We start from the raw sequence: 230,686 nt of genomic DNA, 5'->3' as shown, positions 1-230,686 counted from the left end.
CTGCTCATGCCTTCCATCACCGCTTTCATTGCAAATCCCATCTTTTGAAGGGAACGGTAAAAGTCATTCCAAATGCCAATAGCTTCCTGATTACCAAACAACTCTGCCACATCGCAATACACGATATGGAAACCACGTTCGAGCAAAGCGATATCCGTTTGCGGTTCATGCCCAAAGAACCTGGCTCTCCATACCCAAGGCATGCCTTTTGCGACCAGCTTAGGACGAACAATCCGGGCATCACGTCCTTTAAATGAAAAATCCAGTTCCTCATAACCATAAAAAGAACTCCTTTTCAAAGGTGCTCTTATCTTGCCGGAAAAGTCCCTACCTGTCTTGTTTTTTTGCAAGACAAAAGCCTTTAATCTTTCCGCAATAAAGCTGTCCCCAATAGCGTTCGGGTGGACTTTATCCGCCAGTAAAGACTCTTTATCTCCAAATAAAGAATAAAGATCCAGCAACTCCAGTCGCTCTTCATAAGCAACCTTTTGTATCATAGGGATCAGGCTGTCCTTTAGATAGCTGCCAGAAATACCAAACTGCGTTTCAGAAAAAGCTTTCAAAGGCAATAGTAAAACGACCTTAGGCTTCGATGCCAATTCCTGAAAACTATGCACCATATGTTTATAATCCGCGACAAAAGATAAGATCTCTGCACGGTTGATTTGTTTACTGTCATTCGTTCCTAATTTGATAAAAACCAAGTCTGGCTTACTGATCAATACCTGCTGATATTCCTTCGTGTTCCAATATGGTTTATTCCCTTTCTTCAGCATCGTTGCGCCACTGACACCAAAGTTCAGCACTTCAAAATCAGGCCCCAATAGTACCTGTAACTGTGCAGGGTAGGATTCTCTCGCTCTATCTTTTAATCCAGAACCAAAGGTGATGCTATTACCCACGCAAACAATGCGTGTTTTCTCCTGCCCATACCCTTCATAACCAGTAAAAAAAACCAGCAATATCAAGAGCAGCTTAAATACTTTTTTCATTTTTCTATTTAGTTTTAGACAGATCAATACCCTTGACTCTCCAGAAAGTGTTTAACTTTGCCCAATCCGGTCCGATCTTATTGCTTTCCCAAAAGGGCTTAAATGGCGACTGCCCCGGTTTTAAAAACAAACCATTGTCCATCTTTTTAAGGACCACATTTTTCAATACAAAGCCTTTTTCAGGAGTTCCGGAATATGCTGTGCTCAGGATCAGGTTATCCTCAAAATCAACCAGCACCTTTTCATCGTACCATTTTAGTGGAGATTGATCCGCCACAATGGTATTCTCCACAAAAACCGTGTTTAAAGCGGGTAAATATCGACCCGGGGTATAGCCCGCAGCAATTGCAAAAGGCTCTTTACAATGGAGTATCAGGTTATCCTTGATCACTGCATTTTTCACTTGCCAATGGCTCGTTAGTATCGGATTTGGCAATCCTGCCATCACAGAAATCGCAGCACTGACACTGGTTCCTGTTAAATCCTGAAAGTAATTGTCGTGCACAAAATGATCTTCCCCAATAATGCGCACCCCACCGGTTCCAGGCTGCCCATTGCCAATAAAAAAATTCCCTGAAACTTCCGCATGATTCCCATGTCTTAAGGTCAGCGTCGCCTTGCACTCATAAAACAAATTGTTTCTGATGATATTCCTGCATGATTTATTAGAAACGGCTTCTAATTCCCCATTACAGCGTTCAAAAATATTTTCTTCCACTACCGTAAACGAATCATGAAAAGACCAGGTACTGGTCCCTATCCTAATCGTTTCGCCGCCATTTCTTCCCAATTCCGGACGAGGCCCGAAATAATTATGGTCAATCTGGTGGTAATTTGGTTTTTCTGAAAGCCATACGATCAGCGTCACTCCTTGATGACTTTTCCCTTTAAAAAAACAATGGTCAACCCGATTGTGCTCTCCTCTTAAAGAAACCCATCGGTAATCTACTTTTTCATCTGGATGATTGTAATCGACCACCGCGGTATTTGTTAACCTGCAAAAAGAGGCACTTTCAGAAAAATTAATCACATCACCTGCATTTAAAAAACCATTGCTAAAAGACAAGCCATCTACCAGCAGCCAGGTCCCCTCAATCTCCAGCGAGGAACTACCGGTCAAGACCGTTTTCCCTGGATTTGCAGCCAATAAAACAATGGGACGCGCATTGGTCCCATTGCCTTTAAATACAATTTTCTGATCTTTCCAATCACCAGCTTCCAGTAACACCCGATCACCAGGAGCTAAAACCAACGCTTCCAATTCCTTTGCAGAACGAATGCGATAATCTTTTGCCTGCCCAACAGCGACGATCCAGAACAGAACAACAGTAAACAGTATTGTTTTCATTTTATTAATCTAATGCTCCAGTTTTCATTTCTTTTTTAGGCTGAACCGTGACATGGTGTTCAACAGTACCTTCCAGCTCCAGGCGAATCACCGATGCTACCGCATCAGGAGCTTCCTGATATACGGTAATCAACAAATCATCTCCTTTTCTTTGCGTGCTCAGCTTGCCTTTACCGTTCGCTAAAAGCGATGCCGATAATACCTTATTTTTCAATCCAGGAACCACTAAAACACCATCTTTAGGCCAGTTGAACACAGACAAATAAAGGACAGTTCCTTTTTTAGTTTCTTTTCTTGTACAGCGTCCCCAATCCAATGGTGCCATAGGGCTGGCTTTTGTCCCATAAATCGCTTCACTATTTACCTTCATCCATTTTCCAAAGTCGCTCAGTCTTTGTATACTTTCCTCAGGAAAAGTACCATCAGGTTTAGGACCCACATTCAGCAGGTAGTTCCCCCCTTTAGAAGCGATATCTACTAAATTACGGATCAAGGTTTCACTTGATTTCCATTTGTGATCTGCAGTACGGAATCCCCAAGTTCCATTCATGGTCATACAGGTTTCCCAGTCCATGCCATCCAATTCCGCCTGGCTAGGGATCTTTTGCTCTGGTGTTTTAGTATCACCAGGAAAATTCGGTCTTTTTAACCGGTCGTTGGTAATAATTTGAGGCTGTGTTTTTAACGCGTTTTGAAGTTTTAAAGCGGCTTCATCTGTCATATTTGTTGGCGTATCCCACCAAAGCACAGCGATATCACCGTAATTGGTCATCAATTCTTTCACTTGTGGTACAGCTACTTCATCGATATATTGGTCGAAAGTTTTGGTCTGCTGAGCAGGATCCCAATGGCCTTTATTAGCCAGGGTATAAGCATCAATCTTTGTAGAATCTGGATTTGCCCAGCCATCTCTCATTTCTTTTCGTGCAGCAGATCCACCTGGATTATTCCAATCCTGTGCCTGAGAATAATAAAAACCTAATTTCAGCCCATATTTCTTGCAGGCTTCAGCTAAAGGTTTCAACAGATCTTTACCATAACGAGTGGCATCGGTGATGTCCCATTTACTGGCTTTAGAATTGAACAAAGCGAAACCATCATGGTGTTTTGCGGTGATGATCAGGTATTTCATTCCCGCATCTCTGGCCATTTTCACCCAGGCATCCGGATCATATTTCGTCGGATTGAAGCTTTTTGCCATTTCCTGATATTCTGCCACTGGAATCTTAGACCGGTTCATGATCCATTCCGCACCGCCGCGCAACTGTTCATGTCCCTTGTATACACCAGCAAACTGTGCATAGACACCCCAATGGATGAACATCCCGAATTTGGCTTCCCGCCACCAGGCCATCCGCTCGTCTTTAGTTAGCGCGCGCTGGCCATGCGCCAATTGAATAAAAAAAGATAAAGCTATGATTAGTGATAATGATATTTTACGCATAATGTTTATAATGGTTAGGTTTCCTAATGTACTGCAGATTTAGCAAGGGGCACACTCTGGAATTGGCTGATGTTTCAGCAATATTACCTTGAGTGCCCCCTTGTAGCAATAGGCCATTCTTCTAATGGATGTCCTTTTTCCAGCGATTATTGCGCAGCATCGGCATAAGTAGTCCCGATTCTGATCTTTTTCACGTAATGCGTCACCGCCGCTTCATCTCCACCATACATCCCCATTTAGGATCACAATCCTGCACATCAAGGGTCCTGCACATAAGTCGCTGTGTGTTATTCGACAAAGTTTGTTTTACTCCGTTATACCAGAATTCCACAAATCCGATGGCTGGATTACGAGAAACTTTCATACGAATCACAAAGCTCATCCAGGTACTTACCGGTAAATTAATCGACCAGGGCACTGTAGCTACATGGTTATCGTCAAAATGCTGCTGCTCTAATTTACCTGATTTTGTTCTCAGCATCAAAGGATGATTTTGCAGCGAGCCATCAGTTGGATAAGATTTCCATTGGAAGATCGCCTCCGTTTTTAGATTAGAAGGGATGAGCAGCTTACTCGTAAATCCGATGTAAATCTCATCTCCTTCGGCTGCCTGAAAATTCTTGGCACCACGTACCTCGGTACGGTGGCTTCCCAATGGTTTCAAAAATTTCCAGGTCAATACATCCGTTTCATCCGTCACCGTAGACAATGCCCCCGTTCCCTTAATATTGATGGCTTTCCAGAGATTATCAGGTCCATTACTGGCATCACCGTTGAACAGTACCGAAGCAATAACCGGATCATCAGTTGTCCTGGCCACTTCTTTAGTCTTCGGATCCGGACTAAGGGCAAGCTCTGCCGCCCCTTCTTTTTCACAACTGGACAATAACATACCCCCACTCACCAATGCAGCAATCATTAATTGGTTCTTTTTCATAAAGTTTATATATGGTTAGTATTAGGTTGATTCTTGTTATTGTCCGGTTATGGAATAAAAAACATCCGGTATTTCATGCGCAGGTCTTATTGCCAAAGCGAAAACCACTAAGACCAGCAAAAGCCTATTTCAACTGATCTGCCCTTAACAAAGCTTCCAGATAATAATAATCCGCATAAGAAAGCGGGACATCTACCTCAGAATTTGAAGGTTTAGAGCCGGTACTGCTGATCAGGATAAAACCTTTATTTGTACCCAATGGGGCGGTGTATTTATTGGCCATACTGTTCACCATCAAATTAGCTTTGTCCATATAAAGCGTCTTTTGAGTACTATAATCACTCAGTTCGTACAATGCGGAGGCGATTACCGCAGCGGCCGATACATCACGGGGCTCATTAGGAATATTCGGCGCATTAAAATCCCAGTAAGGAACCAGATCCTTTGGCATATTTGGATGATTCAAGATATAAGCGGCTATATTGTCCGCCTGTTTCAAATAAGCAGGATCTTTAGTGAATCGATAGCACATGGCATATCCGTATAATGCCCATCCCTGGCCTCTTGACCAGGCAGACTCATGGCTATAACCCTGATGGGTTTGTTTTTTCAAAACCGCACCAGTTTGAGGATCATAATCAATCACATGATAAGAACTGTAATCCGGGCGGAAATGGTTTTTCATAGTCACATTGGCATGGCTCACTGCAATTTCATAGAAAGAAGAATCACCAGTTAATCTGGTGGCTTCGAACAACAATTCCAGGTTCATCATATTGTCAATAATCACTGGATTTACCCATTTATCCCGACTATGATCCCAGGATAAAATCACCCCTGTTTTAGGGTTAAAGCGCGTCGCTAGTTTTTTTGCCGATTCCACAATCACCTCTTTGTAATGTGCATCTTTCGTAATGCGATGGCCTGTGCCAATACTGCAATACACTTTAAAACCCATATCATGTGTGGTACCATTCAGCTTTTCCTTTTCAATAAACGCAGAAAATTTTCTGGCTTCCTTCATCCAGGGCTGCTGATGGTTGTATTCATATAAAAACCAAAGCACACCAGGAAAAAAGCCACTGGTCCAGTCTTTCGAAGCCACCAATTTCAACTTTCCATCTTCTATAGTCCTCGGCGAAACTAATGCTGGATTTTTGGAATGCAGCTTTGCTTGTTCCATCTCCTTCAGCATAAATTCTGTCTGTTTAGCAGCCAGCTTAAACGCCTTTTTAACGTTCGGTTTCTGGGCAAAAGCGCTGCTATGCAGCAAAGAAAGGGCTAGTACAGTAAATAGGTATCTTTTCATTATTCTAAATATTATATGGGTAATTACTTATTTTAAAAAGGGTATTAACTGGACTTCCAGGAGTTTCATCAGCTCAATTCCACTCGTGTTTTCTACACTAAGTTTTAACTGATACTCGCCTTTAGTCAGGGAAACCTGTCCTATTTCCTGGGTTACGACACCTGATTTTTGCACGATAGCAGGCATTTCTTTATTTATGGAACCCAGCTGAACGCGATAGGTCCCTTTCGGATCTACTCCCCCCAGGTATTTTACCAACACCTTATATTTTGCCGGTGCCAGCGTTTTAAAGTCCCAGGAGAAATACGGCCCTTTCTCTTTTAAGCCATCTACGAAATAGCGGTTGGTTTTGCCATCGCCAAAACCAAAACCTTTTCCATGCAATGTCGCATCAAAAGCAAGCAGCCTGTTCGTGATATTTTTATCCGCCAGTAAACGCAAAGCATCAGCTGCTAAAGGAGTGCTTAATTCCAGTACCACTACTGCATCCACCGAATCCGGACTTGCTGCAGGCACAGAAATACTCAAATCTGCTGGGCTTAAACGCTTTACTGCTAATTTCTTTTTTGCCGGATCATTTAATAGATAAGCTTGTTTAACATCGTTTTTTAAACCTGCCAGCATTAGTTTCCCGTCCTTTGGCCATTCAAAGACATGCAGGTATACCTGTTTTTCTTTCTGTGTGGTTACTCCCCATGCTGGAATCGGCAAGTCCGAGCGCTGGGTTCCAAAAATTGAAACCGAGTTTTTATGCAGCCATGGGCCAATACTATCCAAAATACGCTGGTCTTTCTGATCGAAACTGCCATCGCCTTTAGGACCAATATTCATCAATAGATTGCCACCACGAGAACTTGCATTAGCCAAGAGGCGAATAAAAAAAGCGGCAGACTTATGACTGTTGTCATGTTTTGAATAACCATAAGATTCATTCGTAGTAGGAATCGCTTCCCAATCTCCAACTACGGTACGAAATTCTGCCGGACGGTCTCCTGTATTTTGATAATCACCAAAATTCCCAGTAGCACTTCTCGCCAAACGGCCATTCACTACAATATTCGGATCCGTTTCCCGGATCGCTTGCAGTATGCTCAAGTTTTCTGAAAATGGTAATTTATGGGGCGTATCAAACCATAAAATATCCGGATGATAGGTATTGATCAATTCCTTAATCTGAGGAATTGCCTTCTCATTTACATATTTCTGTGCTTTAGGCAACCATTCCGGATGTTGATCAAACCAATTTGCACCACCAATCAATTGATCACCTCCAGGGTTTTTATATTCCCAATCATTACCCGGTGCATTTGGATCTTCCCAATCGAAAGCATGAGAATAGTAAAAACCGAATTTCATACCATATTTCTTTGCTGCTGCTGCCAATTCCGCCATCGGATCCCGCTTAAAAGGCGTCTGATCTATCACGTCAAAATCGGAGACTTTAGAATCAAACATCGCAAAGCCATCATGATGTTTCGCAGTCACAATGAAATAATTCATACCCGCATTTTTTGCGTCTAAAATCCATTCCTCTGCGTTAAATTTCAAGGGATTGAATTGATGAGCAAGATCCAGATAGACAGCCCTACTGATCTTTTCTTTTCGCATCAAATGTTCTGCATATCCGTCCACTACTTTTCCTTTCCATGCTCCCTCAGGGATAGAATAGAGCCCCCAATGGATGAACATCCCAAACTTCGCATCCCTCCACCATTGAATCCGTTCCTCATGATTTTTCATGGAAGCCGTCCACCAGCCATTTTTAGCCGCCTCAATTGCCCGTTCATCGCGTGCTTTTGCCTGGTTAAACATATCTTTATCCTCATCACCCGCTACCTGGCTATAACTATAACCCGAACTAAGCGATAAAGAAAGTAGTAAAAAAGCCGACTTACAATTCATTCTCATTTAACCTCATTATCATTAAAAATACTTCTAAAACCCTGTCCTGTTCCTCTGCAACAAAACCTTGAACTGCTCCATTTCTGATGGTTATTGCAAAACACCTTACAGCCAAATCAGCGGATTTCTAACCGGCAGATTGCGAATCACCTCTTCCACTTTTGGTTGATGATCCAGCTGCTGCCAGGTCTTCAGCCATTCTTTCTGCTGAAAAGCAGCTGCCGCAAATATTAAAAAAGGCTGTGCTACCGGCCAGTAGTCCCAGTACATCACATCCGGCTTTAAAGGCCATTTACTTTTATCGTTTACAAAAGGATAGAAATACGCCACCCCTTTCTTGATGGATTTACCATCCGTCGTTTCGAAAGTCCAGAGGTTATCCTGAGGCGTAGAAAGAATCTGACAAAGTGTAGTCATCGCATCGAGGTTAAAAACCGAATAACCGTAAGGTTTTGTGCGCGACAATTCTCTAGGAAAGCTACCATCAGCAGCCATCTGATGAGGAAGCAGTACCGTTTTATAGCGCTCGCTGCAGAACTTCATCAACCGCTCATTTCCGGTTAGCTTCGCAAAAGAAGCCACCTGCATCGTAAAACAGGTCCCATGGTTGTTCTCCGCATTCATCTCATCTTTGCCATAAGGATGCGTCATCAGCCAGTTGAGGTATCCAGCAAACCAACCCTTCACACCTTCCAGCACGGCTTTATCCAGAACAGCCGACATGACCATCACCCCTTGCGCTACTTCCATCAACTGTATGGTGTCAATAATGCCAATCCCACGACCAGTAAAACGGCCTTTTATCGCCTGCGCGAACTTCAGGTGCGGGTTCATCAGCGTACCCTCATTTATAAACCAGGCTTTCAAATGTACCATCGCCTGTTTAGCGTATTTTTCTTCAGCTGTCAGGCGATAAGCCGAAGCCAATGCACCGATAATTTCACTAAAGCGGATCATCGCTAAGCGATGCGCCACAAAGTTTTCAGGATTAGTCATCCCATCTCTTTGTATATAAGGCCCATCCGGGTTTTTAGGATCTGACCACCAGTAATCTCCTTCGGAAAAGAAATCATGTGCACCGCCAGCACTTCTTGTGGAACTTGCTGCCGTTACCGTGACCGACTTTTGCTGCATCGCCCATTTTGCCTTAGCCAACACCTGCTTTTTTAAAGTCATTTCCGCCTGCTTCCTGATTTCGTCTGCAGATACTATGATTTCATCAGGGGGTAACAGACTGCTATCAGATTTCAGCTTCACTCCATCAGCCACTGGCATGGCTTCGTCCTCATTCAAGGGCTTTCCAATGGCTGGCCTTTGCAGGCCAACCAGTAGAAAAACTCCCATAAAAACCCTCAGGATTCCTTTATTCATATTCAGCATCTATTTTGTCATTGCTTTAAAACTGATCTTATTCAGTGTATTCGGTTTCCCCTTCACAGCTGTGCTGATTGAACTTTTCAATTTCCCATATTTTCCACCTTCCATTTTAATCTCCCTGAAGCTATAAGCACCTTTTTCATAATCAAAACTCTCGCCATCATCATCATACAGCTGATAGGTTCCAGGTTTCGAACCATAATACCTGATCTCCAGATCAAGCTTATCGGTAGGTTTCGGGGCATGCATTAAAGCTGGCCCCATTGGTATGATGCCACCATCTTTCACATACACAGGTATGCGATCTAAGCCTGGTGTAACGGTAATCAACTGACCATCACCTACAAAATCACCTGTATAAAAGTCGAACCATTTTCCTTTGGGAAGGATCACCGTACGTGTTGTTTTTCCGGCAAACATTGGCGCCACCAATAAGTACTCCCCGGCCATATATTGATCTTTTACTTCTTTAGTAACCGCATCTACGTAAGGATTCTCTTCCAAATTCGCATTTCTCACTTCTTTATCAATTCCGGAATTAAAACCAGGCTCCAAATTCATTGCACGGAAAGGAGGAATTCCTTGAAAATGATATTTTGCAAACTCACTATACCAATAAGGCATCATTTGCATCCGCAAAAGAGCCATGTCTTTCACTTGTTTTTCTACTTCCGGATAAGACCATGGTTTTGTACCGCTAGACCAGGCATTGATCATCGCCATTGGCGAGAACACGACCGATTGCATCCTGCGCAGCCATTCTTCTCCCGTTTTAGAGGCCCTAACTTCTGGGGTCCATAATACACCGGCAAAACTGCTATTGATTAAAGCGGTGATAAAGTCTTCATGGTTGTAATAATCATTATAGATCACATAAGGAAAAGATGTTCCGCCACCATTGGAGCCACGAACCAGGCCATAAGTACGCTGATTGCGCTCCCGAAAAAGGTCGGTACTGTAACGCTGGATCAGCAAACCATAAGTCTGACGCATTTGTTCCGCAGATTTTTCGGAGGGAAATGTGGTCACATCCGGCCATAAATAATGGTCGTAACCATCCACTTCATCAAATTTATAGCCGCTCACACCAATAGTAACCTGGCTCTTTTTCAATTGACCAAACAGCTGCTGCTGTGCCTCGGGCATCGTCAGATCAGGTATTGTACCTAACCAAACGGTATGGTCTGCGGTAAATGGCTTGATCGCTTTGTAAATTGGAGATTCCGGTGAAACGTAAGGATTGGTCCATAAATTCAGTCTGATTCCTTTTTTGAGCATATCGCTCACAAAGCCTGCAGGATTCGGAAATCTGCCCTTATCCCATTCAAAGGAACAAGGATAAGCTTTGCTTTGCCAGCCGGGTTCTAAACCAATAAAATCCAAGGGAAAGCCTTTTTCTGCAAAGGTATCGGCTTCTTTTTCTACCTCTTCCGCGCTAAAAAGAGTTTTTACACGCTGTGTAAAGCCCAATCCCCAGCGCGGAGGCAAAGGACCGCCGCCATTGAATAAATTGTAACGGCTCACCGCTTTTAATGGCGTGGGACCAGCAAATACATAAAACTCTACGCCTTCTGCTGGCACCAGAAATTCTACAGCATCCGAATATGGACGGGAAGCCCAGCTTTTATCAGTATTCCGGTCTTTGGCAGGCGCTGCATTTTCACTGTCTCTCCGAACCCCGGTTCCTGCATAAACTTTCAGGTAGCGGGCAGAATTTATAAAAACTCCATAACCATCCGAGGACACATAAAAAGGGCTTGGCGAATGCGTCCGGCCATTGTCTTTCCCACCAAAATGATCCACATGCAGTTCCAGAATCTTTCCACGCTGATGAACAGTTTGAAAATTTAAACCGAAACCAAACAGCTGCTCCTCCTTTTTCAGGGGGAAACTTAAATAGGTTTTTCCATCTTTTAACTGGGCAACGACCTGCTGCTGTACCATCGGGAATGCTGCCGAACCCATTTGCTTTAAACCGGCGGCATACGGTTTGACGCCCGAAGCCGTCAATAAATTATAACTTTCAGGACGGCCAACCGTCCCTTTCCAAACACCTGGAGCCACCAATTCCCAGGCGATAGTTTGTGCATTTAAAAAAAGACAACTCAGTAAAAATACAGTACAAATCAAAATGATTTTAAACATAATCTTTAACTGTTTTATAGGGTGTATACTTTGTAAGTCTTATTTTTTTCAGTCTTAAAATCAAAAACATAGCCCTCAGGTACTGTTAATTTTTTCAACACTGCCTTTGAAACATTCTTATAAGCAGGTACGTAAGGTTTTTGCGTTAATCGGTTGCTGTTTTCCCCTGCAGCGGAGCTTACATTTAAGGCATTAGCACCACCTAAAGGAGTACCAGCCGCATCTAGGGCTACAATTCTAACCGGCTGTAAGGTTCTCAATCTGCAATTCCCTCCGATTTCAGATTTGATCGTTGCCTCCCTTAATTTTCCATCCTTCCAATTCATTCCGATCACAAAATTTCCTCTGGCCTTAATCCCCTGAATACTGCCGGAAGACCAGGCATCCGGTAATGCCGGCAACAGACTGATCATCCCATCCTGACTCTGCAATAGCATCTCTGTAATTCCTGCCGTTGCTCCAAAGTTGCCATCAATCTGGAATGGAGGATGTGCATCAAAAAGGTTCGGATAAGTACCTCCTCCGCTCATCTGAGCTTTCGTCAAGGTCGGATCGATGTAAGTGAAAGCATCTTCCAGTATTTTATAAGCATGATTGCCATCCTGCAGCCTCGCCCACCAATTAATTTTCCAGGCCATAGACCATCCTGTGCTCACATCACCTCTAAAAACCAGGCTTTGTTTTGCCGCACTGGCTAACTCAGGTGTTTCAAAAACAGAAATCTGATTGCCAGGAAACAGGCTGAACAAATGAGAAATGTGACGGTGCTGATCTTTTGGATCGTCCCAATCCTGAAACCATTCCTGTACCTGACCATACTGTCCGATGTGGAAAGGATATAACTTTTCACGCGCTTGGATCAGTTCATTTCTGAAAGGCGCATCTATATTTAAGACCTCAGTGGTACGGATGATGTCCGTAAACAATTCTCTAAGGATCGACATATCCATCGTTGAAGCTTTGGAAAGCTGGTATTCTTTACCTTGAATTTTAACTGTATTTTCCGGAGAAGTGGATGGACTGGTCACCAGGTAACCACTCTGATCATCTTTGATCAGCCATTGCAGCATAAATTCCGCAGCCCCTTTCATCAAAGGGTAAGCGGTTTTGCTTAAAAACAATTTGTCGCCGGTAAACTGGTAATGCTCAAACAAATGTGTACTGAACCAAGCACCGCTCATCGGCCAGGCCGTCCATCTTGGTGCCCCTTTAGGATCCCAGTCATAGCCTCCGGGAGGAGATGTTTTTGCCCAAAGGTCAGAATTGTGGTGGGCTACCCAGCCCTTGTCTATATTGTAATTTACTTTAGCGGTCTTTGCCCCATTCACTGCCAGTTCTTTCATAAAATCAAACAATGGCTGATGGCATTCCGAAAGGTTGGCATTTTCTGCCAGCCAGTAATTCATTTCCGTATTGATATTGGTGGTGTAATTACTCCCCCATGGCGGTTGTACATGGTCGTTCCAAATCCCCTGAAGGTTCGATGGACGAGATCCCGGGCGGGAACAGGCAATCATCAAGTATCGGCCAAACTGATAATATAAAGCTTGCAAACCTTGATCATTTTTAGTACTTGCATATTGCTTTAAACGTTCCTCCGTAGTCAGCTTTTCGGCAAGCGCATTCCCTTTCAGCTCAAATTTCACCCGGTTAAAAAGCTGCTGATAATCTTTAATGTGCTGCGCTTTCAAAACGGCATAACTTTTTCCAAACACGGCATTCATAGCTGCCATGCTGGCTATGGAAGGATCTTTCCCAGCAAGCCCTGGAGATTGATCAAAGCCGTTAAAGCTGGTCGCTTCTGTTAAATAGATCGTCACTGCATTCGCCTTTTGAACGACCAGCTGATCCCCAGCTGCTTTTAGCGTTCCACCTTCATTTTTGACCCTCATCCGGATCTCAAAAGTCATCCCTTCTTTTTCATCATACTCTACCTGCTTCGGCTCGTAATCCCTGTTTGCGACAAACTTTGGCGCCTTTCCTTTCAAGATCAATTCCTTCCCAGAAACCGCAGCAGTCTTAAAACGCAGTTTACTAATTAACCCTGTATTAAAACTGATCGAACCCGGCTTACTTGCCGTAATGCGCATCATCAATACCTTTCCCGGAAAACTGGTAAAGACTTCTCTTTTATAGTCTACACCATCCAATGAATAATTCACTGTAGCGATGGCATTGTCCAGACTCAGCGCTCTGTTGTATTCAGTAGGAATACTATCTTTCTGATTAAACTGCAGGTACAAATCTCCTAAGGGAAGATACCTTGCCGAATAAGGGCCCTGCATTTTACGCCAAAGCTGTGTGGCTTCCTCATATTTGCCTTCTTCAATTGCTTTACGTACTTCTGGCAATACGCTCGGCCCTGCCGGATTATTTCCTGGATCTGGATAGCCAGACCATAGTGTATGGTCGTTTAAAGGGATTCTTTCCCGGTTTACACGACCATACACCATGGCACCCGTTTTACCATTGCCAAGCGGCAAGGCTTCTTCCCATACTTTCGCCGGGCGGTCATACCATAATTTTAAAGGCTGCTGTGCAGCAGCATTCATCGAAATGGACAAGACCCCTAAGCAGACATACAGTTTCTTCATGTTCTATTCGTTTATTTCCACAAATGCAGAAGGCAATCCATCAGCTTTTACACTCGCTACACTCTTTCCTTTATTCATTTTGATGCTGATCTCTGCACGGCCATTTCCAAGCTGTATTTTTCTAGAGCCGCGGGCAGTTCCCAAATCATCAATCAAAGTACCGTCGCCAGTAATACCAAAGCTGACATAGTTTTGCGCATCCAAACACAAGATATTGTTCTTGTCTAATACTTTAACCCGAATCGTGGCCATCCCATCCTTTGCAGACACCTTTTCCAGTATCATTTTTGCAGGTTTATCCCATTTCGCCGTTTGATATTCTTGTGTGATCTCATCTGTAAACACCTTTCCATCTTTCTTACCAACCGCCTTTATCGTATTCTGGCCTTCCATAAAAGTGACCTTCCACCTTAAACCCGCAGCAGGAAAGTCCTGGCTATTTCTTTTTCTCTTGCCTATGCTTTTACCGTTCAAGAAAAGTTCTACCTCATCCAGGTTCGCATAAACCTTGATCATTTTTTCTTCAGCAGCATCCCCCCATCTTACCGGCCAGGAATGGCCATAAATATGGATCATTGGCGCTGTTGTCCAGTAAGACTGGAACACATAAAACGCTTCTTTCTTCGTTAAATCACGCTCTACCACTCCTTTTTGGTTCATGTAAGGAACCGGATTATCCGGACGAACTGGCGTAGAAAAATCTTTAAATGGCCAGTAAGCAGCACCAGTCAGCCAAGGCATGGTTTCCTGCTCTTTCAAATGCCAGTCGATCAGATTTACGATATAACTTTCACTCCAATCGCCATCTTTAGACACACGTGCACTGCCGCCAAATAATGAAGCATCACCTGCACGCTCATCGGCCCCCTTACCTTTAGTTACCAGACTCAAAGCGTTATCCGGACTTTCCGAATGTCTGCCTGCATGGCTATCCCCTCCCCATTCGACATGAAGAAAGTGGTCTACTTTATCAAATTCTTGTTTGGATACTTCTTTGTATTCCGTGTAAATCCCACGGTACCAGCCTGCCCAGATCGAAGGTGAGTAAACATCTACAATGTCTTTACAGAAATCACATCTTCTGATCGCTGTTTTTCTGGAAGGATCCAGTACGTGTGAAAGGTCGTTCAGTTCTTTCATAAACTCCCTGATCTTATGCTGATCAAATTCCGAGAAATCTCCCGGCCAATCATTTTCATTCCCCATTCCCCAGATGATAATCGAAGGATGGTTGTAATGCTGCTCTACCATATTGCAAAGCATGGTACGCGCCTGGTTTTTATAGCTTTCGCCACCCAAACCACCACGACACCAGGGAATCTCTTCCCATACTAAAATCCCTAAACTGTCACATAAATCCAGTACAATTCTAGACTGCTGGTAATGACCGAGGCGGATAAAATTAACGCCCATACTTTTCATCAGCACCATTTCCTCGCGGATCTGATCTTCTGTCATCGCTGCCGCTACACCCGCATGGTCTTCATGACGGTGCGTACCACGTAATAAAAGCCTTTTGCCATTCAGCATAAAAGGCCCTTTTTTAACAAACTCAAAATTTCTGAATCCTATTTTCTCCGAATGAACCGAAGTTGCCCCATTGGCAGTAATGCTCATTTCTACAGTATACAGGTTTGGATGTTCTGTAGACCATAATTTCGGCTTCTTCAAAGTGGTTTCCCAGAGTTCTTTCTTTCCATAAAATGCCTTCCATTGCTTATTAAAAGAAGCTACCAATTTTCCCTGAGGATCTTTAACCTGGAATTTGACCATTACCGTGTCTACGCCATCCGGATTTAGCAATCTTGAACTGATCTTCAAAGCGCCTAAAGCGCCTTTCGCATCCACACTTGCTGTAGCAAAAATCTTTTCTGCGGATACCTGCGGTACATAAACAAGGTTCAGGTAACGGTATAAACCGCCATATACATTAAAATCTGATAGATCCGAAGGGATCATTTCAAGATCCCGGGAGTTATCCGAGCGGATTTCTACCGGGATCTTTCCTTTAAACTGTTTTTCAAATAAAGGGTTTTTACGGAAAGTCGTTACCGCATCGGTAACATCAGCTGTCCATTCATCGTAACCGCCAACATGCTCGGCTACTAAAACATCGTAGATATAAACTTTAGTTTTCTGCCCTGCCCCTTCAAAATGAAGGAGTGTTCTTCCGTTTTTATAAGGATTGCTAATGGTCAGCTGCGTCCGGTACCAACCCGGTCCCTGGTAATAGTTTACATCGGGAGTAACTGCATCCTTCGCATTGAAAGAATGCGGAAGAACGACTTGCTCCCATACCGGGACACTTTCAGGATTTCCAGGTTTCACAGGCCTGATGGCTTCATAAATGCCACCAAGATCACCTTTAAGAAATTCCCAATTTTGGGTTAAACGCTGGCTTTGTTGTGCGAATACATTATTAAACAGGATCGTGCAAAAAAAGACTAAAGCTATTCTTCTCATAAATTTTATTCTGGTCGGTAAGGATAAACTGTGGCGCCATAGACATGAACAATGGCATTTGTGGTCACATAACCACCGGATCTATTTTTCGTTAATTTATTAATCACCAATGGCGCAAGGTCATCGTTGTTTAAAATAGATAAACTCATTTTACCTTCCTGATCAAATCCGTTTCCCCCATTCAAATAGCCCAGCGTAGAAGTTTTACTGGCCAATGTTCCTGGAGGCAGCATGGTTTGCGCATCAACGGGCGTTAAACGGAGATTGTTGAAGTTATAAGTCCCCTGCAGCATCAGGTAAAGAAAATAATTCTTCACATCAGCCTTTGGATAATCTGACCATTTTGTGGCAGGCCTGCTTGTAATTACCCCTGTACCAGACACCTGGGTGATAATAGGGAAATCAAACCACATTCCTCCAGTCACCTTATTCGTCTTGGCATCCCAAACACGAATCGCATCATTGTGAAGAAACATGAAAGTCATGCCCTGCTTTTCATAGGCAGCAAGATCAATCTCTGCATATTCCAAACCTTTTCTCATCCATTTAAAAACCGTATCGCTCAGGTTAGTCGGGCCTTCATAAGAACGGTCTTCTAAGAACTTCCTGGCCGAGATGTGAATGTTCGGATCCAGTGTTTGAGGATTATAATCGTATTTCTTTTGCAGTTCCATATCGAACAACGTGCATCCCGTTAATGGGAACAGCAATAAGAAGGCGTACCTTTTCAGTAATCTATTGATCTTATTCATTGTCTTTTTATTAATCGGTGTAACCAGGGTTTTGGTTTAGTTTAGCATTAGAGTTCAGCACATTTCTATGTAATGGCCAGTAGACTTTATGCTCAGGATTCAAAAATCCTGGAGCACTGATATTTCCGGCAGCCGTTTGTCTTCGTTTAAGGATCGGGTCCATCACTGCTTTCACATGATTGGTACGAACCAGGTCGAACCATCTCTTTCCTTCTCCAAAAAGCTCCAGCTGTCTTTCGTTCAGGATCGCATTTTCCATCGCAATTTGATTGGATACCAAAGGATCTGTAGGCAGATACTCAGGAACCACCGCACGCTTTCGAACATAGTTTAGGTACTTTAGCGCATTCGGCAAATCACCAGTTGCATTCAATGCTTCTGCATACAGCAGGTAAATATCCCCCAGACGATACATTGTCAAATAAACCGGCAGCAATTGGTTGCTGGCTGGCCATGGGTCTGCAGCAATAGGATTGGCAGCCGTTGGATACCATTTCACAAAACGATCCCTGTTTGGTTTTGTCCCTCCAAAAAACACATCCGCCGTCTGTCTTGGTCTGATATCTGTAGTCCTGGTGGCTACCGCTACTTGTGGCTGAAACCAGGTCCCATAAATACCCTCATCTATAGAAATCTGTTTATTGTTAGAAGTCCAGGAAGTCTGCATACAGGCACAGCCATTTTTCTGGTAATCCCAGTGGATGCTCCAAATGGACTCCATACTACTTGCAGGCGCCGTAAACATGTTTTTCCAGGTCGCAGAAGGCTGCAGATTCAACTCACTAGCTCCAGTATACAGTGCTCCTGTAGGACCTTTGGCGGCAAATAAAAGCTTGATCCATTTAATGGCATTTGGATAATCTTTCTTCCACATATATACATCAGCCATAGTAGCACAGATTGCTGCTTCACCAATATTGAACACCACAGGCTTATCCCCTTTTTTCACCAGGTCATAAGCTTTCTGGAGATCAGGAATGATCACTTCATTGATCACCTTATCCTTAGCCACCCGAGGTTCATCAGCAACGGCATCCAGACTTTCATAAGGTTCCAGCCTCACCACTGCATCACCCCAAACCCTAACCAGGTAAAAATAACTCATGCCACGCAGGGCATAGGTCTGAGAAAGGTAGCTGTTCACCATCGCTGGCGTCAGCAGCGGATCAAGGGTTGCCGTCAGCGGAATATATTTAATATTATTATTCGCTCTGCCAATGACAGAATATAGCCCGGTCCAATCCGAAAACTGATTGGTAGGGGTTAAACTATTCAGTACCACCTCGTCCACAAAATCTTTAGTATAGATCAGAAACCTGTCGAAATTATCCGAACGGTATTCTCCCCAATACATATACTTTTCTGTGTACTGGTCTTTACCCACCATCTCCTGCTGGAAGCCAGAATACATCCCTGCAACTGCAGCTTCCACATCATATCTATTTTTATAAAAATCCGCTAAGGGTACCTGATTGAAAGGTCTTTCATCTAAAAACTTTTTACAGCCACCTAGTAACAACGCTGCGCCTAAAGCAGACATCGCGATTATCTTTTTCATCATCATCTTATTAGAAATTAACATTGATACCTAAACCAAACTCTCTTCTTCTTGGATATTTACCAACGTCATCACCCGGGGTTAAAGGGTTGTTGGTACTAAACTCAGGATCATAACCTCGGTAATTTGTCCAGGTTAATAAATTGCTGCCATATACATAAGTAGTAATCCTTCTCAGGCCAACAGTTTTCGACCATTTTTCATTGAGTTGGTACGATAAGCGTGCACTCGATAACCTAAAGAAAGAAGCATCTTCTACATATAAACTATTCTGATTGGTTTTCAGGTTTCCACGGTTATTCTTCTCGATGTAATAAGGGTATTTGGCAATATCACCAGGTTTTCTCCAGGAGTTGTAAACCATATCCGGAGATCCGGCACCGGTATTTGAGGGGTTATTCTGAGTTTGCAGCAGAGAGTTGTACACTTCACCACCGAATGAACCATTGAAAGTAAAGGACAAGGCTATATTTTTGTAACGGAAATTGTTCGTCACACCCAGATAAAAATCAGGAGTAGCATTACCTAGAATCTGACGATCTTCATCATCAATCACCCCGTCAGCTTTTACTTCTTCCCACTCTGCATCACCACCTTTTAGCTTACCATCTGGTGCGCTTTTGCTGAGTACATTTCCGGTGTATGGCTGTCCGTTTGAAGTATAAACGGCTTTGCCATTCTCAATTTTAGGCTGTCCATTCTCTAATACTAAGGTCAGCTTTTTCCAGTTTTCATCGTAAGCATTCGATTCATTCCACTGGTATACACCCAGGTTTTTCCAACCATAAAAGTTACCAATTTTACCACCCTCTTCTACATACCATTTATTACCTACAAACAGTGGAATACCGCCTGCCAGTTTTTTCACTTTTCCGCGCTCAAAGGTGATGTTACCCATGATGCTCCATTCAAAATTTTTGGTAGCGATTGGTGTTCCTGTGGCCACAAACTCAAAACCTTTCGACTGTATCGTTCCTACATTCACCAGTACCGTACTATATCCGGTTTCTTTAGCCAATTCTCTTGGGTACAAAAGGTTACTGGTTTCTTTCACTTAATAATCAGCGGTGATGCCTAACCTTCCTTTAAAGAAGCTCAGGTCCATTCCAATATTGTTCTGTGTAGTGGTTTCCCATTTGATGTAAGGATTACCAAAATTTGCAACGGGCACCGCAGCACCAATGCCATTATAGTTTCCTGCAAATCCGAACTTGGTATAAGATTCGTAATCTCCAATTTTATCGTTTCCTAACTGACCAAAACTGTAACGGAGTTTTGCATCTTCCAGGTAAGGTTTTGCAAAGCTCATGAATTTCTCATCAGAGAAACGCCAAGCTGCAGAAGCAGAAAAGAAATTACCCCAGCGATTTTCTGATCCGAATCTTGAAGATCCATCTCTACGATAGGTTCCCTGTAAGATATACCGTCCTTTATAGTTGTATCCCAGTCTGCTAAAAATAGAAGCCGTAGAATTTGCGGTTCCATCTGTATAACTTTTAGAGGCCGTCAAGTAATCTGGAAGCGTCACGAAAATTGCCTCGTTCACACTATTCTGATACTCTGTATGGACACGGTCGAACTTTCTTCTGTCTGCACTAAAACCCAGCAAACCAGAAAAAGCATGGTCGGTTAGCACTGTTCTGTTATAATTCACAAAAGCCTGGTATTCATACCTGAACGTTTTGTTCATTTCATTTTTCCCGGAGTTCTGATCTTTATTCGCTGAAATGATCCTTGGCGAAAAATACATACTCTGGGCATTATCTAATTTTGCATTAAACAAAGTCGTAAACTTCAGGTCTTTCGTAAAAGAGTAATCCAGCTGATTATTCAATTGTGCAGAATACACCTCCTCCTCATCCCGCTCATATAAAGCCTGAGCAATTGGATTTCTTTTTGAGGCAATATAACTGGTTAAAGTTCCGTCAGGATAGTAAAGTAAGGAATAAGCAGGTCGGTCTACGACCACCTTTATCGTATTTCCCACTGGAATTGCATTTCCTTTAGACCAGCCGAAGGACACATTATTCGAATATTTTAATTTTGGGGAGATCTGATAGCCGATGTTTATCCTCGACTGCAGACGTTTTGCCCAGCTGTTTTTAATGATAGATTGATCATCCAGGTAATTTAAACTGGTATAATAGTTCAATCCTTTTTGGGCACCACTAATTCCCAGTTTAACTTCTTTCTTTTGAGCAAGATTACCTAATAGGATATCCTGCAGGTCATTATCAGCATTGAAACTTGGATTCAGGGAATCTGTAGCATTTGTTCTGCCTTGGATTGCTCTAAATGCACGTACTTCCGCAGAGTTACTGATTGGAATACTATGGGCTAAACGTCCAAATACATGGTTGTAAGTCACATCGATGGAAGGTTTTCCTTCCTGTCCTCTCTTAGTCGTAATTAAAATTACACCATTTGCGGCACGTGAACCATAGATGGAAGCAGATGCCGCATCTTTTAATACTTCTATATTGGCCATATCGGCAGGATTGATATTCGCACCATTCTCGTCAATTACTCCATCTACTACATATAAAGGTCCATTTCCACCATTCAAAGTAGAAGTACCACGAATCTGAATAGAACCTGTAGCACCTGGGGCACCACCGCCATCATTCACAATTAAAACCCCTGCTGCCTGGCCTTGCAAAGCATCAAAAAGGTTAATTGGCTGACGTTCTTTAATCGCCTTTTCATTCACAGAAGAACTGGCACCGGTAAGGTCTTTCTTTCTAGCCACCCCACCATAACCTGTTACTACAATCTCCTCCAGATCAGAAAAATCTTCCTTCAGGCTGATATTTAGGGTAGTTCTAGCACCTACTGTCTCTTCCTGAGGCATATAGCCGATATAACTAAACACCAATACCGTTGCTGCGTTAGGTACTGTGATATTGTATAGACCATCACCATTGGTAGAAGTACCCGTTGAAGTCCCTTTAATTTTGATGCCCACCCCTGGAAGCGGCACCCCTTTATCATCCTTCACTACGCCTTTTACTTTAATTGTTTGTGCATACACAGAAGGGGAAAACAACATCCCGATGGCAAGTAAAATGATGACGCCAACCTTCCTGATCGTGCACAGTTTCCATTTGTTAGACAAATAGAGGTTCATAGTATAAATTTCCTTCATACTTCAGTTTTAAAAATGAGTAAATACTTTAATTGATCTTCAGCTAATTATTCCGGGAATCCGGCCATTGTGCTGGTCAGGAGGGCAAGGCCATATATCCCCTATGGCGCTTTGTAGTAGTGGTGGTCATTTTCATTATTATTCGTTTAAGTTTATTTTGGTTAATCTAAGGGACGGATTATTTTTTAGGAATCAGTCGGTCGGTTTGGCGTAGTTGTCAACAGAATTGGCCTGCTGTTTAGTTGATATATTCGGTTACAAATTCCCGCTGATAACAGAGCGGGCTTTTCCCGGTTACTTTTTTAAAACACTTATGGAAACTGGCAAAATTATTAAAGCCACTATTATAGCAGATTTGTTTAAGGTTGAGGTGCGCTTCAATTAAAAGCTTGCAGGCCTGCCCTACTTTGATCTCTGTCAGAAACTGAGAATAGGTTTTTCTGGTGCGCGATTTAAAATAACGGCAGAAAGAATTTGGGCTGATCCTGGCCACATCGGCAATTTCCTCCAGACAGATCTTATTCCTGAAATTTGCATACGTATATTCATAGATGTCGCTGATGCGGTCTTTCTCTACCTGCTCCAGGTCGTACTGAAACCCTACAGAAGCCAGGGTTTCCAGTTCACCACATTTCGCGATTTCCAGTAAGGCCTGCATCAACATGATGATCCTTTCCGCTCCTTCTGCTTCCAGCATTCGGGTAAGTAATGTCGCTACCATTTCTTTATTTTTCCCAGTCACCTTCACACCTCTTTTGGATTTCTCCATCACATCTTTTAAGGCTCTATTTTCCGGCAGGTTTAAAAAGAAATCTCCCCAAAGATCTTCACTGAAATGAGCGACCTTCACATCTGCAGTACCGCTCTTTTCGCCACCTTCAAAATAGGCATCCTCAAATCTCCAGTAATGCGGCAAATTCGCACCTACCAGAATGATGTCTCCAGAATTAAAAGACTGAATGTTATCACCGATAAACTGAGTGCCCTTACCTTCATTAAAGTAAATCAACTCTAACTCCTGGTGGTAATGCCATTTATTGTTGACAAATGGTTCGACATCCTGTCTGATACTAAATGATTGCGCAGGAGCCATAGATACTTTTAGTAGTTGTGCTTTCATAATCAATAGTTGTTTTTTTGAAATCCTAGAGGCGCTACCAGCACGTTTATTGGATACACCAGGGCTGCGATCAGCTCATGACCGGCACTAATGCCAGCACATAATAGTGATGAGGGATCCTGAAAAACATTTCCAGCGATAGGAAATACAGGACAGGAAATCATAGAATACTCGTTCATCAGATCTTTGGTCTTACAGATAAATTATACTTGGTTTTGCTAATGTAGCGTTCCTGTACATCTCTGAAGGGGTAAATTCTTAATTATAAAGGGAGAAATTCTTAAATAATCCCCAATTATTCTTCGACAGCATAATCAGAAGGGGTTCTGCCAAACTGTTTCACAAACTCTTTACTGAAATATTTGGGATCACTAAAGCCGACGAGATATGCCACCTCATAAACGGTGTACACCTTTTGTCGGAGGAGCTGAGCCGCTCTTTTCAGGCGCACAGATTTCAGGAAGTTATTCACGGTGAGGCCGGTCAGCGCTTTAATCTTTTTATAAAGGATGGGCGTACTCATACCAAGTTCCGAAGCCAGGGTGTTGACGCTAAACTCTGGTGTCGTAAAGTTATCCTCTATCAGGGCCATCACTTTGTTTAGGAATTCCTCGTCGGAAGACTCGATTAAAATATTGGCAGGCTGTAAGGTAATCTGCTGACTAAATTTCCGCCTCATATTGGCTTGCAGCATGAGCAGGTTGGAGATCGTCAGCTGCAGACTGCTCATGCTGAAAGGTTTGGTGAGGTAAGCCTCTGCCCCTGTTTTCAAGCCATTCACTTCATGAATATTTCCAGTTCTTGCGGTCAGCAGGATCACTGGAATATGACTGGTCCTGACATCCGTTTTTAAAGTACGGCATAGCTCCAATCCATCCATCACCGGCATCATCACATCACTCACAATCAGGTCTGGTATTTTTTCTATCGCAATCTCAACGCCTAAAGCCCCATTCTCTGCTTCCAGCACAATATAAAACGGCCGTAAAGACTGTACGATAAAATCTCTGACCTCATGGTTATCTTCCACAATCAAAATCGTGATCTGCTCATCCGCATCTCCGCTTTCTACTGGTATTTGAACCAGCTGTTCCTCCAGCCGCAGGTCAGCAGCCTGGTAATGCGCCGGATTTTCCGAGTTAAGAAAATCTTGCACTAGCTCTTCTTTTGAAAAATGTCCTTGCCCTAATTTCAGCTTCAAGCAGAAGCAGGTACGAATGCCGGCCTCAGGAATGTCTTTCTGCTCCGTTAAAAATAAGTTCCCATGGTGCAGCTCTGCAATCTTTTTAGAAAGTGCCAGCCCGATTCCCGTCCCGCTATTCCTGGAAAGCGGATCTTTGACCTGGTAGAAATTGGTAAACAGCTTATCCCGGCTTTCTTCTGGAATCCCTTTCCCATTGTCGCAGGTTCGGATTTCTACAAAACCATCAGCAGTTTTCAAAACTGATAATCGAATCATCCCCCCATCTGGGGTACATTTAAACGCATTTGACAAGAGGTTATATAAGACCTTCTCCAACTGCTCATTGTCGAAATAAACCTCCAGCTCTTCCTCATCAGATAAGAATTGATAATCGATATGCTGTTTAATCGCGAGATCTGTAAAAGAAAGATAGATCTCCTTGGCAAAGCCGACAATATTACCCGGCGAGATGTTGAGGCTCAGCTTTCCGGATTCTGCCTTTCTAAAATCCAGCAGCTCATTTACCAATCTGGTTAAACGGCCCGCATTTCTTCTCACCGTCAGCAATTTCCTATTCAGTACCGGTGATTCCTGAGTTTCATTGATCAGGGTTTCTAAAGGCCCCTCAATCAAGGTCAGTGGTGTTCTGATCTCATGGGAAACATTGGTAAAGAAATCGAGTTTCATTTGATATACATCCTGTTCTCTTTTCAGTAGCGCCCGGATCCAAAGGAACCTCGAGAACAAAAATAACAGGCCAAGGAAGGCCGATAAATAAATCAGGTAGGCCCACCAGGTTTTCCAGAAAGGCGGGTTCACATGGATCAGGAGTTTAGTAGGTACCGGATTCCAAACCCCATCATTATTAGAACCACGGATCAATAAAGTATAAGTGCCCGAAGGCAGATTGGTAAAGGTGGCAGAAGGGTTGCTCACATAATTCCAATCCTTTTCAAATCCTTCCAGTCTATAAGCGTACCTGTTCTTCTCCGACTTGATGTAATTGAGCACGGCAAAGTCTACCGTGAAAATATTCTGGTGATAAGAAAAGGTAAGTGCTTTCGTTAAGCTGATGTTTTCTTTCAGCAGCTGCGTTTCATCATTGATGGCAATTGGCTTGTTAAAAAGCTTGAGGCGTGTAAACACCACTTTCGGTACCCTGTTATTGTCTTTAATCTGATCTGGAAAGAAACTCACCAAGCCATTAAAGCCCCCAAAGAAAAACTCTCCTCTGCTGTCTTTAAAAAAGGAATTGTAATTGAATACATTGCCCGGAAGGCCATCCCTTACGGTATACGTTTTAAAAGTTTTGCGGTCAAATTTCGACAAGCCATTGTCGGTACTGATCCAAAGGTTGCCTTTATCATCTTCCAGCATGCCCAGCACAACATTACTCGGCAAGCCATCTTCCTTCTTAAAAGAACGGATGGTTTTATTTTGAGGCTGATAACGGATCAGTCCGGATTCATATCCGCCCAGCCAGATGTAACCACGGGAATCTTCCTGTATAAAATTGATGTCGTTGAACTGCATCCGGTTGTCATTGTTCTTAAACTTCCTCACCTTAGTGGCATTTGGCTCCAGAATATAGGTTCCAGAATTACAGCAAATCCAAACATTGTTTTTAGAATCCTGAAATAAGTAGCGCACTACTTTTAGATCATGCTTGTCGTTGACGCCGGAAAACGGAGAAAAGTCATCAGTTTTTTCATTGTAAAGGAAGAGCCCATTGGCACGGGTTCCAATCCAGAAGCGCTGCTGCCGGTCATGCAATAAAGCCACAATCCGATTAGAATTTAAGGCCTTGGGATCTGCTGGATTTGGCGCATAATGACGGAAGTTCTTTGTGGCCGGCTGGTATAGGTCCAGTCCACCTTCATAAGTACCAATCCATACTTTTCCTTTATGGTCTATAGAAACTGCTTTCACCAGGGTGGAGCTCAGCGAAGAAGGATTTTCAGGATCATGCCTGAAACTCGTAAACCTGCCCGAAGCACGATCATAATAATTAAGCCCCTCCGCTTCCGTTCCTATCCAGAGGTTATTTTTTGAATCCTCTACGATAGAACTGACCACATTACTGCTGAGTCCATTTTTTCCGATCTTGGATTTATATTCCCTGAAAGGCGTAGAATTGACATGGTACACATTGACGCCACCATAGTAAGTACCTACCCAGATAGAGCCTGCGGCATCCTGCATTAAGTCGTAGATAGAGTTCTGGTTTAAGCTGGAAGGGTCATCAGGCAGGTGGTTCAATACTTTTATGGCATATGTATCTACGTCAATGATGTTGATGCCATTTAGCGTGGACACCCATAATTTGCCATCCTTTGCCTGCATCATTTTACGGATTACATTACTGCTGATGCTATTGGGCTGGCCATTCTTAAACCGGAAATGCTTAAAAGTACCGGTAGCACGATCCATTAACTCCAGTCCGCCGCTATGTGTACCAATCCATAAATTATTCCGATGGTCTTCCAGAATGTAACTGATGTCGTTATCGCTTAAACTTTCCGGACGATTCCGGTCATGCACATACGAACGGTATACATATTTACCGTTTTTCAGGATCATGCTGGTTAGCCCCTGTAGGGTGCCCACCCACATCACATTGTTGTGATCCTGATAAACAGATTTGATCAAATGGTGTACTGGTCCTTTTTGCGGATCACTAGAGGTCATGTAGCGCTCAAACTTATCGGGAGCCACCAATTTGTTCAATCCACTGTCTGTGCCTACCCAAATAAAGCCTTGTCGGTCTTCATATATATTCCTGATGATGTTATTGCTGAGGCTATGCTTTTGCTTCGCGTGGTATTGAAAACGCTTAAAAGAATTGGTTTTTGGCAGATATAGGTTCAAGCCCTTCTGCGTACCTACCCAAACATTCCCTTTGCTATCGGTAAGCAGCGCATTGATATTCATGCTGCTCGTTAAAGAAGTCGTGTCGTTTTTATGGTATTTATAAATCTCGAAATTCTGAGTATTGAACTTATTGAGTCCGTCTTTAGTGCCAAACCACATAAAGCCCAGACTATCCTGAGTAATTGACAGCACACTGCTTTGCGACAGTCCATTCTCTACTGTCAGGTGATTAAAGCTGATGCTTTTTTGTTGCGCAGTAGCTCCGATGCAGGAAAACAGCAAGCCAAGAAGCAGGAGTTTAAAGTGGTTCATTTTATGGTCATCTCATAATATAATGCTGGTTATAGCAATATATTGTAGTATTTGGTCGGGGGTAAAAGTATATAAAAAATACCTTACCGACCTAAAATGTTCCGTTTTTATTGATTCAGCCAGTTTTTAAAGGCTTCTGCTCTTTCCTCACTCACCACCACTTCCAGTCCTTCTACCGGTGCAGGCTCCAGGACAATTCTTACTCTGTTTCTGGAAAGCTTGTACATCTCCCTTACGGCTTTGATGTTGATGATAAATTTGCGGTTGATGCGGAAAAAGTCGGAGTTGTCCAGTTGGGGTTCCAGACTGCTGATCGTTTCTTCGATGATGTAATTCTGCCTGTCGTTCGTGACCAGGAACAAATATTTACCTTCTGCCATAAAGTAAGCCACATCTTCAGACTGTACCGTCTTGATCAGCTTACCTAACTTCACCATGAAGCGGTTGCGGATTTTCGGTGCCGGACCTAAGGTCTGGTAACTGATCTGCGGCAAACCAATATCAGAAATCTTGCGAATCCCTTTCAGTTTTGCCAATCCTGCGGCCACGTCTTCTTCATCAAAAGGTTTGAGCAGGTAATCGATGCCTTGGTTTTTGAAAGCTTTCAGGGTGTACTGATCGTAGGCGGTGGTGAAGATCACCGGACAATGTACTTCTACCTGTTCAAAGATCTGGAAGCTTTCGCCATCACCCAGGTGGATGTCCATAAACAAGAGGTCTGGGGTATTATTGCCGAGCCACTCTACTGCAGCTTCAACGGTAGCTAAAGTCGCCATTACTTCAATCTCCGGATTTAACTGGACCAGTATTTTCCGTAACGTAACTGCTGCCAACTCCTCATCCTCAATAATTGCTACTTTCATCCTCTTCTTGCTTGGATGCAAAAGTAAAAAAAAACTCCGGTCTGTAAAACAGACCGGAGTTAATCACCCGCACATATCGTTCTTTATATTATTAATGCTATTGAAGGTTCGGATTTGCTTGCACTGCCGACTGAGGGAAGCGAATGGTATATCTTGGATCGTTTTTCAACAAGGTGAATACTTCACCGCTTACAGTATGTTTCAATTCCGGCTGACCATAACGTTTCAAATCGTACCAACGGTGACCTTCCAATGCAAGTTCCTTTTCTCTTTCTTTCAGGATATCCAACATTAGGTCTTCATTACTCAATGCCATCACACGCGTTTTTTCTGTAGCGAAATAAGCTGTGGTATAACGCTTTGCTTTTAAAGCTAGCAGGCTTTCCTGTGCTAAGGAACTATTGCCCATTTTCAAGGCTGCTTCTGCCTGAATCAGGTATAATTCTCCATTACGGAAGGAAATTTTGAATTCATTGCTGTTTCCTTTAGTAGAAACATAATCTCCTCCAGCTTTACCAAAGTACAAAGCAAATCTTTTGTCGTTTACCTGATCATAAATACCAATCAAATGTGGAGACATTAAAGCACTTCTACTCACATCTGCATTGAATGTATCTTCCATCGACATGATGTTTTCTTTAGACTGGTAGTTGTTTGGTGATACCGCTCCCACAATAGTCAAATCCTCCAGTTGACTGTTCATTGCCAAAGCTTCCTGACTCGCTTTAAGTGCGTTGGCCCACTCTCCTCTAAACTCATGAACTCTTGCCGTTAAAGCCAAAGCTGCACGTTTAGTGAAACGGTAGTTTAATCCTGCTGCGAAATTATCAGTATTCATCAAGGCTCTTCCCGATTCGATGTCGGCAAAAATCTGAGTGTATACCGCTTCCACTGAGGAAGGCTTATAATTTGTTTCAATATCAACGGCCAGCGAGATCGGAACGCCGCGATCTGATGCTGCTGTAGCCAGGTTAAAAGGTTTCGCATATAAGTTCAGTAACTCAAAATAGTTATAAGCGCGAAGCAAATAAGCTTCTCCCTTAATCTGATCTGTTGCTGCTGATTTTCCTGCTTTCTCTTCTATATCTGCAATCACAGAATTGGTATAGAAAATAGAAGTATAGAAACTTCCATAAGGCATTTCTCTTGAATTTGGATCCGGATTCTGATCGTTCCATTTATACTGGTCTCGGAAAATTGCTGAACTAGGTTCATCATTGTTCATCAATAACTCATCTGTACGAAAAGCCAGATTAGATTTATGCTTTGGAAATTGAGCATAACCTGAGTTTAGTAAAGCCCTGAAATCTTCCACTGTAGTAGGAATAACTTTTCCTACTGGTTGTACATCAAGGTATTTTTTACAGCTGCTTGCTGATACCATCAACAACAAAACTGCGCTTAATTTTATGATCTTATTCATCTTCTTATGAATTAAAAACTAGCATTTAGACCAATAGAAAGACTTCTAGTGATCGGTTGTGAATAAATGTTACCATAAGTTTCCGGATCGAAGTAACCTTTATAATCCGTACTGATCACGAAAGGATTTCTTGCTTCCACACTCACTCTTAAACTATTCGCTTTTACTTTTCCTGCGATTTTTGAAGGAACTGTATAACCTAGGCGGATGCTATTGATACGTACATAGCTCATGTTTCTTACGAAAATATCCATGTCTTTATAAGTATTTGCCGGGTCATTTCCATTTTGCCAGGTATAAGCCATCCAACGATCAGGATTAGTTGAAGCATCATAGATTGCTGGTAAAGTACTGCCTGTATTTGTTGGACTCCAGGCATTAAGAATTGCTCTTGGGTAGTTTCTACCACGGTCTACCTGTGCAGGATTATAAAGCGCCTGCTCTCTTACCAATTTATTGATATTGAATAATGCAGAGATCGATAGGTCAAAGTTTGAATAACGGAAACGGTTAGTGATACCACCGCTATATTCCGCGTCTCCATTTCCAGCATACGTGTATAAGTTCTGGAAATCTTTATCGCTTAAAGCACTATTGGTATAATAACCTGCTAACCATTCATTATCTGCATAAGGGTCATACAATTGGTAAAACTCTTCCAAAGAAACGATGTTTCCAGCTTTATTTTTGAACTGAGGAATACCGTCTTTATCTAATCCAGCAGTTTTAATTACAAATAGTCCATTCACCGGATACCCTTCTTTAGATGGGTTCAGCTGATTGGCACGTACTTTTTCTCTAACCACTTTGCTCTTGTTGTGTGCAATGTTGAAATCAGTATACCATTGGAAGTTATTGCTGCTGATATTTCTTGTAGAAATGGTTAGCTCCAATCCTTTATTTCTGATTTGTGAGAAATTTGAACTGGTATAGTTAAAGCCATTCTCTAGCTGTAATTCTTCTGTTCCAATTAGATCTTTACTGAAACGGTTGTAATAATCAAAAGTTACCTGAACTGCATTATTCAAAATCCCAAAGTCTACACCAGCATTGAAAGTAGAAGTTTTTTCCCATCTCAATTTGTTGTTTGGTGGACTAGAAACTGCAATCGTAGGTTGATTTACTCCTGGAAGAATACCAATCTGATCGTAAAGACCTACCACATAAGGTGTGGTATTTTTGTCTATATTACCTTGTAAACCATAAGAAGTACGCACCCTAAGGTTAGAGATCCATGAAATATCTTTAATGAATTTCTCTTCACTTGCATTCCATGCACCCGAAAGTGAATAGATCGGCAAGAATCTGTATTTAGGATCTACCCCAAATAAATCAGATCCATCGTAACGAATACTTCCATAAAGGGTATATTTTCTGTCGTAAGTATAAGATAAAGTACCATAGAAAGAGGCGTATTTATTCTCTAACTGTGTTTTTTGGTAAGGACGTAAATCTCTTCTTGTAGCATCATCAGAATTTCTAAACACAATCGCCTGATTCGTTAAAGTACGTTCGTTAAAACCAAAACCTCTGGTGATCACCCCTTCATCATAAGTTCTTCTCAACTCAGAACCAGCCAATGCTTCAATCTCATGCTTTTCAGCAAACACTTTTTTGTATTCTAAAATTGACTTCCAGTTGTATTGGAAAGCGGAATTATTCTGGTTGTAAATCATTCCACCCTCTGGCAGATAATACTCGTATTTCTTGGTAGTAGAGTTATAAAATCTGGTTGTTTCCTTGATCTTACGTAAGTTGTAAGACTGCTGACCAGCATATTTCTCAATCCCAGTATCTTCAAACTGCAGTCCTAATTCTGTACGGATGTTCAGGTTTTTATTGATCTGATAGCTCAGGTCCATAATGGTCTTCACACTTTTGTTATTTAAAGTGTAACGGGTATTCTCACGTTCTTCCACCATATTAAATGGAATGTATACGTCGCCACCAGAGTTTCCAAAAATATCAGGATCATAATTGAAGTTGCCATTAGCATCTCTGATCGTTTGATATGGGTTTACATTTCTGGTATAGGTACTTAAGTTAGTAAAAGCATCTGTATCTGTGAAGTAGTTGGAACGTTTTGATTTGGAACCAAAAAACGCTACGCCTGCTTTCAGTTTTTGTGAGATTTTATAATCGGTTTTCAAGGTCATGTTATAACGCTCTAATCCCGTTTGTTTCGTGGTACCCTGCTCATTGTAATAACCTCCGGAGAAGTAATACGTGGCTTGCTCAGAACCACCAGATAAACCTAAAGTATATTGCTGATTTAAGGCATTTTGGTATAATTCTTTAGCCCAATCTGTTCCTTGTACTCTCAAGCCATTAATCGCATCCTGAGTACTTGCAGATAAAGCAGAAAAACCACCAGATCTGAATTTGTTCAATTCACCACTTTTATTCAGAATTCTGGCTACACCACCTTGATTAGCTCTATAAGTTAAATCTGATCTGGAAGCCATGCCCAATTCGAAATCTACTTTCTCCGTGGCATTCATCAAATCCAGTCTGCCCAGATCCGGACGCTGTGAAACGAATGAATTCGCAGAGAAGTTGATCGCCATCGGACCTTGTTTACCTTTTTTAGTGGTAATCACGATTACTCCGTTTGCTGCTCTTGCACCATAAATAGCGGTAGCGGCAGCATCTTTAAGGATCGTAATGTCGGCGATATCATCAGGGTTTAATCCTGCAATTGGGAGGTTACGCAATTGATCGATATCATCTTTTCCAATGGTATTAGGCAAGTTGGTACCGTCTAAAGGAAGACCGTCCAATACCCATAGTGGATCTTGTGAACCGTTTAAAGAAACCGTACCACGGATTCTGATCTGCGGAGCAGCACCAGGTCCACCTGTAATGTTTCCAACAGAAACACCAGCAACCTGTCCTTCTAACATTTGGTCGATACCGGCAACACCAGTCTGACGCACTTTATCATAGTCCAGTTTTACTGTAGCCGTTGTATTTTTACGCTTTGCAATATCAGTATAACCATTCACCACTACCTCCCCCAAGGTATTGTCAGCGTTCTTTAAAGTCACATTGACGTGTGTTTTGTTAATGATATTGATTTGAGCAGACTCGTATCCAAGGTAAGTTACTCTTAAAGCCTTTGTTCCTTCTGGTACTTTCAAGGTGAATTTACCATCGCCATCAGTTACGGTGCCTACCACCGAATTCTGAATCACTCCAGGAACACCTGTTTGTTCGCCAATCATGGCCTTGTCTACAAATACCGAAGCTCCAGGTATTGGCAAACCATCTTTTTCGTCCAGTACCTGCCCGCTGATGGTCGTGGTTGTCTGACTAAAACCTGCGAAGCCGAAGCCCAGCAAGATTAGTATTAGCATTAATTGTTTGTTCATTGTCCCCTTTTTAAAATATTATAGTTGTTGGTTGTTATTAGTTCATTCTAAGACTTTGACGAATCCGGAGGATTAAGTCCATATAATGACCTTTGGTTGCATCATCTCCCCTGCCTTTGTTTTTTTCCAGGATCGTAAGAATCTGAAGTAACTCACTGCGTTTCGCAGCAGCTACATCAGAGGTTCTGCTCATAGAACTGACCTGAATATTTCTCAATGACATCTCCTCAGCCCCTACAACTGATTTGCCATCATTACTGAAATCACACACTTGCAATTGATTCTGCATTTTTAATTTATTGTCTTGTAAAGATGTTTTAGCGATTTTCTCCAACATTTTGTCGGTGCTCACCAATAATACATCTACGTAATTCTGCTGTAACATGCGGTCGGTAATGGAAAGTGTTTTACCGCGCTGAGTTTTCGAGAAAACAGTTTTCCTTACTTCTTTCAGCAATTCATAAGCGGTGTATACGCTGTCTTTACCCAGCAATACTTCCATCTCCATCATTCTCAACAAACGCTCCTGACTAACCAGGCTGTATAAGATGCCATATTGGAATTCACGTCTTACATTGTATGGTCCATACTCATAAGGTCCTACCGGAGAATCCTTGATCGGGAATGTTTTCATCAATAATTCTTTATTGAACAACCAATCCGGTACTTCCATCACCTCTTGTTTCAAATAATCAATCGCTTTGATCTGCATCGCTTTTGGAACCGGTGTGTAAGCATTCTTTTGATCGCCTGCTACTGGTTTCTCTAAATAGTAACCACCGATATTTGCCGTTACATGTTCTGCATAGGTCAGCCATTGGAAAATGGCAGCCATGTACAGTTTTCCTGCCTGATAATAATCTTCTCCAGGATTAGCAGCCCAGGTAGTGATCTGAGGAATCAGACGCTTTAAGTTTAACAAACCGTAACGACTTGCTTTAACGGCATCATCACCTAAATCTTCCGATTGAGATCTTGGATCTACGACCAAACTTTGCTGTTCACCATAGAAATATAAAGGATCATTTTCATGGTCTTTAATCCATTTGGCCAATACCGGAATTTCCTCATGCGGATCTTTCGTTTCTAACCAACGGTATCCCCAGGCGATTGCATATTTATCATAAACACCGATTTTTGGGGTGATGCTCGTTACTTTATCTTCCGGTTGTGCTACATAATTGAAACGCGCATAATCCATGATGGAAGAGGCTGTTCCACCCATGCGATCCGTAAAGGAAGGCGAGCGTAAAGAATCTACGGGGAAAGAGAAGGAAGCACCCATGTTGTGTTTCAAACCTAAAGTATGGCCCACTTCATGAGAAGAAACAAAGCGGATGGCGTGTGCCATACGTGCATCTGTAAATTTGTTTCCCCTCGCACCTTCGTCAATCACACCTGTTTGAACCCTCATCCAGGATTGCAGTGAGGTCATGACATTGTGCCACCAGATCACATCTGATTCCAGGATTTCTCCCGAACGCGGATCGATTACTGCCGGGCCCATTGCATTGGATTTTGGCGAAGCTGCATAAGTGATTTCGGAATAACGGATGTCATCACCATCATAATCAGCAATGTCTTTTACTTCTCTTGCCTGAATAGCGTTTTTGAAACCTGCGGCTTCGAAAGCTTTTTGCCAGTCTACCACACCAGCAATAATCTGCTGTCTCCATTGTGGAGGCGTAGATGGGTCGATATAAAAGATAATCGGTTTTTCCGGTTCCACCAATTCTCCTGCAAGGTAACGGGCACGGTCTTCCGCTTTAGGTTCCATTCTCCATCTGGTTAACAGTTCCCTTTTTTCCATTTTATGCTGTGTATCGGAGAAATACCATCTTGGTGTGGTAAAAAATCCTACCCTATCGTCTGCATAACGTGGTTTCATCGGTTTTTCTGGTAATAAAAGCACGTTAGTCGTTACCGCTACACTGATTGGAATGCTGCTTTGACCTTCTGACACTCTAGTACTCAATAATGCACGGACCACCACGTTTTGCGGAAAGCTTTTGATCTGCTCAATAGCTGACAATGAGCTTTTTGCTGCAGTACCCAAACCTATATCGTTAAAAACATCATTAAAGCTTTTATCGGTGCCGTCAAAAACCCTGTTCATTTTAACCACTACTGCGGATGAATCCGGACTATAGGCTTCAATCTTGAAAGATTCAATCACAGAACCGATAAAGTTGTCTTTTACGGAACGGGTGATCGCATCTCCTTCTGGTGATTCTACCTGAGGAACAATTGTTTTTACCCAGATGGTTTTCGCCAGTTTATTTTCTGAAAAACGAATCACTTTGTTGTCAAAGTTCATCCCTTTGTTTAATCCGGATTCATTGAGTGCCAATGGTACGGATGATATTTTGTTGACTACTAAAAAGTCCTTACCCATATATTTCAGGGGGATCTCAAAGTAATAATCAGTTTCTACCTGGTGGACTTTAAACAGTCCATTTACCGTGGTTGCTTTCTTTAGCAATTCGGCATAACTTTTCAGCTCCTTACCTTTAGTGGTGTCAGCAGCATTTTTCTTTTTTAGCGTATCCGCTACTACTTTGTTAGTGGTTTTAGTTGGAAATTTTTTAGTAGTTTGTGCGTTTACTTGTGTAGTAAACAAACCTGCTAAAACAGCCAAAAAAAATGAAGTCTTATTCAAAATCATGTTCCAAAGTGGGGGATAATTGGCACATTATGAAATTTTCGGGAGTGAAATCGTACAATATACTTAGTGAAAGCGCGGTTTTAAGGAGTGAGATTTTTGTTGTTAACTTAATATGTTGTCCTGATTACTATTCAGTGAAGTGCAAAACTGGCAAATAACATTTGAAGTATTCCTGTTCGATGCCGTAGTTAAAGCCCTGATTTCCAAAATAGGAATAGGTGCTTTGCAGGTAGTTCAGGCCTTGTTTTCCGGAATCTTTCACATCAGTGCGCAATTGGAGGTTATTGCTCACCAAAATCGTATTTCTCTCACTGGAAATGGTGATTTTTAGTGGTTTTTCCTTGGAAAGTATGTTGTGTTTTACGGCATTTTCTATCAGGGTCTGCAGGCTCATAAAAGGGATTTCTCCTTCGAACAGCCTTTCTTCAATATCGATATCTAAAGGGGCCAGTGCATCACCGAAACGGATCTTTAGCAGGAAGAAATACTCCTTCATAAAGCGCAGTTCTTCGGCTACCGGGGCCAGTCCGCTGGGGTAAGATTCCAACACATATCGGTATACTCTCGATAATTTCACAACAAACGACTTAGCTAGCTCCGTATCCTCTGCAATCAGTGCATTCAACGAGCTGAGGGAATTGAAAAGAAAATGAGGATTTACCTTTTCTTTTAATTTACTCAGCTGCAGCATGGCATTCTCTTTTTCATGCGTCTCTGCCAGGAGCTGTAAGGCTTGTTTTTCCATCAGTAGTTCCTGACGGTTGATTTCTACTTCCCTGCGCAGCAAAAATTCCTTTTGCCATTTTCGCTGGTACAGCCAGATCATGCCCAGGATTATGCTCACAGAAATCAATCCCATGTAAATTGAATAGGTCCTGATGTCTTCGAAATCCTCCTCTAATACAATCACTGGAACATCGACGATAATCGTCCAGTTCAAGCCATTGATCACATTAGGAATATAATATCTGGTCACAGGCATGCCTAAAAAATCGGATTCGACTACTTGATGCTTACTTCTTCCGTAAGGATGGATCTGATTGAAAAGGGTATCCTGCTTAGGTTTAAACAGTTGCTGACCGATTTGCTTTTCATTAGGACTGGTGATACAAATCCCATTTTCATCCACAATTATAGCATAAGACTGCCCTTTTACGTCCACAGAAGCAAAAGCACGCTGCAATTCCATCAAGTCTACATCCAAACCCGTCAAGAGGCGTCCTCTCTCCGATTCTACCGTATTGCTAGCGGTTAACAAATGTAAAGCCGGAGACACCTGGGTCTGTGTGCCTCTCACATTACTAGTATCATTGGCTAAAAACTGTTGCTTTGCCCAATTCTTAACATATTTAGGCATGGCTACTTTCTGAAAAGAAGCAGAATTGCGAATCAGGTAGACGAAAGAAGTATCTTTTCCCTTGATGATGGCGTACCAGGCTTTTTTTACTTTGTCATCGGACATTAATACAGTCCCCAGAGTTTCCGTTAGGCTCTCCTCGCTGATGTCTTTTCTCAATTCAGGAAAAAGTGTAGCCGCGACTTGTGTACCTTTAAAGATGTTACCAAACTCATATTGATAAACCAATACTTTCTGACGGTACACATTCGTGCCTGCAAAATCTGCAATGGTATTGATCCGTTTTTCCAGAAAACGGCCGGTGAAAAAGGTAACGCCAGCGATGCACAGAAAGACTGCCAGACCGATAACTATCAGATATTTTGGGGTTTGCAACACAAGCTTCATTGCTGCAAAGATAGGAAAAGAGAAATGAAACTGGGTTAACACAAACGTTTGCGCTAACCCAGCCTATTCATTATGATATCGTAATGACGATCAGCAGATCGTTTTATCTTTTATCTGAATGTGGTATTGCCACCACCGTCTAAGGTAAGGCTAACTGGTTTATTGGTGGTCCAGTTGCCTCTGGTGAAATCAGGAATATCAATGCTTGATGATCTTTTTAATACTGATTTCTTGCTCAAAGGAACAATACAGCTCCATGCCGCAGCATCATAAACATCCTGATCTAATGGTAAACCATTACGCAGGCAATCAATTAATCTCCAGTCCATCATAAAGTCCATACCACCATGACCACCTACTTTTTTAGCCATTTCTCCTACATGTTTAATCAAAGGAGGTGTATAGGTGTCATATAATTTCTTTAGTTCCGCATCCTTTACAAATTCATGTCCAAAAGCAATGCGCTCTGGTTCCGGCCATTTGCTAGCAAAGCCTTTTGTACCACTCAATAAATGGATTCTAGAGTATGGACGCGGAGAAGTCACATCATGCTGCAGCATCATCGTTTTCCCTTTATTGGTCCTGATGGTGGTGGTATTCATGTTTCCTCTATAGTTTTTACCGACAAACTGGTTGTAGAAAGCGTCTTTCTCCGATCTTTTCTTCGCCTCTTCAGCCATCATGAAATCATTCGAAGACATCGACACCAAATAGTCCATTTTATCGCCTCTATTGATATTTAAACATTGTGCAATCGGACCTAAGCCATGTGTTGGATAGATATTTCCATTGAAATCAATGTTCTCTTTTAATCTCCACATGCTTTCATATCCTTTCTTATCGAAGTTCAATCCTAAAAGGTCATGGATATAAGCACCTTCTGCATGGATCAATTCGCCGAATAAACCTTGGCGCACCATGTTTAGCGTCAGCATTTCGAAGAAATCATAACAGCAGTTTTCCAGCATCATGCAATGCTTACGGGTGCGTTCTGAAGTTTCCACCAGTTGCCAGCATTCTTCCAAAGTTAGTGCCGCAGCAACCTCTGTAGCAGCATGTTTGCCATGTTCCATTGCATAAACAGCCATCGGCGTGTGTAAATGCCATGGAGTACAGATATAAATCAGGTCAAGATCTTCGTTGTTGATCATGTCCTTCCAGCCGTTTTCGCCGGAATATTCTTTTGCTTTAGGCAACCCTTTTTTCTCCAGGTATTTCTGTGCTGCTGTGGCTCTTTCTGGAAGTTTATCACAAAGTGCTTTAATTTCGACACCTTCAATAAAAGACATCCGACTTACTGCACCCGGGCCACGCATCCCCAGCCCAATAAAACCGATCTTTACTTTATCGATTTTCGGTGCGGCATAACCTGACATATTAAATCTTGCGCCACTGGTATTTGGATAAAGCAGGGGCGTTTCATTTGATATAGATTCAGTTGATGCAGGAGATTTTGAAAAAGCAGGCAGGCCCATTGCTACCGCGCTGGAGCCAATAGCCAGTTGTTGTAAAAACTTTCTACGATTAGGTTTCATTTGTGTTGGTTTTGGTGGTTTGGTTAGGTTATTTGGTTTAGGTTGATTCCGGGCAGAAATAACCTCCTACCCTACTAAACGAATATAATGATTGTATTGCTGACTTGATAAGGCTAATGTTGCGCAAACGCTTGCGTAACAACAAATTCAGGACGTATTTTCGTTACTCCGGCGGGGGGAGGGGTATTATTCCGGAGTAACTAAACACGATATTGAGGGAGTACTAAACCTTTTCGAAAGTATAATTCGCACCTTTAAGGGCTTTAAAGCTAATGATGCCTTGTTTGTCTGTTTTAACAATCAGTTTTCCTTGTTGATCTTTAACCAACATATTTGCTGGCAGTTCAACCTTACAGATGCCACCATTTAAAGCCCGGATATTTCCTTTCGTTAAATTACGATTTTCCCAATTAAAATCAACTACAAAAGCATTTCTTGCACGCATTCCTTTGACAGTTCCATCTTTCCAATCTCTATCGGACGGCAAGGCAGGCAGCAAACGAATCACATTGTCATTTCCATGGCTTTGCATTAGCATTTCTGCAATTCCAGAAGTACCGCCAAAGTTGCCGTCAATCTGGAACGGTGGATGTGCACAGAATAAATTCGGATAAGTTCCACCAGAAGACATGTTTAGTTTTCTTGCCGGATCGACTAAAGTCACCAGTTGTCTGAATAATTTCAGCGCATGATCACCATCGCCCAATCTTGCCCAATGGTTAATTTTCCATGCTTTTGACCATCCGGTACCACCATCTCCTCTTTGAATCAGACTTTCGCGTGCAGCTTTAGCCAATTCCGGACTATCCCAGGGAGTAATTTCTTCGTAAGGATGTAAACCATACAGCTGAGATACGTGGCGGTGGGTAGGTTCTGCATCTTTCCAGTCGTTCAGCCATTCATTAATATCACCTGCTGCACCAATTTGATTGGGCGCCAAACGTTTCCTGATACCCGCTAATTCTGCGGCCCATTCCTGGTCTTTACCTAAAATCTTTGCGGCTTCAATGCTGTAGCCAAAAATCTCCCTGCAAATCTGCATGTCCATCGTTGGACCCATTGCCGTTTGTCCTTTGAAGCCATTTGGCATGATATAGGTATTTTCCGGCGAATTAGAAGGTGCGGTCACCAACCATTTATGTTCCGGTTCTTCGATCAGAATGGCTGATAAAAATGTAGCTGCCTCTTTAAATACAGGGTAATATTTTGCTAAGAAAGCCTTGTCATTTGTGAATTTATAATGCTCCCAAAGGTGTTCACACAACCAGGCACCGCCAGTTAAAGTAGAGCCCCAATCTGCCCCCTCTCCAGGAGAAGTATAACCCCATGGATTCGCGATAACGTGTGCAACCCATCCTGGAGCATTGTAATAAGCTTTTGCTGTTGTTGATCCTGGCTTCACCAGCCCGGCGATAAACTGATGCAAAGGAGTCGCAAGGTCGCCCAATCCAGTAGGTTCTGCCAGCCAGTAATTCATCTGAATATTAATGTTCAAATGATAATCTCCGTTCCATGGCGTTTGATATTCTTCTGCCCAAAGTCCTTGTAGATTTGCAGGCAAACTCCCTGGCTGAGAAGAAGAAATTAACAGGTAACGGCCAAAATTATAGTACAATACTGGAAATTGAGCATCGGGTAATTGTTTGGCATAACGCTCCATACGTTCCGGTGTACTCAAGGGGAGAACGTCAGCGCTTGCTCCCTTTAAAGAAAACCTGTTTCTATTAAAAAAACTACCAAATGCAGTTAAATGTGCCTTTTCTATTTGCAGGGAACTTAATTTTCCCGCAGCAATCAGGTTGTTTTTTACCGTTGCGGCTGGATCTGATCCACGCTTGGTATAATCTGCAACGTTATAATCCGTGGCGGCAGTCCAAACCAGAATCACTTCATCTGCATTGTTGACTTCTATTTCATCGCCTTTAATTATCTTTTGTCCACCTTTTGTCTGAACTTGTAAACCTGCAGCGAAACGCAGTCCGGCAGCATTTCCATTTGGCAGCTGTCCGTTCATCATCAAAGTCTGCCCTTCTACTTTGACAGTTGCATTTTCCTTTCTATTGATGCTGGTGCTGAAACTGATCTTTCCTTTCTCCGAAGCGCTGATTTTAATCATCATCACGTTTCCAGGAATGCTCACCAAGGCTTCCTGACTATAATTTACGCCATTGCGCTTCCATTTGGTGGTCGCTATCGCTTTTTCTAAATTCAGTACCCTGCTGTAATCGGTATAAGCCGTCGTGGTGTCTTTCCAAGTGATCAGCAAATTCCCCATAGTCTGGTAAGCGCCATACGGGGCATCTTTACCATTTCCGTTTCCAGACCCTGCTCCTTTTGCAACAAATTGCTGCTGGAGTAATTCCTGCGCTTCTTTATTCTTTCCTTTCAACAGGTAGTCCTGAATAGGTTTCAGATATTGGTGAGCATTTCCCCTATCCGCATCCTGTACCCCACCAGACCATAAAGTGATCTCATTTAGGCTAATCTTATCCTTGTTTGGATTTCCAGCAATCAAAGCCCCAATCCGGCCATTCCCTATGGGCAAAGCTTCCTGAAAAGAAGCTGCTGGCATTTTAAAGAAAACCGCCACATCAGAAGATTGAGCGAAAGCTCCGCTGCTGAGCGCAAGAAGAAAAGAGTTGCTCAGGGCAACCAGGAAAATGTTCCGGTAAAGCTTCATTTTTATTATGGTTTCAGGTGTGTTATCCAAAGGACGTCAGATTTACTGAAAATAAGCTGAGTTTTTCTGTCAAATTATTAAGGAATTTTGGCAATGCATATACAAGCTGTAGTTTAAAAAACAACCACCTAAGTTTAAAAAACAACAAAATTTAATTTATTGAAATAATAATTACACTTCAAATTATGATCAAGGATTTAAATATAGAAGTTAGACTAGAATCTGCAGGACATTGCATTAATGAATAAAGCTACCGCAAAACTATTCTATATTAAGCTTGGCTTTAAGTTCATTGAATTACCCAGCTTTAATAAAACGGAATCAGAATTGGAAACAGATTTAGATAAATGGTTATATATACTTAAGCATATGAATACATTCACCAAAACACCAGTCAGCTTCCAGAGAGGGGTTTACTTTAAGTTTTTTCAGGAGGCAGAACTGATTAAGATGTCAAAAGAGGAACGGGCAATTTATGATTCTAATTGGAAATGTTTCAATGATTATGAAAACTCGATAGAATATACAGCATTAAAAGCTGCAATAAAAGCAGAACTAAAAATAAGCAGAAGCATTGCACAAAATTAAAGGATCTTGGACACGCTTTGGATCAGATCTTCGAAATCATTGTGCTGCCAATTCCAGAAATTGAAAAACTACACTAGTAGGATTCAATCTCAGGCCATAGTAATGGTTTTAGCTAGATAAATTGCGTCTTCAGGTTTATCATCACCCTCAATGACGCAATTTATTCAGTTCTACCTTTAACTTAGTTTTTTTCCTGCTTTCTGAAATAAGCGGCATTGGCCAAATAATGTAAAATAGATTCGGAATCCTTATCTGCCACTTGATTCATCGTAAATTCTTTAAGGTTCCCAAGCTTCAACAAAGAGCCGCAGCCTGCATCTATAAACAATTTACTTAATTTCTCATTTTGGTCTATGTGGTAGGCATTAAAAGCAGGAAGCGTATCAATTTCCAGATACTTTTTATCTTCTTTAACAACGCTTAATAGACGTCCAAGTTTTTCACCTTCCTGAGTACCATTATTAGTTAAAAACAAAAAGGTATGCACCATTAAAATACTGCCATACAGCTCTACCACAAGGTAGCCCACTTTCTCTCCAGCCAGTGTAAATTCAACATGGCTTTTGTCTCCATTCCAACGGTGGTTTATCTTTGGTTCCAGAAAGGTGAGAAATAGGATCTGGTGCATAATTCCTGGGGTAATATTGAGTCTTTCTCTCAACCTATCTAAGGTATGTGTACTGATATACAATCCCAGTGGGACATCTAAGCCATTACTCTTGAATCCTAACAATGAGGGCTTTACATTTGCATACATCCATTTAAATTCATCAGACGGCCAGCCCAGACGGATCGCATTTCGTATCCCTTTACTGGTTTCTATCCTTTCTTTCTTTGGTTTAAAAGTATGAATGATGATGTCATTATCCGGATTAAAGGTCGCAAAATATGGAGTCATCGAAAGATCACTTCTATAAATATGGTCATCGAAATCACTCAGTGTCGTACAGACATCGGTAGCCAGAGTAATCAACAATTCCTGCAGGTGACGATGAAACTCCCCCTCATGTGAATAGTAGGAAAAAAGTGTCTTAATCTTTTCGAGATCAGGATTCCCCTGTGTATCCAGTTCTCCTATGCTGTCTCTTAAAGTCATCCCTTCCGATAAATACCAGGCAATTGGAATTTTAATGCCATTGGCCAGCGGGATTTCTACATCCAGCATAAATTGCTGCAGCAGTTTATTGAATTGTACCACCTTACTTTTATTGATGTCGGATCCTGGAGCAGCTTTAGCTTTTAACACCGGATAACGGAGTTCGTAAAGTTTTTCCAAAAAAAGACTCTTAAACTTTTCCAGAAGCACACCAGCCCCCATTAGTGTAATAATTTCTTTTGAACGCTCCAAAAATCGCGTCTTTAATGCCTTACGCTGCTGCTCCACATTAGCCGCTGATTTAATTGCTGCCTGCTTCTTTTTCTTTCTGTCCATCTTAGCTTTATTTTGTACTGACGGTTGACCAGCACACCGGAACAAGTATACAAACTTTTAGTGTATTATCAATTGTCATTTTTACCAAATTCTTTAATAAAAAAATAAGAATTAATTATTTAGTAATAAATCACACTTTATTGGCTAATTACATTTTCAATACAGAAGTTAGAAAGAACCTTTTACATATGATGACTGCTGCTGCTGTATATCCCTTCCTTGATCACTTAACCGATTTCGGATTTAAGCATCTGTTTGGCACAGATCGAAACAGAGTGCTGTTAATGCTGTTTATAAAGGCGAAAAGAAGATTGTGGATGTTAAATATGGAGCAACAATTTTTTATTTATCAAGATCGATCCAGAAACAAATTACTTCCGGACCACGTTGGAGCGAACCCTTAACCGCTGTGTATGCCATCGTACTGCTAGATTTTAAACTAACAGACAGCGAACCTGGATCTTATCTGCAGGACATCGCCTATTTATGATTCCAATTGGAGATCTTTCAATGATTATGAAAATGAACAACAAAATACTTATTGCTAAAAACTTAAAAGACCTGGGATTCTCCAGGAATCAAATCAAAGGTTAAAGTTTCTTTTTCAAGCCCCAGCTCCAGTTTTCTTTAATATTTGCCGTTGTGGGAAGTACTTTAAATTGATGTCTATGATGACCGTCAGAAAGAAAAATTGTCTCCCCAGGTAACGTTGAAAAACTGATGTTCATTTTCCCTTCATTTTGGAAAACAGAGAAAGCCAGCTCTTTTCGTTGATCTGAACTGACTAGACTTACTTTCAGATCTGTTTCCAATCGGCAGGTATCCCCTTTTGTACTGTAGACTTTTATGAACTGAGTAGCTCCATTTACGCAACTGGCAGAAACCAGGAAGCCACCTTCGGTACGAAGCTGATCAAAAGAAACATTCTTCCAAATCTCAGGGATTGCAGGAAATATTCTGATTTTATCTCCCCAGCTCTGAATGAGTAGTTCCTGAATAGAAGTTGCGGCAGACAATGGTGTTTCAATTACAGGACCGGACTCCTGGTACAGCGTGTTTGGCTGTATATACTGATCAAAAAGCTGGTTTAACAAATCGTAAGCTTGATCCCCTTTGCCCATCATCGCATTGATAGATACAGCACCTGTAAAGGTATAGCCTTGTAAAGCGCCTTTAAGTGAAAGCCAATGGTTCAAAGACTTTTCAATTAAAGCCTGATTGGCTGCATTCAAAGGCGTCATCAAATGAGAATAATGTCGATGAGAACTCGTTAAACTAACCTCCTTACCAATCATCAACCCAGTTTCATTAACAGGATAAGGCACCAGATTTTTCATCACTTCTTCCCATTTTCCAAGATCAGTATCTTGAAACCCTTCTTTTTTATTCAGGTCGATTAAAGTTGATAAGCCCCAGCGCAGGCTAGACAGGGCGTAATTGGCATCTTCCGCATACTTGTATTCTGGCAAAAAAGAGGAAGGGAGATGCAGAATTCCCTGCTCATCCTTTTTCAAATGATACAAAAGATGGTTCAGGGATCGTTTCAATAGCGAATAAATATGCTTTTGCAGTTCTTGTTTATCTTTTGAATAAGCATAATACTGGTAATAATAGAACATCGCCCAGGTTAAATTTCCAAGTTCAAACTGCCCATTTGCTTTATGATCTTCTGCTAATGGTGCAACCAAATCGTAACCAGAGATCCGGCCGATAGCCGCAGCATCTTTTCTCCATGGTTCTGGCACATTATTGATCAGGTTTTGAAGGTTGTTGTTTAGTGTATTGAACAATGATTTTCCCAATTCCAAATGGTTAGCTGTAAATATTGGCGAATAGGTAAGCTGTGTATTGAGGTTCCACCATACGCCTGGCCAGGGTGTTTTAGAATTGAACCACGGTCCCATCAGGTCGATCATTGGGAGATTTGCTCTGGTAGCGGAGCCGAGTTTATACAGTTGAATCCAGTAAAAGCTTTCCATCCGCTGATCTGGAATAGAAATAAAACTCTGCTGATAATATTGATGCCACCATTTTTGATGTGCAGCCAGTGCTGCTGATAATTTTACTTTTCTAAATTGCTGAATGGCTTGTGTCGCTTCTTTTACCTCATCTGCTTTCCCATTGGCATCATATCCGACCGAAACCAGCATAGTACTTTCATCTGCTGTTTGCTTTTTCGTCCATACGGTGGCATAACCTCCATCATTTAATAATGGCTGTTTACAGCGCTCAAATTCTCCAACTTTTGAAAGCTGATACATTGGATTTTCCGGATATACTGCTGGATTTCCAGCATTCTCCTGATTCATCCGTGGACTTTTACTTTTTTCAGCAATGAAAGCCCAATTGAGATCCTTTTCCGACTGTGTGCCTTTTGCTGAAATATAGATCACATTGGCATTTGCAGGTACAAATGAACTGAATTCCAGCGTTCCTTTGCTCGTATAAATTGTTCCTTCTGCAGTTGCATTATAAATATCAAGATTCATTTTAGCACCGGTGATCCTACCCAGGGTTTTGATTGTCATCCTCCCAATGGGTAATCTGGGTCTGGAAATCAATGGTTCTGAAAGACCACTGCCCTGATGAGGCCGCTGATCAGTGACATCTGTCCGCCCAATATCAAACCGGATCGTTTGCTCATCTTCTTTATAAATATTGGTACCTAGCCAACCATTTCCCAATAGAATACCGCTATAATAGCTGGTACCGATCGAGTCCCAGCGCAAGGTTTGCCGCTTCATAAATTTGGCCCAGTCAACTTCATTAGACTTTTCCTGTGCAAACAAACTGCTGGTCACCGCAGCTAATAAAAAGAAGATAAATGAAAAACAAGATTTCATGTGTGTGAAAATTTCAGTCGCCCAGCTACCTACAGAAGAGCGGATTAACTGAACCTAATCAGATTTAATTTAAATCCCTGCCATATGCCAAAATCGCTGAATACTATAACGAAATCCTTAAATTAATAAAACCCATATTTAGATGATCAGCCTAGATCCTCCTCATTATGATAGCTCCTTATGATTTCTGTTATTTTCAATGTAGCTAAAAGCTGATTACTTTTGTCCCATATTAAACCACAAAAAAATGAATATCAATTTAACAGCCATTATAAAAAGTACAGACGGAAATGATGCGGCGATGAAAGCCCTTTTGTTACAATTACTTGCGGAATCCAGAAAAGAGAATGCTTGTATTCAATACGACCTGCACCAGGATCAGGAAAATAAAAACGTATTTATATTCCATGAGATCTGGGAAAGCCAGGCTGGATTAGACCTGCACAATTCACAACCTCATATTGCACGTTTTGTTGCCGATTCAGCAAGTATTATCGACGGCCCGGCGGCTATTCATAAAACAGAAAAAGTTGCTTAATTTAAAATACACCTGACATCAGGGTTCTTTTAAATGGATAAAAAACAGGTTTCTCCGGATATTGCTGCTGGAGCCTGTTTTTGTATTCATTTGCAAACTGCAGTTTAAAGTCTTCGGGAAGGTGTTCCAGATAAGGGATCATTGCTGTACCAGAAGTCCATTCAAAGATGGCATTTGCGTCTGCCAGAATATGGGGATAAACCTTTTCATAAATTGTCATCTCTTTAGCTCCATTTTTAAATAAGAGCTGCGCATCAGCACCAATATCTAACACAGCTGTACCCCGCTCCCATCCTTTTAACGCTGCCTTAAAAGGATTTTCCCTGGCAATTCCCCTCAGTGTTTGAAGGGTAAAATGATCATGATTTGAAGGAATCTGAACTAATAATTTTCCGCCAGGATTTAGCATTGTAATCATTTCTGGCCAAAGCTGCTCTTGCTGATCCAGCCATTGCAACGCGGCATTTGAAAAGATCAGATCATACTTTTCTCCAGATTGGATTTTATCTTTAATGTCTAGTTGGTCAAAATGCAGGTTTTCATTTTCATAAGCCAGGGCTTCCTTTAACATTTCCTGTGAGGTATCTATTCCCAAAACCTGGGATGCTGGTAATTCGACAGGCTACTCCTATGTCCTTTGATAGGGAAATTATAATAAAGTAGCGTTATCAGAAGAAATTAATTCATTGGGCAGGTAAGATTTAACGCTGATCAAGGCAACCTGAAATATCTAATTACGACCATCACTATATCTTTATTTAAATCAAAATCCACAAGTGTCTTTAATCAAGCTAATTGCACAAAAAAAAGCCCCATATTATGGTAATCATTTTCAATAAAATCCCGATATAAACACAATAAAGAAAACACACATAGCTATCTACATGAAAATCAGCCAGTAAAAAGATACATTAAATTACTACAATATATTTCAAACATTTATCGGCTAAAAGGGTTGTTCAAGAAACAAAAGTATTTCCTTCATTCTGCTACCTCTTTATGAAAAAACTACTCCGTACACTTGCAATTGCTATTCCTAGCGATTTAAAAGGATTTTTTTTTTGAGGGAAACTTAGGTCATCATTTCTCCTATTAAATCGTTCCTATGAATACAACCTCTACAAATATTAAAGTTACTATTGGGTTGCTTATTGCTGGCTGTTCATTTTTCACGAATCAGGCGCACGCGCAGCTCATTAAATACGAGAGTAAAGACTCGCTGAATGGCAAGCCCAGAATCAGCTCTGCGCTGATCGGCAGGTTAAAGCTGAACGGCATTTACGACATCACCGGCAACCTTCATGGGAACAGCTCTTTTCTCATCCATGAGAATGATGTGTATGGCAGAAACAAACCTGCATTTTGGGTAGATATGCGCCAGAGTCAGCTTCGTTTCAAGACCACTACTCAATTGAAAAACGGAAAGGAAATCAGTTCCATGCTGGAAGGTGATTTTGAAGGCGGACCAAACCGTACTTCACTATTCCGATTGCGTCATGCCTGGATTAAGTACAACAACTTCACTTTAGGCCAGAACTGGTCAACTTTTGGAGATCCTGATTTATGGCCAGCAAGTTTACTCGATTGGGATGGTCCTACTGGAATGGTCTTGAGCAGAAGAATCCAGCTGAACTACAGAAACAAATTCAATGAAAAAGGCAGGGCCGGATATGAGGTCGCCGTAGAACAGATGGAACCCCGCCGGCTATTCGATTATACTACCAGTGAAAACCTTGGGGTGGATTATGCGCCAAGGAGGATCCCGGACGTGATTGCTGCCTTAAGATACGATTACGACAATGGTGGCTTCTTAAAAGTTGCCGGAATCTACAGAAACATCGGTTACGATTCAAAAAATGTACAGAATGGTTTGGACGACACCAAGGATTATAAATTCAAATCAGCAAATGGTTATGGAGTAACTGCTATAGCCAGCATATTTTTCAATAAAAAGTCTGGTTTAACAAATAACTTACAGGCACAGTTTAATGTTGGAAAAGGCATTTCTGATTATTTTCTGGCAGTTGGAGGTTCAGGATTAGATGGTTTTGCCAATGAGAACAAATTGGGAGAATTAGATCTATTGAATGTGAACTCTGGTTTCGTTTCTTATCAACGTTTCTGGACGCCAAAATTCCACACGATGGTGATTGCTTCCTACAACCATTTTTCTGGTGCAGAGGCGACGGCAAGTCTATGGAATGAAATGACCAATTACCACTTCACCCTCAACCTTTCCTATAACATACTGGACAATCTAATGGTGGGTTTTGAGCCTCAAATCGGCTATAAAGAGCTTCATCTGGATCAGGGTATTAAAAAAGGAAAAGATGCAGTACGCATCAATTTCAGCATGTTATACAATTTTTAAAAGCATACACCTACCATATTTATAAATCTACCATTATGAAAAAACTACTGTCCCTTTTAGTAATGGTCCTGTTGCTGCAGATAGCATATGGCCAAAAACCAAGAATCATCATACTGGCTACCGGTGGAACCATTGCCGGAGAGGGCGCTTCCGCAGATCGTGCAAGATATACTGCTGGTAAAATCCCCGTTTCGGCCTTAATTGGCACTATACCCAGCATAAAAGAAGTTGCTGATGTGACTGGTGAACAAATTTCTTCGGTAGGCAGTCAGGACATGAGTCTGGAAATCTGGAAAAAATTAGCGATCAGAATCAATGAGATCTTCAGTAAAAAACAAGCGGAAGGTATAGTGATTACCCATGGTACGGATACGCAGGAAGAAACTGCTTATTTTCTTGACCTGGTGATTTCCTCTGACAATCCAGTCGTATTAACCGGTGCGATGCGTGCTTCAACAGCGATCAGTGCAGACGGCCCTAAGAATCTTTTTGATGCCATTACCCTTGCTGCAAGCCAAAAAAGCAGGAACCGCGGGGTATTGGTTTCCTTCAACGAGTCGATTTTTAGCTCCAGGGATGTCACCAAATGGAGTACCACTAAAGTAAATGCTTTTGGTTCTCCGAACAGTGGGCCAATCGGACAGGTGTTCGATGGAAAAGTAGAATTCTATAAAACTTCGGATCGTCGTACGCCACATATTGCGCCTTTTACGGTGGATAAAAATACGGTTTTCCCTAAAGTGGAGATCGCCTATATGTATACCGATGCTTCTCCTGCCATCCTTGATGTGATGATCAAAGATAAAGTAGCGGGAATTGTAATTGCTGGTGTGGGGAACGGAAATTTCTCTGAAGCCTTTACCGCAGCGGTTAAAAAAGCAGTGGGCGATGGTATTGCCGTTTGTCGCGGAAGCAGGTGTGTATCTGGTCGCGTGGTAGAAGATGGAGAAGTGGACGATAAGGAATTAGGAACTATCGTTTCTGATGACCTGAACCCTCAAAAAGCAAGGATTTTATTGATGCTGGGCTTAACAAAAACTCATAAAACGGCGGAGCTTCAAAAATACTTTTTGCAATACTAATTTGGGATGTGGCTGCTCATCCGGCTGGATATGATTTATCATTTCAGAACACCAGCAGCTATGAAAACACAAACAAACAACGATTTAATTATTCAAAACATACTATTTAATTTTATACTATTATGGCAACTTTTCGAATTGAACACGACTTTTTAGGAGAAAAAGAAATCAGCAACGACTGTTATTATGGCGTTCAAACGATGCGCGCAAAAGAGAATTTCGACATCACTGGAATTCCTATCGGTTCTGAGCCTCTTTTTATCCAGGCTTTTGGTCACGTTAAAAAAGCGGCTGCATTGGCCAACAGGGATCTTGGAATTTTAGATCCTAAAAAGGCGGAGGCTATTGTTTATGCCTGTGACCGATTAATTGAAGGTGAGTTTACCGATCAATTTATCAGTGACCTGATTCAGGGTGGTGCGGGTACTTCTACCAATATGAATGCGAATGAAGTGATTGCGAACCTTGGTCTGGAATATTTAGGACATAAAAAAGGAGAATATATTCATTTACATCCAAATAATGATGTTAACCTTTCTCAAAGCACCAATGATGCGTATCCAACGGCATTTAGAATCGCGGTTTATTTGAAGATCAATGCTTTCGCATTGGCTTTGGAAGAATTACAGGAAGCATTTTTCTACAAAGGGAAAGAGTTCAAGGATGTGCTGAAAATGGGAAGAACGCAATTACAGGATGCAGTTCCGATGACTTTAGGTCAGGAGTTCAATGCTTTTGCCACTACTTTAGGCGAAGATGTACTGCGTATTAAAGAAGCTGCATTGCTGATTACTGAAGTGAATATGGGCGCTACGGCCATTGGTACGGGTGTAAATGCACCAGAAGGTTACTCTGCTTTATGCGTGAAATATCTAGCAGAAATCAGTAAAGTTCCAGTGATTCTTGCGGCAGATTTAATTGAGGCGACTTATGATACTGGCGCTTTAGTACAACTGAGTGGTACGTTAAAACGTAACGCCATCAAATTGAGCAAGATTTGTAATGATTTAAGGTTATTGAGCAGCGGACCAAGATGTGGTTTAAATGAGATCAACCTTCCTCCAATGCAGCCAGGTTCGTCGATTATGCCAGGAAAAGTAAATCCGGTGATTCCTGAGCTGATGAACCAGACTTGTTTCTATGTGATTGGTGCTGATTTAACAGTAACGATGGCTGCTGAAGCTGGTCAATTACAATTAAATGTAATGGAACCAGTAATTGGAATGGCCTTATTCACTTCCTTGCAATACCTAACAAAAGCTTGTCTGACATTAAAAAATAAATGTGTGCTGGGCATTACTGCGAATGAAGAACACTGTAAGAATATGGTGATGCAGAGTATTGGTATTGTCACTCAGCTGAATCCTATTCTAGGTTATGAAGAATGTGCTTCTATTGCTAAAGAGGCGCTGAAAACCGGTAAATCTATTTACGAGATTGTGGTTACAGAAAGAAAACTGATTACCCAGGCGAAATGGGATGAGGTTTATTCCATTGATAACCTGATCAATCCTAAATTCATCTCACAATGATATTCGTACAGCTCGGCATATTATTAGCCATGATCCTGATCGGGTCACAAATGAAAGGTATTGGGCTCGGGGTGATGGGAATGGTAGGATTAATGATTTTCGTGCTGGTGTTCAAAATGACACCGGCCGAACCTCCTGTTGCCGTATTGTTGATTATTCTTGCCATTGTCACCACCGCTGCCACTTTACAGGCGGCTGGTGGTTTAGACTATCTGGTCAGTATTGCCGAGAAGATCATTAGGAAAAACCCAACTCAGATTACTTTTATAGCGCCATTCACCACTTATTTCCTATGTCTGTTTGCGGGAACTGCACATATTGTGTACTCTCTTTTACCAATCATTGCGGAAGTGGCGGCCAAGCAAAGAATCAGGCCGGAAAGACCATTATCGGTTTCTGTGATTGCCTCTCATCTGGCCATTACCGGGAGCCCGATGAGTGCAGCTACGGCTTCATTAGTGGCGATTCTTGCGTATTCTTCTGCTTCGATTGACATTATGAAGATTTGTATCCCGGCTTCCATTGTTGGGATATTTGTCAGCATTCTGGTGGTACGTAAAAAGGGTTTGGAATTAGATAAGGATCCGATATTTCTAGAGAAAATGAAGGACCCTGAATTTGCACGTTCGATGGACCCTACGGATACCAGTGGAGGAAAAAACCATTACCAGGCTACTCCAGGTGCTAAAATTGCCGTTGGGATATTTGGATTAGCGATTCTGCTGATCATTTTATTCGGTGCTTTCCCTGGTTTAGTGCCACACGTTGGTGGTGGAAAGAGCTTTAGCGTGAATGCAGATGGTACGATCAGTTTAACGAGTTTGATCATTATGATCACGCTAACCGCTTCTGCGATGATCATGCTGATCACTAAAACCTCCGCAGCAAAAGTGGTAAAAATGAGTTTATTCACTTCTATGGCGACCGCAGTAGTTTCTGTACTGGGTGTGGTGTGGATGAGTGCTACTTTTATGGCGGCAAATGAGGCCATCATTGAGCATACTTTTAAAGACATTGTTTCTGTTTACCCATGGACTTTCGCTTTTGCCTTGTTCATTATGGGTGCTTTGACTTTTAGTCAGGCAGCCACGACCAGGACAATTATGCCGATGGGACTTGCCTTAGGAATTGTGAATCCGCATTTGATTGCGATGTTTCCTGCCGTTAACGGTGATTTCTTACTTCCAGGTTACCCTACCCTTGTTGCGGCCATAGATTTTGACCGAACGGGGAGTACGAAGATCGGTAAATATGTGCTGAACCATAGTTTTATGGTACCAGGCCTTGTGGCCTTATCTACTGCAATTATTGTTGGTTTTGTGCTGACCGGAATTTTGTTTTAATCCTGGAAAGGCATTCCTTAGTATACAGTAAAGCCCCCAAAATTATGGGGGCTTTACTGCTTTACTGAATATTGAAATTCAATGTAATCAACAGAAAATGGATCAGACCATTCTTGTTTTTTAAGAGTATTAGTTCTTAGCTGCGTCAATTGCTTCACGCATTGCTTTTGCTGCTGCAGCTGGATCTTCTGCACCATAGATTGCTGCACCTGCAACGATTACTGTAGCACCAGCTTTTACTACTGCGGCAACGTTTTCAAGGTTCACTCCACCTGCTACAGAAACAGGTACACCTACTCTTGCGGTTTCGTCGATCAATACCTGGATAGAATATCCTGGCGTCCATTGCTCATCTAGTCCTGCATGAAGTTCTACGAATTCCACACCTAATTTAGTCACTTCCTGTGCACGTCTTACACGGTCAGGGTAACCGATAGTATCCACTACAATCCCTTTTCCATGTGCTTTTGCCGCTTTCACTGCGCCAATAACGGTGGCATCACCAACAGCACCCATTACGGTTACTAAATCGGCACCTGCTTTAAAAGCAATTTCTGCTTCTAATTCACCAGCATCAGCTGTTTTCATATCTGCGAAAACCAATTTATCTGGGTGTGCATTTTTCATTGCGGTGATCACTGCTGCACCCATGTTTTTAATTAATGGAGTTCCCAGTTCAATAATATCTACATAAGGGGCAACTTTTGCTGCCAATGCCAATGCTTCTTCTGTTGTTAATAAATCGATTGCTACTTGTAATTTTGCCATAATGATGTTATATAAAAAATGATTTGATTCGTGTGATTTATCCGGATTATTTATCGGTTATTCCAGGTTTGCATGTCTGGTCCATAGTTCTGCATTTGGGGTATCGTCCAGTTTCCATAAAGACTGGAAAACTGCATCTGTTAACAGCAGCAGGAACTGCTCAAACAAGCTTCCTGCGTATTGCCTCGATCTACTGCCTTCATGGTCTTCTTTTTCCGCAGCGGGGATAAGTATCAATTGATCAGCGATACTGGCTAATAAAGACTGTGATTGCGTAGAGAGTGCGACTACCCTTGCGCCTACTGACTTGGCTTTTTCGGCAGCTTTAACAATAGAGCTGGTGGTGCCAGATCCAGATGCTGCGATCAGCAAATCACCTTGCTTTATCGCTGGAGTAGTCGTTTCTCCAACAAAATGGGCATTTAATCCCAGGTGCATCAGGCGCATTGCTGCAGATCGCATGGCAAAACCAGAACGTCCGGCAGCGATGATAAAAATGCGGTTTGCGGTTTTAATAGCGTTTGCAAATACTGCGACTTCATTAAAATCAATCTGTTTTAACAACCAGGTGTTTTCCATGAGTATCATTTCAAGGTTATTGCGAACCTCTTTTGACAGTTGTTTATCGGTTGTGGTACTGAACTCCATTGCTAATGTTTTTAATCCGGTGTAAAGGTAGACCGGTTTTTTAGGCTTCCCGTTACACTATCGGCGCATTATATGGGACAATCAGGAAACCATGGCCTTTAAAAGTCATGGCTAAGCCACAAAAATTAAGGTATTTCCGAATAGTCCACCATAATTTCCAAATCGTCCTATACCCTACATGGAGAGTCCTTATCTTTATACCATGATGAATGTTGCATTACCGGCGGGCTTGGAGAAATCACTGATTTATATTCGTAACCTGGGGAATTGTCCACCTAGTTACCTGAATGATCCGGGACGGAAAGATTTTTTTGAAATCGTGTGGTTGAAGAATGAAGATGCTTTACACGCTTTGAAGGATACAGATCTGGATGCTAAAGGGGATTGGATTTACCTGATTCCTCCGTACCGTGTGCATCAATTGAATAAAGCAGGAAAAAACGGAGAACTGATCTCTTTTAAGAGAGACATGCTGGAAGAGGAGGACAAAGAGTTTCTTTTAGACCTCTTTAAGATTTTCAATGTGCAGGGCGAGTTCTCTTGTCTGCGGTTAAATGAGGCTGCTGCTGCTGAGCTTTCCGGGATTTTCAGTTTGCTGGAAAAAGAATATGCGAACCAAAGTATGACAATGGTAAAAGCCTTGCTTAAAGTTTTCCTATTGAAGTTGATACAAGTAAAAGAGCATGATTTCACCAGTCAGGATATACATCAGAAGCGGGTTTACGAGTTCCTAATGCTACTGGAAAGTAATTACCAGCAAGTACGGAATACTGATTTTTATGCAGGAAAGCTGGGCATCAGTTCTAAGCGACTTAACCAGATTCTGAAAGACAAGCTTGATAAAACCGGGATGCAGCTGATCCATGACCGGATTATTCTGGAAGCCAAACGCAGTATCATTCACAGCGAGATTACCATCAAAGAGATTGCTTATGAACTGGGCTTTTCTGACAGGCCGTACTTTAGTCGTTTCTTCAAAAAGCAAACGGGTCAGACGCCAGAAGAGTTTCAGAAGCAAGCGAAAGAGCACATTAAGGCTAAATTTAATACTTTGGTTTAATACAGATTATGGCGCCCATTCTTAATGATCCTTTACTGCAAATCGTGCTGCTCCTGTTAGTGGTACTCATGGTGGTTTGCGTAAAAATCAGGAAACTGACCTTTTATGCTGCTGTAACGGCTACTATATTGGGTTTTCTGGTTGCCTTGGCCTCAGGTTTAAAAGGAATATCGATGTTAGCGGCATTTTTTATTTTGAGCGTCCTCGCCACTTCACATAAAAAGGCGGAAAAGCTCAAGGTCCATCCTGCGGAGTCTGCTGGATCTCCTGATGGAGAAAAAACAGGCAGAGATTCCTGGCAGGTACTTGCAAACGGAGGTGTTGCCGGAATAACCGCCTTACTAGCTCTTCTAAATCCTGAAAACAGCGGTTATTACCTGTTAATGATGGCCGCCAGTCTGGCCTCTGCCCTTGCCGACACCTTATCTTCTGAATTGGGAATCCTTTATGGCAGTCGCTTTTTCAATGTCATCACCTTCAAAAAAGAAGCGAAAGGGCTGGACGGGGTAATCAGCATAGAAGGTACGATAATCGGTGCTATAGGTGCCGGAATCATCGCTTTGATCTATGCTGGATTTGGACAGGCAGCACTAATTGTAGCTGCAGCAGGGATATTAGGCAACCTAACAGACTCCATAATTGGGGCATTGCTGGAACGGAGAAAATTAATCAGCAACAACGGTGTTAACTTTTTAAATACCTTATTTGCGGCAGTTGCTGGGTTGTTGCTTTACCTGATATTTAATATTTCCGCCTAACTTCAGCTTATTTCTCCAACTTTTTCGTCCACCATACCAGCTCCTTCAATAGTCCCTGTGCCATACGCAGGTGTCCTTCATCGCCAACAAACTGTTCTTTATCATTGATAAAATTCGTAAAAAAAGGAATGTGAACAGCTTCTACGATAGGAACCATTTTTAAAGCTGTGACTACTTGTTTCAGCATCTGAACCGACCTGGTGCCACCAGCAATCCCTCCATAACTCACAAAGCCAACCGGTTTATAGGTCCATTCCTGATACAGAAAGTCCAGTGCATTTTTTAAGGTGGCGGGGAATCCAAAATTATATTCTGGGGTTACGAACACAAAAGCATCCGCTGCTGCGATCTTCTTACTCCAGGCTTTTGTATGTTCGTGTTGATATTTCTGTAGTCTGGGATGTTCTGGTTCATCCATAAAAGGCAGGTTTACTTCTTTCAGGTCGATGAGTTCGACTTCAAAATCGGACTGCTCTTGGAGTAAATCCATAAACCATTTGGCGATGGCTGGTCCTTTTCGTCCTGGCCTGGTACTCGCCACAATCACTTTAAGCTGATACATATTTGTTTGTTTTAAGGTTTAAAAATTCAGACCAATGTAAAGCCCTTATTCGCAGGGGATGAAAAAGAAGTTCCTCCTATTCCATTTGCCTTTTATCTATAACAAAACTAAAGGCTAATTAGAGAAAGAAAAATACCATAACTTAAGAAAAGGGCCGCGAGCACTTTGTTTTTATATATTTAGGGAAATTTTTAACAGCTATGAATAACTGGTTTAAGCGAAATGGCCAACACTTGATGGTCATTGTACTTTTCTTTGGAATCACCTTTTTATATTTTAATCCCGTATTCTTTGGAAAGACGCTTGGACAAAATGATGTGACCAGGGCACAATCTACGACTACAGAAATCAACCATTACCGGGAAAAGGGGGAAACCATTTTATGGACCAATCAGATCCATGGGGGGATGCCTACTTTTCAGATTTGGGCACCCTATCCTAATAACATCACCACCTGGCTGATCAAGGTGGTCAACTATTCCTTGCCACAGCCGGCAGGCACCGTCATGGTCTTACTATTGGGCAGTTACTTTTTATTTTGTGTCCTGAAACTGAATCCCTGGCTGTCTGCAGCAGGCGCTGTTGCTTTCACTTTTTCTTCTTATAACATCATCTTATTTGGCGCCGGACATGCCAATCAGGTTGCGGCGATCTCTTTCTTTGCTCCGGTTCTGGCAGGGGTTATCCTCGTTTTCAGGGGTAAATATATTTATGGTGCGGCAATAACTGCGCTTTTTCTGGCTTTAGAAATCCGGGCCAACCACCTTCAGATGACCTATTATCTCTTTTTAGCCATCCTGATTTTTGTGGGTATCGAAGCCTACCATGCCATCAAATCTAAACAGAGCAAAGACTTTTTTAAAGCCGCAGGATTTGCAGCTATTGCGGGTCTGTTGGCCATTGGGGTGAATACCTCTTCCTTATGGAGCACTTACGATTACAGTGCTGAAACCATCAGGGGGCATGCCAACCTGACTCAGAATGTAGCAAAAACCAGTACCGGATTATCCAGGGTCTACGCTTATCAATGGAGCCAGGGTGTGGAAGAGTGTATCACCTTCCTGATCCCAAATGCTTTTGGCGGCAGCTCCAGAGGGAATGCCGTACAGCATCCCAATGTGGTGAAAACGCTGACGGAAATCGGTGCCGATGCCAGTCAGGCGGATTACCTTTCTAAATCACTGATGCCTTTTTATTGGGGAGAGAAGCCTTTTACGGAAGGTTCCTTTTATTTTGGTGCCGTCATTTGTTTTCTATTTGTGCTGGGCTTATTGATCGTTAAGCACCGGATCAAGTGGTGGTTATTGGGCGTAGTGATCCTGACCATGTTCCTCTCTTTTGGGAAAAACCTGCCTATCATTTCCGATTTATTCTTCTATTATGTGCCTTTCTATAACAAGTTCAGAGCGGTAGAATCCATTCTTGCGGTGGCAGGATTGTGCTTCCCGATACTGGCTGTACTGGCGGTTAACGAGTTGTTTGTCAGAACGGATAAACCTGAGCTTTTGAAACAAGTAAAACTGGCCTTTTATATCACTTTCGGACTGTCGCTGGTGATGGCCGTTCTTCCAGATTTATTACTATCCTTCAAGAGCAGCGACCATGAAACGGTGGTTGCACAGTTTTCTGAAGCGCTGAAACTTGACCAGGCCACTGCAAATTCCATTGGTAATGCGATTGTAGCGGACAGAAAAGCGGCGGCACAATCGGACGCCATGAGGTCTTGTTTGTTGATTCTGATCGCATTTGCAGGAATCTGGGCTTACCTAAAGGGAAAGCTGAATGCCAATTTACTCTCCATCGCTTTCCTATTTCTAATATTGTTTGATCTATGGGGTGTCGATAAAAGGTATTTAAATACCGAGAGTTTTATGGCGAAACAGGATACAGAAAAGCCTCAGCTTCGGGAAGTAGATCGGTTTATTGACCAAGATAAAGATCCAAACTTTAAAGTATTGGATTTGACGCAAAGCATTATGAATGATGCCACTACTCCTTACTTCCACAAGTCCATAGGTGGTTATTCGGCAGTTCGTTTGAAAAGATTCGATGAGGTCATTGAAACGCATTTCCAGAAAAACATCAACCTGAATATTTTGGGAATGATGAATACAAAATACCTGATCCACACCGATCCAAATTCTCCAAAGCTGATTGCGGAGTTGAACCCGAATGCCTGTGGCCATGCCTGGTTTGTCAATAAGATCCAGTATGTACGAAATGCAGATCAGGAAATGGAAGTGATTGGTACTTTTGCACCTAAAGAAACGGTGGTGATTGATGATCAATATAAGCCATTGGTTAAAGAGCAGCAGCTGGGTAATTCTGCAGCATCAGGAACGATCAAACTGACTAGTTATTTTCCAGACCGCATGGTATATGAGAGTAATTCCAAACAGTCTAACCTCGCTGTATTTTCAGAAATCTATTATAACAAAGGCTGGAAAATGTTCATTGATGAGGTGGAGCAACCTTATTTCCGTGCGAATTACCTGTTAAGGGCTGCCCATATTCCAGCAGGCAAGCATCGAATTGAATTTGTATTTCATCCTAACTCTTATTACACTGGGGAATTGATTTCCCTGATTGCTTCTATCCTTCTAATCGCAGGCTTATTGTTTGCTGGTTATTTAGGTTATAAGGAGCGTAAAGTCCATTAATTCATTTTCGATAGCGCTATCTCCTTTTCGATTGGTGTGCCTTAACATCCCGGCACACCAATCGGATTACACTTTATAGTATTTTATTTATCATCATTGTCCCTCCTATTATCGCTCCTTCCCTGTTAAATTTTATTCTAATAACCTGGTTTTATTGCTGCTGTTTCTCAGCGTTTAAAAAACGTTTTACCATAAATCATTTCGCTAAACAAGAGCAATCTCCTTCGCTTTTCTATTCAACAAATGGCCTCTACATTGCCAAATTCCTAATTAACACCTAAAAATAATACAATATTGCAAAAGCAAAAACCAATAGATAATTTCTATATTGGCGGCTTCAACTAAAACTTCCGGGAGAATGCCTGACTGAACAATTTAGGTTTTGTTCTTAGCACCTGTCCGGGAAGATTTATAACACACATTATGAAGAAAACATTTTGGAGTTCTAAACCTCAAAACACAGCTTTGCTCGCCTTAGCTTTCCCATTACTGATTTCCCAACTCAATGCCGGAGCAGTACCACTAACCCATACCTTTCAACAGGTTTTACAGAAAGAGCATAAAATCATCAGTGCCCGTAAGGTGAGCCCGACGGTAATTGAGGTGTTATTTTCTGACAATCAGCGTTTGACTTTAGACTTCTACGGTGACCAGATTTTCAGGCTTTTCCAGGACAATGCTGGTGGTGTCATGAGAGATCCGGTAGCGCAGCCTGAAGCTAAGATTCTGGTAGAAAATCCTAGAAGAGCAGTTGCAAAACTTGACCTTAAGGATGAGAACAACCTGATTACCATTGCTACCGATAAGATTTCGGTACAAATAGATAAAAACACAACCCTGTTAAAAATCATCAACCTAACTACGAATGCGGTAGTTCTGGAAGAAGCAGCTCCTGTTCGTTTTGAGAAAAATGAAGTGGTGCTGACCTTTAAGGAAACGCCTAAAGAGTATTTCTACGGTGGTGGTGTACAGAATGGCCGTTTTTCTCATAAAGGAAAAGCGATTTCCATAGAAAACCAGAACAGCTGGACGGATGGCGGAGTAGCTTCCCCTACACCTTATTACTGGTCCTCTAAAGGGTATGGCCTATTGTGGCATACCTTCAAAAAAGGTAAATATGACTTCGGTGCTAAAGAAAAAGGTACGGTAAAGTTATCACATGATACAGACTACCTGGATGTATTTTTAATGGCTGGCGATGGCGCGGTTCCGCTGCTAAACGACTTCTATCAGCTGACAGGAAATCCGGTATTGTTGCCTAAATTCGGTTTCTACCAGGGGCACTTAAATGCTTACAACCGTGACTTCTGGAAAGCAGATGAAAAAGGAATGCTGTTTGAAGATGGCAAACATTATAAAGAGAGTCAGAAAGACAATGGTGGCATTAAAGAATCCTTAAATGGAGAGAAAAATAACTACCAGTTTTCTGCACGTGCGGTGATTGACCGTTACAAGAAGAACGACATGCCTTTCGGCTGGCTGCTTCCAAATGATGGTTATGGCGCTGGATATGGCCAGACAGAAACTTTAGACGGCAACATTCAAAATCTGAAAAGCTTAGGTGATTACGCCCGCAAAAATGGTGTGGAGATCGGTCTATGGACACAATCAGACCTGCACCCGAAACCGGAAGTAAGTGCTTTATTACAAAGAGACATTTTAAAGGAAGTAAAAGAAGCTGGTGTGCGCGTACTGAAAACGGACGTAGCCTGGGTAGGTGCCGGTTATTCCTTCGGACTGAACGGTGTTGCTGATGTGGCGCAGATCATGACCAAATATGGCAATGATGCGAGACCTTTCATCATCTCTTTAGATGGCTGGGCAGGTACACAGCGTTATGCAGGCATCTGGTCTGGCGACCAGACTGGTGGTGTTTGGGAATACATTCGTTTCCATATCCCTACTTATTTAGGTTCTGGATTATCCGGACAACCGAACATTACTTCCGATGTGGATGGTATTTTTGGCGGTAAAAATATGGCGGTAAACATCAGGGACTTCCAATGGAAAACCTTTACGCCAATGCAATTGAACATGGACGGATGGGGATCAAATGAAAAGTACCCTCATGCCTTAGGTGAGCCAGCTACTTCTATCAACCGTAACTATTTAAAGTTGAAATCGGAGCTGATGCCTTATGCGTACAGCATAGCAAGAGAAGCCGTAACCGGTTTACCGGTGATCAGGGCGATGTTCCTGGAATATCCAAATGCTTATACTCAAGGTCCGGCTACACAATACCAGTTTTTATATGGTCCGAATTTCTTAATCGCCCCGATTTATCAGGCGACAAAATCTGACGAGAAAGGCAATGACATTCGCAATGGCATTTACTTACCTGAAGGTTCATGGATCGATTATTTCTCTGGAGAGAAGTATGCAGGAAATAGCATCATCAACAGCTTTGCAGCGCCAATCTGGAAACTGCCGGTATTCGTAAAGAATGGCGCCATTATTCCAGTGACCAACCCGAACAACAACGTAACGGAGATCAATAAAGGAACCCGTATTTATGAGATCTATCCTGCTGGAAAAAGCTCATTTACGGAATACGATGATGATGGAACGACGGAACAATACAAACTGGGCAAAGGTGCTTCCAGCTTAATTGAGTCGGAAGTTGACAAAAAGAACCGTGCGATCGTGACGATCCACCCTGCCACAGGTGACTTCGATGGTTTCGTAAAAGCGAAAGCGACAGAACTTAGAATCAACGTTTCCCAGAAACCTAAGAAGGTATTGGTAAAAGTAGGTAAGGATAAAGTGAAGTTAACGGAAGCGACTTCGATGGCTGATTTCTTGAGCAAGGAGAATGTATATTTCTACGATGCAACGCCTAACCTTAACAAATTTGCGACTAAAGGAAGCGAGTTTGAAAAAGTGGTGATCACTAAAAACCCACAGTTACTGATTAAAGTAAGTGCAACAGACATCACGGTAAATCCGGTGGTGGCCACGATTGAAGGCTTCAAATATGAGCCAGTAGATCAATTGCGCATCTCTACAGGTGCTTTAACTGCTCCTGTGAATGCTGTGGTGACTGATAAAAATAAAGAAGCTTATACGTTAAAGCCTACCTGGTCTAAAGTAGAACATGCAGATTACTATGAGATTGACTTCAATGATATGCATTATACCACCATCAAAGACACTTCATTGTTATTTGATGGCTTAACTGCGGAGACTCAATACGCCTTTAAACTGCGTGCGGTAAATAAAGATGGACAGTCTGACTGGACAGCGTTTAACGCAACCACCAAGTCTAACCCATTAGAATTCGCAATTCAAGGTATCGTAGCTAAATCGACCGCCGCGGATCAGGAAGGATCAGAAATCGAGCAGTTGTTCGACTTTGACGAAGGCAATACCTGGCATACGAAATGGGGCGTAAATGCGCTTCCTTTTGAAATGATCATGGACTTAAAAACCATCAACCAACTGGATAAATTCCATTACCTTCCTCGTTCAGGAAGAGGAAATGGTATCATTCTAAAAGGTTCGGTGTTCTTTAGCAATGACAAAGAAAACTGGACTCCGGCAGGTAATTTTGCATGGGCGAACACAGATGAAGTGAAAATATTTAACTTCCCTATGCATCCATCTGCACGTTACATCAAAATGGCGGTGACTGAAGGTGTTGGCGGTTTCGGTTCTGGTAGAGAATTGTACGTATTCAAAGTTCCTGGAACAGAGAGTTACTTACCTGGAGACATCAACAATGACCGTTTGATCGACAGAAATGACTTGACTTCTTACCTGAACTATACTGGTTTAAGATCAGGTGACGGTGATTTCGAAGGTTACATCAGCAATGGTGACATCAACAAAAACGGACTGATTGACGCTTATGACATTTCATTAGTGGCGACCAGAATTGACGGTGGTGTGAATGATAGTAAAATTGATAAGGTGGCCGGTAAGCTAAGCATCAGCACTGCAAAAACTAGCTATAATAAAGATGAAATCATCGAGGTTAAAGTGAAAGGTAGCAACCTTAAATCAGTCAACGCACTGAGTTTTGCCTTGCCATATAACGCTGCTGATTTCGAGTTTGTAAGTATACAGCCAACGAATGTGAAGCAAATGGAAAACATGACTTACGACAGGCTGCATACGAATGGTAAAAAAGCGCTTTATCCGACTTTTGTGAACTTAGGTCAGAAAGATCCGTTGAATGGCAATACAGAATTGTTTATCATCAAGCTGAAAGCAAAACGCAAAGTGAAATTCGACCTGAAAGCGATTGATGGTATTTTGGTAGATAAAAACCTGAATAGCGTTAATTTTTAATCAATAGGCTTTAATGATCAGGCCCGGTATACTTGAATAGATCCATTCAAATATACCGGGCCTTTTTTATTTACAGCACTACTCATTTTAATTACAGTTACATAAAAGAGTGAATTTAGCTGTAATTCCAGGATGAATAATACCCAAAGCTTGTATAGAAAACCATGTTCTTCGTAATACTCACCACACGTAATAAACGATCAAGAGTAAGATTGGTGATTCCATGCATAGTAAAAACAACTCCAGGCTTCATTTTAGAGATATCATCCGGAATATCCCCCATATTGGAATTATTAAGTATAATGTTATTGATACTTTTCAATGGGATAATCTCTTTGGGAAAAGACTTAAAGGCCGTAGCATTTAGGTTCAACTTTTCCAACGCATCCAGTTCACTAAATGATGCTGGCAATACTTCCACTTTAGTAAATGAAAGAGACAGTTCTTTCAATTTCTTTAATTTGCCAAAACTATTTGGTAAAGTCTTAAATTGGTTGTATTCTCCATTGAAATAACTTAAGGAGGAAAGATCGCCAAAGCTTTCTGGAAGGCTCTCTAAATTTCCTCCTACAAAAAGGCTACTCAATTTCTTTAGATGACCAAAGTTAAACGGTAATTTTTTAAAGGCTCCATAAATCGTAAGATTCTCAAGATTGGATAGATTTCCAAAGTTTTCAGGAATTGACTGCAAATTTGAAGTAGAGAGCCTTAGGGCTTTTAGTGCAGTCAATTCAGAGAATGAATCTGGCAATCCCAATAGTTTTTTTGTCTCCAACTCCAAGGTTTCCAATTTTTTCAGATTGCCCATTTGTGGCGGCAATACCACCGTCCCCCCATCCAAATCATCAAAGGTTAAGCGGGCAAAAATTAAGGATTTACATTCACTAAAACTCTTCGGAAAAACAGGGCTTTTAACGTACAGCTCTAAATGCTGCAGTGCTTTTAAATTGCCAAAATCATCCGGAAGACTTAAAGTATAGGTATCTAATGTTTTTAAATTTATTAGACTACCTAATGTGCCATTAAAATCCACCATACCAGCAGACCTTAGTGTAAAAGACTCAAGCGCTTTCAGCTTTGCAAAAGATTTAGGCAGTATTACTTGAGTACTGGGAGAGACACTAAATCTTGGACGATAATCAAAAACTTTTAATTTTATGAGGTTGCCAAAGTTCTCTGGAAATACCGCTCCACTACCTACCCCATCCATGCTTAACACTTCCAGATCAAGATAGTAATCCCCTAATATCGTGGGGATGTGATCTAAACTGGAACCGCCAAAAATTAGGCTTCGTAGTTTTTTTAATGAGGTTAGGGCAGGATAAACAGCCGGACTTTTGAAAATCCACGCGATAGCCGATGCTTGTAGGTTGAGCTCAAGTATATTACCCTGGTCATCTTGAATAACCCTATAACTATCCCTGGACATCTGAAGTTCATATAATCCTTCATCTTGGGTATAGCTACCCGTTTGGATTAGCTTTTTGTATTGATAGGTTTTGCCTGCGTAGATATAGGTATAAGTTGCCATATAGGCCCTATTTTCATAACCATGAAGGATAATACTTGGCTTTTTTTCGGCTGGCTCGGCATAACCGTCATGATATTGAGAGTCGATATAACCAAAAGTTCCATCAATAGACCAGGTGCCTCTATATTTTGGATTTACCGATAAAAAACGAATAGTTTTAAATTCAGCAGGCGTATTATCTGCAATCTCAATGATTAAGTCAGGTATTTTCAATTTTGTCTGGGCAGTACTTTCATTTCCATTTGCATCCCAACGCCTCCATTCCAGCGTATATTCTTCACCTGGGATTCCTTTAAATCTGGTAAACGGATCTGTTTTGTCTTCAAAATAAACAAAGGTATCTTTTACCGTTCCCTGCAGGACTACCCATTGTCCTCGTTCTCCTGGCTGTAAAACACGGGCATTTAAATTGACAAAAAATTCTTCTCCAGTAAACTCTGTTTCCTTAATTGTAGTGTCATATTTATCTTGTAAGACGAGAGTATTAGCTTCTTCTTTTGAACAGGAACACAAGGAAAACAGGATCACCAGCACGAACAAAAAACTGATATTTTTATGCATATGATATTAAGGGTTAGTTTTGAATGAGAATATATCTGAATAGACAACTTTTTCAGAAGCCGAATCCTTTACATAAATTTGGTAATAATAGATTTTGTCACGCGTTAAAGCATTAAGAAAGATACCATATCTATTTGCTGATACCTGGTTGGCTATGTAATAAGTTAAGTCCTTATTCTGATGAATCGAACTTTTAGTATTACCTACTCGTACACCTATTTCTTTGTAAGGATATTCCTGAAGACTAAATAATACATTGTACACTCCTTGCTCATATTTAAGTTCATTATTGAGCTGAGCAAATGCATCAACAGAAACCTCAACCGTTTCTTTTTTACAAGATGTAAGTACAAGTACTCCCGCGAATAAAGAAAGAATACTTAGTTTCTTAATTCCCTTTAACAATGGATATTTCATAAATCTTTTGACTGGTAAAAAACAGGTCCGCATTAAGGTGTAATTTATTATTGTAACTAAAAAAGCCTCCAAAGTACATATTGTTGATATTATTCTTTAAAAGCACAGGATAAAGCTCTCGATTGGAAGGATCAAATAAGATGAAATTGTCTAGTGCAGCAGCAATCAGGATTTTCTGATCATATACCACAGCAGACTTCGTTCTAAAAGTCAATGGTTCGGCAACGGTTCCGCCTCTATAAATTTCCTCTGGTTTAAAGGTTTGTTCTGATACTTCAAAGATGGATAAAGTAGCACTCATCTGAAGTCCTTGGTCGTATACCGGAACTAATCCCAACAAGTACAGCTGATCTTTAATAGAAACAAAATGGTGATTGAGGATTTTAGAATCTAGTTTCCCCTTGAATTCAAATGTTTTTGTTGCCTTATTATAACGGTAAATAAAACTGTCGCTTTTAGGGAAAATTGAAGGATTACTACCGAGCTGATCTACTAAACTAAAAGTAAGGTATAACTCTCCCTTATGGATAAAACAGTTATTATTCTCTATCATCCTCCCAGACTTAGACAACGACTGATCTTCAAGCGGATAAGAGTATATATCACCTGAAACCGGATGATAGGAATAAGCTTGACGATAGCTCACATCATCTGAATTATCATTGATATTACCGTAATCGGTTTTTTCAGTTACAGGAAAAAAGAGCTGTTCATCAAATTGAATACCAACAGCACTCACTGAAATGGTAGCCTCTGGTATTTTACGCAGAACCATCAATCTCTGATCAGGCACATTCCATTTAAGCACTTGCTGATTAAAGTAGTACAGTTCATTATCGAAGACAGAAGTATAATAACAGCGTAATAAGGTCGGTTTATAACTTAGCCAATATTTTTCTCCGGCAGAAACAAAAGGAACGGACTGAAAAAAGATTTCCTTTCCCTGATAACTTCCAACAACAAATGATATGGCGTTAACAGGTTTACTCTTGCCTTTGATGGTAATTTTATACTTGCCACTCGCCAGTTGAACAGGATAATCAAGATCAACTGTGGTCCCATTAAGCTTAACATCCAATTCTCTTAGATTCAAATCATTAAGATTTTCACCTATTAAATCTGCAGTAAAGTTTCCACTCGCATCATAAATGATGGAATCGTTTTTAATTTCTAGGGCAAATTTAGCGAGTTCAAGCGATAACGTTTTTACAGTGTATTCTTTTGCATCGATCTGCTGCACATCTTTTAGTTTATAAAAGACTTTAAAAGCATACTCTGTATTGGGTTCTAAGTGTTCCAAAGACAGCTTCAATGATTCTGCTTGCCGAATGGCATGAATAGTACTCACCTTGTTAGGATCTGATTTTTTATAATATAAAACCCCTGTTTCCTGATAGCCTAAATGCGAGAATTGATATTTAACATCTACTCTATCCGATTTAATCATCTCTATATAAACGCTTTTAACAAGAATTGCAGGATCTTCCAGTTCAGTCTTTTTCTTGCAGGAAAAAAAAACGCAAACCATCCATAAAAGCAACAAGCTGCTACATCTTTCCATCTGCATCAGTTTTAATGAAGACAAAGTTTGAATTCTCATAATTATAGGTTTGCATATAATGTAAAAAGATATTGTAGGATCCATCTAGATTACCAGTGATTCCAGATATAACATGATAGGGTATTTCCGTGTAAAAACGTTTAGACTTTAGCTTCATGTCTTTATCATAAACGTAGACTCCACCATAAGTTTGTAACCCCCCAGGAGACATTGCACCCAGCAAAACAATCTCCCCTTTACTATTAAAAAATGCTTGTTTCGCTAATAGATTATCAGATTGTTCATTCTTCTTCAAGACTGTACCATCTGCACTGAATTTAAAATAACGGAGGTAATCAAAAGAAGAATTGTGTCCAAATAAGTAGAAGTTATCTTGATCATCAACAAGTAAAGCAGTCATCCAAAAACCAAAATTACTTTCAGCATTCAATCTTCCATCAAATAAAAACTCGCTCAAGAAGTCACCTTTAGCATTACATTTATGAATTCTGATCTTATAATTCTGATCGTTTTGATTTCGAAAAATGTAATAAATATTTTTCTTTGAATCCATCCTGATGGCAACGATAGTACCCAATCGATCTGGATTGATTTGATGCCAATTCACACTTAGATTCTGAGGATTAATAGACAGTAGGTTTCCATTTACGGTACCAGCTATAACTTCCTGTGGAGATTCATAAAAAACAGACTGAACAGTCTGCTTATTCAATATACTTTGAAAATTCTTTTCCCCAATAATTTCCCCATTACTAGTGGCAATTTTAAAAGCATAACCTTGAATAAAAATCAAGCCTTCTTTATCTTGATTGTATAAGATCAAGTTGATATTATCAAATGTGGAAAAGTTAAAGTTGACAGTAGGTATCAACCTATACCACAGCATTTGTCCATATTGATCAATCTTAAATACGATTAGTTTAAAAGACCCATCGCCAAAATAATTTGGATGCTGTAAAAACCGAACCACCAAATGTCCACCATCAAAGCACTTTTGTAAAGCTGTGGGGCCCATAAAAGTAGAGTAACTGTGTATTTTGTATTCCTGATACAAAGTTTGTTTGGATTCACCAGTGGTTGATGATAATGTATTGGCCACTAACATCTCCTCCACCTGTTTTCCGCCAGTAACTGAAGCTAAGATCTTAATCGCGTAAGCTTTTCCAGGCTTCAGATTGATTAAACTGTATTTGGTAGTCGTTAAACCACCTACAATTTTTTGATCATCTAGATAAATGCTATAGGTAACTGATTTAAAGTGTGTATTTCTAACTTCGCTCCATTGTACTTCTATGAATTGAAGTCCTACAGCTGACGCCCCCACTTTTAGCGCCGATAACCCCTCTGTCTGTTCTATAAAATTATCTTCATTTTTAATCAACTTTTCTTTCTCACAGGAGAAAAATAAAAAAACGACAAGCCATAAAATAGCTATACGAAGAAAACCAGACATAATTGAAAGCGTTTAAGGATGCTGTAATACAGTTAAACTTTAAAGGTAATTAATAATTATAGGAATATGCTTCTTTAAGCTAAAAAATTCAGTACTTTTTAATGTAAATGAAATAAAAAAACACATTTACTGCATTATCCTGATAACGCTCAGTAATCAAATCCTTTTTCTTTACTACGCGACTAAACACCTCATTAGTCCTAAGCGTTAGAAAACCAGCTATGGATTTTGCCGTAAAAAATGCAGCAGGATAGGAACTAAAGTTATCCGATTTTTCTACCCATAAGGACAATGATTTAGAGGTGATGGCGGTTTCTTTGGATCAGGCATACCAACATGAGTAATGGTTCAAAGCAGTTCAAGCTGATCGTACTTCTTCGTTTTCACAAACCATAGATCCTACTGGAGCAGTTGCGAAAACATATGATATCCGCTGCATTCCACAAAACTACCTGATCCACCCTAAAGGAGAAATGGCTGTCCGTTTTTTTACAGCAAGGGTTACCTAATCTGTAATTCTGTATAAATTGAAACGACAATCATTATGGGCCGCTCCGATCAATTAAAACCTTTAAGCACTTTACCGTTCTTCCTTTGCCTGTTCCTCCTCCTCCTCAATGATTTCTACCTAAAGGCGGCTTTTCATAATACACTGACTGGTAAGCTATCTGATTTCTGTGGTTTATTTATCTTCCCGATTTTCTGGTCGGTCTTTTTCCCTAAACGTAAACTCGCTATATTTCTACTTACCGGCTTACTGTTTCTGGTTTGGAAAAGCGAGTATGCTAATTCATTCATTGCCTTTTTCAGCACCTATTTCTTCCCCATTCAACGCGTTGTTGATCATACTGACATCATCGCTTTAATTATGCTGCCACTGGCCTGGTACAGCTTAAAGCTTCGTCATATAAGCCTTAACCTGAATCCTTCTTTTATTGCCTTACTGGCATTTTTCGCATTTTGTGCAAGTAGTGTACCCAGGTATCATCAAAGTTTCGATCAGCCACAATATGTGCTCTTTAAGTCTGAGGTACTGCCAGATTCTACTTACTATGAGGGGGATTTTGCGGTTTACCATTTCGATTCCTTATTGGTGGTAGAGGTAAAAGAATTACTGACTCCCAGGAGACAGGTTATAAAAGACGACTACGATAAAAACATTATCGTTAACCAGCTGGAAGAAATGGTCCGCAATGAGATGCAAGATATTGAAAACCTGATGCCCCCTGGGAAGGTCACCTCTCTTGTTATAAAAACGCCGCATTACGAAGATTTTCTCAGATTCAAGGGCGGTCGTTTGGATGGTAAATTTGTCAGAAAAAACGGCAATCAGGTATTAATTGAGGGGTTTTATAAGGATGGGATTGAAGATGCTATCTGGACTTTCCGGGATTCCCAGGATCATATTCTCAGTAAAAAGACTTTTGTTAAAGGAGAGACCACTGAAATTCAGCAATTCAAAGCTGGTGAGCTGATGGATTCCAGCAGGCCAGATATCCGAGCAGATGTGATTACCAAAAAACATGTTCAGCTGGTCGTATTAGTGCTTTTAATGGCTTTAATGGTGGTGCTCATCGTAAAGAATTACCGCAAAGCCTATCCGGAAACACTGCGAATGAAACTGGTTTGGAAATGGGTGTTATGTTTTACACTTCCAATTTCAGGTTGGCTGGCACAGATGCTCATTTCAGTTTTCATTACCGATCATTATTCTACACCACTCGGCTTTATCATTAACTTCGTTCTCATTTACATGTATACGTTCCCGCTTTTTGCGATCATCATTTTCTGGATCAAATGGAGGATGAAAATCGATATACTTTGGTATGTTTTACTGTTTGGATTGCTTTCTACGGTAGTGCTGGAATTTGTCATGTTAATGGAATTATCTGCTGTAACATAAAAAAACCTGATGCCTTAATTGTAAAAATTAAAGTCATCAGGTTATAAATTAAATGATTATGGTTTATTTCTGTTCGTCAGAACGCACCCCTTTTACCCAAGTAGTTTGTCCAACTGAGACTGCGGTGTTTCCATTTCCTGTCGCATCAGCAAAGCTATTCCCAGCGCCTTCATTTAACTTCCAGTAAGCTTCCAATCCTTCTGTTTTCGGATTGATGGCAAACATGTTATTTTGAATTTGTGTCTGAGTAATTGCCTTTGTCCAGAACCTCATCTCACTCAGTAAAACATTTGCTTTTAAATAATCGGTGTTACCGAAAACAAATTTGTTTCTGGCCAGATTGGTGATTTTCCCTGGGGAGTCGATCTCAATATCCAACCTTCCATTGATGTAAAACCGGATCTTCACGCCGTCATTTACAATGGCAAGGTGGTACCAGGTATTTGGCTTAAACTCCGTCACACTGTTAAATTGTGTGCCCTGATTTTTACATTGGAAAATACTCCCTTTAATTGGGGCATCTCCGAATCTGGAATAAATCTCTCCATCCATACCATCGGGAGCAGATGCGGCAAACATGGCCTGGTTATTATACTGACCGATATTAGTCCCTAGTAAACTGATATTTAACCTATACTCTACCGACCATTGCGTTAAGGCATAGTCTTTTCTCATGTTCATTTTCAGGTTGTTCTTACTACTAATTGTAGGAACATCGGTGGTAATCACCTGATCAATGATGTAAAGGAAAGTCTCCGTACCATTTAATATTTGCGGGCCGTTTGCCACAGAAGTGATGGTGACCGGGATCGCGTAACTATTTCCGGATTCGACCAATTCCTTGCTCAGTGGTTTGATATTGATCAGTACAGGATCTGCACCGATACGGTTTGCCGGAATGCTCAGATTTTGCTGAGAGAAAGTATAATTATCAGCTGGCAAGAGCATGTAATTTGTACCGTTCTTTGAGTTGTACTGTCGCACTGCACTTTCATTAGCCTCGATGGTCACTTTGACCTCTTGATTTGTTTTATTAGCCATGCGTACGGAAACGGTGGCCGAACCTCCTTTTTCATCTACGGTCACTTTTTTAGAAGTGGCAGTTTCTGCGTCGGACAGGTAAATAGAGTTTTTGATCACCGTGTACTCTGCATCTTTACATCCAAACAGGCTAAGTGAAAAAATGGTGGTTACGAAAACAATTAATGGCAACTTATTAATTCTATGTTTCATGTTATTGTCTTTTAAAAAATTAATTCTTTACAGGATTCATGATGCGAATGGCTTCTCGCAGGAAGGGATAGGTACCCACTTTATTGGGCACTACAAATTCATATTCCATGTGAAATGTTCCTACTCCACCTTTCTTCATGACTTCTCCATTTACGGTAGGCTGCCATAAGGCCATTCCTTTTAAGGAAGGGATGTATTGCGGCACACCAGGAGTTTGAGCAGCCGAAATATAGTCTGGATTTCTAAACCTGGTATAGCCGCCGGTAAGGGCGAACTGTTCAAAATTCTCGGTTACAATCAGCTTCTTCGCGACTTCCTTTGCGGGCACCACGCCATCAAAATAGGTCACAATCCGGTTCAATCTGGTGTTTAAATCTGCATTTCCTGAGCTGTTATAGGCTTGCACGATAAACCAGTCGAAATGACCACCCAGGTCTTTCGGGATCGCATAAGGTTCTCCATCAATTACAAACAAACGACCAGTACCAGACTTAGGCCCAATACGTTTGGCTACTGTTTCTATAAATGTGCGAATCCTTTCTGCAGGTTTCATTGTGTAATTGGTTTCAAATGGGTGGGCAAAATTTGGCTCCCAGTCCATATCAAATCCATCATAGTTATATTTATCAATGGTATCACACACTGAATTGGCATATTTCACGATGGCCGATTGAATGGAGGCATCATCTCCATCTTTCCAGCCCCAGAACTCTTTTCTTTTTGCCAGACTGGTATTGTATTCATCAGGAGTAATCTGATCACCAATATCTAACACCAGAAATACCACCAATGCCTTGGTTCCTTTCACCTCTCTAACGAATTTCAGGTCTTTCAACTGGGCCTTTGAAGGGTTCTTCCATCCGCCCCACATGGAGATAAAATCGACGCTGTCTGGCAATCCGGCCATAGATTTCTCTAAGCTTGCCCCTACACCAGTCCAGTTTCCATACCAGCCGAAAGTGACCTGGTGATCCGACTTTTTATAGTCGCGCAAATTCTGATAATAGGCTTCTGATTTTCCGGGCACATCGATTTTCTCTGCTGCTGCCTCCGTCCATTTTTCGCAGGACATTAAACACGCTGCAACTGCTGTTAGTGATAGAAAGTATTTAAATAACTTTTTCATATTTTAATTCTTAATTCCTGATCTTCTATTTGTTTTTCTTATCCCACCATAACCTGGTTCCGTATTTATCCAATCCGCCAAGTTTGACTACTGCATCTGCATAATTCTTAGCATTGTTTTCCAGTTCTTTGGGAGGGAAAGGGATACGTGCGGCCAGCTTGGTTTTCAAATCAGACTCATCGCTGTAGTTTACCAAGGTTGGCAAAAACTTAGGGTACCCGGTACGGCGCTGTTCAGACCATGCCTCTTGTCCTAATGGCCACATGGCAATCCATTTTTGCGTAATGATGCGCTCTAGTTTTGCTTCCGTGTTTGCGGCTGCATTCCATTTTATGGTAATGCTGCTCATTGCCGAGGCCGAATAAGTGGCGTATGGATCGGTATAATTGCCAGGCGTTAAGGTATTGTTGCCATAATAGGTATCGGCACCGGTCAGACCACGCTCTTCAAAAGAAAGCCTGATGCCTTCATTGTAAAGGTTTTCGTCTGTACCGCCCATATTCCAACCTCTCATTGCGCCTTCTGAACGAAGAAAAGCTACTTCCGCAGCGTTTAACCAGAGTAATTTATCTGATGGGGCGGCAACAGGAGCTGAATAGTTCAGCATATTCTGAAGGTTGGTAATGTTGATCCCAGCTCTGATTCCGTAATAACCGGTTTTCCCATTGATGGTCTTACTGGTTTGGAAGTATTTGCTCATGCGGGGGTCTTTATAACCATCCATATAGGCTACAATATCTGCCCCAACCCTGGTGTCACTATAGGCATCCCACATGATGTTGATCGGGTTTTTAGGGTAAGCAATTGCCGCATTGTCTGCGTTTGCTCTGATCGGTCCGATGCTATGGTTTACGGCTTCTTCTGCCATTTTCCTTGCCAATACCGGATCTGCATAGACGATGCGCATGGCCATTCTTAGCTTTAAAGAGTTGGCAAACTTTACCCATTTTTGAAAATCACCACCATACACTTCATCATAATCTTTCATTGGAGTAGTTCCAGGACTGCGGAGTACGTAACCTGTCAACACATCAATCGACTTGGTTAAATCAGCAAACATGGCTTTATACACTTCTTCCTGTGTGTCGTAAGCAACACCGGTTCCACCAGCACCCACTTTTGAATAAGGAATGGGGCCGTACATATCGGTAATGCGCTGAAAGGCAGCTACACGTAATATTTGCGCCCATTCAAAGTTCACACCTTCTCCGTTAGTTTCTGTTTTGATGGTAGTCCAGGCTCCATAAATCTTGGTAAATACATCATTAAATGGAGAGTTGATCCAGTTGGCAGGGGCGTTAAACGAACCAAAACCATTCTTTGAGAAGTCCGGCTTAGTGATGCTCATGTAACGGCCATATATGTCGCCTATCAGGTTATTATTCATTTGATAAGCATTTTCCTGTACGGGGTTCACATACTCCTGCATTTGAGGGAAAAAGGCACCCATCTTAAAGTTGTCACCTTTCATTAACTCTTCATCCAACTGTGTGTTGTTATGATTGATATCTTTCAATGCATCAGCACAAGAGGAGAAAGTCAAGGTCAATATGAAAAATGAGCTGATCACTTTAAATCGTGTTATGAATCTATTTCTATACATTTCTTTTCTTATTAAGATCTTTAAAATTGTAATTTCACACTGAAGCCTACGTTTCTCAGGCTAGGCTGCATGAAGTAATCGTAGCCTTGAAAATAGGTACCTGTTGAGGCGGTTACTTCAGGATCAAATGGTGCTTTATTATAGATCATCCATAGATTTCTGCCGACTACAGAAACATTCATTTTCATGACATTATTAAACCATTTTCCAGGCAATGTATAGCCGATTCTGGCCTCTTGCAAACGTACATTCGTGGCGCTGTATACATAGTGAGAAAGCACACCGCCGGTACCAATTGCTTCGTACCATTTCTGTGCATCTACATTGCCATTGTTTACCGGAATACCGCCATTATCTCTTCCAATTGCTGTGGCTTCGGAAACTCCAAATCCATCAAGGATGGCTTGAGTAGGTGAAACCACCACACCGCCTAAACGGGCAGAGAACATGAAACCAAATTCTACTCCTTTATAAGTGAAGTCATTTCGCCAGCTCATATTGCTTTTTGGCAATACACTGCCTACTTTTTGAATGACATTGTTTTCGATCACTAGTCCACCAGTTGCTGGATCCACCCAGTAATTCCCTTCCTGATCACGTTTCAATGCAGTTTTAGTGTACATATCACCTATTGTTCCGCCTTCTTTCAGAATGATTTCGCTGGAAAGTATTCCACCTTTACCGATCTGCTCGGTATCTACAATATTCCCCAATGGATCTACCAACCCTTTGTCGAATAATTTGATGATTTTATTCTCATTGAAGCCCAGCAAATAAGTAGAGGTCCATTTCAAATCACCAAAAGTATTGTTAACGCCTAAAGCCAGTTCCAATCCTCTGTTTTGAACATCTCCAGTCTGGATATACCAGGAAGAATAGCCGGAAGAGGCCGAAATAGGCATATTAAAGGTCTGTTTTGTGGTATTAGAATGGTAATACGTCAGGTCCAGATTGATTTTATTCCCAAGGAATTTACTGTTTAAACCAAACTCCCATGAGTTCGTTCTTTCCGGATATAGTTTATCAATTGGCATGTGGGTATTTGTGATCCACTTTCCTGTAGATTCATCTTTTTTATAGGTTGGAGAGGCGATATATGCTGGAATTCCAGAGCCTACAGAAGCCCATGAGGCACGGACTTTCAGGTAAGAGATGGCGGCAGGGAGTTTTAACATCTCCGAGATTACGCCCGACAACCCAACTGATGGGTAGAAGAAATTATCATCTGGCATTCCAGAAAGTGTAGAATCCCAGTCGTTCCTGCCTGTTACGGTTAGGTACAACTGATTTTTCCAGCCCAATTCGCCACTGGCGAAAGCAGAAACGGTCATTTTATTATTTAAACCCAGTTCATCATAACCTCTGGCATCGCGACCGGCAACATCAATATTATTGCTGGAGAAGAAGTTTGGAACATCTTTCAAGGGTCCTTGAAAACCGAAAACATCCAGTCTGTTGCGGTTTAGAGATCCACCCACATTCGCGGAAATACTCCAATCGTTGATCTGCTTGTTTATATTTACAATCACATCGGTATACAGCTGATTGTCCCTATCATTCTGCTTTAAGTAAAACCCTTTCGGCCCTGCAAACAGTCCGCTTGTGGAGGCATAGTATTGTTTGGTATACGTATTTACCGAATTGTCTAGACGCACACGGCTGCCTATTTTCAGCCAATCCAGAATCTGGTAATTTAAACCGGCAGTGAGCATATACCTGTCTTTTTTATTTCCATAGAGGTTGCGGTTGGCCACCCAGTAAGGATTTTGCATATCCAAACCATTAGCACCATATTGCCAGGATTGCACCATGATATTTCGTCCTTCATCGAAACGTTCATACTGACGGATCGCATCAAAGCTTTCTCCCCTTGGGAAGGTATAAACAGCGGTTAAGGGGTTAAAATATTTCCCTTGAGCCATCATATTCTGATCGTTCTGGATGATATAGCTGGCACCCACATCAAGGGTCATCTTGTCGTCCAGGAAGTTGGTTGTATTTCTAAAAGTAAAATTATAGCGCTTATATTTATTGTTTAAGATGATTCCCGCGGCATCAGTTGAAGCTGCAGATAAATAAGTTTGATTCCTTTCATTCCCAACGGATAGCGATGCTGAGTTCTGAATATTGGTACCTGTGTTAAAAAAGTCCTTGGGGTCGAAGGTAGATGGAACCTCCAGTTTATCTCCCCAGCTGGAGTAAGAACCCGGTTTATTGCCATAAGTATTTTGAAACTTAGGCATTACAAAGGGATTCATGAAAGTGGTGCTGTTGGAAATATCCACTTTTGGCTTGCCTACTTTTCCTGCTTTAGTAGTGATCAGAATGGCACCATTTGCGGCATTACTGCCATAAAGCGCTGCTGCTGCTGCACCAGTCAGCACCGTTACACTTTCAATATCTTCAGGATTCAGATCGGATATACCTTCGCCTCGTGGCTGCATGGCATACTCCCCTTCTGTAGCGCCGTTATTGGTATTTGAAATCGGGATACCATCAATCACATACAGCGCATTGTTGCTGCCATTAATGGATTTAGGGCCCCTCATCACCACTCTTGTTGCACCGCCAATACCTGAAGAAGAGGCGTTGATTGTTGCTCCGGCAATTTTACCTGATAGTCCGTTTATAAAATTCGGGTCTTTGATGTCCGTGATTTCAGCAGATTTGATTTCTTGCAAATTATAACTCAATGCTTTTTGCGAGCGTTTGATACCTAGGGCCGTCACGACTACATCATCCAGTAGATTCGAATCTTCCAGCAAGGTGATATTTAAAGGTTTGTCGTTTTGGATCGTAATCCGTTGTTTGGCAAAGCCGATGTAACTGATTTCTATCACTTCTCCTTTGGAAACGCTAAGCTGAAAGCTGCCGTCACTACTTGTTGAAACGCCTTTCCTACTATCTAATGGCATAATTGACACGCCAATTAAGGGCTCTCCCTTGTTATCGGTCACCTTACCTTTGATCGGGAATTTTTCTTGTGCGGATGGCTCAGCATCTTTTTTAATAGAGAGCACCACATATTTATCTTCCATCAGGTAAGCGATATTGGTTCCTTTAAACAGTTTGTCGAGCACTGTGGAGACCTTTTCATTGCTCGCTTTAATCGAAACTTTACGGGCAGTATTTACATCTTTATTGTTAAAAACCACGGAGAGTGCGGTTTGCTTCTTGATTTCGTTTAATACCTTCTCCAGGGGGACGTCTGCAAAGTTTAAATTCAAGGTATTGTTTTGTGCATTAGCGTTTAAAGTAACTGAGCATATAAACAATAGCATTAAAAATAACTGCAAAAACCTATGCTTTATAAGTTGATTCATTTTTTCTTGTTTGGTTAGTTTGAAAATTGAGATTAGGGCTTGGATGGCGGAATTTAATTTTAAATTCTTTGCCAGAAACAATCCGCCCATGGTTAAGGAGCATTATTCAGATTCATACAATATTTGGTTAGGTTAATACTTGGCGTATTTGATGGTAATACAAGTCAGCCGGTAGGGTTACTAAACCGAAAGCCAAATAATTATTAAATACTTTAGAAAAGCAGCTCAGGAAACTGTGCGCATCAAAGGGGAATGCCAAAAGAAAAAGGTTCTGGGGATTAGACTGTCAATCAAAAAGGCGGATATTACGTCCATCCTGCTGATATTTAAGCTGATTGGTGAGCGACAGGATTTTTAATATTTGGGCAATATCATCATCTGTTTCAAATTCGCAGGTAAAGCGTTTATTTTCCAATGCGGTATTTTGAAAGGAGAACCGAACATCAAAATGTTTTTCTAAAGCGCGGGTAATCTCTAAAAGCGTAGAATTCTTAAAATTAAGCTTCCCATCGATCCATAAAAGAATATCCTCAGGTCTGATGCTTTTAGTCAATTCTGACTGGAGTGTTTTTGTATTTACGGCGATCTCCTGTCCAGGTTTCAGGATAAACTCCTGACTTTCTTCCGCCTGATCAAATATCCCCACTTTAATGGAGCCAGTTAATAAACTAGTCACCACCCGCTCCTCATCCTTGCGGGACCGGATGTTAAACTTAGTACCCAGCACAGTCGTGTTCACATGGTTTGTGCGGACTACAAATGGCCTGTATTTATCGGGGGCGACTTCAAAATAAGCTTCTCCGCTCAGCTCTAATCCTCGGCTAAATCCAAAAAAAGAAGACTGAAAATTGATGTAAGTGGAAGAATTGAGCCATACTTTGGTCCCATCGGGCAATAGCACTTGTGCACGTTCCCCTTTGCCGGTTAAGAAAGTATAGTTAGATTGATAACTGAAAGACGCGCGAAATAATATTCCCGCAAAAAGAATCCCTATGATAAAAGCCGCGGCAACAGCAGCATACTTTCTCCAGAAAGGAGGTTTCTTGTCCAGCTTTAAATTTTTATGTTGGAGATCAGATTTGAACCTGGCTAATGCTCCTTCTACATCTACCTTTTCGGCAGCTTTTAGACGGTCACCTAAAAAAGTCACGTAATACAATTGCTCAAGAACTTTTAAATTTCCAGCATCAGCTTCCGTCCAGGTTTCTACTTCCTGACTTTCTGCCTTGCTCGTTTCTCCTTTAAGATAACTCAATAATACCGTTTCTTCCATTATTTATCTGATGCTGCTAGATGTAATACAGTTCTCGAACCAAATATACTAAATTAGGAAAGCCAAAAATATGGAAGCACCTGGAATTGTTTGTTCAAAGTTTTAGTTATGTTTGCCAACAAAACTATAGGAAATGGGACAATTCTCCCAAGGATTTGATATTGAAGACAACAATGGGATTATAATTGCTTTGAATCAGGGCAATGAAGATGCCTTCGATTATGTTTACAGGTATTATTTCAGAAGTCTATATACCTTTTGCACTCAATATGTCCTCCCGGCCGAAGCAGAAGAAATTGTGCAGGACACGATGATGTGGCTATGGGAAAACCGAACTGCTTTACTCGTCAATCTAAAGTTAAAATCACTGCTTTTTACCATTGTTAAAAATAGAGCACTGAACAAAATATCGCATCATAAAGTAAAAAGCAAGGTACATCAGCAGATCATTGATAAATTTGAGGAGGAGTTCTCCTCCCCCGATTTATACTTGTACAGTGAGCTTTTTGTCATTTACACGAATGCAGTCAATAAATTACCTGAGGAATTCAGGAAAGCATTTGAGATGAACCGCAATCAGGACCTTAGCCATAAAGAAATCGCAGAAATGCTGAATGTTTCCGTTCAAACGGTAAATTACCGGATTTGTAAGGCACTAAAAATTTTGAGGGTGGAACTTCATGAATACATTGCATTACTTGCTTTTTTCCTGATCAAATTGTAGTAAGGCAAGCCGGAATCTCTCATTTATTAACCCAGCAGCACTTATTTATTTATTTAAGTGCATTTTATACAATTCCGCACAGGCCAGTGCATCGCTCAAAGCATCATGATGGTTCAGTGGAATCCGATATTCCTGACACAAAGCAGCTAACTTTTGCTTATAAATTTTATAGGTACACTGCTTATCATATACCGGCTGTGCGATCTGGTAATAATCCAGGGTCTGCGCCAGACAGCTGAAATCAAAAGCACCATTGTGCGCCACTACTGTTTGTCCATCAATAAATGAAGAAATTTCCCTCCATACTGCCGAAAAATTCGGAGATCTGCGCGTACGTTCAGGAGTGATCCCATGTACTTCAATATTCCTGTAGAAATAGATATTATCTGGCGGACAAACCAAACGGTTAATCGTTTCTTTAACGATTCCATTTTCAACGCGTACCAGGCCAACTTGACAAATACTCCAGCGTTTACCATGAGCAGTTTCAAAATCAATTGCTGTAAAATTGTGTTCCATAATTTGTTTTCTTAATGATCAGACGGAGTATTACTGATCCTAAAAGATTTCACGTCAAATATAGGCTCAATATTCATATCAGCATCGTTTCAACAAAAAATACCTTAACTTCCTTCCTCCAAACTGGATTTCGACCTTTATAAACCCATCAGCGATCTAATAAAAAAATGAAACTACTAGCGCTCTGTTCTATCATAACTTTTCTGTTGATACCCGCCTTTGCACAGCAAGTAGGAAATATCCCCGGTCCGGCAAATTTCAAGCGCTTGAAATCTGGATCTGGTTCATTCCCTTACTGGCTGCAACATTTAAAGCTTAAGAAAGACCATACCGTATACCTTTATAATGGCCAGAAAAAGCGGAATCTGCAAGCCCAATATGCGGTGTTAGAAATCAGCATTGGAAAAAAAGACTTACTGCAATGTGCCGATGCGGTGATCCGCCTTTACGCAGAATGGCAATATGCAAACAAGCAATATGCAAAAATCATGTTCCTGACCGCGGATGATACACCTATGGATTATGCTTCCTGGCGAAAGGGTTACCGGTTTGTACCGCAAGGGGAAAAATTGAAGAAGGTAAAATCCAAAGGTGTTTCTGATCAGCGGGCTGATTTTGATGACTACCTGCAAACCGTGTTTACCTATGCTGGTACCTTATCCTTAAGCAAGCAGCTGAAACGGGTTAGCTCAGCAGATGATATTCTTCCCGGGGATGTATTTCTGCAAGGAGGGTCGCCTGGTCATACGGTTATTGTAATGGATTTAGCGATAAGTAATGCCGGGGAGCGACGTTTCCTGCTAGCGCAAAGCTATATGCCTGCTCAAAATATTCATATCCTCAGAAATCCTAGATCCCTTAGCCCTTGGTATAGCAATAAATTCCGAGGGGAACTGGTTACGCCAGAATGGGTTTTTAAGGCTGGCACCTGGTATCGCTGACCCTAATTTTTTTACCTGTCCTGCATTTAAATTCAATACCAGGATTGATTTCTATATATAGAAAAAGGGTCCAGAATTTAGACAATTCTGAACCCTTCTCCATTCTAGGGGCGTTTTAATGATTCCGCCTATTTCTTTTTCAATTTTGGCATATCCAATCTCTTATTAAAACCCATATCTCAAACCAATTTGAAACTGGTATGGATTACCTGAAGGATTCACAATACCTGTATTATTCACTTTATAATTGAATGATTGTGTTACGGAATCGTAGTTTGGAATTGCAGGGATTGCTGGAGTTGTAGGCGTAGCTTTTACCTCTGCTTTTCCGTTTAAAGCATACAATGACTGATTACCCATCGACTCATTTACACCCCATTTTTTGTTCAATAAGTTGGCGAAGTTGAAGATATCACAGGAAACATCGATCGCATGTGTTTTATATATTTTAAACTTCTTGCTTACTCTAACATCTACTACACCAAAGAATTCATTGATCCCACCATTACGCTGGGCAATTTTACCTGAGTATTCCAGGATATAATCTTTTAAGCTTTGGCTGGCCAGCGGGTTATCTAATATCGCTTGCAGACCTGCACGAACATTCTGAGGAACAGCCTGGTTATTTCTATCGAAAATATAAGCTAAATCGTTGCTAGGTACAAAGTCTCCATTGTTGTTCACTCCAGATAAAAGGCTGTAACGTGTACCACCAATTCCAGAATAACGAACACCAACAGTTACTCCGTAGAATGTTGGCAATGTACCATAAATCACCACTTTACTTCTGAACTGACCATCAGAATAAGTCATATGCCTTAAATCTCTCGGATCATCTTTTACTGGCAGTGATAAAGTGGCAGAGTTTGCTACGTTACCATTGTAAGAAGTATTGTCTTTTGCATCGTTCCAGGTATAACTCGCAGAGATTTCACCATCTTTGAAGTATTTCCATGTGGCATCCAGCACTACTGCAAACTGGTTTACTTTACCTTCGCTATTTAGTTCGAGTACACGGCCAAATTTATTGCTGATACGGCCTTCTTTCCAGTCTGGAGAACCATTACTTGGCATTTGAGGAACAAACACACCACGGTTATCTTCATTAGCTAAGGTAAAGAATGGTTTTGCCACTATGTTTCTGTCTACGTACATATAGTTGTGGCGACCTAAACTTGCATAACCGGTGATTCCAACTTTTAACCTATCGCTAATCAATTTACTGTAGGATAAGTTGGCTTTATAGACTATAGGTATTTTTGCATCTGGCCCATAGGTATTGATCGTTGGCAACTGTAATGATGCTAATGTTGGTGCGGTAGCCGTACCGTTTCTGTACCCGATAAAGTCTGGTTTAGGCACATTGTTATTGATCACATCTACCGTTGCTAAATGCTTTCCATCAAAAGTTAAGTTATTAATAGTGACATAATTGTTGACATCTGACCCGAATATACCTGCTCCGAAACGTAAGAAATCCGTTCTATTTTCATTGATATCCCAGTTGAATTGAACTCTTGGCTGAATTAAAAACTGTTTCAGTTTATTATCGGTTCTTACGCCTACTTCCTGCAGCAAAGTTTCGTTGAGTGGTGATGTTGGGTAAGAACTGTAATCCAAACGCAGACCGCCTACAAATTCCAGTCCGCGGGCCAATTTAGTTTGCATCTGTCCATACACCGCGGTATTCCAGATTCCGGCTTTCACTGTTGGATCTGCCACTAAAGGTACTTCACGATAATACCTGTTTGGAAGCAGGTTATCAAAATTCTCCAATGAGGTACCAGCATCATTATTGGTATATTCGAATCTTCCGTTTACTTCACTTCCATAAAGTGATTTTGCATGGGTATACATGAGGTCAACACCAAATGTATATTTTACTTTATCTGTATTGTAGTACAAGTTATCTACCAGTTGGAAAACATTATTGGTAAAACCTTCTTGTCCAAAACGGTGGCCACCAATTTGTATGGCTGTACTCGCGCTTGAACCGTCCGATAGTTTAGAAGGAATATTACCCACTACTGCTCTTGGAATAGCAAAGCCAAGCTCATCGTTTTGTGTACTCGCCTGATAAGTGTATAAATGCTGTACTTTCAATTCGTTGGTCAATTTGCTGCTGATCGTAGAACGTAAAGTAGCCAATAAGCTGTTGTCTACGTTTTTATCATTACCATAACTCTCGTAAAAGTTGATGGCTGTATTATCTGCTAAACCTAATGGATTTCTGTCGTTGGTATAGTTATCACGAACAGTTAACAGGTTTTTCTCATTGATCTGCCAGTCTAGACGGGCAAATGCGGCATCAGAACCACGGGTTCTGTCGAATGTACCATATTGAGGTGTATTTGCAACGCCATATTTTGAACGTGCAATACTTAAGAATTTATCCAAAGTAGCATCGGTAATTTTAAACCTCATCTCATCTGCCAGGCCGTTAATGTCTGCAATAATTAATGGACGGGAATCTTTCTGATGATCCAATCCTACAAAATAGTGCAGCTTATCTTTAATAATTGGTCCGCCTAAAGTAAAGCCATACTGGTAAGTAGAGAAATCGTTGTTACGTTTCACGCCTCTGATGTCATAAGGACTCGATAACCAGTCTGCTCTTCCATACATGAACGCGCTGCCGGAAACCGTATTCGTACCAGATTTGGTAACTGCAGTCACCGTACCACCGCCTGCTCTGCCTAAAGTCACATCGTATTGATTGGTTACAACCTTAAATTCGCGAACGGCTTCCATGGAAATGGAGTAAGGTGCACCACTGCGGCTGGTGGTACTTCCCGATGAGGTCGGGTTTTTAGCACTCATCCCATCAATTGTAAAATTGGTAGAAGAAGCCAGTTGTCCGGCAATCCCGTTCCCACGACTTAAGGGAGAAAGGTCCATTAAGTTAGAGAAGTTACGACCGTTTACAGGCAATTGGTTCATCGTTTTAGCAGAGATTTCTGTCGATGCCCCGAAATTTTGAACCTTGTTTTTCAGGCCTGAAGCCACTACTTCCACACCCTTCAAATCTTGGGAGGATTCATGCATTTCTATAGAAACTCTTGCCGCATCACCAAAGTTTAAAGCAGCAAGCGTTCTTGTTTGTTCTGCAAAGCCCATAAAAGTAGCCGTAATTGAATACGGACCACCTAAAGGAAGCTCCTGAAAAGTATATTCTCCTTTAGCATTTGTAGAGGTCCTGCTGCTGAAACCTGTGGAGGCGTTCTTCACCTGCACCGAAGCACCAGGAATTGGCTTCTTCTGTTGATCCGTAACCGTCCCAAAAATGGAGGCTTGTGTGGTCTGTGCAAAAAGGGAATGTTGCGCACAAAAACACAGTAATAATACTGTAAATAGTAGTTTTCTTACCATAATATATTTAAGATTTTTTATGGTACGAAGATGTTGCTAGCGTATTAATTGAACTTTGATTCTAAATGAATAAATAGTTATGAAATGTTGGTTTTGCGGGCTAATGTTAAAATAAGAAACGCTTTGGAATAAAACATTGAATAAAAATGCGTCGATCAAAGCAGGGCTGATTGCCTGCACTTATTGTCGTAAATTACCTCACAATAAATACTTTCAATATAGTATTTTAGTATTACAGCAAAATCCATCTATGTTAACAGAACTTCAAAACTACTACCTGAATCAAAAAGAGCCGAACAAAAGTTGTCTGCTTGCTTTACGAAGTATTATTCTTGAGCAGGACCATGAAGTTACCGAAACACGGAAATATGGAATGCCCTGCTTCTGTTACAAAAAGAAAATGTTTTGCTATTTATGGATCGATAAAAAAACGGAAGAACCTTATCTCCTGATGGTAGAAGGAAAACACCTGGACCATCCCAAACTGGAAAAGGGTGAGCGTTCCCGGATGAAGATTTTCCGGGTTAATCCAATCAAAGATTTGCCCGTAAAAACGATCAAAAGCATTTTGCAAACTGCACTAGATCTTTACCGGAATGGAATAATAGCAGCCTAGATGATCTCTAGGCTGCTTATAACATATTAAAGGTTCTCGATTTACTGCGCTGCCAACTTGAATTTTTGAACATTCGAAATGTTTGAAGTGTTGATCTGTATTTTTGTGCCGTTTGCCGTTGACCCTCAGTTTACATCCAGAGATTTATTAGAACCGACCAGTGATTTTATATTTAAATAGCCCCCTCCTGCACTTTCAATAGTCCATTTCTAAGAATTCCCATTCTTGAAAGTATATACCTGCACCTTCGTTCCGTCTACACTTGAACCCGCATATACATCCAATACCTTTGTCGTGTCTGCTACTGATTTGAATACATAAGCACTACCCACTTTCCTGGCAAGGAACTTTTGATTGTTCGAAGTTGGGCTAAGGCTTTTGATAAAATTAACTTATCCTGGACAATAAGATCCAGACGTTAACTTTTAAACGATTTTAACCAAGTCAACTCTGCGGTTTTCGGCTTTATTTTTTTCCGAATCATTTGCTACCACAATAAGCAGTTTAGCTATGAATATGGCCCTAAGCGTGGGATTGAATTCTTAGTTACCGCAGTAAGCAGCAAGGACAGCAGAAGCCAGAATCGTCATCATCATCCTCATAGTTAGCTAGGGAGAAATTTTCAGTTAAAGGCGGCATCCTCCTATCCCCTGCCAGCTGTTCATTAACAATTTCCTCTTTCGGATTAGCATTAGTTGCAGAACTTGGTAGAAGATTTAGGTTGTTCATAATTTCAGTTCTATTCCTCTCAAAGATAGATATGTAGATGGTAAAGGTTATTCAAACCGTCCAAATAAGCATAAACAACTTTTTAAACACACCCAATAAGGACATCATGCTGTTAAGCACTTATTTTAGCAGGCATCAAAGAAAATTATTCTATTAAAGAATTGGATGCAGAAACATTTTGCCATCCACAGTTATCCAACTGAAATAATTGTATGGCCATTCTTTTGTTTTATGATTGACCATTTTAGAAAGTTGCGGGTCGTCTATTGGTTCGACATGGACTTTACCACTAGGATAATGGCATTGGTATAACTGGTGATCTGTTGTAAAGGCTATAGTTTGCTCATCTGGTGACAATGCCGCAAATTCCCCCCGGATTCTGTCTTTTCCTGGCCGGGTTATTTCATAAGCTTTACCAGTTCCCTGATTAAAAATATAGTCATGATCTACCATTAATAAGTTAGGACCAATTTTCAGCATATCACGGTTTTCGCATTGTCTGTCGCCCTCAATAACCGTAGGTCTATCTATACTATAAACCTTTAAACCCAACTTTTGGGCAGTGATTAAATAAAACCTATTCCCTATACTATATGGACCAGAAATGCGCGCAATAAAGCTTGTTTTGGTAGGATTAATATAGGTAACGTCATAAAAGTCGTATTGTGAACGCTCCCGAGAAGGGTAAGCTGATGATTCGGAATTATCGGGGGAAGCCACCTGCGGATCTATCCTGATGACGGTATTATGGTAAAGCACTTCATTCCACTCCTCGAATTGGTCAGATCCGAATAGCCCCCCTACCCATTTTTGTTCCTTACTTTTTAAATGCCGCTCTGAAAATATAGGTTGCTTACTATTTGGGAGTTCATTTAAATTAACGTTTATATCAAAAAGTGCAGCTTGATACACTTTTTCATGCTTACAGGATGAAAATACAATCAAGGATAAACAGAGTATAAGCTTATATTGAAAATGAATATTAGTCATCATCTTACTAAGGTAACTATAGTAAAACGAAAAAGCCCTCTAACTGTAATAGTTAGAGGGCTTTTAATAGAATTTAATTTCTATGTTGTGTCGGGGTGGCAGGATTCGAACCTACGACCTCCTGCTCCCAAAGCAGGCGCGATACCGGGCTACGCTACACCCCGAACTGGTATCAGTTTTTTTACTGGCCATTAATAAAACTACTTATCCAAGTAATTTGTGTCGTTATGGCAGAAGAATTTTCTAACCATTTCTTGCATGATTTGAAAAAGTTAGCTTCGATATAATGAGTTATTAATTATTCGTTTTTTTAACTGCCGCAAATGTACATTATTTTATGTAACATTAAAACAAATAAATCGAGTAACCACCTAACAAACTGTTTCTCAACCCAATATTTTATCGCTAAATTACGTATAATAACATTTATTCCGAAAAGGAGCTCCCCTTCTAACTGAACTCAAAAAAATATTAATGATTTGAAGAAATCGCAGGGATTACTGAGTTGGCAACTCAAGAACCCTTATTAGAGATTTTACATTAAAATATAAGCGGACCTGGAAAAAGAAAAAGGATAAAAAATAGCTTATAGGGTGAAATTTGACCGATAAAAGTTTCATCCATTTACTAAAAAATTCAATTCATATGATGCAATGCAGTGTCTAGTGGGGCGCTAGCTTTATCCTTTCAAATCCTCTTAATACCGACTCATACTTAGTTACGCTATTGACTACATCGCTATCGGCGAACAAGTAATTATTTATGCCCAGAGCGATAGGCCTAATTTCATTGCTATTACATCGGCTTCAAAAGGTAGTAACGTTTGGTTGGGATCACCTTCAAAGCGCTCACGTTTCTGTCCAAACTGCATACGCTTGTATATGGCGAGCTGAGATTCAAAATAAATTATCTTCTTATCACAACTAGAAATAACCTTTAGAAGGTCCTGTCTTTTACTAAAAACCGGTTTGACGAATGTTCATCAAACCGGTTTGTTATTGCTAATTTTTCTTAACGGGTTTCTGATCTTTCGGCTTAAATTGCGCGCCATCATGAACTGGTTTGGCAGGTGTTTTAGCACCTTGTTTTGCCGTTTCTTTTTTAATCGAATCTACATTTGCTGGTTTTTGGCCAGGTTTGGACTTAGACGGCTTCACCTGAGATGCTCCAGATGCCGGCTTAGTCTGCGCAATGGCGCCTATTCCTGTAGTCATTACTGCGCAAAATACAATTGCGATGGCGGTGCTTTTTAAAGCAGATTTGATTTTTGATTTCATTTTTTTTAGTTAGATTAATTATTATTAAGTTGTTATTTTTGGGTAACGAGTAGTTTGCCTCTTATTTCACCCGTAGGGAAGTTGTCTGAGGTCACATTAATGAACATTTTTTCCTCAAGTAAAGCTTTCTCGCCATTGGCGTTAAGGACAAGCCTACCTGTCAATGGGGAGGCATATTTAGTGCCTTGTTTCGGGATCGAGGCTACGAACGAAGCTAACTCCGTTTGGCTACCAAGACTGATGTTGACCGGTTTTGTTCCGGTAAACTGAACATTATACGTAAGCGTCTTGTTAGTGCGCGAATAGGAAGCAGACAGCGTACCAGTAGCAGTTGATGTAGAACCAGCAGTCGAGCCGTTCAATTGCGAGGTGACATTAAAATCTTGGGGCGGTTGTATTTTCCTCTTTTGAGGATTATTTTTTTTACAGGAAACCGCCATTACCATCACCAGAAAGGCCAGGGCAAATAAGGAAACAGATTTATAGATGGTATGGGATTTTGAATGATTGGATGTTCTCATAATTTGATTTTAAATAAATTTTCTTTCTGATTAAGCCTAACTTTAAAAATGTCGGGACTGCGCAGCCCATTTTGCTATTAGGACACCTGTTGAGTTTAAAAGTCCCATTGACCTAATGAACCGGACCGGGTTGGTCCTTTTAAATTTATCTGAACTGCTAGGCATCCTTGTGCTGGCCATAAAAATTTATTATTTTCACAATAGGACTAAGTATCCAATCCGTTGTCATTACATCAGGCAGTCAAAACCTGCCTGTGTTCAGTGTGTTTTTCGGTCCCGCCAATTGCGGGACCAAAAAACAGACTAAATTTTAATGCCTTATTCAATTATGTATGACAGGTCATGATGCCGAACTCATTCGTGGAATTTGCCAAAGAGACAGACAGAGCTTTGAAAATTTTTATAAACTTTATTATCGAAAATTATATATGTTAGCGTATCAGTATGTGCGCAATCAGGAACAGGCCGAGGAAATTGTTCATGACATCTTCCTCAAGTTTTGGGACGGAGCCCTTGAGCTCAACATCAAGCAGTCCCTGGGCTCCTATCTTTCCAGATCTGTAATTAACACTGCGCTAAACACCTTAAAAAAAGAGAAACGAATGGCTGTTCATGTTGAAAAATATACAGCTGGTTTCGATGAATCTGAGGAAATCAGCGATGATGCCACCATATTGGAAAACAAATTGCTATGCCTTGAAGCGGCTATTAAAACCCTTCCACCACAATGTAAAAAGGTGCTGATGATGAGCAAATTCGAAAAATGCAAACAACAGGAAATAGCAGACACGTTAAATATTTCGATCAAGACGGTTAAAAATCACCTGACCATTGGCTATGAGCGGATCAGGAATTTAATGTCAGGGGAAGAGTTGCTGTTATTTATCTTTGTCTATTTAAATTGCTTCTATTAGGACTAATTTATTACGGAAGTGTCTGTTAAATAGGCTAGTATAACACATTAAATTAAGGATCAAAATGGAAGAAAATAATACCCCGAACACCACCCTTTATCAGCTGATCTTCGATGAGCAGAGCGGGACGATCTCGCCCCATGACAAAATGATTCTGGAATCCTGGAAAGCGAGCGCTAAAGAAAATTCAGGAATTTATGATGAAATAGCAGGAATCTCCAGGGATATCGAGCTACTGGGCGTAAGACAAGGGCTTGACCCGGAAAAATCCTGGAAGGAGTTTAGCCAGTCTGTTTTTGCCCGGGAGGACGCTAAAAGTCATAAAATACTTAAAGTGAGAAAGATCAACTATTTCCAATGGGGGGCTGCGGCCGCAGCGATACTAATTATTGGTTTGCTCCTGACTGCAAATCTGGACAGATGGAGCGATACCATTCATTTCCAGACCGGAAAAAATGAGCGCAGACAGTTAATGCTGCCAGACGGAAGTGAAATTATCATGAACCAGAATACCTCCCTGCATTACAATAAGGAAGATTTTGCCCATTCGAGAAATATTGAATTTACCAAAGGAGAAGCATACTTTAAAATCATACATGATAAAAACAGACCATTTTTAATTAAAACCGATGAACTGGATGTCATTGACCTGGGTACTAGTTTTAATCTGAGTGTCGGACAGCAGCAGATTATGGTGGTTGTTAACAGTGGCAAAGTTGCCATGAAGCACAAATCAGATAAAAAGATAATCTTATCTGAACAGGATAAGGGTACATTTGACAAGTCCACAAAAGCAATGGTGCAAAACAAAAATGACAACATCAACTATAAGGCTTGGTATGATAAGACACTATACTACCAGCAGACACCGCTCGACGAAGTTTCAAAGGACCTGGAGCAAGTGTTTGGAACTAAGATCATTTTTGAAGATGATTCTTTAAGGGAGCGAAGACTAAATGGCTTTTTTAAGGATAAATCAGCAGATGAAATAATGCAGATTATCGGCACTTCACTGAGCTTAAAAGTAATCAAAAGAAATGGCAATTTTATCCTGACCAGCCAATAAACTTCTCGCTTAGACAACAATATATGCCGAATATGCACCATATTTGTAGATGACTTTTCTCAGGACAAAGAAACGTAACATCCTGTCGGCCAAAAAATCACTGGTATTGCTCTGTTTTTTATTAACCGGAGCAAATGCGTTTGGACAACAGGATATGCTGAACAAAAGAATGAGCATCCATTTTGCGGACATTTCCCTGCTTACGGCCCTGAACTTGCTGATCACGGGTCATTCACTGCCCCTATCGTTCGATCCGGGAATAATTACTGCGGAAAAAAAGATAAACGGGTACTTTACCAACAAACCTGTTTCTACAATTCTCAATACGCTACTTTCGGGAACAGGTCTTTCCTATAAGCTTCTTTTTGGAGTAATCATTATTACCCAACCTGATAAATTCAATGTCAGTTTAAATGGTAGAGTTGTGGATGCTGAAAGTGGTGAAGATCTTATCGGGGCCTCTGTGTATATACCAGCGCTTGAACAAGGTGTTAGCACCAACAATTACGGATTTTATTCACTTACTATTACAAATGGTGTATATGAGGTGCAAATCACCCATATTGGATATGCCCCCTTGAAACTCACACTATCGTTAAAATCACATGATCAGACATTTGTCATCCGTATGAACAGGCAAATTAAGGAGTTGCAAGAAATACAAGTTAGTCAATCACCTACGCAGGATTCCCTGAAATCTCTTAACGTCGGAAAAACGCTGAACTGGGAAATGGCCCGGCAGAGGCCCTATCTAAAAGGCGAAAGCGATGTAATTAAGGCACTACAAATGGAAAATGGGATTGTTCCGTTGACCGAAGGAAGCAGTCAAATGTTTATCCGGGGCGGCAATAAAGACCAGAACCTGATCATTCTGGACGAGGCAATCATATACAATCCAGGACACCTTTTTGGGCTGACATCTGTTTTTAATCCGGACGCATTAAAAAATTTACAAATTTATACAGATGCTATACCTGCTAACTTTGGTGGCCGCCTTTCTTCAGTTATTGATGTACGTACAGCAGATGGGGACGATAAACAGTTTCATGTAAAAGGCGGAATCAGCCTGTTGACGGCCAGGGTTTCGCTGGAAGGACCAATCATTAAAGAAAAAAGCTCGTTTCTTTTTTCGGCGCGCCGGAGCCTGGCTAACCTCCTAAGCAAGGATCTTGAACTATTTGATCTCCGTCCCTCCTATTATGACCTCAATTTCAAAGCGAACCGAAGAATTGGAACAAGCGATCGGATATTCTTTTCTGTATATAAGGGCCGGGACAAGGTGAGGTCCGCCAACGGATATCTCAATACATGGGGTAACCAGACTGCAACAATCCGCTGGAACCACCTTTTTAATCCTAAACTTTTTTCCAATTTATCGCTGATATACAGCAACTACAAAAATGAGCTCAGTATCAATGCGGATTCTTCTTATGGTACCGATAAATGGTTAACAGGTATCAGGGATGCGACGTTTAAGGGTGATTTTACTTATTACCCCAACCCTCAGCATCAAGTCCAGTATGGTTTTAGCAGTATTCTTCATCTGTTCATTCCCGGAGAAAGTAAAAACGACTTTTACAATGACATTTCAAGGGCACGGGCCGGCGAGTATGCACTCTATTTTTCCCACAAGTTATTTGTTAGCAAACGGGTCTCGTTGCAATACGGGCTCAGAACCAGTCTTTTCCATAATACATCAGTGCCTGGGAGCTATGATCTTGATGACACCTTCAGTCCAGTAATCATAAAAGATGGATCGAAGACCTTCTTTCGGCTTGAACCCCGATTAACATTACAATACCTGCCCAAAGCCCTTGGTCAGCTTCAATTAAATTATGCACGGAATTACCAGTACCTGCAACTGGTGCAAAATGATGAACTTGCTTTTAGTTCATTGGAAAGCTGGATCCCCGCGGGCATTAACCTACTGCCTCAGAGATCAGATTTTTATTCATTGAAATATAAAGACCGCTCTTTTGCCGGAACCTATTCCATAGATTTATATTACAAAACAATGCGGCATCAGTTGGAATTGGTTGATAATGCCCAGCTCATTTCCAATCCATTTGTAGAAAGTCAGCTCAGGCCAGGCCAGTCAAACGCTTATGGACTGGAGATTTCCCTATACAAGGATATCAATCGATTTAAAGGAACATTAATGTATGCCTTTTCAAAGGTTTACCGCACCATAAACGAGATCAATGAAGGAAAAAAATATCCTGCTGGCTATGATATTCCGCATTCGGTAAAAGTAAATATGAGCTACAACATCGCTCAGGATCTTTCCGTAAACTCATTCTTCACCTACAGTACTGGTCGACCTGTTATGATTCCAATTGGATACTTTGACCAGAAAGGTCTGAAAATACCGATTTACGGAGAAAAAAATGCTTCCAGAATGCCTGCGTACCACAGGCTGGATCTTACACTTCAATGGTCCCCGACTTCCCTTGTACGACAGAAGAACTGGTCGCATACCTTCAGTGTGGGATTGTTTAATATTTACAATCACAAAAATATCCTGTTTTACAGAATCAGCCAAGAGCCTACTCAGGAAGTAAATTTCGACCAGCAGTCTTTTTCAGGAAGAACGCTGGGATTATCCTATAATTTCAAGTTTTAACCATGGGTATTAAATTTTTTTTATCAATAATTTTCACAGTCCTGCTGTTCGGCAGCTGTAAAAAAAAAGAACCGGCCGAGGTAACTACCTTTGACCTTATTGTTGAAGGCGGGATCAACACCTATAATACCAGGCAATATATACGGCTGAGCAAACCTGTTTCTTTCTATGGGGAAAATGTATCAACAGTGGGAAATGCAATCGTTAAGGTGAATGACGGTAAAAATGACATTTATTTTAAAGAGACCTCGTCAACAGGTATTTATTCCGGAATCGTGGAGCACAATAAAAATTATTACGGAGCTTATAAGCTGACTATTGAATACAATAACAGACAATATACGGCAGTTGATACACTAAAACCTGTATTTCCTATTGATTCAAACTATATTCCTGCTTCAGTGGCTGTAATGAAGGATGTACTGCGTATGAATATACAAAAACATACCTTTGGAACCTCTATCCCCCAGCAGTGGCTCATCCTGACTAAAGGAGAAATGTGGTCCGAGGAAAAACTCGGGGAAAATTTACCATTTAGCTATTCACATGTTTTTGGAACACCCAATGCACTTCATCCCCTGATCCAGCAGGCAAGAATCATCGACATGGGAATAAATGACAGTGTAAACATTTATAAATTCTCGCTTTCAGATCCCTACAGTGCCTACCTGTACCGTCTTTTCCAGGAGACGGACTGGAAGGGTCTTCTGTCAACTGTTCCCGGAAATGTCAAAGGCAATATCAGTGGAAATGCCAATGGCTTTTTTTATGCAACGGATGTTGAAATGCAGACCAGGCCGGTAAAGTCTCTGGTTAATAAATAAACATACTTCATTCCCAGACTAAAACAGAAACCATAATTTATCGACTGATTGACAGACCTTTTTGCATAAATAGATGGGACCTATATGAGGTTAAGTTGTCATAAAGATATGTTACACCTCACCAGTCGAAATAAAACACTTATTGTAATTTCAAGAGCTTTTTTCGTACTGCTCCTGATTTTCTACTCTTCCTGTAGTTCGATAAATGAACTGGCTTCTAAAAAGTCCTCCCAGCCCGGCCTTCAGCTTAGAATCTGTGCTATTAGTCCAAGAGTAGGAAGTTACAGGATGTTAACACTCATTGACGATCAAAAAAATCATTATAGTCTGATCACCAAAGATCTTCCTTACCATCTTAAAATAGGAGACGAATATCCTGGTCAATAAAGGGAAGGGATTTATTCAGTGTCTACGTAGAAACAGCAGTTATCGGCTTAGAAAACGAAGTTCACAAATGAAAAAAAAAATATTTGCTACCATACTTTTGAGCTATACATTTTTCTCCTATAGTTTAAATGCACAGCAACTGAATTATGAAGTCCTGCGCAATAATAAGAAAATTGGCAATATGCAGGTTGCAAGGACACAGCATGAACAAAATCTTCAGATTAACTTACAATTTAAGGCAAAAATGAGTTTACCATTAAAAGATATTGTAATTGAAGGAATTGAAAAAGCAATTTTCTTTGGAGGGAAACTAACCCAATCAACAGCATACAGGAAAGTGAACGGACAGACTAAAACTGACATAGAAACGAAGTGGGTTGACAATAAATACAGGATCACAAATGCTGGCAAAAGCAGTTCTGCCGACTTAAAGCCAATCAGGCTACACCTTTTGTCTATTTATTTTATCGAACCAAAGAATGATACGCTGGTATATTCAGATAGCTTTCAGCGTCTGCTGCTCATCCAGAAAGATCAGGGAATGTCCTATAAGCTGGCACTGCCAAATGGAAATGTAAACCTCTATACCTATAAAAACGGTATTTGCACCAAAGTGGTGATACAGAGTACTTTTTATACGATCACCATGCAAAAATTATAATATAAAATCATTTTCTGTCAATTCATCTTCTGTTGAAAAACATATCCCCTAATCCATTAATAAACTTAAAATCAAATGTACAAATTTACCTTTGTTCTGGTCTTTATCCTGATGTCAGTCTCTATGAAAGCCCTGGAACAAAAAAGCATTTTAGAAGGCGCTGCCATCCCTACCCCTAAAATTTCCGCCAAGCGGATCATATTTTTCTTTAGTGGGGATGGCGGAATGACCAATTCCAGCAGGAGTCTTGCAAATGAACTAATTGAAGATTATGCAGTTGTTTGTATCGATAGCAGAAAATACTTTTGGAATCAGAAAACCTTAGCTGGAATGACACTTGATTTTACACAACTGATCCGGCATTATTTAAAGTCCTGGAATAAAACGGAGTTTTCAATAGTGGGCTATTCTTTTGGGGCAGATGTCTCCATTTTTCTAACTCCAAGATTACCCGCTGATCTGCAGCAGCAGCTTAAATCAGTCATTTTGCTGTCCCCATCGACTTCCACTGACTTCAAAATCAAATTAACAGATATGATTGGCTTTATGGGAAACGGAGGTAAATACAAAACAATCCCAGAGATCAGCAAAATCAATTTCCCCGCATTGCTGATCCTCAGTGAAAAAAAAGGACAGTTTTTTTTTGATACCGCCAGGGAGAAAGAAAACATAAAACTACTTAGGATTGGTAATGCCCGAAGTGACGACTATGAAACTAAAAAAGTGATCTTAGAAATGTTGAATGCGTTTTAAATAACCCAAAAAAGCAGGGAGGTTCACTACAACGACCTCTATGATAGGGGAAGTTCGTTTGGTTTAGAAAGATCGTTTTGCCGGTCTGGCATTTGTGCGCATAACACTATTCAAGGCAGCAGGTAATAACAACAGATCATAGTCATGTTCATAAATCAGGAATTTATCATGCCAGCTGGGATCAAATTTGTCTTTAAAATCCCGAATGCCCTGCCATGCACGTATCGGGGGAAGAACCTTATAAAGAACACCCAGCAATTTTCCCGACATTGCGGAATGACTGGTTACACCTGAGAAAGGCGCCAAGCCCATATTAAGACGGCTGTATCCCAGATCCTTGCAGTAGTCAATAAATTTTAAGATCAGCATATCCATATTACCTCCACATGCTCCATCGAGCTTGCGGATTAAGTCGTAGGTAGCTTCCCCTGGCGCATAATTAGGAATAATATTTAAAAATGCGATAACCTTCCCTTGCCTGTTTTCAAGCGTAATGATGTCATGATATTTCAATTTAAGGGGATCAAATACGCCTTGCGAGAATCCCCGCTCCTGTCGCCTGGTGTCCCTTAGCCAGCAATCCGAAATGAACTCCAGCTGAAGCATCACCTCTTGCGGGATGGGAGCTTTGTAGATTTTTGGCTGATAACCTTCCCTGGTCAGTTTATTGACGGCATTACGCAATGACTTTCTCTTCTTCCCTTCAAGAGAAAATGCCTGCACGTCGACAAGTGCCTCCTGGCCGATGTGGAAGGATTTCTTCCCCAGCCCCTTGAACATCTGGTTTTGACATGCATCTACCCGATAATAAACCGGGCGCAGCCCTTTAGTCTGACAAAAGCACTCAAATTCGCTTATTACTGCCCGGATCTGGTCCGGGGCATGCTTACAAACTGGGCCTTCCAGCACAAGCGCAAAACCCGAAGAGATGCTGAAAGCCACAAAACCTTCGACCTGCTTACAAAAAAAATGATGTTTATCACCATCCACTTTAAAATAATCTACCGGGGATATGCCATAACGATCTAACAGCACTTCGGCCCTATGGGTATTTTTCTTTAGGCTGTGTAAAGAGGGCGCGTAGGGAGCAGTCATGCGCCAGAATAATACTGCGAGAAAACCGATACCCAGAAAATTCAGAGAGTGAAGGAAAAACCTGCCAAAGAAGGTTTGTGGTTCCGGCAGATGCATGTTGAGCAAAACAAAACCGTTCAGCGTGCTTTCTATGGCACCTGCAAAGGTAAAATCCATATTGAAATGTCTTTTTTGAAGGAAGTAAAAACCCAGCACACCATATGACAATACAACCAACAGAGTCCAGAAAAGTAAAGCGGGCCGCAGCTCGCGAATACTCCTATGACGTTTGACATAATAATGCGGATAGGAAATCAACAGAATCACCATGACCAATAGGGCTAAAAGCGATTCTTCATAGTCAAATCCCTTAGTAAGATTGCCAATAAATGAAAGTGCAACCATGCCAAAAACCAGGTACCAAGCGTTCTTTACGCCCCTGATCAAAAACACAGAACAGATTCCCAGCAAAACACCCAATGACAAAATCATCGCACTGGAAAAATTTATTCCTACAAAGGGTATAAACTGTCCGATTAACTTTATCCGGGATGTAATAGCAGGACTAAATACAGAGATAATGTTGACCATCCCGAGTAAAAAAACAAATACCGCCGGGAGCAAGCGGATCAGAATATTGTTTTTTTTCATAAAAAAGCTGACCATACCAGCCAGTAGTGGTAGCCAGAACTCAAAGGCCCGGTACAAAAGCGTAACCGAAATAGCCTGGGCTTCATTAAATCCCGCCCCCATAAAGACCAGTACCATAGAAACTTCAACGGTACCTAGCCCCTTTAACAATGGTGAAAAGCAGTAAAACAATGTACCTATGGTATATGCGCAAATGCATATACCCATGTCAGGGCTCAGGTCCAATGCCAACATCGCGATGTATACATGTGCAATGCCCACAACCTCCGTAAGGAGCGCAATCAACAGCGGCTGAATCCAGCGGAAACCTGTCAGCCTCACTTCCTGCATCCGCTCTACAAGCCCGTCAACAGAAGGGAAAAAACGGTAAAGGCAGTTATAAACAACGCCTCTTTTGGAAAAAGACCATGCCAGCAGACCCAAAAACAGTAGCAGAACACTAAGCCCAGTGATGTTTATCCACATATTCGCGCTGCTTTCTCCTGAGAGGTGATACCAGAAAAGGACCGGAAAGGACAATAGCAACAAAGAACCAATACCGGTGACCGCGTAAACAAACGAGGCCAGGTTAATGGTGGCCTTAGACATCCCATGGTCACTGATTTCTTTGGAGAAGAAAACGAGGGAACTAAAGCCTCCGGCCGGCAGAAAAACACTCAGCAGATTGCGTTTCAGGAAAAGACGCGTTGCACTGAAAATATCCACCCGGGCATTCAGGACTCGAAAACTAGACACATAGAGGTAGCCCTGTAGGTAAATATAAACTACTGTCAGACTGATACCGATAACGATACACAAGTTCAATGTACTGATCAAAGTGAAAGCCTCCCGGATTTCCTGCTGCTCATGATATAGAAAGAAAGTCATTAGTATCCCCATAGCCAGAATCACAATTATTTTTAGGGGAAACAGATATAGACGCATATAAGGTAAGTTTTTCAGATCCGGTAGGAATAGAATTCCCTTCAGCACCAAGACAATCAAGGGTAAAAAAAGTCCCAATGAAATGCTATCCATGCTAATCTGCATGTCTGGGAGGATCCATAATACAACGAGACACTTTACTCGAATGCTGACCAGCTTTGTGCGATCATTCGCTTTTACAGCGAGGCGCAAATTGTGACTTTCAGCTTGTGAGGAGAACTTGGTTAGGACTATTCTTTAGGCAGGGTGTCTTAGAGCCAAACCCTTAAACAACGGTACATCCAATGTTAACATTTCATATTTCGAAATCTAGAATTCTTCAGCTTTTTATGGTCATTTTAATTTCCCTATCAACCTTAAAGGTTTGTGCTCAAAAGAGAGACACGCTGAGCTTGTCCCTTTCCCAAATGGAGACCCGGTTTATACAGAATAACCTCAAATTGATGGCCCAGCATTACAATATTGATAAAGCAAGTGCGGAACTCATCACTTCGAAACTTTTCAGCAATCCAACCTTCTCATTTAGCAATGGGCTGTATACCAAAAGTCGCGATACCAATGTCTTCAGCCAGCAGACTTACGGGATTTCCCAGCTTCTTTTAACAGCAGGAAAGCGAAACAAAGGGATACAACTTGCAAAGCTAAATTTAGAAAATGCCAGACATGATTTTTTTGATCTGCTGAGGACTTTAAAGTTCAGTTTAAGGAGCAATTTTTTCAATCTTTATTTTCTGGAGAAATCCATCCATTTATATGAACAGGAGATCCGGGCGCTACAAAAAACACTTCAGGGCTTCAAGCTGCTCTATCAAAAGGGAAATATTTCACAAAAGGAAGTACTAAGAATACAGTCCCTAGTATATTCCATTCAGACTGATCAGGTTAACCTGGTCACACAGACAAACACCCTTCAGGGAGAACTGAGGCAACTCATTGGTGCAGATAAGAAAATGGTGATCAAACCGGTTTTCCCTATTGAGATGACCATTAACATTCAAATCGCTAAAATACCCTATCAAACTTTACTGGATTCTGCCCTTTTAAACAGGCAGGACCTAAAAATGGCCAGGTCCAACATCAATTACAACGGACTTAACCTGAGGCTTCAAAAAGCTATAGCTTATCCGGACATCACCTTTTCTCTCAATTATGATAAAAAAGCCGGATACGGTCTTAAATATATTTCAGGGGGAATTGCCATTGGATTGCCGGTCTTTAACAGGAACCAGGGCAATATCAGGTTAGCTAGAGTGGCCTTAGACCAAAGTAAAGTGTTATTACAGGAGCAGCAAAATGCAATTGAAAATGAATTGTTGAGCAGCTATGAGGATGCCATGAAGCTTGAAAACATATACAATACATTAGATCCTAAATTCAAGAACGACTATGAGCGGCTGATAACCGAAGTATATAAAAATTATGAAAAACGTAACATCAGCCTGGTAGAATTTTTGGATTTGTATACTTCATTCAAAGCGAATGTCATTCAAACGAACAACCTCCAACTCCAAAGAATCAACTCTTTGGAAAAACTCAATTTTTTAACGGCGAGTCAATTCTATAATCCTTAAACATTTAAAATGAACAATCAATTTTCAAACAGATATGTTTTGCTGGCCATCTGTGCATTCCTGGCTGTAAGCTCAATGGGGTGTCAGAACCAGCCTGAAAATAAAAAAGAAAAGAACAGGAAGTTTACCGTGACCAAAACATTGATCAAACAACTTTTGGTTGACACGGTAAAAACGGCCAAACAAAGTTCCTTAATTACTTTAAGTGGTAAAATCCAGGCTGATGAAAGTAAAATGATCAAAATTTATCCCCTAGTCAGCGGCATAGCTGGTGCTGTAACCGTACAGCAAGGTGATGCCGTAAGAAAAGGACAATTGTTAACCACGCTGAAAAGCCCGGAAATGGCCGGGTTTGCAAAAGATGCAGTTTCTTCCCGGGCAGAGCTAAAGAATAGCCACAGGGCATTAGAGGTAACAGAAGATCTTTATAAAAGTGGCCTTGCCTCTAAAAAGGATCTTGAGTTCGCAAAAGGAGAATATCAAAAAGCACAGGCAGAAATCAAGAGGAGTAAAATTGTGATGGGTATCAACAAGGGCAACTCTACCCTGGCATATGAACTAAGGGCTCCCATCTCAGGTTTTGTGGTTGAAAAAAATATTACCACGAATATGCAGGTACGTACAGACAACACTCAGAACCTATTTACCGTTGCGGATCTTTCCACAGTTTGGGCCATTTTGAATATTTATGAATCTGATATTTCGAAAGTAAGGGCCGGTGATGAGGTAAAAATCACCACCATTTCCTATCCAGAAAAAAGTTTTGACGGTAAGATTGATAAGATATATGACATCCTGGATCAGGACAGCAGGGTAATGCGGGCAAGGGTAAAGATCCGGAATCCGAATTATATGCTGAAACCCGGAATGTTCGCCAATATAAATGTAAGTGGCCAATCAGGCGAAAATTTACCATTTATCAATAGCCGGTGTCTGGTTTTTGATAACGAGCGGAACTATGTTTTGGTACTTGATAAAAAGGCCCACCTCCGTGTGCAGGAGGTCGAGCTAGCCAAAAGAGTTGAGGACAAGGTGTTTATTCACAAAGGGCTTAATGCCGGAGATCGGATTATCGCCTCCAGACAGGTTTACCTATACCAATCTCTTAAAAACTAATTTAAACTTCATTCTTACAATCCTGTGAATAAATTCATTAAATCTGTCCTCACTTTTTCATTAAAAAATAAGTTTTTTATTTTTTTTGTGACTTTTCTACTAGCTGTAACCGGCTACATCAGTTTTAAAAATACCCCCATTGATGCCTTCCCTGATGTCACAAATACCACAGTTACCATCATTACCCAATGGCCGGGCAGAAGCGCCGAAGAGGTAGAAAAATTCATTACCCGGCCCATTGAAATTGCCATGAACCCGGCAGAAAAAAAAATGACGGTCAGGTCATCTTCTCTTTTTGGCCTCTCTGTCACCAAAATAAGTTTTATGGACGATGTGGATTATGCATTTGCAAGGATGCAGGTGGGCAATCTGATCGGCACTGCCGGTCTTCCGGATGGTATTCTTCCAGTAATTCAACCCCCATATGGCCCCACTGGGGAGATTTTCAGATTTACCTTAACCAGTAACAGAAAATCAGTAAAAGAATTAAAGACTATCCAGCAATGGATAGTAGAAAAAGAGATCAGGGCTGTTCCGGGTGTGGCAGATGTAAGCAGCTTCGGCGGTGAAACCAAAACCTATCAGATTACAATTGATCCTAAAAAGGCTCTGGAATTTGGGGTAACCCCCGTTGAAATTTTCGCAGCAGTATCAAAAAGTAATGTAAACGTGGGAGGTGATGTGATCGAGCAGAATGGGCAGGCTTTTGTTGTGCGTGGAATCGGGCTTCTGAATAACATAGATGAAATAAAAAACATCATTATTACCCATATTAAGGGGCTTCCTGTATCTGTGAAGAATATCGGGGAAGTAACAGAGTCGTCCTTACCCAGACTTGGACAGGTAGGCAGGGATCTCGATCCCGACGTTGTAGAGGGAATCGTACAGATGCGTAAAGGTGAAAATCCCATTGAGGTAATTGCAAAATTAAAGGTCACCATTGATCGTTTGAATAACGACATTTTACCTGATGATGTGAAGATTAAAACCTTCTACGACCGGGAAGTACTGATCAATTATGCAACCAATACCGTCTTTCACAATATGATGGAAGGTATTGTACTGGTTACCCTTGTCGTATTTCTATTTATGGCAGACTGGAGAACCACGGTGATCGTTGCAGCAGTCATTCCCCTAGCCCTACTTTTTGCCTTTATTTGTTTACGGTTGAAAGGTATGCCGGCCAACTTACTCTCCATGGGAGCGATAGATTTCGGGATCATTATCGATGGTGCGGTAGTGATGATGGAAGGGATTTTCGTTATGCTGGATTACCGGGCAAAGGAACTGGGAATGGAAAAATTCAACAAGTTAAGCAAACTGAGCCTGATAAAAAAGGCATGCCTTGTAAATGGAAAGGGGATTTTCTTTGCCAAAATGATCATCATCGCAGGCCTTTTGCCCATTTTTAGTTTTCAAAAAGTAGAAGGAAAAATGTTTTCTCCGCTGGCCTGGACTTTAGGGTTCGCTTTGCTGGGTGCCTTACTGCTCACTTTTACTTTAGTACCGGTAATGGCGAGTGTCCTATTGAGAAAGAATGTTCGCGAAAAGCACAATTTCTTTATCCTCTGGCTTAGTCGCAGCTGTATTTCAACATTTGATGTTTGTTTTAAGCATAAAAGAACCAGTTTTTTTCTGGCCATATCCGTAATGCTTGCAGGCCTGTTTTGTTTCAAATTTGTTGGCACTGAATTTCTGCCCCAGTTGAATGAAGGTTCCATTTATGTGAGAGCAACGGGGCCTTTGAGTACTTCTCTAACAGAATCTGTCAAATTATCGGATCAGATGCGAAAGATTTTTCTTGATTTCCCTGAGGTCAAACAGGTGATTTCCCAGACCGGCAGACCAGATGGTGGCAGTGATGCAACAGGGTTCTACAACCAGGAATTTTTAGTAGACCTATACCCAAAAAATGAATGGAAAAATAAAATCACTAAAGATCAACTCATCGGAATGATGAATGAAAAACTCAAAATTTTCCCGGGGATAGATCTAAATTTTTCCCAACCCATTTCTGACAATGTTGCCGAAGAGGTCTCGGGTGTAAAGGGCTCAATAGTTATCAAAACTTTTGGCCCGGATCTTAAAGTCACTGAAGAAAAAGAAAAAATGATCTATCAAGTCATGAAGCGTATTGAAGGCGTACAGGATCTGGCAATCCTATATAATCTTGGCCAGCCCGAACTGCTTATTAAACTTGATCAGACCAAGATGGCCGTCTACGGGGTGACCGCGGCCGACGCCAATGCGATCATTCAAATGGCAATCGGTGGGCAAGCTGCAACCCAGATATATGAAGGGGAACGCAAATTTGACTTAAGAATACGTTATCCGGAAAATTTCAGGAATAATGGCGAATCCATTGGTGACCTGAGGGTAACGACACTTTCAGGCACGAAAATTCCTCTGAGGGAAATCGCCTCCATAGAGAAAAAGATTGGCCCAAGTATCATTTATCGTGATAAAGGGATGCGTTATGGTGCCATTAAGTTCTCAATCCGAGGCCGTGATATGGGGAGCACTATAGATGAGGCACAACAGAAAATAAAAGAAAAGGTAAAAATCGACAAGGGCATCTTCTTAGAATGGGCTGGAGATTTTGAAAACCAGCAACGTGCTACAGCCCGCCTGCAAATGGTCGTACCTATCTGCCTGCTGGTGATCTTTTTTATTTTATTTGTACTCTTTGGCTCCATTAAAGATTCCTTACTCGTTCTAAATAATGTGCCGTTTGCAATCACTGGAGGAATACTGGCCCTATTAATTACCAACATTAACTTTAGCATATCTGCAGGAATCGGCTTTATTGCTTTATTTGGTATTTGTATTCAGAACGGGGTGATCTTGTTGTCCAAATTTAAAAGTAACATGGAAGAATTAAGATCCGATCCCAGAATCACTTTCGTGGATGCATTACGTAATGGGGTGGAAGACCGCCTTCGGTCGGTGATCATGACAGCGATGATGGCCGCGATTGGTTTATTGCCGGCCGCCATTTCATCGGGAATAGGATCAGAAGCTTCTAAACCATTAGCCATTGTAGTCATCGGCGGACTCATTACAAATACCATTTTCAATCTTTTCATCTTTCCTATTGTCTGCTTCTGGTCTTATAAAAAGAGCCCAACACAGATCAGAAAAGTTCATACTCAAGGATAAAACAATATGTTACAAAAAAACAAGAATTGATACGCTTGATGTTCTTAGAATACCAGAGATCCTGGGGATTTTTCTAATTAATATACCCTTTGTGTGCGCTTCCTTATTCAAGATGTACGCAGATGAAGGTAACGGAACTTCTTTTTTGATCGATCTTTTTTTGAGGACAGCCAAAGAAGGATATTGCAATTGCTTTTTGGAGCCAGTATGATGCTTTTAACCGCAAGCACGCTGAATTCCGAAGGACCATTGGAATGATTATGGCGGTATTTGTCCTCATGTAAAGCAAACATAATACTGAATTTTAGCAGATTTTACCACATAAACGCAGTAAAAGCCAACCCCACGGAGAAATGATCGCTCTTAAGTTTGCCACTTTGATTCGATGGTGACTGAAAAACAGGAACTCCAGGATTATATGCTTGATTTGGCACTATCGTTTTAAATTGATGTGTGGACTTGAAAAAGGTGCCATAAAGCTTGATTGACGTATTTCTGCTGAGCATTTTCTGGATACCCAGACCGGTAGATAGGCTCATTGCTGGTTGGGATTGATAGTTAGCGACCACAAGCTGTTTCGCGTTTAATTGCTTTCCGTATTTTTCATTGAGATCCATGATCATATTGCCATTACTTGCTAATGCAATCCCAGTAGCCAATTTACCTGTAATAACCCATTGGTTAGAGAGAGGCAAGCTAAAATAACTACCAATATGAAAATAGGATGTTCCCAATGCCTGGACGTAATTATGATCAGGCACTTTTTTGATGCCTTGCTCAGAAAGTATTTGATTTGAACTGACAGGGAAACTGGCAAAAGCAAATTCACCGCCAATCCCGATATGTTTTGACGGAAACCATGCCCCCTCAACACCCAGGTTAAATCCTGGACGAGCAAAAGCACCATTTTGCATCAAAGGCGACAGATCTCCTGAGGTCATGAAGGCATATCCTAAATGCATTTCCAGAAAGCTGGGCGGGGAACCTCTGAGAATCGGGGAACTCAGTAGCGGGAAATTCACTCCCTGATCTTTAAAGATCTTGCTGGCTAGAAACTCACCGAGTTCCGCTGAAACAATACCAACTGCGGCACCAGCTAGTACATCTGTAACCCAGTGTCTGTTGTTTATACCTCTGCCGATCCCTGTCATCATCGCAAGTGAATAACCACCAATACTATATAAAGTATTTATTTCTCCGTACTCCTGATGTAACCATGTCGCATTTAAAAAAGCAGTAGCGGTATGACCAGAAGGAAAGGAGTTTTTTGAGGAGGCATCCGGACGTTCCAACCGGGTAGCATGTTTTGTAACATTAACCACACTGCCCATTATCGCCATAGAAATCACATAGGATGCTATAGCTCTTTTAAGCTCGTGTTTACCTTTTACCTTACCTGCATGAAGCGCCAAAACCGTTACTGCAGGCAGATATTGTAAATAATCGTCAAAATGGTTTCTGAAATTAGGAATAAAACGATTTCTGACATCCCTGATATTTTCTTTGTAAGGCCATGTCGCAGCAGTTGCAGAAAAAAGTATTCCCGGGATGATTAATTTGCTCGCAAAGCAGCTTTTTGTTAAATCAGGTTTAACCAACTGAATGGGAAGTGTGTCATGGCGGGATGTATCACTATACTGTGCAGTAGCATCCGTAATCAGTAAGCCTAAACAGACTACCGATAAAAAAAAGTAAAGAATTCTTGCGCGCATTTTGATGTTACTCATTATTAATGGAAGAGTGTCCGGAGAAGAATAGATCCTTTGTAATGGTTTCTGCATGATAAAAATAGACAAACAAGGGGGCGGACAATGGAACAAGGCCGAAAATCACTAAAAATCTACATTAAATTTAGCGCGGATGCCCCATCTGGTAACCTCTGGGTTTTCCAGGTAAGTGAATCGCCTGACCAAATCCACCCTCAGGATTTTAAAAATATTTGATACCCCTATGCTCCCTTCCACATAAGGTATATGACCAAGTGGATGACTGAAAGGTCGTCCCTGTTCATTGGTGGGAAAACGGAACAGTTCAGCGTTTTTCCCAGGATCATTCCCTGAACTAATCGTTCCGCCTAAAACCTTCAACGAAACAATCTCTCTCCATTGCATTTTTTTTATCAACGGAACTTTATTCAGAAAGAATCCGTTAAATGAATGCTGCAGGTTAACACTATAATACCGATCACTCAAAAATTCCATAAAGTTCATGAGGTTATAGGAGGATAGCTGATAGGCAAAGGTTTGATTGGCACGGTGAATGTGAAGCAGAGGAAAAGGAACCTTCCCAAATACAGCACCAGCTTCAAAAATTACATCAGAATAACCAAAGACAGATAAATAGAATCTTTTAGAAATATTGAGGCTTATGTTTTGATAATTATAATCCCCGCCCAAAAAGTCCTTGATCCCAATCGCACCTCTCAAAGTAAAAACAGGCTGCCCAGTCACAATTTGCCTTCTGTAACGTTTTCCCTGGTAAAATTTTTCATTAGGTGCCCAACGTATCTCGGCTAAAAATTCAGAACTATTGAGGTCAGGGATAAGCTGAGATCCCCGCTGAAAGAAAAGATCACCGGCAGATTTTAAAACCTGATTTTTGTAACTCAATTTGAAGGAAAGGTGCTGTGATGTTTCATGTAGATATTCAATCAACCATTTCTTATTGTAAAGCCATTTGTTATTGGATCCCCTTTTGAATGAAAGCAAGACATTATCATCTTCCAAGAAATTGAGTTCCTGCCCGGGAATTTGAGTTTCATAACTATGTTTCAAAGTAATTGATTTAACAGGAAACTGATAAATTGATTTATCGGTAAGGGAAAGAACAGTACCTAAGCTGTATTTCCATTTTTGATCCTTAGTTCCGTAAGCAAGATGGGCATCGAGGAAGACCTTTTTGCTCAATGCTTCCGTAGTTCGTCCGGCAAATTTAAATCTTGAGCCTTCAACCGGATTGAAGCTATAGAATGAGCTGATTGGGCCAAATTCCAGCTTTCCAGCAGGAATAAACCCGGACAATAAGAAGGAGGCGAAAGCCATTTTCCGGAGAAAGATTTTTGACTGCTTCAGGCTGTCGATATTTTGGTAGGCTATTTTGTCATTTAATGCTAAGGGTTCAGGTCTTAGTTTCAGCCAGCTGTCATCATTCAGCTTACTTCCAACCAAGGGAGCATCAATTTTCCGGGACAATGCCTCCGGTCCATAAAGAAAATCATGCGTTATGATCGTTCTTTCCCCGAAAATACTGGTACCCTCCCTGAAGATTCCCAAATCCATGGACATGACACCTTTTCCTAAATGATATCTTCCGGAACCATCGACATCATAATCCAATATGATCTGAAGATCTTTAACCCAATTGAGATTGATCTGATTGTTTATGGACAGTTCTGCTCTTTTCAGGGCGTAATTCCCGTCAAGCGTGATAAAAAGATAGCCGAGAAAAAGTACATCCTGTTTGTTTTTCGGGGCGACCATTATTTTCAGCTGCCTTGGAGAAACATCTTTTAAAGTATCAACTATAAAATATTTATAAAAGGAAGTTGCCATGCCAGCTATCGGACTTAAAAAGCGCTGGTTACCCAGGCCAACGTCATTGTCATACAGATCCGCCCCCTGATAGATCTTTTCCAGATACTCGTTAATTCCGTCTTCGTCCAAATATTGATCAATTCGGGATTGTTTTTCCCCCAGTTTAAGAACAGTATCCCCGCTCAAGGCAGAAAAGCGAACCTGATTGAATTTTTCCTGAATGAGCACCGGTATCAGTTTTTTCCCCGGCACCTTTAATGAATCTGAATTTTCCAGTAAGAAAGGTAATTTTTTCAGCAGTCTTATTTTACCAGCTTTATCTGAAGGAATACTGATTGACATATTGATCTTTTCATATTGTTTATAGGAAATTTCTTTATGTCCGTTTGCATTATTTTCAGTTTTATGGTCAATTACCTGCCGCATAAAATCTACTGCGGGATTATTTGTATTTCGGTATTTCGCCTTGTTCGCACCTTTAATGCTCACTTCAGATAATTTCTCTGATTGCGGTTCCATCTGAATGTTTATTTCCCGGCCCTGCGTCTGAATTAAGGATATGACTTGTTTTTTATAACCTATCATACTGAAATAGAGTTCCTCTTCTTTTCCCGTTGCAATCATACTATAGCGCCCGTATGCGTCACTTAATGTTTGTGGGGCCTTATTGTCAAAGCCTACATTAATGTGAGTAAGAGGCAGTCCTGTAGCTTTATCTGTAATTCTACCTTTTATAGCTATCCGCTGGGCGTTGGAATAGAAAGCTAAAAAACTAAGAAATATGACCAGTGTGCTTTTTAGCGACATATCTCCCATGGATTTAAAGAAAATAACTGTAATAAAATACATCCATGAGGGTTACTTGTTGGAATCTGTACGGAATAATTTGAAATTTTAAGATAAAAACGGGTTTTGTATTTTTTTAATTGAAAGACAACAATGACTGCAAAAAGTCCCATTTCGTGATTCCCTATTATCCTATGCGTCTGCTTCCAAGAATGGTACACAGAACTCTGAAGCACCAATTGAAAGTTGGTGTAAAAGAACTATTTTAAAGTCTTCTGCTGCCGATAATGTTAAATTGGATGTCAGCGAAGCCCGAACCAGATAGCCAGATGGTAATAAGCAGTCCTATTACCTATTCAAAAATCGCTTCATCAGGTCTTAAGAAAAGCTTAATGCCCCTAGGGCCGCCCGCATTTTTGCAGACAGCCCTACAGGCGTTAAATCATAACACCTTTCATTGAATTGACTGATTATCTATATTTTTCAACTAGATGATATACATCATCATTCTGCATGATTCTTGGCATTTAATGGCCCTACCTTTACTCCTACCTTTGATTTAAATTGGTAACCACTTAAACAAGAAAGGATATACCAAAGACTAATACTGAATAAAATATATTTCCAGGCAAACAGTTAGCCATAGATACGCCATGAAAGTACTATAGCTTTCCTAGCCATCATATTATATCTCCTAATTCGGTCTGTAAATACGACAAGTCAGTATCATAATTTCATAATAAAAAAACAACCTATGAAAGCAAATACTTCTAAATTCAACAACATTTTAAGCACCTCACCTGATGATGGGAATGTGGATCATGAACCCGATTCAAGCAAAGAGCAACAACGCAATACACCGCAAAAATCCATGCCCTTTTCGGATCAGATTGGAAACTACCAACGCAACAGAGGAATTCCCCGTCAGTCCTATAAGGACAGTAAAATCTACATTATAGGCAGCGGTATTGCCGGTATGGCTACTGCTTATTATTTCATTCGTGACGGACAGGTACCCGCCGAAAACATCACATTTTTAGAACAATTGCACATCGATGGAGGCTCATTAGATGGCGCAGGTAACGCGGAAGAAGGTTACATCATTAGGGGTGGCCGGGAAATGGACATGACCTACGAAAACCTTTGGGATATATTTCAGGACATTCCAGCGCTCGAAATGCCGGCTCCCTATACCGTGTTAGATGAATACCGTTTAATCAATGACAACGATTCTAATTACTCCAAAGCCCGCCTGATCCATAATCAAGGAGCAATAAAAGATTTCAGCAAATTTGGTCTGAACAAAAAAGACCAGATGGCCATCATTAAGCTTCTGCTGAAGAAAAAGGAAGAACTGGACGATCTGACCATTGAAGATTATTTTAGTGAAACCTTCCTGAGCAGTGATTTCTGGACCTATTGGCGTACGATGTTTGCATTCGAAAACTGGCACAGCCTGCTGGAATTAAAGCTTTACATGCACCGCTTCCTACACGCAATTGATGGATTAAATGATTTTTCGTCTTTGGTATTCCCTAAATATAATCAGTATGACACTTTCGTAACACCTTTGCGCAATTTTCTAAAAGAAAAAGGTGTGAATATCCAATTTAATACACTAGTGAATGACCTGGATATCCATATCAATACCGAAGGAAAAGTAGTGGAAGGGATTATTACAGAACAAAACGGAAAAGAAGTTAAAATACCCCTTGGAAAAGAGGACTATGTGATTGTGACTACTGGTTCAATGACCGAAGACACTTTCTATGGCGATAACAAAAATGCACCTATCATAGCTATAGACAATAATACAAGTGGAAAGAGCGGTGGATGGAAACTATGGAAAAACCTTGCTGCTAAATCAGAAATCTTTGGCAAACCAGAAAAATTCTGCAGCAATATAGAAAAGTCATCATGGGAATCCGTGACTTTAACCTGCAGACCTTCCCCTCTGGTAGAAAAACTAAAGGAGTATTGTGTCAATGATCCTTATTCCGGAAAAACAGCTACCGGTGGAATCGTTACCATTACAGATTCAAATTGGCTAATGAGTTTTACCTGTAACAGGCAACCGCATTTCCCTGAACAACCAGATGACATTTTAGTACTTTGGGTGTATGCGCTGTTCATGGACAAGGAAGGAAATCATATCAAAAAAGTAATGCCTGAATGTACAGGAGATGAGATCCTTGCCGAACTGTGTTACCATATGGGCATCATTGATCAGTGGGATGATGTGGTAAAAAACACGATCACCCGTACGGCTTTCATGCCGTATATTACTTCGATGTTTATGCCCAGGGCTAAAGGTGACCGACCCAGAGCTGTTCCGGAAGGCTGTAAAAACCTTGGATTGATCGGCCAGTTTGTGGAAACCAACAATGATGTAGTATTTACTATGGAAAGCTCGGTGAGAACAGCCAGGATTGCAGTCTATGAACTATTAAACCTAAATAAACAGGTACCCGATATTAATCCTTTACAATACGATATCCGCCATTTACTCAAGGCAGCAAACACACTCAATGATCATAAACCATTTTTGGGTGAAGGTATATTACGCAGTGTATTGAAAGGAACTTATTTTGAACACATCTTACCGGCAGGACCGGAAGGCGAAGAAGAACAAGAGTCCTTTATAATGGAACAAGTCAACAAATTCAAAGACTGGATAAAGGTGCTAAAAGATTAATCAGAAAGATGCATTTTGGATAATTAGCGTAAAATAAAAGCCCTTCACTATATGTGGAGGGCTTTTTAATAGAATTTGATATCTAACTAACTAGTTATTCAAACTGGCCAAAGCAAAAGGGACCATGCTGGCAGAATCGGGGCGTATAGAGCGCCTGGACATGCTCATACTGGTGATAGGATTAAAACGAAAAAACCCCCTAAATAGTGATATTTAGAGGGTTTTTGATAGAATTTGACATCTATGTTGTCGGGGTGGCAGGATTCGAACCTACGACCTCCTGCTCCCAAAGCAGGCGCGATACCGGGCTACGCTACACCCCGAACTGGTATCAATCTTTCTTAATGGTCATTATAAAACTACTCTTCCGAGTAATTGTTGTCGGGGTGGCAGGATTCGAACCTACGACCTCCTGCTCCCAAAGCAGGCGCGATACCGGGCTACGCTACACCCCGAACTGGTATCATCTTTCTTCCTCTTTCGGAGGACTGTAAAAACGCTGATTATTTGGTAACACCTAATTATCGTTGTCTTTAATGATGCGGAGAGGGCGGGATTCGAACCCGCGGTACCGTTGCCAGTACGACAGTTTAGCAAACTGTTCCTTTCGGCCACTCAGGCACCTCTCCTTTTCAATTAACTTTCCCGCTTTAAACAAAAACCGTTGCTGTTTTTCGGGATTGCAAATATAGGAAGATGATTGGTAGTTCCAAAAAAAAATTAAACATTTTGTAGGTAATCTATACGCACATGATAGATGCTCATCAGCATAGTCTTGAATATCAACTTTATAGTTTCTAAATCTTTTAAAGTAATATCGCAATTATCTAACTGATTTTGTTCTAATTTATAGTTAATGATCCTTTCGACCAGGTCATTTATGCTTTGCGCGTCCGGATTTTTAAGACTTCTTGAGGCTGCTTCCACCGAATCTGCGAGCATTAATACCCCAGTTTCCTTAGAAAAAGGGATCGGACCAGGGTAACGAAAGATGTTTTCGTCCACAAATTTCTCCGGAGAGTTCTTTAAAAACGACTGATAGAAATAATCTACCCTGGTATTTCCATGGTGCGTTCTGATAAAATCGATCACACTTTCCGGTAATTGATGTCTGCGGGTAATTTCTATGCCTTTATGAACATGTTTAATGATGATCTGAGCACTTTGCTCATAAGGCAGCTTATCATGCGGACTCAGCGCCGTATTTTGATTCTCTATAAAGTATTGAGGGTTCTCTATTTTACCGATATCATGATACAGGGCACCAGCTCTTACCAATAGCGAATTCCCCCCTATTTTAAAAATTGCAGCTTCCGCGAGGTTGGCCACCTGTAAAGAATGCTGGAAAGTTCCAGGCGCTTTAAACGCAAGCTCTCTCAGCAGTTTATTATTCGTATTCGTCAATTCTATCAAGGCCACATCTGAAGTGATGCCAAACAGCCTTTCAAAAGCATAAATCAATGGATAAGCCAGGAGCGACAATAGTACACTAATAATGAAAGGCACAAAGTTGAGCCACTCGATCTCAGAGAATGATCCCTCTCTCAATAATCCAATCCCCAGGAAGGAAACAAAGTAAGCCGACAAGATGAATAAAGCAGACAGCAGCAATTGCTCTCTTTTGATCAGATTCCTGATACTATAGATCGCCACCATCCCTGAGGTAATCTGGTAAAAGACGAACTCAAAACTGTTCGGCACAAAGAAACCGGCAATCAGGATCACCAGCAGATGCAGGTACAGCGCTAAACGCGTATCAAACAAAATCCGGATGATAATCGGTACAATACAGAAGGGGATATAATAGATGCTAGGCAGGTTCAACTTAATCGCCCAGGTCAAACACAGCAGCATGGTGGTGATCACCAATAGTAATAAAGACAGCTGACGGTTGTCCGCAAAAATATCCTTTCTGAACAGCTTCAAAAAGAACATCAGCAGGCTGACAATAAACCCTACCAGTAAAATTTGTCCGAGGTACACCAGCTTACTATCGCCGATAGTTTTTGTCTGTGCTTCATAAGCCTCTTTAAAAGAGAGTAGCTTTTGATAAATTTCATCATCTACCACATTGTCTTTCGCAATAATCAACTCCCCTTTCTGTACCATCCCACGGGTAGTAGAAAGACTGTTGACCGTATTTTCCTGTACAATATTGGTCAGCTTTTCATCGAAAATGATATTGGGCTGCAAATGGTCTTCCACCAGCCCCAGAATCATCTCTTTAACTTTCAGGTTAACTGAAGTATAATTCTTCTCAAAATACTCCAAGGCAGATTGTACCGTAAAAACATCCTGAGTACTCAGGCTCTTACTGATGTTATTGTTCATCAGCGCAAAATCATAGTATTTATTCCCTTTCTGATGTTTTACATTCATTGCAATGATGCCCCTGTTGTAAATCGATTCCAGCAGTTTCATGGAAGAGGCTTTATAAGCAGCCTTATCTTCTTCAGGAAAGGCATTTGTCTTCCATTTCACATCAAATTCATTGGAATAAGCTTCCTCCACACTGTGAATCAGCTCATTGTTCATCTTATAAATGGGCAGCACATTGTTCAGCGCGTCCTTTTTATCCGTCGTCACCTGAGGGATTGTTTTTAAGATCGCAAAGCTGAATGGAGAAACCAGGTCTTTATTTTTCCAGATCTCCCCCTTTTCAAATTCATATCTGAACCTAGGTTGTTTAGGTAAAAACACCGTTATGATCAATACAGACAGCACCATCATCACATATTTAATGTTTGATGAATACTTACGATAAAGCACCCTATGGGAATTCTTTTTGATTTTTGCCAAAATGATATAAAATTGATTTCATTCAAAAATAATACAATTTTTCCTCATATCGGCTTTTGAGAAGTGTAATCCTGAGAAGGGATCTGATTTACAAAGATTATCCTTGCATTTATGAAAACTATTTCGTCAATTTATGATATCAAATCAATATCATTATGTATCAGGAAAAAATTATCACCCCACCATCTGGCTACCTTACATTTGTCCTCTTTCTGGCACTGTTAGGCGGCGGAATCTATGCATTAGCCACTGAGCAATATGCGATTGACGCGATCGCCCTTGCCCTCAACTTCATTCTGGTTTTACCAGGGCTGATTATCAACAATCCAAATGAATCCAAAGTACTCACCCTTTTTGGGAAGTATGTAGGCACGGTTAAAACAGACGGTTTTTTCTGGGTAAACCCACTAACTGTTAAAAAGAGTGTTTCTTTAAAAGCGAGAAACCTCAACGGTCATCAGATCAAGGTCAATGACAAATTAGGAAACCCGATTGAAATTGCAGCTGTTGTGGTATGGCAAATTCAGGAAACTGCAAAAGCGATGTTTGCAGTAGAAGATTACCTGCAATATGTAGCAATTCAAAGCGAAGCGGCAGTCAGACACCTGGCCAATATCTTCCCTTATGACAACTTTGAAGATGAGGAAGCCACCATCACCCTAAAAGATGGCGCAGAAAAAGTAAGCTCCCTTCTAGAAGCAGAGCTGAGCGAACGCTTGTCGAGAGCAGGAATTGAGGTGATTGAAGCCCGAATTTCACATTTGGCCTATGCACAGGAAATTGCCAGTGCCATGCTGCAGCGCCAGCAGGCTACCGCAGTAATTGCAGCCCGCAAATTAATTGTAGAAGGCGCAGTGAGTATGGTAGAAATGGCCCTGGACAGGCTTTCAGAAAAAAATATCGTAGAGCTTGATGAAGAACGTAAAGCCTCCATGGTGAGTAACCTATTGGTGGTGCTTTGCGGTGAAAGGAATGTACAGCCCATCCTGAATACCGGTACGCTATACAATTAATACTGATAAAACATGTCTGAAAAAGATAAAAAAGCTTTTGCACTGAGGATCAACCCTGCCCTGCTCAAAGAGATTGAGAACTGGGCAAATGACGAATTCAGGAGCATCAATGGGCAGATAGAGTACCTGTTGACTGAAGCGGTGAAATCGAAAAGAAAACGACGCATAAACAAAAATGATACAGATGAGCCTCGTTAAAAACGATGGAGTTTAACCAGCAGATACTACTAATTACTTAACTTTGCTTTCAACCAAAATTAAAAAGTACCAATGAGAGAAGTAGTTATAGTATCTGCAGTTAGAACCCCGATAGGAAGTTTTGGTGGTTCATTATCAAGTTTTTCAGCTCCTCAACTGGGCGGTATAGCCATCAAAGCTGCTGTAGAAAAAGCGGGCATCAGCCTTGCTGACGTTCAGGAAGTGTATATGGGCAATGTATTGTCTGCAAATATTGGCCAGGCTCCAGCTACACAAGCGGCAAAATTTGCCGGCTTACCAGACCTTCCTGCTACCACCATCAATAAAGTATGTGCTTCAGGAACCAAAGCCATCATGCTGGCTGCACAAAGTATCGCCCTTGGCGAAAACGACATTATCGTTGCAGGCGGTATGGAAAGCATGAGCAATGTTCCCTATTATTTAGATAAAGCAAGAAACGGATACCGTTTAGGCCATGGTCAGCTAACCGACGGCTTGGTAAAAGACGGACTCTGGGATGTATACAATGATTACCACATGGGTTCTGCCGCAGAACTATGTGCCGCAGAATGCGAAATCAGCCGTGAAGATCAGGATGCTTTTGCCATCAGTTCTTACCAAAAAGCACAGGCTGCGCAAAACGAAGGCAAATTCGACTCAGAAATTGTCCCTGTACCTGTCAAAGACCGCAAAGGCGAAGTGACCCTCATCTCGAAAGATGAAGAGCCATTTGCTGTTAAATTCGATAAAATCCCAGGCTTAAAACCAGTATTCAAGAAAGATGGAACAGTTACTGCAGCAAATGCCTCTACCTTAAATGATGGTGCAGCTGCATTGGTATTGATGAGTGCGGATAAAGCGAAAGAACTTGGATTAAAGCCATTGGCAAAAATCCTGGCGTATGCAGATGCACAGCAGGCACCGGAATGGTTTACTACCGCGCCGGCAAAAGCAATCCCCTTAGCCTTAAAAAAAGCAGGTAAAAATATCAGCGACGTAGATTATTTTGAAATCAACGAAGCCTTCTCTGTTGTTTCTTTAGCCAACAACAAGCTATTGGAATTAAATGCAGAAAAAGTAAACGTAAATGGTGGTGCAGTAGCCATTGGGCATCCACTAGGTGCCTCAGGTGCCAGAATCGTAGTGACCTTATTGACGGTACTGGCCCAGAACAATGGAACTATCGGTGTAGCCGGAATTTGTAATGGTGGCGGTGGTGCCAGCGCAATTGTTATTGAAAAGTTAAGCTAAATGTTCAAAGCTTTAAAATCGACCCTATTGGTGATGATATTATGCTGCGCGATGACAACGGTTCATGCGCAGCATAGCTTTCCGCTCAGCAATAACCCGGCAATGCTCCGGTTCCAGGACTCTTTAATCCGGATTAGCGCTCAGGCACAGCATGCCCAGAACAACCAGTCTCGTTTTGAGGCCAATGCGCATTTCATAAAAACATTGGTAGAATCCCTGAAAACGCCAGGATCATTTAACTACCCTTTTGATTCACTAAAAACAATCTCTACCCTGAATGCCCCGGATAAATCCTTCCGCATTTTCAGCTGGTACCTCCCGGTAGATGATGGTACCTACCGTTATTTCGGCGCGATACAAGTAGCCACTAAAGATGGGAAGCTAAAATTATTCCCGCTGATCGACAACACCGAGCAGCTGAAAGACCCAAATGCCATTACCAGCAATAAAAATTGGTATGGTGCCTATTACTACCAGATCGTGCCCATAAGCAATGGAAAATCGCCTGCCTATGCCTTACTAGGCTGGAAAGGAAACAACGGCAAAACCTCCAAGAAAGTAATCGAAATATTGTCCTTTGAAAATGGCGAACCCAGCTTCGGAAAAGCGGTCTTCGTACAGCCTAAAAACCCTGGCCTCAACCGTGTCATCTTCGAGTACAACAAACTCAACTCCATGACGCTGACCATGGACAAAAGCGTAAATATGATCGTTTTTGATCATCTTGCTCCTTTTAGTGAAGAAATGATAGGAAATTTTGAATATTACGCTTCCGACCTCAGTTTTGATGCGTATAAAGTGACGAGCGGCAAACTTAAACTCGTTGAGAATGTGGAACTAAAGAATGATCCTAATGATTTGGACGAGCTCTACATCGACCCGAAAGACAAAAAAATTCAAGCCATCAAGAAGCTTTAACAGATGCCAATACCACTCTAAACTACTTTAAAAATTTGTGAGTTTGACTCCGGGTGCCTATCTTGCGCGATGGTTTATTTTAATATCAAACAAAAACCTTACCAAAACAGAGCCCTCTCCATTATTTTATTTATAAGAACTAACTGAACCTTTCAATAAATTATTACACAAAAAAACCAACACATGAATGCACAAAATTTGGACACTCCAAATAACTTTTTTGAGAGTAAGGTACTAGGACATCCAGCTGGACTGTTTGTTTTATTCTTTACGGAGATGTGGGAAAGATTCTCCTACTATGGGATGCGCGCATTACTAGTGCTTTTTCTAACTTCTTCCATTATTGGTGATAATCCAGGATGGGGATGGCCTAGAGCTCATGCATTAGCAATTTATGGTTCGTATACAGGCTTAGCTTATCTGACGCCAATCCTAGGCGGTTATATTGCCGATAGAATCATTGGTTATAGATGGGCAGTTATAGTAGGAGCCTTATTAATGACCTTAGGCCATTTATCTATGGCCATTGAAATCGACCATTTCTTCATGTACCTGGGCTTATGTCTATTGGTAGTAGGTAACGGTTTCTTCAAACCAAACATGACCTCTATCATTGCACAGATGTATAAAAAACATCCGGAGAAAAAAGATGGTGCCTACACCATTTTCTACATGGGCGTAAACGCTGGAGCATTTTTAGGGATGTTATTGTGCGGATACATCGGAGAAAGCAAAGACTGGGGATGGGCTTATGGATTCGGTTTAGCCGGTATCTTTATGTTTATCGGTATGGTTCAGTTCTATTTCACTCAAGGGATTTTCGGTAATATCGGCTTAAAACCGCTTAAAAACGAAGTAGAAGAAGTTTCTGACAACCTAGAGGAAAGCACAAGAAACCCATTCTCTAAATTCGACTTATTGTTGATTGGTCTGATTGCTGTAATTGGCTTATCCTGGATTATCAATGATCCGGTTTCCAAAATTACCACCATGAACTTGTTCGCATTTAATGTGGGCAGCATGGAAGGAAGTAACTTCATGATCATCACTGCATTGGTGCTTTTCATATTCATCTTAGTGAAAAGGATCAGTCAATATACACCAGTATTACGCGATAAAATGATCGCTGTAATTGTCCTGGCCTTTATTACGATTTTCTTCTGGGCATCATTTGAACAAGCAGGTGGTTCGATGACCATCTTTGCAAAGGATTATACCCAGCGTATGCTAACAGGTGATTCTAAGGTGATTTTCAATGTGGTCAACACCATGATTACAGTGATTCCTCTAGTGATCATCTCTTATGTATTGCTCAAGCTGTTCTCTAAAACTTTCGGTAAATATTCTATCGGTAACCTAGTTTTAGCTTCAGGTTTCATCATCATTTGGGTGATTGTCATCTATATGCTTAAAAACCAATACAGCGAAGTAAAATCAGAAGTTCCAGCCACCTGGTTTGGTATCCTGAACTCTCTATTCATCATCAGCTGTGCACCAATCGTATCTAAACTTTGGGAAAGTAAATACAATCCTTCTGCAACGTTTAAAAACGGATTTGGTATGATTCTTTTAGGAATCGGTTTCGCCGTTCTTGCTTACGGTGCAAGTACCATCCCTCAGGGTGCTGCGGTAGCTTCAGTAAGTATGATCTGGCTGGTATTGGCTTATTTCTTCCATACGATGGGTGAATTGTTCATCTCTCCTGTAGGTTTATCTTATGTAAGTAAACTGGTTCCTGGAAGAATGATCGCCATTATGTTTGGTATCTGGTACTTGGCCATCGCTATCGGTAATAAAGTTGCAGGTACAATGGGTGGTATGATCGATGAGATCACTTCAAAATATTCAATGAGTACCTTCTTCCTGATCTTCACCTTTATCCCTATCGGACTAGGTTTGATCATCATGATGCTGACTCCATTAATGAAACGCCTGATGCACGGTGTAAAATAAAAAAATCAAGCCTTTGGAACTCTCCAAAGGCTTTTTTTACTAACAGAACAATGACAATTAAGATATGGCTGAAAATCTTACTTTAGAACAAATTCAGAATTTCAAGGGCAAGTATCCAAAACAACTTTGGTACCTGTTCTTCTCAGAAATGTGGGAACGTTTCTGTTTCTACGGAATGCGGGGAATGCTGACCTATTTCATGGTCACGCAGTTAATGATGAAAGATGGCGATGCCAATCTTCAATACGGAGCCACTCAGGCCTTCGTATATGCCTTCACCTTTATCGGTGGACTCTTTGCAGATAAAATCCTGGGCTTTAGGAAGTCCCTGTTCTGGGGCGGTATCCTGATGATTATAGGAAGTGCAATCCTCTCTTATGATCCGCATCAGTTCTTCTTTCTCGGGATCAGTTTCACGGTAGTCGGTACCGGTTTCTTTAAACCCAACATTTCTACGATGGTAGGTTCCCTTTACAAAGGCAATGACCCACGTCGTGATGCTGGTTTCTCTCTGTTCTATGCCGGAATTAACATCGGTGGTCTATTGGGTGGTTACGCCTGTATTTACCTTGGAAAAACCTATTCCTGGCACCTGGCTTTCGGCCTTGCCGGAATTGTAATGACCATCAGTTTGCTGACTTTTATCTTCACTAAAAAGAGCTTAGGTCCGATTGGATTATCTCCTTTTAAAGACGAAGAGGTAACGGTGATCTTACCAGAAAGCCTGGATGGAAAATTACCTGCTGAACCAGCAGTGATCAAAACCAAAGCGATCAACAGAAAATGGTACGATTATGCAGTATATGCAGGATCATTGGCCATAATTCCAGTGATCATGACCATGGTGGCCAAAACACAATATACCGACTGGTTTATGTACATCATCGGCCCTGCCACCTTAGTTTACATCATTTATGAAATGAGTAAATACGGATGGGAAGAGCGTAAAAAACTTATTGCAGCCATCATCTTTATCCTGTTCTCTATTGTATTCTGGGGAATTTACGAACAAAGCGGGGGCTCTATGGCGCTATTCGCCGCCAGAAACCTGGATGATAAACTTCTGGGCGTCATTACCCTGGATCCAAACGGTGTAAACAACTCTGCCAACTCTTTCTTTGTGATCATTTTTGCCTTTGTCTTCAGTCTGGTATGGATTGGATTAGCAAAGAAAAAGATCGAACCAAATACGGTAGTGAAATTCGGTCTTGGCTTTTTATTCCTGGCAGGTGGTTTCTTTATCCTATACAGCACCCGTTTCTTTGCCAATGCACAAGGTATTGCTTCTTTAGACGCCTTTACCCTGTCGTACCTGGTAATTACCTTCGGTGAGCTTTGCCTCTCTCCTATCGGCTTATCCATTATGACCAAATTATCCCCGGTTAAATTACAGGGTGTAATGATGGGAATGTGGTTCCTGGCCAGTGCTTACGGTCAGTATGTAGCCGGTATTTTAGGTGCACACATGGCGCAAGGCGGAGATAATGATACCACAGCTCAGAAATTAATGACCTTCACAGAGGGCTATAAACAGCTGGCTATTTATGCCTTAATTGCTGGAATATTATTGATTATCCTATCCCCATTAGTGAAAAAACTAATGGGAGATGTCAAATAATCTCATTTATTTGTGATTTAACATCATTAACCCTCAGTATATAGAATATACTGAGGGTTTTTTCGTTAAGAATCCATAATTTCGCTCCTAAATTTATATTACGTGTCAGACAGTCTAATTATAATCCCCACCTACAACGAGAAAGAAAATATTGAGAAGATCATTAGAAAGGTTTTCTCCCTGCCTTATTCTTTTGAAGTCCTAATTATTGATGATGGTTCTCCTGATGGAACAGCCCGCATCGTGAAGGGATTACAGCAAGAATTTCCTGGCCTTCATATCGAAGAAAGAACAGGAAAACTGGGTTTAGGCACTGCCTATATTCATGGTTTTCGCTGGGCATTAGCCCGTCCGCAGTACCAGTATATCTTTGAGATGGATGCTGATTTTTCTCACAATCCAGACGACCTGATCAGGCTTCGTGAAGCTGGTGTAAATGGTGCAGATTTAGCCATCGGCTCCCGTTATGTAAATGGCGTAAATGTGGTCAACTGGCCGATGAATAGGGTACTAATGTCCTACTTTGCCTCCATGTATGTGCGCATGATGACCAGAATTGACATTCAGGATGCAACTGCAGGATTTAAATGTTACACCAGACGTGTTTTAGAGACCATTCCTTTGGATAAAATCAAATTTGTAGGTTATGCCTTCCAGATTGAGATGAAGTTCACAGCAATCAAATATGGCTTTAAAGTAGTCGAAGTTCCAATCATCTTCACCGACCGTACAGAGGGTACTTCCAAAATGAGCACCCGTATTTTCAGGGAAGCTTTTATTGGTGTAATTCAAATGAAAGTTTGGAGTTGGTTCAGGAATTACAACCGGTAATCACTTAAGCTTTGCGGGGTTTTCCATCCCGCATCATCGTTCCGAAATCCCAGTCTTTGTCCATCGCAGTAACGATTTTGACCAGTCTTTTCGTTCTTGTGGCTTCCGTTTTTGCGGAATTCAACCAGTTGATGTAATAATTTTGGTGGGATTTTGGAAGCTTTAAAAAGCTTTCCAGCCATTGCGGCTCATCCGATAAACAGACTTCCAGGTCCTCCGGCATCAGGATTTTAAAGTCGAGATCTTCTTCCAGACGCAGCTCCAGTACTGCCCCTTTGTCCTTTTTTAGTTTTTTACGCAATGGCGCATTCAGTGCGATAATGAAATCACCTTCACCCATAGGTACAAGCGCTAGCCCGGCAACAGCCACCTGATCCAGCATTCCTTTTACCCGGTAGCTTTTCCGATAATCTGCCTTGATTTCGTTGGCAATGACAAAAGGGACGAAAACATAAGTCCAGCCGGTTTTTTCACCCATTTCAGCAAAACGTTCGATCTCCGCTTTAAAAGTTGCCATCAACTAAAATTAAAACTTTTCTTCGACACCTAGTCCAAATAAGGCAAAATCGTATTTAACCGGATCTATAGGATCAAATTCAGAAAGCTTTTTAGTCAGTTCTACCGCAGTCTGCCAATCTGTTTGTTTTCTGCTGATCATTCCCAATTTACGCGCTACCCGATCCACATGAACGTCACATGGACAAATGAGATCCGCAGGCTGTACAGTGTTCCAAAGTCCAAAATCAACGCCTTTATTGTCCTTTCTCACCATCCATCGTAAAAACATATTGAGGCGTTTACAGGTAGATTTCTGAAGTGGTGAAGAAACATGTTTAATCGTTCTTCTCGGGAAATCTGGCAAACTAAAAAAGTAAGACCTAAAGTAGTTTAATGCTTGTTCCGTTTTTTCTTCCAGGTATTCTGCTCTGAATATAGGTTTGGAAGGCAGGAGAAATGCCGTTTCCAAACTATCTGATTGCTCATAATGGAACTTAAAGAACGATACGAAATACAATAGATCAGTATCGTTAAAGGTGCGGTGCTTAAAACCCAGCAAACCTTTAAGGTCATCATCACTATGCTGCAGCATGAAATCGTAAGGCGCATTGTCCATGCGTTCAAACAACTCTGTACATTTATTGATAATGGTTTTGCGTTGTCCCCAAGCTAAAATTGCCGCAAAAAATGCGGCAATTTCAACGTCTTGTTTTTTAGAAAAACGGTGCGGAATGCAAACCGGATCGTTGGTAATAAAGTTCGGCTTGTTGTATTGCTCGACTTTATAGTCCAAAAAGTCTTTCAGTTCCAGGAATTCCAATATTTCTTATTTTAAATTAGCTCAATGCTTGTTCTAAATCGGCGATTAAATCGTCAATATCTTCTACCCCAACACTTAAGCGTAAAAGGTTATCCGTAACCCCTACTTTCTCACGTTCTTCCTTAGGAATAGAACCATGCGTCATACTTACCGGGTGGTTGATCAATGATTCTACACCACCTAGTGATTCTGCAAGCGTAAACACTTTGAAAGAAGAAGCGATTCTAAAGGTTTCCTGAAGGTCAGCCCCTTTTAAAGTGATGGATACCATACCACCAAAACCGCGCATTTGTTTCTTCGCGATATCATGGTTAGGATGATCTTCAAAACCTGGCCAATAGATTTTGTCTACTTTAGGATGGCTTTTCAGGAAGCGTGCTACTTTTTCACCATTCTCACAATGTGCTTTCATACGTAAATGAAGGGTCTTAATTCCTCTCAATACTAAAAACGCATCTTGAGGTCCTGGTGTAGCACCACAAGCATTATAAATAAACCAAAGGTCTTTATACAATTGCTCATCGTTCACTAACAAAGCACCCATAACCACATCAGAGTGACCACCGATATATTTGGTCACCGAATGCATCACGATGTCTGCGCCCAGATCAATAGGATTCTGAAGGTAAGGAGATGCAAAAGTATTGTCTACCGTTAAAATTAGATTATTCGCTTTAGTGATTTTGGCCACACCTTCAATGTCGATGATCTGCATGGTTGGATTTGTAGGAGTTTCAATCCACACCAATTTCGTTTTATCATTGATATATGGCAGCATATTTTCTGGCTTAGATAAGTCCAGGAAATGAAATTTAATGCCATATTTCGCATATACTTTAGTAAAGATACGGTAAGAACCACCATAAAGGTCGTTTCCGGTGATCACTTCATCACCCGGCTGTAACAGTCTTAAAACCGTATCTGTAGCCCCCATTCCACTTGAAAAAGCCAAACCATATTTAGCATTTTCCAAAGCAGCAAGACAATCTTCTAAAGCCTTACGGGTAGGATTGGTACCTCTTGAATATTCAAAACCCTGGTGATCACCAGGTGATTTTTGCCAGTAGGTAGAAGTTTGATAAATTGGAGTCATTACAGCTCCTGTAGATGGGTCAGGTTCCTGACCGGCATGTATTGCTTTTGTTGCGAACTTCATAGGTTATTATTTTGTTCTGTTTCAGCCTTAAACTGATACCCCAGGTGCTTTCCTGTCGGGTAACCGCTTGCGGCCAACATGGATTGTTTCTGATTTAAAGTTACTTCTTTTATTTGCGCATAAGGGGGAATTATTAAATCCGTAGCCAGACAGAACAAAATTGACCGTTCAATGATATCTGTCAGCGCTGCTTCTGTCACTAGGTTTTCGGAAAAATCCTGATATAAAAAGTCTAATGCTCCTTCCCCTTCTACTAAAAAATGTTTTTCTTTATTGATGAGCAGCCTTGCAATGAGCGAGCCTTCATCTGCCAGACGATTGTATTTAATAGAATCTGCCAGGAAATTATGGAGGTAAATCGTGCCGCAATAACTGCGTAAAGGATCTTCTTTTACATAATTCGTTTGAAAAACGGAATGACCAGTACCAAAGTTAAACACATTACTGTGCATCGATACCACCATCATATCACCAGAAAATTTCAGCTGTACTTCAAACTTATTGTTTTCTTTATAATCGATCTCTACGGAAGGATCTTTAGATTGATAATCGCTTTTCAATTTGCTGGCAGTCTTAATGAGCTGCTTTTTAAGCAGCTCAAAGACTTCCGTTGTATTTCTATAAATGGCCTGTTTTAAAGAGGCTTTATGCTCAAATTCAGTCAGTATTTTCGCGTAGTTTTCTGTATCCACTATTTTAATTTTGTTTCCCCTAAAGCGCAAAATGATGAAATCTTAATAAGCGCGGGCAAATAACACCCTTTGTTTAGATGGTTTTCCTGAATAGATACAAACACCATCTTCCTGCTTATTGTTTAAAGGAATACACCTGATGGTAGCTTTTGTCTCCTCTTTAATTTTTTGTTCTGTTTCTGGAGTACCATCCCAATGCGCAGATACGAATCCAGCTTTACCATCTAACAATTCTTTCAGCTCATCATAAGAATTTGCTTCAGTAGTATGTTCTTCACGGTATTGGAATGCTTTATTGTAAATATTGGCCTGAATTTCATCCAATAACTGAACGATAAAAATATCTAGACCTTCCTGAGCTACAGTTTGTTTCTCTCTGGTATCTCTACGGGCTAATTCAACAGTACCATTTTCCAGATCACGGCCACCAATTGCTAAGCGAATTGGTACGCCTTTCAATTCATATTCAGCAAATTTGAATCCTGGACGCTGTGCCTCACGATCGTCATATTTCACAGATACGCCTAAACTTTTCAATTTAGCAGATAGTTCATCTACAAAGCTGGTGATGTTTTTCAGGTCTTCTTCATTTTTATGAATCGGAATGATCACCACTTGGATTGGCGCTAATTTTGGAGGCAATACCAAACCGGCGTCATCACTATGTGCCATAATCAAGGCGCCCATTAAGCGGGTAGATACCCCCCATGAACTCGCCCATACATGCTCGATTTTACCTTCTTTATTAGTGAATTTTACATCAAATGCTTTTGCGAAATTTTGTCCGAGGAAATGAGAAGTACCTGCTTGTAAAGCTTTACCATCCTGCATTAACGCCTCAATACAATAAGTCTCTAATGCACCTGCAAAACGTTCATTCGGAGTTTTCATTCCTTTTACCACTGGCATCGCCATCCAGGTCTCTGCGAAATCAGCATATACATCCAGCATTTTTTCTGTTTCTTCTACCGCTTCCTCTGCAGTGGCATGTGCAGTATGCCCTTCCTGCCATAAAAATTCAGTAGTACGTAAGAACAGACGCGTACGCATTTCCCAGCGCACCACATTTGCCCATTGGTTGATCAGCAAAGGAAGATCACGATACGACTGAATCCAGCCTCTGTAAGTATTCCATATGATCGTTTCAGAAGTTGGTCTTACAATTAATTCTTCTTCCAGTTTTGCCGTATCATCAACAATGATGTTTCCATTTCCGTCATTTTTAAGACGATAATGTGTCACTACGGCACATTCAGTGGCAAAACCTTCCACGTGTGATGCTTCCTTAGAAAAATATGACTTAGGAATGAATAAAGGAAAATAAGCGTTACTATGTCCTGTATCTTTAAACTTCTTGTCTAAAACCGCCTGTATTTTCTCCCAAATGGAGTATCCGTAGGGTTTTATCACCATACATCCTTTAACAGAGGAGTGCTCTGCCAGATCGGCTTTCATAACAATGTCGTTATACCACTGCGAATAATCTTCATTTTTACTTGTAATACCTTTGCTCATAACTATTTGGAATGTTTTTTGTGTAACTTTGCTTGAAATGTAGACTACAAATTTATAAATTTATAGCCGACAAAAAAGCGTGTGACACACAAACAACACATATAGTTATGAAACCTAGACATTTATTCACCAGTATGCTGGCTGTGACAACCATAGTTGTTGCTTCCTGCTCTGCGCCAAGGTATGCGCAGCAAGGTGCCCAAGCGGATGATGTGTACAACTCTAATGTTAAAGCACAAATTTACACCCCACAACCAAGAGTAGTGGCACAACAACAGTATTACGATTCAAACGATGAATATTATGGTACCAGTGATCCTTATTATGACATGGATTACTCTTCCCGTATCAATAGATTTTCTTATGCCAGTCCATGGAGATCTTACTACGATCCCTATTTTGACGGTGGCTTCGGTTACGGAGGATATGGTTATGGTGGCGGACTTTCTTTAGGTCTTAGCTTTGGCTCTGCATGGGGCAATCCATACTACGGATGGGGCGGTGGCTTCGGTTACAACCCATGGTACCCAGGATGGGGCAGCGGTTTTTATCCAGGTTGGGGCGGTGGCTTCTATCCAGGATGGGGCGGTGGTTTCTATCCAGGATGGGGTGGCGGCATCATCGTTGGTGGTGGCAGCAGGTATAATAACGCACCAAGACCGTCAAGAACCATGAACGACAGAAATTATGCCAATGGCAGTTCTTCAAGAGGTTCTGGAAACATGAGAAGCGACAGAAACGGAAACGTGATTTCACGTGGAAGCAGATCAGATTCTTATATTCCTAACAGAGAACAAGGTGTACAAAGACCAGGACGTATACAATCAATTGATAGCAGACAAGATCAACAGATGAGACCTTCAAGAGACAGCTACAGACCACAGCAAAATCAGCCAACTTATACTCCATCACGTGGTGGAGACGCAGGCGGCAGATCTTCAGGCGGCGGCAGCGTCGGCGGTGGTGGCGGTAGATCTTCTAGAGGTGGAAGAGGCTAATCAGGTCCAATTATTATCATTCAGAAAACAAACATGAAAAAAATTCTATCCTCCTTAGTGGTTATAGTAACCACTACAGGTTCTTTATATGCTCAATACGCCCCTGATGCCCTGAGATTCTCTCAAACAAATTATGGCAGTACCGCCCGGTTTAAAAGTATGGGTGCTGCGCAGATTGGTGTAGGCGGCGACATGAGTTCATTAGGTGGCAACCCTGCTGGTCTTGGTCTATTCACCAAATCAGAGTTTAGCTTTACCCCGGAATTCAATATGATGAAAGGAAAAGCGGAATTCCTCGGAGAACAAACGAACTCTTCAAAAAACAGGCTGAACCTGAACAATGTGGGTGCGGTATTTTTTAACCCAACGTTCAAACCTAAGGGAACCGATCCAACTAAAGGTGTAGTGAGTACTGTTTTCGGCGTAGGCTATAGCCGTAATAATGACTTCACCGCGAACTTCAAATTTAATGGTACCAATACCCAAAGTTCTATTAACAATTATTTCGCAGAAGAAGCCAATCGTTTTGCTTCTGGAGATCCAACCACTTTGGATAACTACAGCATAGAGAAAATGGCTTACGATAACTATTTAATCAGCTATGTACCTGCATCTGGTACCCAAAGTGATTATTATACACCAACCACAACTGGTCCATACCGTCAGAGCCAATCGGAAATCAGAACCGGATCTACTTCAGAAATGAACGTAGGTGGTGCCCTGAACATTTCTAATAAAGTATATGTGGGTGGTAGTTTGAATTTTGTGAGTTCAAGATATGTAAGCGAGCGTGTATTCACTGAATCCGGATACAATAACCACCCGGACATCAACAGCAACTACACTTCAACTTACCAGCTTAATTCTGATGTTAAAGGTGCAGGTTTCAATGCGCGTTTGGGTATAATCGTTAGACCAGATGCAAACCTTCGTATAGGTGCAACTTTCCAAACGCCAACATGGATGTATTTCGATGATGTTCAGGCGCATACTTTAACGACTAATTATGCTGCAGGTGGAAAACCGGGGATTTTCAGCAATACCCCAGGTATTTCTGGCTTGACTTACCAATTACGTACCCCATTAAAAGGATCGCTGGGCGCAAGTTATGTGATCGCTGGCAGAGCTTTAATTTCTGCAGATGTTGATTACATCGATTATTCTACGATCAAGTATTCATTGGATCAGGATAATAACCAGGGTGCGATCATGTCAGCAAACCAAAGCATCAAAGACAATTACCAAAGCACCGTAAATTATAGATTTGGTGCAGAGTATAAAGTAGACAATGCCATCAGTTTAAGAGCTGGTTATGCTAATAATGGCAGTTATTCAAAAAATGATACGAAGTCATATTTTGCAACTAACGTTTACTCAGGTGGTCTTGGATACCGCGTAGGTAACTATTCTCTAGACCTTGCTTACCAACGTATAGAAGGTAATGTAGACTTAGACAGCTACCTGTTAAACAATTTCCAGGAGCCGGTTGCGAACATCAAAACCAGCAGAGACAATGTATTTTTAACGTTCGGTGTGAGGTTCTAAACTCCCCAAAAAGATATGTCTATAGGATATGGTACAAAAAAAGGGAAGCTGATCAGCTTCCCTTTTTTTGTACCATTTATTTAATGGTGGATTTATGATTTGCTTAAAAGTCGCCAGCTTTAAAAAGCCCTGCAAATCTTTCAATGTTCTTTTCTACCTCCGCATCCTTGATCAATTCCGGTGCATGGTGAGGCTTCTTACGTGCATCAATAATTACCGGACCTGTGCATCCCCAATGTTTGTTTGCTGTAAAAGCACCAATGCCATGAATATCTACCGCAGGGTTACTTCTTGTAAAGGTAATCCATACCAGGTTATTGATGTTTTGCGCAGTAAAGACGCTGTTGTCACATAAAACAATCAAGGCAATTCCTGCAAAGTCCTGATCTGTCATCTCTGTATTTAAAGCATCGATTTCCTTTACTGCAGCAGCATGACTCAGGTAAGGAGCAGCCTGAACCGCCATTACCCCTGGAATCGCCATTTGAGCAGTATGGAACCCTTCCGGTAAAGTGAATCCAGCAGGAACTACTTCCGATAATTTTCTGCGTACTGGTCCAGCAGCTGCAAATACTACTTTAGAACCACTATTCAAACCTGCTCCGCTATAGTCTAAAGTATCGATAGTCGTATTGGTATGGAAATGCAAATCTGTTCTGAAATCCATTCTGGACAAAACATGCTGCATAAAACCAGAAAGATCATGCGTACCTAAAGTCTCCTCATCTTCTCTGGCCGCAATAAATAGGTATTTAGCCAGACTCAGCTGGTTTTTACCTAAAATATGGTTGGCGATCGTCAGTATCTCCTGAGGCCTGCGTTCCTTAAGAAATGGCGTATAACGCTCACTTCCAATCGCGAATAATAAAGGGTGAACCCCTGCCGCATCTACTGCATTCAATTCCTTTAAGCCATGAATTTCTTTCGGCAGGGCCGATCCGGCAATCTCATGAATCAAGGCACCAAAGCTGGTATCCTCCTGCGGAGGTCGGCCCACTACAGTGAAAGACCAGATCGCATCCTTGCGATGATACACATTGTGCACCTTCATTAATGGAAATGGATGGGTTAAACTATAATACCCCAAATGGTCTCCAAAAGGACCTTCAGGTTTGTTTTCTTGCGGATAAACCGTACCAGTGATCACAAAATCGGCATCTGCAGAGATACAGAACCCTTCTTCATCATAAAAATACCTGAACCTTCGGTTACCCAGCGCACCGGCAAAAGTCATCTCTGAAAGTCCTTCTGGTAAAGGCATGACTGCTGCCAAGGGATGTGCTGGTGGGCCGCCTACAAAGATACTGACCTTTAAAGGCTGGCCTTTTGCATTCGCTTTCGACTGGTGTACACCAATTCCGCGATGGATTTGATAATGCAACCCTATTTCTTTATCCTGGATATAATCATTACCGGCAAGCTGAATCCGATACATCCCCAGATTGGCATTCATAATTCCCGGCTTCTCTATGTCTTCTGTATAAACCTGCGGCATGGTCACAAAAGGACCGCCATCCATAGGCCAGTTCACAATCTGTGGCAAAGCACTGATGGTGGTTTTACTAAATGTAGATTTAAAAGTTTGTTTAAGAGGTAAAGCAGTCAGCGCAGTCAGGGCAATTCCCGGAATCTGAAAAGGTTTCTTTATGGCGCTCATCGGATCAAACTTCAATCCTACCAATTGCTCCACTTTATCCAGGCTATCCCTGAACATAAATTTTGAACGCTCCAGCGTACCAAATAGGTTGGATACTGCTGGGAAAGGACTTCCCTTCACCTTTTCAAAGAATAAAGCGGGCCCTTGCTGCTCGTAAACGCGCAGATGGATAGCCGCCATTTCCAGATATGGGTCAACTTCTTCTTTAATCCTGATTAAATGGCCGTGTTTTTCTAAATCGGCAACACATTCTGCTAAACTTTTATATCCCATTTCCTACCAAAGGTATTAAACTATTATTATCTGGCCTAAAACCATGCTGCAGAAAAACCGTAAATTACATTACTTTTATAAAAATAAAAGCTCCGCTGCTAGGGAAGACATTAAAACCGCGGAAGATGATGACCTCGAAAAGCTGACGACAAACTTTCCTGAAATGCACATGGTGATGAGGAAAGTGATGGAGCTTTAAATAAAAAAGCCACTCCCCAAATATGCTGGAAGTGGCTACTAGACCATTAGGGGGAATGATCAATTATTTTTTACCGCAGAATGAACGTAACATCCAGGTATTTTTCTCCTTAAACTGCATGAATCTATTCACCATGTCATTTGTACCGTCATCACCCGCATTCGCCGTAGCATCCAGCAGTTCGCGTTCCAACTGAATCAGATGTGCCATGTCGGATAGAATCTCCTCCACCATGTCCATATCTTTCATTCCAATAGTGTTCACCTCTTTAAGAGTAGATTCTTTAATATAGTCAGCAAAACGGCTATGAGGTGGCTTGCCTAAAGTAAGAACACGTTCAGCAATTTCATCAATTGTTAACTGAGCATTGGTATATAATTCCTCAAATTTAATGTGTAAGGTAAAGAAGTTCTGACCTTTTACATTCCAGTGACAACCTCTTAATTTCTGGTAATGCACGTGATAATTAGCCAGATAGTCATTCAGCATGTCCACTACAGGTTTCACTTCTTTCTCATTTAAACTGATTTCTTTTGCGTCCATAGTATATATTGTTTTATTTTTGTCCGATTATAGGATTTGCCTATACAACAACACGAAAATTAAATGGTTTTGAAAAATGTTATTTTGACGTACAATACCCCTTTGGAATCAACGTTAGATATTCAAAATTCCCGCTTTCTTTTATTATTCGTATAATTGCTCATTAAATTTAACAGAGACATTAATGTATAAATATTATATAGTATCGTTATTTGCAGTGCTTTTAAAACTACCCACTGCCAATGCCAATACCAATACAAGGGATTCTATAGGAGTAGAAAACCGGAATGGCAAAAAGTTAATTATCCATGAGGTAGCTGCTAAAGACACTTATTACGCCATTGGCAGAAGGTATAATGTGACACCGAAAGACATCATGACTTTCAATGACAACAAGTTCCTCCAGATCGGTGTGATCATTAAAGTACCCACCAATATCCCGTTCACTGGCCCTGCAGCAGAGAAAACACCGTTAAATGCAGCCAAGAAAAATAGCATTCCGAAAAAGAATGGAAACACAGACCCTGATGGAATCTTCATAGAACATACCGTTCAGAAAAAAGAAAATCTAGGTATGCTGGCGAAGAAATACGGCACGACCGTAGAGGAGATCAAAAAAATCAACAACCTCAAAACCATTAACCTGTCTATCGGACAAGTATTAAAAATGCCGGCAAATGAAGGTACAGCCGAAGAAACCACTGCAGCTGCAGCCGTAACGCCAACAGTTGTTGCTCAGCAGCCTGTTAAAGCAGAAAAGACTGTTCCTGCCGATACGAAAAAGAAAGAGGAAATTCTGATTCCTATTTTCCCGAAAAAACAACAGAATCCAGCCGCAGCTACTCAAAATCAACCTGTAGCAATCAATGTTCCTGATCGTTCGGAAGACTTTATCGAACATACCGTAGCTTCTAATGAAACACTTTACTCCATTGCTACCCGTTACAAGTTATCGATGGACCAGGTAAAAGCTAAAAATAACCTCACTGGTTACTCTTTAAGAGTTGGCCAGAAATTACTAATCAAAGGACAATACCCACAAAAACCAGTTCCAACGGCAAACCACCAGCCGGAGAATCCAGTGGATACTTTGAATTCTATAAAAAATCCGTCATTAAGGTTGCCAGCCAGCAGATACGGCTTAAACCAAATGGACGAAAAAGGAACAGGAATATGGATTGCAGATCCGGATCTTGATCCCTCAAAAATGTTGGTATTGCATCGCAGTGCACCAATTGGAACGGTGATGAAAATTACCAATCCAATGAGCAACAGGTCTACCTTTGCAAAGGTAGTAGGTAAATTCACGGAAAATGAATCTACTAAAGATGTGATCATTGTGATGACTAAAGCAGTAGCGGACGCGTTGGGTGCTATAGATAAAAGATTTTTTTGTAATTTAACGTACGGTGGACAAGATAATGAACAATAAGCCATTTATCATTGGTATTGCGGGGGGAAGTGGTTCCGGTAAAACCTTTTTTTTAAATTGTTTCTTACATCATTTTAAGAACGATGAAGTAACCCTGGTTTCTCAGGATGACTATTACATTCCTGTGGGCGAATTGAGCCAGGAAGAAAACAAGCTTTACAATTTTGACCTGCCATCAACCATTGATGATCAGCAGTTTCTTTTGGACATCAAGAAATTGATCAAAGGAGAAGTGATTTATAAAAAGGAATATAGTTTCAATAATCCTTTAGCCATCACTAAAATTCTGGAAATCAATCCTGCTCCAATCATCATTGTAGAAGGACTTTTCATTCTGCATTTCCAAGAGATTGCAGCCTTATTAGACCACCGCATCTTTGTAGAAGCAGAAGAATCTGTTGCTTTAGCACGCCGCATTAAACGCGACGGTATGGAAAGGGGATATCCGGAAGACGATGTCACTTATAAATGGCACAACCATGTGGTTCCTGCCTATAAGGATTTCCTACTGCCATACAGAGAAACTTGTGATCAATTGATCACCAACAATTTCAATACACCTGATGACATCATCAAAATCACAGAGGACATCTCTGCTGATTTAAAAGTAAAATACTGCAAACATAAAGCAGAGTAAATAAAAAAGGGACGTCAGAAACGTCCCTTTTTTTATGATATGATATCCTCCTGTGATATTTTCGTTTTAGCATTAATTTAAGCTCATTTCCGGCACAGCATCATCCGCAAACAGCTTGCCCGTTGTGGCTTGTCTGATGTAATCTACGCTCACCCCAGGTGCTCTTTCGATCAGCTTAAATCCGCCTCCAGGCAGCACATCCAGTACCGCCAGTTCTGTGACAATTTTCTTAATACATTTCACGCCTGTCAGCGGCAAAGTGCAATTTGGTAGCAGCTTACTTTCTCCTGCTTTATTCACATGCTGCATGGCCACAATGATGTTCTTTGCAGAAGCCACCAAATCCATGGCCCCGCCCATTCCTTTCACCATTTTTCCAGGAATCTTCCAGTTGGCAATGTCCCCGTTTTCTGAAACCTCCATGGCGCCTAAAATCGTCAGGTCAATTTTCTGACTTCTGATCATCCCGAAACTTAAGGCGGAATCAAATATAGAAGAACCCGGCAAGGTCGTGATCGTTTGCTTTCCGGCATTAATCAGGTCAGCATCCTCTTCTCCTTCAAAAGGAAAAGGTCCCATTCCCAGTAATCCATTTTCCGACTGTAACACCACATTGATGCCTTCCGGGATATAATTGGCCACTAGTGTAGGAATACCAATCCCTAAATTCACATAAAAACCATCTTTAATTTCTCTTGCGATACGTTTCGCAATTCCGTCTTTATCCAACATATAAATGATTATTTTTTTGTTCTAACTGTACGCTGCTCAATTCTTTTTTCATAATTGGCACCTTGAAAAATGCGGTGAACGAATACACCTGGTGTATGAATCTGATCTGGATCCAGCGCTCCTGCTTCCACCAATTCTTCCACTTCTGCAATGGTGATTTTTCCGGCCATAGCCATTACCGGATTAAAGTTCCTGCTCGTTGACCTGAAGATCAAATTACCGGCAGTATCCCCTTTCCAGGCTTTTACGATCGCAAAATCCGCATCAAAAGCATATTCCATCAAATAATCTTTACCATTAAAGTTCCTGACTTCCTTACCTTCGGCTACTTCCGTACCTACTCCGGCAGGGGTGAAAATTGCAGGCATGCCATATCCTGCAGCCATACATCTGCTGGCCAGTGTGCCCTGAGGAATCAGTTCAACTTCCAGCTCACCGCTCAGCAGTTGACGCTCAAATTCCGCATTCTCGCCCACATACGAAGAAATCATTTTTTTTACCTGGCGTTTTTGCAGCATCAGACCAATGCCAAAATCATCTACGCCAGCATTATTGGATATACAGGTTAAATCTTTAACGCCCTTTTTTACCAGTGCGGTAATGCAATTCTCAGGAATCCCGCAAAGCCCAAAACCGCCGAGCATCAGGGTATTCCCATTCTCTATATCGCTGATGGCTTCATCAGCACCCGAAACTACTTTGTTGATCATATATATGGTTTTGCTACTAAATTATAGTATAAATCGTCTTCGAACAATTTATTTGGCGATTTCTATAATTTTATCATCTCCGCCATTGCTCGTTGTAAAATATAGCTTTCCTTCCGGAGATTGACAAATGGCACGGAGGCGTCCAAACTGGTTGACTAGAAAATCTTTAGTCCCCTCAATTTTATCGCCAGCAGCATTTAAACTCAGCTGTGTGAGCTTGGTTCCTTTCAAACTCAGCAATAATAAGGAGTTTTTCCATTGGGGGATATAATCTGAGTTGTAATAGGAAAGACTGGCTGTGGCGATCGTGGGCGTCCAGGCAAACATAGGTTCTGCCACATCATTCGCAGCACAGAAAGTTTGCTCTGCAGGTAGGTTACAGAAGCCTTCCACATTTGGCCAGCCATAATTACGTCCTTTGAGGATCAGGTTGACTTCATCATCATTGTTTGGCCCATGTTCTGAGGCATAAATCTTATCTCCTACCTGAATCAATCCCTGAGGATTGCGATGGCCAAAGCTCCATAATGGATTATTGGCAATGGGATTGTCAACAGGAATGCTGCCATCCAGGTTCAGCCGGAGGATCTTCCCGGATAATGAATTTTTATTCTGCGCATTGGCAGCGTTACTGGCATCACCTGTTGTAATGAATAATTTTTGATCCTTACTGATCATTAGTCTGGAGCCGTTATGGATACTGGAGGCAGGAATTTGATCGAGAATCGTGAATGGAGCAGCCAATGCACCATTACCATAAGTAAAACGCACTACTTTTTCCCGGTAATTGCTCCCCGTCCCATAATTATAGACCACATATACATAAGGATTCGTGGCGAAATTTGGGTCGAGCACCATGCCCAGCAACCCACCCTCCCCATTGGAAACTACATCAGAAATGTTGTGTAAAAGGGTGACTACACCCGTTTGAGGATTAACCCTGCTGATCTTCCCTCCCCTTTCTGTGATCCACAATTGCTGATCAGGGCCATAGATAATTTCCCATGGGAAGGCTAAACCGGCAGTCAGCACTTTTGTTTTCAATGCGGCATCAGGAAGCGGCGTTTCGGAGCCGCCAGATTTGCTTTTTTTACAAGCAGTAGTGCTCAGCAGAATCGCCAAAGCACTGATCATCAATATTTTCATAGGACATTGCTTTATCTGATAACAAGCAATGTCCTGAATATGTTTAACTAATTGAAATACACGTAAGTAATTCCATCGCCGCCTCTATCGGCATGTTCATCTTCTACGCGGTTCACCTGACTATATTTTCTCAGGTATTCACGGATCAGTTTCCTAAGGATACCATCTCCTTTTCCATGAATGATTTTGATGAATGGAAAACCCAGCATGATCGACTTGTCCAGGTATTTCTCTACTTCATGCAAAGCATTCTCGCCACGCATACCACGTAAATCCAGTTCAGCTGTAAAATTGCCAATTGCCTCAGAAATGCTGCCGGTATAAGAGTGATTTTGAACTGCCTTTTTAGCTTGTTTATTGCTGATTTTATACACTCTATTTTTCTTCAACACAGAACGTAAATCTCCTAACGCTACCACCAGGTTGTCTCTGTTAATTTCCAGTACCTGTCCGGTGGTTTCGCTATTGTTCAGCTGCACCCAATCTCCAACTTGTATCGGCGTATTTAAAGCCACTGCAACCTCAGGTTTCTTTTCTTCTTTCACCTGATTCTGTACCAATACCTTTTGCAGATTTTGACGCAGCTGTTTAGTGACGATTTTATCGGCCTGCTTGTCTTTAATCTCCGCAATGGTATTTTCTACCAGTTTATTGGCATTTTTGATGATCGCCTGTGCCTCCAGTTTTGCTTCTTTGATCAGCACCTTTTTGTTTTCATCTAAAAACAATTTCAGCTTTTCATTTTCTGCAACCAGGTTTTTCACTTTATTCTGCTGATTAGACAAATGCAGTTTTGTATCATAAATCTGCTTTTTCTCTCTTTCCAAATCCACCAGTAAGCTGTCAATACGATTCTGATTCGTGCCGGTTTTTGCCCTTGCCAGCTCTAGCACTTCTTTCTGCAGACCGATATTCTGCGCAATTTCAAAGGCATAAGAACTCCCTGGTTTACCCAGTTCCAACACATACATTGGCTTCATGCGGTCATTATCAAACAGCATAGAGGCATTTTCCAGGCCTGGAGTATTCCCGGCAAAGAGTTTCAGGTTTGAATAGTGGGTGGTAATTACTCCCCTCACTTTCTTATTGTTCAATACTTCCAACACTGCTTCTGCCATTGGCCCGCCAAACTGAGGATCAGTACCTGTACCAAACTCATCAATCAGCACCATCGTTTTTGGAGTGGCATGCGCTACAAAATGTCTCATTTTGGTTAAATGCGCACTGTAAGTACTCAAATCACTCTCAATGGACTGGTCATCACCAATGTCGGCGAAGATGTTTTCAAAGATTCCTACTTCACTGGATTCATGTACAGGAATCAGTAAACCAGATTGTACCATCAGCTGTAATAAACCAACAGTTTTCATACAAACCGACTTTCCACCCGCATTCGGACCGGAAACCAAGACAATCCTCAGCTCATCGGTCATGTGCACATTTAAAGGAACCACCGTCTTTTTATCCTCCTTAAAAGAAAGATATAAGAGCGGATGCCTCGCATTGATTAGTTTTAATCTGGCTTCTTTGACCAATACCGGCATATCAGCCTCGATATCAATCGAAAACAAAGCCTTGGCACGCACAAAGTCTAACTTTGTCAGGAAACCATGGTACGATAATAATAAAGGCGTATAAGGTCTTAAATCTGTAGTCAGCGCAATCAGGATCTTGATGATCTCTCTGCGCTTATCAAATTCCAGGTCTCTCAGTTTATTGTTCAGTGTAAACACCTCTTCTGGCTCCATGTAAACGGTTTGCCCGGAAGCAGACTCATCATGAATGAAACCTTTAAGTTTTCTTTTATTCTCCGCGAGGATCGGAATACACATCCTGCCATCTCTGATGGTTAAGCTACCATCCGCCACCCAGTTGTTGCCAACCGCGGTTTTATAAATGGAGTCCATCCGCTTTCTCACATCCTGCTCCGCCTTGGCAATGTCGCCAATGATCTGCTGCAGGGTACTTGAAGCATTGGGCTTGATTTTCCCTTTCGGGTCCAGCACCATTTCAATTCTTTTCAGGATATTTTTCTCTACTGGAAGGTGTTCCAATAGGGCTTCCAGGTTGGGATATACTTCTTTTCTTTCTTCAAAAAAGCGAAGTACTGAAAATACCGTAACCAGGGAAGCATACATCTGATGCAACTCTTCCTCTACCAGGTAAGTGCCTTCTACTTTAATTTTATCAGCTAAAGATTTGATGTCAAAAAATGTACTGATTTGCAGCGGCTCCTGATTTTCCAGGATACTTTTAAATTCATGAGTTTGACGCAAAAATTTATTGATCTGGTCATACTTCGTCATGACCTGCATTTTATCCACCATTTGCTGTCCCATCGGACTCAAACAGTGCTTATGTATAAGTTGTCGGACCTCACTGAAACCCAAACGCTCTAAACAATTCTCCGGATATAACATACTTATAATTCTAATTTGGGTACTTAAAAACCATCTTCGGCTGGATAAATTCCATAGCCTTTTTCGTGGTATCCTGCAGGCTTGTGGTATCCTTCAGCAAGAAACGGATTTTATAATCCGGTGATTTCTTAGCAATGGAATCGGCCGACAGTTTTAACTGTAATTCTAATTTATTCTTCTCGTTTTTCAGTGAGTCTGCTTTTGTAATGATGTCCCTCTGTCTGGTTAAATCATCTACTACGTTGGTATAAATGTCGGCCAGCAACTGAGGATTATTGTTGTAATAGGTCATGCTCTTCGCTAAAAGCGCAGAGTCAATCCCATATTTCTTGTAAATCCCTTTATAAAATGAACTGGCTACCTTTTTTGCGGAATCTAGTACCGGAATCGCAGATACATAGCCATCTACCACATGAATATCGCTCAATACACCCGGCATTTTATCCGGTTGGATGATGTCTTTAGGGATCCCCGGTTTACAGGCAGAAAACAGTAGAAAAAAGGATATTATATATAAAAAATTTCTCATTATGCTTAAAACATCATTATTTCTTAGCCAAAGTTCGCTAAGGTTCTTAATTTTACCAAAAATACTGATAAATGAGTATAGCAGATAACTTATTAAAATATAAAAACGAATTGGAGCAAGATGCGGTGCAATTGATCGCCGTTTCAAAATACCAGGAAGCATCAGCAGTTTTGGAAGCCTATAATGCCGGACAAAGGGTGTTTGGAGAAAACATTGTGCAGGAGCTGGTAGAAAAACAAGCCGAACTTCCAAAAGACATTGAATGGCACTTAATCGGTCATTTACAAACCAATAAGGTGAAATATATTGCCCCTTTTATCAGCCTGATTCAATCAGTAGACAGCTTGAAATTGTTGATCGAGATCAACAAACAAGCAACAAAAAACAAGAGAGTGATCGATTGTTTACTACAGATTTATATTGCTGATGAGGACACTAAATTCGGTTTAGGCTATGATGAAGCAATTGATTTATTGCGTTCTGAAGAGTTTGCGGCGATGAAAAACGTGCGTATTACGGGTTTAATGGGCATCGCCAGCAATAATGCACAAGAGAAACAGACTCTGGATGAATTTACAGAGCTGAAAGTACTCTTTGACGGCATCAAAGTAAGTTTCTTTAGAAAAGACGACCGCTTTAAAGAGCTCTCGATGGGTATGTCTGGAGATTATAAACTGGCTGTCGAAGCTGGAAGCACTATGGTTCGCGTGGGCAGCAATATCTTTGGCAAAAGAAAAATTAAACACTGGAAAGAGGAAGCATAATGAATATAAATATCAGAGTGGCCACACAGCAGGATTGTCCGCGCTTATTGGAATTGATTCAGGAGCTGGCCCTATATGAAAAAGCACCGGAGGAAGTCACGGTGACTTTAGCAGAATTTGAAGATGCTGGTTTCGGTTCCAAACCGGTATGGAACGCTTTCGTAGTAGAGAACGACCAGTTGATTATTGGCTTTGCACTATATTATACCAGGTATTCTACCTGGAAAGGATGCAGGTTGTACCTGGAAGATTTCATTGTTACTGAAAGCTACAGAGGCAAAGGCATCGGAAAATTACTTTTCGAAAGAGTGATGGAGGAGGCGAAAGACCAAAATTTCAATGGCATGAACTGGCAGGTGCTCGACTGGAATGAACCAGCCATCAACTTTTACAAGAAGTATGAAGCACAGCTGGATCCGGAATGGTTGAATGGTTCTTTTTCAAAAGAGCAGCTTGCAAAATAAAAGAGCAACTTTCGAAATACCTAAATGGCATAGCGTTTGAAACTAATCGCTCAAAATCAAAGGTAAAGGCCTTTCAAATCAACAATAGAAATCTTTAAATCAATAGCAGATGAAAAAAATAGCAATATTACTAGTGGCTTTAAGCTTTGCAGCTTGCCAGAGTGAGAAAAAAGCAAGTGATCAGGAAGATTCCACACTTGTGGAAATGTCTGCTAACGATGGCATGAGTTTTAAATACGATAGCCTTAAAGTTTTCAGCAAGCCTAATCCTGCTGCGAAGACAAAAAGCACGGATACCACTTATGTTCGTATGGTTTATCCTGTTTTTTCAAATCCAAAGCTGAACAAGCTCCTGGAGCAAAAAACGGTGGAGGCCATGATCAATCCTGATGAGAAAAAAGACCAGACCTACCAGCAGGTAGCGGATGCTTTCCTGAAAAACTATGAAAATCTAAGAGATACAGAAGGAACTGTGGCGGCCTGGTTTATCGATGCCGAAACAAAAGTGTTAACAGATCAGCCGGATTACTTAGGATTTGAACATAGCCTGGTCAATTATGCAGGTGGTGCCCACCCAAATAGTGTGATGGTGTACTGGAATATCCATCCGAAAACCTTACAGGAAATCACGCTCGAATCACTGATTAATGAAGGCAGCATGCCTCAGCTGGTGGCCATTGCTGAAAAGATTTTTAGAAAAAATGAGAAATTAAGTCCGACAGCAAGCCTCAAAGACAATTATTTCTTTGAAAATGATAAGTTCGACCTGAACCGCAATTTTACAATTACCAAAGAAGGATTAAAATTCCTTTATAACCCATACGAAATTAAAGCCTATGCTTATGGCAGCACTGAATTGATCATTCCTTTCAGCGATTTAAAAACCATTGCCAGGCCTAACACTTTACTAAGTCCGACAAAATAACTATGCTCGTATTCAAATTTGGAGGCGCCTCTGTAAAAGATGCAGCTGGCGTCATCAACCTTGCGCAAATTGTTAGCCGCTACCCTAAAGAAAAATTACTGATCGTCATTTCTGCTATGGGCAAAATGACCAACAAACTAGAAGACCTTTACAAAGCTTACCTGAATGGGGAAGAAGAAAATGTTCATGAGATTTTTGAAGCTGTAAAAGCTTATCATTTTCAGATCATAAGCGATCTTTTTCCGAATCACCAGCACCCGATTTACAATGATGTAGCCAATACTTTTGTGGAGATCGACTGGCTGATTGAAGAAGAAATCACAGATAGTCCTGATTATATCTACGATCAGATGGTATCAATCGGTGAAGTCATTTCTACCAAAATCGTTGCCGCTTACCTGTGCGAAACCGGTCTAAAAGCCAAATGGCTGGATGCCCGTAACTTCATCCAAACCGACAACAATTACCGGGAAGGAAATGTAAACTGGGAGAAAACAGAAGCAGAAATACAGCAGGAACTCTTGCCTGTACTGGATCATTTTATTGGCGTAACGCAAGGATTCATTGGTGGCACCAGTGAAAATTTCACCACTACATTGGGTCGTGAAGGCTCGGATTATTCGGCAGCAATTTTTTCTTCCTGCCTAAATGCCGATTCTTTAACCATCTGGAAAGATGTTCCAGGAGTATTAAATGCCGATCCAAAATGGTTTGACGAAACTGAACGAATCCCGCAATTGTCGTATCATGATGCCATCGAGCTGGCTTATTATGGAGCAACGGTGATCCACCCAAAAACAATTAAACCGATCCAAAATAAAAATATTCCACTTTTTGTACGCTCATTCCTTCATCCGGAAGCCGAAGGTACAGACATTACGAATGCGGAAAACCAGTTGCCGGTTCCTTCTTTTATCTTCAAGGTACAGCAGGTACTCATCTCTATTTTCCCTAAAGATTTCTCCTTCATTATCGAAGAAAACCTGAGCGACATTTTTAGTCTTTTTCATAAACATAAAGTGAAGATCAATACGATGCTCAACTCCGCGATCAGTTTTTCGGTGAGTATTGATGAGGATCCGGAAAAATTGCAAAAACTTATTGAGGAGCTTTCCGTCCATTACAAAGTAAAATACAATACCGGTTTAGAGTTGGTGACCATCAGGTATTACAACCAGGAAACAATTGATCGTGTGACCGTTAACAAAAGCATTTTGCTGGAAGTTAAAAGTAGACACACTTGTCAGATTGTCATGAAAGACCGTAACCCTAGCACCTAAATCAATTCCATTGAATAAAAATATTTTAGCCCCAGCAGTACAGGAATATATCAATCACCATTTAAATGGGGATGTATTTACCATTGCTATGGCTAAAAGTCCATTTCCGGAGGTCAGTTCTAAAGAACTGGCCAACCAGATTGCAGCAAAACAGAAAAGTATTAAAAAACTACCTACCTGGTATCATCAGGAACTGGTTTATTATCCCGCTTTACTGTCCATTGAGCAATGTTCTTCGGAAAGTACAGCCGCTTATAAATCAAAATTAACGATTGGAGAAAGTCTGATTGACCTAACTGGTGGCTTCGGGGTAGACAGCCTTTTCTTCGCCCGTAAACTGAAATCAGTCACCCATTGTGAGATTTATCCAGAGCTTTCTGAAATTGCAGCGCACAATGCACAGGTGTTAAAGCAGTCTAACATGCTGTTCTTAGCGCTGGATGGCATTGCCTACCTTCAGGAAAAGAATATTCATTTCGACAATATTTACATTGATCCTGCCAGAAGAAGCAGCGTAGGAAAAGTGTTTATGCTTAAAGATTGTACGCCAAATGTGGTGGAACACCTGGACCTTTTGCTGTCGAAATCGAAAAGGATCATCATTAAAACTGCCCCCTTACTCGACCTCAGCGCCGGATTAAAAGAACTTAAAAACGTGAGCGAAATCCACGTAGTCAGTGTGAAAAATGAATGTAAAGAGTTGCTTTGGATCGTAGAAAACAAACCTGCCGAGCAAGTAAAAATCGTTTGTACCACTTTAAATGAGCAAGAAAAAAGCTTTAGTTTTTTCAAAGGAGAGGAAGATATAGCGGCCGAAATTCCAGAACAGGATTTACAGGAATATCTGTACGAGCCTGATACCGCGTTGTTAAAAGGCGGAGCATTCAACCTGATTGCCAGCAGATATGGCTTGCAGAAATTGCATTCCCAAACACAGCTCTACACCTCTTCAAACGTGGTCAGCGATTTCCCAGGACGAAGATTCAAAATCAATGGCCTTTTGACTCCTGCAGATCTGAAAAAAGAAAAAGACCTGAGGGGAAATGTGATTGCCAGAAATTACCGCGATAAAGCAGAACAACTGGTAAAAAAATATAAAATCAAACCAGATCAACATCGCTTCTTCATCTTTACACAGAGCAAAAAACAGGGTTATCTGGTGATCGATGCTCATATTGAGCAGCATTACTAAAGGAAAAATTAACATACTTTAACATTTCTAAGTGACTATGCTTTAATGATTTGGTTATTTTTGATTAACCATAAATTAAACCTCACCTCATGAAAAATTATTGCCGCATTAATAACCTGGTAGGCTTTCTCCTTTTTGGAATTGCCAGCCTTGTTTACTGGCTGACGATGGAACCGACCGTCAGCTTCTGGGATTGTGGAGAGTTCATCGCTGCCAGTGCTAAAATGCAGGTAGGCCACCAACCCGGAGCCCCATTGTTCTTAATGATCGGCAAATTATTCTCTTTACTCGCTATGGGCGATACTGCCAAAGTCGCTTATTGGGTAAATTTTAGCTCGGTACTGTTTAGTGGAGCGACCATTATGTTCCTGTATTGGACCATCACGGCGATGGCCTCCAAACTATATTCCGAAGAAAAAACCAAATTGGAAATGCTCGGAGTGATTGCGGCTGGTGTTGTAGGCGCTTTAACCTATACTTTTTCCGATACCTTTTGGTTTTCAGCCGTAGAATCTGAGGTGTATGCCCTATCTACCCTCTTTACTGCCCTAGTATTCTGGGCCATTCTGAAATGGGAAAAAAGCATGGACAACCGCTGGCTGGTTTTCATTTCTTTTCTTGTGGGCCTATCCATCGGTGCTCACTTATTAAGTTTACTCACCATACCGGCTATTGTATTGGTTTACTATTTCAAGATTACAAAAAAAGTCAGCTGGTTTGGCACTTTAAAAGCTTTCGCTATTGCCTGTTTGATTGTAGGCTTCGTACAAATTGTGATCGTGCAATACTTGGTTCTTATCGCTGCGAAATTTGATCTTTTCTTTGTCAATACGCTAGGATTCAACTTTGGATATGGCGCTATGGCCTTTATCTTACTGTTGACTGGCTCGATCAGTTACGGCATCTACTATGCTATCCAACATCGTAAACACCACCTAAACGTCAGTCTGCTTTGTCTGGCCTTCATTATTTTCGGCTTCAGTTCTTATTTTGTCATCCTGATCCGCGCGAATGCCAAGCCAAGTATCAATCTGTCTAACCCCGACAATCCATTTTCGCTCTACAGTTATCTTGGACGCACCAATTATGGCGAAACCCCATTGCTGTACGGAAAAACCTTTGACGCCAAACAAACCGATTTTAAAGAAACTGGTACTCAATATCGCAAAGGCAGTTCAAAATATGAGGAGTCTGGAAAGTCCTTCAAAGTTGAATACGATAAAAACATGCTTTTCCCAAGGATGTACAGTGGAAAACCTAATCACGAAAATTTCTACCAGCAATGGATGGGGATGGAAAAAGGGCAGTCAGCAACCATGGCCGATAACCTCAGCTTTTTTAGTTCTTATCAGGTGGGTTTCATGTATCTACGCTATTTCTTCTGGAACTTTGTTGGCCGTCAGAACGATATTCAGGGGCATGGCAATCTGGAAGATGGCAACTGGCTTTCTGGCATTAAGCCCTTGGATGCCCTCAGACTAGGTTCACAAACAAATCTCCCTCCTTCGATACAAGAAAACAATGGTCACAATGTACTTTTTGGCTTGCCTTTCCTATTGGGAATGGCTGGATTGATCTTTCTCTATAGAAAAAACAAACCAGCGACCTTAGTCATTGCTACTTTATTCTTTTTCACCGGCCTGGCCATTATTCTATATTTGAATCAGGACCCACTCCAGCCAAGAGAACGAGATTATGCATATGTAGGCTCTTTCTATGCCTTTTGCATTTTTATTGGTTTCGGTGTATTGGCGATCAAAGCATTACTTTCGCGCTTCGCGCCCCGAAAATTGAGTCTGCTGGTTGCCGCGCTGACCGGGTTACTAATTGCGCCAACTTTAATGGCGGTACAAGGCTGGGATGATCATGACCGTTCGGGTAAAACCACAGCCAGAGACTGGGCGGCAAACTACCTGAATTCCTGCGCGCCAAATGCGATTTTATTCACCAATGCAGATAATGACACCTACCCATTGTGGTATGCGCAAGAGGTAGAAGGCATCAGAACTGACGTCCGCGTGATTTGTATCCAATTCTTAAGCGACGGTGATTTCATCAATCAACTGAAAAAACAGCAGAATAAATCTGCCGCACTACCTATTACGATGGCGGCTGAGAAATACCTGCAGGGCGTACGTGATTATATTCCTTATGTAGATTACGGCATCACCGACAGTGTGGAATTAAAAGAATTGTTAACTGTGCTTACATCCGACAATCAAGAAGATAAGGTACAGATGAGTGATGGATCTTTTGAAAACATCTTGCCAACTAAGAAACTTAAAATGACCATTGATTCGGATCAGCTGGTCAAAACCAAAACCATTAAAGCTGCCGACAAAGACAAAATTGCTACTCAAATGGAATGGAAAGTTGATAAAAGTTTTATCGGTAAAGCAGACCTAGCCATGTATGATATTTTGGTGCACAACAACTGGGAAAGACCAATTTATTTCGCCACTTCCGTATCTCCGGATACTTATATTGGCTTAGAAAAATACCTGTACCTAGAAGGGTATGCTTACCGTTTATTACCCTTAAAGACAAACCCTAAAGATGAGCGTGATAAATCACAGGTCACCAATACAGAAGTGATGTACGACAATGTGATGAATAAAATGAATTTTTCTGGTTTCAAAACTGCGAAGTACCTGGATATAGAAAGCAGGTCTATCGCAGAAACTACCTGGACTTTTCACAATACCCTAGCTAATAACCTGATTTTAGCCGGCAAACCAGAGCAGGCAATGGAAGTGATGAAAAAAAGTGTTAAAGAACTGCCATTAAAAAATTATGCGATCCAGGATACCATCAACAGGTTCAACAGCATCAGAATTTTTTATGAGCTCAAAGACGTACAGCAGGCCAATGTATTGGCCAAAACCACCCTTTCCTTTTTGGACCTGGAGCTGCAATATATCGCTTCCCTGCAGCCGGACCAACAAAGAAGGCGTTTAAGAGACATACAAGTGGGCATATCAATCATCAATGGATTAGAGGAGATGAGCAGGGATCACCAGCAGCTGGAGCTGAGCAAGGAACTTAAAACAAGGTACAATCATTATGAAAGCGTCTTTACGAGCTCCATTGGCTAATTGACCCATTAGAGTGCTCATACAAATCAGGGAACGTAAAACAACCAAATGGCAGCTAAATAGGATTTAGCTCCCAAATATTAAAAGCAGAAAACGCCCCAAAACCTAAACAGTTTTTGGGGCGTTTTCATGAAATAACAGGATTAAGAATTGACGAACAGCTATTTGTTTGGCTGAGGTGTCATTCTTAAATAAGGTTTAATCTCTCTGTATCCTTTTGGGAATTTTGCAGGAATATCTTCAGTTTTGATGCTATTCATAACTACTACATCCTCACCGTCTTTCCAATCTGCTGGAGTAGCTACACTGTATTGAGCAGTCAGCTGCAGGGAATCAATTACCCTCAATACTTCATCAAAATTTCTTCCGGTAGAAGCTGGGTAAGTCAACATCAGTTTCACTTTTTTGTCTGGAGAAATCACGAATAGGGAACGCACAGTTAAAGTCTCCGATGCATTTGGGTGAATCATGTCATAAAGATCTGCGATCTTTTTATCTTCATCCGCAATGATTGGAAACTCCACATTGGTATTTTGTGTTTCATTGATATCCTTGATCCATCCTTTATGTGATTCTGCTGAATCTACGCTTAAGGCAAGTACTTTAACATTTCTTTTTTCGAATTCGCCTTTTAGAGAAGCGGTACGTCCAAGTTCTGTAGTACATACCGGAGTATAATCTGCCGGATGAGAAAATAAAACACCCCAGCTATCTCCTAAAAATTCATAAAAATCGATATTCCCGATAGAAGTTTCTGCTTTAAAGTTGGGCGCTACGTCCCCTATTCTTAAACTCATAATTGTGTGGTTTTAGGGTATAAATTATAATATCTACAAATTTAGTATACTTTTTAGAATAATTGTGTGTCTTTTGTAATTTCTCCATCTTTCCCAGCAAGGAATTTGATTTCTGAAATCGCACTGCCTAAATGCTTGTTAAATTCTTTAATGGTATAATTGGCAAGAATCGGCGTATCCCTTTCATCGTGCTGGTGTAAAAAGAAGTAAACCTTCTCCAATCCATGATCCAGCCATATTTTAAGGCGTTTCACCCAATCATCAATTCGGGCTTCATCTAAGACTTTAAACGCCGCGCCATTACCTACAAAACGAATGAATACTTCGGGGATGGTCAGTTCCATATGGATCACGTCCCTTCTGCCGCTGGCATCGGTAATGGCTGCTCCTTTATTTAACCTGGCTAACATTTCAAAAAGGGGTTTGCGGTTGCTATCCTGCGAAAACCATTCCGGATTTCTAAGTTCTACGAACATGGATAAATCTGCGGGCAGGGATTCGAGGTAGGATGCTAAAACATCTTTGTTTTTTGGTCCAAAATTATCTCCCATCTGGAGAAAACAGGGTCCGAGGTATTCGCCGAATTCTGAGATACCAGAGAGGAAAATATCCGTGACTTCTTCTGCGCTCTTTAGCCTTTTCCTGTGAGTAATGGACTGAGAAAACTTCGGACAGAAAAGAAATCCATTCCTGGAATTCAGGGCTGCCTTTTCCTTCCATTTCCTGATTTGCTCCGGCTTTGGCAGACTATAGAAAACAGCATTCAGTTCAATTGAATTAAAATGCTTTACATATTCATCCAGAAAATTGGCTTCTTTAGTCTTTGGGGGATAGATCATATTTACCCATTCTTTTCTGCCCCATTTCGCACAGCCCACATAAAAAGCTGGTGTTTTTGCTGCAGGTTTACCCGACAAAGTCAGCGCGGTTTGCTGGCCATCAGCTGGCAGGCTAAAATCTATTCTTTGAAGTTCATCTGTGGCAACCTTTCCAAAATCCATGTTTCCTAATTAGGTCTTCGTTATGAAATTAAATCCGCTTTAACATAAAACTAGGAATTTTTAAGAAAGAACTCAGGAAAAATGGCTTAAAAAAAAGAAGACCCTACAGCGAGATCAGCTATAGGGTCTTACAATTATTTAAAATAGAATTTTATTTATATACTTTGATCATGAACACATAATCCTGTATTTTCTGGACCTGTTTATTTCTGCTCAGGCCTTGCAAAGAATTTCTTTTATTGAAAGCCACTTTTTTACCTAAAGAATCATTAGGAATAGAGTTTAAAGCCTCTTGAATATATTTTGATTTAATTGCAAAGGTTGCTCCATCTACTTGTTTCTCTTTCGCAGAGATGACACCGATGATGTTTCCCTGATGGTCTAATAAAGGACCACCGCTATTTCCAGGGTTTACAGGAATGGCCACCTGATATTGTGTGGTATCTCCATTATAACCTGTTTTTGAGCTCACATAACCTTCGCCAAATACGGCATCATCTTTAGGAAAACCTAAGGTATAAACCACATCACCCATGCCTATTCCGCTTTGTTTCAATCGGTAAGGAAGGTTAGAAAGCGGGCTGAATGAACGATCTGTAATTTTTAGAATGGCCAAATCATACTGAGAATCAGTTCTGACTACTTTAGCTTTATAAGAATCACCTTTGCTATCCTGAACATATACAGAGTCCGCGCCATCTACTACATGCAGATTGGTCAATAAGTAACCGTTGGCGGTTAATGCAAATCCTGTTCCGCCGAAATTGGCAGGTTTCACGTTTTTAGGGGTATTTTTAGAATTGATGATTCTGATCAGGCTGCTTTGAGAATTTTTAATTTTCGTCAATTCCCTGCTGACCAGTTCAACGCTGCCAATTTGTTTGGTGTTTTGCTGGATAGAATAAACGGTCACAATGGTTAACAGGATGAAAGAGGCGGCAACGGCAATCGCTGCTTTATTTTTTCTCCATAAGTTGATGATACGGGAAGGATGAGGTCTTAACGCTTCTGTTAAGCGCTCTACGTCAATTTCTGCATGGGCGCGATCCATTTTCGCTTTTAAATCCATCTTATTGGCATACTCTCCTAAAGCATCCAGAAAAACTTTATGCGCAACTACCTTATGATCCACCGTTGGATCATTCTTGCGAAGCTGCTCAAAAGCTACTCTTTCTGTCTCAGAAAGCTTACCATTCAAATAATCTTCAATTATACCCTCTAACTCAATCTCGTTTCTCATATCACCTTTAAACTTGAAAAAACAATTTCTTCAGCCGTTGTAAGCATTTATATTTTTGAGTTTTGGCATTATCCGTATTGGTATAGCCAAATTTCTCACAAATGTCCTGCATAGACAGACCGTTGATGTAAAAATCCTGAATAATGGTCTTGCAAGGTTCACCAAGATGAACAAGTGCATCGTTCATTTTATCAAACTGCTGATCTTTTTCTTCATGCTGCTCCAAATCAACCTCTACTGCCATGATATCCTCAAAATCTGAGACGTTATTGGTTTTCCGGCTTTCCTGGGAAAGTTTCTTCAACCATATTCTTCTGCAAACTGAGTATATATAGGTCTTTAGTTTACTGCTCAATTCAAAATTGCCGCCCTTTATTTTATTGTATAATACGATGATTCCTTCCTGATACACGTCTTTTGCATCATCCTCATCACCGTTATTATTCAGTATAAACTGCAATACCATCGGAAAATATCCGGTGTACAGTTTATTTAGCGTATCTTCCGAGTCATTTAGTATCCCTAAAACTACCTCTCTATCTGTTGGAACTGAACTGCTTAACTTATTACTCACCAATTAATACATTTATACGTGAATGGTAACCCAATGTTAACCAAAAAAAAATACTTTTTTCTGATCTTTCCCTTATTACCTTACTAAACGTCAACTGCTCCAAATTCGTCAAATAAAAATATTTTATTTTTTTTTGAATTGCTCGGGTTACCTTTTAATCTTTCAGGTATTAATCAGCAAAATTAATTAATTATTTAAAATAGAATTATAATGAAAAACGCATTTAAATTAGGCTTTGCAGCTTTAGCAATCACTTTATCAGTAGCAGCTTGTTCATCAGAAAAAAAAGGTGAATCAACTGATACTACATTAACTGATTCAGGTGCTGTTGTTACTACAGTTGACACTAACGTTGTTGATACTACAGTAAAAGATACTACTGTAAAAACTACAACTGTTGCTACTGACACTGTAACTAAAAAATAAGCTCAAAAGGCTAATCACAAAAAAGGTGCTGGAGCAATCCAGCACCTTTTTTGTTGCATTTATATTTCTTACGCCGTTAAACTGAGTAAGTAAAAGTTTTTCAGCATTTTTTTTCCAAAAAAAGTCAAATAATTTCAGGATGAAAAAGACCAGAAAGTGTTCGGGTGCAAATACCGCCCTACTTTCTCCCTGATTTCAGGACTTGAAAAATATATTTGAAAAAAAATAAAAATAAATTGGATTACCTGGGTTACCTTTTTGGATATAGGGTATTAATCTACAAAATTGATTATTTAACATTTAAACAAAATATAATGAAAAACGCATTTAAATTAGGTTTCGCAGCATTAGCAATCACTTTATCAGTAGCAGCTTGTTCATCAGAGAAAAAAGGTGAATCAACTGACACTACATTAACTGACTCAGGTGCTGTTGTGACTACTGTTGATACTTCAGTTGTGGATACTACAGTAAAAGATACAGTTGTTAAAACTACTACTGAAACTGCTAAACCAGCTGCTCACTAGTTTTAATTAACTTCATAAAAAAAGGCCTTGGACTATTCCAAGGCCTTTTTTTATGCCCTGAAATTCAATTAGCCAGGCTTCCATTCCCAAAAACGGCTAATAATCCGTAACTTCGCGACCGTAAACAATCTTAATATCCATGAATTTATCACCATTACAAGCTATATCTCCAATAGATGGCCGTTATAGAAATACAACTGAAAGCCTGTCTAAGTACTTTTCTGAATCTGCCTTAATTAAATACAGGGTATATGTGGAAGTAGAGTATTTCATTTCACTATGTGAAATCGGATTACCAGGATTAGCGAAATTTGATAAATCCAATTACAGTAAATTACGTCTGATTCATGAGCAATTCTCAGATGTACATGCACAGGAGATTAAAGACACGGAAAAAGTAACCAACCATGATGTAAAAGCGGTTGAATACTTCATCAAAAAACAATTTGACGATTTAGGCTTTCAGGATTACAAAGAATTTATCCATTTTGGATTAACTTCTCAGGACATCAACAATACGGCTATTCCATATACATTTAAGCTAGCATTAAACGAAGTATATTATCCAAACATCAGCAACTTAATTAGCAAGATTAAAGAACTGGCTGCAGAATGGGCAACTGTTCCATTGTTGGCATTTACGCATGGACAACCAGCTTCGCCTACTAAATTGGGTAAAGAATTCCTGGTATTTGCGGAACGTTTGGAAATCCAGTTAAATAACTTAAAAAACATCCCTAACAGCGCAAAATTTGGTGGTGCTACAGGTAATTTCAATGCACACCACATTGCTTATCCTAATGTAAACTGGGTAGATTTCTCTAACCACTTCGTGAACGAAGTATTGGGATTGTCACGTGCACAGCATACCACTCAGATTGAACATTACGATCAGTTTGCAGCACAATGTGACGCTTTGAAACGCATCAACAACATCATTATCGATCTTGATCGGGACATCTGGGCTTACATTTCTAAAAACTACTTCAAACAAAGAATTAAAGAAGGAGAAGTGGGTTCATCGGCTATGCCGCATAAAGTAAATCCGATTGATTTTGAAAACGCAGAAGGAAATGCAGGATTAGCAAATGCTTTATTTGAATTCTTCGCTGCAAAATTACCAATCTCCCGTTTACAAAGAGACCTTACGGATTCAACTGTATTGAGAAATGTAGGTGTTCCTATGGCACATACGGTAATCGCGATGGCTTCTACCCTTAAAGGATTAAACAAAATTATTCTGAACAATGATGCGATTGCCGCTGATTTGGAAAACAACTGGGCAGTGGTTGCAGAAGCAATTCAAACCGTGTTGAGAAGAGAAGCTTACCCGAACCCATACGAGGCTTTAAAAGACCTGACTCGTACCAATCAAAAGATCACCGCGGATACCATGGCTACCTTTATTGATGGTTTAGCGGTAAACGACACAATAAAAACAGAACTAAAGAAAATTACGCCATTTAACTATACGGGTGTGTTCTAGGAATTAATGACCTAAAACAGACATCGACAACGTAATTTGCAGCTTTGAATTATTTATTTTTGTAAGAAAAAAAGACAATGACGATCAACGTATATACAGAACAAACCCCTAACCCTGCCACCATGAAATTCATGGTCAATAAATTATTGATCAACGGCAGCGAAGATTTTGCGACTAAAGAGAGTGCTGAGCTATCTCCTTTTGCAAAGGAACTGTTCAAGTTCAACTTTGTAAACGGCGTTTTTTTTGCAAGTAACTTTGTCACGATTACCAAGACCGAAGATGCGGAATGGCCAGATATTGAGCCAATCCTAAAAGAATTCGTAAAAGGTGCGGTAGAATCAGAATATAAAATCAAAGAAGAAACTGACGAAGCTGCTCCAGCATTCACTGGAACAGATATCGAAATCAAAATCCAGCAAATCCTGCACGACTATGTTCGTCCGGCAGTAGAGCAGGATGGTGGTGCAATCAGCTATAAATCATTTGACGAAGGTGTGGTTACTGTAGAACTTAGAGGTTCATGCAGTGGATGTCCATCTTCTACCATTACGTTAAAATCTGGTATCCAGAATTTATTACAGCGTATGGTTCCTGAAGTGAAAGAAGTCGTATCTGAAGCTTTATAAGCACCAGATCAGCATATACGAGAAAAGGCCTTGATTTTATCAATCAGGGCCTTTTCTCGTATCATCTTTTAAATGTTTTTGTTTAGAAGTGTCTGGCCATAATCGACAATAGCGCTCCATCGATATTCCCATTCGTAGCTAGGATCTCGCGCTGCTGAATAAACTCTGTACCGCCAGAAAAATTAAGGATATTCCCTCCCGCTTGCTGCACCAGATAAGCACCCGCAGCCACATCCCAGGAATTCAGGTTGTATTCAAAGAAGCCATCAAACCTACCGCAAGCCACATAAGCTAAATCAGTGGCCGCTGAGCCAATTCTTCTTAAAGCATGACAGCTGCGCATCATTTCTGAAAGCAATTGCATATAGGCCTCCTGCTTCTCAAACTGATAGTACGGGAAACCCGTTCCGATTAAAGTTTCGCTTAAGGAAGTACGCTTAGATACCGAAATTTCTTTGTTGTTCAGGTAAGCCGCTCCACCTTTATAAGTAGAGAACATCTCTCCCCTGTTGATTTCATAGACGACACCAATCACCGGCTGTCCGTCCTCATAAAGGGCAATGCTGATCGCATAAGTAGGCAGACCATGGATAAAGTTGGTCGTCCCATCTAAAGGATCGATAATCCAGTTGAAAACTGCACCGGTTGTATTTAAGGTCTCCTCCTCTGTAATAAAGCCAGCTTCAGGAATCAATTTTACCAGATTCCTCACCAATTGCTTTTCGGCATTTTTATCTACGTAAGAAACCAGGTCGTTGAGTCCTTTAATTTCTACCGCATTCGCGTCAAAATTCATGGACTCCCTGCGGATAAAATTGCCGGTTAAACGGGCAATGGCTACAACTTTAGAACAAAGTAATTCGTAATTCAAATCTTATATTTTAATAGCTCGCCAGCTTTTCTTTATTCCTCACAGAATATAGAACCAGCAGCAAACCGGATAGAAATAATATACTGGAAATCAATTCTGCCTGAGTAAAGCGGATGCCAGCCACATCGTATTTGGTATTCACACGGATCAATTCGATAAAGAATCTTTCCAGACCATTCAGCATCAGGTAAATTCCAAACATCATACCAGGAATTTTAATTCTGGTGCGGACTTTCCAAAGGATGAAGAATAAGATAAAGCAAACGATCACCTCATAAATTGGGGTTGGATAGACCGGATTTGCCAATTCATGACAGAATTTACCGACACAGCCCGGAATAGGAATACCTTCATTGGCCACGTTATTAGGGTAAGTATAAGCCCATAGCCAGTCTGGCAGCCAGCTTACCGGTTTAGGATTCAGGTTGTCAATTCCCCAATCTCCATCTCCCGACATCTGACAGCCGATACGGCCAACAGCATAAGCCAGCATCATTCCCGGACCACCAATGTCCAGCATGTGCAATACTTTAATATTGTTCTTTTTAGCAATGTATAGCACCGCAGCACCACCGCAAATCAAGCCACCATAAAAGGTCAACCCACTGAAAGAAAGCAAACCACCGATTGGATCTTGTACGAAGGTATCCCAGTGTTCCAGATTATCAAATATTTTCGCACCAAGGAATCCCCATACTGCTGCCCAGACAATCATATTGCCCATCAGCTCATAAGGATGCTGGATCACTTCTACGGTTTTTGGTGCCGGTAATTTAACCCTGTTTTTCTCTTTATGATCCCAGTAAGCAAATAAGCCTGCAAAAAACAGACCACCTAAAAGGCTGCCTTTTGTAGAAAGCAATACCGTTTGGGCATCGCTCACAAACAGCTTATAATTTAATAACGCGTAAACCAGTTTATAACCGATCAGGAAGCCAAAAATACCGTTATAGAACAGTTCTAAGGTGGTAGCAGGTTTTCCTACAGTAATGTATTTCTTAATCGGATGGATGATCCCCAAGGCTTCTTTACGTCTAAATTCTTCTGTAAATGCCCAGTAACCTGCAATGAAAGCTAATGCTACAAAAACACCGAAGGTATTGAAAGGAAGAGGTATCTGAACACCGAAAAGATATTCTATAAAATGGGATACGGTTGGAAACATACTTTTAGAAAGGTTTTTATGCGAATATAAGATTAATGAGCTAAAACTTCTTCGCTTTCTGCAACTTCTACTTCACCATCGGCAGTAAGTTCAAGCAATTTCACTCTTTTAATCTCATTCACCATCACCGGGTCGTATTTTGCTTTTACTTTCACATAGTTTTTCGTAAAACCATGCATGAAACCATCTTTCTGATCGTCTTCGAAAAGCACTTCGCCTACGGTACCAATCTGAGATTGATAGAAAGCCCTGCGTTTTTTATCCGATAAGATATGGAGCATTTTACTGCGGTCGGCTCTGGTACTTCCTGCAACCACGCCTTTCATTTCTGCCGCAGCGGTTTGCTCGCGTTCAGAATAAGTGAAGACGTGTAAATAAGAAATCTCCAATTCATTTAGGAACTGGTAAGTATCCAGAAAATCTTCATGTGTTTCTCCAGGAAAACCTACAATCACATCTACACCGATACAGCAATTTGGAATTAATGCTTTAATGGTGGCTACACGTTCAGTATACAGTTCTCTTTGGTAACGTCTTTTCATTAACCCCAGGATCTTGTTAGAACCTGATTGTAATGGAATATGGAAATGGGGTACAAATCTTTTTGAAGTAGCTACAAATTCAATGATCTCATTGCTGAGCAGGTTTGGCTCGATGGAAGAGATGCGGATTCTTTCGATTCCTTCTACTTCATCCAGGGCTTTTACCAGGTCAAAGAATTTATCTTCTCTATGGCCATCTCTGATTCCGAAATCGCCCAGGTTTACACCAGTAAGCACAATTTCTTTCACGCCGCTTTCCGCAATCTGTGTCGCTCTATTCACCACGTTTTCGATGGTATCACTACGACTTCCACCTCGTGCCAGAGGAATGGTGCAATAGGTACAAGGATAATCACAGCCGTCCTGAACTTTCAGGAAAGTACGTGTCCTGTCCCCTATTGAATAGGCTGCAATAAAATTATGATTTACTTTTTCTATGTTTTGCTGATGAATAACGGCTTTTGGAAGTTTCGTCAGATCAGAGATATATTCTACAATACGGAATTTTTCTGCAGCACCCAATACCATATCCACGCCTTCAATTTCGGCAATTTCTACTGGTTTCAGCTGTGCATAACAGCCCACAATCGTCACATAAGCATTAGGAGAATATTTCAGGGCCTCTTTAACTACCTTGCGACATTTTTTATCCGCATGCTCCGTTACAGAACAGGTATTGATTACATATACGTCCGCCCCAGCTGTAAAATCCACCACCGCATATCCGGCATCGGTAAATAACCTTCCTATTGTTGAAGTTTCTGAAAAATTCAACTTACAACCTAGTGTATAAAATGCAACCTTCTTCATTTAGCCCTTATAAAATTTCTTTGAGAATGCGCAAAGATAAGGTTTTAGCTGAGATTATTCCTCATTCCAGCGGTAACTATCCTGACGGAGACCAGCAAGGTCGATGACCCGGCTCACAACAGTCTGCGCCACCTCTTCGATGGTTTTTGGCAGGGAATAAAACGAAGGACTTGCCGGACAAATGATACCACCAGCTTCGGTTACGATCTTCAGATTATTGATGTGAATGAGGCTGAAAGGGGTATCACGCACTACAGCGATCAATTTTCTGCGTTCTTTTAAGACTACATCGGCAGCCCTGCTGATGAGGTCGTTGGAGATGCCGTGGGCGATTCTGCCAAGGGTGCCCATCGAACATGGAATGATAATCATAGTGTCAAATTTTGCAGAGCCCGACGCGAAAGGTGCATTGAAGTCCATTTTCGGATAAAACTTGTAAGGGTAGCGATCGTAGTCTTCGTTGCCGAGTTCAAAGCGCCATACTTCCTTCGCATTGTCGGACATCACAACAGCTACCGTCTCAATCTGATCAGAAAGGGTCATTAAATTATTAAGCAGGAGTTTGGCGTAGATGGAGCCGCTGGCTCCGGTAATGGCAACAATGATTTTCTTCTTATCCATAGCAGCAGCAAAGATAAAGTTAAAACAGATACGATGTACTGTATTAAAGCAGCTAAAAACAGTTGTAAAAAAAAAGGATCGGAAATAAATTTCCGACCCTACATCTACCTATGAAAAACATACCCTCGAAAGGGTAAGCCCAAATGTAATTAACTTTTTGGTTAAATGAAAGTTTAAACTCACTTTTTTGCGGGATAATCTTATTTAGAAATGATTAAAGCCAGTTATTTTACGCTAAAAAGATTTTTATCACTCATATTCTGCCAGTTAGCTCCAGCTTCTTTTTGCTTTAAGCGCAACGATATTGCCTTTCCCTGCTCTTGCTTTACGTAAATTTTAATCGGATGATATCCAGCTTTCAGTTTTACAGTAGCGGTGATTTCTTTCCCTGGCGAATAGTCATAATCTGCATCCAGCAATTCCGCTTCATGCAAACGCAGATAAGCTTTTACATTACTTTCAAAGGAGAAGGTGTACTCAGCGTCTTGCGGCGCTTTAAACCAAGCTTCATATAACATCATCCCAGAAAGTTTAGGGGGCGTATGATTTTCCAGACTTATAGTCGTTCCTTTTTGCAATGGAGTTCGTCCCTTTTCGGTAACCACCCATTGAAAATCCCCTTTATAGAACTTCCAGCTAATTCCTGCGGTGATTTTTCCTGCAGGATTTACACTTGGAATCAGCGCTGCATCATAAGGACGAGGCGCTTCAGCATCCACTTTTCTGGCTTGTAAGACTTTCGTTTTCATTTTCTCCTGCAAGCGGCGATACGCTGGATTTCCGCCAAGATTAATCGTTTCCTTAGGATCTGTGACTACATTATAGATTTCGAAATCATCATCTGCTGATTTTATATTATAGCGTACACCTGCCAAATCACCGATACGAATCATTTGCATCTGGTTGCGTTTCCTGCCTCTTCTACTGGCTTCAAATTCTTTAAAATCCGGGGTATTTCCTCCTTCTTGATATTCTATATACACCTGCCCTTGCAGCTGTTTACCCTTACCGGTTAAGCTGGGCAGCAATGAGACACCATCTAACCTTGCTGGCGCAGGGACATTGGCAGCCTCGGCAAAAGTAGGCATCCAATCAGACAGCATGCTGGGTAAAGCAATCGTTTGTCCGGGGTTAATTTTTGAGGGCCAGCGAACCAGTGCAGGCATTCTCAATCCACCTTCCCAAACATCTCTTTTGATCCCATCAAACGGGCCGAAACTTCCAAAAAACTCTGGGCTGTTGGGTGCATAACCTTTTGGCAAGTAAGATTCTATAGAAGGGCCATTATCGGAACTGAAAACAACCAGGGTATTTTCATCAATCTTCAGGTCTTTTAAAAGCTGCATCACATCGCCTATCGCATCATCTATCCTGCGGTTGGCAGTTGCATAACGCTTATAAGTATCTGGCCATGGCCTTTCAGGAGTATTCACATTTTGATCATCATCGTAAGTGGCATTTGCATAATCAGGATGTACATAGGTATCAATTTCACCGGAAGCAGTATTGATCATGGCTCCTTTTTTTCCTGTCCACTGTATGCCGCCTTTCAATCCAGCACCTGCAGGATAAGCCTGAGTTGGCAATTCTAAAACCGCATGTGGTGCATCATAGGCGAGGAACATAAAAAAAGGTTGTTTTGCCTGTTTACTCCGCTCATGATCTACGATCCATTTCTTCGCATAAGCGGTCCATAAATCTGTCGTATAGCTTTTACTTAAGTCGGCGGCCACATTAGTATAGTTGTCGTAGACTTCCTTTTTACCTCTGTAAAGGCCTTCAAATGGATAATGTTCATGTCCGTCAGCATGTCTCATATAGCCAAAGAACTGATCGAATCCTCGCTTTGAAGGATGGGCAGGCCAGTTTGGCTCCTCTTTTGTTTCTCCTTGCAAGCCCCATTTACCGACTGCAGCGGTCGCATATCCTGCGCTTTTCAGCATATTGGCAATGGTGTGGTTGTTTTCAATTTGCTTGTCGAACTGGTTGTCTCTGACACTCGCATTTCCTTGATTCATCCCCGTCATAAAGGAGGCGCGGGAAGGCGCACATACCGGGGCATTGCTATATTGGTTGGTAAACTTCGCACCGGAAGCCGCCATTTGATCCAGATTTGGCGTCAATTGATAAGGCAGGTTTTGATGCTGTTTACGTTGATTTTGGAAGAAAACACCAAGATCTCCATAGCCCATGTCGTCTGTTAAAATGAAAATGATATTTGGCGAGCTCCCTCGCTTTGCTTGGTTTTGCTGCTGCTGTTTCTTTTGTTGATTTTGAGCTTTAACGCATGTTGGAATAACTGCAATAGGAAGCATAAAGACCATTATTGTGGTCCTCCAGGTTCTTTTCATCATGTGGGTTCAGGTTGTTGTTGTGTGTTTAGAACCAAAGTTATCAGTTTTTATGAAATATGGTTTATTTACCCGCTCAAACTCATTCAGCAATATTGGCATTTATTCGTGTATTACTGATATTACAAGGTATTTATGAAAGATTTTTATAAATTTAGCCTGACCTAACCAAATTTTATGAAGCCACAACTACTCAAAGTTTCAAACAACCTTGTGAATTCATTTAGTGCAAGGAGAGACAAAGTCCCTTACATCAACAACCGCTGGCATTACCATGCAGAGGTGGAATTGATTTATTTCAAGAAAGGAAATGGCACCCAATTTATTGGCGACAGTATCAAGCGTTTCCGATCTGGAGACGTGGTATTGATCGGTGCACACCTCCCCCATTACTGGAGATTTGACGACAGCTATTTCCTAGCGGATGAACAGGAAAATGCCGATGTTGTTGTCGTTCATTTCTGTGAAAATTTCTGGGGAAACCATTTTTTAAACCTACCGGAAAACAAGGCCTTAAAACTAATTCTGGAAAAAGCACAGCGAGGAATTCAAATTTCTGACAAAGTGAAAAAAGTGATCGGAGAAATCATTGAATCCATTTTACTTTCTGAAGGATCTAAGCGGATCATTCTTTTAATGGAAGCATTGCTGGCCATTGAAAGCTGTACGCAGCATGAATTACTGTCTTCTATCGGTTTCCGACATGATTTCGAGGAGATCGAAAATGACCGTATCAATGCGATTTACAATTATTCACTGGCGAATTTCAAAAGAAAAATCCAGATGGAGGAAATGGCCGCTGTGGCCAACATCAGTCCAAATTCGTTTTGCCGGTATTTTAAATCAAGAACCAGGAAAACTTACACCCAGTTTATCTCTGAAATCAGGGTGGGTCATGCTTGCAAATTGCTGATTGAGGACAGCATGAATGTGAAGCAGATCTGCTATGAAAGCGGATTTCACAACTTTGCCAGCTTTCACAAACATTTTAAAATCATTACCGGAAAGAGTCCGTTAAATTACCAAAAGTCTTATCTGCAGAAGTAACAGCAGAGCTAAAAAAAAAAGTAACACATTAACAACAACACATCATTACACGCTTAACACGCAAAAACAAAAGAAACCAACGAATTCTATGAACAAAAAGACCTTACTGTCTGCCTTGTTTCTTTGTCTGTCTTTAACAGCCAGCAATGCACAGGAGAACAGCTCAAAAGAAAAAACTGCTGCCAATACCAAAAAAATGGAATGGTTTACCGATGCCAAACTTGGAATATTTATCCACTGGGGTGTTTATTCGGTAAATGGGATCTCAGAATCCTGGGCATTTTTCAACAACTACATCAACCACGATAACTATATGAAACAATTGGATGGCTTTAATGCCTCCAAATATCAACCTGAAGAATGGGTGAAGCTGATCAAAGAAAGCGGCGCCAAATATTCGGTCATTACCACAAAACACCATGATGGTGTTTCTTTATGGGGTACCAAAGCACCAAATGCAACAACTACCATCAAACATAGCGCCGCAAAAAAAGACCTGATCAGTCCATTTGTAAAAGCATTAAAAGCTTCCGGATTGAAAACCGGGCTTTATTTTTCCTTACCGGATTGGAGTTACAGCGACTATGATGTTTTCACCAGAGCGCATAAAAGGTATCAATTGAAAGCAGCACCGAAAAGATGGAATACTTTCCTTAATTATTACCAGCAACAGCTCAATGAACTTTCCGCGAACTTTAAACCGGACTTGATTTGGTTTGATGGAGATTGGGAGCACGATGGTGAAGAATGGCAGGCGCAAAAGGTGCTTAAAAACCTGCGCAGTGACAATTCAGATATCATTATCAATTCCCGTCTCAACCACCATGGCGACTATGACACACCTGAACAGGGCATACCGGTGGTCAAACCAGCTGGAGATTATTGGGAACTGTGTTATACAATTAATGATTCCTGGGGTTACCAACCTTACGACAACAAGTATAAATCACCAAATATGATCATCCGCACCTTGGTAGATTGTATCAGCATGGGTGGCAATTTACTGCTGGATATCGGCCCTAAGGCTGATGGAACAATTCCAGAGCAGCAAGTAGCCGTATTGAAGGGCCTTGCCCGCTGGACCAGCAAACATGGAGAAGCGATTTATGGCACACGTGCAGGAATTCCTGCGGAGCATTTCAATGGAAAAACCAGTCTTTCTAAAGACAAGAAAACCTTATATCTATATGCAGATTGGGCACCTAATGGTGGAATATTCCACTTAAATGGGATACTTTCTAAAGTGAAGTCGGCGAAAATTGTGGGTAGCGCTGAATTGCTGAGCTATAAAAAAGACGGAGATAACCTGACTTTGAAAATTCCTGAAAACGCAGTAGATCAGGACGTAACCGTAATCTCGATGCAATTCAATGAACCGATCAGATTGGCAGAAAAAACTGCTGTAATTGCGGCAATAGCTCCTCAAAAAAACAGCAATGATCAAGAGCAGATCGCGCAAATTGCCAGTGCTATTCATGATGGAAATAATCCTTTGTTCACTACAAACCTGACCGTAGACGGATTGGGAATGGAAAAAGAAAAGAAAACCTTATCTCCAGCCGTTTACAACTGGATCACTAAAAACTCAGAAAGTTTATACAAAACTACCAAAGGACTTCCTGAAGGACATTACCAGGGAAAAAGTGCTTTATCTCCTGATAAACAAACCTTATTCCTATTTGTAGAAGGTAAGCCAACTGGTCCTATTGCTTTAAAAGGCATCAAAAATAAGATCAGCAGGATTAGAATTGTGGGCGAAGGAACCATGATGGAACCAGAAATCTACAATAAATTATACTGGAGTTCAGTTCCTGGAATTGTTTACATCCCTGTTCCTGAAGATCGATTGGACAAAAACTTAACGGTAATTGCCGTACTATTAGACGGCCCGATTGATTTATACCGGGAAAAAGTAGCTGCGATAGAAAGTAACCTATAAACTATTAAACGCCCCTGCATCGGAACTATTTCCTGATGCAGGGGCATTTTTAAGGTGATTAGTCGCCTGTATCAAAGCGCTTAGCGCCTTTATTCAGCTTTACAGGTTCCGGGTATTTTCCTGGCTTGGTCGGATCATAATAATAAATCCCCGCTTGCTCATAAAGTGCAAAATGCCCTTTTAGACGTTCCATAAATGCAGGGAAATTCTTTCCTGTTTTCGGAGACCAGGCGGCTTCTGCCAAGGCAGAAATCCTGGGGAAAAGCAGGTAGTCCAATCGCTGCATATTAGGAACAGCTTCCGTCCATAAGTTCGCTTGTATGCCTAGAATCTGATTTTTAGCGACCGTTTGCGACTGATAATTGTCGGCCGAAAATGAATACACATTTGCTATAGGGTTGTACAATTTACCCCATTTACGTCCATTATTATGCGTACTGTCCTGCACAAAATCAAAGTACAATGGTAATCTCGGACACAATACCGTTTCATATCCTTTGCTCAGCGCTTGTGTTAAAACTTGCGGCTGATCATGACGCCACCAGAAAATAATGGTTTTATCTTTTGGAAGTCCGGCGGCTGCCATCTCATCCCAAACCAGCAGTTTAGCATTCATTTGATACACCGAATCGGCCATACGTTTCATGAAATAAGTTTCCACCTCCTTAGTACCGGCAAGGTTTTTACTTTTCATCAAAGCGGCAATGTCAGGATCAGTGATCCATTTATGGTTGCCATAACTCACTTCGTCACCACCAAGATGGATCATCGCCGAGGGAAATAAAACATTAGTTTCCTTTAAAATATTGGTTAGATAGGCATAAGTACCCTCTTTACCTGGGTTAAATGTAAATTCTGGATGACCAGGTCCACCGCCGCCGCTATATTCAGGATAGGCTTTATTGGCTGCTGTAGCATGTCCTGGCATATCAATTTCAGGAATTACGGTAATGAAACGCTGTGCCGCATAGGCCACCACTTCTTTTATTTGTTCCTGGGTATAATATTGCGCTGGTGTAAATTCATTCATAAAATCACCAATACCACCAATCAAGGTCAGCTTTGGATATTTTTTGATTTCTAAACGCCAGGCAGGTTCGTCAGTCAGGTGCCAATGCAATTTATTTAATTTGTAAAAGGACATCCAGTCGATGATCGACTTTACTTTTTCCATTCCGAAGAAGAACCTGGATTCATCCAGCATAAAGCCCCTCCAGCCATAGGCAGGTTGGTCTTCTATTTTCCAGGCGTTCAAAATGATGCTGCCTTTTACTTTTTTTGTTTGTCTGATCAGCTGCATCAGCGAAGTCGCGCCATAAAAGGCACCTGAAACATCTTTAGCAGTGATCGTGATGGCCTCCGCACCGATGTCCAGTGCGTAGGCTTCTGATCCATTTTTCTTTTTCGGGGAAAGCACCAGTTTTATTGCGGGTGATTTCCCTGAGTTTGGCTGAATGCCGATAGGTAGTTGCTGCGATTTTAACAGTTCTGCCTGAAGGTATTGCGCAATTGGTTTTAAAGCGTCATCATTGAATACCAGGGGTGTATTGGTCTGCAGCAAAAAACTGCCATTTCCCTTTACAGCACTGCTTGGCAATGGTATTATTGGACAATTATCCTGAGCTGTCGTTTGATTCGGACTCAAAATAAAAAGCACAACAAACAGCATAAAAGAAAGACTGGATACTGCTTTGATTTTTAATTTTATCATAAAGTGTGGTGTTAAAAATTGTTAATGATATTTTTTACGGGGATACTTTTCCCGCTGGCCTTCTATTCGCTCCTTTTCTATTGGTCAGCTCATCGCCAAGGTCGACCCTCGCCTCTTCTGCATAAACCTGTATTTGCTTAACGATTTCAGGATAATTTTCCTGAACGTCATATTGCTCTCCAGGATCATGAGAAAGATTATACAAAGCCATTTTAACCTTTACATCTGGTGCCGGGCCTGGATAACCGCCTTTACCTGGCAAACTACCAGTATAGGCTCTGGAACTATGTGGAAACACTAATTTCCAGTTTTTGTAGCGAACTGCTTTTAGATTATTGACATCATAATAGTAGTAAAAAACTTCCCTCGGACCTTTATTTGATTTGCCGGTCAGGACAGCAGAGAAGTCCAGACCATCAATTTTAAGCGCAGGTAACTTGGCTTTGGTGAGCGCTGCAATCGTTGGGAGCAAATCAATATTGACCATCAATTGAGCACTCAGGCTTCCTGCGGGAATGCTTCCTGGCCATCTGATCAGACAAGGAACACGTGTTCCTCCATCCCATGCCGTTCCTTTTCCCTCACGAAAACCTCCGGAAGAACCTGCATTGTCGCCAAAATTGAGCCATGGCCCATTGTCGCTGGTAATGATCAAAATCGTGTTTTCCGATAATTTATACTGGTCCAGCGTTTTCATAATTTCTCCAATTGACCAGTCTAATTCCATGATCACATCACCAAAAACGCCCAGTTCACTCTTTCCTTTGAAAGCTTTTGAAGCTGCCAAAGGCACATGAGGCATGGGCTGTGCCAGGTATAAAAAGAAAGGATCTTTCTGATGATCCGTAATAAACGCTACTGCTTTCTTAGTGAAAGTGCCAGTTAATTTCCCCTGATCTTCCAGGTTGTCATTATAAGCAACCACCTTTTCCCCGCTTAGGATAGGCAATCTCGGGTATCTTCCTCTGTAAGTCGAAGAATCCAATGGTTTCCCGTCGTAACCAACGGGCCACATGTCATGGGAATAAGGGATCCCATAAAAGCGATCAAAGCCAAAATAGGTGGGCAGAAATGGTGCTTTTGAACCCAGGTGCCATTTTCCGAGCATAGCAGTCTTGTATCCTGCTTTTTTCAGGATGGAGGCAATGGTTTCTTCAGAAGTGTTTAATGCAGTTTTTGCTTCCGGACTTAAAGCATGGGCCAGGCTTAACCTGTTTGGGTAACATCCGGTGAGCAGTGCTGCCCGGGATGGACTGCAGACTGCCTGTGCGGCATTGAAATGTGTGAGGCGCATCCCTTCGGAGGCTGCCTTATTAAAGTTTGGCGTTGGAATACCGGTCATCCCATAAGGTTCCGTGTCTCCATAGCCCATATCATCCATGTTGATGATGATCACATTTGGGCGGTCATTTTTCTTTTGCTGGGCATTCGCATTCAGCGAAATACATAAAAATGGGCTGCCCCATAGGAAGAGCAGCCGGAATAGATTATATTCTTTCATTTTACCTCCCCATCCATCCACCATCAACCGTCATCACTGTCCCATGCATATAGTTTGAAGCTTCAGAAGCCAGGAATACGGTTGGTCCTTTAAAGTCTGCCGCTTCTCCCCATCTTCCTGCAGGAATACGTTCCATAATCGAACGACTTCTATCTTCATCTGCCCTTAAAGCAGTGGTATTGTCTGTAGAAATATAGCCTGGTGCAATCGCATTTACATTGACCCCTTTGCTGGCCCATTCGTTCGCAAAAGCTTTGGTTAACTGGCCTACAGCACCTTTACTAGCTGCATAACCAGGAACTGTAATCCCGCCCTGGAAAGTCAGCAAAGAAGCCGTGAAGATTACTTTTCCTGATCCTCTCAAAATCATTTCTTTTCCGATCTCACGGGTCAGTATAAATGGTGCCGTTTGATTCACCGCGATCACCTCATCCCAGTATTCATCTGGATGTTCGGCGATTGGTTTTCTCAAAATTGTTCCTGCATTATTCACTAGAATATCAATGACAGGATGTGCTGTTTTTACGTTTTCAATGAATGCTTTCAAAGAACTGCGGTCATTAAAATCACATTGGTAGGCGCTGAAATTACGTCCCACTGCTTTTACGGATTGCTCCACTGCAGAGTTTTCCAACTCCAAACTGGCGGATACGCCAATGATATCTGCTCCTGCTTCCGCTAATGCTTCTGCCATTGCTTTTCCAATTCCACGTTTACAACCTGTAACCAGGGCTGTTTTACCTTTTAAATTAAATAAATTCAGTACCGACATTTGACGATGTTTTTATAAAATAAGACTTATTGAACAGTTACCTTTAAAGGCTGTTCTAATGTTTGTTTAAAATTGTTCAGGTAGGCAAACCAGGCTTCAGCAGTGGTAATTTCTCCCGCTTTATCCCATGCTGCGCCATTGTAGTATACTACCGGTTCGGCATTTTTAGCAGTGGTTTCTGCCAGTAATTGTTCTTTCGTCACCCTCATCTGCAGTTTTGGATCTGATAAGATGACACCGATTCCCATGGTCCCATCTTCGCCATGTTTAGGCTCCCAATAGCCCATTACGCCATTTCGCTCGTTTAGTAATAAAGCACCTGGCGCTGTTCTTTTGATGATTCCTACCACCACTGGCAAATCGCCACCGCCAGGATATTCGTAATTCGCCTCTACCCTATTCAAATGAGCACCCGCATCCAGAGAGATCGTTTTCGCCACTTTCACTAATTTCCCGGCTACATCCCAGTTTTCATAACTCAATTGAAAAGTGAAACGCAATGCGCCTTGATCCAATATTTTCCAGGTACGGTAATTTAGAGGATAATAGATTTTATCACCAGAGATCGGAGCAATATCACCGCCGCCTAAAGTCAGGCCTACATGGTAATAATCGTTTCCATCACCAAGATCTTCATGGTATCGACCTCTTTTATAGCGTTCGTTCAACACCATTCTGGTGACTCTTTTTCCCCATACGTCAATACCATATGCATTTTCCTTTGGGGTACTTTCCAGAGCCTTTCCGTACATACGGAAAGCTACTTTATCATTTTCCCAGGCAAAATCATCTTTACGCTCAGGAATGTACCTGCCGAAAGTCTTTTGCACTGGTTGCTGTGCTTTTCCAGGAACAATGCTCAGTTTTACTGTTCCATTTGCCGGCACATCTAATTGCACCAACAGGTTCTGGGGACTGGTTTGTCCTTTAAACTCCAATTGAAACGGCACTTCTTTTTGTGCTGCATTGAGCACTTTAAAATTTGCTGTATCTATTGCTGGAAATTTGGAAAGCACATTTTGCCAGGGTATAGCGGCTACTACAGCGGTTCTTTTCTGCTTTGAAGTGTTCTGAATGCTGATGGTAGCTTTCACATGCTTAGTTTGTGCGTTAAGCGCAGCAGGCAAGCTCGCGCATACCCATAAAACCAGGAGAATCTTTTTCATGTTTCATACAGTTTATAGGAACAGGCGGTGGATTTAAGCACCGCCTGTTCATTTGGTTTTTCTTTTATCTCAATTCAGTAATGGCGCAATGGTCCATATCGCCATAATCCAGATTTTCACCGGCCATTCCCCAGATGAAGGTATAATTGCTGGTTCCTGCTCCGGAATGTACCGACCAGTTTGGTGAGATAACGGCCTGCTCATTTTGCATCCATAGATGTCTGGTTTCCTGAGGCTGTCCCATAAAATGACACACACTTTGTCCTTCAGGTACTTCAAAATAGAAGTAAACTTCCATTCTACGGTCGTGGGTATGTGCTGGCATGGTATTCCAAACGCTGCCGCTTTTCAATTCTGTCATTCCCATTTGCAGCTGACAAGTAGGCAATACGCTGTTTACAATCAGCTTATTGATCACTCTGTGGTTGGCCGTTGCTGCTGAACCCAATTCTACCACTTCTGCTTCCGCTTTGGAAACCTTCTTTGAAGGGTAAGTATGGTGTGCAGGCGCAGAATTGATGTAAAATTTAGCTGGTGTATTTGCATCTGCAGAAGAAAAACTCACTTCTTTTGTACCTTTACCCAAGTATAAAGCTTCTTTATAGTCCAATTCATAAGTAGTGCCATCGGCAATGATGCTGCCTTTAGCACCCACGTTGATGATCCCCAATTCTCTTCTTTCCAGGAAATAATTGGCTTTTAAATTTTCGGGGTTAGACAAAAGCACCGTTTCTTTAACGGGCATCACACCACCGGCAATGTACCTATCAAAATGCGATAAGGTCAAATGAATGGCATCTGCTTCGAAAAGCGTTTCCATTAGGAACTGATCACGTAATCCTTGAGTATCTAATTGTTTTCCTTCATTGGGGCTCAGTGCGAACCTGCTGTCAAAATATGTTTTCATTGTATTCTTTTTATTAATCAATTTGAGGTTGCCTGTTTCAATTTCAGACGGGCTTTATGGTCATTTCTTTAATTTAAATCGGCTGATCGCTTATAAGTACCAGTTTTTATAACGGTGCAAAGCTTCCAGGAAGTAATAATCTGCATACGTCAAAGGCACATCAATTTCCGTTTTATGCGGAATAGAACCTACGCTGTGCATCAAAAGAAAACCGCCATTCTCTCCTAATTTCGCGCGATACGTATCAGAAGCCAGGGAACGGATCATTTTTTCTGCGGCATCCACATAAGTTTTGCGTTCTTTTTTATTTACATATTGTGCCAGTTCCAATAATGCCGAAGCATTTACGGCCGCCGCCGAAGCATCGCGATAAGTATTTGGGATACCCGGTGCATCAAAATCCCAGTAAGGAACCAGGTCTTTCGGCATATTAGGGTGGTTTAGGGTAAACTTAGCGATGTTTCTAGCTTGCTCCAGGTAGCGTTTATCTTTAGTAAAGCGGTACATCATGGTGTATCCGTACAAGCCCCAGCTCTGGCCTCTGCTCCATGCAGAAGAGTCGGCGGCACCTTGGGCGGTTTGCTTGTGCAGCACTTTCCCTGTTTTCATGTCGTAATCTATCACATGGTAAGAGCTGAAATCCGGACGGAAATGGTTTTCCAAAGTGGTATTGGCATGTGCAATCGCCACTTCTTTGAATTTTTTATCACCACCATGGTCTGATACCCAGCTCAACAACTCCAGGTTCATCATATTGTCTATAATTACTGGTCCTGCCCATTTTTTGCTGGAATTCCAGGACTGAATTACTTTTGCCCCAGGGTGATATCTCGTAGTCAGGGAAGCCGCTGAAGTGTCTATCGTTGCTTTGTAACTAGGATTTTTAGTGATGCGGTAAGCATTACCAAAGCTGCAATACATCATAAAACCAAGGTCATGATTTCCGGTATAGTGTTTTTCTTTTTCGAGGATACCCAGTCTGGCAGTTGCTTCAGCCAGGATTTCAGGATCTTTGGTATACTCATAGATATAAAATAAGGTACCAGGATAAAAACCGCTGCACCACCATTTGGTATTACTGGTTTGTACCTTGTTTTTTTCTGCATGGTAAGTTTGAGGCATGACATCTGCCGGAACATTCTTGCTGAGCACCTTATACTGCTGATCTGCAAATTTAAACTGATCATCAATTAACTGGCGCATTCCCTCTTTTGCCGGAGCATTCTGAGCGATCAGCGCCACACTGTTCATCATTAAAAGACTTAAAAAAACTACGAGCTTCCGCATAATCTACTGGTTTAGTTCAAAATTTATATTTAATATATTAGGTTGCTTTTATTGGGGTATTATGGTTCATTTATCGATCATTTCCCAATGATACTTGATCAAATCTGTCTATTATTTAAGAAGACATCCTTCTGATGAGGTCCACGGGAATCACATAAGGCTTTTTCTCCAGCTCTAAGCGCTGATCTCCATTTTTCAATTGGTCGATCAACACTTCTACTATTTTTTGTCCAACCTTGGCGGGATATTGTTCTATCGTAGATAAGGCCGGAGTAATGATTGAAGTTCTCGGATCATTTGAATACCCGATAATTTTTAAGTCCTGGGGTACCCGGATTCCATTTTCCTTCGCATATTCCAAGGCTGCAATCGCTGTCACGTCATTTGCAGTAAATAAAGCATCTGGAACTACCGCTGCTGAAAATAGTTTCGCCATCGCTTCTTTTGCGTTCTCATGGGTAAGTTCCTGATGAAAAACCCATTCTTCACGCACTGGCAGCTGATGCTGTTCCATCGCTTTGCGGAAACCTGCCGTACGATCCTGGTAAAGATTAGACATTAATTTTCCGGAAATATGGGCAATACGCTCACTCCCGGTTTCAATCAAATGGCAAGTCGCCAGGTATCCGCCGCGAAAATCATCTCCTTTAATATAGGTTGCCGGATAGGAATTCAGGGGCACCCGGTCGTAAAAAATCACGGGAATCCCGCTGTTCACCAATTTATCAAAATGCGTAAAATCTGTCGCTTGTAATGTACAGGCAACGATCATTGCATCCACTCTGGAGGCATATAGGATATCTGCGAGTTCTTCTTCCATGCTCAGCAGGTCGTTAGACTGGCAAATGATCAGGTTATATCCGTGTTTATGTAAAGCGTTCTGAATGGTAGTAATCACTTCTGCATGAAAAAACATAGAAATCCGAGGAACGATGAGTCCGACAGTATGCGTCTTATTGCTCCTTAATCCGGAAGCCATCTGGTTTCTTCTATAGCCCAGCTGGGCGGCCATTTTCAATACGTCGCTTTTTGTTTTCTCCTTTACATGGGGATGATTGTTCAGCGCCCTTGAAATCGTTGCCGGAGAAAGTTTCAACGCTTCCGCGATGTCAAGAATGGTATTTTGCTGTGGTTTTTTATCCTTATTCATCTATAAAACTGAATTTTCAGTAAATTAAACTTAGGCAAGCTAGTCATTTTTTACATAAAATGAAAACGTTTTCATAAAATTACAGCAAGCGCTGCTCCTCCGTTATTTTGGCAATATATTAAGCGTAATTACCGATAGCCTGCTAAATTCCACCAAAAGTGATAACTTCCAGCTTTCTTAGTTTAAATCCTCTGTTATGACCGTTGGCCTTTTCATCCCTTGCTACATTGACCAGTTTTATCCAAATGCAGCAATTGCCACCTTAAAACTCCTTCAAAAACTAGGCGTTAAAGTCAGTTATCCTTTACAGCAAACCTGCTGCGGACAACCGATGGCAAATTCGGGATTTGAACACCTGACCACCGGCTGCAATGAGCTTTTCATTGATAATTTTGCAGCATTCGACTATATCGTTTCTCCTTCCGGGAGCTGCGTTTTACATATAAAAGACCATTTACATAGCGATGGACAGGCAGAAAAGGCCAGCTGTATTCGTAAAAAGGTATACGAATTAACAGAATTCCTGACCGACATTTTAAAGGTAGAAAAGCTAACTGCCCGTTTTCCGCACAAAGTAGGCATGCACCAAAGCTGCCATGGACAAAGGGGCCTGATGATGTCACAAATGACGGAATTGGTAGCGCCTCCATTTTCGAAACCGCGACAATTGCTGAATATGGTGAAAGACCTGGAGCTGGTAGAATTGAGCCGGCCTGATGAATGCTGCGGATTTGGCGGAACTTTCTGCGTGGCAGAAGAAGCGGTATCTGTCAAAATGGGAAAGGACCGTGTGGCCGACCACCTCCACCATGGCGCACAGTACATCACGGCAGCAGACATGTCGTGTTTGATGCACATGGAAGGCCTTTTACGCCGCCAGAACAGCCAGGTAAAAGTGCTGCACATTGCAGAAATCCTAAATGCAGAAGAAGTATAATCCGGTAAATTTTAACGCAGATTTAAGAAATGATTAAAGGAAATAAGGACCACGCCGCATTAGCTGATATTTTCAATCAGGATGAAGCCCGTGTAGACTGGCATGATGAGACCTTATGGTTTGTACGTGCGAAGCGAGATAAAGCCGCAAATACCCTTTCTGAATGGGAAGCGCTGAGAGAAAATGCCGCTCAAATTAAGGACAATGTATTGTCCAATCTCCACGATTACCTTTCAGAATTTGAAAGCAATGCACAGAAGAACGGCCTGATCGTTCATTGGGCTGCCGATGCTGCAGCGCACAATCAAATTGTCCTTTCTATATTAAAAGCAAAAGAAATCAGTAAAATGGTAAAAAGTAAGTCTATGCTGACTGAAGAATGCCATCTGAACGAATATTTACACCAAAACGGGGTTGAGGTCATTGATACCGACCTTGGCGAGCGAATTGTCCAGCTGGCAGAAGAACCGCCAAGTCATATTGTACTGCCTTGTATCCACAAGAAAAAAGAAGAAATCGGCGAATTGTTCCATGAACATTTAGGGACGCCGAAGGGCGCTTCCGACCCGAAATTGCTCACCGCAGCGGCCAGGATACACCTTCGTGAGAAGTTCCTGACCAGAAGAGCAGCCATCACCGGCGTCAATTTCGCCATTGCGGAAACCGGCGAATTTGTAGTCTGCACCAATGAGGGCAATGCCGATATGGGTGCACACTTATCTGAAGTCCATATTGCCTGTATGGGGATTGAAAAGATCATCCCAAAAAGGGCAAATCTGAGCGTTTTTTTAAGACTTTTAGCCAGAAGTGCTACCGGACAACCGATTACCACCTATTCCAGTCATTTCCGAACGCCGAGAAAAGGCCAGGAAATGCACCTGATTCTGGTAGATAATGGGCGTACCCAGCAGCTGGGAAGAGCAGATTTCCGGAATTCTCTAAAATGTATCCGCTGCGGCGCCTGTATGAATACCTGTCCAGTGTACCGCAGAAGTGGCGGGCACAGTTACCATACCGCTATTGCTGGCCCTATAGGTGCGATTTTAGCGCCGAATCTGAACATGAAACAATATGCAGATTTACCTTTTGCCTCTACCTTATGCGGTTCCTGCACCAATGTATGTCCGGTGAAAATCAACATTCACGAACAGCTTTACAAATGGAGGCAAGTGATCGTGAAAGAAGGTTATGCAGATCCTAAAAAAACCATGGCCATGAAGGCAATGGAATTTACCCTCTCCCATCCTTCCGTTTATAGGAATGCTGGAAAAACAGGGCGCTGGCTGATGAAAAACATGCCTTTTTTGGTAAATAACAAGTTAAATGCCTGGTATACGCAGCGAGATATGCCAGCAGTACCCCAACAGTCTTTTAGTGAATGGTATAAAAAGAACAACAATGAGTAGCAGAGCACAGATCCTTGCACGCGTTAAAGAAAACCAGCCTACTTTAACCAATTTACCCGCTGATTTAACCGGTATGGTTCAGTATCCTGATCCAGTGGCCATGTTCGGCAGCGTACTGGATGGAATCGGCGGAATGATGTATCGGGTCAAAGACTATGAAGAGCTGATCAGCTTGGTTAAAACACAGTTTGCCGGCCTCGAAAGGATCATATCCACGATTCCTGAGTTAGAGGAGCTCACTGAAAAAGACTGGCAGGACTTGCCCCCTCACAGCTATGAGGATGTAGATGTGGCCATCATTAAAGCACATTTTGGTGTGGCAGAAAATGCAGCACTCTGGGTAACGGAGTCGCTAATGGGCCAGCGAGTGATCCCTTTTATTTGTCAGCAGTTGGTGATAGTGGTTCACAAAAAAGATATTTTATCCAATATGCAGGAAGCTTATCAGCAAATTTCAAATGCACATTATGGTTTTGGTACTTTCATCGCCGGTCCTTCAAAAACGGCTGATATTGAGCAATCATTGGTACTTGGTGCCCATGGTCCAAAAAATATGACGGTATTTGTATTGGCATAACCTATCCCTATTGGATTTTTGAAGGAGCATCAACTGGCAATGTGAAAAAGAACCTACTTCCTTTGCCAGGCTCACTTTCCAATCCGATTTCTCCATGATGGCGCGCTATAATATCGGCACATAGGTACAGCCCGATGCCAAAACCTGAGGCATTTTTCACTTGCAAATCATCAATCCTGTAGTACCTGTCAAAAATTTTATGCAGGTGATTATTGTCGATTCCAATCCCACGGTCTTCCACAGAAATCAGCGCCTCTTCATTCTGTAATACAGCCTTCACGATAATTTCTCCTCCTTTTGGCGAGTATTTGATGGCATTGCTCACCAGGTTATCAACCACCTGAGTTATTTTATGTTTATCGGCATAAATCATCGGTAATTCCACCGCCTCAAATAGAATCGGATGGTTCTTCTCCTGGAACAGGTAGTCATTGATGACTTCTATAATCAATTCATTGACATCGAACAGTTCTTTCGTCAATTCCGTCTTATTGGTTTCAATTTTTGATAAGTCCAGGAAGCTATAAACCAGTTTGGTCATTTTATTGATCTGCCCTTCGATCCTCGCCCCCACGCTTTTTATAAATCCAGGGTCGGTAGCAGCCTTACTGGATTTCAGCAATTGTGCATAGGCTTTTAAGGAGGTTAAAGGTGTTTTAAGCTCATGGCTGGCAATGGCAATAAAATCATTTTTCTGCAATTCTTCCTGTTTGCTTTCTGTGATGTCCATCACCGTTCCTAGCATCCTAACCGGCATACCTTGGGCATTAAAAATCACCTTACCAATTACTTTGATCCAATAAATAATGTGATCTGGTCTGACTATTCTGGCCTGATAATTATATTTTCCGGAAAGCAATGCGTTTTCAAAAGCCTGTTCCACGATTATTTTATCCTCAGGATGAATCACCGCACGAAGCTCAGCAAAGGTAAGATCGGTTTTCCAGGGCATACCAAATAAATCTGCCAGACTAGGAGAATAGATGATTTGTTTGGTTTGGAGATCCAGATCCCAGTTCGCAATCCCTGTGGCTTCTGAAGCCAGGCGCAGACGCTCTTCTGCGTTTTCAATTGTTTTCCTGGCGAGTACCCTTCCTGTTACATTATTGACCACAGACAGCAAGCCCGTGACCTCATTGCCTTTACCAAAAATCGGCTCCAGATTCAGGTCAAAATAGAAGGTCTCCAATACCCCATCGCGCTCAAATTTGACGGGTGATTCTCTGCCCTGATAAGACTCCGCACTGGAAATTACCTGTTCAAAAATCTCCTGGTAACCGAAATCCAGCATAGAAGGCAGCAGCTCAAAAATAGATTGCCCCATGACCTCTAAAGGTCCTCCTTTCCCCCAGGTCTTACAAATCGCCTCATTGGCATATTCTATAATAAAATTATCTTTCGTATAAAGTGCCATTCCAATCGGCGCCTTCATAAACATCTTATGTAAACGCTGCTGCTGTTCTACCAGCAGGTTTTCTGCGGAGCTGGTTGCCATTTCTTTCAGTATCACCTGTGCCGTCACATTGGCCGTAGTGTTAATGATGTAAGCCACATTACCATTTACATCCAGCACTGGCTGATTAGAATTAGACCAGTATAAGGGCTCCATTTTACCGGTTTCGCTGGAATAAACATCATATATATAAACCGGAAGGTCTACTTTTTTCTTCGTCTGCAGCATCTCCTCCAATGCTTTAAACGCCATTTCTCTGCTATAATTATTTTTTGTCTTCGCCGGAAAAACATCAAAGAATTTCTGACCTAACAAGGCTTTTCGAGGTTTTAAAACGATGTCTACAAATTGATCGCTTACGGCCAGGATGGTGAAATCGGGAGCATTTGCTTTGAAAACCACCGACTGCCCTGATACTTTAAAGAAGTTTTGAAAATCTGCCCCAGTGTAGAAACAATCGCCAGGATCATTAGAAAGCGTATTGTTCATATATATCAAAATTTAGTCAAGGATTTACCATTAAATGAACAGAAAGCTTTTAAATTATTTTGATAACGCAAAAACGGGAGATTAAGTTTTAAAATTTCCACTCAAAAACAGAGTATTAAGAGATAAAATGGTTAACAATATCATAACGTTAAACATAAAGCCTGCTTACATCCCGCCGATATCTTTAAGAAAACCCTTTACCAACTAATGCTTTGATATGAATAAAAATTTACTACTTGGTTTGTTATTAATTGCAGCCTTGGGCTGTAAAAAAGCGGGTACCTCAATGGAGGAAATCCCCGAGGTGATCGTCAATGAAGATGCCGGTACTTTTGCTGAAATCGGCAGTTATACTGTCGGAGGAGCAGGAGCTGCAGAAATTACAGCGTTCGATCCCAGCACCAATCGCTTGTTTATAGTGAACAATACCGAAGGCAACAATAGAATTGAAGTGATCGATTTTAAGGATCCTGCTGCGATGAAAACTATTGGCAGCATCCCTGTGGAACCTTATGGCGGCTTGGTAAATAGTGTGAGTGTGCACGATGGAAAGCTTGCTGCTGCCATAGAATCTACCAATAAACAGGAAAATGGAAAAGTAGTGGTTTTTAAAACCAGCGACTATTCTGAGATTAAAGTGGTCAGCGTTGGTGCTTTACCAGATATGGTCACGTTTACGCCCGATGGCAAATACATTTTATCGGCCAATGAAGGAGAGCCTAATGATGCGTATACCGTTGACCCTGCCGGTACAGTTTCTATAATCTCGGTGGCGAATAATTATGCGGTAAGCACCATTGACTTTGCAGCTTTTACCGGTCAGAAGGCCGCATTGATGAGTAAAGGTTTCCGCGTATTTGGACCTGGAAATGATTTCCTCAAAGGGATTGAACCGGAATACATCACGGTTTCTGAGGATTCAAAAACAGCCTGGGTGACCTTACAGGAAAATAATGCCATTGCAAAAATCAATATTGACAGCAAGACGATTACTGATGTTTTCCCCTTAGGTTTTAAAGATTACAACCTGGATGGCAATGAAATTGATCCCAGCGATAAAGACAATGCTACCGTTTTAGGAAAGTGGAAAGTGAAAGGAATGTACCTTCCTGATGCCATCGGCTTGGTAGAATCAGGAGGGATACCTTATTTATTCACTGCCAATGAAGGAGATGCCAGAGAATATGGCGGTTTTTCTGAGCTCCAGCGGGTTAAAGACAAAAGCGTTGTTTTAGATCCAAACGTCTTTCCTAATGCAAGTTTACTGAAAAAAGAGGAGCAGCTGGGCAGGTTAAATATCACCACTACCTTAGGGGATACCGATGGAGATGGCGATTACGACGAGCTGTATTCTTTTGGCGCCCGTTCTTTCAGCGCATGGAATGGCAACAGTGGAGTGCAGGTGTATGACAGTAAAAATGAACTGGACGTAAAAACCATCGCAGCAGGTTTTTATGACGAGACCAGAAGTGATGATAAAAGCGTGGAGCCCGAAGGGATTGCAATTGGCAGTGTGGGCAGCAAAAAAATCGCTTTTGTAGGCATGGAAAGAGCCGATGCAGTGGCGGTATATGATGTGAGCAATCCTTCAAAACCGATCTATCTTCAATTGCTAAAAACCGGAGACGCACCTGAAGGCGTGCTTTTCATTGCAGCGAAAAATAGTCCGACAAAAAAAAGCCTGCTGCTGGTGAGCAGTGAAGGCGATGGACAAATCAAAGTATATTCTCCTAAAACTTTATAATTTTCTAATTCTCGGCGGGGTAGTTGATGATTTTGCAGATCACTATCCCGTTTTTTTTTACAGTAATACTTTTCCACTAGGTTCCCGAAGTAAAAACCAATGAATCAACTCCTCTTTGACAAATTTCTGGTAGAAGCCCAAATTGGTCAGTGTTTTTGTGGAGCCTACATTGACATGTTGACATAGCGCAGTAATCATTTTTACTTCAGGTTGTTTAAAAGCCCATTTGATCAGTCCTTCAGCAGCTTCTGCAGCATAACCTTTACGCCTTTCGGCAGCTACAATCGCGTACCCAAGGTCTACGATTCCTTCCGCATTGGGAAGTCCTTTAAATCCGGCATCACCAATCACTGATTTACGGTCCTTATCAATAATCATCCAGGATTCAAAACCAGAAGGTTCCGGTACTTTTTCCAGATTTTTAATGATTCTCGGCAAACATTCCATCAGCTCTTCATCCGGCCAGCCTGTTCCAGGTTTTACGCCGACTGCCGTTAAAGAAGTAAATTGGCTATCCATGATCTCTCTGGCCATCAGAAGTGTAAACGGAAGTAAATAAAGACGTTGCGTAGTTATCTTTTTTGATTTCATGGTCATACAAAGATCAATAATAAGAATATTTTGGTCTTTAAACTATACTCCTGACAATTATTTATGAATAAACTCAAAGGATGAATCATTCTAAAGTTTTGAGCAATTTTGTGGATATTGATTTCCATGCTTTAAGCAACAATATTATTTTATATCAACATGAAGATTTTTGTAGAAACAGACCGCATTATTTTAAGAGAAATTATCCTTGCAGACGCGCCCTTGATGTTCAAGATGGATTCCGATCCTGAGGTTCACAAGTACCTGGGCAATAAACCTTTTAAAAACATCAGCGAGTCCGAAGATAATATTCGTTTCATCAGAGATCAATATGTATCCAATGGCATTGGCCGATGGGCAGTGATAGACAAGGAAAATAATGAATTTGTAGGTTCTCGCCATGCTTTACAGAAATCAGGACTAAAAATCACCGGTCATTTCGATCACGAAGGGATAGTGTGCGATTGGTTTGAAATCAGCAAAGCCGATTGGTTAAGCCAATAAGCGAGAAATAATTCATCTCTGGCTATTTTTAGGCAAAAAAAGCAGCCCGGAAATCACAACTGCCGGGCTGCTTCATGAAGTCATATTTTGGAATATATTAAGCAACTACCCTATTCCAGTCTGGATGCCTTTTCAGATAAGCGGCAACCAGCGGACACAGCGGGATCAATTTATAACCATGGTCTTCTATATAAGCCAAAGTCTTTTCGATCACAGCTGTAGCAGCACCTTTACCTTGCAGCTCTTCCGGGGATTCTGTATGGATTAACCAGATCTTTTTATCGCGTTCTTTATACTCGATAAATGCAGTATATTCTCCTACTTTAAGTTCAAAATGATTTGCTTCCGAGTTTTTAACCAAGGGAAGGCTCACATATTCCTCGTTCATAACTTTAAATATCTTGATTAATCAGCCAATTCTCCGAATTTGCCCATATTGAAATCCACAATCGCCTGACTGATTTCTTCATCTGTATTCATTACAAATGGGCCATAGCTCACGATTGGTTCGTTCAAAGGTGCTCCACTCATCAATAAGATCACGCTGTCTTGATTGGCTTTCAGCTGAATTTCTTCTCCTTCATTTCCAAACAACACAAAATGATGTTCTCCAACGCGTTCTCCGTTGACTTCAACACTACCATTCACCACTAATAAAGCGGTATTATGGGCAGCGGAAACCTGGGTACTTACCGTTCCACCTCCTTTGAGTTTAATATCAAACAGATTTACCGGGCTATAAGTTTGAGCAAGACCTGTGGTTCCATTAAAATTTCCGGCGATCACATTGACTACGCCTGTGCCATCCGGCAATTCCAGTTTCCCCATTCCCGCAGCAGTTAACTCCTGGTAATGCGGAGCTACGGATTTATCCTTTTTAGGAAGGTTTACCCATAACTGCACCATTTCAAAAGGCCCACCTTTTTTAGAAAATGTTTCTTCATGATACTCTTTATGTAAAATACCATTTCCTGCAGTCATCCATTGCACATCACCAGAATTGATCACGCCATAACTACCTGTACTGTCGTGATGCGCTACTGTGCCTTTATAAGCAATCGTTACCGTTTCAAAACCTTTATGTGGATGGACGCCAACACCTCTCACGTGGCTGGAAGGTCCAAAATCATATTCAGGATTAAAATCCAGGAGTAAAAACGGGCTGATTCTCTCCTGAGGGATACCTGCTCCCGGGATATAGTTAAATACCCTAAACCCATCACCAACCATGTGTGGTCTGCCAGAATTTGTCACGATTTTTTCAATTACCTTTTTCATGATGTTCTCCCTTTTTACATCATCATTATTCGCCCGCCAAATTTCAGTTAGGCGGATAATAATGATATACAAAGATACCCTAGCTTTCGCGGTTGTGCATTGATGTAGGATAAGAAGTATTGTTCTCAGTTCCATCCAGAGGTTGATGGTCAGCATTTTTCATAATCGATCTGATCACCTTATCTAATTCATCAGAAGATGATTTTAAATGGTCGATATATTCTTTTAAAACCTGATCTGAAGAATACGTCTGCAGCAGTTCTACCAAGCCCATGATCCGGGCCAAGGGCGATCTGATTTCATGAGCCTGTATCCAGGCAATTTTTCTTAACTGACTATTCTGTGCCTCTATTGCTTTGGTATGGTTGATTCTTTCTGTAATATCCTGCATGGAACCAATCATACGGGTGGGTTTTCCTTTGGCATCAAACACGACAAAAGATCGGTCTAATACCGATTTATAGATTCCATCTGCACAGCGGAAACGGTATTCTAGCTTTAAAGTGGTCTTTTTATTGTTCGTGCGCAAATTAAACTCCTCCAGTACCATCGCGACATCTTCCGGATGGACGTGTTCCAGAAGCCATGCCCGGCTATTTTCGGTTTCATCATAGCCAAAAACCTCTTTTAAACCTTTATTCCAAAGGATATTTTCGGTTTGCATATTCCAATCCCAAATCACATCACTGGTCGCTTCAGAGACAATATTGTAACGCCCGATACTCTCTGCAATTTTCCTTTTGTTTTCTATATCCTCTGTAATATCCCTTGAATTGCAGACGAGCCCCTGCACTGCCGGGTCATCCATCATATTCGTAATAATGGTTTCTATCCAGCGGTAATTCCCTTGTTTATTTTTAAAGCGAAATGAACGTAAGTGTAACTGTTTGTGTTTTTTTATCCGGCCAAAGCTGTGCTGTGTTTCCTTAAGGTCTTCTGGATGAATAAAATCAAAAAAACGTTTCCCCAGGAGCTGTTCTGGATCAACACCTAAAATAGCCATAGCGGCCGGACTTACATATTTATAAACTCCTTTTGCATCTACGATTGTAATGAGGTCCGATCCATTCTGTACCATTGCTTTAAACCTTTGTTCACTTCTGGACAAAGCATATTCTGCCATAATTTGTTCCGTACGATCGATCACTAATGAAAAACAAGCGGAAACGTCATTAAACTGCAGCACATTGCTTTCTACAGTTACATAGACTAAATCTCCATTTTTTTTACAATGCCGGGTGATGGACTGATCAATGTCTCCTATATTGAGTGCTTTGATGACGTCCTTCTCCTGAATATCCCAATCTTCTATTGGACGGACATCCTCCATCTTCATTTTTAAAAACTGCTGACGCGTATAGCCATAAAATTTTAATGCAGCTTCATTCACATCCAAAAAAGCCAGCGTTTCCTGGTCATATACCCATTGAGGAAGCGGGCTCAGGTTAAATAAGTCGATATACCTTTGTTTTTCCTTTTCCAGTTGCTCGGTGGCATTTTTATGGGCAGTAATGTCTTTGAAATAAACAGATAAGCCCTCTCCAGACGGAAAAGCAGCAACCTCGAACCACAATTGATGTGGTTCAAAATATTCCTGGAAACGTACCGCTGTATTCTCTGCTACTGCACGATGGTATTCTTTGTAAAATTTAAGTGGAATGGCATGACTGTATACTTCCCATAGATTTTTCCCAATAATGTCTTTTCTAGACATCATCAGTATACGCTCCGCTTCTTTATTCCAGTAGGTCACGATCCAATTGCTGTCTACTTCAAAAAACGCATCTGTAAAGCTTTCCAGGATGTTGAAAATTCTTTTCTGATAGGCTTTGAGTTGCTTTTCAAAAGTGACGTCTGAATGTGGAGCCTTAACCCTTTTCATCTTGATTTGTCTTAATCAATCCTGTAACCTACTTGCTGCCCTATCATGAAGATATTTTCTTTTGAAAACCTTCTTATTTTACAAGCTTCAAATACAGGCAAGTAAACAGATTAAAATCCATTAAAACTTATTTAAATAAGGTAAGAATCGAATAACTCATACCATAAACTTACCTGCTGCATTTGAATTTGTCAATACAACCAAATTAACATACACATTGTTTGTGGGAATTTCAAAAAGGGTTGATCTATCGCAATGCCAAGCTTTATTTCTTATCTGCCCCTTTTGAATCTGCACTGGATCTACCTGTCTTCATTTTAACCGCTATGTTCGGGGTATAAATGAGCAAGCGAAGCTCATTCAGCATTTTTTTCAATTCCTTCATCAAGCCAATTAATAAAGCTACCTGGTCATCATCCCGATTGAGCAGTCTAAAAGACTCATCATTGGTTAAGTTAAACTGCCTTTTTAGCAGCAGTGGAACTTTGTTGCTCTGCGCGGTTAATGCACAGGCATACAAAAATAAGCTGTGAATAAACTCTGCCAGAGAACGTTCATAACATAATTTAAGCTTTTTGTAGCTTTTAGCCCGTTTATAGAACGACTGATAAGGTTTAAAGCGCATCCCTTCTAAAGCATATTTCGCAGTTTGACCCTCTTCATACTCATCAATTCCGAACCAAGCATTTAATTCGGCTTTGGTATCACCAATCTTTGTAAAGGCTTTTAAACAGTTTTGAACAAATGGATCATCCACTTCATCGAAGAAATGACCATCTTCAATTGGCAGCTCCCAGGGATCATTAAATTCGCTGTAGTATTGTCTGAAAGCTTTTTTAAAGGTGAGGTAATAAACAAATTCATAAAAATCTGAATGAACAGAGGCCATTAATATACTCAAGCCTCTAATACAGGTGTCTAATTCAAACGGATCATTTGTAGAAGTTTTCATAATTATTTCCCCCTAATAGCTACGTTGGTATAAAGTTAAATATACAATTATATTTAAATTCCTATTTATCTTCCAGCACTTTTAACCCATGTTTTTTGATCTGTTTTTTCCAGCACTACACTCTGAATAAATTTTCTGTAATAGTATTTTTGCTCCAGCACCTGATATCCTGCAGCGTCAAAATAAGGCTTCATGTTGATCAATTTTGAGGCTTCTACATTCGCTATTAATTTAAAAAAGCGATACATCAGCACTAAGAAAACTGTTTTCCACCAAGTTCCATTATCGTGCTTTCGGCCATCAGTTTTCCCCATATTTACTGTTAGATCGAAATCCGTATGAAACCATAGTCCGCCTTTTCTAAGCATTGTATCCAGATGATGAAAAACCATTGCTGCCCTTTCCTCTGCAAAATTATCGAATAAAAAAGGGGTACAGATCAGATCAAAAGGCCGATCAGTAGAAAAATCTTCTACCCCAAGGTTTACAAAATCAACGATATTTCCGGCAACCGCTCTTTCCTTTGATATTTCCATCATTTTCGCTGAAATCTCTACATAGACCAGATGTAAACCTTCGGGAACAACTTTTGCTATTTCCTCCAGAATCCAGCCCGTACCTCCCCCCACAATTAAGATCCTTCCTGTTTTAGGAAGATAGCCAAGCTGATGAATCTGTGCGTTCACCTGTGATTTAAAGAAAACCAGGCGACTCAGTTGATCATAATAACCTGCTATTTTATCGTAGTTGTTCTTCATCAATCCGAGTGTGTAAGATAATGCTATAAAACTAAGGCAGCGGCATAAACTGCATGGCCAGCATCCCACAAATGGCTTTGAACAAAATCAATCCATCAATCACCATCAGATAATATAAGATATTTTTCCTACGCCTCATCGTGTAAGCAATATAAATTGTCAGCAGGAATGGCAATAAATTCAGTAAAAATGGGAGGGGCCCGAATCCTTTATAACTGACAAAGATGGATAGGGCGATGATCCCTACGATGAGCAGCGGGATTAAGATGTAGAAAATGGTTTTTCTTAAGCCGTACTGAACTACAAAAGTTTTCAGTTGTTTATTCGAATCTGTAGGATAATCCTTGATGTCGAAAATAATAGCATTCACCGTACAGAACATCCAGTTTTTAATAAATAACCAGGTCCAGAGCAGCGGGTCATGATCATCAACACCTGTTTCTATTTTCAGCATGATCAAAGGCATGACATTGGCACAGCAAGCCCAGACAAAACCGATCACAAATGCCTTCAGCCAACCGGTATTCCTCAGGTTGAGATGCCGGAAAGATTTGGGCAGCAAGCCATAATAAAAAGCTCCGGCAAAAATAATGACGCCAATGGCGAGCCAATAATTGAGTGGTAGGCTCAGAATATGCTGATAATTCTGATACAGCACAGTTATTGCCAGCCCCAAACACACTGTAAACAGAAATATCTGACTCCATTTGATGAAAGTTTTATGCCGAAAGTACCATAGACTCCGTGGATTATTGGCCACGGGCTGCGCAGACATTTTATGGTAAGCGTAAGTATAATAAATCGTAGGCGCTAAAAACAGTAATAAATAATAATTGATGGAATTGTACGGTAATTTAAGTTGCATAGTGGCCTCCAGCGTTAATGCAACAGCCAGTATGCCTACAAAGTAATTCCCAAAAAAAATAAACCGAATAATTTTATTGCCCATCAAATAAAAGATCAGAAAGATCTATGGGGCCAATTTCGGATATAAAAAGAATATTTCAGCATAAACACCCTATTTTTATGGCCTACCTGAATCAAATGAGAAAACATAGCTTACTCAGCATCTTATTTACAGTTGTTCTGGCATCTTTTTGCTGTGGACAGGAGCTCAAACCAGATACACTGCTCAAAGACCTGGATGCAGATCAGCATCCTGACAGTATTTTCTTTGACAAAGCATCAGCGAGGATCATTTGTAAATTATCTAGTCAGGGTTTCCAGGAAATCAAAAGCAAAGAAATTGAAAACATTGATTTGGTGATGACTGGTATCAGAGCCTTAGAAAATGGCTTTGAATTTTTCAATAACTGGATGAGAGCCGGATATACTTGTTTTTTCCGATACGATAAAAACAGCAAAAAAATCAGATTGGCCAGCATGAGCAGATACGAATTTGGAAATGCTGCAAATGATGGTAGTGGAAACTCTTCCATCAACCTGGTCACTCATCAATACATCGGAAACTGGAATTATTATAATGAGGAAAAAGAAAAATTGATTAAAATGCCAGTCATCAAAAAGAGCTGGGTACTCCCTGTTACTGCTTTGGAAGATTTCAGTGACCAGGAGGTAGAACAATACACTTATAAATGCAGTGACTTCATGGAAACATTGAAAACAAAAATGAGAAAAAGGGAATAAGGGTGTGCTTAATACGCTTCAAAATTATCGCTATTCACGCAATGTATTATCCGCTGGTCTATCCCATAAAGTATACATTCAATATTTCTTCGCTCTGAGATGATTTGCCTGGCATATTTTAAACCTTTTTCAAAATTCTCAAAAACGGTATACACCTTTTGGTCTGGATACACGGCATAATTACAGGCTTCATCCAAAACAATCCCTGTATTAATTTCGGCCCTAACCAATGCGACTTCTTTAAATTCCATCAAAGGAAACTTCTCCAGGTTAGAGGTTACTTCTTCTCTTTTTTTCCAGCGAATGACCATAGATCTTAGCCATTCTTTAAAACGAAAAATAAGGGAGGACCGATAACGCATTATTTTTTTCATGAGATGTGAAGATGGAGCATCTGCCGCTAATTTATAAAGTAGAAAATTACGTATTATTTTTAGGAATGAAAAATGTAATCCGCCTTTCTGGTTCAGCTCAAACCACAGGAGATCAACAGAATGACAGAAATAAGAGCAAATCAACAGAAATATCAGGAAATCGACAAACACAGGAGTAAATTGCCAGAAAAACTGGCAAAACAACCGGATGTTATATTTTAAAAAGATATAAAATGGAAAAACTATATTTGAGTGAGGATTGATTTGGTTGTGTAAAAACTTAAAGAGCATCTTAAATGAAGGAAGTAATCCACCAATATGGTGTAGAGTTAGATTGGGTAGCAGGACTCGCCGCAGGGATAGGCGGCTATGTGGAGGGGAACTACATCCGCATTGCAGATGAGGCACAGCAAGGCAATCGGTATGTCCTCCAGATTAATGATCAACTAACTGCTTTTATCATCGATGTTACCTATCGGCAAGATGTAGTCTACAAATTAAGAAATACACGCAATGACTTTGTAGGACTCTATTTTAACCTCAGCGAGGGTGATTCTATTCACATTTTAAATGAGGTAACCAGATCTTTCGGAAAATGGGGATATAATCTGGGCATATTTGATGCAAGTTTAAACGGTGATTTCCAGGTAAAATCCGGATCAACGACCTATATGATTGCTATTTTCATTAAGAAAAGCGCATTGAAACAATATTTATTAAAAATCCCGGAGCACCATCAAATTGTAGAATCTGTCTTTAATTCCGAGCTCAATACCATTGTAAGATTTGATCGGATGAGCAATCATGCCTGGTGGCTGATGAATGAGCTCAGAAAAGCACCTCCTTCCGGGCCTTTATACGACGTTTATATTACGGGCACCGTATATGGCCTCATCGCTGATTATCTGGACCAAATCATCAATCAGGAAATCATCATAGAACAGGTATTCCCTGAAGATGTAGGCCATATTATCAGTTCTCAGGCTTACCTGAGTGCGCATATTGAAAATGCGTTTCCAGGGATTCATTTCCTTGCCGGGGAAGCCAATATGTCCGAAACCAAGTATAAAAAGCTTTTCAAAAAAATCAACGGCATTACTCCTCACGGATTTTTCCAAAGTAATAAGCTTTCTTATGCAAAAGAAATGCTGGAAACAGGGCAATTTACCATTGGAGAAATAGCCGACAAATTCGGCTTCTTTGACTCTACACACCTAATTGAACAATTTAAAAACACCTATGGTGTTCCACCCAAAGAATACTTGAGCCAACTTTAAATATGACCGAGGAAAGGATTGAATTTTGCTACCATTATACCCTTGGCCCGGAATGGCAGCAGCAAATTGTGGCTGGCATTGGCGCAACGTTAAAAGACAATAAGATTTTAACCATGCCCGGAAACATTGCTGATGGAGGCTCCATATTTCTGGAAGTCAATCCTGGATTATCGGTCCTGCTGCTGGACATGACCTTTAAGGTTCCTGTAGCCATCACGCGAATCCCTACAGACCATAATTATTACATGGTTTATTTTGACATAGGTGATGAGATCACGACCCATATTATTGGCAATACTGTTCATAAAGCCGGGTACCATGCCAAACTGGGAATGGGATTTATGGACTGCAGTATGCAAGGCGTCATCATGCCGCCAATTGGCAAGCGCTCTTATAGCTTGAGGCTATTAATCCAAAAAGGCTACCTAAAAGAACTGGCCGCATCTACCAGAGATCTGGAAACAAATAACCTGCTTTTTGATGAGTCTAAGAACACCCTATTGTTCTATAGCCACATCGACAGCAGAAGCAAAATACTGCTGAGCCAGCTAAAGGAAAATGATTTTACCAGTCCTTCTTTTGAGTTAAAGCTAAAGAGCACGGCTTCGTACTTATTGGGCTATCTGATGGAACGGGCCAGCAGGTTTGAACCGATCATCAATAAGCTATCTAATCAGGATATAGAACGTATATTTCTAACTTCTGAATACCTAATGGAAAACCTGCTCTCCGAATTTCCAGGTTTACAAAAGATGGCCGATATGGCTGAAATGTCCGTTTCAAAGTATAAAATTCTTTTCAAAAAGATACTAAAAGACAGTCCAAATCAGTTTTTTCTAAATGAAAAACTATTACTGGCACAACAGCTTTTAAGCAGTGGAAATTTTTCAAGTGTTCAGGAAGTGGCTTATGAATTGGGCTATAGCAGTCCTAATTATTTTACCAAAGTTTATAAGAATATGTTCCAGGTATTGCCTGGAGATATTTTGGAAAAACAAAACAGCAAGCCTTAAGGCCTGCTGTCTGCAGTAATTATAAAAAGAATCCCTAGCTCTTTATTAAACTACTCTTGCCTACTAAAATCCAGGTAACCCTCGTTTTTTATAGGTAAAATTGAAGTTCCCGCTTTTACTTCAAATTTTTCTCCGACGGCTGCGATCACTAGTAATACGGCTAAAATTTGTTTTTTATCTTGTTGTTTTATATGATGAATTATAGTTGTTATCCTAATGCCTTAGGATTCGTAATTAACAGCATACCAGCACACTGCTTTATCGAGAACAGCACATCCCGTTCTGGTTCTAATGATCGATTAATTGTCAATTCCCAGGTAACGTGCAATTAGTTTTTGGTCTCTTTCTGGTTTACTAGCGATAGATAAAGAGCTGCTTTCCCCAATGCAAACCACACGTTTGCCCTTTTTATCCTTTACAATTACGAAAAACCCTGCACTCTCCACCACATTATCCTGCCCGGCCACTTCTGCATGAACTAGATCTGAGGGAAATAAAATTGGGCTTCCTTTTACGATGATGTATTTTCTTAATGATGCCATGCTATTGTTGATTTACACTTCAAAAGTATGGGGCACAGATTCCAGAGAATGGTACATTCGGACAAAAAACTATTAAAATAAGACCGATTCAAATATTGTCAGGATAGCTTAATTCCTTGTAGAAAACACTAAATTGAGCGTAAATACGAATTCATGGAAGATAATGATGTAAAAATATCACGTAAGAAACCGACTTTTCCGGTTTCCCCTGCCCTACAGAAATACCTGAGAAGTTACCAGCGGGAATCCAGGCTCCCGATCAGTTATAATGATCTGATGATGTTCGATGAATCTTTTCCGCTCATGGACAAATTCGGTAAAGACACTTTATGGGAAGGACCGATTTATTCTTCTGAGCGGATCGAAAATCTCCATAATGGCTTAAAAGTGATTTATGCCAACTTAAAAGCATCCGGAAATCTGCGCATTGTGCAGCACAAATACATTGATAAAATTGAATACTGCACCTTTGGTAATACCCACCCCTTCCGGATTCGGATTGTGAACCGACTAAATGATGTATACGATTATTTCTATGTAAAAAAGGCAGATGCTTCGCGAATTTATGGGCTGGAATTAGAAGAAATTCTATCGCCCAATCAAGTGAATTACCTGGTAGATCGCGAAACACTGGTGGAAGAACATATTGCCGGAATCCCTGGTGATGTATTTGCAAAAAACTATTTACACCAGCCGGAATACAACCAGACCAGGATTGCAAAGGAGTTCGTGAAATTTAACGAACGGTGTCTGGTGATGTTGCTGGGAGATATGCGTGCCTATAATTTTGTGGTACAGATTACGCCAGATTTTGACGATATCCAATTTAGAATCAGAGCCATAGATTTTGACCAGCAATTCTATGAGGGAAATCTAAAGGTATACCTACCGCAGTTCTTTAAAGAGAACTTCCCTTATGTGAAATTATGCACGGAACAATTGACAGATAAAACTTTTCTGCAATACCAACAGGAGGAAAAATCATCTATACTCCATCGGGTGCGAAGTGAACGTCACCGTTTGGCAGATTTAAGAGATGTGTCCAATGAAGATGTATTGACCACCGTTGAAAACACCAATCAGTTAAAACTAGGGATGGCTGCACATTTTAAGGATGAGCATTATCTGGAATGTGAAACGATGACAGATATCATTGAATTGAATGTAAAAAACATCATCCGGCAAGTAAAACTATAAGGAGGGCTTATTCCCTCCTCATAATTTAAAGGCCTTGTTATAATTTTAAAAACTTACCGTGCTTCCTATCGAGTGCTATTAAATCTTTTTGATCATCACTACCCCATTCGTACTGTCATTCACCTCACCGCGTACCTTTGCTTTTATCGTAAATACAGCGCCAGTTTCATAGTTGTCAATCAGGAAACTATACCTGTTGTTATTTGCCTCAGTTCCTGTGAAACCATCGTGTACATCTTCCGTGATTTTTATCCCGTTTTTATATACTGCTATCGACTAAGCAAATCTGCCAGGCAGCCAATTTGCTGACTATTTAAGGTAATCCAGGATTTTTTCCATCAGTTCAGACTCCGTAAATGGCTTAATGATGTAATCATTTAAGCCGGCAGAAAGGTACCTTTCATGGGATTCACTACTGATTTGTCCGGTGATGGCAATGACAGGCAAATGAGATTTTTGTTTATCCGCCAGCGCACGAATTCTCTTTGTCAGCTCTATTCCATCCATTTCAGGCATCTGAATATCGGTGAGCACCATATCATAACGCTTTGACTCCAGAAAAGTCAAGGCTTCCTGCCCATTTGTTGCTGTATCAAAGCTGATTCCAATTTTCTTAAAGATCATTTTGATCACCAGCAAGTTCATTTCAGAATCATCAACCACCAGCAAATGAAGGTTTTTAAAATGATCGCTATTGATCACCAGCGACTTTTGTTCATCCAGTTCTTCACTGTCATTTTCGGCTACCACATAAGGGATTTCCAGCGAGAAAGTGGAGCCTTTACCCAAGGTACTCTCCACAGAGATTTTACCTTTATGCATTTCTACCAATTTCTTACTGATAGCCAAGCCTAGCCCAGAACCCTTTTGCCAGTCGCTTCGGTTAGAGTTGATGACTTGAGAAAATTCATTAAAAATCAACGCCTGGTTTTCCGCAGAAATACCAATACCGGTATCTTTCACCTTAATCAATAAGACAATATGTTTTTCATCTATCTTCTTTAAGCCCACATGAATGCTTACTTTTCCCTTATCTGTAAACTTAATTGCATTCGCAATCAGGTTCATCACCATCTGTTTCAAGCGATAAGGATCGCCATCCAATAGTAAGTCCGGTGAATCACCAAGGACCAGTTCTAAAGTCAGGTCCTTCTGATCAGCCAGAATCCTGGCGGTAGCCGCTATATCAGAGAGGATCCGTTGATAACGGAAAGGCGTTTTTGCCAATGCCAGCTTTCCTGTTTCCAGTCTGGAGAAATCCAGTACTTCATTTACTGCCGATAACAACATCGAAGAAGAATTGTCGAGCAGCTTAGACATCTGTTGCTGGTCCTGAGTCAAAGTAGTAGATTTGAGTTGCTCAGAAACCCCTATAATAGCATTTAACGGCGTTCTCATTTCGTGACTAATGCTGGTAAAGAACCTGGATTTAATGATGACCTGCTCTGCTGCCAGCTGATTTGCCCTTAACGTTTTATCGTAAGCACGATACAACTTCCACATCAGCAGGATAATCGCCAGATAAGATAGCACGCTGATTCCAAAATTGATCTGTCTGGATCTTCCAATTGCAGCGAGAGACTGATCTGCTCTGCTCTTTAATATCGCTTTTTTCAGTTCGGAACTGATATTTTCTTTATTTCTATACTCCTGAAACAGGCGTTTAATATTCTGAAAGATACTTTCATTTAGCTTCAGAATTGTTTCTTCCTTTTTGGTTAGAATATTACGGCCGCGCTTTAGATCCTGGAAAAGAAGGGCGTAAAACTGTTCTACATTTGCCAGATTTTTCTTATTGTAGGCCTCTATGTCAGTAGCGGTTTGTTCGTAGGTCACTTCTGTTTTTACCTTTTTCGTAGAATCCTTTTGCTCTCCTTTATTCAGAATGGCATTTTTTAGTCTTTTGAATAGTTTTTGCTTCGGTGCCGCGGGTGCTGAAGCGGTTTCTTCCACCTGAGTTACCCTTTTCAGCATCGTTTTAGGATAGGTCTTCAGTTCTGGTGCAGTCCCTGTAATCTTTAACAATTCCATCTTTACATTGATGTTATTTAAAGAATCGGTGAGCCTTTTAAGCTCACTATATATGGCCATCTGACCGCTTTTATTCCTAAGGTCACCTACAATAACATCTGAAATATCACTGCTATCACCTGAAGAAAGGCCTGTTAGCAAACTGGAAATCAACCTGATATCCTTCACATATTTATTAAAATAAACCATATCCCAGAGCGTAGTATACATTCTGAAATTATTTTCTGCCATTTGTATACTCAGGGTAATTGTATCGAGTCTAGAAATCCTTAAGTTATTAATTTCTAACTCCTTAAGACTAGAAACAAGCATAGATTGTTCTGCACGCTGTACCACCGAATTCCGAAATAAAAATCCGATAAACAATATAATGACTGCAGAGATGAGAAGGAAAGAGCGTTGTTTGTTTTTCATTGATAAAAAAAGGATCAATATAAATTTCTATCGGTTAGCCGATTTAATCTACTATTCAAAGTTAAACATAATTTATAAGAACGCTAAAACAAGCGAATAATTATGAACAGGGTAATTAAGAGTGTAACAACTTGTTTACCCCGCAGAGCATAAAACCAAGGATAGGCTGGCATTTTTCTTCACAGGAAGCGTAAAAACTACCCTCGGTCCGGTGGCCGGAAGCCGTTTCCTTTCCCCAAAAAAATTCGGCAATACTTAAAGGTTTCAGGTGATTTTTTGCGGCATAATTCAGCAATTTCGGCGCACAGCAATCTCCGGTTCCTACCGGAATTCCCTTTTTCAATTGAAAAGCTTCTTCCAGGCTCCGGCTTTCCTCCTTGAAATTATGAAAGGTGTAAAGGGCGTTCAGTTTTGCCAGTATACCATGCGAAACCAGCCGCCTTTCAGCCAGTTTCGAATACCATTCTTTCGATTCTTTAGGCAGCGTAGCAATTAAATCCGTTAAGGGATGAATGTCCAGATTGCCTCGTTCCACTTCTGCTACAAAAGCATGTTCATCCACGAGGGGTGGCACCCATCCTTTTACATTCCATACCCCATTATGTCTGGAGGAAAAGGCACGAAGAATGACTTCATTGCCTGATACATCCTCGCAAACCAAAATCCCGAACATACGTCCCCGCATATTTGAGTATAAAATATGGGTAGACAATCGTGGATCAGCCAGTGCCAAAGGAACATCAAAATCTATTCTTTTATGCGCAGAAAGCTGGGCCATAAGGTCATGACAATGAGGGATAGCAAGCGCTGATGGCAACTCGTGAATTTCCCCACAATCATTGCAATAACCAAAACAGGACATATAATTTTGACAAAGGCACAAAGATATTAAAAATATAATAAACCGCTTGTATTTATGTAGTCAACTACGTAGTTTTGCTCCGTACAATAAAAAAAGAGCAATGGAAGTACAGATCGCACAAATAAAAAATGAATCCGCAGCAGCAATTATTGACCTGGTATTACCGATCCAGCAAATCGAATTTAAGGTCGCCATTACTTTAAGCGACCAACCGGATTTATTAGCTATAGAAGAGGTTTACTACCAAAAGGGCGGTGCCTTTTGGGGGGCAACAATTGATGGAAAACTGGTAGGCACAATTGCCATGATTAAATTCAACGATCATGAGGCTGCCATCAGAAAAATGTTTATTAAAAAGGAATTTCGCGGAAAAGAACTCGGTATTGCGCAGCGTTTGTTAGAAAACCTGATCAATCATTGTAAGAATCATGGAATTGACCATCTTTACCTGGGAACAGTTCCAGTACTGCAGGCGGCGCTTCGTTTTTATGAAAGAAATGAATTTCAGAAAATAGAAAAATCAGCCTTGCCCGTACAATTCCCATTGATGGGTGGAGATTCCGTGTTTTATCAATTAGACCTATCCTTATGAACGTCATAGACGAACTTGGGATCCTGGCCCTTTCTACACGTTTACAGCGTTTGAGTGAGCAGCTCCGGAAAGACGGTGCCCTACTCTACAAAACCTATGAAATTGATTTCGAACCGAAGTGGTTTCCTGTGATTTATACGCTTCATCACAAGCAGCCATTGGGCGTTGTAGAACTGGCCACGGAAATCGGTTATACCCATCCTTCCACCATCAGTTTACTGAAAGAACTGGAAAAACAAAAGCTGATCCGTTCTAAAAAAGACAAAAAAGATGAGCGGAAACGACTGATCCAGCTGACCGCAAATGGAGCAGAACTGATTGAGAAAATGCAGCCGGTATGGCAGCTCATGACCCGTATCCTATCGGAAGTGACCGACACAGAGCACAACCTGCTGAAAGCCATTACGGAGGCGGAGGACAAATTAAAACAGCAAAGCTTTATACAAAGAGCCTTGCAGGCGGCGGCTAAATAAGCCGCCACCTTTACCCAAAAATCATATCATAAAGCACTTTTACGCTCATAAATCCCACAATCAGCACCACTAATCCGCCAAAAACAGTGAGCCATGCAGGGTGTTTATAATCTCCTACAATTTTCTTTTTATAAGCTGCAAATAAGATGGTTGCCAGCGTAACTGGCAAGATAAATCCATTCAATACACCTGCCAGAATCAACAATTTGACAGGTTTCCCTATCCCAACAAATATCAACGTAGAGATCACAATGAAAGCGATGATCACCATCCGCTCATGGTCTCTGATTTTAGGACTAAAAGATTTGACAAAAGAAACCGAAGTATAAGCAGAGCCAATTACGGAGGTTACCGCAGCCGAAAACATCACCAATCCAAATAAACGGTAGCCCAGATTTCCTGCTGCCAGCTGAAATACTGAGGCCGTAGGGTTCGCTGAATCTATCGTTAAGCCCTGACTAATCACACCTAGAGAAGCCAAAAAAAGAAATATACGCACTAGAGAAGCCACTGAGATTCCCATCACTGCACTTGTATTTACGGAAGGTAAAGCCTCTTTTCCTTTAATTCCAGCATCCAATAACCGGTGGCCTCCCGCAAAAGTAATATAGCCCCCTACCGTGCCACCAACCAAGGTGACGATACTTACAAAGTCTATTTTTAAGGGTAAAACCGTTCTGATTGCAGCCTCTCCTATTGGAGGAGCGGAAGTAATTGCGATATAGATGATCACGATAATCATCACAAAACCCATGAACTGCGCAAAGCGATCCATTGCCTTTCCTGCTTCGCGAACCATAAAAATAGCGACGGCCAAAGCAGCTGAAATGATCGCCCCGTTAATCACAGAAACCCCCAGTAAGGCTTGCAAGCCGAGACCAGCACCGGCGATATTTCCAATATTAAAGGCCAACCCGCCTAAAACAATTAAAAAAGAGATGAAGCCACCTAATCCTGGCAGCAGCATATTGGCAATATCCTGTGCTCTTTTCTCAGATACCGCAATCACGCGCCATATATTGAGTTGCACACCAATATCTATAATGATAGAAACCAGAATCACAAAGCCAAAACTAGCGCCCAGCGACTGGGTAAAAAAAGTTGTTTGTGTTAAAAATCCCGGGCCAACCGCAGAGGTAGCCATCAGAAATGCGGCCCCAATCAGGACGCTTTTATTTTTTATAACTTTCATTTGCCGATAGCATTGATCTTCAATCCTTCTTTAAGCAACCTCTTTTGAAGCTGTTCAGCAAAGGTAAGTGCAGAATTTCCATCCCCATGGATACAAATCGTATCTGCCTGGATAGGAACTAAAGTCCCCTGCGCAGAAAGTACAGTCCCTGCTTTTACCATCTGTACCACTTGAGCGACGGCTAAAAAATGATCGGTAATCAAGGCGTCCGGCTGCTTTCTTGAGGTTAAGCTTCCATCCGGCTGATAAGTGCGGTCTGCGAATACCTCATTGGCCACTTTTAGTCCTGTGCGTTCACCAGCAAGAACCAGCTCAGAACCCGAAAGACCATATAAAATCAAACCTGGATCTATCTTATAAATTGCAATAGCGATAGCTTCAGCAAACGCTTTATCTTTTGCTGCCATATTATATAAGGCACCATGCGGTTTCACATGATGGAGCTTTCCACCCTCGGTTTTCACAAAAGCATCAAGGGCACCAACCTGATAAATCACCATATCCTGAGCTTCCTCGGGAGTAATTGCCATTTCTCTTCTGCCAAATCCCTGAAGATCCGGAAGCCCAGGATGTGCACCAATCGCTACTCCATGGCTGATGGCCAATCGGACCGTCCTTTTCATCACCGCTGGATCTCCTGCATGCCATCCGCAGGCAATATTCACGGAAGAAACAAAAGGCATAATTGCGGCATCATTGCCGATGTCAAAAGCGCCAAAGCCTTCGCCCATATCACAATTCAGATCTACCCTAACAGTTTTAGCCATGGTTTTTATATTTAAAAGTTAAGCTTTGCTTCAGCTGATTTATTTCTTCAGTTCTCGCTACTAACAGCTTTTGTGCCTGGTTTAAAGTCAGGATTTCAAATTGAATTATCTCGCCTGGACGCAGCTGGGCCAATTTCCCAAGATCAACGCTGAGCACCTGTAAGATGCGTGGATAGCCACCGGTGGTCTGATGATCTGCCATTAAAACAACTGGACTTCCCTCAGCGGTGACCTGCACTGTTCCAAAAGCAACAGCGGAGGATAACATTTCTTTATTTGTTTTCAATTGTAAAAGCGGACCTTCCAATTGATAGCCCATCCGATCAGCAGCATTACTGATACTAAACTCTTTAGTCAATAAATCGGCAATACTTTTCTCCTGGAAAAATTCAAATTCCGGGCCTTTAATCACACGAATTACCAGTGGATTTAATGGCGTATCCCTGCTCCGGCTTAAGCTCCAGTTCAATCGTTCTGGTAAAACCGGAATGTCCTGATTAAAAGCAATCCGGTCTCCTTTTTTTAAAGCACGACCTTCGAAACCGCCAAAACCTGCCCGAAGATAAGTGGAATAACTACCCAAAACCTGGGGGATATCAAAACCTCCCTGAACGGTTAAATAAGCAAAGCAACCGGATAGAGCCTCGCCAAAAGAAAGTACAGCACCCTTGTGCACTACTATTGGGCGCCACATTTCTACCGCATTACCATCAATCTCCGCCGATAAATCAGCACCTGTAATTGCCACCAATGCCTCATCTTCGAAAAGAAGTGATGGTCCTGATAAGGTAAATTCCAGTGCAGCTTCAGTTTCCTGATTTCCAAGTAATAAATTACCCATTAGGACTGCATCTTTGTCCATTGCTCCGCTTTCAATGACCCCATCTTTACGGTATCCAATTCTGCCAAGATCCTGTACCGTAGTGAGCATTCCCGCTTTTATGACCTTAATTCCCATCTATTTCTTTTTTATTTTCTTAAACTCAGTTTCAGTGATCGCCACAAAACGAAGTCGGTCTCCTGCCTTTAACAATGCTGGGGTTTCTCTGTTGACCTTAAATAATTGCAGCGGGGTTTGTCCGATGATCTGCCAACCCCCAGGGGTTTCTATAGGATAAATTCCTGTTTGAAGACCTGCAATTCCCACAGATCCTGCAGGAATTACTGCTCTGGGCTTTTCCTTTCTAGGGGCTGTGATCTTTTCGCTCATCCCACCGAGATAAGGAAAACCGGGTGCAAAGCCAATCATATACACCACATACTCCGCGGCAGAATGAAGGGCGATGACCTCTGTGGTACTCAATTGATGCTGTCGGGCTACAAAATCCAGATCAGGGCCGCGATCTCCTCCGTAAACTACTGGTATTTCAATGATGGTCGAATCCGGCATTTCTACTGCTTCCATTAAATCCTCCAGCATCTCTTCTAACAGCGACTTTATGGTCAAATAATCGATTACCCATGGCTGATAATAGACCGTTACCGAAGTAAACGCGGGCGTATATTCTAGGAATCCATCAAAAGCATATTCATCCAAATGAGTTGCAACCGCCCTTACCTGCTGATGAATTTCCGGGCTGATTACCTCGTCAAACTGGATCACAATAGCGGAATCACCTAGCGGATAAAAGACTGCTTTTTCCATAATTTTAATTTTATCAGAATTTCAATGGCGATCCAGACGGTAATTCATAAGGCGCTGTACCGGCTAGAAAAATTCTGGAGTTTTTACTGCCTGCTGTGGTGATCGTCTCTCCTTTTACACGAATCCAACTCCCCTCACGAAGTCCAACTACAGGCGTATCATTGCATACATGAAATTCTTTGATTCTCATTTCCCTGGTTTCGCCATTGTGCGTACTTGTTGGGTCAGGATCCAGATAATGGGCATTGATGTTAAAAGGAATCAGGCCCATCGTTGTAAAATCCGAAGGATAAACAATGGGCATATCATTGGTGTTTTTCATATTGACACCTCCGATATTACTACCTGCACTGGTTCCTAAGTAAGGAATCCCAGTTTCTACCTTTTGCTTTAGTACTTCCATCAGGTTTAAATTGTGCAGCTGCTGTACAAGTAAAAAGGTATTTCCACCGCCTGTAAAAAAGCCTTCTGCCTCCGCGATTGCGACATCCGGCTCAGGAAAAGTATGTAATCCACGAACGTTAATCCCGATAGTGGCAAAAGTTTCCCTTACCTTTTCGGTATAGTCGTCATGACTGATACCTCCCGGACGGGCAAAAGGAATAAATATGATCTCGGAAACACCGGCAAAAAATGCCGACAATTCCGGCAATAGATAAGCAAGATATTCCTCTCCATACAAGGTAGAGGTACTCGCCAGCAGGACATTTTTCATAACCATGTTTTTTTTTTAAGCATTGCTAAAGTAGGAATCTGCTTTCGTATAAACGAAAAAACGCCTCCCAATTTGAATCGGGAGGCGTTTTAAAAATTTGCTTATTTAGATTTGCTTTCCAGCCATAGTCTGGCGTTTACAAAAGCTTCCATCCATGGCGTTACTTCGTCTTTACGTCCTTTCGGATAGTTAGCCCAATGCCATTGGAACAATGAACGTTCAATATGCGGCATCATCACCAGGTGCCTTCCAGATTTGTCACACATCATTGCAGTGTTGTAATCAGAACCGTTTGGATTGGCAGGATAGCTTTCGTAAGCATATTTCGCTACGATACCATACTGATCTTCTGCATACGGCAATTGGAATTTACCTTCACCATGTGAAACCCAAACGCCTAATGTACTTCCGGCAAGGCTGGATAACATCACAGAATTGTTTTCTTGTATGGTTAATGAAGTAAAGATACTTTCATGCTTCTGACTGTCATTGTGCAGCATTTTAGGTTTTTCTTCATGATCTTTATTGATCAATCCTAATTCCACAAACAGCTGACAACCGTTACAGATACCTACTGAAAGTGTATCCTCACGTTTAAAGAAGTTTTCTAAAGCTACTCTTGCTTTCTCATTGTATAAGAATGCACCAGCCCAGCCTTTTGCAGAACCCAATACGTCTGAGTTAGAGAAACCTCCAACTGCACCGATAAACTGGATGTCTTCTAAAGTCTCACGGCCAGAGATTAAATCTGTCATGTGTACATCTTTCACGTCGAAACCTGCAAGGTACATGGCATTTGCCAATTCACGCTCAGAGTTACTTCCTTTTTCCCTCAATACCGCCGCTTTTGGTCTTGGTTTGCTCGCATCAAAAGAAGGTTTTTTACCGTCAAACTGTAATGGGAAAGTATAGTTTAATACGTGGTTTTTGTAGTGATCAAAACGTTCTTTTGCTTTAACAGCACCTGCTTGTTTTTGATCTAACAGGTAAGAAGTTTTGAACCATACATCACGAAGGTGATCGATATCAAAGCTATGGCTGCCTGCTCCATTCTTCACCGTTAATACCGGCTCAGATTTCACGATACCAATTTTATGGTAAGCCACACCTGCTTCTGCTAATAATCCTTCTACGGATGGATCAGCCTGGAATACGATACCAATATTTTCTGCGAACAGCACTTTAATCAGGTCATCATTGCTCAATTCAGAAAGGTCGATGGCTGCACCAAGGTCTCTGTCTGCAAAGCAAAGTTCTAAAAGGGTCGTGATTAAACCACCGCTGCCGATGTCATGACCAGCCTGGATTTTACCAGTTTTGATCAATTCCTGAACTGTATTGAATGTATTTTTAAACTGAGCAGCATCTGTTACATCCGGAGTTTCATGACCAATTTTGTTCATGATCTGTGCGAAAGAAGATCCCCCTAATTTATACGTATCATTTGAAAGGTTGATGTAGTAGATAGAACCACCATCTTTCTGAAGAACAGGCTCTACTACTGCGGTAATGTCATCACAATGACCACCTGCAGAAATGATCACCGTACCTGGAGCGATGACTTCTCCGTCTGGATATTTCTGTTTCATCGATAAGGAATCCTTACCTGTAGGAATGTTAATACCTAATTCGATTGCAAATTCCGAACATGCTTTCACCGCGTCATATAGACGTGCATCTTCACCTTCGTTTTTACAAGCCCACATCCAGTTGGCAGAAAGCGAAACGCTATCCAATCCATCTTTTAATGGTGCCCAAACGATGTTAGAAAGAGATTCGGCAATCGCATTGCGGCTACCTGCAGCAGGATCAATCAAAGCAGAGATTGGTGCGTGACCAATTGAAGTCGCGATACCGTCTTTCCCCTGATAATCCAATGCCATTACACCACAGTTATTTAAGGGCAATTGTAACGGACCAGCACATTGCTGTTTAGCCACTTTACCACCTACGCAACGGTCAACTTTATTTGTTAACCAATCTTTCGAGGCTACTGCTTCCAATTGCAATACCTGCTCAAGGTAGGTATCCAATTGATTGATATCATAAGTAACAGGCTCATATTTCCTGTCGATAGTCGTATCTTCCATCACCACCTTTGGCGAGCTGCCAAACATATCTTTTAGCGCTAAATCCATTGGTTTTAGGCCAGTAGTTTTAGAAGCGAAAGTAAAGCGGTGATCGCCGGTTACTTCACCAACAGTATACATTGGGCTGCGTTCACGATCTGCAATTTTATGTAGAATATCGATGCTTTCTGCACCAATCACCAATCCCATACGTTCCTGAGATTCGTTTCCAATGATTTCTTTCGCAGAAAGTGTAGGATCTCCAACTGGAAGCTGATCCAGGTCGATCAATCCACCTGTTTCTTCAACTAGTTCAGACAGACAGTTTAAGTGTCCACCAGCACCATGATCATGGATAGAAACGATTGCGTTTACGTCGCTTTCTACCATACCACGAACGGTATTGGCTGCTCTTTTCTGCATTTCTGGGTTAGAGCGCTGAATTGCATTTAATTCAATGCTGGAACCTAATGCGCCAGTATCTGCAGAAGAAACGGCAGCACCCCCCATACCAATGCGGTAGTTTTCGCCACCTAAGATGACAATTTTATCACCTGTAGCTGGTTTATGTTTTAATGCCTGATCGGCTTTGCCGTAGCCTACGCCACCTGCAAGCATGATCACTTTATCATAACCTAATCTTCTGCCTTCTTCTTCATGCTCGAAAGTAAGCACAGAACCGGTGATCAGTGGCTGTCCGAATTTATTACCAAAGTCAGAAGCTCCGTTAGAAGCTTTGATCAGAATGTCCATTGGTGTTTGGTATAACCATTTTCTTTCCTCAACACCAGCTTCCCATGGGCGATTTTCTTCTAATCTCGACAAGGCAGTCATGTATACTGCAGTACCTGCAAGCGGCAATGATCCTTGTCCACCAGCCAGTCTGTCTCTGATTTCTCCACCAGCACCAGTTGCAGCACCATTAAATGGTTCTACAGTAGTTGGGAAGTTATGTGTTTCCGCTTTGATTGAAATTACGGATTCGAAATCTTTTACCTGGTAATAATCAGGTACATCTGCTCTTTTTGGAGCGAATTGCTGTACTACCGGACCTTTTACGAAGGCAACGTTATCTTTATACGCAGAAACAATTCCGTTAGGGTGTGCTTCTGAAGTATGGCGAATCATTTTGAATAGAGAATAAGGTTTTTCTTCTCCGTCGATTACAAATCTTCCGTTGAAGATTTTATGGCGACAGTGCTCAGAGTTTACTTGAGAGAAACCGAATACTTCTGAATCTGTTAACTTACGACCTAGATTTTCAGCCAATTGGTTTAAGTAATTTACTTCTTCCTCGCTCAATGACAATCCTTCCTGCTTGTTGTAAGCAGCAATATCGGAGATTTCCAGAATCGCTTCTGGCTGAACATTAGTCGTAAATACATCCTGACCTAGTCCTTCATATTTTTGAAACAACATGTGATCATAATCCGAAGCATCAGCAGTTACCGTTTCGAATTCCTCAATACGAACGATCCCATGAAGGTCCATATTTTGGGTAATCTCTACCGCGTTTGTGCTCCATGGGGTTACCATTGCTGCCCTTGGGCCAACAAAGAAACCATTTAAGGAAGTTTCAGTTTTAACTTTCGCGCCTCCAAACAGCCAACTTAATTTTGAAATATCAGCTGGTGTCAGGCTCCGGTTTACTTGCAAGACATAAATCTTGGCAGATGGGGTTTCGAAGAAAAAGATCATATTCATAAAGTGCTGCAAAGATACTTTAAAAAGTAATAATGATGCAATTGAAAATGACTAAAATAACAACAAACATCGGACAAAAACAGGCAGATTGCCTGAGTGATGACCGATAAAATATCCAAATGTTCAGTTGAGCAGTATGAGTTTCAGCAAAGAATGTGCTTTATGGTTGTGAAGCTTTAGCTGAGCGGTAGTAGGGGGCTGGTAGGGCCTTGTAGGGCCCAAAACCCTTCTAAACCTTATTCAAGGGAGCAGAAGTCCTGTTCCAAAACCTAAGTTCATAGGATCACATCATCCACATCAATATAAAAGAACAGCTGCATAGAAAGCTCGGATATTAATAAATTAGCTAGTATATTTAGTTAGTTATATCAGATTAACTTTTTTCTAAAATGGCCTTAAAACACAGTGCAAAGTTCCGTATCAGAAAAATCAAAAAATTCTTTAGCCTTTTAGGGCCAGGACTCACTACAGGCGCTGCGGATGATGACCCATCAGGTATCGCTACCTATTCCCAAACCGGGGCACAATTTGGATACGCGCAACTGTGGACTGCATTGTATATGCTCCCATTCATGACCGCTGTTCAGGAGGCCTGTGCCAGAATAGGATTGGTGACCGGAAAAGGCATTGCTGCCGTCATTAAAGAACATTATAGCCGCAAAGTGCTCTATTCGGTAGTTGGACTAGTTGTAGTGGCCAATACCATTAATATTGGTGCAGATATTGGTGCGATGGCCGCGGCAGCACAACTGTTAGTTCCTGTAGATTTTGTGGTGCTGACCTTCTTTTTTACGGCGACCATTCTGATCCTTGAAATTTTCACCAGCTACAAGGCTTACTCGAAGATCTTAAAATGGCTGGCACTCGCCTTACTCGCCTATCCGATCACTGCATTCATGATTGATCAGCCATGGGGAACTGTGTTAAAAGCGACTGTGATTCCACATTTTGAATTTTCATTTGATTTCCTGTTTATCATCACGGGCGTGTTTGGAACCACCATTACCCCTTATATGTTTTTCTGGCAAGCTTCGCAGGAAGTCGAAGAAGAAAAAGCCAAAGGACTTTTCAGAGCTGGAAAACCGAGAATTGGCTGGCCAAACATTCATGCCATGCGTAAAGATAATAATGTAGGTATGGTGATCTCGGAATTTACCACCTGGTGTATCCTATTAGTAGGCGCTACTGTATTACATGGCAGCGGGATCACCGACGTGAAAAATGCAGCGGATGCAGCCAAAGCACTCGAACCCTTAGTACACTCTTTTCCAAATTCCGGTTATCTGGCCAAATTAATCTTCTCCATAGGTATCATTGGACTTGGATTATTAGCAGTCCCTGTGCTCTCAGGATCCGCAGCTTATGCCGTTGCCGAAGCGTTCGACTGGAATGCCAGTCTTAATCTTAAACTCAAAAAAGCACATGGCTTTTACGGTGTGATCATTATCTCCACATTCATTGGTTTATTCATCAATTTCATAGGAATAGATCCGGTAAAAGCCTTGGTGTATACGGCTGTAATTAATGGTATAGCAGCTGTACCCCTACTGTATCTGATTGTGAAAATTGCGGCAAGTGAGGAGATTATGGGAGAATACAAAAGCGGGTGGTTGTCGAAAACATTGCTTTGGGCCACTTTTTTCATCATGGGTGCCGCAGCAGTCGCTTTATTCTTTACGATATGGCATTAAGTGTAGAATAGCGGATGTATCCTGATAGGTAATTTGATGCTTCATCACCTATGCCAAGATCACAATTATTAAAGTATTAGCAGCAGTAGCCCTAATCGCGTAAGGGCTACCTGCTACCTGAGAGTCAGCGTTTGCTGTTGTTCTAAAGCTTGCGGAAGTCGTTAGATTCGCCTATTATCACCATTGAACAAATCGGGATAACAGGCAATTTATACGGGCATTGCGACACTGTGTATTTTATATAACCTGAGGTTTTGCATTCAAGAAAAATAGCGATAAGGAGATGCAAAAGAGTAACGTACTTTTCATATAGAGCTGATTAATTTAGAATAAAGGAAAAATGAATACTCCTATTATTGACAAATGTACGCTCAGATCATTATGAACGCCCTAAAAATACCCGAATCTTCCTGCAACCATTCAATAGTTATAGAAAAATAAGGGGTTTTATGATACGAGCTGCTGCGAAAAGAAGGCTTTAGGCATCAAGCCTGTCTCTTTTTTAAAGGCATTATAGAAAGTCGTCAGACTCTTAAATCCCGATTCGTAAGCTATTGCCTCAATGGTCATCCTATCCGATTTAAGAGGATATTGCCTGATAAAAAAAGTAATCCGATAGCCATTAATCCAGTCGCGGAAATTTTTATCGAAAGAGCTATTAATTACATAGGAACAGTGGTGCACTGGAATATTGAGTTCATTGGCTAAATCAACTATTTGGAAGTCGGACTGGAGATAGGGTCTTTTGCTTTCCATAAAAGATTTCATTGAATCGACATAGCTGATTAACTGATCGGGTAAAATCGTTGTTTTTTTTGGTACTGCTGTACTTTTAGGCAGCTCAGGATCATTTATACTCACTTTATCATCTGTATTATCTTTATCATGATCCAGGTCTACCGCCACAAAAAGGTATCCGTAAAATAATTTAGGCTGGTGCAGGATAAATATAATAATCATCAAAAGCACCGTACAATTGATCAAAATAAAAGAGGCCTTAAATAAAGGGGCTTCTAAGTCCAATGTTAGCAAAGGTATAAAGCTGATCAGCTGGAAGAAAGTAGCTACCCTCAGAAAAAAGAAAATCCAGTTTCTCGCACCAGTATCCATTTTTTCAATCCGCACTTTTGATCTAAATACGGTAATCCAAGTGGCAGTCAGATAGGTTAGCAATAAGAATGGCCTCCCCAGGTAATAAAACCAGCCTGGAAATAAACCACTTCGTTCAGTCACAAAAAGCTGTTTGTTCTGGTCAATCTCATTGGCGATAGACTCCCACCTGACCACCGAAGAAACAGGTAAAGGCAGCACATGTATGAAGGCTAAAAGAGCAGGAACAAAGTAAAGCCATTCAAATTTACGAAGTCGGTTGCGACCACTGATGAAAGTGGTTACATACAAATAGAAACAGGCTGGAGCAGCATAATAAATTGGCGTAAACAGCTGGTAGAAATAGGGGAAAATAGCACCATCACCAGAATTAACAAGCAAAAAGATCAGCACCTGACCGAACCTCGAAATAAAAATAACTGAGAGTAAACGATTCAACACTTTTACTCCCCGTTTTGCGAAAAACAGGTGTAATGAAAGTAAGAGCAGGAAAAAACAACTTATACTTGAAAAAAAGCTCAAAACCCCCATATTTGATCCTGCAAGATAGATGTTTTATTTTAAATGAATAAAACATTTTCTGAAAGCCTGCAAGAATCAAATTTTGGTATTAATGCGAACGCATCATTTTTATACTCCGGAGTTAAACTTTATTTACATGGCTACTATCGTATATATCTGCTGCTGTCCAGATCCAGAAAAAGTACTGCTTCAGGATGATTTCGTAATGCTGTAGATGGAAAATTGCTGGAAATTGGCTTGGTTAAAGTATTGAGCACAGCGGTTGCTTTTGCAGATCCTGGCACCACACAATTGATCACTTTTGCACTGATTAGCGTAGGAATTGTTAGCGTTAATGCCTGAGTAGGCACTTCTTCCAAACTCGCGAAACAACCGTCATTTACTTGCTGCTGTCTGCAGGGCAAATCCAGTGTCACCACCTTTACTACTTCCGGATCACTAAAATTGGCAACAGGAGGATCATTAAAAGCCAGATGTCCATTTTCACCTATCCCCATACAAACGATATCAATCGGATGATTTTCAAGTAAGGTGGAATAACGTTTACATTCTGACTGAATATCCGCAACATTCCCATCCAGATAGTGAACAGATTTAAAATTGAACTGATCAAATAGGCGTTTTTTTAAAAAATTCCCAAATCTTTGAGGCGCATTTTCATTCAGGCTGATGTATTCGTCCATGTGAAAAGCATTTACCTGCTCCCATTTGATCGGCTCATAAAAAAGAGCAGCCAAAAATTCATTTTGTGATGGAGCTGCCGCGAATACGATATTAACCTCCCCCTTATTTTTCAAAACAGCATCAATCTCTTTGGCCAGTCTGCTGGCTGCTGCATCCCCCATTAATTTCCTTGACTCGTAAATCCTAACTTTAGGGCCACTTAAATCTTTTTCTAACACCATTCGCTTTAAATTAATTTTTCATATATACTTTTTCCAGCCACCATCGTTCGCAAAATATTTACCTCCTCATCGAAAATAACGATATCCGCATCCTTTCCTGCCACCAGTGATCCTTTTCGATCGCCTATCCCGATGATATTTGCAGGCGTAAGGGAAGCCATTTTAACTGCATCTTCCAAAGTTGCATCAGCCATAGTCACCATATTTCTCACCAACCTATCCATCGTAGCCACACTACCTGCAAAGGCAGTCCTGTCTTTTAGTTTAGCCACGTTATCCTCTACAATCACCTCCAGACCATCGCGTCGGCTACCAAGAATACTTGGCCCTGGCGGCATCCCCGATGCGCGCATCGCATCAGTAACCAACGCAGTTCGGTCTGCCCCTTTTATTTTGAGTACCAGCTTGAGTAATGGCGGAGGAAGATGAATCCCATCTGCAATGATTTCGACTGTCATCGCATCCAGCAGATAGGCACTTTCAATTACTCCTGCATAACGGTAGGCATTTCGCCTCGAGACCCCCGACATACAGGAATAAAAGTGTGTAGCATGACTAAAACCTTTTTCAAATGCTGGCAATACTTCTTCATAAATCGCATTGGTGTGTGCAATGGATGGTAAAATACCTCTTTCGGTAAGGTATTGCGCAAATTCCAGCGCCCCTGTAAGCTCCGGTGCAGCGCTCCAGCGTTTAATAGACTTGGAACTGGCAATGATCTCCTGATATTCTGCCGGAACCGGCGCTCTAATATATCTTGGGTCTTGTGCTCCTCGCTGTTCCATGGAGAAATACGGTCCCTCAATGTGTATCCCTATAAACTCTGCACCCTTAACATTTCTGGCATTGGCAGTTTCATATACACTTAAAGTATCCATTAAATCCTGATGCTCACTACTTAAAGTGGTTGGCATGAGAGCTGTTGTACCGTGTTTGGCGTGTAGTGCTGCAATGGCTAAATAGCCCTCAGGCTCGTTATCCATAAAATCGTGACCTCCCCCACCATGAACATGCAAATCAATAAATCCAGGTGCAATATAATTGCCCATTGCATTTATTTCCAGTGCATTTTCAACAGGAACATCAGCAGTGCTTACTTCCAATATCTTTCCTCCTTCGATAATGATACACCCCCCATTAATCGTACGATGGGGAGTAATTATTTTACCATTATATATCTTGATCTTTTCCATTTTCTTCTGTGTCATTTTTCGCAACTTCCCCTCCTCTTCCGATCTCATTGAATGCGCGGAAGCGAAGTCCTTTTAAGTGGGGAACTGGTTGTTGATAGCGTTTACTTTTTACAGTTGGAGTGGATCCGTCTGTAGTATAGTAAATTTTAAATCCGGGAACATCGGTATTGGCAGAAACCATTCCATCCCGCAGCATAATTGCTGGCGTAGGTATCCTGTATTCAAAGCCTCCGGCATAATGATCCAGGCGGTTCAGCTCCCGTCTAACAGATGAACTGAACTTATACCAGTCGCGCTCATACAACTGCTTCGCTTTTAAAGTATCTTGCATCGTTGCCCAAGCTGGTGTGGAAGCCCATGCTCTTTCAGACAAAGCAAGAAGCCTTGGCAAATACATGTATTCTAATCGCTCTGCTGTTTTTACGGTTTCTGTCCATAAAAGTCCTTGAATACCATATATATTCTGCTGACCAACTTCCGTTAATGGCTCAAATTGTTGGAGCATGGATTTAGGCAATGGCCTATTCACGTAATCCGTATGCTGATTTTTCAGATAATCAAAAGGGATAAATTTATAAGCTTGTTCCAAATTGATAAAGCCGCCCCAATTGAATCCTGGTTCCTCAAACTCGCGGACATAGGCCATGTCAAAATAGAAATTGGTTACAAATGAGAGGATCACCTTATATCCTGAATTTGCCAGTCTGTAAGCCAGATCTTCATTGCCCGACATGTTATTCCATACATTCACATGAAAGTTTCTGTCGAGGAATAAAGGATTGGGCTGCCATTTTTTTCCTCCTGGAAGGGTTGACTTCCTTAATGCGGTTTCCTCCCATCCAGAAAGGTATAGTTTTCTTTTATCCAGCATATCTGCAAGGCGACCGAAAAAATAATCCCAGAGATCAGCAGCATTTTTTACTTCCGAATGCTTTGCTTTGAATGCATCCACAGAAGGAGATGCGGTCCACACCCCTGCAGGCACTTCATCGCCACCATAATGTATAGTCTGCAATGGCGCGCCGGCCAGTTTATACATCTCAATTATTTCATCAGTAACAGTTTCCAGGAAATTGTATACCGAGGGCATAGATACATCCATCACATGGTCATTCCATTGCTGTACCGAACGATAAACAGAAGAATCCGCCATATCTCTAAGCAGATATTGTTTTGCCTTTAGGGTATCACCCGATTTTACAATTTTATTGTATCTGGCCTGCATGGAAACGATCGCCGCACGGGCATGACCAGGTGTTTCAATTTCCGGGATGATATTGATGTGTCTTCTTGCTGCATATTTTAGAATCTCCATAAAGTCTGCCCTTGAATAATAGCCGCTTCCTGAGGATTGCCCGGCAATTGGACCCGATCCATAGGCAGGCATTAAACTTTCCTGTTCATTTAATCCATGTCCACGGTTCGCACCCACGCTGGTCAGTTCGGGCAAAGCATTAATCTGTAATCTCCAGCCTTCATCGTCATTCAGATGGAGGTGAAGCGTAGTGAATTTATATAAAGACAGCAAATCAATCAACTTCATCACTTCTTCTTTAGCCTGAAAATTTCTCGCTACATCCAGCATAATTGCCCTAAATCCAAATGCAGGACGATCCTCTACTGCCACACATTTTACCAGTAATGCCTTGTTTTTCCCCCGACCAGCATAAGCTGAAGGATCCAGCATCACTTTTAATGATTGAATACCATAATGGATTTCCCTGGGGCCTTTAGCAGAAATGACAATGCCAGATGGAGTTACTTTTAAAGTATATCCATCTCTTTTGATCGAAGCATCTCTTTTAAGTGTAATTGTTCCTGTTTTTTTAGGATGATTAGAGATGAAAGGTCTTTTTCCAGTTAGCAATTTCAACTCATCAGCAAACAATTGAGCTTCATTGTTGAACTCAGGATCCGACACCAAAGTAACGGTATGGTCCAATTTAAAATGGCCTGGTGTTTCTGTGTAAGAAAGCGGCGCTGGAAATATTTTTGGCGGACTGCTGTTTTCAGTTTTCCCACGTTCGTTCAATAGGTAATGCTGCCCCTGGCTTAACTCCTTATCTCCAGCAAACCTGTCCATTTTACGCTGATCCTTCGGACTGGATATTTTAACATCGTTTAAAGGAATACCAACACCCGAGGCATTGTCCCATACTAAGTAAAACCCTTCAGGCGCATCACTGCTATTTACTACCCATGAATTGGAAATAAACTGTTGTTCCAGGCTTTCTCCAGAACCAACAGCATTAAGGTCCTTGCCTGGAGAAATGTAGTAAAGGCCACCATTTACATGATTTACTTTTAACTTTTCCGTTCCGGATACAGTGCTTACTCTTTTTCCGAGGTTAAAATAAATTTTCCAGCCCGTTTTTGGAAAGGGTTGCTTGCCATGGTTTCTAATGCCAATTGAAAAAAGTGTCTGATCTTTACCCAGGTAATGATTTTCATAAACATGCCAATAAACTTCCAGCTGATCTGGTGTAGGATACTGCTGCTTAGCGGCATGGCTGGCTGTTCCAAAAAACAGCATCAGCAATAGGTAGCTATAAAATATTTTATACAATTTTCTTTTATTTAATAATAGATAAATGGAATTATTTAACTCTTTTCAGCCTGTCCAGCAATACCTGGATTTTTGCACTCCTCAACTCATTTTCCTGTGCCATCTCTGAAGGATACATGACGTCCGAATTGAGTGCTATAAATCTCTTATCCAATTCCTTGGTACGTAATGCTTCTAATTCCGTAATCAATGGTCTAAGTTTCTCGGCATTCATCCCGGATGCATTTGCCCTGGATTCTATCGACTGATAACTCAGGTATTGTACCCGAATAGCGGCCATTAATCGGTAATGCTCAAACTCTTTTGCATTTTTAACCGGCTTCAGTTTGCCAAGTACAACAGCAGCATTTTTGGTGCTATCCAGCATTTGATCAATGCTTAAATCTGTATTTATAGGTTTTCCCTGTGTAATCTCGAAGGGAACAGCTGAAACCGCTTTCCAAAATACTTTAGCCTCATTTTCATCAAGACCATATTGTGTCTTGGCATAACCGTAAATGAAATTTTTAGCGTCCAGTGCTTCCCCGGACTTTATAGATTCGAGAAAGGCTGCAATCAGCATGTTAAATCCACTAATGGGATAAACACGTCGGATTGCATAAAGATCTACGATATCTCTGGTGGTTTCGAACACAGGCGAATACAATCCAGAAGTCGACCAGGAAGTCATAATGATGCCTTTATAACCTAGTTTCTTTGCCAATGGCACAAAATCAGTAATATTCTTAAAGTGTTTTTCCCATTGAGTCAGGAAATAATTATCAGGATGACTCCTGATTGCGGGTGCTCCCCATACCTCAAACCCACTCTTCATCAACTGCTCATGGTCGCCAAACATATTGATGTCCCATCCGTAATTCCAATCGATAAAAACGGTTTCTTTTGGTAAACCCTTCAATGCTTCTGGATATTTCAAGGCAATATCTGCCCAAAGAACCGGCCTTTTACCCAATCCCACTACCACATCACAAAGCATTTTGATGTAATCCCCGTATAGTCTTCCGATACCAACTGCTTTAATTTTCTTTTTAGATTCTTCTGAATGTCCTAAAAGATACGTTTCATCACCACCAATATGGATATAGGGAGAATTATGGGTAGCAATCAGATCCTTGTAAAGCGTAGTAAAAAGCTTTTTAGCTTCGGCTTCGCGAATTGGATTAATCTGGGAGTAGTCTTTCTGATCTTCTCTCAGGTCTTTGTATTTAGGATTTCTCAGAATGTACTCCACATGTCCGAAGCTTTGCTGAAGTGGAATCACCTCCAATTTTATGGAATTACAGTAGGCCATAAAAGCCTTTACTTCTTCTCTTGTATAAGCAAAACGATTGGGGATCAAAGGTTCTTCCTGAAAAGGATAGGTGGCCTCCCATTCCATCACTAACGTATTGATACCGCCCTCCACCAATTGCGAGGCAAGTTTTTTAAGTGCCGGCATAGGAATGGCCTGAATACGCAGATCGAGATGAAATCCCCTTACTGGAAATGGGGAAACCGGATCGTTTAGCTCATTTTGAAATGCTTTTGTATAACCAAATATTGAAGTTAAGAGCATCACAAGAAATACTGTTTTTTTCATAATTTTTATTTTTATTCCAAATATTGGTTTAAGCAAATACCAGACAGGGTTTATTTAATTGCAACCTCCAGGCTCAGTTCTGATTCAAAGTATCCGCCGTTATGGTCTCTGGCTTCAAAAACGATTTTATCTGTACTGCCTGATCCTCCGTATAGGTATTTGATTGCTCCCTTTGCGATATCAGCTTGCGAAAAAGAAGCATTTGCAGCAAGCGGAATCCCATATTTAACTAAGAAACCAGCTGTTGGAACCTGTTTTACCGTGTAAGTAATGTTATTGTCGATTGTTCCTTCCATTTTCAGGTTAGCCAGTGTTAAGGGCGCAATCTGGTCAAGGGCCGAAACATTCAGCACATTTACCAGGCCGAGCTTCAACAGTGTCTGTGGTGGAGAGCTGATGCTGAGGTAGGAACTGAAAGCTCCTGCAGAAAATTCTCTAGGGCGAAGCTTAATAAAATTATCAACGTTGTGTTTTAGGAATACATTGATAAAGGTTTGATTATTTGCGTAAAGCTGACTCACTGCGGAGGTCACATCAAAAGAAACCCATCCAGTAGTTCCTCCAGGAACAGGTAAGGTGGAAATTGGAACAGAATTATAAGTCGGCGCATTGTTCCAGGTGATGGCAGTTTCCGCCCAATCTTTATTTTCTCCTAAATGTGCAGAAAATGAGAAGGTGGTTGTAGGTGTCAACCCTGTATTGTAAACATAGACATACATTTTTGCGGCACCAATTTTGTCGCCAAAGCTTGGTTTTTCTAATGGGAACTGCATGACGCCAATCCGACCAACAGTAGCATCAGCATTACTCACCGCTTTTAAATCTATGGTTGCTAAATCGTTGAAATTCGCATTCGAATTGCCAGAACCACCACGAATGTAAACGTCTTTAGTGACATTGATTTTTTGTGTCATCACATTGCCTCCTGGATCTGCCTGATCTGGTTTATCGTCTAACAATCTGTAGAAAGTAAACTGTGCGGTAACTTGAGCCACCCCGTTGTTAAATTCCAGATCCTGCGACCTTACCAGGGCTGCTGTTGAGCCCAGCGTTGGATTCTGGTTAATTGTCAGCACATATTGATCGGATGCATTTGACTTTCTGGAGTAATAAATATAGTTACCATTAATGGTTTCTATTTTCCTGGTCTCATCAATATTAAGATCCATGGACTTTAATTTGCCTTTGGTGATCAGATCACCCAACAGGTTTTTAAGAATTACGGGAGGTACATCGTTCACACTGGAATAACCTATCGTTGCCAAAAGTTGTTTAACTCCTGGATTGGTTAAGAAGACCACGGTATGCTCATCCGTTTTCCCCAGCATATCCATCAGCCCTGCTCGTTTCACTGCCGAGGCAAAGAGATCCAGTTCTGTTAAATCTGAGCTGTGGTCTTCCAGTAAAAACTGCTGTATGGTTTGAGCCTTGAGGTTAGCCCCTGCATCGGCCCCGTCACTATCTTCATTTTTCAATAGTTCAAGTTTGCCACAACCTATAATTGTGAGCATACACATACAGAGAAAAAGGACTTTTGGGTAAAGATTTAGTTTTTTCATCTTTAAATATTTTTATTGATAATATGAATTTTGATCCAATAGCGGGTTTAACCTGATTTCGGTAAGGCTTAATGGCCAAAGGAAATTTTCGGTCTGACTCAATCCATTGATAGGCCCCATTACTTTAATTGCTTTGCCTGTACGTACCAGGTCAAACCATCGTTTTCCTTCGTAACAAAGTTCTCTCGCACGTTCGTCAAGGATCAGATCTTCTATTTGATCGGTAGTCAATCCATTGTAGGAAGCTTCTGTGTAAGTGGTTGCTCCAGCTCTGGCTCTGATTTGATTCAGGAGTGCCATTGCTCCGGGAATATTGCCGGTTTTATTCAACGCTTCCGCACGTAACAGCATGATATCGGCTAAACGATAAACGATAATGTTCTTGTCGTCCTGCGTACCGCGAACGAAACCCGATTTCTCAAAGAATTTAACAATACCTGAATTGGTATCGAAATTAACCTTTGAGCGCAAATCCGTTGAACTGAACTTACTGGACAGGTAACCACTGGCTTTGAAAAAAGGCTGAAAGCCAAGGTCACCATAAACTGTAATTAAAAATGACCGCGTGGCCCGCTCCGCGAAGTTATAATCGATTTCAAATATGGATTCATTAGAAAACCCTTTAGTAAACATCTGCGCATAAGCAGTGTTGTCAATTAATGCTGGATTTATATTATAATCAATAGTTGATGAGGCACTGTAAAGAGAAGCTAGAGCATAAGTAGCATTCGTCAGGATTTTCTGCGAAGCAACCAATGCATTCTCATATTGATGACGCCACATATAAAAATCAGTATACAAAGCATTCACTGCTCCCATTGTAAATTGAGCTCTGGTTGCTGAACTTGTGGTATACGATGCAGGAATTGGCGCTAATGCTGCAGAATCAAGATCTGACTGGATTTGTGCATACACCGCAGCAGTATCGGAACGTGCAATGCTTACATTTTGTTTTGCGTCCAAAAAGGGCTCAGTTACCACAGGCAATTTTCCCCAGATACGGGTCATGTAAAAATAACAGAAAGCACGAATGGCGAAGGCCTGCCCTCTCACACTATTGTATTCCGCATCTTTCCCCAGATACAATCCTTTCGCCTTCATCTCCCGCGTGTTCTTTAGAATTAAATTACTCTGATTCACCACTTGATAGATACCACTCCAATTTGTAATCGGCAGACTGGAGTTTAGGTTATTCGTTAACAGGTTCAAAGTTTGCGAGCTCAATGCCAATGGATTGATCACCACATTATCAGCTCTTCCCTCTCCGTATAAAACAGATTCCGGAGCCATAGCTCCTTGTAAAAGGTTGTATGCACCATACAAAGCTGCCGTTGCCTGAGGGGTTTCCGTCCAAAAATTGGAACTGGAATAAGAAGTAGTCGGATCGATTTCTAATGCCTTCTTACAGCCGGATAAGAAAATCAATGTGATCAGCATGAAGCTGTATATTTTATAATCTTTTCGTTTCATAATATTAAAGACTAAAGTTCAATGACAAATTATATGTTCTTGTTCTTGGGAAAGATCCTCGGTCTACACCCACCGCAAGTGCATTAGTTGAGGAGCTGACTTCGGGATCATAACCTGTGTAGGAACCAAAGGTGAACAGGTTAACTACCGAGAACCCTACAGTAGCATTGTTTACTTTTAACCTGCTTAAAGTTTTTGCTGGAATTCTATAATTAAGCGCAACATTTTGAATCCTGATAAACGAGCCATCTTCTACAAATCTACTGGAGATGGCATTGTTCAGCATCGGATCAGTTTTCACCAATCTTGGAACATCAGTTACATCACCTGGCTTTCTCCATCTCCTCAGTTGATCTGTGGTAAAATTCTGATCATAAGGTGTCGCGTCGAGATTTCTTTTCACCTCATTAAACACGTCGTTACCAAAACTGTACGTGATCAATGTAGAAAGCGTAAAGTTTTTGTAGCTGAATTCATTTTGGAAGCCTCCTGTAAAATCAGGGTTGGGATCTCCAATTACCTGCAAATCGGAATCGTTGATGATACCATCACCATTTACATCCTCCCAGATGACATCGCCACCTTTATAGATCGATCCATTTGCAGAGCCCTGACGATAAGGCACCACAGCCCCACCAGCATCGCGCTTATAAACATTATCTGTATCATAAGCGTATACACCCATGGCTTTAAGTCCATAAAACACTCCTGCAGCTTCACCAACCCTTGCCATATTATAAATGTTTGGGCGATAATCCTGATTGCCAGGAAGAGAAAGTACCTTATTTCTGTTTAACGAGAAGGTGAACGTAGAATTCCATTTGAACTCCTTATCTATATTAACTGTGGAAAGTGTAAATTCAAGTCCTTTATTTTCTAAACTGCCGAAGTTGGCAGGAACAGTCGAATAACCTGTGGTTCCCGGAACAGCAACATCAAATAACAGCCCTGTTGTCTTTTTCAGATAAGCATCCGCAGTGAAGCGAATTCTATCATTCAGAAAGGACAGATCAACACCTAAGTTGGATTGTTTCGTCGTTTCCCATTTTAAAGATGCGTTTGGAACTCCGTTGGAAACGATGGCTACATTTCCTAAATAAGTACCTACATTAGTCAGTGATCCCTGCCAGGCATAGTTCCCAATAGACTGGTTACCCGTTACACCATAGCTTCCCCGGATTTTTGCATCTGAAACAAAGCTGATTTTTTTAAACCAATCTTCCTCCGACAATCTCCATCCGGCCGAGAATGAAGGGAAATATCCAAATCTATTATCCGCTCCAAACCTTGAAGAACCATCTGCTCTCATCACCGCAGAGAAAAGGTACTTTCCTTTGTAATCATAATTTGCCCTGGCAAAGTAAGAAAGCAAGCTATGTTCTTCGATGTTCTGATTGTAAAGTGAAACTACTGAGGTACCATTTATAGAGGTAATGGTTGCATCAATCAGGCCCCTGCCGATCACATTGACCGTATTGTCTGTGAATTTCTGATAAGACTGTCCAAGCAGAAAAGTTAGGTTATGATCTTTAGACAGGGTGGTCCTGTAGTTTAAAGTATTCTCATTAATTAAGGAATAGTTTTTCCCTGTAGTCAGGTATGAGGAACTGATCTGCCCCTGCGGCAAGAGTGTTTGGGGAGTGAAATTTGTTTCCTCGGTATTCGAATAATCAAAGCCTAAGGTAGTTTTGAATTCCAGACCTTTCATAATTTTAAACCTCAGATCCTGATTTCCAAACATCCTCCACCTATTTATTTTATTGGCTGCCAGCTCAGAGATGGCAATCGGATTGGGCTTACTTCCTTCTAAAAGCGGGATCAGCTGTCCGGTGATCGGATCGTAAGGGGAATAAACAGGCATGGTACTTAGCGCCTGATAAATCGCACTCTGGTTACTGAGTCCGCTGAGTATTCTATTGTAATCATTAGTGGATACATTGAAGTTCGTATTTCCAGAAATGGTTTTATTGACTGTATAATAAACCTTTGCAGAACCGTAAGCCTGCTTAAATTTAGTATTGATGATGATAGGGTCTATATCTTTATAGCCCGCGCTAACAAAATAATTCATGTTGTTGTCTTTAGAAGCGCCTTTGACACTCACATCAGCTTTATACTGATACGCGGTACGATACATCAGATCCTGCCAATTGTTAGACTTATTATAATACGGATGCAGGGAATCTATCACAGAAACTTTAGTGGTCTGTGCTCCTGTAAAATTATAGATCGCATCTATAAATGCACTTCTGAATTGCGGCGCATTCAGCACGCCAATTTTTCTGGTGATATCAGCAATACTTCCATTAGCGGAGAACTGTATCTCAGGCTTCTTAGAATTTTTTCCACTTTTAGTAGTGATGATAATTACACCGTTAGATGCTCTGGAACCATATATGGATGCTGTTCCGTCTTTCAATACTTCTACCGATTCTATATCTTGGGGGTTCAAATCTGCCAAAGGACTGAAAGTAGAGGCATCATCTACCAATCCACCACCATAAGTATCGGCGTTGATGGGCACACCATCTACAATATATAGAGGCTGACTGCTTCCATTTACTGAAGAGGCTCCACGAATTCTAACTGTGGCACCAGCACCTGGTTCACCGGAATTACTGGTAATCTGAAGTCCGGCAATCTTTCCCTGAAGACTCGAGTTTACATCCCCCAGCGCATGGTTATCCATCTGCTTAGCTGAAATTGAACCGACAGCCCCAGTTACTTCTTTAACCTTCTGAGTACCGTAGCCCACATTAATGGTGACTTCAGAAAGTTGCTTGCCGCTTTCAGCAAGTTTGATATCCAAGTTTTTACGATCTCCGACATTGACAGTCTGATTCTGATAACCAATATAGCTGACCAAAATGACTGCTCCAGGATTTACGCCCAGACTAAACTTGCCATTTTTATCTGTTGCCGTACCTTTATCTGTTCCCTGCACACGAATTGAAACACCTATTAGGCTCTCGTTCGTTTTTGCATCAGTTACCTGCCCGGTTAAAGTAAATCCGGTCCCTTTATCAGGATTGACCTGGGCAAAGGTACTGAGCATGGAAAATGCGACCATCATGGCCATTAAGTATATCTTTTTCATTAGCGGTTTTATTTGGTTGATATATTAGATCGGCATCACCGATAACGGCGCTGACCTCTCCTACTTAGGTGTTGTAAATTACTAAACTAAGGACAATAAAACGTTTACGTACACGATTAAAAGTCAAAAAATTTTTATTAGGGAGCTGGTGTAAATTTAAAACTTCTAATGACCAGCTCTACTTCCTTTCCATCACTTGGCGGCATCCCACGGAAACACCAGAGATTCATTTTAACTGGCATTTTTTCTGTCGGTATTACTGCTGAAGGAGGCAGAAAAGTATGTGTAAAAAACATATTTGTATCGTCGTTGTAGAAACCGTTCATACTTTTAACTACAACAGATTGATCGGTCCAGGTATAGCGGTGTGTACTCGCCGTGCCACCAGATTGTTTCCATTCTGTCGTGATGCGCTGCTGCTTTCCTTTGCTTCCAGCTGCCGGGTAAACGCTATAATTTACATTAGGTTTAGCTGCCTCTCCCCAACGTGCAAATTCTACGTCCAGTTCATTAAATCCATCAGGACCAGAATAATGAAAAAGCCCTGCTACTACATTTTTATCTAGTGTACTCGCTGGGCCTTGAACCTGCCATTGGTAAGTACCATGTCCAAAACTCTCCTTCGAGGTAATCCCTGCACATAACCATTTCGAGGTTGCCTCATCATAAGAAAGTTTAAGGTGAAGTAATCCAGCTGCATCTACCCAGGCATTGCGTTCGCCCCAGGAATTAGGTCCGGGTCCCAATCCAGTTCCACTTTTAATGATCCAGGTATATCCGGCAAATTTTAAAGTTGTAGGTGCAGTCGGTGTTGATGTCGATATCACAGCACTGTCTGGTAGTTTCTCTTTTCTGAAAGCAGCCACATCTTGCTTACAAGTCCATATCAATGGCAGTAAAAGTAAAAATTTCTTCATCTTGTTTTGGTTAGTTTTGGTTAGTAAATGACAGATAGAAACCCAGTAGCACAAGTATCACAACTATCTAAATGCTAATATATTAAATATACGGGTACGTACACGAATTTATTTCAAAAAAAACATCTTTATCATTTAAAAGTACCTAATTCTGTTTGCGAAGGCATAAACTGAATGGTTCCAAAATAGTCCGGGCTATGAAAATCAGGGGTTGCTGAGACAATCTTATTCCAACACAAGAAATGTGGACTTGGCAATTCGTCCCCGCATTTATAAAAATTAGCTTTTGCGCTAATGCCTTCAAAACTTTGAATCTGATGGAATACAAAGACTTCTGCAGGTATCCTCATCATCATCTCCCAGTTGAACTCCGCTCCTTGAGCATCTGATTCAACCCAGGTATGAATTTTCTGCACAGCAGACTCCTGCAATAAGGTTCTTTTATCCTTTTGGCTGCCATAAGCTATTTTTCCAATCCCAAGACAATTAAACTCGATATTATAATATTGATCAGACTGGTCAAACGCAATAAAAAATTCTACACAGTTATCGAAATGCACTTCAGTATTAATCGGTCTTTTTATCGAGCGGAAATAATCATTATAGATCCTGAATTTTAACAGGATCTCTTGCTTCCTGTAGGCAATTGTAAAATCGGCGGTACAAATTGTAGCGATATCCGGCCAGGAGTCATTGGTTAATTGCTGTCTGGGAAAGGCAGCTAATTTTTCTGAAAGCTGTTCTGGAGAGGCATTGGAATCTTCATGGAGATAAAAGATGTTTAAGTTCATTTTGAAATTTTATACCAAATAATAAAGGTGATTTAACATTAGCTAACCCAGCGCTCGAGTTTGTAACCCTTGTATGCATAAAATAGCAGGTAGACATAACATGGCAAAAGCACTAAATAGGCATTCTGCAACCCATAGATATCGGCCAGGTGACCATATAATAGGGGCATAACAGCATTTCCGGAAAGCCCCATGATCAGGATTGCAGCGCCGATTTTTATAAAACGCCCCAATCGATCCATAGACAATGGCCAGATTCCAGCCCATATCATTGAATTTGCAAAGCCGAGTAATACAATGAACCATATAGATATATCCGCCTTATGGCCTAATATCGTCACGCTGCCATTGCAGAAAACGATACATAAAGTAAATATGACACCGAAAATGATACATGCACGCAAGGCAAAAATCTGAGAAAGATATTTTGGAATCAGCGAAATTCCCAGAAGGTACCCCGCAATGGTTGCGGCAAGTGTGTAGGAAGGAAACACCTTTGCTTCTAAAAGAGAAATATCCATGGAATGAGCATATCCGATGATGGTATCCACCGCAATTACTTGCGAACCTACATGAACAAATATGGCAATTGCACCTAAAACCAGGTGTGGAAATTGAAAGATGTTGCGCTTCCCTTTATTCGTTGCTGCGGTCAGCTCATCTTCCTGCTCCGTATTCATCTCCGGCAGAGAAGAAAAACGTACCAGAAAACCTAGTAAAACCAGGATTCCACCAACGCATAAATAAGGAACAATAACCCGCCTGATCAATTCATCTAGAATCGGTGCCCGCTCTGCGGCTCCCAAGGACTTTATTTGTTCAAATAATACCTGATCTGAAGATTGGAGTACCACCGCGGCAAAAAGTAATGGAGCAAGGATTCCTGCAAACTTATTGCAGATTCCCATTATACTAAACCTCATTGCTGCACTATTTTTCGGACCTAATATAGTGACGTAAGGATTTGCCGCTGTTTGCAAAACTGCCAGGCCTGCCCCTAGCGTAAACAGACCAACCAAAAACAATAGGTAATTCCGTAATAGTGCAGCGGGCACAAACATAAATGCCCCAACAGCCATCACAAAAAAACCGATCATCATACCATTCTTAAAACCATATTTTTTGAGCAGTATTGAAGCGGGAAAGGAGATGAATAAATAAGAAATATAAAAAGCAAAAGCTACAAAATAAGACTCGAGGTTATTGAGCTCGCAGCAGATTTTGAAGTATGGAATAAGCATTGCATTTATCCAGGTCACAAAACCGAAAACAAAAAAAAGTACCGCGATGATATATAAGGATTTATTATAAGTCTTCTTGTCCATATGGTTTATCGTGCTTAACGTTAACGTACACGAATAAACAAAACATTATTGTGAATTCCAAATTAGCTGAAGAATTTTACTTTGTTTTTGAAGCGAGTAAGAATGAAATGAGCGGTTTAATTGAGGTAGAAATCGCAGTTCTCGTTTGTAATGATATCGATTGGCATAAAGTTATTTTTTTCTCCAATCTTAGCATGCACTACAAATTGGTATAATGCCATTAGCCCTTTATACCCCTGCTCCCTGGGCTTCTGACAGATCAGAAAATCAATATCACCTTCTTTAAGGAAATTCAGGTTTTCTTTGGTATAATCAAATCCTATTAAAATTCTATGCTGATCTCCAGTCGTTGACAAATATTTAGCTACCGTTGAAACCCTTGAATTGGTGACGAAAATAGCAACAATGTTGTGTTTTTTTAAGACCTCTTCCATTGAGTTGCTGATATAGGTATAGTCTGTCTGTTTGATATCAATTTTTAGGATTGTATTTTCAAGTTTTTTATCCGAAAAATAGTTTCTAAAACCTTGCTCTTTACGCAACAAGTGATGCTGGTTATCTATTTCCTGTGAAATGTTAACGATTAAAATCTCCTCTTCCTTTTTAACAAGGTATTTCATCAGATGGGCAGATAAGTAACCACTTTGGTAAAGATCCGGGCCAAAATAACTTAAGCTGTCGTGTCCCTGTATATCTGAGTTGATAAATACATATGGTATTTTTCTTGTTTCAAGCTTTTTCACGAAACGTTCAGACTCTTCAATAAAACTTGGTGCCAAAAGCACTCCTTGTACCATGGAAAGATCGATCTGTTTGACCTGCTCCAGGAAAGAGTTTTTATCATTCACATCAAATAAATATTTCTGCAAGGTAATGCCGTAGGGACTGATCTCCGCTCCTGCCTGGTCAATACCAAGAAGCGGTGCCTCCCAGTAATTTGTTTCTTGTGAAACCTTTGGAATCAGGACAGCGAAAATAACCTGCTTTTTAGAAGCCAGTCTTCTTGCCAGGATGTTAGGCTGATAATCGAGCTCTTTAATAATTGCATTAACCTTATCCTTCGTATTTTGTGATACCCCCTTACGATCATGGATCACACGATCAACGGTTCCAATTGAAACGTTAGCCCTTCTTGCAATTTCCTTTACACCTGTTAATTCAATATCTTTTGCTGACATATACTTAAAAAATTATCTAAAGATAACAGATTATATTCTCAAAATTTCAAATAGCTCAGTATTGGTATTTAAAGAAAAGTCATTCAGATTTTTGGTGGTAGAAAAAATCACAGTATAAAAAAAAGCAGTTTGAAAATACCGCTTTTTTTTAAACTTAGGATTGCTAATGGTGCAGATTAATTCCCATTGACCACCATCCATTGATAGCTCCACCACGATAAATTGCATATCCAATTGTGGAAAGAATTGATAGAATGATATAGCATAATGCTGCAATATAATACCTGTTCCTTATTGTAATATTTAATTTATAAAATTTATTATTTACCTCATCATAACTAGTAATGTGAAAATATCTTATGTAAAAAATAAATCCGACAAGGGCCACAAAGCCTGTCACAATATATAATCTATAATTATAAATATCATCAATTGTCCATTTAAAACCAGATCCAAGAATAGCTAATAATAGGAAATTCAGCATAAAAACTGCAACTAACAAAATCAAACCACTAATCTTAAACATATCTGCTTCTCTTTTCCTGTAGAAATTACAGCAAATAATATACATACAATCTAAAAACATAACTTTTTATTAATTTATTTTACTATTTCATCTGTATGTTGTCCTATATCTTTTCCTTAGATACACAAATATCAGAAAGGTTTACGGACAATAAATAACATGTCTCGGATCAAAAAACCACAAGTTATTATTTCATAACCAATTTAAAGCATGGACATGCTTTTCTGATAGTCAATTCGACCTTTGGCACTTCACTAAATAAGTTTTGACTTTATTTACTCTGCCAAGAAAACTTTAGGCAAAAAAAAGCAGCCTTTTCAGACTGCTTTCAAAACAGGGTTGGAGCTCCTTTCTTTTGTCGACGGATTTTATGTACAATTTGACGCGTGTAGCGAACCTAAAGGGGAAAATATTGGAGATAGATCCACGAATTTCGGAGCGGCTTTTGCCATCCTAGTATGTTTTAGTCGCATGCGCATAACTGCAATCAATTTTATAATCAAAAAATTGCCTACTAGAGTGTCAACCATATCAGTTACCTTCTTTCATCTGTAACTTCCCTATTTGAATTAATAAATGATATTCTCTTCCGATGATTTCACCATTTGCATATTGCAACTTTATTGGATCATTTATCGAAAATGAATAAATATCCATGAGGGTGTAGTCCGTCCTTACTTACTAGATAATTTTTGTAAAGAAATTTATTGTGCTTGGGCTGTGGAAAATTTGTCCATTAAACTCGGAAGATTCTATGGTTCCTTGGGGATTAGAGGAAACTAATTCCTTTCGATATTCATTTAACAAGTAAGGTTTAGTCTCACAACAACATCTCTGCCTTTATCCCTGTCTTGTACCAGATAGCTTCTTTAAATCATCCTTTAAGACACAAGAAAATCTATGACAGTTTTAAAACATTAAATGGTCCTATAATAGTATATCAATTAGTTCGCATTCATGTTTCTAATCGACTGAAAAAGCTTTTAATAAAAAAATTGAATTTAGCACACCGCTTTGTATTCTTTGGATCGCATTAAAGCACGATTATTAAAAATAAATACACTACTAATATAATTAATATCATAATTTTATTACAAATGTTTTAAGTTAATCTTAAAATAATAAAAAAACCTATTGAAAGGTGATAACTAAATAGTTAAACAATATTAAAAGAGGTACTGAAAAAGGAAATTATTAAGAATCCGGTATATAGACCAGGAGAGACTCCTACTCAAACCACCAAATACACGATTAATGAAGTAAGTTGCGGTACAATTTATCTAGCTATTGAACCCAAAATGAGATAATTATTTTAATACTGGGGATAAATGTTTAAAAAAACTGAATATCCCCTGTACATTCACAATTAAATCAACTGCACTATGAAAACAACAAATACACATTTAAAATTACTATTATGTTTTACAGTGTTGTTAATATGCTATTCTTGTAAAAAGGAAATAGTGCAAACAAAAGAAGAAACAGAGTACACTCAGTATTTTAGTGCGGTAATTGGCAGCAAATCAATTACCATCCAAAACTCCCTCAGCAAGGACAGAAGCCTGTTTAAGGGCTCCTGGACAGGAGTAGGTATGAGTAATTGGGATCAAATTGAAATGTACACCATTAAAACTATTCTCCCTAAAGAAGCACTGAAAGTGAATGCAGAATTAAATTTTCAAATTTTTGACATTAAAAAAAATACCTATCATATCGATAAAGCTGATTTTTTTGAAAAAAGCTTAAGTACATATATTTATTTAAAAAAATATGACGATTTCAATAATGAAACCATATACTCAGCTAATAAGGCTAAAAAACCTTTCGAAATTAAAATAACAAAGTATGATTTCCCCAATGAAAGTTTGACTCCAGTTGTCCGAGGAACATTGAGTGGGGTTTTGTATAACGTAAAAGATCTTAGAGATTCAATCACAATAAAAAATGGAGATTTTGAAGTCAGATATTAATTCATTTTTCTGGGGTAACTCTAATAGTTAATGAAAATGAGGTGGTCAGTATGCTCCGGAATATCCACCAAATCAGTAGGTGAAGAACGTAAAGATTACATTCGGGACATTAACGCTCAAACTAACCGTATTGACACTGCAAGGGAACTTTTGCTGAATAGCGACATTGAAGCCACTGATTACAGAGTAATAAAGGATCAATGTAATGAGAAAACAACCAGACTAGAAGCAAGATTAAGTGATCTCGACGCAGAAAACCACACTATTTTGGATATAAAGCCTAGAGCCGAAGAAGCAATGAACAGCTGACGCTTATTGGACCAATTTTATGAAAAAGCTGACGTAGAGGGTAAAAGATACCTAGTAGGGATGTTGTACCCAGAGAAACTGACCTTTGATGGAGGCAGGTATCGAACACCCTCAATGAATTTAGCAGCCGAACTCATCTACCAGAAGAACAAAGAGTTACAGGTAAAAAAAATGGGACGAAAGTCTCTTTTAAAGACTCCGTCCCATTTGGGGTGGAATATGGGGCTCGAACCCACGACCCTCGGTACCACAAACCGATGCTCTAACCAACTGAGCTAAAACCACCATGTTTTTTCAAGGCCACAAAAGTAACATTAAAATTTGATTTCCCAATACTTCAATGAAATAAATGTATTTTTTTATCTTTACCGCGTTTCCAATCCCTCAAATCAGTTTTACAGTTACTTTTATATCAATCAATTACCATCATGGGCAGTATTTTTAAATTTAAGGAATTTGAAGTCAATCAGTCCGGCTGTGCCATGAAAATCAACACCGACGGAGTATTGTTAGGTGCCATGGTGGTTCAAGAACGTCCTGAATATATACTAGATATTGGTACTGGAACAGGCGTTATCGCCATGATGTTGGCGCAGCGCTTCCCGGAAGCACAGGTTGATGCAGTAGAAATTGATGAATCCGCAGCAAATGCTGCTATTAATAATTTTGCAAATTCAAAATTCGCCACACGCAACAAAGCACATCTTAGCCCAATCGCCGACTATCAAACGACAAAAAAATACGATTTGATAGTATCTAATCCTCCATTCTTCGTTAATGATTTGAAAAATCCGGAGACCAGAAAAGGTATTGCCAGGCATGCAGATGAAGAGTTCTTCGAATCCCTAGTTCAAAAAGCAAACGAAATATTGACTGACAAAGGCTCTTTCTGGCTGATCTTACCGGTAAAACAGGCAGAACTTCTTGTAGAAAGCGCTGCTTCGTACGGATTATCACTTCAAAGGCGCATAGCCGTTTGTTCTGATCAAAGCAGACCAGTAATTCGTCACATCATTTGTTTATCAAAACAAAAAACAGCGCCTTCAACTTCGGAAACCTTTTACATTTACGAATCTAAAGGCGTCCATACTCCTGCTTATAAAACATTGTTAAAAGATTTTTTTCTGGCCTTTTAAGGATTACACTTAATTATTTACGGGTTTTTTTCGGGTTCTTTAAAACCTCTCTTTCCAAGCCCGTCCTGGATTCTTTCCTCCGTTTTTTATGGATCTCCTCTTCAATATACATAGCTTTGTATAGACAACAAAAACTATACTTTGAAAAAAATAGGACTTCTTTCTGATACACACGGTTTTCTTGACGATGCCGTCTTCAAACACTTCGACGAATGCGATGAAATCTGGCATGCCGGCGACTTTGGTCCGGACGTAGCAGAGCGACTTGCTGCATTTAAACCACTTAAAGGGGTTTATGGAAATATTGACGGCAAAGAAATCCGTGCAGAGTACCCGGAACACCTCAGATTTAACTGTGAAAAAGTAGATGTATGGATGACCCATATCGGTGGATATCCCGGAAAATACGCCCCAAATATAAAGCGTGAAATATACACTAAGCCCCCTATGCTATTCATCACTGGACACTCACATATTCTGAAAGTAATGTTTGATCCAAAAATCAATTGTCTCCACATAAATCCCGGTGCAGCAGGAAATTCAGGCTGGCACAAGGTTAAAACATTAATCAGATTTTGTATTTCAGACGAAAAAATCCATACCTTAGAGGCCATAGAAATAGGAAATAGATAACGTATAAAATACACTAAGTAATATGTCAGGCATCAAAACACTAGGCCAATTTATCATTGAAAAACAAGCTGATTTTTCATACGCAAAAGGAGAACTCTCCAGATTGCTTCGGGATATAGGAATCGCAGCTAAAATTGTGAACAGGGAGGTCAACAAGGCTGGTTTAGTAGATATCCTAGGAGATGCCGGAACAGTCAACATTCAGGGCGAAGGCCAAAAGAAACTAGATGTTTTTGCCAACATTCAATTTATCAGCGCATTAACCAGTGGCGGAGAATGCTGTATTGTAGCCACCGAAGAGGAAGATGAATTTGTACGCATAGATTCGCCTGTCTCTAAAAACGCTAAATACATTGTCTGTATTGACCCTCTAGATGGCTCGTCAAATATTGATTGTAATGTAGCTGTCGGAACGATATTCTCCATTTATCGCCGAAAATCCGTTGAAGGAGAAGCAACCCTGGCAGATGTATTACAAAAAGGTACGCAGCAGGTGGCTGCAGGATACGTAATTTACGGCTCTTCTACCATGTTAGTATACACCACAGGGAAAGGCGTAAACGGTTTCACCCTCGATCCTTCAATTGGAGAATTCTGCTTATCTCACCCTAACATGACCATTCCTGATGGTGGAAACATCTATTCTTTAAATGAAGGAAACTACGTGCACTTCCCTGAAGGTGTAAAAAAATACCTGAAATATGTACAGGTTCACGATGAAGAAACCAATAGACCTTATACCTCCAGATATATTGGTTCCATGGTTGGTGATATTCATAGAAACTTGATTAAAGGCGGTATATACATCTACCCTACTACGGCAAGCTCACCAAATGGAAAATTAAGACTGTTATACGAATGTAATCCGATGGCTTTCATCGTTGAGCAGGCTGGCGGTGTGGCTTCCGACGGCTTCAACAGAATCCTTGATATCGAACCTACGGAATTACACCAGCGCAGTTCTATTTTCATCGGCTCTAAGGAGATGGTCAATATGGCAGAAGGAATGATGTCCGAATTTTCTGCGGAGAAGAACGTCAATGCCACCGCTACACAAAAATTAAAACAAGTAGGTTAATAAAAAATAAAGGAACGTTACAATAACGTTTCTTTATTTCTCTCTTTTTCAAACTCTACATCTATGGCCAGCGCAGCTTTGTTTTTTCCTGCCGCCACGGCCAATTGATCACAACGTTCATTCTCCGGATGGGCGTTGTGGCCTTTGATCCATACGAATTTCACATCATGCAATTTATAGACATCCAGGAAGCGCTTCCAGAGGTCTTTATTCTTTTTACCCTTGAAGCCTATCTTCACCCAACCAAATACCCATTTCTTTTCTACAGAATCTACCACATATTTAGAATCGGAGACTACAGTTACTTGCTGTCCAGGAGTTTTAATAGCCTCTAAACCTTCAATCACAGCCAGTAATTCCATCCGGTTATTAGTAGTCATGCGAAATCCGCCACTCAATTCCTTATAATGCTTTCCTGAGCGTAAAATGACTCCATAACCACCTGGTCCGGGGTTTCCACTTGCTGCGCCGTCTGTAAAAATCTCAATCATATCTGGACAAATCTATGTTTTTAAGCTTTAAATGCAATTTATGATTCCTAATAAATATTAATATGAAAATTAAATATGCTGAAATTGAATTGGTTAAAAGAAAAGGCCGTGTTAAACTTCAAAAATATTTGCATTAAATAATATTAATCGTACTTTTGTAACGTTGAAAAAACATGGTGGTTTTAGCTCAGTTGGTTAGAGCATCGGTTTGTGGTACCGAGGGTCGTGGGTTCGAGCCCCATATTCCACCCCAGTTTTGAAAGCAGTCTGAAAAGACTGCTTTTTTTTTGCCTAAAATTTCACAATGCTGCAAACTCAGGATCAATGGATCAATCCCAAACTCACATTACGGTATCATTTATGCGCTATTTTAAAGGCGTCCTTCAGTCAAAAGTGAACTTCTTTAGGATCAAGCGGAATTCTTGGGGGGAAGGAAATAAATTCTTTCTTTTGCATTCGTAAACCAAACAAAAATTTTCATTTTGAGTCGAGCCGAGCAAACCCTGATCAGTTTATTATTACCGGAAGGTATTCTGGATTATTTTGAATTAACGCAGGTAGAAAAAGAAGGTAAGATGCTAAACATCTACCTTGAAGAGAAAAATATAGCCCCAGAT

Annotated in this window: 172 protein-coding genes, 6 tRNA genes and 2 pseudogenes (1 of these 180 cut by a window edge); 66 read left to right on the top strand and 114 right to left on the bottom strand. The window is 41.0% G+C overall.

The window, feature by feature from the left end; all coding sequences use genetic code 11:
* The 23 genes from H9X96_RS13920 to H9X96_RS13815 all read right to left on the bottom strand — a co-directional run.
* On the bottom strand, positions 1 to 992 hold the 5' portion of the coding sequence (locus H9X96_RS13920; RefSeq protein ID WP_187666875.1) for a GDSL-type esterase/lipase family protein. It extends 433 nt beyond the left edge of the window; only the first 992 of its 1,425 coding nucleotides appear in the window; the start codon lies at positions 990 to 992; the stop codon falls past the left edge of the window.
* Positions 993 to 996: 4 nt separating this feature from the next.
* Entirely contained in the window at positions 997 to 2,340 is a 1,344-nt protein-coding gene (locus H9X96_RS13915) for a polysaccharide lyase 6 family protein (RefSeq protein ID WP_187666874.1), read from the bottom strand.
* Between the two features lie 4 nt (positions 2,341 to 2,344).
* On the bottom strand, positions 2,345 to 3,784 hold the full coding sequence (locus H9X96_RS13910) for an alpha-L-fucosidase (protein ID WP_187666873.1): 1,440 nt from the start codon (positions 3,782 to 3,784) through the stop codon (positions 2,345 to 2,347).
* A gap of 202 nt (positions 3,785 to 3,986) precedes the next feature.
* The gene (locus tag H9X96_RS13905; protein WP_222943906.1) at positions 3,987 to 4,721 is read right to left on the bottom strand and encodes a heparin lyase I family protein; all 735 of its coding nucleotides are present in this window, start codon (positions 4,719 to 4,721) and stop codon (positions 3,987 to 3,989) included.
* Between the two features lie 124 nt (positions 4,722 to 4,845).
* Complete coding sequence (locus tag H9X96_RS13900; protein ID WP_187666872.1) at positions 4,846 to 6,030, bottom strand: glycoside hydrolase family 88 protein; 1,185 nt, start codon at positions 6,028 to 6,030, stop codon at positions 4,846 to 4,848.
* 27 nt (positions 6,031 to 6,057) lie between these two features.
* Entirely contained in the window at positions 6,058 to 7,938 is a 1,881-nt protein-coding gene (locus H9X96_RS13895) for an alpha-L-fucosidase (RefSeq protein ID WP_255431115.1), read from the bottom strand.
* A 99-nt stretch (positions 7,939 to 8,037) separates the two neighbouring features.
* Positions 8,038 to 9,303 carry an alginate lyase family protein gene (locus tag H9X96_RS13890; RefSeq protein ID WP_255431114.1) on the bottom strand — a complete coding sequence of 422 codons (1,266 nt, stop codon included), beginning with the start codon at positions 9,301 to 9,303 and terminating at the stop codon, positions 8,038 to 8,040.
* A gap of 9 nt (positions 9,304 to 9,312) precedes the next feature.
* Positions 9,313 to 11,454: a TIM-barrel domain-containing protein gene (locus H9X96_RS13885; RefSeq protein WP_187666871.1), complete on the bottom strand. Its 2,142-nt coding sequence runs from the start codon at positions 11,452 to 11,454 to the stop codon at positions 9,313 to 9,315.
* Positions 11,455 to 11,468: 14 nt separating this feature from the next.
* The gene (locus H9X96_RS13880; protein WP_187666870.1) at positions 11,469 to 14,048 is read right to left on the bottom strand and encodes a glycoside hydrolase N-terminal domain-containing protein; all 2,580 of its coding nucleotides are present in this window, start codon (positions 14,046 to 14,048) and stop codon (positions 11,469 to 11,471) included.
* Positions 14,049 to 14,051: 3 nt separating this feature from the next.
* Positions 14,052 to 16,511: a glycoside hydrolase family 2 TIM barrel-domain containing protein gene (locus H9X96_RS13875; protein WP_187666869.1), complete on the bottom strand. Its 2,460-nt coding sequence runs from the start codon at positions 16,509 to 16,511 to the stop codon at positions 14,052 to 14,054.
* A 5-nt stretch (positions 16,512 to 16,516) separates the two neighbouring features.
* On the bottom strand, positions 16,517 to 17,263 hold the full coding sequence (locus H9X96_RS13870; RefSeq protein ID WP_187666868.1) for a hypothetical protein: 747 nt from the start codon (positions 17,261 to 17,263) through the stop codon (positions 16,517 to 16,519).
* A 10-nt stretch (positions 17,264 to 17,273) separates the two neighbouring features.
* The gene (locus H9X96_RS13865; RefSeq protein WP_187666867.1) at positions 17,274 to 18,821 is read right to left on the bottom strand and encodes a RagB/SusD family nutrient uptake outer membrane protein; all 1,548 of its coding nucleotides are present in this window, start codon (positions 18,819 to 18,821) and stop codon (positions 17,274 to 17,276) included.
* Between the two features lie 10 nt (positions 18,822 to 18,831).
* Positions 18,832 to 19,875, bottom strand: coding sequence for a hypothetical protein (locus H9X96_RS22925; RefSeq protein WP_255431113.1), 1,044 nt, complete (start codon positions 19,873 to 19,875; stop codon positions 18,832 to 18,834).
* Positions 19,876 to 21,966 carry a SusC/RagA family TonB-linked outer membrane protein gene (locus H9X96_RS13860; protein WP_255431112.1) on the bottom strand — a complete coding sequence of 697 codons (2,091 nt, stop codon included), beginning with the start codon at positions 21,964 to 21,966 and terminating at the stop codon, positions 19,876 to 19,878.
* 238 nt (positions 21,967 to 22,204) lie between these two features.
* Positions 22,205 to 23,086: an AraC family transcriptional regulator gene (locus H9X96_RS13855; RefSeq protein WP_187666866.1), complete on the bottom strand. Its 882-nt coding sequence runs from the start codon at positions 23,084 to 23,086 to the stop codon at positions 22,205 to 22,207.
* Between the two features lie 295 nt (positions 23,087 to 23,381).
* A complete protein-coding gene (locus tag H9X96_RS13850) occupies positions 23,382 to 27,452 on the bottom strand; it encodes a hybrid sensor histidine kinase/response regulator transcription factor (protein WP_187666865.1) in 4,071 nt (1,356 codons plus the stop codon).
* A 107-nt stretch (positions 27,453 to 27,559) separates the two neighbouring features.
* Positions 27,560 to 28,315 (bottom strand): LytTR family DNA-binding domain-containing protein, encoded by a 756-nt coding sequence (locus H9X96_RS13845; RefSeq protein ID WP_187666864.1) that lies wholly within the window; start codon positions 28,313 to 28,315, stop codon positions 27,560 to 27,562.
* Between the two features lie 97 nt (positions 28,316 to 28,412).
* A complete protein-coding gene (locus tag H9X96_RS13840; protein WP_187666863.1) occupies positions 28,413 to 29,738 on the bottom strand; it encodes a RagB/SusD family nutrient uptake outer membrane protein in 1,326 nt (441 codons plus the stop codon).
* An 11-nt stretch (positions 29,739 to 29,749) separates the two neighbouring features.
* Complete coding sequence (locus H9X96_RS13835; protein WP_187666862.1) at positions 29,750 to 33,109, bottom strand: SusC/RagA family TonB-linked outer membrane protein; 3,360 nt, start codon at positions 33,107 to 33,109, stop codon at positions 29,750 to 29,752.
* 37 nt (positions 33,110 to 33,146) lie between these two features.
* The gene (locus H9X96_RS13830) at positions 33,147 to 35,747 is read right to left on the bottom strand and encodes a zinc-dependent metalloprotease (protein WP_255431111.1); all 2,601 of its coding nucleotides are present in this window, start codon (positions 35,745 to 35,747) and stop codon (positions 33,147 to 33,149) included.
* A 154-nt stretch (positions 35,748 to 35,901) separates the two neighbouring features.
* A complete protein-coding gene (locus tag H9X96_RS13825) occupies positions 35,902 to 37,518 on the bottom strand; it encodes a histidine kinase (RefSeq protein WP_187666860.1) in 1,617 nt (538 codons plus the stop codon).
* 110 nt (positions 37,519 to 37,628) lie between these two features.
* Complete coding sequence (locus H9X96_RS13820) at positions 37,629 to 39,053, bottom strand: Gfo/Idh/MocA family protein (protein WP_187666859.1); 1,425 nt, start codon at positions 39,051 to 39,053, stop codon at positions 37,629 to 37,631.
* Positions 39,054 to 39,276: 223 nt separating this feature from the next.
* A complete protein-coding gene (locus H9X96_RS13815) occupies positions 39,277 to 41,733 on the bottom strand; it encodes a glycoside hydrolase N-terminal domain-containing protein (RefSeq protein WP_187666858.1) in 2,457 nt (818 codons plus the stop codon).
* A 222-nt stretch (positions 41,734 to 41,955) separates the two neighbouring features.
* Here H9X96_RS13815 and H9X96_RS13810 point away from each other — a divergent pair, with 222 nt between their 5' ends.
* The gene (locus tag H9X96_RS13810) at positions 41,956 to 42,321 is read left to right on the top strand and encodes an Rpn family recombination-promoting nuclease/putative transposase (RefSeq protein ID WP_255431125.1); all 366 of its coding nucleotides are present in this window, start codon (positions 41,956 to 41,958) and stop codon (positions 42,319 to 42,321) included.
* Between the two features lie 181 nt (positions 42,322 to 42,502).
* Here H9X96_RS13810 and H9X96_RS13805 read toward each other — a convergent pair whose 3' ends face one another.
* Both H9X96_RS13805 and H9X96_RS13800 read right to left on the bottom strand, forming a co-directional pair.
* Positions 42,503 to 43,753, bottom strand: a complete 1,251-nt coding sequence (locus tag H9X96_RS13805) for a hypothetical protein (RefSeq protein WP_187666856.1) — start codon at positions 43,751 to 43,753, stop codon at positions 42,503 to 42,505.
* A gap of 590 nt (positions 43,754 to 44,343) precedes the next feature.
* On the bottom strand, positions 44,344 to 46,596 hold the full coding sequence (locus tag H9X96_RS13800) for a glycoside hydrolase family 95-like protein (RefSeq protein ID WP_187666855.1): 2,253 nt from the start codon (positions 46,594 to 46,596) through the stop codon (positions 44,344 to 44,346).
* A gap of 247 nt (positions 46,597 to 46,843) precedes the next feature.
* Here H9X96_RS13800 and H9X96_RS13795 point away from each other — a divergent pair, with 247 nt between their 5' ends.
* Positions 46,844 to 47,134, top strand: a complete 291-nt coding sequence (locus H9X96_RS13795; RefSeq protein ID WP_187666854.1) for a putative quinol monooxygenase — start codon at positions 46,844 to 46,846, stop codon at positions 47,132 to 47,134.
* A 1-nt stretch (position 47,135) separates the two neighbouring features.
* On the opposite strand, the pseudogene H9X96_RS13790 reads toward H9X96_RS13795, so the two are convergent.
* A pseudogene (locus H9X96_RS13790) lies at positions 47,136 to 47,732 on the bottom strand (methyltransferase domain-containing protein); the annotation flags it as partial.
* Between the two features lie 507 nt (positions 47,733 to 48,239).
* Between H9X96_RS13790 and H9X96_RS13785 the strand changes: the two are divergent.
* The 4 genes from H9X96_RS13785 (at position 48,240) to H9X96_RS13770 (ending at position 53,462) form a co-directional block, all read left to right on the top strand.
* The gene (locus H9X96_RS13785) at positions 48,240 to 49,505 is read left to right on the top strand and encodes a hypothetical protein (protein ID WP_187666852.1); all 1,266 of its coding nucleotides are present in this window, start codon (positions 48,240 to 48,242) and stop codon (positions 49,503 to 49,505) included.
* A 35-nt stretch (positions 49,506 to 49,540) separates the two neighbouring features.
* A complete protein-coding gene (locus tag H9X96_RS13780; protein WP_187666851.1) occupies positions 49,541 to 50,587 on the top strand; it encodes a type II asparaginase in 1,047 nt (348 codons plus the stop codon).
* A 119-nt stretch (positions 50,588 to 50,706) separates the two neighbouring features.
* Positions 50,707 to 52,119 carry an aspartate ammonia-lyase gene (aspA, locus tag H9X96_RS13775; RefSeq protein WP_370576742.1) on the top strand — a complete coding sequence of 471 codons (1,413 nt, stop codon included), beginning with the start codon at positions 50,707 to 50,709 and terminating at the stop codon, positions 52,117 to 52,119.
* The gene (locus H9X96_RS13770; RefSeq protein WP_187666849.1) at positions 52,116 to 53,462 is read left to right on the top strand and encodes an anaerobic C4-dicarboxylate transporter family protein; all 1,347 of its coding nucleotides are present in this window, start codon (positions 52,116 to 52,118) and stop codon (positions 53,460 to 53,462) included. Before aspA ends, H9X96_RS13770 begins: the two co-directional genes overlap by 4 nt.
* 129 nt (positions 53,463 to 53,591) lie before the next feature.
* Here the strand turns inward: H9X96_RS13770 and hxlA are convergent, their stop codons facing one another.
* Both hxlA and hxlB read right to left on the bottom strand, forming a co-directional pair.
* Entirely contained in the window at positions 53,592 to 54,230 is a 639-nt protein-coding gene (hxlA, locus tag H9X96_RS13765; protein WP_187666848.1) for a 3-hexulose-6-phosphate synthase, read from the bottom strand.
* Positions 54,231 to 54,287: 57 nt separating this feature from the next.
* Positions 54,288 to 54,878 carry a 6-phospho-3-hexuloisomerase gene (gene hxlB, locus H9X96_RS13760; RefSeq protein ID WP_187666847.1) on the bottom strand — a complete coding sequence of 197 codons (591 nt, stop codon included), beginning with the start codon at positions 54,876 to 54,878 and terminating at the stop codon, positions 54,288 to 54,290.
* Between the two features lie 178 nt (positions 54,879 to 55,056).
* Between hxlB and H9X96_RS13755 the strand changes: the two genes are divergently transcribed.
* Positions 55,057 to 55,938: a helix-turn-helix domain-containing protein gene (locus tag H9X96_RS13755; RefSeq protein ID WP_255431110.1), complete on the top strand. Its 882-nt coding sequence runs from the start codon at positions 55,057 to 55,059 to the stop codon at positions 55,936 to 55,938.
* An 8-nt stretch (positions 55,939 to 55,946) separates the two neighbouring features.
* Positions 55,947 to 56,696 (top strand): DUF92 domain-containing protein, encoded by a 750-nt coding sequence (locus H9X96_RS13750; RefSeq protein WP_187666846.1) that lies wholly within the window; start codon positions 55,947 to 55,949, stop codon positions 56,694 to 56,696.
* Positions 56,697 to 56,703: 7 nt separating this feature from the next.
* Here H9X96_RS13750 and H9X96_RS13745 read toward each other — a convergent pair whose 3' ends face one another.
* On the bottom strand, positions 56,704 to 57,258 hold the full coding sequence (locus tag H9X96_RS13745) for an NADPH-dependent FMN reductase (protein WP_187666845.1): 555 nt from the start codon (positions 57,256 to 57,258) through the stop codon (positions 56,704 to 56,706).
* A 200-nt stretch (positions 57,259 to 57,458) separates the two neighbouring features.
* Between H9X96_RS13745 and H9X96_RS13740 the strand changes: the two genes are divergently transcribed.
* Both H9X96_RS13740 and H9X96_RS13735 read left to right on the top strand, forming a co-directional pair.
* Positions 57,459 to 59,918 (top strand): YfhO family protein, encoded by a 2,460-nt coding sequence (locus tag H9X96_RS13740; RefSeq protein ID WP_187666844.1) that lies wholly within the window; start codon positions 57,459 to 57,461, stop codon positions 59,916 to 59,918.
* Between the two features lie 423 nt (positions 59,919 to 60,341).
* Positions 60,342 to 64,208: a TIM-barrel domain-containing protein gene (locus H9X96_RS13735; RefSeq protein WP_187666843.1), complete on the top strand. Its 3,867-nt coding sequence runs from the start codon at positions 60,342 to 60,344 to the stop codon at positions 64,206 to 64,208.
* 115 nt (positions 64,209 to 64,323) lie between these two features.
* Here the strand turns inward: H9X96_RS13735 and H9X96_RS13730 are convergent, their stop codons facing one another.
* From H9X96_RS13730 to H9X96_RS13715, 4 genes are read right to left on the bottom strand one after another with little or no spacing between them, the layout of a single operon-like run.
* On the bottom strand, positions 64,324 to 66,300 hold the full coding sequence (locus H9X96_RS13730) for a leucine-rich repeat domain-containing protein (protein ID WP_187666842.1): 1,977 nt from the start codon (positions 66,298 to 66,300) through the stop codon (positions 64,324 to 64,326).
* Between the two features lie 6 nt (positions 66,301 to 66,306).
* Positions 66,307 to 66,717 (bottom strand): hypothetical protein, encoded by a 411-nt coding sequence (locus H9X96_RS13725; RefSeq protein WP_187666841.1) that lies wholly within the window; start codon positions 66,715 to 66,717, stop codon positions 66,307 to 66,309.
* Entirely contained in the window at positions 66,689 to 68,317 is a 1,629-nt protein-coding gene (locus H9X96_RS13720; RefSeq protein WP_187666840.1) for a hypothetical protein, read from the bottom strand. The genes H9X96_RS13725 and H9X96_RS13720 overlap by 29 nt, the downstream gene beginning before the upstream one ends.
* Positions 68,265 to 69,731, bottom strand: coding sequence for a hypothetical protein (locus H9X96_RS13715; RefSeq protein WP_187666839.1), 1,467 nt, complete (start codon positions 69,729 to 69,731; stop codon positions 68,265 to 68,267). The genes H9X96_RS13720 and H9X96_RS13715 overlap by 53 nt, the downstream gene beginning before the upstream one ends.
* Positions 69,732 to 70,275: 544 nt before the next feature.
* On the opposite strand from H9X96_RS13715, the gene H9X96_RS13710 reads away from it, so the two are divergent.
* Positions 70,276 to 71,634: a hypothetical protein gene (locus tag H9X96_RS13710; protein WP_187666838.1), complete on the top strand. Its 1,359-nt coding sequence runs from the start codon at positions 70,276 to 70,278 to the stop codon at positions 71,632 to 71,634.
* Positions 71,635 to 71,697: 63 nt separating this feature from the next.
* On the opposite strand, the gene H9X96_RS13705 is transcribed toward H9X96_RS13710, so the two are convergent.
* The 5 genes from H9X96_RS13705 to H9X96_RS13685 all read right to left on the bottom strand — a co-directional run bounded on the left by H9X96_RS13705 (position 71,698) and on the right by H9X96_RS13685 (position 80,192).
* Positions 71,698 to 72,867 carry a DUF1735 and LamG domain-containing protein gene (locus H9X96_RS13705; RefSeq protein WP_187666837.1) on the bottom strand — a complete coding sequence of 390 codons (1,170 nt, stop codon included), beginning with the start codon at positions 72,865 to 72,867 and terminating at the stop codon, positions 71,698 to 71,700.
* A 19-nt stretch (positions 72,868 to 72,886) separates the two neighbouring features.
* Positions 72,887 to 73,993: a glycoside hydrolase family 18 gene (locus tag H9X96_RS13700; RefSeq protein WP_187666836.1), complete on the bottom strand. Its 1,107-nt coding sequence runs from the start codon at positions 73,991 to 73,993 to the stop codon at positions 72,887 to 72,889.
* Between the two features lie 25 nt (positions 73,994 to 74,018).
* Positions 74,019 to 75,596, bottom strand: a complete 1,578-nt coding sequence (locus H9X96_RS13695; protein WP_187666835.1) for a RagB/SusD family nutrient uptake outer membrane protein — start codon at positions 75,594 to 75,596, stop codon at positions 74,019 to 74,021.
* 20 nt (positions 75,597 to 75,616) lie between these two features.
* Positions 75,617 to 78,892 carry a SusC/RagA family TonB-linked outer membrane protein gene (locus H9X96_RS13690; protein ID WP_222943905.1) on the bottom strand — a complete coding sequence of 1,092 codons (3,276 nt, stop codon included), beginning with the start codon at positions 78,890 to 78,892 and terminating at the stop codon, positions 75,617 to 75,619.
* A 313-nt stretch (positions 78,893 to 79,205) separates the two neighbouring features.
* The gene (locus H9X96_RS13685; protein ID WP_187666833.1) at positions 79,206 to 80,192 is read right to left on the bottom strand and encodes a FecR family protein; all 987 of its coding nucleotides are present in this window, start codon (positions 80,190 to 80,192) and stop codon (positions 79,206 to 79,208) included.
* 133 nt (positions 80,193 to 80,325) lie between these two features.
* Between H9X96_RS13685 and H9X96_RS13680 the strand changes: the two genes are divergently transcribed.
* Positions 80,326 to 80,916, top strand: coding sequence for an RNA polymerase sigma-70 factor (locus H9X96_RS13680; protein WP_187666832.1), 591 nt, complete (start codon positions 80,326 to 80,328; stop codon positions 80,914 to 80,916).
* 45 nt (positions 80,917 to 80,961) lie between these two features.
* Here H9X96_RS13680 and H9X96_RS13675 read toward each other — a convergent pair whose 3' ends face one another.
* Positions 80,962 to 81,435, bottom strand: a complete 474-nt coding sequence (locus tag H9X96_RS13675) for a 3'-5' exonuclease (protein WP_062547533.1) — start codon at positions 81,433 to 81,435, stop codon at positions 80,962 to 80,964.
* Positions 81,436 to 81,602: 167 nt separating this feature from the next.
* Here H9X96_RS13675 and H9X96_RS13670 point away from each other — a divergent pair, with 167 nt between their 5' ends.
* Positions 81,603 to 82,376 carry a DUF4846 domain-containing protein gene (locus H9X96_RS13670; protein WP_187666831.1) on the top strand — a complete coding sequence of 258 codons (774 nt, stop codon included), beginning with the start codon at positions 81,603 to 81,605 and terminating at the stop codon, positions 82,374 to 82,376.
* A 165-nt stretch (positions 82,377 to 82,541) separates the two neighbouring features.
* Here H9X96_RS13670 and H9X96_RS13665 read toward each other — a convergent pair whose 3' ends face one another.
* Positions 82,542 to 85,745 (bottom strand): TonB-dependent receptor, encoded by a 3,204-nt coding sequence (locus H9X96_RS13665; protein WP_187666830.1) that lies wholly within the window; start codon positions 85,743 to 85,745, stop codon positions 82,542 to 82,544.
* Between the two features lie 136 nt (positions 85,746 to 85,881).
* Between H9X96_RS13665 and H9X96_RS13660 the strand changes: the two genes are divergently transcribed.
* The gene (locus H9X96_RS13660) at positions 85,882 to 86,361 is read left to right on the top strand and encodes a DUF1801 domain-containing protein (protein ID WP_255431109.1); all 480 of its coding nucleotides are present in this window, start codon (positions 85,882 to 85,884) and stop codon (positions 86,359 to 86,361) included.
* 209 nt (positions 86,362 to 86,570) lie between these two features.
* Here H9X96_RS13660 and H9X96_RS22920 read toward each other — a convergent pair whose 3' ends face one another.
* The 6 genes and pseudogenes from H9X96_RS22920 to H9X96_RS13630 all read right to left on the bottom strand — a co-directional run bounded on the left by H9X96_RS22920 (position 86,571) and on the right by H9X96_RS13630 (position 89,878).
* On the bottom strand, positions 86,571 to 86,744 hold the full coding sequence (locus H9X96_RS22920; RefSeq protein ID WP_370576741.1) for an RICIN domain-containing protein: 174 nt from the start codon (positions 86,742 to 86,744) through the stop codon (positions 86,571 to 86,573).
* Positions 86,745 to 87,243: 499 nt separating this feature from the next.
* Positions 87,244 to 88,083, bottom strand: a complete 840-nt coding sequence (locus H9X96_RS13650; protein WP_187666829.1) for a hypothetical protein — start codon at positions 88,081 to 88,083, stop codon at positions 87,244 to 87,246.
* An 87-nt stretch (positions 88,084 to 88,170) separates the two neighbouring features.
* Positions 88,171 to 88,244: transfer RNA gene (locus tag H9X96_RS13645), tRNA-Pro, on the bottom strand.
* Positions 88,245 to 88,879: 635 nt separating this feature from the next.
* Positions 88,880 to 88,993, bottom strand: a pseudogene (locus H9X96_RS13640) (transposase); the annotation flags it as partial.
* Between the two features lie 88 nt (positions 88,994 to 89,081).
* Positions 89,082 to 89,357 carry a hypothetical protein gene (locus tag H9X96_RS13635; RefSeq protein ID WP_187666828.1) on the bottom strand — a complete coding sequence of 92 codons (276 nt, stop codon included), beginning with the start codon at positions 89,355 to 89,357 and terminating at the stop codon, positions 89,082 to 89,084.
* Between the two features lie 32 nt (positions 89,358 to 89,389).
* Positions 89,390 to 89,878, bottom strand: coding sequence for a CHRD domain-containing protein (locus tag H9X96_RS13630; RefSeq protein WP_187666827.1), 489 nt, complete (start codon positions 89,876 to 89,878; stop codon positions 89,390 to 89,392).
* Positions 89,879 to 90,210: 332 nt separating this feature from the next.
* On the opposite strand from H9X96_RS13630, the gene H9X96_RS13625 reads away from it, so the two are divergent.
* From H9X96_RS13625 to H9X96_RS13595, 7 genes are all read left to right on the top strand, one after another.
* Complete coding sequence (locus H9X96_RS13625) at positions 90,211 to 90,792, top strand: RNA polymerase sigma factor (protein WP_187666826.1); 582 nt, start codon at positions 90,211 to 90,213, stop codon at positions 90,790 to 90,792.
* 64 nt (positions 90,793 to 90,856) lie between these two features.
* Positions 90,857 to 91,858, top strand: coding sequence for a FecR family protein (locus H9X96_RS13620; protein WP_187666825.1), 1,002 nt, complete (start codon positions 90,857 to 90,859; stop codon positions 91,856 to 91,858).
* A gap of 169 nt (positions 91,859 to 92,027) precedes the next feature.
* On the top strand, positions 92,028 to 94,481 hold the full coding sequence (locus tag H9X96_RS13615; RefSeq protein WP_187666824.1) for a carboxypeptidase-like regulatory domain-containing protein: 2,454 nt from the start codon (positions 92,028 to 92,030) through the stop codon (positions 94,479 to 94,481).
* Positions 94,482 to 94,483: 2 nt separating this feature from the next.
* Positions 94,484 to 95,305, top strand: a complete 822-nt coding sequence (locus H9X96_RS13610; protein WP_187666823.1) for a DUF4249 family protein — start codon at positions 94,484 to 94,486, stop codon at positions 95,303 to 95,305.
* Between the two features lie 84 nt (positions 95,306 to 95,389).
* Positions 95,390 to 95,692, top strand: coding sequence for a hypothetical protein (locus H9X96_RS13605; protein WP_187666822.1), 303 nt, complete (start codon positions 95,390 to 95,392; stop codon positions 95,690 to 95,692).
* Between the two features lie 67 nt (positions 95,693 to 95,759).
* Complete coding sequence (locus H9X96_RS13600) at positions 95,760 to 96,353, top strand: DUF6134 family protein (RefSeq protein ID WP_187666821.1); 594 nt, start codon at positions 95,760 to 95,762, stop codon at positions 96,351 to 96,353.
* A gap of 75 nt (positions 96,354 to 96,428) precedes the next feature.
* Positions 96,429 to 97,106 carry an AcvB/VirJ family lysyl-phosphatidylglycerol hydrolase gene (locus tag H9X96_RS13595; RefSeq protein WP_187666820.1) on the top strand — a complete coding sequence of 226 codons (678 nt, stop codon included), beginning with the start codon at positions 96,429 to 96,431 and terminating at the stop codon, positions 97,104 to 97,106.
* Between the two features lie 63 nt (positions 97,107 to 97,169).
* On the opposite strand, the gene H9X96_RS13590 is transcribed toward H9X96_RS13595, so the two are convergent.
* Positions 97,170 to 99,947, bottom strand: coding sequence for a phosphatidylglycerol lysyltransferase domain-containing protein (locus H9X96_RS13590; RefSeq protein ID WP_187666819.1), 2,778 nt, complete (start codon positions 99,945 to 99,947; stop codon positions 97,170 to 97,172).
* 92 nt (positions 99,948 to 100,039) lie between these two features.
* On the opposite strand from H9X96_RS13590, the gene H9X96_RS13585 reads away from it, so the two are divergent.
* The 3 genes from H9X96_RS13585 to H9X96_RS13575 are packed head-to-tail and all read left to right on the top strand — an operon-like array spanning position 100,040 to position 105,601.
* A complete protein-coding gene (locus H9X96_RS13585; protein WP_187666818.1) occupies positions 100,040 to 101,326 on the top strand; it encodes a TolC family protein in 1,287 nt (428 codons plus the stop codon).
* Positions 101,327 to 101,335: 9 nt separating this feature from the next.
* On the top strand, positions 101,336 to 102,442 hold the full coding sequence (locus H9X96_RS13580; RefSeq protein ID WP_187666817.1) for an efflux RND transporter periplasmic adaptor subunit: 1,107 nt from the start codon (positions 101,336 to 101,338) through the stop codon (positions 102,440 to 102,442).
* Positions 102,443 to 102,466: 24 nt separating this feature from the next.
* Complete coding sequence (locus H9X96_RS13575) at positions 102,467 to 105,601, top strand: CusA/CzcA family heavy metal efflux RND transporter (protein WP_187666816.1); 3,135 nt, start codon at positions 102,467 to 102,469, stop codon at positions 105,599 to 105,601.
* A gap of 314 nt (positions 105,602 to 105,915) precedes the next feature.
* On the opposite strand, the gene H9X96_RS13570 is transcribed toward H9X96_RS13575, so the two are convergent.
* Positions 105,916 to 107,328, bottom strand: coding sequence for a phosphatase PAP2 family protein (locus H9X96_RS13570; protein WP_187666815.1), 1,413 nt, complete (start codon positions 107,326 to 107,328; stop codon positions 105,916 to 105,918).
* A gap of 105 nt (positions 107,329 to 107,433) precedes the next feature.
* Positions 107,434 to 109,941, bottom strand: coding sequence for a DUF5686 family protein (locus H9X96_RS13565; RefSeq protein WP_187666814.1), 2,508 nt, complete (start codon positions 109,939 to 109,941; stop codon positions 107,434 to 107,436).
* A 733-nt stretch (positions 109,942 to 110,674) separates the two neighbouring features.
* Here H9X96_RS13565 and H9X96_RS13560 point away from each other — a divergent pair.
* Positions 110,675 to 112,615 carry an oleate hydratase gene (locus H9X96_RS13560; RefSeq protein WP_187666813.1) on the top strand — a complete coding sequence of 647 codons (1,941 nt, stop codon included), beginning with the start codon at positions 110,675 to 110,677 and terminating at the stop codon, positions 112,613 to 112,615.
* A 249-nt stretch (positions 112,616 to 112,864) separates the two neighbouring features.
* Here H9X96_RS13560 and H9X96_RS13555 read toward each other — a convergent pair.
* The 4 genes from H9X96_RS13555 to H9X96_RS13540 all read right to left on the bottom strand — a co-directional run bounded on the left by H9X96_RS13555 (position 112,865) and on the right by H9X96_RS13540 (position 115,414).
* Positions 112,865 to 112,938, bottom strand: a tRNA-Pro gene (locus H9X96_RS13555).
* Positions 112,939 to 112,996: 58 nt separating this feature from the next.
* Positions 112,997 to 113,070, bottom strand: a tRNA-Pro gene (locus H9X96_RS13550).
* Positions 113,071 to 113,157: 87 nt separating this feature from the next.
* A tRNA-Ser gene (locus H9X96_RS13545) sits at positions 113,158 to 113,244 on the bottom strand.
* 91 nt (positions 113,245 to 113,335) lie between these two features.
* On the bottom strand, positions 113,336 to 115,414 hold the full coding sequence (locus H9X96_RS13540) for an HDIG domain-containing metalloprotein (RefSeq protein WP_187666812.1): 2,079 nt from the start codon (positions 115,412 to 115,414) through the stop codon (positions 113,336 to 113,338).
* A 155-nt stretch (positions 115,415 to 115,569) separates the two neighbouring features.
* Between H9X96_RS13540 and H9X96_RS13535 the strand changes: the two genes are divergently transcribed.
* The 7 genes from H9X96_RS13535 (at position 115,570) to H9X96_RS13505 (ending at position 123,196) form a co-directional block, all read left to right on the top strand.
* The gene (locus H9X96_RS13535; protein ID WP_187666811.1) at positions 115,570 to 116,427 is read left to right on the top strand and encodes an SPFH domain-containing protein; all 858 of its coding nucleotides are present in this window, start codon (positions 115,570 to 115,572) and stop codon (positions 116,425 to 116,427) included.
* A gap of 12 nt (positions 116,428 to 116,439) precedes the next feature.
* Positions 116,440 to 116,625 carry an Arc family DNA binding domain-containing protein gene (locus H9X96_RS13530; protein WP_187666810.1) on the top strand — a complete coding sequence of 62 codons (186 nt, stop codon included), beginning with the start codon at positions 116,440 to 116,442 and terminating at the stop codon, positions 116,623 to 116,625.
* A 72-nt stretch (positions 116,626 to 116,697) separates the two neighbouring features.
* Positions 116,698 to 117,876, top strand: a complete 1,179-nt coding sequence (locus tag H9X96_RS13525) for an acetyl-CoA C-acyltransferase (protein WP_187666809.1) — start codon at positions 116,698 to 116,700, stop codon at positions 117,874 to 117,876.
* Positions 117,877 to 118,794, top strand: a complete 918-nt coding sequence (locus H9X96_RS13520; RefSeq protein WP_187666808.1) for a hypothetical protein — start codon at positions 117,877 to 117,879, stop codon at positions 118,792 to 118,794. It abuts the gene before it with no gap.
* Between the two features lie 183 nt (positions 118,795 to 118,977).
* Positions 118,978 to 120,747 carry a peptide MFS transporter gene (locus tag H9X96_RS13515; RefSeq protein ID WP_187666807.1) on the top strand — a complete coding sequence of 590 codons (1,770 nt, stop codon included), beginning with the start codon at positions 118,978 to 118,980 and terminating at the stop codon, positions 120,745 to 120,747.
* A gap of 64 nt (positions 120,748 to 120,811) precedes the next feature.
* Positions 120,812 to 122,365: a peptide MFS transporter gene (locus H9X96_RS13510; protein WP_187666806.1), complete on the top strand. Its 1,554-nt coding sequence runs from the start codon at positions 120,812 to 120,814 to the stop codon at positions 122,363 to 122,365.
* A gap of 102 nt (positions 122,366 to 122,467) precedes the next feature.
* The gene (locus tag H9X96_RS13505; protein ID WP_187666805.1) at positions 122,468 to 123,196 is read left to right on the top strand and encodes a polyprenol monophosphomannose synthase; all 729 of its coding nucleotides are present in this window, start codon (positions 122,468 to 122,470) and stop codon (positions 123,194 to 123,196) included.
* 4 nt (positions 123,197 to 123,200) lie between these two features.
* Here the strand turns inward: H9X96_RS13505 and H9X96_RS13500 are convergent, their stop codons facing one another.
* From H9X96_RS13500 to proS, 5 genes are read right to left on the bottom strand one after another with little or no spacing between them, the layout of a single operon-like run.
* Positions 123,201 to 123,713 carry a YdeI/OmpD-associated family protein gene (locus H9X96_RS13500; RefSeq protein WP_187666804.1) on the bottom strand — a complete coding sequence of 171 codons (513 nt, stop codon included), beginning with the start codon at positions 123,711 to 123,713 and terminating at the stop codon, positions 123,201 to 123,203.
* A gap of 9 nt (positions 123,714 to 123,722) precedes the next feature.
* Positions 123,723 to 124,514 carry a TIGR02757 family protein gene (locus H9X96_RS13495; protein ID WP_187666803.1) on the bottom strand — a complete coding sequence of 264 codons (792 nt, stop codon included), beginning with the start codon at positions 124,512 to 124,514 and terminating at the stop codon, positions 123,723 to 123,725.
* Between the two features lie 16 nt (positions 124,515 to 124,530).
* On the bottom strand, positions 124,531 to 125,670 hold the full coding sequence (locus tag H9X96_RS13490) for a cystathionine gamma-synthase (protein ID WP_187666802.1): 1,140 nt from the start codon (positions 125,668 to 125,670) through the stop codon (positions 124,531 to 124,533).
* Positions 125,667 to 126,362: a hypothetical protein gene (locus H9X96_RS13485; RefSeq protein ID WP_187666801.1), complete on the bottom strand. Its 696-nt coding sequence runs from the start codon at positions 126,360 to 126,362 to the stop codon at positions 125,667 to 125,669. Before H9X96_RS13485 ends, H9X96_RS13490 begins: the two co-directional genes overlap by 4 nt.
* Before the next feature lie 42 nt (positions 126,363 to 126,404).
* Entirely contained in the window at positions 126,405 to 127,877 is a 1,473-nt protein-coding gene (gene proS / locus H9X96_RS13480; RefSeq protein WP_187666800.1) for a proline--tRNA ligase, read from the bottom strand.
* Between the two features lie 107 nt (positions 127,878 to 127,984).
* On the opposite strand from proS, the gene H9X96_RS13475 reads away from it, so the two are divergent.
* Positions 127,985 to 128,875: a hypothetical protein gene (locus H9X96_RS13475; RefSeq protein ID WP_187666799.1), complete on the top strand. Its 891-nt coding sequence runs from the start codon at positions 127,985 to 127,987 to the stop codon at positions 128,873 to 128,875.
* 33 nt (positions 128,876 to 128,908) lie between these two features.
* Positions 128,909 to 130,420 carry an OmpP1/FadL family transporter gene (locus H9X96_RS13470; RefSeq protein ID WP_187666798.1) on the top strand — a complete coding sequence of 504 codons (1,512 nt, stop codon included), beginning with the start codon at positions 128,909 to 128,911 and terminating at the stop codon, positions 130,418 to 130,420.
* A gap of 103 nt (positions 130,421 to 130,523) precedes the next feature.
* On the opposite strand, the gene H9X96_RS13465 is transcribed toward H9X96_RS13470, so the two are convergent.
* Positions 130,524 to 132,350, bottom strand: a complete 1,827-nt coding sequence (locus H9X96_RS13465; protein WP_187666797.1) for a UbiD family decarboxylase — start codon at positions 132,348 to 132,350, stop codon at positions 130,524 to 130,526.
* A 43-nt stretch (positions 132,351 to 132,393) separates the two neighbouring features.
* On the opposite strand from H9X96_RS13465, the gene H9X96_RS13460 reads away from it, so the two are divergent.
* Positions 132,394 to 132,549 carry a hypothetical protein gene (locus H9X96_RS13460; protein WP_187666796.1) on the top strand — a complete coding sequence of 52 codons (156 nt, stop codon included), beginning with the start codon at positions 132,394 to 132,396 and terminating at the stop codon, positions 132,547 to 132,549.
* 63 nt (positions 132,550 to 132,612) lie between these two features.
* On the opposite strand, the gene H9X96_RS13455 is transcribed toward H9X96_RS13460, so the two are convergent.
* Positions 132,613 to 133,092 carry a Dps family protein gene (locus H9X96_RS13455; protein WP_187666795.1) on the bottom strand — a complete coding sequence of 160 codons (480 nt, stop codon included), beginning with the start codon at positions 133,090 to 133,092 and terminating at the stop codon, positions 132,613 to 132,615.
* Positions 133,093 to 133,276: 184 nt separating this feature from the next.
* Here H9X96_RS13455 and H9X96_RS13450 point away from each other — a divergent pair, with 184 nt between their 5' ends.
* Together H9X96_RS13450 and H9X96_RS13445 are read left to right on the top strand one after the other, a co-directional pair.
* A complete protein-coding gene (locus H9X96_RS13450; RefSeq protein ID WP_187666794.1) occupies positions 133,277 to 134,524 on the top strand; it encodes a LysM peptidoglycan-binding domain-containing protein in 1,248 nt (415 codons plus the stop codon).
* Entirely contained in the window at positions 134,514 to 135,161 is a 648-nt protein-coding gene (locus tag H9X96_RS13445) for a uridine kinase (protein ID WP_187666793.1), read from the top strand. The genes H9X96_RS13450 and H9X96_RS13445 overlap by 11 nt, the downstream gene beginning before the upstream one ends.
* Positions 135,162 to 135,233: 72 nt before the next feature.
* Here the strand turns inward: H9X96_RS13445 and H9X96_RS13440 are convergent, their stop codons facing one another.
* Genes H9X96_RS13440 through H9X96_RS13420 form a run of 5 tightly spaced genes read right to left on the bottom strand, consistent with a single transcriptional unit; the run spans position 135,234 to position 140,698 of the window.
* The gene (locus H9X96_RS13440; RefSeq protein ID WP_187666792.1) at positions 135,234 to 135,893 is read right to left on the bottom strand and encodes a 3-oxoacid CoA-transferase subunit B; all 660 of its coding nucleotides are present in this window, start codon (positions 135,891 to 135,893) and stop codon (positions 135,234 to 135,236) included.
* 8 nt (positions 135,894 to 135,901) lie between these two features.
* Entirely contained in the window at positions 135,902 to 136,603 is a 702-nt protein-coding gene (locus H9X96_RS13435) for a CoA transferase subunit A (protein WP_187666791.1), read from the bottom strand.
* 48 nt (positions 136,604 to 136,651) lie between these two features.
* A complete protein-coding gene (locus H9X96_RS13430) occupies positions 136,652 to 137,749 on the bottom strand; it encodes a sorbosone dehydrogenase family protein (RefSeq protein WP_187666790.1) in 1,098 nt (365 codons plus the stop codon).
* A gap of 47 nt (positions 137,750 to 137,796) precedes the next feature.
* Positions 137,797 to 140,169: an endonuclease MutS2 gene (locus tag H9X96_RS13425; protein WP_187666789.1), complete on the bottom strand. Its 2,373-nt coding sequence runs from the start codon at positions 140,167 to 140,169 to the stop codon at positions 137,797 to 137,799.
* Between the two features lie 10 nt (positions 140,170 to 140,179).
* A complete protein-coding gene (locus H9X96_RS13420) occupies positions 140,180 to 140,698 on the bottom strand; it encodes a DUF4296 domain-containing protein (RefSeq protein WP_187666788.1) in 519 nt (172 codons plus the stop codon).
* Between the two features lie 71 nt (positions 140,699 to 140,769).
* Between H9X96_RS13420 and H9X96_RS13415 the strand changes: the two genes are divergently transcribed.
* From H9X96_RS13415 to H9X96_RS13390, 6 genes are all read left to right on the top strand, one after another.
* Complete coding sequence (locus H9X96_RS13415) at positions 140,770 to 141,462, top strand: YggS family pyridoxal phosphate-dependent enzyme (RefSeq protein WP_187666787.1); 693 nt, start codon at positions 140,770 to 140,772, stop codon at positions 141,460 to 141,462.
* Entirely contained in the window at positions 141,462 to 141,926 is a 465-nt protein-coding gene (locus tag H9X96_RS13410) for a GNAT family N-acetyltransferase (RefSeq protein ID WP_187666786.1), read from the top strand. Before H9X96_RS13415 ends, H9X96_RS13410 begins: the two co-directional genes overlap by 1 nt.
* Positions 141,927 to 142,035: 109 nt before the next feature.
* The gene (locus tag H9X96_RS13405; protein ID WP_187666785.1) at positions 142,036 to 142,851 is read left to right on the top strand and encodes a DUF3298 and DUF4163 domain-containing protein; all 816 of its coding nucleotides are present in this window, start codon (positions 142,036 to 142,038) and stop codon (positions 142,849 to 142,851) included.
* 2 nt (positions 142,852 to 142,853) lie between these two features.
* Positions 142,854 to 144,131, top strand: coding sequence for an aspartate kinase (locus tag H9X96_RS13400; RefSeq protein WP_187666784.1), 1,278 nt, complete (start codon positions 142,854 to 142,856; stop codon positions 144,129 to 144,131).
* A 10-nt stretch (positions 144,132 to 144,141) separates the two neighbouring features.
* A complete protein-coding gene (locus H9X96_RS13395) occupies positions 144,142 to 145,323 on the top strand; it encodes a hypothetical protein (RefSeq protein ID WP_187666783.1) in 1,182 nt (393 codons plus the stop codon).
* Positions 145,324 to 145,412: 89 nt separating this feature from the next.
* Complete coding sequence (locus H9X96_RS13390) at positions 145,413 to 148,418, top strand: DUF2723 domain-containing protein (protein ID WP_187666782.1); 3,006 nt, start codon at positions 145,413 to 145,415, stop codon at positions 148,416 to 148,418.
* A gap of 161 nt (positions 148,419 to 148,579) precedes the next feature.
* On the opposite strand, the gene H9X96_RS13385 is transcribed toward H9X96_RS13390, so the two are convergent.
* From H9X96_RS13385 to H9X96_RS13370, 4 genes are all read right to left on the bottom strand, one after another.
* On the bottom strand, positions 148,580 to 149,215 hold the full coding sequence (locus H9X96_RS13385; RefSeq protein WP_187666781.1) for a peroxiredoxin: 636 nt from the start codon (positions 149,213 to 149,215) through the stop codon (positions 148,580 to 148,582).
* A 53-nt stretch (positions 149,216 to 149,268) separates the two neighbouring features.
* Positions 149,269 to 150,216 (bottom strand): DUF72 domain-containing protein, encoded by a 948-nt coding sequence (locus tag H9X96_RS13380; RefSeq protein ID WP_187666780.1) that lies wholly within the window; start codon positions 150,214 to 150,216, stop codon positions 149,269 to 149,271.
* Between the two features lie 151 nt (positions 150,217 to 150,367).
* On the bottom strand, positions 150,368 to 151,456 hold the full coding sequence (locus tag H9X96_RS13375; protein WP_187666779.1) for a S1C family serine protease: 1,089 nt from the start codon (positions 151,454 to 151,456) through the stop codon (positions 150,368 to 150,370).
* 7 nt (positions 151,457 to 151,463) lie between these two features.
* Complete coding sequence (locus H9X96_RS13370; RefSeq protein WP_187666778.1) at positions 151,464 to 152,030, bottom strand: RNA polymerase sigma factor; 567 nt, start codon at positions 152,028 to 152,030, stop codon at positions 151,464 to 151,466.
* 210 nt (positions 152,031 to 152,240) lie between these two features.
* On the opposite strand from H9X96_RS13370, the gene H9X96_RS13365 reads away from it, so the two are divergent.
* From H9X96_RS13365 to H9X96_RS13350, 4 genes are all read left to right on the top strand, one after another.
* Complete coding sequence (locus H9X96_RS13365) at positions 152,241 to 152,456, top strand: hypothetical protein (protein WP_187666777.1); 216 nt, start codon at positions 152,241 to 152,243, stop codon at positions 152,454 to 152,456.
* A gap of 215 nt (positions 152,457 to 152,671) precedes the next feature.
* Positions 152,672 to 152,983 carry a hypothetical protein gene (locus tag H9X96_RS13360; RefSeq protein WP_255431108.1) on the top strand — a complete coding sequence of 104 codons (312 nt, stop codon included), beginning with the start codon at positions 152,672 to 152,674 and terminating at the stop codon, positions 152,981 to 152,983.
* A gap of 139 nt (positions 152,984 to 153,122) precedes the next feature.
* Positions 153,123 to 154,469, top strand: a complete 1,347-nt coding sequence (gene purB, locus H9X96_RS13355) for an adenylosuccinate lyase (RefSeq protein WP_187666776.1) — start codon at positions 153,123 to 153,125, stop codon at positions 154,467 to 154,469.
* A 77-nt stretch (positions 154,470 to 154,546) separates the two neighbouring features.
* Positions 154,547 to 155,098 carry a NifU family protein gene (locus H9X96_RS13350; RefSeq protein ID WP_187666775.1) on the top strand — a complete coding sequence of 184 codons (552 nt, stop codon included), beginning with the start codon at positions 154,547 to 154,549 and terminating at the stop codon, positions 155,096 to 155,098.
* An 82-nt stretch (positions 155,099 to 155,180) separates the two neighbouring features.
* Here H9X96_RS13350 and H9X96_RS13345 read toward each other — a convergent pair whose 3' ends face one another.
* The 5 genes from H9X96_RS13345 to H9X96_RS13325 form a co-directional block, all read right to left on the bottom strand.
* Positions 155,181 to 155,969 (bottom strand): inositol monophosphatase family protein, encoded by a 789-nt coding sequence (locus tag H9X96_RS13345; RefSeq protein WP_187666774.1) that lies wholly within the window; start codon positions 155,967 to 155,969, stop codon positions 155,181 to 155,183.
* Between the two features lie 10 nt (positions 155,970 to 155,979).
* The gene (locus H9X96_RS13340; protein WP_187666773.1) at positions 155,980 to 157,134 is read right to left on the bottom strand and encodes a prolipoprotein diacylglyceryl transferase; all 1,155 of its coding nucleotides are present in this window, start codon (positions 157,132 to 157,134) and stop codon (positions 155,980 to 155,982) included.
* Between the two features lie 32 nt (positions 157,135 to 157,166).
* Positions 157,167 to 158,486 carry a tRNA (N(6)-L-threonylcarbamoyladenosine(37)-C(2))-methylthiotransferase MtaB gene (gene mtaB / locus H9X96_RS13335; protein WP_187666772.1) on the bottom strand — a complete coding sequence of 440 codons (1,320 nt, stop codon included), beginning with the start codon at positions 158,484 to 158,486 and terminating at the stop codon, positions 157,167 to 157,169.
* A 54-nt stretch (positions 158,487 to 158,540) separates the two neighbouring features.
* A complete protein-coding gene (locus H9X96_RS13330) occupies positions 158,541 to 159,107 on the bottom strand; it encodes a UbiX family flavin prenyltransferase (RefSeq protein WP_187666771.1) in 567 nt (188 codons plus the stop codon).
* Positions 159,108 to 159,331: 224 nt separating this feature from the next.
* The gene (locus H9X96_RS13325; RefSeq protein WP_187666770.1) at positions 159,332 to 161,461 is read right to left on the bottom strand and encodes a sulfatase-like hydrolase/transferase; all 2,130 of its coding nucleotides are present in this window, start codon (positions 161,459 to 161,461) and stop codon (positions 159,332 to 159,334) included.
* Positions 161,462 to 161,635: 174 nt separating this feature from the next.
* On the opposite strand from H9X96_RS13325, the gene H9X96_RS13320 reads away from it, so the two are divergent.
* Together H9X96_RS13320 and H9X96_RS13315 are read left to right on the top strand one after the other, a co-directional pair.
* The gene (locus H9X96_RS13320; protein WP_187666769.1) at positions 161,636 to 162,505 is read left to right on the top strand and encodes an AraC family transcriptional regulator; all 870 of its coding nucleotides are present in this window, start codon (positions 161,636 to 161,638) and stop codon (positions 162,503 to 162,505) included.
* 88 nt (positions 162,506 to 162,593) lie between these two features.
* Positions 162,594 to 164,444, top strand: a complete 1,851-nt coding sequence (locus H9X96_RS13315) for an alpha-L-fucosidase (RefSeq protein ID WP_187666768.1) — start codon at positions 162,594 to 162,596, stop codon at positions 164,442 to 164,444.
* A 58-nt stretch (positions 164,445 to 164,502) separates the two neighbouring features.
* Here H9X96_RS13315 and H9X96_RS13310 read toward each other — a convergent pair whose 3' ends face one another.
* The 7 genes from H9X96_RS13310 to H9X96_RS13280 form a co-directional block, all read right to left on the bottom strand.
* Positions 164,503 to 166,155 (bottom strand): beta-N-acetylhexosaminidase, encoded by a 1,653-nt coding sequence (locus H9X96_RS13310; protein WP_255431107.1) that lies wholly within the window; start codon positions 166,153 to 166,155, stop codon positions 164,503 to 164,505.
* A gap of 34 nt (positions 166,156 to 166,189) precedes the next feature.
* Positions 166,190 to 167,656 (bottom strand): sulfatase, encoded by a 1,467-nt coding sequence (locus tag H9X96_RS13305; RefSeq protein ID WP_187666767.1) that lies wholly within the window; start codon positions 167,654 to 167,656, stop codon positions 166,190 to 166,192.
* A gap of 1 nt (position 167,657) precedes the next feature.
* On the bottom strand, positions 167,658 to 168,428 hold the full coding sequence (locus H9X96_RS13300) for an SDR family NAD(P)-dependent oxidoreductase (RefSeq protein ID WP_187666766.1): 771 nt from the start codon (positions 168,426 to 168,428) through the stop codon (positions 167,658 to 167,660).
* A gap of 26 nt (positions 168,429 to 168,454) precedes the next feature.
* Entirely contained in the window at positions 168,455 to 169,594 is a 1,140-nt protein-coding gene (locus H9X96_RS13295; RefSeq protein WP_187666765.1) for a DUF4861 family protein, read from the bottom strand.
* Between the two features lie 64 nt (positions 169,595 to 169,658).
* On the bottom strand, positions 169,659 to 170,501 hold the full coding sequence (gene kduI / locus H9X96_RS13290) for a 5-dehydro-4-deoxy-D-glucuronate isomerase (RefSeq protein ID WP_187666764.1): 843 nt from the start codon (positions 170,499 to 170,501) through the stop codon (positions 169,659 to 169,661).
* A 90-nt stretch (positions 170,502 to 170,591) separates the two neighbouring features.
* The gene (locus H9X96_RS13285; RefSeq protein WP_187666763.1) at positions 170,592 to 171,788 is read right to left on the bottom strand and encodes a glycoside hydrolase family 88 protein; all 1,197 of its coding nucleotides are present in this window, start codon (positions 171,786 to 171,788) and stop codon (positions 170,592 to 170,594) included.
* A 115-nt stretch (positions 171,789 to 171,903) separates the two neighbouring features.
* Positions 171,904 to 172,938 carry a LacI family DNA-binding transcriptional regulator gene (locus tag H9X96_RS13280; RefSeq protein WP_187666762.1) on the bottom strand — a complete coding sequence of 345 codons (1,035 nt, stop codon included), beginning with the start codon at positions 172,936 to 172,938 and terminating at the stop codon, positions 171,904 to 171,906.
* 196 nt (positions 172,939 to 173,134) lie between these two features.
* Here H9X96_RS13280 and H9X96_RS13275 point away from each other — a divergent pair, with 196 nt between their 5' ends.
* Genes H9X96_RS13275 through H9X96_RS13265 form a run of 3 tightly spaced genes read left to right on the top strand, consistent with a single transcriptional unit; the run spans position 173,135 to position 175,858 of the window.
* Positions 173,135 to 173,875 (top strand): (Fe-S)-binding protein, encoded by a 741-nt coding sequence (locus tag H9X96_RS13275; RefSeq protein ID WP_187666761.1) that lies wholly within the window; start codon positions 173,135 to 173,137, stop codon positions 173,873 to 173,875.
* A 29-nt stretch (positions 173,876 to 173,904) separates the two neighbouring features.
* On the top strand, positions 173,905 to 175,281 hold the full coding sequence (locus tag H9X96_RS13270) for a lactate utilization protein B (protein ID WP_187666760.1): 1,377 nt from the start codon (positions 173,905 to 173,907) through the stop codon (positions 175,279 to 175,281).
* Positions 175,274 to 175,858: an LUD domain-containing protein gene (locus tag H9X96_RS13265; protein WP_187666759.1), complete on the top strand. Its 585-nt coding sequence runs from the start codon at positions 175,274 to 175,276 to the stop codon at positions 175,856 to 175,858. Before H9X96_RS13270 ends, H9X96_RS13265 begins: the two co-directional genes overlap by 8 nt.
* Positions 175,859 to 175,865: 7 nt before the next feature.
* Here the strand turns inward: H9X96_RS13265 and H9X96_RS13260 are convergent, their stop codons facing one another.
* Positions 175,866 to 177,800: an ATP-binding protein gene (locus H9X96_RS13260; RefSeq protein WP_187666758.1), complete on the bottom strand. Its 1,935-nt coding sequence runs from the start codon at positions 177,798 to 177,800 to the stop codon at positions 175,866 to 175,868.
* Between the two features lie 217 nt (positions 177,801 to 178,017).
* On the opposite strand from H9X96_RS13260, the gene H9X96_RS13255 reads away from it, so the two are divergent.
* Positions 178,018 to 179,544, top strand: coding sequence for a choice-of-anchor I family protein (locus H9X96_RS13255; RefSeq protein ID WP_187666757.1), 1,527 nt, complete (start codon positions 178,018 to 178,020; stop codon positions 179,542 to 179,544).
* A 57-nt stretch (positions 179,545 to 179,601) separates the two neighbouring features.
* Here the strand turns inward: H9X96_RS13255 and H9X96_RS13250 are convergent, their stop codons facing one another.
* Positions 179,602 to 180,141 carry a GNAT family N-acetyltransferase gene (locus H9X96_RS13250; protein ID WP_222943903.1) on the bottom strand — a complete coding sequence of 180 codons (540 nt, stop codon included), beginning with the start codon at positions 180,139 to 180,141 and terminating at the stop codon, positions 179,602 to 179,604.
* Positions 180,142 to 180,294: 153 nt separating this feature from the next.
* Here H9X96_RS13250 and H9X96_RS13245 point away from each other — a divergent pair, with 153 nt between their 5' ends.
* Positions 180,295 to 180,639 carry a GNAT family N-acetyltransferase gene (locus H9X96_RS13245; protein WP_187666756.1) on the top strand — a complete coding sequence of 115 codons (345 nt, stop codon included), beginning with the start codon at positions 180,295 to 180,297 and terminating at the stop codon, positions 180,637 to 180,639.
* A gap of 97 nt (positions 180,640 to 180,736) precedes the next feature.
* Here H9X96_RS13245 and H9X96_RS13240 read toward each other — a convergent pair whose 3' ends face one another.
* From H9X96_RS13240 to H9X96_RS13215, 6 genes are all read right to left on the bottom strand, one after another.
* Complete coding sequence (locus tag H9X96_RS13240; protein WP_187666755.1) at positions 180,737 to 181,027, bottom strand: GNAT family N-acetyltransferase; 291 nt, start codon at positions 181,025 to 181,027, stop codon at positions 180,737 to 180,739.
* Between the two features lie 17 nt (positions 181,028 to 181,044).
* Positions 181,045 to 181,917, bottom strand: coding sequence for a pirin family protein (locus H9X96_RS13235; protein ID WP_187666754.1), 873 nt, complete (start codon positions 181,915 to 181,917; stop codon positions 181,045 to 181,047).
* A gap of 79 nt (positions 181,918 to 181,996) precedes the next feature.
* Positions 181,997 to 183,799, bottom strand: a complete 1,803-nt coding sequence (locus tag H9X96_RS13230) for a PAS domain S-box protein (RefSeq protein ID WP_187666753.1) — start codon at positions 183,797 to 183,799, stop codon at positions 181,997 to 181,999.
* 265 nt (positions 183,800 to 184,064) lie between these two features.
* Positions 184,065 to 184,751 carry a hypothetical protein gene (locus H9X96_RS13225; RefSeq protein ID WP_187666752.1) on the bottom strand — a complete coding sequence of 229 codons (687 nt, stop codon included), beginning with the start codon at positions 184,749 to 184,751 and terminating at the stop codon, positions 184,065 to 184,067.
* A gap of 65 nt (positions 184,752 to 184,816) precedes the next feature.
* On the bottom strand, positions 184,817 to 185,509 hold the full coding sequence (locus tag H9X96_RS13220; RefSeq protein WP_187666751.1) for a bifunctional 2-polyprenyl-6-hydroxyphenol methylase/3-demethylubiquinol 3-O-methyltransferase UbiG: 693 nt from the start codon (positions 185,507 to 185,509) through the stop codon (positions 184,817 to 184,819).
* Positions 185,510 to 185,540: 31 nt separating this feature from the next.
* Positions 185,541 to 186,458 carry a UbiA family prenyltransferase gene (locus H9X96_RS13215; RefSeq protein WP_187666750.1) on the bottom strand — a complete coding sequence of 306 codons (918 nt, stop codon included), beginning with the start codon at positions 186,456 to 186,458 and terminating at the stop codon, positions 185,541 to 185,543.
* Between the two features lie 77 nt (positions 186,459 to 186,535).
* Between H9X96_RS13215 and H9X96_RS13210 the strand changes: the two genes are divergently transcribed.
* Entirely contained in the window at positions 186,536 to 187,156 is a 621-nt protein-coding gene (locus tag H9X96_RS13210; RefSeq protein ID WP_187666749.1) for a hypothetical protein, read from the top strand.
* An 8-nt stretch (positions 187,157 to 187,164) separates the two neighbouring features.
* On the opposite strand, the gene H9X96_RS13205 is transcribed toward H9X96_RS13210, so the two are convergent.
* Entirely contained in the window at positions 187,165 to 187,530 is a 366-nt protein-coding gene (locus H9X96_RS13205) for a hypothetical protein (RefSeq protein WP_187666748.1), read from the bottom strand.
* A 296-nt stretch (positions 187,531 to 187,826) separates the two neighbouring features.
* On the opposite strand from H9X96_RS13205, the gene H9X96_RS13200 reads away from it, so the two are divergent.
* Both H9X96_RS13200 and H9X96_RS13195 read left to right on the top strand, forming a co-directional pair.
* Positions 187,827 to 188,807 carry a helix-turn-helix transcriptional regulator gene (locus H9X96_RS13200; protein WP_187666747.1) on the top strand — a complete coding sequence of 327 codons (981 nt, stop codon included), beginning with the start codon at positions 187,827 to 187,829 and terminating at the stop codon, positions 188,805 to 188,807.
* A 2-nt stretch (positions 188,808 to 188,809) separates the two neighbouring features.
* Entirely contained in the window at positions 188,810 to 189,820 is a 1,011-nt protein-coding gene (locus H9X96_RS13195) for a helix-turn-helix domain-containing protein (protein WP_187666746.1), read from the top strand.
* 299 nt (positions 189,821 to 190,119) lie between these two features.
* On the opposite strand, the gene H9X96_RS13190 is transcribed toward H9X96_RS13195, so the two are convergent.
* A complete protein-coding gene (locus H9X96_RS13190; RefSeq protein ID WP_187666745.1) occupies positions 190,120 to 190,362 on the bottom strand; it encodes a hypothetical protein in 243 nt (80 codons plus the stop codon).
* Positions 190,363 to 190,515: 153 nt separating this feature from the next.
* Between H9X96_RS13190 and H9X96_RS13185 the strand changes: the two genes are divergently transcribed.
* Positions 190,516 to 191,559, top strand: a complete 1,044-nt coding sequence (locus H9X96_RS13185; RefSeq protein WP_187666744.1) for a hypothetical protein — start codon at positions 190,516 to 190,518, stop codon at positions 191,557 to 191,559.
* Between the two features lie 309 nt (positions 191,560 to 191,868).
* Here the strand turns inward: H9X96_RS13185 and H9X96_RS13180 are convergent, their stop codons facing one another.
* Together H9X96_RS13180 and H9X96_RS13175 are read right to left on the bottom strand one after the other, a co-directional pair.
* On the bottom strand, positions 191,869 to 194,004 hold the full coding sequence (locus H9X96_RS13180; protein WP_187666743.1) for a response regulator: 2,136 nt from the start codon (positions 194,002 to 194,004) through the stop codon (positions 191,869 to 191,871).
* A gap of 115 nt (positions 194,005 to 194,119) precedes the next feature.
* Positions 194,120 to 194,866: a hypothetical protein gene (locus tag H9X96_RS13175; protein WP_187666742.1), complete on the bottom strand. Its 747-nt coding sequence runs from the start codon at positions 194,864 to 194,866 to the stop codon at positions 194,120 to 194,122.
* Between the two features lie 100 nt (positions 194,867 to 194,966).
* On the opposite strand from H9X96_RS13175, the gene H9X96_RS13170 reads away from it, so the two are divergent.
* A complete protein-coding gene (locus tag H9X96_RS13170; protein ID WP_187666741.1) occupies positions 194,967 to 195,458 on the top strand; it encodes a GNAT family N-acetyltransferase in 492 nt (163 codons plus the stop codon).
* Entirely contained in the window at positions 195,455 to 195,931 is a 477-nt protein-coding gene (locus tag H9X96_RS13165; protein WP_187666740.1) for a MarR family winged helix-turn-helix transcriptional regulator, read from the top strand. The genes H9X96_RS13170 and H9X96_RS13165 overlap by 4 nt, the downstream gene beginning before the upstream one ends.
* Positions 195,932 to 195,941: 10 nt before the next feature.
* Here the strand turns inward: H9X96_RS13165 and H9X96_RS13160 are convergent, their stop codons facing one another.
* The 6 genes from H9X96_RS13160 to purL form a co-directional block, all read right to left on the bottom strand.
* Positions 195,942 to 197,123: an NRAMP family divalent metal transporter gene (locus H9X96_RS13160; RefSeq protein ID WP_187666739.1), complete on the bottom strand. Its 1,182-nt coding sequence runs from the start codon at positions 197,121 to 197,123 to the stop codon at positions 195,942 to 195,944.
* Complete coding sequence (locus H9X96_RS13155; protein WP_187666738.1) at positions 197,120 to 197,890, bottom strand: LamB/YcsF family protein; 771 nt, start codon at positions 197,888 to 197,890, stop codon at positions 197,120 to 197,122. Before H9X96_RS13155 ends, H9X96_RS13160 begins: the two co-directional genes overlap by 4 nt.
* Positions 197,883 to 198,848 (bottom strand): biotin-dependent carboxyltransferase family protein, encoded by a 966-nt coding sequence (locus tag H9X96_RS13150; RefSeq protein WP_187666737.1) that lies wholly within the window; start codon positions 198,846 to 198,848, stop codon positions 197,883 to 197,885. The genes H9X96_RS13155 and H9X96_RS13150 overlap by 8 nt, the downstream gene beginning before the upstream one ends.
* A complete protein-coding gene (pxpB, locus tag H9X96_RS13145; RefSeq protein WP_187666736.1) occupies positions 198,849 to 199,535 on the bottom strand; it encodes a 5-oxoprolinase subunit PxpB in 687 nt (228 codons plus the stop codon).
* Between the two features lie 13 nt (positions 199,536 to 199,548).
* The gene (gene pepE, locus H9X96_RS13140) at positions 199,549 to 200,250 is read right to left on the bottom strand and encodes a dipeptidase PepE (protein ID WP_187666735.1); all 702 of its coding nucleotides are present in this window, start codon (positions 200,248 to 200,250) and stop codon (positions 199,549 to 199,551) included.
* A gap of 101 nt (positions 200,251 to 200,351) precedes the next feature.
* The gene (gene purL, locus H9X96_RS13135) at positions 200,352 to 204,017 is read right to left on the bottom strand and encodes a phosphoribosylformylglycinamidine synthase (protein ID WP_187667021.1); all 3,666 of its coding nucleotides are present in this window, start codon (positions 204,015 to 204,017) and stop codon (positions 200,352 to 200,354) included.
* Positions 204,018 to 204,412: 395 nt separating this feature from the next.
* Between purL and H9X96_RS13130 the strand changes: the two genes are divergently transcribed.
* Complete coding sequence (locus H9X96_RS13130; RefSeq protein WP_187666734.1) at positions 204,413 to 205,714, top strand: NRAMP family divalent metal transporter; 1,302 nt, start codon at positions 204,413 to 204,415, stop codon at positions 205,712 to 205,714.
* Positions 205,715 to 206,161: 447 nt separating this feature from the next.
* Here H9X96_RS13130 and H9X96_RS13125 read toward each other — a convergent pair whose 3' ends face one another.
* The 13 genes from H9X96_RS13125 to H9X96_RS13065 form a co-directional block, all read right to left on the bottom strand.
* Positions 206,162 to 207,262, bottom strand: a complete 1,101-nt coding sequence (locus H9X96_RS13125; protein WP_187666733.1) for an AraC family transcriptional regulator — start codon at positions 207,260 to 207,262, stop codon at positions 206,162 to 206,164.
* A gap of 227 nt (positions 207,263 to 207,489) precedes the next feature.
* Entirely contained in the window at positions 207,490 to 208,251 is a 762-nt protein-coding gene (locus tag H9X96_RS13120) for a glucosamine-6-phosphate deaminase (protein ID WP_187666732.1), read from the bottom strand.
* 5 nt (positions 208,252 to 208,256) lie between these two features.
* Entirely contained in the window at positions 208,257 to 209,444 is a 1,188-nt protein-coding gene (gene nagA / locus H9X96_RS13115; RefSeq protein ID WP_187666731.1) for an N-acetylglucosamine-6-phosphate deacetylase, read from the bottom strand.
* Positions 209,422 to 212,010: a family 20 glycosylhydrolase gene (locus tag H9X96_RS13110; protein WP_187666730.1), complete on the bottom strand. Its 2,589-nt coding sequence runs from the start codon at positions 212,008 to 212,010 to the stop codon at positions 209,422 to 209,424. The genes nagA and H9X96_RS13110 overlap by 23 nt, the downstream gene beginning before the upstream one ends.
* Positions 212,011 to 212,041: 31 nt before the next feature.
* Positions 212,042 to 213,589: a beta-N-acetylhexosaminidase gene (locus tag H9X96_RS13105; RefSeq protein ID WP_187666729.1), complete on the bottom strand. Its 1,548-nt coding sequence runs from the start codon at positions 213,587 to 213,589 to the stop codon at positions 212,042 to 212,044.
* A gap of 50 nt (positions 213,590 to 213,639) precedes the next feature.
* Entirely contained in the window at positions 213,640 to 215,148 is a 1,509-nt protein-coding gene (locus tag H9X96_RS13100; RefSeq protein ID WP_187666728.1) for a DNRLRE domain-containing protein, read from the bottom strand.
* A gap of 12 nt (positions 215,149 to 215,160) precedes the next feature.
* On the bottom strand, positions 215,161 to 216,618 hold the full coding sequence (locus tag H9X96_RS13095) for a RagB/SusD family nutrient uptake outer membrane protein (RefSeq protein ID WP_187666727.1): 1,458 nt from the start codon (positions 216,616 to 216,618) through the stop codon (positions 215,161 to 215,163).
* Positions 216,619 to 216,622: 4 nt separating this feature from the next.
* On the bottom strand, positions 216,623 to 219,715 hold the full coding sequence (locus tag H9X96_RS13090) for a TonB-dependent receptor (RefSeq protein ID WP_187666726.1): 3,093 nt from the start codon (positions 219,713 to 219,715) through the stop codon (positions 216,623 to 216,625).
* A gap of 137 nt (positions 219,716 to 219,852) precedes the next feature.
* Complete coding sequence (locus H9X96_RS13085) at positions 219,853 to 220,632, bottom strand: family 16 glycosylhydrolase (RefSeq protein ID WP_187666725.1); 780 nt, start codon at positions 220,630 to 220,632, stop codon at positions 219,853 to 219,855.
* A gap of 131 nt (positions 220,633 to 220,763) precedes the next feature.
* Complete coding sequence (locus H9X96_RS13080; protein WP_187666724.1) at positions 220,764 to 221,423, bottom strand: carbohydrate-binding family 9-like protein; 660 nt, start codon at positions 221,421 to 221,423, stop codon at positions 220,764 to 220,766.
* A 38-nt stretch (positions 221,424 to 221,461) separates the two neighbouring features.
* A complete protein-coding gene (locus H9X96_RS13075) occupies positions 221,462 to 222,748 on the bottom strand; it encodes a sugar MFS transporter (protein WP_187666723.1) in 1,287 nt (428 codons plus the stop codon).
* Positions 222,749 to 222,864: 116 nt separating this feature from the next.
* Positions 222,865 to 223,926, bottom strand: coding sequence for a substrate-binding domain-containing protein (locus tag H9X96_RS13070; RefSeq protein WP_187666722.1), 1,062 nt, complete (start codon positions 223,924 to 223,926; stop codon positions 222,865 to 222,867).
* 163 nt (positions 223,927 to 224,089) lie between these two features.
* Complete coding sequence (locus H9X96_RS13065; RefSeq protein ID WP_187666721.1) at positions 224,090 to 224,452, bottom strand: hypothetical protein; 363 nt, start codon at positions 224,450 to 224,452, stop codon at positions 224,090 to 224,092.
* Positions 224,453 to 225,834: 1,382 nt separating this feature from the next.
* Here H9X96_RS13065 and H9X96_RS13060 point away from each other — a divergent pair.
* Positions 225,835 to 226,422, top strand: coding sequence for a DUF5025 domain-containing protein (locus tag H9X96_RS13060; protein ID WP_187666720.1), 588 nt, complete (start codon positions 225,835 to 225,837; stop codon positions 226,420 to 226,422).
* A 517-nt stretch (positions 226,423 to 226,939) separates the two neighbouring features.
* Here H9X96_RS13060 and H9X96_RS13055 read toward each other — a convergent pair.
* Positions 226,940 to 227,016 (bottom strand) — tRNA-His (locus H9X96_RS13055).
* 143 nt (positions 227,017 to 227,159) lie between these two features.
* Between H9X96_RS13055 and H9X96_RS13050 the strand changes: the two genes are divergently transcribed.
* The 3 genes from H9X96_RS13050 to fbp all read left to right on the top strand — a co-directional run bounded on the left by H9X96_RS13050 (position 227,160) and on the right by fbp (position 229,578).
* Positions 227,160 to 227,867: a tRNA1(Val) (adenine(37)-N6)-methyltransferase gene (locus H9X96_RS13050; protein WP_187666719.1), complete on the top strand. Its 708-nt coding sequence runs from the start codon at positions 227,160 to 227,162 to the stop codon at positions 227,865 to 227,867.
* A 141-nt stretch (positions 227,868 to 228,008) separates the two neighbouring features.
* Positions 228,009 to 228,500, top strand: coding sequence for a metallophosphoesterase (locus H9X96_RS13045; RefSeq protein WP_187666718.1), 492 nt, complete (start codon positions 228,009 to 228,011; stop codon positions 228,498 to 228,500).
* 22 nt (positions 228,501 to 228,522) lie between these two features.
* Positions 228,523 to 229,578: a class 1 fructose-bisphosphatase gene (fbp, locus tag H9X96_RS13040; protein WP_187666717.1), complete on the top strand. Its 1,056-nt coding sequence runs from the start codon at positions 228,523 to 228,525 to the stop codon at positions 229,576 to 229,578.
* A 17-nt stretch (positions 229,579 to 229,595) separates the two neighbouring features.
* Here the strand turns inward: fbp and rnhA are convergent, their stop codons facing one another.
* On the bottom strand, positions 229,596 to 230,069 hold the full coding sequence (gene rnhA, locus H9X96_RS13035; protein WP_062547419.1) for a ribonuclease HI: 474 nt from the start codon (positions 230,067 to 230,069) through the stop codon (positions 229,596 to 229,598).
* A gap of 176 nt (positions 230,070 to 230,245) precedes the next feature.
* Between rnhA and H9X96_RS13030 the strand changes: the two genes are divergently transcribed.
* Positions 230,246 to 230,322 (top strand) — tRNA-His (locus tag H9X96_RS13030).
* Positions 230,323 to 230,686: the final 364 nt, after the last annotated feature.

This window comes from Pedobacter sp. N36a, from assembly GCF_014472395.1.
GTDB lineage: Bacteria > Bacteroidota > Bacteroidia > Sphingobacteriales > Sphingobacteriaceae > Pedobacter.
This window is presented reverse-complemented; position numbering and strand designations above follow the sequence as displayed.

What these genes read in the sequence shown, in the direction of transcription:
- H9X96_RS13915 (WP_187666874.1), bottom strand. Translation starts at nt 2,340, where the DNA reads ATGAAAACAATACTGTTTACTGTTGTTCTGTTCTGGATCGTCGCTGTT.
- H9X96_RS13910 (WP_187666873.1), bottom strand. Translation starts at nt 3,784, where the DNA reads ATGCGTAAAATATCATTATCACTAATCATAGCTTTATCTTTTTTTATT.
- H9X96_RS13905 (WP_222943906.1), bottom strand. Translation starts at nt 4,721, where the DNA reads ATGAAAAAGAACCAATTAATGATTGCTGCATTGGTGAGTGGGGGTATG.
- H9X96_RS13900 (WP_187666872.1), bottom strand. Translation starts at nt 6,030, where the DNA reads ATGAAAAGATACCTATTTACTGTACTAGCCCTTTCTTTGCTGCATAGC.
- H9X96_RS13895 (WP_255431115.1), bottom strand. Translation starts at nt 7,938, where the DNA reads ATGAGAATGAATTGTAAGTCGGCTTTTTTACTACTTTCTTTATCGCTT.
- H9X96_RS13890 (WP_255431114.1), bottom strand. Translation starts at nt 9,303, where the DNA reads ATGAATAAAGGAATCCTGAGGGTTTTTATGGGAGTTTTTCTACTGGTT.
- H9X96_RS13885 (WP_187666871.1), bottom strand. Translation starts at nt 11,454, where the DNA reads ATGTTTAAAATCATTTTGATTTGTACTGTATTTTTACTGAGTTGTCTT.
- H9X96_RS13880 (WP_187666870.1), bottom strand. Translation starts at nt 14,048, where the DNA reads ATGAAGAAACTGTATGTCTGCTTAGGGGTCTTGTCCATTTCGATGAAT.
- H9X96_RS13875 (WP_187666869.1), bottom strand. Translation starts at nt 16,511, where the DNA reads ATGAGAAGAATAGCTTTAGTCTTTTTTTGCACGATCCTGTTTAATAAT.
- H9X96_RS13870 (WP_187666868.1), bottom strand. Translation starts at nt 17,263, where the DNA reads ATGAATAAGATCAATAGATTACTGAAAAGGTACGCCTTCTTATTGCTG.
- H9X96_RS13865 (WP_187666867.1), bottom strand. Translation starts at nt 18,821, where the DNA reads ATGAAAAAGATAATCGCGATGTCTGCTTTAGGCGCAGCGTTGTTACTA.
- H9X96_RS13860 (WP_255431112.1), bottom strand. Translation starts at nt 21,966, where the DNA reads ATGAAGGAAATTTATACTATGAACCTCTATTTGTCTAACAAATGGAAA.
- H9X96_RS13855 (WP_187666866.1), bottom strand. Translation starts at nt 23,086, where the DNA reads ATGAAAGCACAACTACTAAAAGTATCTATGGCTCCTGCGCAATCATTT.
- H9X96_RS13850 (WP_187666865.1), bottom strand. Translation starts at nt 27,452, where the DNA reads ATGAACCACTTTAAACTCCTGCTTCTTGGCTTGCTGTTTTCCTGCATC.
- H9X96_RS13845 (WP_187666864.1), bottom strand. Translation starts at nt 28,315, where the DNA reads ATGAAAGTAGCAATTATTGAGGATGAGGAGTTGGCAGCAGTTACGTTA.
- H9X96_RS13840 (WP_187666863.1), bottom strand. Translation starts at nt 29,738, where the DNA reads ATGAATAAGATCATAAAATTAAGCGCAGTTTTGTTGTTGATGGTATCA.
- H9X96_RS13835 (WP_187666862.1), bottom strand. Translation starts at nt 33,109, where the DNA reads ATGAACAAACAATTAATGCTAATACTAATCTTGCTGGGCTTCGGCTTC.
- H9X96_RS13825 (WP_187666860.1), bottom strand. Translation starts at nt 37,518, where the DNA reads ATGAAGCTTGTGTTGCAAACCCCAAAATATCTGATAGTTATCGGTCTG.
- H9X96_RS13820 (WP_187666859.1), bottom strand. Translation starts at nt 39,053, where the DNA reads ATGAAACCTAATCGTAGAAAGTTTTTACAACAACTGGCTATTGGCTCC.
- H9X96_RS13815 (WP_187666858.1), bottom strand. Translation starts at nt 41,733, where the DNA reads ATGAAGCTTTACCGGAACATTTTCCTGGTTGCCCTGAGCAACTCTTTT.
- H9X96_RS13805 (WP_187666856.1), bottom strand. Translation starts at nt 43,753, where the DNA reads ATGGACAGAAAGAAAAAGAAGCAGGCAGCAATTAAATCAGCGGCTAAT.
- H9X96_RS13800 (WP_187666855.1), bottom strand. Translation starts at nt 46,596, where the DNA reads ATGAAATCTTGTTTTTCATTTATCTTCTTTTTATTAGCTGCGGTGACC.
- H9X96_RS13795 (WP_187666854.1), top strand. Translation starts at nt 46,844, where the DNA reads ATGAATATCAATTTAACAGCCATTATAAAAAGTACAGACGGAAATGAT.
- H9X96_RS13785 (WP_187666852.1), top strand. Translation starts at nt 48,240, where the DNA reads ATGAATACAACCTCTACAAATATTAAAGTTACTATTGGGTTGCTTATT.
- H9X96_RS13780 (WP_187666851.1), top strand. Translation starts at nt 49,541, where the DNA reads ATGAAAAAACTACTGTCCCTTTTAGTAATGGTCCTGTTGCTGCAGATA.
- H9X96_RS13770 (WP_187666849.1), top strand. Translation starts at nt 52,116, where the DNA reads ATGATATTCGTACAGCTCGGCATATTATTAGCCATGATCCTGATCGGG.
- hxlA (WP_187666848.1), bottom strand. Translation starts at nt 54,230, where the DNA reads ATGGCAAAATTACAAGTAGCAATCGATTTATTAACAACAGAAGAAGCA.
- hxlB (WP_187666847.1), bottom strand. Translation starts at nt 54,878, where the DNA reads ATGGAGTTCAGTACCACAACCGATAAACAACTGTCAAAAGAGGTTCGC.
- H9X96_RS13755 (WP_255431110.1), top strand. Translation starts at nt 55,057, where the DNA reads ATGGAGAGTCCTTATCTTTATACCATGATGAATGTTGCATTACCGGCG.
- H9X96_RS13750 (WP_187666846.1), top strand. Translation starts at nt 55,947, where the DNA reads ATGGCGCCCATTCTTAATGATCCTTTACTGCAAATCGTGCTGCTCCTG.
- H9X96_RS13745 (WP_187666845.1), bottom strand. Translation starts at nt 57,258, where the DNA reads ATGTATCAGCTTAAAGTGATTGTGGCGAGTACCAGGCCAGGACGAAAA.
- H9X96_RS13740 (WP_187666844.1), top strand. Translation starts at nt 57,459, where the DNA reads ATGAATAACTGGTTTAAGCGAAATGGCCAACACTTGATGGTCATTGTA.
- H9X96_RS13735 (WP_187666843.1), top strand. Translation starts at nt 60,342, where the DNA reads ATGAAGAAAACATTTTGGAGTTCTAAACCTCAAAACACAGCTTTGCTC.
- H9X96_RS13730 (WP_187666842.1), bottom strand. Translation starts at nt 66,300, where the DNA reads ATGCATAAAAATATCAGTTTTTTGTTCGTGCTGGTGATCCTGTTTTCC.
- H9X96_RS13725 (WP_187666841.1), bottom strand. Translation starts at nt 66,717, where the DNA reads ATGAAATATCCATTGTTAAAGGGAATTAAGAAACTAAGTATTCTTTCT.
- H9X96_RS13720 (WP_187666840.1), bottom strand. Translation starts at nt 68,317, where the DNA reads ATGAGAATTCAAACTTTGTCTTCATTAAAACTGATGCAGATGGAAAGA.
- H9X96_RS13715 (WP_187666839.1), bottom strand. Translation starts at nt 69,731, where the DNA reads ATGTCTGGTTTTCTTCGTATAGCTATTTTATGGCTTGTCGTTTTTTTA.
- H9X96_RS13710 (WP_187666838.1), top strand. Translation starts at nt 70,276, where the DNA reads ATGGGCCGCTCCGATCAATTAAAACCTTTAAGCACTTTACCGTTCTTC.
- H9X96_RS13705 (WP_187666837.1), bottom strand. Translation starts at nt 72,867, where the DNA reads ATGAAACATAGAATTAATAAGTTGCCATTAATTGTTTTCGTAACCACC.
- H9X96_RS13700 (WP_187666836.1), bottom strand. Translation starts at nt 73,993, where the DNA reads ATGAAAAAGTTATTTAAATACTTTCTATCACTAACAGCAGTTGCAGCG.
- H9X96_RS13695 (WP_187666835.1), bottom strand. Translation starts at nt 75,596, where the DNA reads ATGTATAGAAATAGATTCATAACACGATTTAAAGTGATCAGCTCATTT.
- H9X96_RS13685 (WP_187666833.1), bottom strand. Translation starts at nt 80,192, where the DNA reads ATGGAAGAAACGGTATTATTGAGTTATCTTAAAGGAGAAACGAGCAAG.
- H9X96_RS13680 (WP_187666832.1), top strand. Translation starts at nt 80,326, where the DNA reads ATGGGACAATTCTCCCAAGGATTTGATATTGAAGACAACAATGGGATT.
- H9X96_RS13675 (WP_062547533.1), bottom strand. Translation starts at nt 81,435, where the DNA reads ATGGAACACAATTTTACAGCAATTGATTTTGAAACTGCTCATGGTAAA.
- H9X96_RS13670 (WP_187666831.1), top strand. Translation starts at nt 81,603, where the DNA reads ATGAAACTACTAGCGCTCTGTTCTATCATAACTTTTCTGTTGATACCC.
- H9X96_RS13665 (WP_187666830.1), bottom strand. Translation starts at nt 85,745, where the DNA reads ATGGTAAGAAAACTACTATTTACAGTATTATTACTGTGTTTTTGTGCG.
- H9X96_RS13650 (WP_187666829.1), bottom strand. Translation starts at nt 88,083, where the DNA reads ATGATGACTAATATTCATTTTCAATATAAGCTTATACTCTGTTTATCC.
- H9X96_RS13635 (WP_187666828.1), bottom strand. Translation starts at nt 89,357, where the DNA reads ATGAAATCAAAAATCAAATCTGCTTTAAAAAGCACCGCCATCGCAATT.
- H9X96_RS13630 (WP_187666827.1), bottom strand. Translation starts at nt 89,878, where the DNA reads ATGAGAACATCCAATCATTCAAAATCCCATACCATCTATAAATCTGTT.
- H9X96_RS13625 (WP_187666826.1), top strand. Translation starts at nt 90,211, where the DNA reads ATGACAGGTCATGATGCCGAACTCATTCGTGGAATTTGCCAAAGAGAC.
- H9X96_RS13620 (WP_187666825.1), top strand. Translation starts at nt 90,857, where the DNA reads ATGGAAGAAAATAATACCCCGAACACCACCCTTTATCAGCTGATCTTC.
- H9X96_RS13615 (WP_187666824.1), top strand. Translation starts at nt 92,028, where the DNA reads ATGAGCATCCATTTTGCGGACATTTCCCTGCTTACGGCCCTGAACTTG.
- H9X96_RS13610 (WP_187666823.1), top strand. Translation starts at nt 94,484, where the DNA reads ATGGGTATTAAATTTTTTTTATCAATAATTTTCACAGTCCTGCTGTTC.
- H9X96_RS13605 (WP_187666822.1), top strand. Translation starts at nt 95,390, where the DNA reads ATGAGGTTAAGTTGTCATAAAGATATGTTACACCTCACCAGTCGAAAT.
- H9X96_RS13600 (WP_187666821.1), top strand. Translation starts at nt 95,760, where the DNA reads ATGAAAAAAAAAATATTTGCTACCATACTTTTGAGCTATACATTTTTC.
- H9X96_RS13595 (WP_187666820.1), top strand. Translation starts at nt 96,429, where the DNA reads ATGTACAAATTTACCTTTGTTCTGGTCTTTATCCTGATGTCAGTCTCT.
- H9X96_RS13585 (WP_187666818.1), top strand. Translation starts at nt 100,040, where the DNA reads ATGTTAACATTTCATATTTCGAAATCTAGAATTCTTCAGCTTTTTATG.
- H9X96_RS13580 (WP_187666817.1), top strand. Translation starts at nt 101,336, where the DNA reads ATGAACAATCAATTTTCAAACAGATATGTTTTGCTGGCCATCTGTGCA.
- H9X96_RS13570 (WP_187666815.1), bottom strand. Translation starts at nt 107,328, where the DNA reads ATGAGTAACATCAAAATGCGCGCAAGAATTCTTTACTTTTTTTTATCG.
- H9X96_RS13565 (WP_187666814.1), bottom strand. Translation starts at nt 109,941, where the DNA reads ATGTCGCTAAAAAGCACACTGGTCATATTTCTTAGTTTTTTAGCTTTC.
- H9X96_RS13560 (WP_187666813.1), top strand. Translation starts at nt 110,675, where the DNA reads ATGAAAGCAAATACTTCTAAATTCAACAACATTTTAAGCACCTCACCT.
- H9X96_RS13535 (WP_187666811.1), top strand. Translation starts at nt 115,570, where the DNA reads ATGTATCAGGAAAAAATTATCACCCCACCATCTGGCTACCTTACATTT.
- H9X96_RS13530 (WP_187666810.1), top strand. Translation starts at nt 116,440, where the DNA reads ATGTCTGAAAAAGATAAAAAAGCTTTTGCACTGAGGATCAACCCTGCC.
- H9X96_RS13525 (WP_187666809.1), top strand. Translation starts at nt 116,698, where the DNA reads ATGAGAGAAGTAGTTATAGTATCTGCAGTTAGAACCCCGATAGGAAGT.
- H9X96_RS13520 (WP_187666808.1), top strand. Translation starts at nt 117,877, where the DNA reads ATGTTCAAAGCTTTAAAATCGACCCTATTGGTGATGATATTATGCTGC.
- H9X96_RS13515 (WP_187666807.1), top strand. Translation starts at nt 118,978, where the DNA reads ATGAATGCACAAAATTTGGACACTCCAAATAACTTTTTTGAGAGTAAG.
- H9X96_RS13510 (WP_187666806.1), top strand. Translation starts at nt 120,812, where the DNA reads ATGGCTGAAAATCTTACTTTAGAACAAATTCAGAATTTCAAGGGCAAG.
- H9X96_RS13500 (WP_187666804.1), bottom strand. Translation starts at nt 123,713, where the DNA reads ATGGCAACTTTTAAAGCGGAGATCGAACGTTTTGCTGAAATGGGTGAA.
- H9X96_RS13490 (WP_187666802.1), bottom strand. Translation starts at nt 125,670, where the DNA reads ATGAAGTTCGCAACAAAAGCAATACATGCCGGTCAGGAACCTGACCCA.
- proS (WP_187666800.1), bottom strand. Translation starts at nt 127,877, where the DNA reads ATGAGCAAAGGTATTACAAGTAAAAATGAAGATTATTCGCAGTGGTAT.
- H9X96_RS13475 (WP_187666799.1), top strand. Translation starts at nt 127,985, where the DNA reads ATGAAACCTAGACATTTATTCACCAGTATGCTGGCTGTGACAACCATA.
- H9X96_RS13470 (WP_187666798.1), top strand. Translation starts at nt 128,909, where the DNA reads ATGAAAAAAATTCTATCCTCCTTAGTGGTTATAGTAACCACTACAGGT.
- H9X96_RS13465 (WP_187666797.1), bottom strand. Translation starts at nt 132,350, where the DNA reads ATGGGATATAAAAGTTTAGCAGAATGTGTTGCCGATTTAGAAAAACAC.
- H9X96_RS13460 (WP_187666796.1), top strand. Translation starts at nt 132,394, where the DNA reads ATGCTGCAGAAAAACCGTAAATTACATTACTTTTATAAAAATAAAAGC.
- H9X96_RS13455 (WP_187666795.1), bottom strand. Translation starts at nt 133,092, where the DNA reads ATGGACGCAAAAGAAATCAGTTTAAATGAGAAAGAAGTGAAACCTGTA.
- H9X96_RS13450 (WP_187666794.1), top strand. Translation starts at nt 133,277, where the DNA reads ATGTATAAATATTATATAGTATCGTTATTTGCAGTGCTTTTAAAACTA.
- H9X96_RS13445 (WP_187666793.1), top strand. Translation starts at nt 134,514, where the DNA reads ATGAACAATAAGCCATTTATCATTGGTATTGCGGGGGGAAGTGGTTCC.
- H9X96_RS13440 (WP_187666792.1), bottom strand. Translation starts at nt 135,893, where the DNA reads ATGTTGGATAAAGACGGAATTGCGAAACGTATCGCAAGAGAAATTAAA.
- H9X96_RS13435 (WP_187666791.1), bottom strand. Translation starts at nt 136,603, where the DNA reads ATGATCAACAAAGTAGTTTCGGGTGCTGATGAAGCCATCAGCGATATA.
- H9X96_RS13430 (WP_187666790.1), bottom strand. Translation starts at nt 137,749, where the DNA reads ATGAAAATATTGATGATCAGTGCTTTGGCGATTCTGCTGAGCACTACT.
- H9X96_RS13425 (WP_187666789.1), bottom strand. Translation starts at nt 140,169, where the DNA reads ATGTTATATCCGGAGAATTGTTTAGAGCGTTTGGGTTTCAGTGAGGTC.
- H9X96_RS13420 (WP_187666788.1), bottom strand. Translation starts at nt 140,698, where the DNA reads ATGAGAAATTTTTTATATATAATATCCTTTTTTCTACTGTTTTCTGCC.
- H9X96_RS13415 (WP_187666787.1), top strand. Translation starts at nt 140,770, where the DNA reads ATGAGTATAGCAGATAACTTATTAAAATATAAAAACGAATTGGAGCAA.
- H9X96_RS13410 (WP_187666786.1), top strand. Translation starts at nt 141,462, where the DNA reads ATGAATATAAATATCAGAGTGGCCACACAGCAGGATTGTCCGCGCTTA.
- H9X96_RS13405 (WP_187666785.1), top strand. Translation starts at nt 142,036, where the DNA reads ATGAAAAAAATAGCAATATTACTAGTGGCTTTAAGCTTTGCAGCTTGC.
- H9X96_RS13400 (WP_187666784.1), top strand. Translation starts at nt 142,854, where the DNA reads ATGCTCGTATTCAAATTTGGAGGCGCCTCTGTAAAAGATGCAGCTGGC.
- H9X96_RS13390 (WP_187666782.1), top strand. Translation starts at nt 145,413, where the DNA reads ATGAAAAATTATTGCCGCATTAATAACCTGGTAGGCTTTCTCCTTTTT.
- H9X96_RS13385 (WP_187666781.1), bottom strand. Translation starts at nt 149,215, where the DNA reads ATGAGTTTAAGAATAGGGGACGTAGCGCCCAACTTTAAAGCAGAAACT.
- H9X96_RS13380 (WP_187666780.1), bottom strand. Translation starts at nt 150,216, where the DNA reads ATGGATTTTGGAAAGGTTGCCACAGATGAACTTCAAAGAATAGATTTT.
- H9X96_RS13375 (WP_187666779.1), bottom strand. Translation starts at nt 151,456, where the DNA reads ATGAGAAACGAGATTGAGTTAGAGGGTATAATTGAAGATTATTTGAAT.
- H9X96_RS13365 (WP_187666777.1), top strand. Translation starts at nt 152,241, where the DNA reads ATGAAAAACGCATTTAAATTAGGCTTTGCAGCTTTAGCAATCACTTTA.
- purB (WP_187666776.1), top strand. Translation starts at nt 153,123, where the DNA reads ATGAATTTATCACCATTACAAGCTATATCTCCAATAGATGGCCGTTAT.
- H9X96_RS13350 (WP_187666775.1), top strand. Translation starts at nt 154,547, where the DNA reads ATGACGATCAACGTATATACAGAACAAACCCCTAACCCTGCCACCATG.
- H9X96_RS13340 (WP_187666773.1), bottom strand. Translation starts at nt 157,134, where the DNA reads ATGTTTCCAACCGTATCCCATTTTATAGAATATCTTTTCGGTGTTCAG.
- mtaB (WP_187666772.1), bottom strand. Translation starts at nt 158,486, where the DNA reads ATGAAGAAGGTTGCATTTTATACACTAGGTTGTAAGTTGAATTTTTCA.
- H9X96_RS13330 (WP_187666771.1), bottom strand. Translation starts at nt 159,107, where the DNA reads ATGGATAAGAAGAAAATCATTGTTGCCATTACCGGAGCCAGCGGCTCC.
- H9X96_RS13325 (WP_187666770.1), bottom strand. Translation starts at nt 161,461, where the DNA reads ATGATGAAAAGAACCTGGAGGACCACAATAATGGTCTTTATGCTTCCT.
- H9X96_RS13320 (WP_187666769.1), top strand. Translation starts at nt 161,636, where the DNA reads ATGAAGCCACAACTACTCAAAGTTTCAAACAACCTTGTGAATTCATTT.
- H9X96_RS13315 (WP_187666768.1), top strand. Translation starts at nt 162,594, where the DNA reads ATGAACAAAAAGACCTTACTGTCTGCCTTGTTTCTTTGTCTGTCTTTA.
- H9X96_RS13310 (WP_255431107.1), bottom strand. Translation starts at nt 166,155, where the DNA reads ATGATAAAATTAAAAATCAAAGCAGTATCCAGTCTTTCTTTTATGCTG.
- H9X96_RS13305 (WP_187666767.1), bottom strand. Translation starts at nt 167,656, where the DNA reads ATGAAAGAATATAATCTATTCCGGCTGCTCTTCCTATGGGGCAGCCCA.
- H9X96_RS13300 (WP_187666766.1), bottom strand. Translation starts at nt 168,428, where the DNA reads ATGTCGGTACTGAATTTATTTAATTTAAAAGGTAAAACAGCCCTGGTT.
- H9X96_RS13295 (WP_187666765.1), bottom strand. Translation starts at nt 169,594, where the DNA reads ATGAAAAAGATTCTCCTGGTTTTATGGGTATGCGCGAGCTTGCCTGCT.
- kduI (WP_187666764.1), bottom strand. Translation starts at nt 170,501, where the DNA reads ATGAAAACATATTTTGACAGCAGGTTCGCACTGAGCCCCAATGAAGGA.
- H9X96_RS13285 (WP_187666763.1), bottom strand. Translation starts at nt 171,788, where the DNA reads ATGCGGAAGCTCGTAGTTTTTTTAAGTCTTTTAATGATGAACAGTGTG.
- H9X96_RS13280 (WP_187666762.1), bottom strand. Translation starts at nt 172,938, where the DNA reads ATGAATAAGGATAAAAAACCACAGCAAAATACCATTCTTGACATCGCG.
- H9X96_RS13275 (WP_187666761.1), top strand. Translation starts at nt 173,135, where the DNA reads ATGACCGTTGGCCTTTTCATCCCTTGCTACATTGACCAGTTTTATCCA.
- H9X96_RS13270 (WP_187666760.1), top strand. Translation starts at nt 173,905, where the DNA reads ATGATTAAAGGAAATAAGGACCACGCCGCATTAGCTGATATTTTCAAT.
- H9X96_RS13265 (WP_187666759.1), top strand. Translation starts at nt 175,274, where the DNA reads ATGAGTAGCAGAGCACAGATCCTTGCACGCGTTAAAGAAAACCAGCCT.
- H9X96_RS13260 (WP_187666758.1), bottom strand. Translation starts at nt 177,800, where the DNA reads ATGAACAATACGCTTTCTAATGATCCTGGCGATTGTTTCTACACTGGG.
- H9X96_RS13255 (WP_187666757.1), top strand. Translation starts at nt 178,018, where the DNA reads ATGAATAAAAATTTACTACTTGGTTTGTTATTAATTGCAGCCTTGGGC.
- H9X96_RS13250 (WP_222943903.1), bottom strand. Translation starts at nt 180,141, where the DNA reads ATGACCATGAAATCAAAAAAGATAACTACGCAACGTCTTTATTTACTT.
- H9X96_RS13245 (WP_187666756.1), top strand. Translation starts at nt 180,295, where the DNA reads ATGAAGATTTTTGTAGAAACAGACCGCATTATTTTAAGAGAAATTATC.
- H9X96_RS13240 (WP_187666755.1), bottom strand. Translation starts at nt 181,027, where the DNA reads ATGAACGAGGAATATGTGAGCCTTCCCTTGGTTAAAAACTCGGAAGCA.
- H9X96_RS13235 (WP_187666754.1), bottom strand. Translation starts at nt 181,917, where the DNA reads ATGAAAAAGGTAATTGAAAAAATCGTGACAAATTCTGGCAGACCACAC.
- H9X96_RS13230 (WP_187666753.1), bottom strand. Translation starts at nt 183,799, where the DNA reads ATGAAAAGGGTTAAGGCTCCACATTCAGACGTCACTTTTGAAAAGCAA.
- H9X96_RS13225 (WP_187666752.1), bottom strand. Translation starts at nt 184,751, where the DNA reads ATGAAAACTTCTACAAATGATCCGTTTGAATTAGACACCTGTATTAGA.
- H9X96_RS13220 (WP_187666751.1), bottom strand. Translation starts at nt 185,509, where the DNA reads ATGAAGAACAACTACGATAAAATAGCAGGTTATTATGATCAACTGAGT.
- H9X96_RS13215 (WP_187666750.1), bottom strand. Translation starts at nt 186,458, where the DNA reads ATGGGCAATAAAATTATTCGGTTTATTTTTTTTGGGAATTACTTTGTA.
- H9X96_RS13210 (WP_187666749.1), top strand. Translation starts at nt 186,536, where the DNA reads ATGGCCTACCTGAATCAAATGAGAAAACATAGCTTACTCAGCATCTTA.
- H9X96_RS13205 (WP_187666748.1), bottom strand. Translation starts at nt 187,530, where the DNA reads ATGAAAAAAATAATGCGTTATCGGTCCTCCCTTATTTTTCGTTTTAAA.
- H9X96_RS13200 (WP_187666747.1), top strand. Translation starts at nt 187,827, where the DNA reads ATGAAGGAAGTAATCCACCAATATGGTGTAGAGTTAGATTGGGTAGCA.
- H9X96_RS13195 (WP_187666746.1), top strand. Translation starts at nt 188,810, where the DNA reads ATGACCGAGGAAAGGATTGAATTTTGCTACCATTATACCCTTGGCCCG.
- H9X96_RS13190 (WP_187666745.1), bottom strand. Translation starts at nt 190,362, where the DNA reads ATGGCATCATTAAGAAAATACATCATCGTAAAAGGAAGCCCAATTTTA.
- H9X96_RS13185 (WP_187666744.1), top strand. Translation starts at nt 190,516, where the DNA reads ATGGAAGATAATGATGTAAAAATATCACGTAAGAAACCGACTTTTCCG.
- H9X96_RS13180 (WP_187666743.1), bottom strand. Translation starts at nt 194,004, where the DNA reads ATGAAAAACAAACAACGCTCTTTCCTTCTCATCTCTGCAGTCATTATA.
- H9X96_RS13175 (WP_187666742.1), bottom strand. Translation starts at nt 194,866, where the DNA reads ATGTCCTGTTTTGGTTATTGCAATGATTGTGGGGAAATTCACGAGTTG.
- H9X96_RS13170 (WP_187666741.1), top strand. Translation starts at nt 194,967, where the DNA reads ATGGAAGTACAGATCGCACAAATAAAAAATGAATCCGCAGCAGCAATT.
- H9X96_RS13165 (WP_187666740.1), top strand. Translation starts at nt 195,455, where the DNA reads ATGAACGTCATAGACGAACTTGGGATCCTGGCCCTTTCTACACGTTTA.
- H9X96_RS13160 (WP_187666739.1), bottom strand. Translation starts at nt 197,123, where the DNA reads ATGAAAGTTATAAAAAATAAAAGCGTCCTGATTGGGGCCGCATTTCTG.
- H9X96_RS13155 (WP_187666738.1), bottom strand. Translation starts at nt 197,890, where the DNA reads ATGGCTAAAACTGTTAGGGTAGATCTGAATTGTGATATGGGCGAAGGC.
- H9X96_RS13150 (WP_187666737.1), bottom strand. Translation starts at nt 198,848, where the DNA reads ATGGGAATTAAGGTCATAAAAGCGGGAATGCTCACTACGGTACAGGAT.
- pxpB (WP_187666736.1), bottom strand. Translation starts at nt 199,535, where the DNA reads ATGGAAAAAGCAGTCTTTTATCCGCTAGGTGATTCCGCTATTGTGATC.
- pepE (WP_187666735.1), bottom strand. Translation starts at nt 200,250, where the DNA reads ATGAAAAATGTCCTGCTGGCGAGTACCTCTACCTTGTATGGAGAGGAA.
- purL (WP_187667021.1), bottom strand. Translation starts at nt 204,017, where the DNA reads ATGATCTTTTTCTTCGAAACCCCATCTGCCAAGATTTATGTCTTGCAA.
- H9X96_RS13130 (WP_187666734.1), top strand. Translation starts at nt 204,413, where the DNA reads ATGGCCTTAAAACACAGTGCAAAGTTCCGTATCAGAAAAATCAAAAAA.
- H9X96_RS13120 (WP_187666732.1), bottom strand. Translation starts at nt 208,251, where the DNA reads ATGGTGTTAGAAAAAGATTTAAGTGGCCCTAAAGTTAGGATTTACGAG.
- nagA (WP_187666731.1), bottom strand. Translation starts at nt 209,444, where the DNA reads ATGGAAAAGATCAAGATATATAATGGTAAAATAATTACTCCCCATCGT.
- H9X96_RS13105 (WP_187666729.1), bottom strand. Translation starts at nt 213,589, where the DNA reads ATGAAAAAAACAGTATTTCTTGTGATGCTCTTAACTTCAATATTTGGT.
- H9X96_RS13100 (WP_187666728.1), bottom strand. Translation starts at nt 215,148, where the DNA reads ATGAAAAAACTAAATCTTTACCCAAAAGTCCTTTTTCTCTGTATGTGT.
- H9X96_RS13095 (WP_187666727.1), bottom strand. Translation starts at nt 216,618, where the DNA reads ATGAAACGAAAAGATTATAAAATATACAGCTTCATGCTGATCACATTG.
- H9X96_RS13090 (WP_187666726.1), bottom strand. Translation starts at nt 219,715, where the DNA reads ATGAAAAAGATATACTTAATGGCCATGATGGTCGCATTTTCCATGCTC.
- H9X96_RS13085 (WP_187666725.1), bottom strand. Translation starts at nt 220,632, where the DNA reads ATGAAGAAATTTTTACTTTTACTGCCATTGATATGGACTTGTAAGCAA.
- H9X96_RS13080 (WP_187666724.1), bottom strand. Translation starts at nt 221,423, where the DNA reads ATGAACTTAAACATCTTTTATCTCCATGAAGATTCCAATGCCTCTCCA.
- H9X96_RS13075 (WP_187666723.1), bottom strand. Translation starts at nt 222,748, where the DNA reads ATGGACAAGAAGACTTATAATAAATCCTTATATATCATCGCGGTACTT.
- H9X96_RS13070 (WP_187666722.1), bottom strand. Translation starts at nt 223,926, where the DNA reads ATGTCAGCAAAAGATATTGAATTAACAGGTGTAAAGGAAATTGCAAGA.
- H9X96_RS13065 (WP_187666721.1), bottom strand. Translation starts at nt 224,452, where the DNA reads ATGTTTAAGATTAGTGGTTTGATTTTGTTAGTTGCAGTTTTTATGCTG.
- H9X96_RS13060 (WP_187666720.1), top strand. Translation starts at nt 225,835, where the DNA reads ATGAAAACAACAAATACACATTTAAAATTACTATTATGTTTTACAGTG.
- H9X96_RS13050 (WP_187666719.1), top strand. Translation starts at nt 227,160, where the DNA reads ATGGGCAGTATTTTTAAATTTAAGGAATTTGAAGTCAATCAGTCCGGC.
- fbp (WP_187666717.1), top strand. Translation starts at nt 228,523, where the DNA reads ATGTCAGGCATCAAAACACTAGGCCAATTTATCATTGAAAAACAAGCT.
- rnhA (WP_062547419.1), bottom strand. Translation starts at nt 230,069, where the DNA reads ATGATTGAGATTTTTACAGACGGCGCAGCAAGTGGAAACCCCGGACCA.